The 230,686-nt window shown below is 60.9% G+C and carries 179 protein-coding genes, 11 tRNA genes, 3 rRNA genes and 5 pseudogenes (2 of these 198 cut by a window edge); 82 read left to right on the forward strand and 116 right to left on the reverse strand.

Annotated features, from left to right (window positions below; translation table 11 throughout):
• The 14 genes from HU749_RS19870 to HU749_RS19935 form a co-directional block, all read left to right on the forward strand.
• Positions 1-532 carry the 3' portion of a CpsD/CapB family tyrosine-protein kinase gene (locus tag HU749_RS19870; RefSeq protein ID WP_095963363.1) on the forward strand. It extends 113 nt beyond the left edge of the window, so only the last 532 of its 645 coding nucleotides appear in the window; its start codon lies beyond the left edge, outside the window; it ends in the stop codon at positions 530-532.
• Positions 533-552: 20 nt separating this feature from the next.
• Entirely contained in the window at positions 553-1,575 is a 1,023-nt protein-coding gene (locus HU749_RS19875; protein WP_046063509.1) for a polysaccharide biosynthesis/export family protein, read from the forward strand.
• A 17-nt stretch (positions 1,576-1,592) separates the two neighbouring features.
• Positions 1,593-3,185 (forward strand): GumC family protein, encoded by a 1,593-nt coding sequence (locus HU749_RS19880; protein WP_186651526.1) that lies wholly within the window; start codon positions 1,593-1,595, stop codon positions 3,183-3,185.
• Entirely contained in the window at positions 3,182-4,285 is a 1,104-nt protein-coding gene (locus HU749_RS19885; RefSeq protein ID WP_095963364.1) for a glycosyltransferase family 4 protein, read from the forward strand. Before HU749_RS19880 ends, HU749_RS19885 begins: the two co-directional genes overlap by 4 nt.
• Positions 4,282-5,652 (forward strand): O-antigen ligase family protein, encoded by a 1,371-nt coding sequence (locus HU749_RS19890; protein WP_095963365.1) that lies wholly within the window; start codon positions 4,282-4,284, stop codon positions 5,650-5,652. Before HU749_RS19885 ends, HU749_RS19890 begins: the two co-directional genes overlap by 4 nt.
• Complete coding sequence (locus HU749_RS19895; protein ID WP_095963366.1) at positions 5,649-6,608, forward strand: glycosyltransferase; 960 nt, start codon at positions 5,649-5,651, stop codon at positions 6,606-6,608. Before HU749_RS19890 ends, HU749_RS19895 begins: the two co-directional genes overlap by 4 nt.
• Complete coding sequence (locus tag HU749_RS19900) at positions 6,601-7,737, forward strand: glycosyltransferase family 2 protein (protein ID WP_095963367.1); 1,137 nt, start codon at positions 6,601-6,603, stop codon at positions 7,735-7,737. Before HU749_RS19895 ends, HU749_RS19900 begins: the two co-directional genes overlap by 8 nt.
• Before the next feature lie 12 nt (positions 7,738-7,749).
• Positions 7,750-8,754 carry a polysaccharide deacetylase family protein gene (locus HU749_RS19905; RefSeq protein ID WP_095963368.1) on the forward strand — a complete coding sequence of 335 codons (1,005 nt, stop codon included), beginning with the start codon at positions 7,750-7,752 and terminating at the stop codon, positions 8,752-8,754.
• Positions 8,751-10,055, forward strand: a complete 1,305-nt coding sequence (locus HU749_RS19910; protein WP_095963369.1) for a lipopolysaccharide biosynthesis protein — start codon at positions 8,751-8,753, stop codon at positions 10,053-10,055. Before HU749_RS19905 ends, HU749_RS19910 begins: the two co-directional genes overlap by 4 nt.
• Before the next feature lie 203 nt (positions 10,056-10,258).
• Positions 10,259-12,235 carry a hypothetical protein gene (locus HU749_RS19915; RefSeq protein ID WP_437127822.1) on the forward strand — a complete coding sequence of 659 codons (1,977 nt, stop codon included), beginning with the start codon at positions 10,259-10,261 and terminating at the stop codon, positions 12,233-12,235.
• Positions 12,232-12,921 (forward strand): GNAT family N-acetyltransferase, encoded by a 690-nt coding sequence (locus HU749_RS19920; RefSeq protein ID WP_057448840.1) that lies wholly within the window; start codon positions 12,232-12,234, stop codon positions 12,919-12,921. The genes HU749_RS19915 and HU749_RS19920 overlap by 4 nt, the downstream gene beginning before the upstream one ends.
• 5 nt (positions 12,922-12,926) lie before the next feature.
• Positions 12,927-14,102: a GNAT family N-acetyltransferase gene (locus HU749_RS19925; protein WP_186651528.1), complete on the forward strand. Its 1,176-nt coding sequence runs from the start codon at positions 12,927-12,929 to the stop codon at positions 14,100-14,102.
• Positions 14,074-14,868 (forward strand): ChbG/HpnK family deacetylase, encoded by a 795-nt coding sequence (locus tag HU749_RS19930; protein WP_186651530.1) that lies wholly within the window; start codon positions 14,074-14,076, stop codon positions 14,866-14,868. Before HU749_RS19925 ends, HU749_RS19930 begins: the two co-directional genes overlap by 29 nt.
• Positions 14,869-14,993: 125 nt before the next feature.
• Complete coding sequence (locus HU749_RS19935) at positions 14,994-15,932, forward strand: alpha/beta hydrolase (RefSeq protein WP_186651532.1); 939 nt, start codon at positions 14,994-14,996, stop codon at positions 15,930-15,932.
• 249 nt (positions 15,933-16,181) lie between these two features.
• Here the strand turns inward: HU749_RS19935 and HU749_RS19940 are convergent, their stop codons facing one another.
• The 6 genes from HU749_RS19940 to HU749_RS19965 are packed head-to-tail and all read right to left on the reverse strand — an operon-like array spanning position 16,182 to position 22,133.
• Positions 16,182-17,924 (reverse strand): ABC transporter substrate-binding protein, encoded by a 1,743-nt coding sequence (locus HU749_RS19940; RefSeq protein WP_018608208.1) that lies wholly within the window; start codon positions 17,922-17,924, stop codon positions 16,182-16,184.
• Between the two features lie 48 nt (positions 17,925-17,972).
• Entirely contained in the window at positions 17,973-18,245 is a 273-nt protein-coding gene (locus HU749_RS19945; protein ID WP_014337491.1) for a DUF2160 domain-containing protein, read from the reverse strand.
• A 10-nt stretch (positions 18,246-18,255) separates the two neighbouring features.
• The gene (locus tag HU749_RS19950; protein ID WP_014337490.1) at positions 18,256-19,056 is read right to left on the reverse strand and encodes a carbohydrate ABC transporter permease; all 801 of its coding nucleotides are present in this window, start codon (positions 19,054-19,056) and stop codon (positions 18,256-18,258) included.
• A 10-nt stretch (positions 19,057-19,066) separates the two neighbouring features.
• On the reverse strand, positions 19,067-19,933 hold the full coding sequence (locus HU749_RS19955; protein ID WP_014337489.1) for a carbohydrate ABC transporter permease: 867 nt from the start codon (positions 19,931-19,933) through the stop codon (positions 19,067-19,069).
• Positions 19,930-21,039 (reverse strand): ABC transporter ATP-binding protein, encoded by a 1,110-nt coding sequence (locus HU749_RS19960; protein WP_079304501.1) that lies wholly within the window; start codon positions 21,037-21,039, stop codon positions 19,930-19,932. Before HU749_RS19960 ends, HU749_RS19955 begins: the two co-directional genes overlap by 4 nt.
• A complete protein-coding gene (locus tag HU749_RS19965) occupies positions 21,039-22,133 on the reverse strand; it encodes an ABC transporter ATP-binding protein (protein ID WP_046063498.1) in 1,095 nt (364 codons plus the stop codon). The genes HU749_RS19960 and HU749_RS19965 overlap by 1 nt, the downstream gene beginning before the upstream one ends.
• Positions 22,134-22,525: 392 nt before the next feature.
• Between HU749_RS19965 and HU749_RS19970 the strand changes: the two genes are divergently transcribed.
• Positions 22,526-24,370 carry a sigma-54-dependent Fis family transcriptional regulator gene (locus tag HU749_RS19970; protein ID WP_186651534.1) on the forward strand — a complete coding sequence of 615 codons (1,845 nt, stop codon included), beginning with the start codon at positions 22,526-22,528 and terminating at the stop codon, positions 24,368-24,370.
• A gap of 523 nt (positions 24,371-24,893) precedes the next feature.
• Here the strand turns inward: HU749_RS19970 and HU749_RS19975 are convergent.
• Positions 24,894-25,406: an anti-virulence regulator CigR family protein gene (locus tag HU749_RS19975; protein WP_014337485.1), complete on the reverse strand. Its 513-nt coding sequence runs from the start codon at positions 25,404-25,406 to the stop codon at positions 24,894-24,896.
• A 128-nt stretch (positions 25,407-25,534) separates the two neighbouring features.
• Here HU749_RS19975 and HU749_RS19980 point away from each other — a divergent pair, with 128 nt between their 5' ends.
• Together HU749_RS19980 and HU749_RS19985 are read left to right on the forward strand one after the other, a co-directional pair.
• A complete protein-coding gene (locus tag HU749_RS19980) occupies positions 25,535-26,746 on the forward strand; it encodes an MFS transporter (protein ID WP_186651536.1) in 1,212 nt (403 codons plus the stop codon).
• A 232-nt stretch (positions 26,747-26,978) separates the two neighbouring features.
• Positions 26,979-27,185 (forward strand): hypothetical protein, encoded by a 207-nt coding sequence (locus HU749_RS19985; RefSeq protein ID WP_186651538.1) that lies wholly within the window; start codon positions 26,979-26,981, stop codon positions 27,183-27,185.
• Positions 27,186-27,238: 53 nt separating this feature from the next.
• Here the strand turns inward: HU749_RS19985 and HU749_RS19990 are convergent, their stop codons facing one another.
• From HU749_RS19990 to HU749_RS20000, 3 genes are all read right to left on the reverse strand, one after another.
• Positions 27,239-27,547 carry an AzlD family protein gene (locus HU749_RS19990; protein WP_046063494.1) on the reverse strand — a complete coding sequence of 103 codons (309 nt, stop codon included), beginning with the start codon at positions 27,545-27,547 and terminating at the stop codon, positions 27,239-27,241.
• Positions 27,544-28,254 (reverse strand): AzlC family ABC transporter permease, encoded by a 711-nt coding sequence (locus HU749_RS19995; protein ID WP_046063493.1) that lies wholly within the window; start codon positions 28,252-28,254, stop codon positions 27,544-27,546. The genes HU749_RS19990 and HU749_RS19995 overlap by 4 nt, the downstream gene beginning before the upstream one ends.
• Before the next feature lie 93 nt (positions 28,255-28,347).
• Positions 28,348-29,112: a sulfite exporter TauE/SafE family protein gene (locus tag HU749_RS20000; protein ID WP_046063492.1), complete on the reverse strand. Its 765-nt coding sequence runs from the start codon at positions 29,110-29,112 to the stop codon at positions 28,348-28,350.
• Between the two features lie 233 nt (positions 29,113-29,345).
• Here HU749_RS20000 and HU749_RS20005 point away from each other — a divergent pair, with 233 nt between their 5' ends.
• Positions 29,346-30,260 carry a LysR family transcriptional regulator gene (locus HU749_RS20005; protein ID WP_046063491.1) on the forward strand — a complete coding sequence of 305 codons (915 nt, stop codon included), beginning with the start codon at positions 29,346-29,348 and terminating at the stop codon, positions 30,258-30,260.
• 236 nt (positions 30,261-30,496) lie between these two features.
• A complete protein-coding gene (locus tag HU749_RS20010) occupies positions 30,497-30,925 on the forward strand; it encodes a DUF2628 domain-containing protein (RefSeq protein ID WP_046063490.1) in 429 nt (142 codons plus the stop codon).
• Between the two features lie 156 nt (positions 30,926-31,081).
• On the opposite strand, the gene HU749_RS20015 is transcribed toward HU749_RS20010, so the two are convergent.
• Positions 31,082-31,894 carry a PDZ domain-containing protein gene (locus HU749_RS20015; protein WP_225919105.1) on the reverse strand — a complete coding sequence of 271 codons (813 nt, stop codon included), beginning with the start codon at positions 31,892-31,894 and terminating at the stop codon, positions 31,082-31,084.
• Positions 31,895-32,058: 164 nt separating this feature from the next.
• On the opposite strand from HU749_RS20015, the gene HU749_RS20020 reads away from it, so the two are divergent.
• Entirely contained in the window at positions 32,059-33,042 is a 984-nt protein-coding gene (locus HU749_RS20020) for a hypothetical protein (protein ID WP_079304514.1), read from the forward strand.
• Positions 33,043-33,140: 98 nt separating this feature from the next.
• On the opposite strand, the gene HU749_RS20025 is transcribed toward HU749_RS20020, so the two are convergent.
• Together HU749_RS20025 and HU749_RS20030 are read right to left on the reverse strand one after the other, a co-directional pair.
• Positions 33,141-33,344, reverse strand: coding sequence for a hypothetical protein (locus HU749_RS20025; protein ID WP_027912990.1), 204 nt, complete (start codon positions 33,342-33,344; stop codon positions 33,141-33,143).
• 154 nt (positions 33,345-33,498) lie between these two features.
• On the reverse strand, positions 33,499-33,939 hold the full coding sequence (locus HU749_RS20030) for a PACE efflux transporter (RefSeq protein WP_027912989.1): 441 nt from the start codon (positions 33,937-33,939) through the stop codon (positions 33,499-33,501).
• A 106-nt stretch (positions 33,940-34,045) separates the two neighbouring features.
• Between HU749_RS20030 and HU749_RS20035 the strand changes: the two genes are divergently transcribed.
• Positions 34,046-34,930, forward strand: a complete 885-nt coding sequence (locus HU749_RS20035; protein WP_079304516.1) for a LysR substrate-binding domain-containing protein — start codon at positions 34,046-34,048, stop codon at positions 34,928-34,930.
• Between the two features lie 113 nt (positions 34,931-35,043).
• On the opposite strand, the gene HU749_RS20040 is transcribed toward HU749_RS20035, so the two are convergent.
• Positions 35,044-36,198, reverse strand: a complete 1,155-nt coding sequence (locus HU749_RS20040; protein WP_079304518.1) for an alpha/beta hydrolase — start codon at positions 36,196-36,198, stop codon at positions 35,044-35,046.
• A gap of 285 nt (positions 36,199-36,483) precedes the next feature.
• Here HU749_RS20040 and HU749_RS20045 point away from each other — a divergent pair, with 285 nt between their 5' ends.
• Both HU749_RS20045 and HU749_RS20050 read left to right on the forward strand, forming a co-directional pair.
• On the forward strand, positions 36,484-37,338 hold the full coding sequence (locus HU749_RS20045; RefSeq protein ID WP_079304520.1) for an AraC family transcriptional regulator: 855 nt from the start codon (positions 36,484-36,486) through the stop codon (positions 37,336-37,338).
• Positions 37,339-37,370: 32 nt separating this feature from the next.
• Positions 37,371-37,577, forward strand: a pseudogene (locus tag HU749_RS20050) (DUF6434 domain-containing protein); the annotation flags it as partial.
• Positions 37,578-37,703: 126 nt separating this feature from the next.
• Here HU749_RS20050 and HU749_RS20055 read toward each other — a convergent pair.
• The 8 genes from HU749_RS20055 to HU749_RS20090 all read right to left on the reverse strand — a co-directional run bounded on the left by HU749_RS20055 (position 37,704) and on the right by HU749_RS20090 (position 42,751).
• Positions 37,704-38,141: a GNAT family N-acetyltransferase gene (locus tag HU749_RS20055; protein WP_172436028.1), complete on the reverse strand. Its 438-nt coding sequence runs from the start codon at positions 38,139-38,141 to the stop codon at positions 37,704-37,706.
• A 176-nt stretch (positions 38,142-38,317) separates the two neighbouring features.
• Positions 38,318-38,824 carry a P-loop nucleotide/nucleoside kinase family protein gene (locus HU749_RS20060; protein ID WP_079304523.1) on the reverse strand — a complete coding sequence of 169 codons (507 nt, stop codon included), beginning with the start codon at positions 38,822-38,824 and terminating at the stop codon, positions 38,318-38,320.
• Positions 38,825-39,161: 337 nt separating this feature from the next.
• The gene (locus HU749_RS20065; RefSeq protein WP_063320330.1) at positions 39,162-39,599 is read right to left on the reverse strand and encodes a hypothetical protein; all 438 of its coding nucleotides are present in this window, start codon (positions 39,597-39,599) and stop codon (positions 39,162-39,164) included.
• A gap of 196 nt (positions 39,600-39,795) precedes the next feature.
• Complete coding sequence (locus HU749_RS20070; RefSeq protein WP_079302043.1) at positions 39,796-39,996, reverse strand: hypothetical protein; 201 nt, start codon at positions 39,994-39,996, stop codon at positions 39,796-39,798.
• A 172-nt stretch (positions 39,997-40,168) separates the two neighbouring features.
• Positions 40,169-40,522 (reverse strand): hypothetical protein, encoded by a 354-nt coding sequence (locus HU749_RS20075; protein ID WP_139381066.1) that lies wholly within the window; start codon positions 40,520-40,522, stop codon positions 40,169-40,171.
• A 259-nt stretch (positions 40,523-40,781) separates the two neighbouring features.
• Positions 40,782-41,000 (reverse strand): hypothetical protein, encoded by a 219-nt coding sequence (locus tag HU749_RS20080; RefSeq protein WP_079302042.1) that lies wholly within the window; start codon positions 40,998-41,000, stop codon positions 40,782-40,784.
• 144 nt (positions 41,001-41,144) lie between these two features.
• The gene (locus HU749_RS20085; protein WP_079302041.1) at positions 41,145-41,690 is read right to left on the reverse strand and encodes a DUF4410 domain-containing protein; all 546 of its coding nucleotides are present in this window, start codon (positions 41,688-41,690) and stop codon (positions 41,145-41,147) included.
• A 491-nt stretch (positions 41,691-42,181) separates the two neighbouring features.
• A complete protein-coding gene (locus tag HU749_RS20090) occupies positions 42,182-42,751 on the reverse strand; it encodes a TetR/AcrR family transcriptional regulator (RefSeq protein WP_079302038.1) in 570 nt (189 codons plus the stop codon).
• A 126-nt stretch (positions 42,752-42,877) separates the two neighbouring features.
• Between HU749_RS20090 and HU749_RS20095 the strand changes: the two genes are divergently transcribed.
• Together HU749_RS20095 and HU749_RS20100 are read left to right on the forward strand one after the other, a co-directional pair.
• On the forward strand, positions 42,878-43,522 hold the full coding sequence (locus tag HU749_RS20095; protein ID WP_046063518.1) for a DJ-1/PfpI family protein: 645 nt from the start codon (positions 42,878-42,880) through the stop codon (positions 43,520-43,522).
• A 24-nt stretch (positions 43,523-43,546) separates the two neighbouring features.
• The gene (locus HU749_RS20100; RefSeq protein WP_046063484.1) at positions 43,547-44,071 is read left to right on the forward strand and encodes a DUF2867 domain-containing protein; all 525 of its coding nucleotides are present in this window, start codon (positions 43,547-43,549) and stop codon (positions 44,069-44,071) included.
• Between the two features lie 266 nt (positions 44,072-44,337).
• Here HU749_RS20100 and HU749_RS20105 read toward each other — a convergent pair whose 3' ends face one another.
• From HU749_RS20105 to HU749_RS20135, 7 genes and pseudogenes are all read right to left on the reverse strand, one after another.
• Positions 44,338-44,610 carry a hypothetical protein gene (locus tag HU749_RS20105; protein ID WP_003203821.1) on the reverse strand — a complete coding sequence of 91 codons (273 nt, stop codon included), beginning with the start codon at positions 44,608-44,610 and terminating at the stop codon, positions 44,338-44,340.
• Positions 44,611-45,571: 961 nt separating this feature from the next.
• A pseudogene (locus HU749_RS29485) lies at positions 45,572-45,862 on the reverse strand (SMI1/KNR4 family protein); the annotation flags it as partial.
• A gap of 194 nt (positions 45,863-46,056) precedes the next feature.
• A complete protein-coding gene (locus tag HU749_RS20115; protein ID WP_079302036.1) occupies positions 46,057-46,422 on the reverse strand; it encodes an NIPSNAP family protein in 366 nt (121 codons plus the stop codon).
• 73 nt (positions 46,423-46,495) lie between these two features.
• Positions 46,496-46,705: pseudogene (locus HU749_RS20120) on the reverse strand (transposase domain-containing protein); the annotation flags it as partial.
• 159 nt (positions 46,706-46,864) lie between these two features.
• On the reverse strand, positions 46,865-47,470 hold the full coding sequence (locus tag HU749_RS20125) for a hypothetical protein (protein WP_141248753.1): 606 nt from the start codon (positions 47,468-47,470) through the stop codon (positions 46,865-46,867).
• Between the two features lie 669 nt (positions 47,471-48,139).
• Positions 48,140-49,153, reverse strand: a complete 1,014-nt coding sequence (locus HU749_RS20130; protein ID WP_079302035.1) for an IS110 family RNA-guided transposase — start codon at positions 49,151-49,153, stop codon at positions 48,140-48,142.
• 192 nt (positions 49,154-49,345) lie between these two features.
• Positions 49,346-49,858: a hypothetical protein gene (locus HU749_RS20135; RefSeq protein ID WP_079302034.1), complete on the reverse strand. Its 513-nt coding sequence runs from the start codon at positions 49,856-49,858 to the stop codon at positions 49,346-49,348.
• 408 nt (positions 49,859-50,266) lie between these two features.
• On the opposite strand from HU749_RS20135, the gene HU749_RS20140 reads away from it, so the two are divergent.
• Positions 50,267-51,136, forward strand: a complete 870-nt coding sequence (locus HU749_RS20140) for an AraC family transcriptional regulator (protein WP_186651540.1) — start codon at positions 50,267-50,269, stop codon at positions 51,134-51,136.
• Positions 51,137-51,417: 281 nt separating this feature from the next.
• A complete protein-coding gene (locus tag HU749_RS20145; protein WP_095962016.1) occupies positions 51,418-52,503 on the forward strand; it encodes a type I restriction endonuclease in 1,086 nt (361 codons plus the stop codon).
• A 202-nt stretch (positions 52,504-52,705) separates the two neighbouring features.
• Here the strand turns inward: HU749_RS20145 and HU749_RS20150 are convergent, their stop codons facing one another.
• Both HU749_RS20150 and HU749_RS20155 read right to left on the reverse strand, forming a co-directional pair.
• Positions 52,706-53,350 carry a hypothetical protein gene (locus HU749_RS20150; protein WP_186651542.1) on the reverse strand — a complete coding sequence of 215 codons (645 nt, stop codon included), beginning with the start codon at positions 53,348-53,350 and terminating at the stop codon, positions 52,706-52,708.
• Positions 53,351-53,435: 85 nt separating this feature from the next.
• Positions 53,436-53,512 (reverse strand) — tRNA-Val (locus HU749_RS20155).
• A gap of 183 nt (positions 53,513-53,695) precedes the next feature.
• On the opposite strand from HU749_RS20155, the gene HU749_RS20160 reads away from it, so the two are divergent.
• Positions 53,696-54,979, forward strand: a complete 1,284-nt coding sequence (locus HU749_RS20160; RefSeq protein ID WP_186651544.1) for an NAD(P)/FAD-dependent oxidoreductase — start codon at positions 53,696-53,698, stop codon at positions 54,977-54,979.
• 230 nt (positions 54,980-55,209) lie between these two features.
• Here the strand turns inward: HU749_RS20160 and HU749_RS20165 are convergent.
• The 19 genes from HU749_RS20165 to leuC all read right to left on the reverse strand — a co-directional run bounded on the left by HU749_RS20165 (position 55,210) and on the right by leuC (position 74,310).
• Positions 55,210-55,286, reverse strand: a tRNA-Asp gene (locus HU749_RS20165).
• An 89-nt stretch (positions 55,287-55,375) separates the two neighbouring features.
• Positions 55,376-55,452: transfer RNA gene (locus HU749_RS20170), tRNA-Asp, on the reverse strand.
• Positions 55,453-55,510: 58 nt separating this feature from the next.
• Positions 55,511-55,586: transfer RNA gene (locus tag HU749_RS20175), tRNA-Val, on the reverse strand.
• A 103-nt stretch (positions 55,587-55,689) separates the two neighbouring features.
• On the reverse strand, positions 55,690-56,463 hold the full coding sequence (locus HU749_RS20180) for an SDR family oxidoreductase (protein ID WP_003203835.1): 774 nt from the start codon (positions 56,461-56,463) through the stop codon (positions 55,690-55,692).
• Entirely contained in the window at positions 56,460-57,671 is a 1,212-nt protein-coding gene (locus HU749_RS20185; protein WP_186652498.1) for an O-succinylhomoserine sulfhydrylase, read from the reverse strand. The genes HU749_RS20180 and HU749_RS20185 overlap by 4 nt, the downstream gene beginning before the upstream one ends.
• A 58-nt stretch (positions 57,672-57,729) precedes the next feature.
• Entirely contained in the window at positions 57,730-59,235 is a 1,506-nt protein-coding gene (gene purF, locus HU749_RS20190; RefSeq protein ID WP_003203840.1) for an amidophosphoribosyltransferase, read from the reverse strand.
• Positions 59,236-59,276: 41 nt separating this feature from the next.
• A complete protein-coding gene (locus HU749_RS20195) occupies positions 59,277-59,837 on the reverse strand; it encodes a CvpA family protein (RefSeq protein ID WP_003179770.1) in 561 nt (186 codons plus the stop codon).
• Between the two features lie 89 nt (positions 59,838-59,926).
• A complete protein-coding gene (locus HU749_RS20200) occupies positions 59,927-60,598 on the reverse strand; it encodes an SPOR domain-containing protein (RefSeq protein ID WP_014337460.1) in 672 nt (223 codons plus the stop codon).
• Complete coding sequence (gene folC, locus HU749_RS20205) at positions 60,582-61,889, reverse strand: bifunctional tetrahydrofolate synthase/dihydrofolate synthase (protein WP_186652500.1); 1,308 nt, start codon at positions 61,887-61,889, stop codon at positions 60,582-60,584. The genes HU749_RS20200 and folC overlap by 17 nt, the downstream gene beginning before the upstream one ends.
• Positions 61,886-62,806, reverse strand: a complete 921-nt coding sequence (gene accD / locus HU749_RS20210; protein ID WP_003203847.1) for an acetyl-CoA carboxylase, carboxyltransferase subunit beta — start codon at positions 62,804-62,806, stop codon at positions 61,886-61,888. Before accD ends, folC begins: the two co-directional genes overlap by 4 nt.
• Before the next feature lie 265 nt (positions 62,807-63,071).
• Positions 63,072-63,695, reverse strand: a complete 624-nt coding sequence (locus HU749_RS20215) for a phosphoribosylanthranilate isomerase (RefSeq protein WP_186652502.1) — start codon at positions 63,693-63,695, stop codon at positions 63,072-63,074.
• Positions 63,696-63,758: 63 nt separating this feature from the next.
• Positions 63,759-64,583, reverse strand: a complete 825-nt coding sequence (gene truA / locus HU749_RS20220; protein WP_018610821.1) for a tRNA pseudouridine(38-40) synthase TruA — start codon at positions 64,581-64,583, stop codon at positions 63,759-63,761.
• A 366-nt stretch (positions 64,584-64,949) separates the two neighbouring features.
• Positions 64,950-67,544, reverse strand: a complete 2,595-nt coding sequence (locus HU749_RS20225; RefSeq protein ID WP_186652503.1) for a FimV/HubP family polar landmark protein — start codon at positions 67,542-67,544, stop codon at positions 64,950-64,952.
• A 209-nt stretch (positions 67,545-67,753) separates the two neighbouring features.
• Positions 67,754-68,764: an aspartate-semialdehyde dehydrogenase gene (locus tag HU749_RS20230; protein WP_186652505.1), complete on the reverse strand. Its 1,011-nt coding sequence runs from the start codon at positions 68,762-68,764 to the stop codon at positions 67,754-67,756.
• A 252-nt stretch (positions 68,765-69,016) separates the two neighbouring features.
• Entirely contained in the window at positions 69,017-70,129 is a 1,113-nt protein-coding gene (gene asd / locus HU749_RS20235; protein WP_003203857.1) for an aspartate-semialdehyde dehydrogenase, read from the reverse strand.
• Positions 70,130-70,183: 54 nt separating this feature from the next.
• Positions 70,184-71,266 carry a 3-isopropylmalate dehydrogenase gene (leuB, locus tag HU749_RS20240; RefSeq protein WP_095974437.1) on the reverse strand — a complete coding sequence of 361 codons (1,083 nt, stop codon included), beginning with the start codon at positions 71,264-71,266 and terminating at the stop codon, positions 70,184-70,186.
• 66 nt (positions 71,267-71,332) lie between these two features.
• A complete protein-coding gene (locus HU749_RS20245; RefSeq protein ID WP_046063471.1) occupies positions 71,333-72,097 on the reverse strand; it encodes a class I SAM-dependent methyltransferase in 765 nt (254 codons plus the stop codon).
• A 138-nt stretch (positions 72,098-72,235) separates the two neighbouring features.
• Positions 72,236-72,880 (reverse strand): 3-isopropylmalate dehydratase small subunit, encoded by a 645-nt coding sequence (leuD, locus tag HU749_RS20250; RefSeq protein ID WP_003203864.1) that lies wholly within the window; start codon positions 72,878-72,880, stop codon positions 72,236-72,238.
• Between the two features lie 11 nt (positions 72,881-72,891).
• Positions 72,892-74,310: a 3-isopropylmalate dehydratase large subunit gene (leuC, locus tag HU749_RS20255; protein WP_018612421.1), complete on the reverse strand. Its 1,419-nt coding sequence runs from the start codon at positions 74,308-74,310 to the stop codon at positions 72,892-72,894.
• A gap of 156 nt (positions 74,311-74,466) precedes the next feature.
• Between leuC and HU749_RS20260 the strand changes: the two genes are divergently transcribed.
• Together HU749_RS20260 and HU749_RS20265 are read left to right on the forward strand one after the other, a co-directional pair.
• Positions 74,467-75,357 carry a LysR family transcriptional regulator gene (locus HU749_RS20260; RefSeq protein ID WP_186652507.1) on the forward strand — a complete coding sequence of 297 codons (891 nt, stop codon included), beginning with the start codon at positions 74,467-74,469 and terminating at the stop codon, positions 75,355-75,357.
• Positions 75,358-75,425: 68 nt separating this feature from the next.
• Positions 75,426-78,704, forward strand: a complete 3,279-nt coding sequence (locus HU749_RS20265) for an EAL domain-containing protein (RefSeq protein ID WP_046063470.1) — start codon at positions 75,426-75,428, stop codon at positions 78,702-78,704.
• Between the two features lie 206 nt (positions 78,705-78,910).
• Here the strand turns inward: HU749_RS20265 and HU749_RS20270 are convergent, their stop codons facing one another.
• From HU749_RS20270 to uvrB, 11 genes are all read right to left on the reverse strand, one after another.
• Complete coding sequence (locus HU749_RS20270; protein ID WP_003203872.1) at positions 78,911-79,363, reverse strand: Hsp20 family protein; 453 nt, start codon at positions 79,361-79,363, stop codon at positions 78,911-78,913.
• Between the two features lie 119 nt (positions 79,364-79,482).
• Positions 79,483-80,442 (reverse strand): tRNA dihydrouridine synthase, encoded by a 960-nt coding sequence (locus tag HU749_RS20275; RefSeq protein WP_046063469.1) that lies wholly within the window; start codon positions 80,440-80,442, stop codon positions 79,483-79,485.
• A gap of 112 nt (positions 80,443-80,554) precedes the next feature.
• Entirely contained in the window at positions 80,555-81,004 is a 450-nt protein-coding gene (locus HU749_RS20280; RefSeq protein WP_079305073.1) for an acyl-CoA thioesterase, read from the reverse strand.
• 85 nt (positions 81,005-81,089) lie between these two features.
• Positions 81,090-81,923, reverse strand: coding sequence for an alpha/beta fold hydrolase (locus HU749_RS20285; protein WP_095962022.1), 834 nt, complete (start codon positions 81,921-81,923; stop codon positions 81,090-81,092).
• A gap of 28 nt (positions 81,924-81,951) precedes the next feature.
• Complete coding sequence (locus HU749_RS20290; protein WP_014337446.1) at positions 81,952-82,491, reverse strand: TetR/AcrR family transcriptional regulator; 540 nt, start codon at positions 82,489-82,491, stop codon at positions 81,952-81,954.
• A 180-nt stretch (positions 82,492-82,671) separates the two neighbouring features.
• A tRNA-Glu gene (locus HU749_RS20295) sits at positions 82,672-82,747 on the reverse strand.
• Between the two features lie 75 nt (positions 82,748-82,822).
• A tRNA-Ala gene (locus HU749_RS20300) sits at positions 82,823-82,898 on the reverse strand.
• 53 nt (positions 82,899-82,951) lie between these two features.
• Positions 82,952-83,027, reverse strand: a tRNA-Glu gene (locus HU749_RS20305).
• A 79-nt stretch (positions 83,028-83,106) separates the two neighbouring features.
• Positions 83,107-83,182, reverse strand: a tRNA-Ala gene (locus HU749_RS20310).
• A gap of 146 nt (positions 83,183-83,328) precedes the next feature.
• The gene (gene gltX / locus HU749_RS20315) at positions 83,329-84,810 is read right to left on the reverse strand and encodes a glutamate--tRNA ligase (RefSeq protein ID WP_014337445.1); all 1,482 of its coding nucleotides are present in this window, start codon (positions 84,808-84,810) and stop codon (positions 83,329-83,331) included.
• Positions 84,811-85,040: 230 nt separating this feature from the next.
• Positions 85,041-87,056, reverse strand: a complete 2,016-nt coding sequence (gene uvrB / locus HU749_RS20320; RefSeq protein ID WP_003203884.1) for an excinuclease ABC subunit UvrB — start codon at positions 87,054-87,056, stop codon at positions 85,041-85,043.
• A 331-nt stretch (positions 87,057-87,387) separates the two neighbouring features.
• Here uvrB and HU749_RS20325 point away from each other — a divergent pair, with 331 nt between their 5' ends.
• Entirely contained in the window at positions 87,388-88,584 is a 1,197-nt protein-coding gene (locus HU749_RS20325) for an amino acid aminotransferase (protein WP_014337444.1), read from the forward strand.
• Between the two features lie 249 nt (positions 88,585-88,833).
• Here the strand turns inward: HU749_RS20325 and HU749_RS20330 are convergent, their stop codons facing one another.
• Positions 88,834-89,061 (reverse strand): hypothetical protein, encoded by a 228-nt coding sequence (locus HU749_RS20330; RefSeq protein WP_014337443.1) that lies wholly within the window; start codon positions 89,059-89,061, stop codon positions 88,834-88,836.
• 235 nt (positions 89,062-89,296) lie between these two features.
• Between HU749_RS20330 and HU749_RS20335 the strand changes: the two genes are divergently transcribed.
• Positions 89,297-89,372, forward strand: a tRNA-Asn gene (locus HU749_RS20335).
• Between the two features lie 74 nt (positions 89,373-89,446).
• Here the strand turns inward: HU749_RS20335 and glyA are convergent.
• Positions 89,447-90,718, reverse strand: a complete 1,272-nt coding sequence (gene glyA / locus HU749_RS20340; protein WP_186652024.1) for a serine hydroxymethyltransferase — start codon at positions 90,716-90,718, stop codon at positions 89,447-89,449.
• A gap of 169 nt (positions 90,719-90,887) precedes the next feature.
• Between glyA and pdxR the strand changes: the two genes are divergently transcribed.
• From pdxR to HU749_RS20355, 3 genes are all read left to right on the forward strand, one after another.
• The gene (pdxR, locus tag HU749_RS20345) at positions 90,888-92,387 is read left to right on the forward strand and encodes a MocR-like pyridoxine biosynthesis transcription factor PdxR (protein WP_186652026.1); all 1,500 of its coding nucleotides are present in this window, start codon (positions 90,888-90,890) and stop codon (positions 92,385-92,387) included.
• 242 nt (positions 92,388-92,629) lie between these two features.
• A complete protein-coding gene (locus tag HU749_RS20350; RefSeq protein WP_014337442.1) occupies positions 92,630-92,824 on the forward strand; it encodes a hypothetical protein in 195 nt (64 codons plus the stop codon).
• 89 nt (positions 92,825-92,913) lie between these two features.
• Positions 92,914-93,096, forward strand: a complete 183-nt coding sequence (locus HU749_RS20355; protein WP_046063464.1) for a hypothetical protein — start codon at positions 92,914-92,916, stop codon at positions 93,094-93,096.
• Here the strand turns inward: HU749_RS20355 and HU749_RS20360 are convergent.
• Positions 93,093-94,154: an AI-2E family transporter gene (locus tag HU749_RS20360; RefSeq protein ID WP_046063463.1), complete on the reverse strand. Its 1,062-nt coding sequence runs from the start codon at positions 94,152-94,154 to the stop codon at positions 93,093-93,095. The two genes, HU749_RS20355 and HU749_RS20360, sit on opposite strands and share 4 nt — an antisense overlap.
• 147 nt (positions 94,155-94,301) lie before the next feature.
• On the opposite strand from HU749_RS20360, the gene trhP reads away from it, so the two are divergent.
• On the forward strand, positions 94,302-95,627 hold the full coding sequence (gene trhP, locus HU749_RS20365; protein WP_046063516.1) for a prephenate-dependent tRNA uridine(34) hydroxylase TrhP: 1,326 nt from the start codon (positions 94,302-94,304) through the stop codon (positions 95,625-95,627).
• 273 nt (positions 95,628-95,900) lie between these two features.
• Here trhP and ctpM read toward each other — a convergent pair whose 3' ends face one another.
• The 6 genes from ctpM to HU749_RS20395 all read right to left on the reverse strand — a co-directional run bounded on the left by ctpM (position 95,901) and on the right by HU749_RS20395 (position 102,020).
• The gene (gene ctpM / locus HU749_RS20370; RefSeq protein ID WP_046063462.1) at positions 95,901-97,580 is read right to left on the reverse strand and encodes a methyl-accepting chemotaxis protein CtpM; all 1,680 of its coding nucleotides are present in this window, start codon (positions 97,578-97,580) and stop codon (positions 95,901-95,903) included.
• 228 nt (positions 97,581-97,808) lie between these two features.
• A complete protein-coding gene (locus HU749_RS20375) occupies positions 97,809-99,125 on the reverse strand; it encodes a Na+/H+ antiporter family protein (RefSeq protein ID WP_172898860.1) in 1,317 nt (438 codons plus the stop codon).
• Positions 99,126-99,422: 297 nt separating this feature from the next.
• Positions 99,423-100,736: a sensor histidine kinase gene (locus tag HU749_RS20380; RefSeq protein WP_014337436.1), complete on the reverse strand. Its 1,314-nt coding sequence runs from the start codon at positions 100,734-100,736 to the stop codon at positions 99,423-99,425.
• Entirely contained in the window at positions 100,733-101,401 is a 669-nt protein-coding gene (locus HU749_RS20385) for a response regulator transcription factor (RefSeq protein WP_014337435.1), read from the reverse strand. The genes HU749_RS20380 and HU749_RS20385 overlap by 4 nt, the downstream gene beginning before the upstream one ends.
• Complete coding sequence (locus HU749_RS20390; RefSeq protein ID WP_079305059.1) at positions 101,401-101,712, reverse strand: PepSY domain-containing protein; 312 nt, start codon at positions 101,710-101,712, stop codon at positions 101,401-101,403. The genes HU749_RS20385 and HU749_RS20390 overlap by 1 nt, the downstream gene beginning before the upstream one ends.
• A complete protein-coding gene (locus HU749_RS20395) occupies positions 101,712-102,020 on the reverse strand; it encodes a PepSY domain-containing protein (protein ID WP_024619823.1) in 309 nt (102 codons plus the stop codon). Before HU749_RS20395 ends, HU749_RS20390 begins: the two co-directional genes overlap by 1 nt.
• Positions 102,021-102,186: 166 nt before the next feature.
• Between HU749_RS20395 and HU749_RS20400 the strand changes: the two genes are divergently transcribed.
• The 5 genes from HU749_RS20400 (at position 102,187) to codA (ending at position 107,547) form a co-directional block, all read left to right on the forward strand.
• On the forward strand, positions 102,187-103,266 hold the full coding sequence (locus HU749_RS20400) for a hypothetical protein (RefSeq protein ID WP_095962027.1): 1,080 nt from the start codon (positions 102,187-102,189) through the stop codon (positions 103,264-103,266).
• 82 nt (positions 103,267-103,348) lie between these two features.
• The gene (gene queD, locus HU749_RS20405) at positions 103,349-103,705 is read left to right on the forward strand and encodes a 6-carboxytetrahydropterin synthase QueD (protein WP_003203918.1); all 357 of its coding nucleotides are present in this window, start codon (positions 103,349-103,351) and stop codon (positions 103,703-103,705) included.
• Positions 103,706-103,909: 204 nt separating this feature from the next.
• Positions 103,910-104,740: an alpha/beta fold hydrolase gene (locus HU749_RS20410; protein WP_186652028.1), complete on the forward strand. Its 831-nt coding sequence runs from the start codon at positions 103,910-103,912 to the stop codon at positions 104,738-104,740.
• A 275-nt stretch (positions 104,741-105,015) separates the two neighbouring features.
• A complete protein-coding gene (gene codB, locus HU749_RS20415) occupies positions 105,016-106,287 on the forward strand; it encodes a cytosine permease (protein ID WP_046063457.1) in 1,272 nt (423 codons plus the stop codon).
• A gap of 12 nt (positions 106,288-106,299) precedes the next feature.
• The gene (gene codA, locus HU749_RS20420) at positions 106,300-107,547 is read left to right on the forward strand and encodes a cytosine deaminase (protein ID WP_186652030.1); all 1,248 of its coding nucleotides are present in this window, start codon (positions 106,300-106,302) and stop codon (positions 107,545-107,547) included.
• Between the two features lie 201 nt (positions 107,548-107,748).
• On the opposite strand, the gene HU749_RS20425 is transcribed toward codA, so the two are convergent.
• Complete coding sequence (locus tag HU749_RS20425) at positions 107,749-108,741, reverse strand: diaminopimelate epimerase (RefSeq protein WP_186652032.1); 993 nt, start codon at positions 108,739-108,741, stop codon at positions 107,749-107,751.
• A 169-nt stretch (positions 108,742-108,910) separates the two neighbouring features.
• Here HU749_RS20425 and HU749_RS20430 point away from each other — a divergent pair, with 169 nt between their 5' ends.
• A complete protein-coding gene (locus tag HU749_RS20430) occupies positions 108,911-110,062 on the forward strand; it encodes an MFS transporter (protein ID WP_186652034.1) in 1,152 nt (383 codons plus the stop codon).
• A gap of 134 nt (positions 110,063-110,196) precedes the next feature.
• Here the strand turns inward: HU749_RS20430 and HU749_RS20435 are convergent, their stop codons facing one another.
• The 11 genes from HU749_RS20435 to HU749_RS20485 all read right to left on the reverse strand — a co-directional run bounded on the left by HU749_RS20435 (position 110,197) and on the right by HU749_RS20485 (position 124,663).
• Positions 110,197-112,635 carry a TonB-dependent siderophore receptor gene (locus HU749_RS20435; RefSeq protein ID WP_186652036.1) on the reverse strand — a complete coding sequence of 813 codons (2,439 nt, stop codon included), beginning with the start codon at positions 112,633-112,635 and terminating at the stop codon, positions 110,197-110,199.
• A 97-nt stretch (positions 112,636-112,732) separates the two neighbouring features.
• Positions 112,733-113,716: a FecR family protein gene (locus HU749_RS20440; protein ID WP_095962030.1), complete on the reverse strand. Its 984-nt coding sequence runs from the start codon at positions 113,714-113,716 to the stop codon at positions 112,733-112,735.
• Positions 113,717-113,753: 37 nt separating this feature from the next.
• Positions 113,754-114,254 (reverse strand): sigma-70 family RNA polymerase sigma factor, encoded by a 501-nt coding sequence (locus HU749_RS20445; RefSeq protein ID WP_186652038.1) that lies wholly within the window; start codon positions 114,252-114,254, stop codon positions 113,754-113,756.
• A 128-nt stretch (positions 114,255-114,382) separates the two neighbouring features.
• Positions 114,383-114,823 (reverse strand): carboxymuconolactone decarboxylase family protein, encoded by a 441-nt coding sequence (locus HU749_RS20450; protein WP_003203930.1) that lies wholly within the window; start codon positions 114,821-114,823, stop codon positions 114,383-114,385.
• 295 nt (positions 114,824-115,118) lie between these two features.
• A complete protein-coding gene (locus HU749_RS20455; protein ID WP_186652040.1) occupies positions 115,119-116,561 on the reverse strand; it encodes a mechanosensitive ion channel family protein in 1,443 nt (480 codons plus the stop codon).
• 207 nt (positions 116,562-116,768) lie between these two features.
• The gene (locus tag HU749_RS20460; RefSeq protein WP_186652042.1) at positions 116,769-117,635 is read right to left on the reverse strand and encodes a pirin family protein; all 867 of its coding nucleotides are present in this window, start codon (positions 117,633-117,635) and stop codon (positions 116,769-116,771) included.
• 229 nt (positions 117,636-117,864) lie between these two features.
• Positions 117,865-118,479 carry a response regulator gene (locus HU749_RS20465; RefSeq protein ID WP_095962047.1) on the reverse strand — a complete coding sequence of 205 codons (615 nt, stop codon included), beginning with the start codon at positions 118,477-118,479 and terminating at the stop codon, positions 117,865-117,867.
• Between the two features lie 114 nt (positions 118,480-118,593).
• A complete protein-coding gene (locus tag HU749_RS20470; protein WP_186652044.1) occupies positions 118,594-119,028 on the reverse strand; it encodes a response regulator in 435 nt (144 codons plus the stop codon).
• 128 nt (positions 119,029-119,156) lie between these two features.
• Positions 119,157-122,357 (reverse strand): transporter substrate-binding domain-containing protein, encoded by a 3,201-nt coding sequence (locus HU749_RS20475; protein ID WP_186652046.1) that lies wholly within the window; start codon positions 122,355-122,357, stop codon positions 119,157-119,159.
• 342 nt (positions 122,358-122,699) lie between these two features.
• Entirely contained in the window at positions 122,700-124,034 is a 1,335-nt protein-coding gene (locus HU749_RS20480; protein ID WP_186652048.1) for a lysine N(6)-hydroxylase/L-ornithine N(5)-oxygenase family protein, read from the reverse strand.
• 146 nt (positions 124,035-124,180) lie between these two features.
• Positions 124,181-124,663, reverse strand: coding sequence for a sigma-70 family RNA polymerase sigma factor (locus tag HU749_RS20485; RefSeq protein ID WP_024619938.1), 483 nt, complete (start codon positions 124,661-124,663; stop codon positions 124,181-124,183).
• Positions 124,664-125,126: 463 nt separating this feature from the next.
• On the opposite strand from HU749_RS20485, the gene HU749_RS20490 reads away from it, so the two are divergent.
• Genes HU749_RS20490 through HU749_RS20500 form a run of 3 tightly spaced genes read left to right on the forward strand, consistent with a single transcriptional unit; the run spans position 125,127 to position 129,651 of the window.
• Positions 125,127-126,275, forward strand: coding sequence for an efflux RND transporter periplasmic adaptor subunit (locus HU749_RS20490; protein ID WP_079305031.1), 1,149 nt, complete (start codon positions 125,127-125,129; stop codon positions 126,273-126,275).
• Positions 126,276-128,246: a MacB family efflux pump subunit gene (locus tag HU749_RS20495; protein ID WP_186652050.1), complete on the forward strand. Its 1,971-nt coding sequence runs from the start codon at positions 126,276-126,278 to the stop codon at positions 128,244-128,246.
• 10 nt (positions 128,247-128,256) lie between these two features.
• Entirely contained in the window at positions 128,257-129,651 is a 1,395-nt protein-coding gene (locus HU749_RS20500; protein ID WP_079305027.1) for an efflux transporter outer membrane subunit, read from the forward strand.
• A gap of 159 nt (positions 129,652-129,810) precedes the next feature.
• Here the strand turns inward: HU749_RS20500 and HU749_RS20505 are convergent, their stop codons facing one another.
• Entirely contained in the window at positions 129,811-130,116 is a 306-nt protein-coding gene (locus tag HU749_RS20505) for a hypothetical protein (RefSeq protein ID WP_079305025.1), read from the reverse strand.
• A 509-nt stretch (positions 130,117-130,625) separates the two neighbouring features.
• On the opposite strand from HU749_RS20505, the gene HU749_RS20510 reads away from it, so the two are divergent.
• Entirely contained in the window at positions 130,626-130,952 is a 327-nt protein-coding gene (locus tag HU749_RS20510) for a DUF6124 family protein (RefSeq protein WP_079305023.1), read from the forward strand.
• Positions 130,953-131,135: 183 nt separating this feature from the next.
• On the opposite strand, the gene HU749_RS20515 is transcribed toward HU749_RS20510, so the two are convergent.
• From HU749_RS20515 to HU749_RS20540, 6 genes and pseudogenes are all read right to left on the reverse strand, one after another.
• Positions 131,136-131,762, reverse strand: coding sequence for an immunity protein Imm33 domain-containing protein (locus tag HU749_RS20515; protein WP_079305021.1), 627 nt, complete (start codon positions 131,760-131,762; stop codon positions 131,136-131,138).
• A 254-nt stretch (positions 131,763-132,016) separates the two neighbouring features.
• A complete protein-coding gene (locus HU749_RS20520) occupies positions 132,017-132,229 on the reverse strand; it encodes a DUF8139 family protein (RefSeq protein WP_079305017.1) in 213 nt (70 codons plus the stop codon).
• 522 nt (positions 132,230-132,751) lie between these two features.
• Positions 132,752-133,012, reverse strand: a complete 261-nt coding sequence (locus HU749_RS20525; protein WP_079305015.1) for a hypothetical protein — start codon at positions 133,010-133,012, stop codon at positions 132,752-132,754.
• Positions 133,013-133,457: 445 nt separating this feature from the next.
• Positions 133,458-133,814: a colicin immunity protein gene (locus HU749_RS20530; RefSeq protein ID WP_079305013.1), complete on the reverse strand. Its 357-nt coding sequence runs from the start codon at positions 133,812-133,814 to the stop codon at positions 133,458-133,460.
• 3 nt (positions 133,815-133,817) lie between these two features.
• Positions 133,818-133,931 (reverse strand): annotated as a pseudogene (locus HU749_RS29490) (colicin E5-related ribonuclease); the annotation flags it as partial.
• 12 nt (positions 133,932-133,943) lie between these two features.
• Positions 133,944-134,114, reverse strand: a complete 171-nt coding sequence (locus HU749_RS20540; protein ID WP_172898932.1) for a hypothetical protein — start codon at positions 134,112-134,114, stop codon at positions 133,944-133,946.
• A 981-nt stretch (positions 134,115-135,095) separates the two neighbouring features.
• Between HU749_RS20540 and HU749_RS20545 the strand changes: the two genes are divergently transcribed.
• Positions 135,096-135,422 (forward strand): DUF6124 family protein, encoded by a 327-nt coding sequence (locus HU749_RS20545; protein WP_186652052.1) that lies wholly within the window; start codon positions 135,096-135,098, stop codon positions 135,420-135,422.
• A 205-nt stretch (positions 135,423-135,627) separates the two neighbouring features.
• Here the strand turns inward: HU749_RS20545 and pvdP are convergent, their stop codons facing one another.
• Positions 135,628-137,244, reverse strand: coding sequence for a pyoverdine maturation tyrosinase PvdP (gene pvdP / locus HU749_RS20550; protein WP_186652054.1), 1,617 nt, complete (start codon positions 137,242-137,244; stop codon positions 135,628-135,630).
• Positions 137,245-137,580: 336 nt separating this feature from the next.
• On the opposite strand from pvdP, the gene pvdM reads away from it, so the two are divergent.
• The 5 genes from pvdM (at position 137,581) to HU749_RS20575 (ending at position 147,167) form a co-directional block, all read left to right on the forward strand.
• Complete coding sequence (pvdM, locus tag HU749_RS20555; RefSeq protein ID WP_186652056.1) at positions 137,581-138,954, forward strand: pyoverdine-tailoring dipeptidase-like protein PvdM; 1,374 nt, start codon at positions 137,581-137,583, stop codon at positions 138,952-138,954.
• Positions 138,947-140,227, forward strand: coding sequence for a pyoverdine-tailoring periplasmic protein PvdN (gene pvdN, locus HU749_RS20560; protein WP_186652058.1), 1,281 nt, complete (start codon positions 138,947-138,949; stop codon positions 140,225-140,227). The genes pvdM and pvdN overlap by 8 nt, the downstream gene beginning before the upstream one ends.
• Before the next feature lie 24 nt (positions 140,228-140,251).
• Positions 140,252-141,127, forward strand: coding sequence for a dihydropyoverdine dehydrogenase (gene pvdO / locus HU749_RS20565; RefSeq protein ID WP_186652060.1), 876 nt, complete (start codon positions 140,252-140,254; stop codon positions 141,125-141,127).
• A gap of 212 nt (positions 141,128-141,339) precedes the next feature.
• A complete protein-coding gene (locus tag HU749_RS20570; protein WP_095974956.1) occupies positions 141,340-142,998 on the forward strand; it encodes a cyclic peptide export ABC transporter in 1,659 nt (552 codons plus the stop codon).
• 35 nt (positions 142,999-143,033) lie between these two features.
• Positions 143,034-147,167 (forward strand): non-ribosomal peptide synthetase, encoded by a 4,134-nt coding sequence (locus HU749_RS20575; protein ID WP_186652062.1) that lies wholly within the window; start codon positions 143,034-143,036, stop codon positions 147,165-147,167.
• 285 nt (positions 147,168-147,452) lie between these two features.
• Here the strand turns inward: HU749_RS20575 and HU749_RS20580 are convergent, their stop codons facing one another.
• The 5 genes from HU749_RS20580 to HU749_RS20600 all read right to left on the reverse strand — a co-directional run bounded on the left by HU749_RS20580 (position 147,453) and on the right by HU749_RS20600 (position 180,810).
• Complete coding sequence (locus HU749_RS20580; RefSeq protein WP_046063437.1) at positions 147,453-149,930, reverse strand: TonB-dependent siderophore receptor; 2,478 nt, start codon at positions 149,928-149,930, stop codon at positions 147,453-147,455.
• A gap of 332 nt (positions 149,931-150,262) precedes the next feature.
• Complete coding sequence (locus tag HU749_RS20585) at positions 150,263-153,493, reverse strand: non-ribosomal peptide synthetase (RefSeq protein ID WP_186652064.1); 3,231 nt, start codon at positions 153,491-153,493, stop codon at positions 150,263-150,265.
• Positions 153,490-167,172, reverse strand: coding sequence for a non-ribosomal peptide synthase/polyketide synthase (locus tag HU749_RS20590; protein WP_217870550.1), 13,683 nt, complete (start codon positions 167,170-167,172; stop codon positions 153,490-153,492). Before HU749_RS20590 ends, HU749_RS20585 begins: the two co-directional genes overlap by 4 nt.
• On the reverse strand, positions 167,172-179,789 hold the full coding sequence (locus tag HU749_RS20595) for a non-ribosomal peptide synthetase (protein WP_217870552.1): 12,618 nt from the start codon (positions 179,787-179,789) through the stop codon (positions 167,172-167,174). Before HU749_RS20595 ends, HU749_RS20590 begins: the two co-directional genes overlap by 1 nt.
• 286 nt (positions 179,790-180,075) lie before the next feature.
• Positions 180,076-180,810, reverse strand: a complete 735-nt coding sequence (locus HU749_RS20600) for a thioesterase II family protein (protein WP_014337394.1) — start codon at positions 180,808-180,810, stop codon at positions 180,076-180,078.
• A 187-nt stretch (positions 180,811-180,997) separates the two neighbouring features.
• On the opposite strand from HU749_RS20600, the gene tam reads away from it, so the two are divergent.
• The 4 genes from tam to HU749_RS20620 all read left to right on the forward strand — a co-directional run bounded on the left by tam (position 180,998) and on the right by HU749_RS20620 (position 185,852).
• Complete coding sequence (gene tam, locus HU749_RS20605) at positions 180,998-181,768, forward strand: trans-aconitate 2-methyltransferase (protein ID WP_079304993.1); 771 nt, start codon at positions 180,998-181,000, stop codon at positions 181,766-181,768.
• A 91-nt stretch (positions 181,769-181,859) separates the two neighbouring features.
• On the forward strand, positions 181,860-182,993 hold the full coding sequence (locus HU749_RS20610; RefSeq protein WP_186652523.1) for a cupin-like domain-containing protein: 1,134 nt from the start codon (positions 181,860-181,862) through the stop codon (positions 182,991-182,993).
• A gap of 242 nt (positions 182,994-183,235) precedes the next feature.
• The gene (locus HU749_RS20615) at positions 183,236-184,036 is read left to right on the forward strand and encodes an SDR family oxidoreductase (protein WP_046063429.1); all 801 of its coding nucleotides are present in this window, start codon (positions 183,236-183,238) and stop codon (positions 184,034-184,036) included.
• A complete protein-coding gene (locus HU749_RS20620; RefSeq protein ID WP_095962043.1) occupies positions 184,029-185,852 on the forward strand; it encodes a glycoside hydrolase family 15 protein in 1,824 nt (607 codons plus the stop codon). Before HU749_RS20615 ends, HU749_RS20620 begins: the two co-directional genes overlap by 8 nt.
• 145 nt (positions 185,853-185,997) lie before the next feature.
• Here the strand turns inward: HU749_RS20620 and HU749_RS20625 are convergent, their stop codons facing one another.
• The gene (locus HU749_RS20625; protein ID WP_046065896.1) at positions 185,998-186,363 is read right to left on the reverse strand and encodes a DUF6124 family protein; all 366 of its coding nucleotides are present in this window, start codon (positions 186,361-186,363) and stop codon (positions 185,998-186,000) included.
• A 550-nt stretch (positions 186,364-186,913) separates the two neighbouring features.
• Here HU749_RS20625 and HU749_RS20630 point away from each other — a divergent pair.
• Positions 186,914-187,291, forward strand: a complete 378-nt coding sequence (locus HU749_RS20630) for a hypothetical protein (protein WP_057450182.1) — start codon at positions 186,914-186,916, stop codon at positions 187,289-187,291.
• Between the two features lie 28 nt (positions 187,292-187,319).
• Complete coding sequence (locus HU749_RS20635) at positions 187,320-188,222, forward strand: alpha/beta fold hydrolase (protein ID WP_186652522.1); 903 nt, start codon at positions 187,320-187,322, stop codon at positions 188,220-188,222.
• Here HU749_RS20635 and HU749_RS20640 read toward each other — a convergent pair.
• Positions 188,191-189,183, reverse strand: a complete 993-nt coding sequence (locus HU749_RS20640) for a GlxA family transcriptional regulator (protein WP_186652521.1) — start codon at positions 189,181-189,183, stop codon at positions 188,191-188,193. The genes HU749_RS20635 and HU749_RS20640 overlap by 32 nt on opposite strands.
• A 99-nt stretch (positions 189,184-189,282) precedes the next feature.
• On the opposite strand from HU749_RS20640, the gene inhA reads away from it, so the two are divergent.
• The gene (gene inhA, locus HU749_RS20645) at positions 189,283-189,969 is read left to right on the forward strand and encodes an isonitrile hydratase (RefSeq protein WP_186652520.1); all 687 of its coding nucleotides are present in this window, start codon (positions 189,283-189,285) and stop codon (positions 189,967-189,969) included.
• A gap of 225 nt (positions 189,970-190,194) precedes the next feature.
• Here inhA and HU749_RS20650 read toward each other — a convergent pair whose 3' ends face one another.
• Positions 190,195-190,932: an SDR family oxidoreductase gene (locus HU749_RS20650; RefSeq protein ID WP_186652519.1), complete on the reverse strand. Its 738-nt coding sequence runs from the start codon at positions 190,930-190,932 to the stop codon at positions 190,195-190,197.
• Between the two features lie 201 nt (positions 190,933-191,133).
• Between HU749_RS20650 and HU749_RS20655 the strand changes: the two genes are divergently transcribed.
• Positions 191,134-192,081, forward strand: a complete 948-nt coding sequence (locus tag HU749_RS20655) for an AraC family transcriptional regulator (protein ID WP_079304431.1) — start codon at positions 191,134-191,136, stop codon at positions 192,079-192,081.
• A gap of 292 nt (positions 192,082-192,373) precedes the next feature.
• Positions 192,374-192,553: pseudogene (locus HU749_RS29695) on the forward strand (hypothetical protein); the annotation flags it as partial.
• Between the two features lie 465 nt (positions 192,554-193,018).
• Here the strand turns inward: HU749_RS29695 and HU749_RS20665 are convergent.
• A complete protein-coding gene (locus tag HU749_RS20665) occupies positions 193,019-193,477 on the reverse strand; it encodes an SRPBCC family protein (RefSeq protein ID WP_079304435.1) in 459 nt (152 codons plus the stop codon).
• A gap of 142 nt (positions 193,478-193,619) precedes the next feature.
• On the opposite strand from HU749_RS20665, the gene HU749_RS20670 reads away from it, so the two are divergent.
• Positions 193,620-194,021 carry a lysozyme inhibitor LprI family protein gene (locus HU749_RS20670; RefSeq protein WP_079304437.1) on the forward strand — a complete coding sequence of 134 codons (402 nt, stop codon included), beginning with the start codon at positions 193,620-193,622 and terminating at the stop codon, positions 194,019-194,021.
• A 119-nt stretch (positions 194,022-194,140) separates the two neighbouring features.
• Here HU749_RS20670 and rrf read toward each other — a convergent pair.
• The 5 genes from rrf to HU749_RS20695 form a co-directional block, all read right to left on the reverse strand.
• Positions 194,141-194,256, reverse strand: a 5S ribosomal RNA gene (rrf, locus tag HU749_RS20675).
• A gap of 155 nt (positions 194,257-194,411) precedes the next feature.
• Positions 194,412-197,303: ribosomal RNA gene (locus HU749_RS20680) — 23S ribosomal RNA — on the reverse strand.
• Positions 197,304-197,545: 242 nt separating this feature from the next.
• Positions 197,546-197,621, reverse strand: a tRNA-Ala gene (locus HU749_RS20685).
• 10 nt (positions 197,622-197,631) lie between these two features.
• Positions 197,632-197,708, reverse strand: a tRNA-Ile gene (locus HU749_RS20690).
• 123 nt (positions 197,709-197,831) lie between these two features.
• Positions 197,832-199,368 (reverse strand): 16S ribosomal RNA (locus HU749_RS20695).
• Together the 16S, 23S and 5S rRNA genes with 2 tRNA genes alongside form the textbook arrangement of a ribosomal RNA operon.
• 681 nt (positions 199,369-200,049) lie before the next feature.
• Between HU749_RS20695 and rhtA the strand changes: the two genes are divergently transcribed.
• Positions 200,050-200,940, forward strand: coding sequence for a threonine/homoserine exporter RhtA (gene rhtA, locus HU749_RS20700; protein WP_079301987.1), 891 nt, complete (start codon positions 200,050-200,052; stop codon positions 200,938-200,940).
• A 168-nt stretch (positions 200,941-201,108) separates the two neighbouring features.
• Complete coding sequence (locus HU749_RS20705) at positions 201,109-201,390, forward strand: hypothetical protein (protein ID WP_014337379.1); 282 nt, start codon at positions 201,109-201,111, stop codon at positions 201,388-201,390.
• 6 nt (positions 201,391-201,396) lie between these two features.
• Here the strand turns inward: HU749_RS20705 and HU749_RS20710 are convergent, their stop codons facing one another.
• Complete coding sequence (locus HU749_RS20710) at positions 201,397-201,966, reverse strand: TetR/AcrR family transcriptional regulator (RefSeq protein WP_079301986.1); 570 nt, start codon at positions 201,964-201,966, stop codon at positions 201,397-201,399.
• 89 nt (positions 201,967-202,055) lie between these two features.
• On the opposite strand from HU749_RS20710, the gene HU749_RS20715 reads away from it, so the two are divergent.
• Together HU749_RS20715 and HU749_RS20720 are read left to right on the forward strand one after the other, a co-directional pair.
• The gene (locus tag HU749_RS20715) at positions 202,056-202,784 is read left to right on the forward strand and encodes an SDR family oxidoreductase (RefSeq protein ID WP_186651376.1); all 729 of its coding nucleotides are present in this window, start codon (positions 202,056-202,058) and stop codon (positions 202,782-202,784) included.
• 34 nt (positions 202,785-202,818) lie between these two features.
• A complete protein-coding gene (locus HU749_RS20720; RefSeq protein WP_079301984.1) occupies positions 202,819-203,409 on the forward strand; it encodes a 2-hydroxychromene-2-carboxylate isomerase in 591 nt (196 codons plus the stop codon).
• A gap of 9 nt (positions 203,410-203,418) precedes the next feature.
• Here HU749_RS20720 and HU749_RS20725 read toward each other — a convergent pair whose 3' ends face one another.
• The 5 genes from HU749_RS20725 to HU749_RS20745 form a co-directional block, all read right to left on the reverse strand.
• Positions 203,419-205,227 carry an aminopeptidase P family protein gene (locus tag HU749_RS20725; protein ID WP_186651374.1) on the reverse strand — a complete coding sequence of 603 codons (1,809 nt, stop codon included), beginning with the start codon at positions 205,225-205,227 and terminating at the stop codon, positions 203,419-203,421.
• 45 nt (positions 205,228-205,272) lie between these two features.
• Entirely contained in the window at positions 205,273-206,439 is a 1,167-nt protein-coding gene (locus HU749_RS20730; RefSeq protein WP_186651372.1) for a cysteine desulfurase family protein, read from the reverse strand.
• A gap of 158 nt (positions 206,440-206,597) precedes the next feature.
• Positions 206,598-207,212 (reverse strand): LysE family translocator, encoded by a 615-nt coding sequence (locus tag HU749_RS20735; protein WP_014337373.1) that lies wholly within the window; start codon positions 207,210-207,212, stop codon positions 206,598-206,600.
• 103 nt (positions 207,213-207,315) lie between these two features.
• On the reverse strand, positions 207,316-207,582 hold the full coding sequence (locus HU749_RS20740) for a hypothetical protein (protein WP_186651370.1): 267 nt from the start codon (positions 207,580-207,582) through the stop codon (positions 207,316-207,318).
• 116 nt (positions 207,583-207,698) lie between these two features.
• Entirely contained in the window at positions 207,699-208,064 is a 366-nt protein-coding gene (locus HU749_RS20745) for an antibiotic biosynthesis monooxygenase (protein ID WP_186651368.1), read from the reverse strand.
• Between the two features lie 96 nt (positions 208,065-208,160).
• Between HU749_RS20745 and soxR the strand changes: the two genes are divergently transcribed.
• From soxR to HU749_RS20795, 10 genes are all read left to right on the forward strand, one after another.
• Positions 208,161-208,613, forward strand: a complete 453-nt coding sequence (gene soxR / locus HU749_RS20750; RefSeq protein WP_186651366.1) for a redox-sensitive transcriptional activator SoxR — start codon at positions 208,161-208,163, stop codon at positions 208,611-208,613.
• A 106-nt stretch (positions 208,614-208,719) separates the two neighbouring features.
• Positions 208,720-209,181 (forward strand): VOC family protein, encoded by a 462-nt coding sequence (locus tag HU749_RS20755; RefSeq protein ID WP_186651364.1) that lies wholly within the window; start codon positions 208,720-208,722, stop codon positions 209,179-209,181.
• Between the two features lie 236 nt (positions 209,182-209,417).
• Positions 209,418-210,632 (forward strand): PepSY-associated TM helix domain-containing protein, encoded by a 1,215-nt coding sequence (locus HU749_RS20760; RefSeq protein ID WP_046065809.1) that lies wholly within the window; start codon positions 209,418-209,420, stop codon positions 210,630-210,632.
• Entirely contained in the window at positions 210,629-211,171 is a 543-nt protein-coding gene (locus HU749_RS20765) for a PA2404 family protein (RefSeq protein ID WP_046065808.1), read from the forward strand. The genes HU749_RS20760 and HU749_RS20765 overlap by 4 nt, the downstream gene beginning before the upstream one ends.
• On the forward strand, positions 211,168-211,494 hold the full coding sequence (locus HU749_RS20770) for a hypothetical protein (RefSeq protein ID WP_003204043.1): 327 nt from the start codon (positions 211,168-211,170) through the stop codon (positions 211,492-211,494). The genes HU749_RS20765 and HU749_RS20770 overlap by 4 nt, the downstream gene beginning before the upstream one ends.
• Positions 211,491-212,066, forward strand: a complete 576-nt coding sequence (locus HU749_RS20775; protein ID WP_186651362.1) for a DUF6162 family protein — start codon at positions 211,491-211,493, stop codon at positions 212,064-212,066. The genes HU749_RS20770 and HU749_RS20775 overlap by 4 nt, the downstream gene beginning before the upstream one ends.
• A 35-nt stretch (positions 212,067-212,101) precedes the next feature.
• Complete coding sequence (locus HU749_RS20780) at positions 212,102-213,031, forward strand: metal ABC transporter substrate-binding protein (RefSeq protein ID WP_014339412.1); 930 nt, start codon at positions 212,102-212,104, stop codon at positions 213,029-213,031.
• Entirely contained in the window at positions 213,028-213,780 is a 753-nt protein-coding gene (locus tag HU749_RS20785; RefSeq protein WP_079301977.1) for a metal ABC transporter ATP-binding protein, read from the forward strand. Before HU749_RS20780 ends, HU749_RS20785 begins: the two co-directional genes overlap by 4 nt.
• Positions 213,780-214,679, forward strand: coding sequence for a metal ABC transporter permease (locus HU749_RS20790; RefSeq protein ID WP_014339414.1), 900 nt, complete (start codon positions 213,780-213,782; stop codon positions 214,677-214,679). The genes HU749_RS20785 and HU749_RS20790 overlap by 1 nt, the downstream gene beginning before the upstream one ends.
• The gene (locus tag HU749_RS20795; RefSeq protein WP_186651360.1) at positions 214,680-215,573 is read left to right on the forward strand and encodes a metal ABC transporter substrate-binding protein; all 894 of its coding nucleotides are present in this window, start codon (positions 214,680-214,682) and stop codon (positions 215,571-215,573) included.
• A gap of 110 nt (positions 215,574-215,683) precedes the next feature.
• Here HU749_RS20795 and prpF read toward each other — a convergent pair whose 3' ends face one another.
• The 5 genes from prpF to HU749_RS20820 form a co-directional block, all read right to left on the reverse strand.
• A complete protein-coding gene (gene prpF / locus HU749_RS20800) occupies positions 215,684-216,877 on the reverse strand; it encodes a 2-methylaconitate cis-trans isomerase PrpF (RefSeq protein ID WP_186651358.1) in 1,194 nt (397 codons plus the stop codon).
• A gap of 42 nt (positions 216,878-216,919) precedes the next feature.
• Positions 216,920-219,511: a Fe/S-dependent 2-methylisocitrate dehydratase AcnD gene (gene acnD / locus HU749_RS20805; RefSeq protein WP_046065802.1), complete on the reverse strand. Its 2,592-nt coding sequence runs from the start codon at positions 219,509-219,511 to the stop codon at positions 216,920-216,922.
• Positions 219,512-219,711: 200 nt separating this feature from the next.
• Positions 219,712-220,839, reverse strand: coding sequence for a bifunctional 2-methylcitrate synthase/citrate synthase (prpC, locus tag HU749_RS20810; protein WP_014339418.1), 1,128 nt, complete (start codon positions 220,837-220,839; stop codon positions 219,712-219,714).
• 41 nt (positions 220,840-220,880) lie between these two features.
• Positions 220,881-221,771: a methylisocitrate lyase gene (gene prpB / locus HU749_RS20815; RefSeq protein ID WP_046065801.1), complete on the reverse strand. Its 891-nt coding sequence runs from the start codon at positions 221,769-221,771 to the stop codon at positions 220,881-220,883.
• Positions 221,768-222,481, reverse strand: coding sequence for a GntR family transcriptional regulator (locus HU749_RS20820; protein WP_186651356.1), 714 nt, complete (start codon positions 222,479-222,481; stop codon positions 221,768-221,770). The genes prpB and HU749_RS20820 overlap by 4 nt, the downstream gene beginning before the upstream one ends.
• Positions 222,482-222,763: 282 nt before the next feature.
• On the opposite strand from HU749_RS20820, the gene rloA reads away from it, so the two are divergent.
• The 4 genes from rloA (at position 222,764) to pabB (ending at position 227,461) form a co-directional block, all read left to right on the forward strand.
• On the forward strand, positions 222,764-223,300 hold the full coding sequence (gene rloA, locus HU749_RS20825) for a retropepsin-like aspartic peptidase RloA (protein ID WP_046065800.1): 537 nt from the start codon (positions 222,764-222,766) through the stop codon (positions 223,298-223,300).
• A 5-nt stretch (positions 223,301-223,305) separates the two neighbouring features.
• Positions 223,306-224,838 carry an osmotic stress tolerance membrane protein RloB gene (gene rloB, locus HU749_RS20830; RefSeq protein ID WP_041476054.1) on the forward strand — a complete coding sequence of 511 codons (1,533 nt, stop codon included), beginning with the start codon at positions 223,306-223,308 and terminating at the stop codon, positions 224,836-224,838.
• Positions 224,838-225,824: an alpha-L-glutamate ligase-like protein gene (locus tag HU749_RS20835; RefSeq protein WP_186651354.1), complete on the forward strand. Its 987-nt coding sequence runs from the start codon at positions 224,838-224,840 to the stop codon at positions 225,822-225,824. The genes rloB and HU749_RS20835 overlap by 1 nt, the downstream gene beginning before the upstream one ends.
• A gap of 293 nt (positions 225,825-226,117) precedes the next feature.
• Entirely contained in the window at positions 226,118-227,461 is a 1,344-nt protein-coding gene (pabB, locus tag HU749_RS20840) for an aminodeoxychorismate synthase component I (protein WP_186651352.1), read from the forward strand.
• Positions 227,462-227,595: 134 nt separating this feature from the next.
• Here pabB and thrH read toward each other — a convergent pair whose 3' ends face one another.
• Positions 227,596-228,213 (reverse strand): bifunctional phosphoserine phosphatase/homoserine phosphotransferase ThrH, encoded by a 618-nt coding sequence (thrH, locus tag HU749_RS20845; protein ID WP_186651350.1) that lies wholly within the window; start codon positions 228,211-228,213, stop codon positions 227,596-227,598.
• Between the two features lie 174 nt (positions 228,214-228,387).
• Between thrH and HU749_RS20850 the strand changes: the two genes are divergently transcribed.
• Positions 228,388-229,131, forward strand: coding sequence for a phosphoadenylyl-sulfate reductase (locus HU749_RS20850; protein ID WP_186651348.1), 744 nt, complete (start codon positions 228,388-228,390; stop codon positions 229,129-229,131).
• Between the two features lie 452 nt (positions 229,132-229,583).
• Positions 229,584-230,686, forward strand: partial view of an NCS1 family nucleobase:cation symporter-1 gene (locus tag HU749_RS20855; protein WP_186651346.1) — the 5' portion only. The gene runs 427 nt beyond the window's last position; 1,103 of the gene's 1,530 nt are visible here — the first part of the coding sequence; the start codon lies at positions 229,584-229,586; its stop codon lies beyond the right edge, outside the window.

Below are 230,686 nucleotides of genomic sequence, written 5' to 3' on the forward strand. Positions count from 1 at the left end.
TACCGGCACCAGCACCAGCGCGATGGCGCTGGCCGCTCAACTGGCGCAGATGAGCAACGGTCGCGTGCTGCTGGTGGATGCCAGCCAGTCACCGCGCAACCTCAGCCAGCAACTGTCGTTGCACAAGGAGCGCGGTTTCACCGACCTGTTGTTCAACAGCCTCGCCCCGCCCTTGTTGCAGGACTGCGTGGTGCAGGCGTCCAGCCTGCCCTTCGACGTGCTGCCCCACGGGCGCCTGGGCCGCAATACCGAGCACCTGAGCCCCGAGCGACTGCGCCCGCTGTTCAGGCAACTGGCGGCGCAGTACCGCTTTGTGGTGATCGACGCCGACGCAGTGTATTCGGCCAGCGACACGCTGGTGCTCAGCACCCAGGTAGACGGCGTGGTGCTGGTGGTGCGCGGTGAAGACACCCGCTGGGAAGTGGCCCAGGCCGCTCGCCAACGCCTGTCCCAGGCCGGCGCGAAGGTGGTGGGCAGCGTGTTCAACCGCCGCAAGTACTACATGCCCAAGTGGCTCTACAACAACCTGTAAGCCTGCAAAAGGATGACGAGATGAACGCCAGAATGCTTGTCCTGCTGTTGCTGCCGCTTGCCGGTTGCTCCAGTACCAGTGATACCCGCTCGATGCCGGTGCAGATCCTCACGGCTGCGCCGGCCAATGCCCAGGCCACCGACATGCCGAAGGTCGAACAGACCTTGCGGCCCCAGGATGTGCTGGATGTGATCTTCCACATCGGCACGACCTCCTCCCAGGCATATCGAGTGCAACCGGGCGACCAGGTTGCCCTGAACTTCACCGCCGCCAGCCAGCTCAATGGCACGCAACAAGTGATGCCCGACGGCACCATCGAACTGCCGGGCGCCAACACTTCGGTGAAAGTCGCCGGGTTGACCACCGACGAGGCGCGCCTGGCGGTGCAGCGTGCCTATGACCAGAAGATGCTGTTCCAACCCAATCGCAACCAATTGACCGTCCTGGTGACCAGCCCGCTCTCCGGCGAGGCGAACCTGCGCAACACCCTGACCCACCCGGCCACGGGCATGAGTCGGGAAATCATCGTGGGCCGGGATGGCTACGCCAGCTTCCCGGAAATTGGCTCGGTGCCGTTGCAAGGCATGACCGTCACCCAGCTGGAGACCTTCCTCAACGAGCGCTACGCCCAACTGCCCGGCCACATGACCGTGGATGTGCTGCTCAAGTCCACCGCCGGCAACGAGATCTATGTACTCGGTGAAGTGGCCCAACCCGGCGCCTATGCGATCCGCCGGCCGATCTCGGTTCTCGAAGCCCTGACCCTGGCCCGTGGCACGAACGTCAAGGCCCGGCTCGACTCGGTGATGATCATGCGCCGCAACGGCAACCAGGTCGAAGCCCGTCACTACGACGTGGAAAAGGCCTTGAGCGGCGACGCCTCGCAGATCGCCTACCTGCAGCCGGAGGACATGTTGTACGTGCCCAAGACCGGACTGGCCAAAGCCGGCGAAACGGCCAGGCAACTGGCCGACGTAGTGCTGTTCCAGGGCGTCGGGTTCGGCTTCGGCTACCGCGTCGACAACAAAGGCAGCGACAACTGAAACTCAGGTGACCGATCATGAACCCCAAGGAAAATTATCTGCACGAGTTTTTCAGGATCTTCTTCGCCAACAAGCAGTGGGTGAAGCGCGTTTTCCTGATCTTCGCCGTGATCGCCCTGGTGCTGCCGTTGATGCTCAAGCAGAGCTTCGATATCACCGCCCAGGTGATTGTCCAGTCGAAAAAACTCTCCCAGGGCGACGCCACCACGTCGCTGAACCAAGAGAACGCCACCTTCATCCCGCCATCCCTGGCGGACATGGAAACCGAGAGCAATATCCTGCGCTCGCCGGCGTTGATCCGACAGACCATCAGCACCCTGCGCGACCAGGGCGAATACACCCCAAGCCCCGGCATTTTTAACAAATGGGTGAGCGAACCGCTCAAGCGCTACATCACCCAACCACTGCGCGAGTACGTCATCAACCCGCTGCGCGACGGCCTGGGGCTAGAGGTCGATCCGGTGCGCGACACGATGCTCGACACACTGACAGACAAGGCCATCGAAAACCTGAAAATCGAGACCCTGCCCGGCTCCAACGTCATCTCCATCGTCTACAGTTTCGGCGACCCGGCCCAAGGCACCCGGTTCGTGGCGCAACTGCTGCAGAACTACCTCAGCAGCCGCCAGGACCTGCAATCGATCGAAATGCCGCAGACGTTCTATGAGCAGAAGAAAGCCCAATACCAGACCCGTCTCGACGGCCTGGAAGGCACCCGCCTGGGGCTGCTGGAAAACATCGGTTCGTCCGACCCCAAGGAAGAAATCACCTTCCGCCTGAACGCCATCAACACCGAAGAACAGGCCCTGAACCTGTACCAGGATCGCCTGCTGCAAAGCCAACGCTGGCTCGATTACCTCAAGACCAGTCTCGCCGCAGCGAACAGCTCGCGGTTCAACGACTACACCTTCCCGTTCACCTTCACCACCACCGTGGACAACATTGCCTTCGAAGACCGGGAAATCAGGCAACTGGGCGAGCAACTGACCAGCCAGGTCAGCCGCTACATGAATGACCTGGCGATCTTCCAGCCCGGCAGCGAACCGATGCTGCTGGCCCGGGAGCAGATCATCCGCACACGCCAGCAGTTCCTGAAAGTGGTGAACAACCGCATCCAGGAGCGCACCACCGACCTGGCGGTGGTCAGTTCGGTGATCAATCAGAAGATCGAGCGTATCGCCACCTTCAAGGAGCGCATCCACCAGTTGCAGGAAACCCAAAGCAAGCTGCGGCAGATGGACACCGAGATCAACGCTCTGCATGCGGCGTTCTCCACCTATGCCCAGCGTTTCGCCGAAGCCAGCACTGCGCGCTCGCTGGACACAGACCTGTCCAACGCGCGGGTCCTGAGCCCGCCGTTCGAACCGACCGCCCCGGCCTTTCCCAAGCCGATGTTGATCATTGTCTTCGGCATGTTCAGCGGCCTGCTGCTGGCGATCGCCCTGGTCTATGTGCGTGAGTTCTTCGACCATCGCTTCAAGCACCCAGCGCAAATCACCCAGCAATTGGATGTGCCGGTACTGTTGGTGATCAACGAACAGTCCCCCGACCAGGTCAACCCGCACCGCAACTGGAGCCTGCCCAGCCTTGTCCATTGGGTGCGAAATTGAACGCGCCGTTCGGCCCGACCCGCCACAGCAGCCCCCTGTCGATCATTCATCTGCTCGACAGCGGCGGCTTCTACGGGGCCGAGCGGATGCTGCTCGATCATTGCCTGGCGACGCCCGGGCAGCACCAGGTGCTGTTCCTGGCGGCGCCACCGACCTTGATCACGCGTTTTCGCCAGGCCGGGGTCGATTGCCGTCATTGCGCCAGTTGGGCCGAGCTGTTGCAGCACCTGCTCCAGCGCCGGGACGAACGACCGCTGATCAACACCCACAACTTCAAGGGGCTGCTGTTCGGCTGGTCCGCCGCCACGCTGCTGCGCCTGCCGCTGGTGATCACCCAGCATGGCTTCACGCCGCGCAGCCCCAAGCAGCGTTTCTATACCTGGCTGAGCCTGCAACTGTGCCGCACCGCCTCGGTCAAGCGGGTCGTCTGCGTGGCCGAGAGCATCGCCACCCTGCATCGCCGGGCCAGCGTGCGGGCGGAAAAACTCGACGTCATCCCCAATGGCCTGCCAGCGGCCAGTACGCCGTTGGCCCATCGCGCCGACAAGCAACGCTGGCGGGTCGGCTACGTCGGCCGCTTGAGCAGCGAGAAAGGTCCAGACCTGTTTCTCGACGCCATGATCCCACTGTGCCAGAAGCATGCATCGCTGCATGCGGTGATGCTCGGCGACGGCCCGGAACGCCAGGCGCTGCTCAAGCGCATCACCGATGCCGGACTGCCCACGCGCATCGAATTGCCCGGCTACCAGACCGACATGAACGCCTGGTGGAGTCGCCTCGACGCCCTGGTGATCAGCTCACGCACCGAAGGCACGCCGATGATTCTGCTCGAAGCCATGCAGGCCGGCGTGCCGGTGGTGGCGTTCGGCGTCGGCGGCATTCCCGACGTGTTGCAGGACCGCCATAACGGCCTGCTCGCGGCACCGGCCGACAGCGCGGAACTGGCGGCGCAGATCGAAACGCTGTTCAGCGAACCGCCCCTGGCGCGGATCCTGGCCGACAACGCGCGCCGCACCCAACGGGACCGCTACGACCTGCGCACGCTGGCCGAACGCTGGTCGCAGCTTTACATCCGCACGGCACGGGAGGCTCGCTCATGATTGTCCCGCTCTCGATCATCAGTCTGCTGGGCCTGGTGTGCCTGGCTTTACTCGCCAGCCCGTATCCGTTCCTGGCGCCGGGCGCGGTGTTCGGCCTGGTCGGCGTTGCCGTGCTGTACCGCAAGCCCATGTGGGGCCTGCTGGGCATTGCCGCCCTGGTGCCGTTCGAAGGCCTGTTCAAGGACAGCGCCTTTTCCGGCAGCAAATTCTTTGGCCTGGCGCTGATCATGATCCTGCTGTTGCAGTTGGCCCTGCACCAGATTCCCGGGACGCGCCTGCGCAGCAATATCTGGCGACCGCTGATCGGCTTCATGCTGCTGTACGGCCTGAGCCTGTTGCTGTCGGAGAACATGGGCCTGTCCACGACCCATTTTCGCGAGCTGACGGTGGGGTTGATCCTGTTCGTGATCACCTTGCTGATCGGTCGTGAATTGAACCTGGACCTGTTCTGCCGACTGATGACCTTGAGCGTCACCACCACCTGCGTGCTGGCGATGTTTTCGGCCAAGTACCAGGACCAGGGGCGTGCGTCCGGCCTGCTGGAGGACCCGAACACCTTCGCCCTGCTGATCGCCTTTACCGTGCCGCTGGCGTTGCTGCTGGTGGTGCGCGGCCCCAGCTTGCTGCACCGGTTGTTCTGGGGAGGTTGTTTCATCCTGCTGCTGGGCGGCATGACCAAGACCGAATCGCGCTCGGGGCTGGTGGTGTTGATGCTAAGCCTGATGATCGGCCTGTATCACTACCGCGCACAGTTGCCACGTATCCGCCCCCGGCACCTGGGCTTCGCCATGCTTGGGCTGGCATTGCTGATTCCCTTGGCAATCGCCGTGATGCCGGCCGGCTATGTCGCGCGCATCCAGTCATTGAGCATCCTCAGTGCCGGCGCCAGCGCCCACCAGGACGAATCCCTGGGCCGCCGTGCTTCGTACATCCTGGTCGGCAGCCAGATGATCCGAGAGAACCCGATACTCGGCTCCGGCCCCGGGACCTTTCCCCTGCACTACGCGCCCACCGGCTATGCCAAGGCGTTCTCAGCCAACCGCAAACTGAGTGACCTGTATCGCCGGGCCCATAACACCTACCTGGAAATCTTCAGCGAAATAGGCATCCCGGCCGGGCTGATGTTCGTCGCCATGATCGGCCTTGGCCTGTACAACCTGCTACACGCCCGTCGGCTCTGGCTGCAGCGGCGGGACTGGGCGCAGGCGGACCTGCTGACGCACCTGGGCATGAGTTTCCTCTCGCTGGCGTTGTTCCTGATGTTCCTCAGTGCGCCTAACCACAAGTTGCTGTGGATCATGCTCGCCCTCACCAGTGTGTTGCGCTACGACGCCGAGCAGGCCGCGCCCCAGGAGGCTCGTCCATGAGCTGCGTCAGCATTGTCATCCCGATGTACAACGAGGCCCGGCACATCGGCCGTACGCTGCAAGCGGCGCAGGAAGCCGCCCGCCAGGCAGGCCTGGCATGTGAATTGATCGTGGTGGACAACGGCTCCGACGACCACGGCCCGCGCATCGCCAACGAGTTGGGGGCACGGGTGTTGATCGTGCCAGGCGTGCACATCGGCGCCCTGCGCAACCGCGGTGCCGCCGCCGCCCAGGGTGACTGGCTGGCGTTCATCGATGCCGACATCGAAATGCCGGCCGACTGGCTCACGCTGCTGCTGGAGCTCGAAGGTCACCAGGGCGACGTACTCGGCCTGGACCTCGACACGCCCCGGCAGGCGCCGTGGTTCGCCGAAGCCTGGCAGCGCCGCAGCCAACGCCCGGGGTCACGCCTCCTGCATCGGGTGCAGTGGCTGCCCAGTGCCAACCTGTTGATGCGTCGCAGCTGGTTCGAACGGGTCGGTGGCTTCGACGAAACCCTGCGCACTGGCGAAGACAAGGACTTCTCCTGGCGCCTGCGCCAGGCCGACGCGCAATTGCTGCTGGTCAACGAAAGCGTGGCCCTGCACTGGGGCTACGAAGGCAGTTGGCGCGAGTGGATGAGCAAGGAACTGTGGCGCCAGGGCAGCCATCTGCAACTGCTCCGCAGCCATGGCCCGAGCCTGCGCCTGCTGCGCTTCCCGGCGCTGTCCGTAGGCGCCTGGGGCTTGGACCTGCTGGCCCTGCTCGCGTTGCTCCAGGGGCAGTTGCACCTGGCACTGACGCTGTTGCTGGTCACCGCCCTGCCTCCCTTGTTCCTGAGCCTGCGCCAGAGCCGGCGCGAGCCGCGCCTGACCTTGCAATTGTGGGCCTTGCATGGGGTGCGCCTGCACCTGACCGGCGCCGCACTGCTGCTCAATCTGTGTCATTGGAATGCCAGGAGACCTGCCCGTGGCTGAATTCATTTATTGGTCGTGCCTGTTGCTGCCGGTGTACGCCTACCTCGGTTACCCCTTGATGTTGAGCCTGCTGGTGCCGCTGTTTCCGCTGCGGCGCTACGGCAAGGCGTTGCCGATGGACGTGAGCATCGTCATTGCCGCCCACAACGAGGCGCGGCACATCGAAGAGAAGTTGCGCACCTTGCTGGCCCAGGACTATCGGGCCCATTCGCTGCAAATCATCCTCGCCAGCGACGGCTCCACCGACGACACGGTGGCCTGCGCACGCAAGGTGATCGACCCGCGCATCAGCGTGCTCGACCTGCCGCGCCAGGGCAAGGCCGCCGCCCTCAATACCGGTGTCGCCCACAGCAGCGGCGAGATCCTGGTGTTCACCGACGCCGATAACCAATGGGCTGGCGATACCCTCGGCCATCTGCTGGCGCCCTTGGGCGATCCGGAAGTCGGCGCCTGTGCCGGGCACATGGAAATCCCGGTGCCGGGCAAGGGCCTGAGCCTGGGCGACAGCCTGTATCGTCATTACGAAGGCTGGTTGCGTCGAGTGGAGAGCCGCACCGGTTGCATGGTCTCGGCCGACGGCGCGCTGTTGGCCCTGCGCCGGGGGCTGTTCCAACCGATACCGGCCCAGGTCAACGATGACTTTTTCCTCAGCACCTGCGCGCCGGCCGCCGGCAAGTCCATCGTCTATGCCCCCCTGGCCCGGGTGACCGACCAGGGCGTGGACGAAGCCGACAAGCAGTTTCGCCGTCGCCAGCGGGTCACCGTCGGCGGGTTGCAGAGCCTGGCCCAGCGCCGGGCGTTGCTCAACCCGCTGCGTCATGGGCTCTACGCCATCGGGCTGATCAGCCACAAGTTGATCCGCCGCCTGGCGCCGGTGTTGCTGCTGCCACTGTTGCTGAGCAACGTCTGGCTGTGGAACGACCATCCGTTCTATCGCCTGAGCCTGGTGGCGCAATTGCTCGGTTACGCCATGGCGCTGATCGGTTTGATGGACGTGCGCCACCGCTTGCCCCGGCCCTTTCGCCTGGCCGCATTCGTGCTGGTGACGCTGGCGGGCATGAGCATCGGGCTCTGGCAGTTCCTGCGGGGCCAGCGCTACAGCCAATGGAACCCCGAGCAGAACCGCTGAGGAGAAGGGCCGATGTCGATCAAACAAGTCTTCAAGCGCACCGGCGGCTGGCTCTACCTGAACACGTCCCTGGGTCGCCATCCCCTGCGTGGCGCCGGCGTGATCCTGATGCTTCATCGCGTGTTGAATAACGACCGTGCCGCCGAACTGCCCCATCGCAACGAGTTGTGCGTGGGGCCCGAAGCGTTTGAACATTTGCTGATCTGGCTGCAACGGCATTTCGAGTGCGTGCCGCTGATGAGCTTGTTGCTGGCCGACCCTGAAAGCGTTCCGAACCGCCCGCGGGTGGCCCTGACTTTCGACGACGGTTGGCGCGACAACGCCATGAATGCCTTTCCGTTGCTGCGCCAGTACCAGGTGCCGGCGAGTATTTTCCTCTCCACCGATTTCATCGGCAGCCGCCAGCACTTCTGGTGGGAAAGCATCGGCGAAACCCTCTGGGGCAGCCATGGCCAGGTGGCGCGGCGCACATTGATCGAGCACTTGCAGCTCGTCGGTCGACCGTTGCCGGTGCTGCTCGATGACATCGACGACGAGCGCCGCAGCCTGGCGCTGCTGCATTACCTGCAAAGCCTCAAGAGCCTCGATGCACACACGTTGAGCGACCTCACCGACGCCTGCCCACAGGGTTCCCAGCCCCAGGCCCTGGACTGGACCCAGGTGCGCATGCTCGAAGACTCCGGCCTGATCCGCTTTGGCCCCCATGGCGCCAGCCACGCGATCCTGACCGGGCTGGACGACCAGCGCCTGCACGAAGAACTGACGCGCAGTTGGATCGCCCTGGAAAACGGCTGCGCCCACCCCTTGCCGGTGTATTGCTACCCCAACGGCGATAACGATGAGCGCGTGCGCCAACAGGTGGCGGCCCACGGTTTTGCCTTCGCCCTCGGTACCGAGGCGGGGCTGTATCGCAACGACGGCGACCCCTTGAACGTGCCACGTTTCGGCGTCAGCCAACACAATGCCCATCACCCTGAATTACTGGCCTGGCGCATTCGCCGAGGGGCACGCCCATGAGCCGCGCTCATTACCTCAAGCATCTGGCGCTGAGCATGGGCACGCGCCTGGCGATGATCAGCCTGCGCCTGCTGCGCAATGTGCTGCTGGCGCGAATTCTCGGGCCCAGCGAACGTGGGCTGTTTGCCTTGCTCAGCACCCTGCCGGACCTGATCAGCGCCTTCACCAGCGGTGGCCTGAATTCCGCCGTGGGTTATCAGGCGGCGCAGCAGCGCTCGATGGGTCTGTTGCTCAGCCAGGTGCTGGTCTTCGGCTGCCTGCTAGCCGGGCTGCTGACCTTGGTGGTGGTGGCGCTGGTGCGCGAGTTCGGCGGCGAACTGGACATCGCCATGCAATTGGGATTGCTCGCCTGGCTGTTGTTGCTGGCCGTGCCGTTGACCGTGCTCAAGAGCGGCCTGCTGACACTGCACAACGCCTCCGGTGGCGTGGGTGCCTTCAATGCCTTGCGCCTGATGGAATCCCTGGCGCCGCTGCTGCTGTTCCTGGTGTTGTTCTGGATGTGGAAAGATGCCGCCCTGGAAGCGGCGCTGATCAGTTGGCTGGCGGGCCTGAGCCTGGTGGTGCTGGCCGGTTGGATGTGGTTGCGCCGCGATCATGTGGTCACTCTGCGCTGGGATCGCACCCATCAGAACGAACTGCTGCGCTACGGCGCCCGCAGCCATCCGGACTTGTTGTTCCAGCAAATGCTGCTGCGCTCGGACTTCCTGTTCATCGGTGCCCTGCTGGGCAGCACGGCCCTGGGTCACTACGCCATGGCCAGCGCCGCCGCCGAACTGCTGCTGATCGTGCCGGAGGCCGTCACCACGCCGCTGATGAAACGCCTGTTGCAGCAGGACCGCGACATGCAGCGCCTGACGCCATTGGCCTTGCGCCTGACCGCCACGGTGATGCTCGGCGCCTGCCTGAGCATGGCGCTGATCGGCCAATGGCTGATCGTCACCTTGTTTGGCGCCGCCTACCAGCCGGCGTATCCCGCCTTGCTGGCGCTGCTGCCGGGGCTGTTCGGGCTGTGCTACGCGAGCATCCTGCGCCTGGACCTGCTGGGCAAGGACCGACCCGGCACGGTTTCGCTGCTGATGGGCGGGGGGGCGCTGCTGAACCTGGCGCTGAACCTGATCCTGATTCCCCGCTACGGCATCGTCGGGGCCGCCGCTGCGTCGTCAATCGCCTACCTGGGCGTGACCCTGGCGCTGCTGGCCATGTACTGCCGCCTCAGCGGCGTAGCGCTGTGGCAGACACTGATCATCCTGCCCAGTGACTTGCTGCCGATGCGCAAAATGCTGCTTGGAAAATCGGCATGAGTGCAGTTGCCAGCCAAACCGCCATCGCGAGCAAGCTCGCTCCCACAGGGGGTGGTGGCGACCTTGTGAGAGCGCCGAATCAGCTTGCAGTGAAGGTGGATGTGCCGCCGTCTTCGCGAGCAGGCTCGCTCCCACAAAAGTCTTGTGCCGCGCACAATTTTCATGACCACCACAAATCCCCTGTGGGAGCGAGCCTGCTCGCGATGGGGCCTGTGCGGCGCTGGTGGAAAGTGGCTGCCGGCCTGTGCCTTTGGAGCCTGGCCTTTTTTGCCCAGGGCGCGGCGATGCAATGGACCGGCATCCGCGACGGCAGCCTGTACCTGCAGACCGACCGCCCGGATTATGTGACCGTGCACTGGGTACCAGCCTGGCAGGCCGACGCCAATGTCGAGCACCTGTACCTGCTCAACGGCCAGGGGCAACTGGTAGGTGAGCGCTTGATCAAGGCCGCCCAGGAACGTGGCGAGCAGCAGTGGCCTTTGCTGCCAGGGGCCACCAGCTATCGACTGGAAATTCCCGGCTACAGCTTCCGCCGCTACAACATCGAACACGATGCCCGGACCCGGGCGATGTTTGCCCCGGCCAAGGTGCATTTCAGCGCCGAAACCCACGACGGCGATGAGCTGTATTTCAAGGTCGCACCCGGTGAGCAGGCCGTGCTGGCGGGCAAGTTCCACGGCGGCGTGCGCAGTCTGCAAGCCCGGCGTGTTGCCGATGGCAACCAGGTGCAGTTGAACCTCAAGCCATACCCGGCCTATTGGCAGTTCGATCAAGTCGCCCTTCCCGTTGCCAACGTCGAGCAAACCTGGCGCTTGCAGTTGCAGGGCAACGGCAAGGCGGCGTTCTGGCTGGACGGCACGGCGAACCTGTTCGCCCAGACCGCTGAGCACCTGCAGCCGCTGCGCCAGGACCCGGGGCAGGCGCACCTGAAACTCTATGGCGATGTCCTGGGAACCACCCCAAAACTGGGCATCTCCCTGCCCTACGTCATGCCCCCGCCCTCGGCCTACCCGGTCATTGATGCCCTCAAGCCCCAGGCCGCCACTTATTACAGTTTTGTCGACGTCACCGCGGCCAAGCCGGACCACGAAGATGCGTTCCGGCGCCTGTACCAGGACCGCTTCGGCATCACCCGGGACATCACCCTGTTGGCCGGTAGCGCACGCAAAGCCGACCTGCGAGCCGACCGCATCAGCAACAGCGGCTTGCAGGCCTGGCTCAAGTCGACCCGCGCCTTGGGTGGCAAAGGCATCCATTACCTCAGTTTCGCCGATGAGCCAAACCTCAACTACCCGGATTTTGCCAGTTTCCAGCAGGTGTTCGAGAGCATGGCCAGCCAGGTTCGCGCCCTCCCCGCCAACGCCCGCGCCGGGGTGCGCATTGCCATACCGGCCAGCTCCCGGTTCACCAACGGTCCCCTGGCGGAAAACGCCGCCGACCGGCGCGGGATCGACTGGGCGCGGCGTTTGCTGGCCGAATCCGGTGACCAGATCGACGCCCTGGCCTGGCATGAATGGATGATCCGCGACCTGCTGGCGACCCGGGTCTATCGCAACAGCGTGCGTCAGGCCGCCGAGCTGGTGGGCCTGGACAGCAACGGCCGGCCGCGCAAAGCCTTGCTGCTGGACCAGACCAACATGTCCAGCGGCTCGAGCCTGAGCCCCTACGACCAGGAAACCCACTACGCCGCCCTGTGGTGGACGTCCGTGGCGATCAACGCCTCGGCGGACGGTTGGCTGGACATGCTCAACTGGTTCCAGTCCGCCGACGAACCGGAGTACCCAAAAGGCATGGTTCGAGTGCTGGACAGCCAGCGCTTCGAACTCAAGCCGGTGGGCCTGGCCCAACAGTTCATCCACCAGCATTGGCTGGACCAAGTGCTGCGCCTGGATAACGACGCCTTTGAAGTCGACGTGCTGGCCATGGCCACCGACGCAAGGCGCAGCCTGCTGGGCGTGAACAAAAGCACGCGCCCGCAACAGGTCAACCTGGACGGTGTGCCCTGCCCCCAGCCGCAAGCCGAGCTGGTGTACTTCGGCCCCGACAACCATAGCCGCAGCGCCCCATTCAACTGCGAGGCCGGGCAGATCCGCTTTCTCCTGCCAGGAGAAACCCTGTTTGCCCTGAGCTGGACCGCTCCCGTTTCCCCCCAACCCGCCACCCGTCAGGAGGCACCATGAACGTTCTGCAGAAATTGCGTGATCGCATTCAGAAAAAAGGCCTGCGCGCCATCCTCAAACAGCTGTTCAGACGCTACGTGTTTCTCCACTCGCAACTGGTGTGGCTGGAGCACGATGTGCGAACCCCACTGCCGCCGCATAACCTCAAGCCCTACCCACCGGTGCGCCTGGAGTTCATCACGGTCAGCAATGCCGACGCCTTTGCCCGGTATTTCGGCGACCGCGTCGAAACCATGCGCGAGCTGGCAGCCGAAGGCTTTACAGGCTTGATGTACCTGGATGATCAAGGCGACACCGTGGGGTTCGCCTGGGGCAGCACCCAAGACTATTTCGACCGCCATTTCTATCGCTGCAACTTCCCGATCAACCCCGGTGAATACTTTCAGTTCGGTGGCGAGATGACCCGTGCTTACTGGGGTTCCAGGATGTCGGCGGACATGCAACTGGATGTGTGGAAAGTCATGGCGGACAAAGGATGCGACACCATGGTCGATGTCTGCGACATAGAGAACATCCCAGCGATAAAGATGCATATACGCATGGGCTTCCAGGAACGCGGCAAGATCACCCATATGTATCGCCTGTTCGGCCGCTGGAGGTTCTTCCGCGACACGTTTTACAACGGCTCGGCACTGGACGCCTTCCGTAAACCGGCCCAGCCGGTTGCATCGACTGCAGCGGCCTGACGCCCATGGCGATCCGGTTCCAATGGTGTCGCTCCCTGGGCGCCGAGGACTTTCCCGTAACGGCCTATGACCAGCTGCGAACCCAGGTGCCCGACGCTACGCCCTTCAACACCCTGGCCTGGTTGCAAGCGGCGGAGTTCGCCCTGCTGCCGGACCAGCAGTTACAGGTGTTGCTGGGCTGGGAGGACCAGGCGCTGTGCCTGTGCCTGCCCCTGGTATCGGGGCGTGAGCGTATCGGCGGGCTGCGGTTCCGGGTGTTGCGCCACTTGGGTTATCCATTGGCCGACCGCATCGCCTTGATGGTGCGCCTGGACGCCGAAGGCATGGGACAGGCGCTGATGCAGATCCGTCAGCACTTGCCCCACGCGCTGCTGCAATTGAATGAGGTGGTCGAGCCGGTCGGTGAGCAAAGCGTCCTCAGTGCCTGGATGGCACTGAGTTCCACCGGAGAACGACGCCTGAGTTGCCGGGTGCCGGTGCATTTGATCAGCGACAGCGACCATCAGGAAATCTCTGGCGACCCACGCTACAAATTGCGCCGCGCACGCAAGCGAATCGCCGCCTGTGGCGCCGAGATCCGCCGGGTGAAACCGGACGCCATCAGCATGGGGCAGTTGTTGCGCAACCTAGCCGAGGTCGAGGCGGCCAGTTGGAAAGGCGAGGAAGGCGTCGGCATCTTCGCCGACCCCAGGCGCCGGCAATGGATGAACCACGCCTTCACCGCCCTCGCCGCCCAAGGCCTGGTGCGGGTGGTGATGCTGGAGCTGAACGGCGAATGCATCAGCTATCGCCTCGGTTTGCTGGATCAGGGACGGCTGTATGACTACAACCTGGCGTTCCTGCCGCAGCATGCCGACCTGGGCAGCGGCCGGGTATTGCTCGAAGAGTGGATTCGCTGGGGGCTGGACGAGAACTGGCACTGGATCGATGCCTCGCGCGTCAGCCTGGAGAACTCCAGCCATCAGCTACACGAACGCATGACTGGCCAACTGGAACACTGGCGCTGGAGTTTTTACTCCTGGCAGCCCGGTGGCTTGCTCCTGGGGTTTGCCTTGCGGCTATGGAAAAGCTTGAAGCCATGGTTCGGCAAACGCCGGAGCAAACCGACCGCGACGACGGCATCGTCCCCCCCAAAGAACCAGGAGAAGACGGATGCCGCGCCAAGTGATCGTCAACGCTGACGACTTCGGCCTCAGCCTCAGCGAAAACGCGCTGATCCTGCGGGCCTTCGAGACCGGCGTGATCAGTTCTGCCACAGCCATGGCCAACATGCCGGGTTTCGATCAGGCGTGTGAAATGGCCCGGCAACCGCTGCTCAACGGCCACGTTGGCCTGCATTTCAACCTCAGCTACGGCCCGCCGCTGGGCCAGGCGATCACCTCGCGACCGGTTTTTTGCGACGCCAATGGCCAGTTCGACCTGAACCTGTCGCGTTATTGCCTGCGCCTGGGTTCAAAGGATCTGGCGGCGGTGGAAGATGAACTGCAGGCGCAATGGCAACACTGCCTGGACCACGGCCTGCGACCCAGCCATCTCGATTCCCATCAACATGTGCACAACATCTGGCCCATCGGCGAACTGGTTGCCCGCTTCGCCGCCAGGCAAGGCGTGCCCATGCGCCTGGCGCGCAACCTGGGGGCGAACTTGAACCCGCCCAAGCGCCTATTCAAAACCCTGTTCAACCGGCGCATTCGCAGCCTGTGCGGTGCGACAGCGGACTACGTCTGCACCCCAGCCGACCTGGACTACGCCGCGCCACCAGCCTATGGCTCGCTTGAGGTCATCGTGCATCCGATGCAACTGGACGGGGATTTTGGCGATGCCAGCCTGGGGCCAGGCGAGTCGTTGACCCACGTACTGCACAAGCGCCTGGCGGGCGTGCCCAAGGTCGCGTACGGCCGGACCGCGCAGGTATTGACGCTGGTTGAGTACGGGGATGTGCACTGACAGACGCGCGGTGCATACCTGTGGCGGGGGCGCTTGCTCCCTCGCCACGGCCGTCCGAAATCCCTGCGCCGCTTTCGGAGAATCTGCTACAAGGCATCTTCAGTTTCGAGTAGCGAATTACGTCGATGCCTTTACCTTTATTCTCTCGCCTTCGGCGGCGCTGGCTGGCCTTCCTTGTCATGAGCGCATTGGTGGTCGGCCTGCCGGTGGGCTGTGGGGTATTGCAGCACAAGGAACGCGAGCTGGTCTTTCGCATCGAGCCGGGGACAGCGAGCTGGTTCAGCGGGCTTCCCAGCGGTGTGCAGGAGTTCGATCTCAAGCCCAAGAGCTTCAAGGCCGGGGAAAATATCCACGCCTGGTGGTGGCCGGCCGAACGCAAGAATGCACCGGCGATCCTGTACTTGCACGGTGTGCGTTGGAATTTGACCGGCCAGTTGTTTCGTATCCAGCAACTGAGGGCGCTGGGCTATTCGGTGTTGGCGATCGATTACCGTGGTTTTGGCAAAAGCCATGGGGATCTGCCGTCGGAAGCCAGCGTCTATGAAGATGCACGCATCGCTTGGGAACGCCTCAAGGTCCTGCAACCGGACCCGGCCCTGCGGCTGATCTACGGTCATTCACTGGGCGGTGCCGTCGCAGTGGACCTTGCTGCGCAGTTGGGTCAGGAGGCCGCCAGCAATGGCGATGCCCAGGTCCGAGGCTTGGTCATCGAATCCACCTTCACCTCCCTGGGCGATGTCGCCACCGCGATGGCGAATACCTCCCTGCCGGTGCGCTGGTTGCTGTCACAGAAATTCGACTCCATCGACAAAATCGGCGAGATCAACATGCCGCTGCTGGTGGTCCATGGCGCTGCCGATCGTTACGTCCCGCCCCGGTTCAGCGAGCAACTGTTCAACGCTGCCCGGGAGCCCAAGCGCCTGCTGCTGGTGCCGGGGGCAACGCACAACAACAGCATGAGCCTGGCGGGCAAAAACTACCGGCAGGCATTGGATGCCCTGATGAAAAGCCCACCATCGCCCGTGGCCGGAAACTCCCTGCCCAGCCCGGCCAAAGCGGGCTGATCACTCTCCCTTCAGATCACCCCCCCTGTGGGAGCGGGCTTGCCCGCGAAAGCGTCAGCCCAGTCAACATCGCTGCAACTGACCCACCGCTATCGCGAGCAAGCTCGCTCCCGCAGGGGATTTGTGGCGTATGCGAGGTCTGTGAACGACCCAGAAAAACTGTGGGAGCGAGCTTGCTCGCGATAGCGGTGCAAGCGCACGAAAAAAAAACGGCACCTTTCGGTGCCGTTCGTTTTCACGCTTGGGGCTTTACTTGCGTGCCGCTTCCCATGATTTCAACAGCTCGGTGTAGCTCACGGTTTCGCCTTTAGGCTTCTCGTTCGCCAGTTTCGGCTTCGGTGCGCCCGGTTGGTCGAACCAGTATTGCGCATCGCGCTCAGGGTTCATCTTAGGTGCGCAGGTGGCTTGGGCCTTGGAGCGTTCCAGACGCGTCATGATCGCGTCCTGGTCCTTGGCCAAGCCATCGAGGGCCTGCTGCGGGGTCTTCTCGCCACTGGCGGCTTCGGCGATGTGGCTCCACCACAGCTGGGCCAGGCGCGGGTAGTCCGGCACGTTGGTCCCGGTCGGGGTCCATTGCACGCGGGCCGGGCTGCGGTAGAACTCCACCAGGCCACCGAGTTTCGGCGCCAGGTCGGTCAGGGCCTGGGAGTTGATGTCCGACTCACGAATTGGCGTCAGGCCAACGATGGTCTTCTTCAGCGACACAGTCTTGGACGTCACGAACTGCGCGTAGAGCCAGGCGGCGAGTTTCTGTTTCTCCGGCGTGGACTTCATGAATGTCCAGGAACCCACGTCCTGATACCCCAGCTTCATGCCCTCTTCCCAGTACGGACCACGCGGCGACGGCGCCATGCGCCATTTCGGCGTGCCATCGGCGTTCATCACCGGCAGGCCTGGCTTGGTCATGTCGGCGGTGAAAGCGGTGTACCAGAAGATCTGCTGGGCGATGGCGCCCTGGGACGGTACCGGGCCGGATTCGGAGAAGGTCATGCCCGCCGCTTCCGGTGGCGCGTACTTCTTCATCCAGTCCACGTATTTGGTGGTGGCGAACACCGCCGCCGGCCCGTTGGTATCGCCGCCGCGGGTCACGCTGGAGCCGACCGGATGGCAGTCTTCGACGCGAATGCCCCACTCGTCCACCGGCAAACCGTTGGGCAGGCCCTTGTCGCCGCCACCAGCCATGGAGAACCAGGCATCGGTGAAACGCCAACCCAGGGAGGGGTCTTTCTTGCCGTAGTCCATGTGGCCGTAGACGCGCTTGCCGTCGATCTCCTTGACGTCTTCGGAGAAGAACTTGGCGATGTCTTCATAGGCCGACCAGTTCACCGGTACGCCCAGCTCGTAGCCGTATTTCTCCTTGAACTTGGCCTTCAGGTCCGCACGCTCGAACCAGTCGGCGCGGAACCAGTACAAGTTGGCGAATTGCTGGTCGGGCAGTTGATAGATCTTGCCGTCCGGCGCGGTGGTGAAGGAGATGCCGATGAAGTCCTTGATGTCCAGGGTCGGCGAGGTGAAATCCTTGCCTTCGTTGGCCATCAGGTCAGTGATCGATTCAGTCTTGCCGTAGCGAAAGTGCGTTCCGATCAGGTCCGAGTCGTTGACCCAGCCGTCATAGATGTTCTTGTCCGACTGCATCTGGGTCTGCAGTTTCTCCACCACGTCGCCTTCCTGGAGCAGGTCGTGGGTTAGCTGAATCCCGGTGATTTCGGTAAAGGCCTTGGCCAGCACCTTGGACTCGTATTCGTGGGTGGCGATGGTTTCCGACACCACGTTGATTTTCATCCCGCGAAACGGCTGGGCGGCCTTGATGAACCACTTGAGTTCTTCGAGCTGCTGCTCGGCTGTCAGGGTCGACGGCTTGAATTCACTGCCGATCCATTTTTTCGCGGCGTCTTCATAGGCGTCGGCCCAGGCCGCAGCACTCAGCCCGCTGAGTGCCAGCATGGCTGCCAATGAAACGCTATGTCGCAGCTTATTGTTTTTATTGAACATAGAGACCTCCTGTTTGGGTTTAAGAGCCTGATCGGCGAACCTTCGCGACTAGCCCCACCGCATCACTGCCAACAGCCACACCAAAGACAACGCGAACGCTATCCAGATGCTCCAGTCGGTAACGCCGATCACCAGCATGTGCAGGTAGGCGCTACCGAGAAGACCGATAAACAACCGATCGCCACGGGTGGTGGCAATCGGCAGGAAACCCCGCCGAGGGATGCTCGGCGAACGCAGTTCCCACGTGGTCATGCCTGCCAGCAGCAAGGCGATGACCCCAAAGAATGCCGCCGTGGGGGCGGTCCAGTTCATCCATTCCATCATCGACTCCTCAGACCCGGCCCAGGGCAAAGCCCTTGGCCACGTGGTTGCGAACGAACCAGATCACCAGCATGCCCGGCAGGATGGTCAACACCCCCGCCGCCGCCAGCACGCCCCAGTCAATACCGGACGCCGACACGGTACGGGTCATGACCGCCGCGATCGGCTTGGCATTCACCGAAGTGAGCGTGCGTGCCAGCAGCAGTTCGACCCAGGAAAACATGAAGCAGAAAAATGCCGTGACACCGATGCCCGAACCGATCAACGGGATGAAGATCTTGGCGAAGAACTTGGGGAAACTGTAGCCGTCAATGTAGGCAGTCTCGTCAATTTCTTTCGGCACCCCGGACATGAACCCTTCGAGGATCCACACCGCCAGCGGCACGTTGAACAGGCAGTGGGCCAAGGCCACGGCGATGTGGGTGTCGAACAGGCCGATGGACGAATACAGCTGGAAGAACGGCAACAGGAACACCGCCGGTGGGGCCATGCGGTTGGTCAGCAGCCAGAAGAACAGGTGCTTGTCCCCCAGGAACCGATAGCGGGAAAACGCATAGGCCGCCGGCAACGCGACCCCCAGGGAAATCACCGTGTTCAGGCTCACGTAGTACAGCGAGTTGAGGTAACCGGTGTACCAGCTCGGGTCGGTGAAGATCACCTTGTAGTTGTGGAAGGTGAAATCGTGCGGCCACAGGGTCAAGCCACCAAGGATCTCGGTGTTGCTCTTGAACGACATGTTCAGCAGCCAGTAGATGGGCACCAGCAGGAACAGGATGTAGATCAGCAGCGGAATCAGCTTTCTCTTGCTCATGGTGCGGGCCTCAACGGTTGGCGTCGGAGTGCGTCATGGCGGTATAGAACAGCCACGACACCAACAGAATGATCAGGAAGTACACCAGGGAAAACGCCGCCGCCGGACCCAGGTCGAATTGGCCGATGGCCATCTGCGTCAGGGTCTGGCTGAGGAACGTGGTGGCGTTGCCCGGCCCGCCGCCGGTGAGTACGAACGGCTCGGTATAGATCATGAAGCTGTCCATGAAGCGCAGCATCACGGCGATCAGCAGCACGCTTTTCATCTTCGGCAACTGGATGTGCCGGAACACTGCCCAGTTCGACGCCCGGTCGATCCGCGCGGCCTGGTAGTACACATCGGGAATCGCCCGCAGCCCCGAATAGCACAACAGCGCCACCAACGAAGTCCAGTGCCAGACATCCATCACCAGCACGGTGACCCAGGCGTCCATGGTGTTGGCCGCATAGTTGTAGTTGATGCCCAGGCCGTTGAGTGTGGAGCCCAGCAAGCCGATGTCGGCGCGGCCGAAAATCTGCCAGATGGTGCCCACCACGTTCCAGGGAATCAGCAGCGGGATCGCGAGGATGATCAACACCAGGGACGACCATTTGCCCTTGGTCGGCATGGTCAGGGCGATGGCGATGCCCAGGGGAATTTCAATCAGCAACACGCACGCCGAGTAGATGAACTGGCGCAGCAGCGAGTCGTGCAGCCGTGGATCGAGCAGCACCTGCCTGTACCAGTCGGCGCCGACGAAGTAGCGGCTGGACTGGTCGAAGATGTCCTGCACCGAATAGTTGACCACGGTCATCATCGGGATCACGGCGCTGAAAGCCACCAGCAGGAACACCGGCAACACCAGCCACCAGGCTTTGTTGTTCTGCACCTTGTTCATGGCTGCACCTCACTCAACGGTTCCAGCAGGTATTCATCGGCATAGACCATCAGCCATTGGCCCGGAAAACTGATGTACGCGGTGCCTTCGGGCACGGGCTTGTCTTCGGCCAGGCGGACCTTCAGCGGTGCGCCATCGAGGTTGAGGGTCAGGATCTTGTAGGTGCCCAGGTCTTCGACGTGGACCACGTCAGCGCGCATCGCGTCGTCGTAAGGGCCATCCCAGACATGCACAAACTCGGGACGGATACCGACCTTCAGGCTTTTGCCTTCGGCTTCGGCGACCCGACGTTGCAAGGTTTCCGACAGCGGCAAGTGGGTCGAGCCGAAACCGACGCCACCGGGCTGCGCCGTGACCTCGATCAGGTTCATCCCCGGGCTGCCGATGAAATAGCCGACAAAGGTGTGGCTCGGGCGCTCGAACAAGTCCCGGGGCGTGCCGAACTGCACGATCTGGCCGCCGTACATCACGGCGATCTTGTCGGCGAAAGTCGAGGCTTCCAACTGGTCGTGGGTGACGTAGACCATGGTGATGTTGAACTGCTCGTGGATCTGCTTGAGCTTGCGCCGCAGTTTCCATTTCAGGTGCGGGTCGATCACCGTCAGCGGCTCGTCGAACAGGATCGCCGACACATCGTCGCGCACCAGCCCGCGGCCCATGGAGACTTTCTGTTTTTCGTCGGCGGTGAGGTTGCGGGCCTTTTTATCCAGCAGGTTCTGCAGGTCCAGGACCTCGGCGATTTCCTGCACCTTGGTGTGGATCCTCGCCTCGGCCATGCCCTGGTTGCGCAGCGGGAACGCCAGGTTGTCGAACACCGTCATGGTGTCGTACACCACCGGGAACTGGAACACCTGGGCGATGTTGCGGCGCTCCGGGGTCAGGTCATTGACGACTTTGCTGTCGAACATCACCTGTCCTTCGGAGGGGCTGAGCAAGCCGGAGATGATGTTGAGCAATGTGGACTTGCCACAACCTGACGGCCCGAGCAGCGCATAGGCGCCACCCTGCTCCCAGATGTGGTTCATCTCGCGAATCGCGTAGTCCTCGGGGCCCGCCGGGGTGCTGGTGTAGCTGTGGGCGAGGTTCTGCAAACGAATTTCGGCCATCAGGCAACCCTCGCGATACGCTGCCCTGGGGCTTGGACCAGCTTGCCCTGGGCATCGAAGACAAACAGTTTATGGGTCGGAATGTAGATGCGGATCGGCGCGTCCACGTCGTACTCATGCACCCCTGGCAAGTGCAGCACCAGCAGGAAATGTTCGTTGCGCACATGCAGGAACGTCTCCGAGCCGCTGATCTCGGCCACCTCGACAGTCACCGCCAGTTCGAGGTCGTCGTCGTTGCTCGGCACCAGGGAAATATGGCTGGGACGCACGCCGAAACGGAACTCACCCTCGCCCACCGGGCGCAGATCGACGTTCAGCGGGAAGTGCACGAAATTGGCGAAGCTCACCTCGTTACCGACGATGCGCCCTGGCATGAGGTTGATCGGAGGTTCGGAGAACAATTCGGCGGCCAGGACGGTTTGCGGCTGGTGATACACCGAGGACGATTTGCCGCTCTGGATCACCCGGCCTTCATGCAGGATCGTGGTGGTGCCACCCAGGGCCAACGCCTCGTTGGGCTCGGTGGTGGCGTAGACGGCGATGGTGTGGCGGGCCTGGAACAATTCGCGCATTTCCTGGCGAAGCTCTTCACGCAGCTTGTAGTCCAGGTTCACCAGCGGCTCGTCGAACAGAATCAGCTCCGCGTCCTTGACCAAGGCCCGGGCCATGGCGGTGCGCTGCTGCTGACCGCCGGACAATTCCAGTGGATGGCGCTTGAGAAACTTCTCGATCCGCAACATTTTTGCGGTTTCCAGGACTTTGCCCTGGATGACTTCCTCGGACACACCGGCCTGGCGCAACGGCGAGGCGATGTTTTCGAAAACGGTCATGGTCGGGTAGTTGATGAACTGCTGGTAAACCATCGACACGTTGCGCAGTCGCACCGGGCGATTGGTGACGTCGACGCCGTTCATCAGGATGCGGCCGCTGTCGGGCTTGTCCAGACCGGCCATCAGGCGCATGAGGCTGGTCTTGCCGGACAGCGTGCGGCCCAACAGGACGTTGAAGGATCCGGGTTCGAAACTCAGATTGGCATCGTCGATCCAGGTCTGGCCTTCGACGGTGCGACAGATGTGCTCAAGCTTTAATGACATGGCTCGGCCTTTTTATTATTGGAGTCAAGCGACCCGAGCTAGAAAGCGAAAGCCGTGCCAGAAATCACAAGCCTTTGATCAGATTGATATTTCCATTGATCCGCTGAAAAAATACGTTCGTTGATGAACACAAGTGAACAGCCGCGAATGAACAATTGAACAACAAGCGGGTTGACAATGAACAATTTTGAACAACACTGAACCAGTGGGAGCGAGCCTGCTCGCGAAAGCGGTGTGTCAGTTAAATCCATGTGACTGATCTACCGCTTTCGCGAGCAGGCTCGCTCCCACAAGGGCCGAGCCAATTTAAGTAGTGTTTGGATCTGCCCCAGCACAAGGAGTCTGTGCGAGACTTGCCACAACAATAAAAACAGCTCCTGCGAGAGTGCCCCATGGCCGCACCTGCCCCAGCCTTGTCCCACGAGGCCATCATCCAGGCCTCCTGGTCCCGTTGCCGCGCCTTCGGCCTGAACCATCAAAGCGTGCCGGCCTTCGACCAGTTGCCCGCCCAAGGCATCGCCCAGTTGCTGGAGAGCCAGCATTCGTTGGTGCAGACCACCCACCAGGAAGTCCTGCCGTATTACGAGAACATCCTGAGCAACTCCAACTGCCTGATCATGCTGGCCGACAACCAGGGCCAAGTGCTGACGTCCTGGGGCACCCAGCGTTTCATCGAGCCGAAACTGGCCCATGGCTTCAGCGCCGGGGCGAGCTGGATGGAGCGCTGCACCGGCACCAACGCCATCGGTACCGCGCTGGCCTGCGAACAGGCGGTGCACATTGAGCACGATGAACATTTCCTCAAGGCCAATCGCTTCATGACCGGCTCCGCCGCGCCGATCTTCGATGCCGAGCGCAAGGTCATCGCCGTGCTGGACGTCTCCAGCGACAGTTACCTGCCGCCGTCCCACACCCTGGGCATGGTCAAGATGATGAGCCAGACCGTGGAGAACCGGCTGATCCTCAACCTGTTTCGCGGTGAACACTTCCAGCTGACCTTCAACACCGGCCTGAACAACCTCGACAGCCAATGGGCCGGGCTGCTGATTTTCGATGAGAGCGGCCAGGTCCTGTCCGCCAACCGCCGGGCCGACAACTTGCTGGGCCTGAGCCTGTCGCGCGTCAGCATCGAAAGCCTGTTCAAGGTCTCGCTGCTGGAACTGCTGAACCAGCCCGACGGCCTGCCGTTCGCCCTGCAAGCGTCCGGCAGCAATCGTTTCCAGTGCTTGCTCAGGCGCCCGAGCCAGGTGTCGATCAAGGCTCGCGTATTCACCGAAACAGCACCTGCGCCAGCCTCCGCCAGCAACGCTATCAGCCTCAACACCCTGCACTTCGGTGACAGCCGCGTGGAGAAAGCCGTGCGCCAGGCCGAGCGCTTGCTGGAGAAGGACATTCCGCTGCTGATCCATGGCGAGACCGGCGTCGGCAAGGAAGTCTTCGTCAAAGTCCTGCACCAGGCCAGTTCGCGCTGCAAGCAGCCGTTCATTGCCGTCAACTGCGCAGCGATCCCCGCCGAGTTGGTGGAATCGGAATTGTTCGGTTATGAAAAAGGCGCCTTCACCGGTGCCAACCAGAAAGGCAGCATCGGCCTGATCCGCAAGGCCGACCGCGGCACGCTGTTTCTCGACGAGATCGGCGACATGCCCCTGCCGACCCAGGCCCGGCTGCTGCGGGTCTTGCAGGAACGTTGCGTGCAGCCGGTGGGCAGCGCCGAGCTGTTCCCGGTGGACATCCGCATCATCTCCGCCACCAACCGCTCGCTGCGTGAACAGGTGCAACTGGGGCGGTTTCGCGAAGACTTGTACTACCGCATCGGCGGCCTGACCCTGGAACTGCCGCCCCTGCGCGAGCGCAGCGACAAGCAGGCCCTGTTCAAACGCCTCTGGGAACACCACCGCGAACCAACCCAATGGGCCGGCCTGAGCCGCGAGGTGTTGGATCTGTTCGATCGCCACCCCTGGCCGGGCAACCTGCGGCAGGTCAGCAGCGTGCTGCAAGTGGCCCTGGCGATGGCAGAGGAACAGCCGATCCGCCCGGAACACCTGCCCGACGATTTCTTTGTCGACCTTGAAATGGAACCGGTGGAAACGCCTGAGCCGCTGACGGTGGACCTCAACGATGCCGAGGACCTGAACCGTCAGTTGCAGGCCGTGGGCGGGAATATTTCACACCTGGCGCGACGGTTGGGGGTCAGCCGCAATACCTTGTACAAACGCTTGCGACAACTGGAGAGCTGATACGAAACCTGTGGGAGTGGGCTGGCTCTTGTTGATTGAGTACATAGCCGTTGCTGCGGTACCGGCTGCTTAGGGTTCCGCTTTTACAGCGGCTCACTTTTGAAAAGCCCGGGAGCCGGCCCAGTCAAAAGTAAGCAAAACGCTTTTGCCCCACCACTTGGTGCCTCGCCTAGGCTCGGCATGCCCTCACTCCGGCATTGCTCCGTGGGCCCGCCGCGAAGGGCCATCCATGGCCCAGCGCGGCTATCCCGGCATCCATGCCGGGATGCCCACTGCGCAATGCCTGCGTTCGGCCAGCGTGGTTAACGGGGCGCCGAGATCAACGTCCACCGCGAGGCGGCCTAACAGCCGACCTGGCTCTCCCGGTCATACACCCCTCAGATCTGTTTGAGCAGGACCTGTGGGAGCAAAGCTTGCTCGCGAAGGCGGCGGCACAGCCAACATTATCGCAAGCTGACCCACCGCTTTCGCGAGCAAGCCCGCTCCCACAGGGGGATGCTGAATTGATTGGCATTACTCCGACTTAGTCGAACGCGCCATTGAGCACTTCATAGATGATGCCAGTGGCGATCGCCACCAGGATCAGGTCCGTGCCGACCTGCTGCCACTCATAACCGTCATAGTGCGGCAACCGCCCCAACAGCCGACCGTCGAGTTTTTTGGCGATGCCCGGCGGCAACGGCTTGCCCCGTGCAAGATTTTTCTGGATGCCCGGTGGCAACGCCGGGCCGGGGCTCCAGTAATCGCGATAACCACCAATCACACCCAGGATGCCGCCGCGGTCGAGGCTCGGGCCGTTATGCCAATCGCCACCGCCACCGCCTTGGTTTCCCTTGCCACCCTGGTTGCCCTTGTTACCGGGATTTCCTTGACCACCCTTGTTGCCCTGCCCGCCTTTGCCTCCCTGCCCTTGACCGGGACCTTGATCGAATTGAGCGTTACCCTTGCCGTTGCCCGGGTCCGCGACAACAATGCCAGGGCCAGCCGCCAGGGCGAAACAGGTCACTGCAGCAATCAACGAGCGCGATTTGAACATGGCAGTTCTCTCAAAAAAGGGATGACCCCTGTAAAGATATAGAGACTAACGGTGATATTAGTTCCATATCACGCTGCGCGTCGTTGCCAGGACCGGATAACACCTGAACACAGCAATCAAGGAGTTTCATGGGCAAGGATTACCTGGCTTTTTTCGTCTCGATGTTCCTTTCCCGGTTGGCCGACCAGATTTTGCTGTTCATCGTCCCGCTGATTGTTTTCCAGACCACCAACAGCGTCTCCTGGGCAGGCCTGGCCTTCTTCGTCGAATCCTTGCCACGCTATCTGGCGTTCCCCATCTGTGGCGCGCTGTGCGACAAGTTCTCGCCGATTCGCATCCTGCACATCAGCCAGGTCTATCGCGCCGTGGCCTGCGGGGTGGCGGTCGTACTTTATGGCGTCCTCGGCGGGATCTATTGGATCGTCGCGCTCTCGGCCCTGTGCGGCGTGCTGACCACCCAGGGCATCATGGCCCGCGAAGTGGTGATGCCGTACATCTTCAAGCACTACACCTACACCAAGACCTTGTCCTACTCGCAAATCGCCGACCAGACCGGCTTGGTGCTGGGCCCGCTGATCGCCGCGCTGCTGCTTGAGGTGTGGGCGTGGCACTGGGTGGTGCTGGCGATTGCCGGGCTGTTCCTGCTCGCGGACCTGGCGATGCTGTATTGGCAGCGCATCAGTTCGGTCACCCTGGAAACCTTCGAGCAACATCACGACCTCTGGCTGAACCCGCTGCGCATTGCCTTCAGCCACATTCGCAACCTGGCGGAACTGAAAAAGATCATCAGCCTGGCGGTGGGCGTCAACCTGATCATCGGCGTCACCCTCGCCACCTCAGCGGCCATGGTCATCGGCCATTACGGCGCAGGCAAGGATGACTACGCAGGCTTGCAGGCCGCCGGTGCCGTGACCACCATCCTCATCCTGTTTCTCCTGGCCCGGGTAACCTTGCCCTTGAAACTACTGGGCGCCCTCTCCTACACGCTGATTGCCGTCGGCGCCTTCATCACCGCGCTCAGCCCGAACACAGGGGGCTACGTCGTCGGTTTCTTGCTGATTGTCGGTTTCGACAAAATGTTCAACGTCTACTTCCGCACCCTCCGCCAGCAAGTCATTCCGCCTCAGGACTTCGGCAAGACCGTCGGCGTCATCACGCTGCTCAACAACCTGTCGCAACCGCTCGCGGGCTTGCTGGTCGCGGTACTGGCGGCGCCGGTTGGAACGCAGCAGGTGATTGTGCTGCTGGCGGTTGCCACCAGCCTGATCGGAGCCGGGGTGGTTGTGGTGCACAGGCATTCGACACACCGGTCAAGCGTCTACAGCGCCGAGACCGACTGACCCTGCCGGGGAGCGGTTTGTATTATCAGTGACTTATTGTTGAGGCATGGTTGCAACGTTGCCGGCGTCAATGCACGTCTGCCCCGCCATTCGTCACCTGTCGAGGGACGGGGCCAACAAGCGGCCCCGTCTGGCTCAGGGTTTGCACTGGCCTGTCTCAGCAGCCAAGAACGACGTAATTCTGACGCGGCGGCAAATTAATCAATGCTTGGTCAGCAAACGGAGATGTACCGTGTCAACTCTCAACGAAATCGCAGCGAATCACGCGAGAATGGCAAAGTTAAAGGAAGAAGAGTCGATGCGGCTGAGTGCGCTTCAGGGTCAGGTGGTGGGGAGTTTTGAAATTCCACCCATCGAGGCGCCACAGGAGATGTCGCTGCACTTTATGGCGGGGGGACAGGATCACTCGTTTGGGGAAGCGGCGGCGCTGAGTTTTTGACCTGGGTGTTGATGGGGTTTCGTCGCTCGCTTGTTCGCGGGCGACTCGACCTTTCAGAACTGCCTGGCTAAAGCCGCTGCAAGTATGCCGGCCGCAATTGCCGGCAACGGTTTTTTCAGTGTCAGCATGACGATTGCCGTGGTCAGCAAAGCCAGGCGTGCGCCGTTGTCACCTTTCACCGCCAACGGAGCCAGCACCGCCACCAGCACCGAGCCCGACATGGCCGTGATGAACTGCTGCACCCGATAGTTGATCGGCACGAACGACATCACGAAAACACCGCCCCAGCGAGTCGCCAGTGTCACGACGGCCATGATCAATATGACGATCAACGTGCCGTAACCCGCCGTTTCGATATTCATTGTTTTTTCTCCATCCACAGCGCGCCCAGGATGCCCCCCGCCAAAGCGCCGACCACGACATGACTGTTCGCCGGCAAGTACCAGTAGGCCAACAGCGATGAGCAGGCCGCCACGGTCCAGATGATGAACATGCGCAGGTTTTTCTTCCCGCCCACGACCATCGCCAACAAGAAACAGCCCATCACCATATCGAGCCCGAAACTGACCGGGTTCTTAATGGCGCTGCCAAAATGAAGCCCCAGCCAACTGCCCAGGATCCACGCGACCCAGAGCGCAATGCCGCCGCCGAATAAAAGCCCGAGCCCCGGCTTGCCCCGACTGAACGCCTGCATCGCCATGGCCCAGTTCGCGTCCGAAACAACCAGCATGACACCGTAGCGTTTGGCAACGGGTAGCTCCCGCAGCCACGGGTAAAGCGTCGCTCCCATCAACAAGTGCCGGGCGTTGATGGCGAAGACGGTGATCATCAGCGGAACGACCGGCACTTGCTGCCCCCACAGATCCAGTGCGGCAAATTGAGAAGCGCCGGCAAAAACCAGCGTGCTCATGAGCACGGCAGACGTATCACTCAAGCCCGTTTGCGCAGCCGCCAGGCCGAAAGCAACGCCGAACACAACGACGAAAAGAGAGATGGGGATCAGCTGTTTGAAACCGTCGTAGATGTGATTCAACGTCAGCGCGTGCAGGTGGGGTTCAACATTCGACAAAACTTGGCCTCTTCTGGGTATCTGCGGTGCAAAAACCGAGAGTATGGGGCGCAATCTCCGTGTAGAAAACTTTTTGCCGGGTCAAAGGGCAACTCAACCCGCCGAGATCAGGTCATAGGACAGCTTGCTGATGAGGATCACCAGCAGCACCAGGAACAGCCCGCGGACAAAGGGAACTCCCTTGCGCACCGCCAGCCAGGTGCCGGTCAGCGCGCCGAGGATATTGAACAGCGCCATCGGCAGCGCTACCAAGTAGAGCACGTTGCCGCTCGGGATAAAGAACAGCAGCGCCGCGACATTGGTGGCGATATTCACCAGCTTGGCCGACGCCGAGGCGTGCAGGAAGTCGAAGGCGAAGCAGCGAATGAACAGGAAGATCAGGAAGCTGCCGGTGCCCGGTCCGAACAAACCGTCGTAGAAACCGATGGCGCCACCGACCAGTACCGCCAGCAGCTTCTCCTTGGTGCCGATGCGCATGGGCTTGTGCAGGCTGCCGAAGTCCTTTTTCCAGAAGGTGTAGATCGCCATCAGCATGATTAGCACCAATACCGCCGGGCGCATCAGTGCCTGCGGCACGATCGATACCGTCGCCGCGCCAGCGAAGGCCATGACAAAGGCCGCGCCGGCGGCAGGAACCACCAGGCTCCAGTCGATCACCACCTTGCGCACGAACGAGCGCGCAGCAAAGGCCGTGCCGCAGGCCGCCGCGACCTTGTTGGTGCCGAGCAGTGCGGCGGGCTGGGCGCTGGGCAGCACATTGAACAGTGCCGGGATCTGAATCAGGCCGCCGCCGCCGACGGCCGCATCGATCAGGCCGGCGGCGAAGGCGAAGACACATAGCAGGATGATATCGAACATTGAATCAGGCTCTGGCGATAAAGGGGTGGGTGGTCGACAGGGGGACTTTTGGCACCAGCCATTCGTGGGTCGCTTCGCCCGCAAGGGCGGTTGCTTTTCTGAGCGTTTCATCCAGCGTCGACATATCCATCGCTCCTGTTTAGCTACGTCCTTGTGGTGAGAGCGGGAAGGCTAACGGAAGGGGCTTTTTTGTGTTGCAATGTCATATTGTGAAAAGTGCAATGAGGTGGCCGATGGCACTGGATATGTTGGCTGATCTTGAAGCCTTTTCGACGGTGGCCCGCAAGCGCAGCTTTGTCGTCGCAGCCCGGAGCCTGGGGCGCTCCCCCAGCTCGCTGACCCGCGCCATTCAAGGGCTGGAAGAACGCAGCGGGGTCAAGCTGTTCAATCGCTCGGCCAACGCCGTGACGCTGACCGAGGCTGGCGAGCGGCTACTGCCCCACGCCTACAGAATGCTAGATCTGCAACGTGAGGCGGACGAGGACCTGGCCGGGCTCAGCGGCCTGGCCACCGGCTGGATCCGCTTTTCCGCACCGCAATCCTTGGCCCACACGGTGGTCCCCGGGTTGATCGCCCAGTACAGCCAGCGTTATCCCGATGTCAGCGTGGATGTGATATTCACCGATGCGGCGGTCGATCCGGTCAAGGGCAAGCTGGACTTTTCGATTCGCGGCGCCTTTCCACAATCCAGCGACCTGATCGGCTACCCGCTGTGGAGCTATTCGCGCTACCTCTACGCCAGCCCTGGCTACCTGGAGCGATGCGGGCTGCCGGCGTCCATCGAGGCGCTGGAACAGCACGCATTGATCCTGCACACGGCGCCGCGGATTCTCAAGGAATGGAATTTTCGTGGGCCGGGCCAGGCCGGCAGCTTTCGCGTGCACCCCAAGTTTCGCTTCAGTTCCGGCGCGGCGGTGTTCCAGGCTGCGCTGGCCGGTGCCGGGATTGCCCGCCTGGCCGACTGGCTGGCCGAGCCGGAAGTGGCGGCAGGACGCCTGGCGCGAGTGTTCCCCGAGTACAAGCTGACCTCCAGCACGGGTGAAGACCCGCGCATGCATGCGGTCTATCCCGCCGGCAACCTGCCGTTGCGGGTCAAGAACCTGCTGGACATGATCCGTGTCTACGGTGACAGCGTCAGCCGCCCCTGAAGGTCGGCCGGCGCCCCCATTGAAAAAATAGAGTGAAGCGCGTCACAGACCAGGCGACCGCTCCAGCGGCCAGTGCGGAATGTTCCACACCAACGGCCATAAAGCGGCAAAATAGACACCTCAGGCGACTCATTCGAGCCCTTCGTCAAAGATCAAAGCAATCAATGCGCTAGAAACAGAGCACAGGATTTCTTGGAAGAAAGAAAAATTACTTATGGAAAGCAGGAGCGTTAAAAATGAGCACAACTGAACAAGTACAAAGTACGGGTAAATACAGCGCCAAGTGGCAGGAACGCTTTGATTTCTTTGAAACCTATGGCGCGCCAAACGACCCGCGCTACAAGGAAGCCGTCAAGACGCTGCCTGGCGCCAAGAAGAAAATCCTCATCAACGCCAACGTGATTGCGTTTTTCTTCGGCCCTATCTACCTGTTCGTCCTCGGCCTCTGGAAGAAGAACCTCGCCCTGCTGGGTATTTTCCTGGCGATCAATATCGCATTGAGCGTGATTTTCGCAATCATCGGCATGGAGTTTCCCCGGCCGTTGAGTACAGGCCTGAGCATCGCCCTGTCGATGATGTACGCACTCATGGCCAACTACGCCTACTACCTCAAGGAAGTGAAAGGCGAGCAAGGCTGGAACCCGTTCAAAGGCATGCGTCTCTGATTGCAGGCTTGGGTCATCAACAGCCCGCACCTCGTCATGAGTGTGCGGGTTTGTTGTTTCTGGGGCTGGAAAGAGCGTCAACCCTCCGATCATGCGGCTTTCATTCGCTTCAGGCAGCGTCACAACAGACGTTCAACCGCCCAGGGTTCACCAGGCTCACAAAGGTTGGGAAGCGGCACTACCATCGGCAACGACGACCTTGACGTCAGTCACAGCCCGATAGCGCCAGACCTTTATCAAGGCGCTGTCTCCAGGCGTCATGCGACCGATGATGGCCGTGACCTCGGAAGGACTGTTCACCGCCGCACCGGCGATCTCCAAAATGATATCCCCCGCCAAGAGCCCCATTTTTTCGGTATCGGTGCCTGGTTCCGGACCAAACACCAGCACCCCTTTCTCGGAAGGCAAACCGAAGCTTTTTACAACGGTAGGTGTGACCGAGCCCAGATGCGCCCCAAGATGTCCAGCCGCAACGGGTATGGGAGCGGCAATGCTTTTGGCAGGTATCGGGGCTGGCGCGACCGTCGCAGTAGGAACAGGATTGGCGGCGACGCTTGGCTGAGTTGCGCTGCTACGGGAGCAGTCTCGCTGAGCGACCACTTGATGAATCACTTGCCTGATTTTTTCCGTCCGCGGCGTCGGATACTGGTCATAGCTTTTTTGAGTAATCAATAACGTATCGCAATCCATGGCCTCGTAGGTTGCCGGAGACTCGGTAGTGCGATGATATTCCGCATACTTCGCCTTTTCTTCTTCCCCCATGGGAACAAAGATACAGCCCACAAGCAACGGGGATGCTGCCGCCATTAGCGAAACGAGTCTGAGTGACATAGCCATCCCTGATGTTGGAGTTTTTGAGTTGTGGGGGTGAACGCTACTGTTTTGCCATGCGTCTGTCCAATCCTTCATCGTGCTCTTGGGCAAGAGGATCAGACCACCGATAAATTCCGTGGCGACTTGCGCCGACACCTTCCCAAACCCAGCCAAGTGTTAAGTAGGCGGTACATATCTGTCAGCATTTTAAACACTCGCGCCAATAATTCCTTAACCCCCTTGAAAAGAATGGCAGCGTACAGAAGCCCGACTACTCTGAGCCTTAGCAACATCCAAAAAAACATGCAAGGGAGCAGCAGATGAAAACACTACCATTGATAATGGCTGCATTACTTTTAAGTGGCTGCAATGCAAACTGGAATAGCATCTATAGAACCCATGACTTCCAGCTTCCTCAAATAGCCAAAGAAAGGCAAAAGTCCGTATTTATAGATATTAACCAGAGAGCGATTATAAGCGGCAACGACACCATTTGTGCAGAACCGAGCCCTGATGCAATGCAAGCCTATGCAGCTCAACTCGCTGCCTCCGGCACTCTGAGCGATAGAGCCAAGGCAGAATTGGCAGCCGCGGTACAAACTTCGGCAGCCTACATTGGCGTCAGATCAAAGAACATTCAGCTCTTCAGAGATGAGTTTTATCGACTCTGCGAAGCTCGCATGAACGACACGCTTGATGATGCACAATATAATTTTTTCCTGGCAAGACTCCAGCGCTACTCGGTGGCATTAGCAGCCGTGGAAGAACTGAACCAGGGAGCAATTGCTCCGGCTGTGTATCTATCGTCCTCCGGCAACGCATCAGTCGCAGGGTTAGCAGTCCAGCGGCAAGAGTTGACCGCCGTTCAGAGTGAGCTGGCGGCTGCAAAAAAAGCGGCAACCGATACACCTTCTGACGCAGCCAAAGCGAAGGTAGCTGAATTAACCGGAAAAGAAGCAGAGCTCAAGAAGGCTATCGATGAGAACAGAAACAATTCAGTCAGTGGTAAAACGTCAGGGGAAATTGGAACACCAGTAAAGGGTACGTCCCAAATAACGGCAGACGCCACTCAAAAAATAATTACAGCCGTGCTGACTACCAATGATCTCCCCTACATGTGTCTGGAACGCTTGAATGAATATGCCAAACGAAACATGAACCTTGACGAAAGTGACTCATGGTCTCAACTTCCTGACGGACGTATCATTTCCAAAGGCGGACGTCCGCTGAATGAAGCCGACAGGGTCATCGTTTCATATTGCAAATCCATACTTCAAGCAGCTGGGTCTAATGCGCAATTCTGAATGCTTGAGAAAAAGGGATGGATTATGTAAGAACATCGGGGGCTCTGGTCCGCCCCCGCTGTTCCTTAGTTGCTTTTTGACTCACCTATAACGACAGATCAGTTCTGTCCAGTCATAGCCTTGGCCGCCTTCTCCAGATTAGCAGCCTGGCGCCCGACGTCTTCAAAGCACTTATCCTGCTCCGCCATCTGGAGTTTCAGGCAGCTGAATGCGTTTTGCTGCACCTGTTGGTTAGCGGAGTAGAATTTGTAGCAGAATCCTGCTACTGCGATTAAAACGATTACGTACAACAGCTTACCCATGACAGCTCCTTTTTTTGAGGGCATCAAAATACCCCATGCGCCGACCAAAATGAAGGCAAAAGAGTGGCCACCCTCAAAACGGGAAAAAGCGACAGCGAACAGTGCATCAAGATGCGCCCAAGCTTCTGAGCAACTGATTCAAGGTGTGTTGACGTTAGACACCGAGTGTCTGATCGGCCTGCGCCGAAAGCGGCACATCAAATACTCGATCAAACCCCCATTGAAAAACCAGCGCGTAAAAAAAGAAAAACACGAACAACCCCAGGTTGGTCACCAGCGCCAGCCACAGGCTGATGCCCAACCATGCGCCAATCACTGGAGTGAGGATCAACGTCAAGCCGCCTTCAAATCCCAGGGAGTGAAGCAGCCGTCGCTGCCAGTTGCGATGGCGGCTGCGCTGGCGACGTTCCCACCACTCGAACAGGCCATTGAAAAGCATGTTCCAAGCCAGCGCGACGGCAGAAATCACCAGCGAAAGCAGAGTTGAATAGCCCATCCCTTGTTCGTAGGTCAGCGCGAGCGCCGGAGCCACGAACAGCACGCCACCGGCTTCGTAAAGGATGGCCTGAAGGATTTTACGGGGCGTGCCTTGCATCGCTGGGCTCCTGGAGTGAGGTGGGAGACCACAGCCTGGCAAGTTGAGCACCCGCGCACAATTGAGCTAAATTGAGCCACGCTCAACCTGAGTAACCTACCCGCCCATGTTCGCCAAACTGCCCCTCACCGCCTTGCGCGGCTTCGAGTCCGCTGCACGGCTGGGCAGCTTCAAGGCAGCGGCCCAGGAACTGAATGTCAGCCCGGCGGCGATCTCCCATCAGGTCAAAAGCCTTGAAGCCTTCCTTGGCGTGCGCCTGTTCGAACGCTCCAGCCAAAGCGTACGCCTGAGCGCCGACGGCGAGCGCCTTCAACCTTTCATGCACCGTGCCCTGCTTGATATCCAACATGGCCTGCAGGTGCTGTCGCCGCCTTGTGCTGCCCAGTCCTTGGTGGTGAGTACGACGCCGGCATTCGCCAGCCTGTGGCTGATACCGCGGCTCGGGGATTTTCATCGGTTGTACCCGGAGATCGACGTCAGGCTGCATACCAGCAACGACGTGGTCGACCTGCAGCGTGACGCCAGCATCGACCTGGCGATACGCGCCCTGTTCAGGCCGGACCCACAGCTGTTCGAACAGCCCCTGTTGGATGAGCACTTTGGTGTTTATTGCCGCCCCGGCTGGCAACCGCCCGCAACGGGCTCGCCCGTCGAACTGATCGACGTGCCATGGCTGAGCAGCGCAAACGTTGCAGTCGACTGGCCTGTATGGTGCGCCAAGGCCGGCACCCTGGGCTGGCTGGAGAACGCGCGTTTTCGGCGTTATGACGAGGAACAACACGCCCTGCAGGCGGCGATCGCCGGGCACGGGCTGGTACTCGCCAGCAATGTGCTGGTTACTGAGGCTGTTGCGCGTGGGGAGCTGGTTGAATATCGCCCTGAAGTTCGCTTGGCGGGTGCGCGGTATACGCTGGTGTGCGTGCCGGGGCGGGAGCGGCAGGTGGCGGTGCGGGGGTTTAGTGAGTGGTTGTTGGGGCGGAGTATTGGTTGAATGAGTTCTGCCTACGTCCCGACGAATCGGGACGCTTGCAGCCTAGGGTACGTTGTTAGCTAGTGGTTTAGACTCTGCGAGTTTCTACCCACGCGTCCCAGCCCCCAAAACCCCTACGGCTGTAGAAAAAAATACTTGTAAGGTGGCACAACGATAAAACCTTTTCTTTTGCTAGCTCTCAAATTGCTCCCGATCATATCATGCATATCCACTAGCACACGCGCCGAACTACCATAGTTTGAATGCCCAAGAAGATCATCAACACCGCCCGCACGAGTTATATCAACAGAGTCAATTCCGGGAAAGAAAAATCCTTCAGAGCCACTAAAGCCAAGCATTCCTCGATCAGCAAGATAGGTGCTAGAGGAAACTTTGAGCGCCTTATCCTCCGACGACATATAGATTGTCGCGCGGCCAAACTTACTAAACGCGGTCTTATATTTTAGAATAAACGTCTCCCTGGGAAAGTCAGGTGCAGCCAGTATGATATTACCCAGTTTCTTATCAAATAGTTTTGGCTGAGTAGAATAGAGTCTAGCCAGTGCAGGAATGACTACTTTTGACCCCATGCTATGAGCCAGGACATGAACTCTCTTTCCCTGCGTAGAGGCCACCAGTTTTAACATGAATTTTTCGAAGTCATCAACGGAGTCCAACGCCCTACCAAAATCGCGATTGTACTTTAACGGATCCCCAATAGAAGGCCAACTGAACACCACCGGTTGCAAATCAGGATTAATATCATAAGACACTTGAGCTGCACGCTTCACAGCGTCTTCAAATTTCACATTAAAGCCATGTACGAAAAGCAATACATCACCGCTTTTAAAACCTTTCGCTGATTTGAACTGCTTAAAGAAGTCAGCCTCAGTCAACGTTAGCGAGCCGTCATTAAGCAAGGTGATAATTGGATCATCCTGCTCATCCACGAGCCCAAACTCCATTAACATCTTAAATGCAGGGCTATGTGAATCTTTAAAGCTTCCCACATCCCGTTTAAAAGGAATCAGAACGGTCTCCTGACCATAAGACAGGGGGTCACCGGACACATTCAACTCAGGTAACAGACTGCCATCCGGCGCTTTTCTTCTATTTGTTGCATAGCTGACCTTCACTGGCGCAAAAACTTCAGTCCTGTATTCCGGGGTGGGATAAGGTAACTGCTCAGGACTGGAAGTTGGAGCCGGATACGAAACTGAAGATGCACACCCGGCAAAAAATACGCTGAATGATAGAAGCCAGATACCACCCAACAAAGAAAACTTCATTATTTTTCCATCCTTTGATTTTATTTAACGCAAGCACCAAAACAGAAAGCAATCCACATTTTTTCTTGTAAAAAGACCGTCCACCTCAACCCTCATAAAAACAAATAGCATCAATTTGCCACTAGTCAAGGGGTTTGGCGACTAATATTTTCCAAGACTGGGGTCACGGTGCGGATGCGGTAATCGGCGGTTTCAAAAAGGAGTCTAAAGCAGAAACCGCAAGAACGATCAAATCCTGTCCCCATCCATTTGATAACGTTGCTTCAGCACTCATGGAGATTCGTCATGCTGAGTATCGAAAGGGCCCTGTGGTATATCGAGCTGGAGCTGGGATCCCAACTCGATCTGGGACGTGTCGCGCGCCATTGCAACATGTCTCCCTTTGCCTTGGCCCGCTTGTTTGCGCTGTCGACGGGCTGGTCGGTGATGCGTTACATCCGCGCACGGCGTTTGAGCCAAGCGGCATTGACCTTGCGTCGAGGTGCGCCGGATATCCTGCAAGTAGCGCTGGATGCAGGCTACGGCTCCCATGAAGCCTTTACGCGCGCCTTCTGCGATCTGTTTGGGTTCACGCCGAAGCAGGTGCGTGGGCACGAGGATGAACCTCTCTCGCTGGTGGAGCCTTTACGTATGAAAGAAAGGAAGCTCATAACACTCTCTGAACCTCGCTTTGAAACTAGGGCAGAGTTTTTCATCGCGGGCCTGGGGGATCGTTTTACCTTCGATAAGAACGAAGGCATCGTCGGCCTGTGGCAAGCGTTCTCCCCCTACCTGGGACAGGTACCCAATCAGGTCAACAACGGGAGCTATGGCCTGTGCTGTAATCCTGAACCGGATGGTAGTTTTGAGTACATTGCCGGCACCGAGGTGTCCAGCATCGACGGTCTTGCTCCGGCTTTTCGATATTTCAGGGTGCCGCAGCAAAACTATGCCGTGTTTCGACACCAAGGCCATATCTCGACGATCCATCAGACGTTCTTCACCATTTTCACTCACTGGTTGCCTGAATCCGAATACGAGCTTGCCGACGCGCCTGAGTTCGAAGAGTACAGTCCTGATTTCGAACCCTCCCGAGGGAAGGGTTACGTGGACGTGTGGATACCGCTTGCAAGACGCCAAGCCTCCCATGCCATGAATTGATAAATCAGACCACCCAGCATGGAGCCCGCCCCATGAGTTTTAATTGGCACAGTGATCCGCTCACAAGAGATACAACCGTTTGCAAGCATTACCGAAACACACAGAATGTCCGCAGATTCATGGTGGAGCACTGCGGCGCGAGCTTTAAATTTGATAGAGGCTTTATGGCCTGGATACGTAATGGTGTACCTAAAACGCTCGGAGAAGCCGTCGATGAGTGGCTGCAGCGCAATCGCGATACCCCACTGAACGCCCCACGGGCATCAGGCCCGACACTCTGGATGTTCAAATGGGCGCGCCCATGCAAGGTGACTTCGCAGGACGTTATTTTGATCAAGGTGACGAGCTCGCCGAATTTAAACCTACTATGCCCCTGAAGAATCATACCGTTTGACAAACCGGCGTTCGTCGACCACGTAACCCTGCTGCTGATAAAAAATGTGAGCCTGTATTCGATGATCACTGCTAGTCACCTCAGCTCGGACGCAAAGTTGCTCTGTAAAAAACGCGTCAGCAGCGAAAACAAGCATTGCCCCTACTCCTTGTCCTCGGAAGTTTTCATCAATGACAAGGGAGGTAATGCGTCCGAGCCGACCCGGCTGATGAAACAGTTCAAGTACGTGCAGGCTTATGACACCGATAATATTTTTACCGTCTTGTGCCAGCAGCACGGTATCGCGAGCGCTAAGCTCTAAAGCCTCAAGCTTATCTCGGATTAGCTTTGGCGAGGCTTGGTAGCCTAACTGGCTTAGGAGTTTGGACACCGATTCTGCATCGGTAAGTAAGGCTTTTCGAACGTTCATATTGTTCTCAACTGGGTATTGCATAGGCTCGCCCACCATTTGTATCCGAGCGGCGCAGGCATGGACGGGGTCTCTATCGTCGGTTTCGTTAGCCAAGCAGGCGCTTGAGTTGACCAGCCTGACAAAAGGTAACGAAGCGTTCGCGTCACACCTTGCTACCTTGGACTTAGCCGACGCTACTCACTGGGCAGAAATCGGTCGATGATCATCGAGACCGCTTGCACCGGAGAGGTCAAGGCTGTGTCTATGCAAAACGTAGTTTCATCCCACAGCTCATATTCGTGATCCAGTACCGACTGCCAGGTGGGCGGCGTCAGCTCGGGAATATCAACCCTCCTTGCTTCGACCCGGCGCCGATGCTCATCTTTATCGGAGCAAATCACTTGGATGTTTGCCAATCGGCTACTCGCCTGTGAGGCGATTTCGCTCCACGCGATTCGGCTTTCGAGGACGGGATTGACACAATCAACGATGACTGTGCGACCCAACCGAAGATTGCTCAGGGCAAGCTCATTAGCCACCATGTAACCACTGCGTCCCACATCTTGCGCAAGAGCGCCCGAGTTTCGAATCGCCTGCTCAATCGTATCGATCCGCAGGTACACGGCGCCTGTCGTAGCGGCGAGATCATTGGCGATAGTCGTTTTTCCGGTGCCGGGAAGGCCGCTGAAGACGATGAGCATTCCATGTCCTTCGATTAGAGAGCTAGCCCAGTGTAGGCCGCATGCGGTAGAGATTGCTCGATTTCAGAAACCAGAGAAACCAGGGGCAGACCACGATTTTAAAACTCGTACTGAACGCAATCTTTCACATTCCTTTCACAGCCGAGCGCCTATGGTTATCTTAGCTCCTAGTGAAACCCTTTTAGCCCGGCCTCCCCAGTCGGGCTTTTCTTTGCGCGCCAAAGGTACGCCGACGCCTAGAAATCGGCGACAATCCACAATGTTGAGTTTATCCGTAATCAGCCCGCCCCATAATCGTGGTTTGTCCCCGTTTCCCCCGTCCCGTTTCCCCCTGGGGCTAGAGCACTGCCACTTCCAGCTTTGGCCAGTTAAATTTGTAGTTGAGAGGAGGCAGCTCGAAATGCTGGGCCAAATAGAGGGCTAACATTTCACCTTCTTTTGCATAGGCGGCTGTCTTATCGAGAGTCGGACACCAGCTAACCCAAAGTGTGTCCAAAGGGAAAACGGTTTCGAAAGAGGCGTAATTAAACCGCCAGCCCGCCATATGCCCTGAGACTCCGGGATTCCTTGCGCAGCGCACAAACGCAGCAAGACGCCGCCGTAAATTGTCCGATTCGCCAATAGTCAAGATACCGTGCTCGTCGGAACCGACAGCTCGGCGAATCTCGTGGTCTGCACAGATTATGTAGGCGCCGGGTGCCGCCGGTGCATTAAGGAAATGCTCAGTCAGCCTAAGCCACTCGGGTTCCCAGCCTTGCCAATTATCGACTTTCATCGCCTGCCTCCATTGCTAAGTGGCAGAACGATATCACGACTTGCATGGGCTTGATGAAACGCCAACAGACTGGCCAGGCATCCACCAAGGACAAAAACCCAGTGGCTGGAGGGGATGGAACTGGGGACAGACTACGATTCTAGCCCCTTGCAATCGACCCGTTTCATATCGTGTCTGTCCCATTTTCCTTCGCACTTCAATGAAGAACCCTGCGGCTCTCCCCAATCCTGATCCTATCGAGCGCCCTGTTTAAAGCATCCAAGGCATCGAGCAAGGCTTTCGCCTCAGCCTCCCGACCATCGCCCCAGAGGCGTTCAGCCATCTTGTTCAGTGTCTGGATAGAGCGCTCAATGTCAGCAGCCGTCACTGCTTTGCTTTCCTGATGTTTCTTTGGCATTGATTCCCTCTTCTTCAGGGCGTGCTTCATCAGCTTCAGAGAAAACTGGGGAAAACTGAGTACAGACCACTGTGTGAGCTCAATTGTAATCGCTCCGTCTCATGATCGTAGTCTGTCCCCGTCTTTCCCCGTCTTACCTATAGAAATCATACGACAGAAGCATGAAAAGCCATCAAGCGGAGCCCATATACCTGATAAAGGTATCACCGTACCCCCAAACTAAAGCCCCCATTAATGCCACCACCATCGCAGAGGCACGCGCCTGATATATTTTTTTCAGATAAGCATCAACAGCTTCTTGTGTATGAGTACGAAAGTCTTCACTAGGCTTGGGTATCAAACGAACAGCAGTGTCGGCGAGCGCAATACAGACCAATGAAAACACAGTAGTTATGCAGCCTGTGCGTTGAAACCAGAAGACAGGGTTTTCAAAAGTAGGACGGATATCAAAAAAAGACATAAACGGAATAGATGTCGCAATGAACAGGAGGAGATAACACGTCCAAAGGCACATTCTAGCTTTCATCCAAGACGCTGGTCCCACATTAGATCGGAAACTCTTCGCAGCATTATCCATTACGTCCACTCACAAAAAGAAACCAACTACCCACAGGCAATTCATGCCCACACAAAATCTATAATCCAGGTCACGTCATATGCAGCCTTCTGGCGTGGATGGGAATTGGTGAAAACTGGGAACAGATCACAATTTTTGGTTAATTTTCAATCAGCCGTCTCATAATCGTGGCCTGTCCCGGTTGCCCCCAATTCTTTCTGCCCTCACCTCATCCGCTCACACCATAAAAGTGGTTCAGCGCCATCAGTTCAAACACCGCCACCAGCGCGCAGAACGCGATGAAACCGGGGCTGAAGACCCGCTTGCGTTTGGATGGGCCGTCGCCCAACCAGGGCGCGTCGGAGTAACAGGAAAACACTACGAGAAATACCAACACCACATAGGTCCACGCCTTACTCCAGAATCCCTGTGTTTTCCATTGAGTCATCCGCGCTCTTCCGCAACCCGCTTCATTCGTCCGTTCATGAGCTCATCCGCATAGCGACCAAACCGATCGTCGACTTCCTGAAGTTTCACACAGCGTGAATCAGATCGACGGCCCGGTCGCCGACGCTCATTAGCCAGAATCGCATTACTTGGCTTTTGCGCTCTTGATGTCACTTATGATTTTCTGAGAAATAGCCTGGACCTGCTCTTGAGTCATAGCCGACATGACACCTTCCCAGGCCGACGACGACGTGTCATAGGTGCGAGTTCCAATCAGACGACCTGATTTCAAGTCCGAGTAGTCTGCACTGGAATTGACCCACGCATTTCCCACCATGACCCCGGCTCCGTAGCGCGCGCCAGGGGTCAGGTAACGGAAATTGGTCACGTTGATCTTGATACCGACACCGTCCTTGCCCTCGAGGCTTGATGCCTGAGCCTCTGTAAGGCTGTAGCCGGCGCGAGTCGCTTCGACTTGCAGGGCGTCATTCCACTCTTGCTTCAAGCGAGGCCAGTCCTCGTTTTTTTGAACCTTGCTATTGCCTTGAAAGTTTACGATCAAGTTCTGCTTGGCTGACTCCTGAATGACGAGCGTTTCAGTCCCGCCGCTTTTCACAGAGGCAGCGCATCCGCTCAACATCAAAACAGCAACAGCGCAGGACAGCGCAATCGAAAGCTTGGGTGTGTTCATTGAATTTCCATATCCACAAAATCGGTTGAGAGAGGAGTTAAATATCCCGCCGAGCCAGATGGGCCCACATGCTGGACGCGCAGAATTTAGCACCATTACTTCGCTGCTACGAGCCAAGGACGGGCCAGCAAAGACTGGGACAGACCAGGTGCGTGCATTAATCTGGCGGCCTCAGAATCGTGGTTTGTCACTTCTTTCATTTTTGTATACCGCCCTGAAAAATAAAATCGACCGAACTGAACGCATGTTCGTCCATGTTTATGTAGTACAGCGGCTCACCCAGGAGGTTTCGAACTATTCCGTCCTGGTGAATCCGGCCCAAGGGTGCCCCATCGCTGCCCCGGCCTTTGAAGACCAAGTACCGACCGTTCGTGTAGTTGTACGGCATTAACGGTCCTCATCCCGAATAGACATCGGAACACATGGTTTGGCCATTCGCGGCCCCCACCCATGACCCGTCCACAACGCTATCAGGTCAGGACTCCCCATGCTCATTTCTTCTCATGCCTAAGCCGCCACGGTGGAAGAACCCCTTCGAAAAGTGAAAAGGCTCGATGCACGAAACGGTTGAAGCGAGCGGCATCACGCCGCAGCCCTGCCTGTTGACCCCCAATCAGGCACAGGTGGGCCACCTGCCCCATCACTTCTGCTTCGCCTGGCCTATGGGCCAAGCGACGACACGTCCGTACCGCGAAGTCCAACCGTCGTGTGTCAACACGCTGCTGAAACTCGCCTACCAACGGATCGTGCAGCGACCAGGCTCGGATGGAAACTTCCCGTCCGGGTTGTTTCTCAGCGGCAATACTCAAGTAGCGTTTCAAGATTTCGCCCGCGCTACGACCTTGCGCCGCAAAAGCGAGCATGCGCTCCGTGTAGTCTTCTTCCCAAGCGGCCAACAAGGTGCGGACAAAATCTTCGCGATTGCGGAAATGGTGATAGAACGATCCGCGGGTCACATTCAATCGGCGCGATAGACTCTCGGCTGACACGCCAATATGCCCTGTCTGGTCGAGGGCCTCAAAACCAGCCGCGATCCAATGGTGACGCGTTAGTTTTTCCATCCGTTATTTCGCTCCCTATTTGGCGCCATACAGACTGTGTATGGCGCGCAACCGATCGATATGCTGCGAACACCAGCAAAGATGGCCGTTGCGTTTTGCACCCCAGCACTTTTCATGGAGCTCGCCTTGAAGAAAATCGTTCTGGTTGCTTTCGACCAATTCACTGATATCGACCTATTCCTGATGTGGGACATCTTAGGCCGCAACACCGAGGACTGGCACGTCCGAATATTGGGTTCCAGCCCTATCGTACGATCGGCCCACGGCCTGCCTGTTTCGGTACACGGTCCGCTTTCCGAGGCCAATAGTGCCGACGCGGTATTGTTCGTCAGCGGCAAGGAAGGAGTACCCGCTGCACTGGCCGCCCCGGATTTCCTGCCGTCGTTTGAACTTGACCCCAGACGCCAGCGAATCGGCTCCCTATGCGCCGGCGCTTTCATCCTTCAACGGCTTGGGCTGCTCAGCGGCCGAGCAACGACACACCCCGATGCACGATCGGGCTTGCAAGCGCTGGGACTTGAGCCCGTGGACCAGCCTCTCGTATGCCAGGGCAACGTTGCAACTGCTGGCGGGTGCCTTTCGGCGCTCTATCTGGTGGGATGGTTGGTTGAATCCTGGTTCGATGCCGACAAGCGCCGTGCTACGTTGCTCCCTGTTCTGCCGGCTGGACAGCAAGCGCTGTATGATGTGCTGATCGGGCTCAGTATCCGACAAGGAGAAGTTGGCGCCGCCCAACAAGAAACGCGACATGGCATGTCATCTAATTGGTAGTTAGAACTCAGGAAGAGATCCCCGATGCCCCGAGAATTTGAGCTCATTAAGTCCGTGCCGGTCCCCTCGAGGTCCGGCATCACCCACCTCTACAAGTCGACGAACCTGGCGGACGCTTTTGCGATTCAGCTCCCTGCGGGCACATCCAGCGACCCAGACTTGCTTGCGCGATTCATCCTTTCCCACCAGCCATCCTGGATCGGATGGCTCATGAAAGTCCGAGACACTGTCGTTGCCTGTTTTGGTCTCAAGACAGCCAGACATCTGGCGACACTTGCTCATCGGATTCAAATCTTCAAGGTCTACAGCACGAACCAGACTGAAATCGTGTTGGGAGAGGACGACAAGCACCTCGACTTCCGGATATCGATCCTGTGTTCTGAAGAGGCTGAGCCAGAAGGCAGTCGCCAACTGGTTTTTTCAACCGTGGTCCAGTGCCACAACCGTCTGGGCCGGGCCTACATTTTCGTTATTGCCCCGTTTCACCGCTTGGTTGTTAAGGCGAGCCTGCGCCGTGCAGCGCGCATTGGTTGGCCTTTGGCTGCCTGAGCCGCGACGCCACAAACCCCGTGGCGAGGGAGCTTGCTCCCGCTGGGTGGCGAAGCCGCCCCAAAAAGGGATGGCGCCGTTTTACAGACAAACCGCATCAACCGGTTTACGACGGCTGCGCCGCCGAAAGGGAGCAAGCTCCCACTCGGCGATAAAGCCACCCTCGCTTGTTGAAGCACCGGGGACAAACCACGAACCGTCTCTTAATCGTAGTCTGTCCCCGCTCTCCTCTTATGAACGGGCGGCTTATAGGTCGCCCGTCTTCATTACTCCGCCGCCTGCGCCCGCAATCGTCTTCCAATCACATCCATGACATCACAGCCATCGCGTAACGATGTGGTCAGCAATTTACAAAAATCAGTGAGCACCACGGTGTCTGAGCTGATGTCCGAGCGAAACGCGATATTTTCCAAGACTTGGGTCACCGTGCGGATGCGGTAATCGGCGGTTTCGAACAGGACGTCTAGAGGGGCCTCAGTGTCGATGAGCAGGGTTGCGGGGATGCAGTCGATGCCGGTGATGGGCATGTATCGGGTCATGAGCAGTACCTTCATTCAATTGATTTAGGTGCAGGAGCTTCTGCGCTTCATTCAATCGAGTCGCCAAACCCGAATCGCCATCTGGACGACAGAGAGACAATAAGTTGCACATCCAGATGCGGCAATGCGCTGGTTTCCGAAGTTCGTGTAGGAATTTGCGTCAATGCCTCTCGCGGCGATCGTTTGAGCCCTCATATCAGCGCCGCGAGTTCTAAAGATAATTATCTTCTGGTGCGATGCTTCGTGTTTAGCACTTAAAAAGTACATTGCACCGGGTACACCACCCTTCAGCTGCGCTCCGGTTCATTGGAAAACGGAGGGGAGGATGACTTGTATCGGCAACCGTCAAAACCAGTGAGAATCCTATGAATCTACGCCGAATCTCGTCGGCTGGAACGCTCATGCCCGCCCCATCGACTATTTGAAGAACCCCGCCCGACACCCTGCTGTCAATCCGTTGCCACTCACACTGCCAGCCTGTTACCCACGTGAAGTCTCGAATTTGATAGTCGCCGATGGCGCTTTCGCATTGAGCGAGTTTCTTGTTGGAGAGGTCAAAGGCAAGAAACATGGGGCTTGGATAGCCGAGCAACTGAGTATCGTCAAGGCTCAGGCCTTCTTTTAGGTTGATGGATGCTACAAGTGCTTTTGCTCGTCTCTTGCGCCGTATCAAGTACCATGTGGCGAGGCAAAAAATAGAAACAGAAGCCAGGAAGAGCTGACGTCCTTCGACTGTAAGCTTACCGGACGAAAACTCTATCATGCCCCACAAGAATCCTATCGTCGCAAGCCCCGATACCCAAGCGGCGGGGATCATTACTCTGTTAGCGAGGCTAGCTCCGAGCGTCCTCAAACAGCCTGTCATAACTGTATCCAATATCATTTATAGAAGAGCTCGTAGGTTATCACTCACAGAGCGTTAACTTATAGGACTTGGCCCATAATGCGCGTGAGGGTTAACTTAGTCGACCCATTTCAGAAACTCAGTAAAGTTGCTTGCCACGATTTCTATGCTTCCATCTGGATCCACGCCATCAAACGTAACTATCGGCCAGGGCTCCGACCCACGCAGATCGAAAGCGAACAATTGTCCTCCGCCATCGCTTCCAAAAACAAATAGACTAGGCGCGACTCTATCAAGAATAGCTATCAGCTCAGCGTCCGAGGCAGTGTCCGCCGAATCAAGGCAGAAATTGAAGGGAGGGGCCGAACACGGGCACTCTCCTCCATCGCTGAACGCTAATAGCTGGTAATAATCGGCAGGCTAGTTTCGAGGTGCCGCCATACGAAGAGCTTCGAGCGCTTCCGCAGAGGCTCCCATGTTACCGACCCATTCCGAGAGAATTTTCATTAAAACGTCTCCTTGCTGCTGCCTGGACGTAACCGTCCGGCCAACACATTTTCCTGATCCCCGTAGGCTACGGGGTCTGCCTTTGTCGATGTCAGCTACGCGGATCGAGCTTCGACTCTAGATAGATCTACGGAAGCTCTGATGGCATCAATTGCATCTTGAGCGAGCGCCATAACTGTCGTTGTACTGATTTCAATCCGACTGATAATGTCTTCTCTCGGGCCTTGTTTCCAGGCAGTGCTTGCGTAAAAAGCATCTTGAGATACTTGGCGATGGCTCTCGCTTTCATAGGAACGAATCAGGTGATAGCTGTCACAATCATGTAATGAGTTGCCATAAGAAACGACATCTATGCCAGCTTCTAGGTGAAGCGGAACACTTACGGTCTGCATTATTTGATGAAAGCCCAATCCCGATCCTGGCTTTAAGGTGTACATCAAGATTTCAATAATTCGAGTCATTCCAAGTCTTCCATGTGGAGTTTCAACGTGAGTATCCGTACATCCCAGCTTACGTTATTAGGGGGGACTCCAGCTATGGCGGCGGTTGCGTAATCTCACTTGCTCGCTGCGTCGGCAGACGCGTAAGGACGTCATTCAAATAAGCAGACGGTTCATGCCCGTTGAGCCGCGCAGACTGGATTAAGTTCATGATCGCCGCGGCCCGTTGTCCGCTGCGTAGCGACCCAGCGAAGAGGCAGTTCTTGCGTTCAAGAGCCCACGGCCGGATCTGATTCTCTGCCCATTTATGGAAAAAAGGGGATTTATTTTCGAGCCGGCTGCCAGTTGATCCAAGCGAATCCATTCGATGGAAGTTCGCAGTACAGCGAAGCAAAAATAAATTTGCCCCTTTTTCCAGAAGATGCCTTCTAGTTAATACAGGTTTTTTCTGATCGCATCCTACTCACGAAACCGCAGGAACATTAAAGCCTCGCGTCAGCAATACAGTCCTCCATGTTTGAGATAAGCTATTTATTGTTTCAACTTTAACTTTATAGTAAGGATCGCCGACTCCGCCCGTCCGGGTCCACGCCACCACTCGCCGAACCCTGTTATCAATAATAATTATGCTAGCTGCACAGAATATATTTTTTATTGGAAATGTCCCCCCCGGCGTATCAGTTTTCGAGTCCCAGTATAAATTCTGAACGAAGCTGATGTCCGGCTGGTCCAAAATCACCTTATGTCCATCAACCACTTGAGATTCAGCGCTTTCATCGTAATAAGGATTAGGCTTATCTTCATCAAAAACATCGACATACCACTCTAAGGCATTCAAACCCTTTGAGAACTCTGGAATATCACTATCGAACCCCCCTTTTCCGGGACCATCAAGCCACTTTGCCAACTTTGACTTAAACTGAATCATATGTGAGTTAGCTGAAAATATAGTTATCTTAATCCCATCCGACAGATCCTCTTGACTATTTCCCTTTGCAGCACCGTTAATATCAACACCTGTTTCAACTTTAATTAGTTCGTCTTGATAGTTAAGACAATAAAATCCCATTTTCGTAACCTCCCTGTTCAACGTCGGCGTAGCTGGTTCGCCCCGCTCAGCTATCTTCAGGCACAACCCTCAGAGGGTAGCCTAACCATGGAGAAAATCCTCAGGAATCGAGGTTACGTCGCTCCGAGTTGCACCATAAATAGGGCTTAGCTCGGTCAGTAGATCAGCGGTTTTTAAATCCGCGCGTCGGGGGGCCGATTCCCTCAGTTCAGAGGCCCTGGTGAAATGCCAGGACTTCGCTTTTTTAGGACTGAAAAGGGGACGCCCATTAGCCGGTCTCAAGTCAAGGCTAAAAGCCAACTCGCCCTGCAGCTTTTAACTGTAGGGTTTCCCTTTGTCTCAACCTGCTCGGTTGAACCCGTCGTACCCGTTTTCTCATCAATGGCTACGACCGAGTCGTGCCTGACACCCATATGGATCAAGCGGTAGCAACACAACACGCACCGCCCTGGCAGTGAACTGCCCCAGAGAAACGTTGGTACCGCCAAGGTGTCCAAAACGTGCCACAGAACTGTGGCTCGTGCGCAAAGCGCACGTCCAGTCTCTACTGGCTCACTTAGCGGACGACCCGGTTACAACGCACTCAGGCGGTGATGATCGGACGCCACTCGGATTTTTGGCTCACGTCCAGTCCCCTTTCGGTTGCCCGATCATCACCTGACTCGCCCTTCAGGCGAAACAGCGTTTAGCGTCAAAAGGCTGCTTCTCCTTAAGGATGTGGTAGGTCGCTCGCGCTAGCTTGTGAGCCAGTGCTTTAGTCGCCACCACGCCATTGGTCTTGGCTTTCTTTTTCTCAAAAAATCGTTTGGCATCGTCACTGAATCGCCGCGCAGAATTGGCCGCTTCAATAAAGGCCCAGATCAGGTACGCGTTACCGTTTTTGGCGTTGCCTTCACCCTTCTTTTTGCCGTTGGAGTAGCGCGCACTTTTTACGCACCGAGCATAGGAGGCAAAGTGACCGACCTTTGCAAAACGTTCTATGTCACCGGTTTCCAACATGATGACTGTTGCCAGTACTTCACCGACGCCTGGCATCGTTTTTAGCAACAAATACTCAGGTCGTAATTTGGCCTGTTGAAGCAGTCGCGCTTCAAGCGCGGCGATCTGCGCTTCAAGCGCCCGGATGACCGCCACATTGGCATTCATTGCCAAAGCCACATCTGTTGGCAGGCCCAGCCTGTCAACGGATGCGGCAGAAAAGCCTTTGATTTCATTACAGCTAAAACCATGGCCGAACTGGCGCGCGGCAATGTTCTCGACAGCCAGGATATGCTGGGTTCTTGTGCGCACCAGTTGAATGCGTTTACGCGCCAAGTCTCTCAACGCACGCTCCTGAGGCGGATGAATATAGCCCGTCGGTAGAATCCCGAGTCGCAGCAAATGCGCGAGAAATACCGCATCATCCTTGTCGTCTGAATGCTTCAAACCGTCGTGGCGCTTCATCGCCACCGGGTTTGCCAGTTTGACGTCCATGCCCGCGGCCATAAGGCCATCGACCAGCCAATGCCAGTTGTACGTCGACTCGACCACCAGACCGACCAACTCGTCACGGTGTGGTTCGAGCAGTGAGAGGATCGGCGTGAGCTCATTGGGACAGCGTCGGCTCACCAAGACTCTGTCCGTTTCGTCGGTTACCACGACAACGCTGTTGTTCGAATGCAGGTCTATGCCACAGAATTTCATCACGGCCTCCTCAGCAAAAGTCTAAGTTCGCACCTTGAATTTTGCGCCACCTCCGTGAGGTGGGGAGGCCGGCCAGATGATTCTCAGATTTATTTTCTAGCCGCCTGCCAGTTGATCCAAACGAATCCATTCGATGAACTCAGCGCAGCGAAGCAAAAATAAATCTGCCCCCTTTTCTGCCTTTTCTGCGTGTTACGGTTTTCGCACCGCTTCAATGAGTGCAGAGATCGGATTGGGCTTGTCATTCATACGTGTATCGGAGCCTGCCTCAAATACGACCTCAGCACTTATGAGTAGCTGATCGTTGAGTGTGAGCTTGCAAAAAGTGACACGGGGCTTAGAGCTAGAGGTTTGATTTAGCGGGTCGCATTTGAGAAAGCCCACATGGCCCTTAAGAGGCACCTTCGTTCCCGCGATAGCGTCACTGAGCTGAAACTGGGGCGGCATCCGATTTCCTAGACCTGCCCATATTTGAGGTTGATCATCAAAGGAAAAGCCCGAATGGGATCTTCCGCACAGATTCACGCCGGTACGCTTACCGTCAATGATCTGCGCGTCCCAGTAGCAAACATACTGTCTGCTCACGACGACGATCTTTCCTGGGCCGTAATTGACCTTTGTCTCTTCTGGATAGCTGGCGCACCCACTCAGAGCTAATGCGGCAAAGACGGATACTGCTGTGAGACGGTTACGAACGAATTTCACTGGCCAGCTACCTTGCTATTAAATGGCGCCAGTAATACCGGCAAACCGCCACTATTTCAAGCTTGAGAAGGAAAAAGGAAAAAGGAAAAAGGTACAGATTTATTTTCTAGCCGGCTGCCATTTGATCCAAGCGAATCCATTCGATAAAAATTCTCAGCGCAGCGAAGCAAAAAAAACCCCTTTTTTCGTCCTTTTTCCCCTTCTCATTCGACTTAACCAGTACACGAGTAGTGAACACCAGCAGAGAACGGCCAGAAGTGGTCACCTGAAATGCCCCCGACCTTCATATCACCGTGGAAGAGATCGCATGTGCCAACCCAAAACGTGCTTTGAGCAAACGCGGCTAGGCGCGTTCATGTCGCTATAGTCGACTCTATTGCCGACCGTACTTCCAGGAGCCTTTTCCCAGTGTCTGACATGTCGACCAACTTCGCTTACACAAAACGCTTCAACGCCGTCCTCGCCTACATTAACGAGAATCTCGAAGGTGATCTGTCGGTGAATACGTTGAGCCATGTGGCGAACTTTTCGGCATTTCACTTCCATCGACAATTCACCGCGTTCGTAGGCGTGCCTGTTTCACGTTATGTGCAACTGATGCGATTACGACGCGCGGCGCATCGCCTTGCCGCCGTCGCTGATCACTCGGTACTGGAGGCCGCACTCGGTGCCGGCTTCGAAAGTCCGGAGGCATTTTGCAGGGCGTTCAGGCGAGCGTTCGGTATGACGCCGAGTGCGTTCAGGAAAGAACCGAATTGGCAGGTCTGGAATGCGGTGTTCGCAATCCCTCATTTTTCCAGGAAAATCATCATGCAAATACGAATCGTGCAATTCCCTGAAGTCAGGGTCGCTGCATTTGAACACTGCGGGCCCGCCGGGCTCGTCAATGAGAGCGTGCGCAAGTTCATCGAGTGGCGTAAGCAGAGCGGACAGTCGCCGGTGGCGTCGAGTCGCAGCTTTGGCATTCCCTATGGCAACCCCGATACGACACCTGCGCAAGCATTCCGCTTCGCAATCTGCGGCGAGATTCACGAAGCCGTGGCGCCGAATGAGTTCGGCGTGCGCGAAATCGTCATTCCCGGCGGTCGCTGCGTCGTGGTACGACATGTGGGGTCACCGGATCACATCGGCGAAACGATCTATCCGATTTACCGCGATTGGCTTCCTGCCAGTGGAGAGGAACTTCGTGACCAGCCGCTGTTCTTCCATTACCTGAGCATCTACCCCGAGACACCGCAGGATCGCTGGCAAACTGATGTGTACGTTCCGCTGCAATAGCGGGGCAAGCAGTTTTCGTTACTGAACTGACGTCGGATGAAAAATGGGAAAAGGGGACGCCCATTAGCCGAAGTCTCCTACGTGAGGACTGAATGGTCGGACAAAGCATGGCATCGGAGCGGTGAGCGTTGCTTTGGCTTTTATCCTTGCCTTAGCTGTCTTTATTACCTCAACTGCTTGAACATCCAGCATGGACAAAAGTCCAGTATCGAGTAAACCTAACAAGTAGTAGCGTTAAGCCTCTATTGACCCATTCGGGAAAATGGCTACGGAGCTAGGAAATGGAATTTATAGAACGCTTGAACGCAATGTCGGCGAAGGTGAATCAGTTAGCATCAACAATCCAAACTGAGGAAGCAACTAAGACCGCTTTTGTAATGCCATTCATTCACACAGTGCTTGGCTATGACGTTTTCGACCCATCCGAAGTCGTGCCCGAATATATATGTGACATTGGTACAAAAAAAGGCGAAAAAATTGATTACGCCATCCTAAAAAATGGCCAGATTCAGATTCTTATAGAGACTAAAAAAATTGGCGAGTCATTGAACATAAATCACGCGAGCCAGTTATTCAGATACTTCCATGTCACTACCGCCAGAATATCAATCTTAACTAACGGCAGATTCTACAGATTCTTCACCGATTTAGACGCCCCCAACAAAATGGATGAAAAACCATTTCTGGAGATAGACCTTTTAGATATCGACGAACACGTGATACCTGAACTGCAAAAGCTCACAAAATCAGCATTTGACGTTGAATCAATCATTAACGCAGCAGGTGAATTAAAGTACGTAGGACAGATAAAAAGGGAGATGGCCTCCCAGTTCACCCAGCCCGACGATGATTTTGTGCGCTTCTTTGCTTCTCGGATCTATGAAGGTGTGATCACTCAAAAAGTAAGAGAGCAGTTCGCTCTTCTTACCAAAAAAGCCGCATCTCAGTTCCTAAACGATCAAATTAATGATCGCTTGAAATCCGCGATCAGCGGCGTGCCGCTACCGACTCCAGCTGAACGGGTTATATCCGAGAGCCAGCCCGACACAAATGATACGCCAGAGGATAGAGTCCTTACTACGATGGAAGAATTAGAGGGCTTCCATATCATAAAGGCGATAGTGCGCACAGTAATCGACTCGAAACGAATCGCACACCGAGACACCCAGAGCTACTTTGGAATCTTATTGGACGATAACAATCGAAAGCCAATCGCAAGACTCCACTTCAATAGAACCCAAAAATATCTAGGCGTATTTGACAAAGACAAAAATGAAACTCGCCACCCTATAAACTCACTCGATGAAATCTATGAATTTTCGGACTCCTTAAAAGAGACCATCACCTTTTACCATGGGCAGGCTTGAAATACCGAATTCCAGTCCTTTGCCTAAAAACCCAAAGACTGGAATATGCGAGACTCACCGAAGATTTTTTTAGGACCAGAATAAAAAAACCGTGGTCTACCCCGCTCTCCCTTTATCCGCCGCAACGCAAAAGCCCCGATCCAAGTCGGGGCTTTCTCGTTTCCGCTAGACGCAAAACCCGCTCGACGGCGGGCTGTGCTTATCAGTTTTTGCAGACCACCTGCGGAGGCGCAGCATGCGTCAGCTTTTGGGGAATCACAATCGAAGTGCCAGGCAAAGTGGTAAGCTCGAGAACCGCCAACATGCAAATTAGCGCTGGCTCGCCATCTTTGCTTGGTCTGCCATCCACCCCTACCACCGCTTCGTAGTCTTTCCCTGGTTCCAGCTTGTAAACGAGCGCCTGGCCACCACAGGTCCGGTAAGAGCTGCCGTTGCCCGCAATGGTCGCGCCCCGGGTTGCAATTTGGAATGGCAGATCCGCCCTGACGCGATACTCGGTTACGACCTCTTTGTAAGCCCCTTCCCCCATCCGAATTGCAGGGATGTACTGGATAAGACTGGGCCAAACTCTTTTCGGTACGCCAACGCTCGCCGACTTCAGGGGGTACTGCGGATAGTTGATGCTCGCCGTCCCATCCTGCCCGAAACGTCCGGCTTCAGCCATTTTATGCCGGATAGCAGGAGCACAACTGCCGACGATGCTATCGCCATACACGTCAGCGTTCGTGATAACGCGAACACGCGCCACGCCCTCTGATTGAGCAGGCTCTTCGTATGGAACTGAAGGTATTCCAGAGCAACCAGCAAGTGCTAAAGCAAGAAAAGTTAGGGAAGTGACAACCCGCATGACCATGTCCTTATGTGTACGCCAACAAAAAAGGGCCCACCTTTCGGTGAGCCCTTCTAGACCGCCCAGCAGAGCGGATTTTGTTTGGTAGGCGCGATTGGACTCGAACCAACGACCCCCACCATGTCAAGGTGGTGCTCTAACCAACTGAGCTACGTGCCTGCTGTGAGGCGGCATTCTACGGAATTCCGGAGGGGTGTCAACACCTTTTTTTCACCTAACCCTATGAATATGCAAAATATTTAATTTCGCCAAGGCAACGAAGATTTTGCGGTGGCTGGCGGCCGATTTTTATCTCGGGTAGGATCGCTGCATTCGTAAAAAATATAAAACAGAGGTTGCAGAATGGCGAACACATCCTATCCAGCGTCCTATTACGCCGCGTCGGCCAACCCGGTTCCTCCGCGCCCCGCCCTGCAGGATGACGTCGAGACGGATGTTTGCGTGATCGGCGCTGGTTACACCGGCCTGTCCTCTGCGCTGTTTTTGCTGGAGAACGGTTTCAAGGTAACGGTGCTTGAGGCGGCGAAGGTCGGCTTTGGGGCTTCGGGTCGCAACGGCGGGCAGATCGTTAACAGTTATAGCCGCGATATTGATGTGATCGAACGCAGCGTCGGTCCTCAGCAGGCGCAATTGCTGGGCAACATGGCGTTCGAGGGCGGGCGGATCATTCGTGAGCGAGTGGCGAAGTATCAGATTCAGTGTGATTTGAAGGACGGTGGTGTATTCGCCGCCCTCACCGCTAAACAGATGGGCCACCTGGAGTCGCAGAAGCGCTTATGGGAGCGTTTCGGGCATACCCAGCTGGAGTTGCTGGATCAGCGGCGCATTCGCGAGGTGGTGGCTTGCGATGAGTATGTGGGCGGCATGCTCGATATGAGCGGCGGGCATATTCATCCGCTCAACCTGGCGCTGGGCGAAGCGGCGGCTGTGGAGTCGCTGGGCGGGGTGATTTATGAGCAATCGCCAGCGGTGCGCATCGAGCGTGGTGCCAGCCCGGTTGTGCATACGCCACAGGGCAAGGTCAGGGCCAAGTTCATTATCGTGGCGGGCAATGCTTACCTGGGCAATCTGGTGCCGGAGTTGGCGGCCAAGTCGATGCCTTGCGGTACTCAGGTAATCGCCACCGAGCCGCTGAGCGATGAACTGGCTCATAGCCTGCTGCCCCAGGATTATTGCGTCGAAGATTGCAACTACCTGCTCGATTACTACCGGCTGACGGGCGACAAGCGGCTGATCTTCGGCGGCGGCGTGGTGTATGGCGCGAGGGATCCGGCGAACATTGAGGCGATCATTCGTCCGAAGATGCTCAAAGCCTTCCCGCAGCTCAAGGATGTGAAGATCGATTACGCTTGGACCGGAAATTTCCTGCTGACGCTGTCGCGTCTTCCGCAGGTCGGGCGGCTGGGGGATAACATTTATTATTCCCAGGGCTGCAGCGGCCATGGCGTGACGTATACGCACCTGGCGGGCAAGGTCCTGGCTGAGGCGCTGCGGGGTCAGGCTGAGCGTTTTGACGCGTTTGCGGACCTGCCCCACTACCCTTTCCCTGGCGGTCAGTTGTTGCGTACGCCGTTTGCGGCGTTGGGGGCTTGGTATTACGGGTTGCGGGATAAATTGGGGTTCTGAGAACAACAACACATCACCAAAGGGCTGCTTCGCAGCCCAACGGGGCGGTGCGACGTTTCGCTAAATCCCCTCGCCACAAGCAAGCTCCCTCGCCACGGGCTTGTTCCAATCTTTCAAATCCCGAAAACAAAAAACCCCGGTCTTTCGACCAGGGTCTTTGCTATCGACTAGAAGTAGCTTTTCAGCTTGCTTCTTAGCTTCAAGGCGTTCAGTGGGCCTCGAAGCAGATATGGCGCAGCGGACGGGACTCGAACCCGCGACCCCCGGCGTGACAGGCCGGTATTCTAACCGACTGAACTACCGCTGCGTATCGCTATGGACTTGCGTCCAGTTAACTCGTCTGATCCAAACCCTTGGGCTTGAATCTCGAACCAGGCGAACCTGCTTCGGAAAATATGGCGCAGCGGACGGGACTCGAACCCGCGACCCCCGGCGTGACAGGCCGGTATTCTAACCGACTGAACTACCGCTGCGCGTCGGTGGAGGCTTTTGACAGCTTCCGTCTTGCTTTCGCAAAACTCTCGTAAAACATGGTGGGTGATGACGGGATCGAACCGCCGACATTCTGCTTGTAAGGCAGACGCTCTCCCAGCTGAGCTAATCACCCTTTGCTTCGTTGAGGCCGCGAAATTTACGCAGGTACCGAAGCTAAGTCAATAGCAGGGTTGAAGTTTTTTCAAAACAGTTTCAAACGGCACCCGCAATAGCACTTACGTATAAATCATTTTCTTGGTCATGCCGCCGTCCACCACGAACTCCTGCCCCGTGACAAAACCGGCATTGCGCGACAACAGCCACGCCACCATCGCCGCCACGTCCTCTACCGTGCCTACCCTGCCCGCTGGATGCTGGGCGTGATCGGCGTCGGTCAGAGGCTGGGCGCGACGCTGGGAGGGATCGCGCGCGTCGATCCAGCCAGGGCTGACGGCGTTGACGCGGATCTCCGGCCCAAGGCTGATGGCCAGGGCATGAGTCAGGGCCAGCAAGCCGCCCTTGCTCGCCGCATAGGCTTCGGTGTCGGGTTCCGATTGCGCGGCGCGGGTCGAGGCCAGGTTGACGATGGCGCCATTGTGGGCGCGCAGATACGGCGCGCAGTGCTTGGCCAGCAGCATCGGCCCCCCAAGGTTCACCGCCAGGACCCGATTCCAATAAGCCAGGTCCAGGCTTTCCAGGGTGATGTTGTGCGGGTCGGCGATGGCCGCGTTGCACACCAGGGCGTCGAGCCGCCCGAACTGCCCGAGCACCTCGGCGATACCGGTGGCGACCTGCGCCTCGTCCGCCACGTCCATGGCGATGAACCAGGCATTGTCGCCCAGGGTCTTCGCCACCTTGGAACCGCGCTCGCGATCCAGGTCGGTCAGCACCACCTGCCAGCCTTCACAGATCAACCAGGCAGCGATGCCCAGGCCGATGCCCCGTGCGGCGCCCGTAACCAGTGCAACCCGGCCATGAGTGCCGCTCGGCGGCGTAGCCAGCTCGATCACAAGGCCGCCAACCCGCGGGCCAGGTCGGCTTGCAGGTCGGCCACGTCTTCCAGGCCGACCGCAACGCGGATCAGGCTGTCACGAATACCCGCCGATTCACGTTCCTGGGGCGACAGGCGACCGTGGGACGTGGTGCTCGGGTGGGTGATGGTGGTCTTGCTGTCACCCAGGTTGGCAGTGATGGAAATCAACCGGGTCGCGTCGATGAAGCGCCAGGCACCCTCCTTGCCCCCCTTGACCTCAAAGCTCACCACCGCGCCGAAACCGCGTTGCTGACGCAAGGCCAGATCATGTTGTGGATGGCTCTTGAGGCCGGCGTAATGCACCTTCTCGATGCCGTCCTGCTGCTCCAGCCACTCGGCCAAGGCCTGGGCATTGGCGCAATGGGCCTTCATGCGCAGGCCGAGGGTTTCCAGGCCCTTGAGGAAGACCCAGGCGTTGAACGGGCTGAGGGTGGGGCCTGCGGTGCGCAAAAAGCCCACCACCTCCTTCATCTGCTCGCTACGACCGGCCACCACGCCCCCCATGCAACGGCCCTGGCCGTCGATGAACTTGGTCGCCGAATGCACCACCACGTCCGCACCCAGCTTCAGCGGTTGTTGCAGCGCCGGGGTACAGAAGCAGTTATCGACCACCAGCATGGCGCCCTTGGCGTGGGCGATTTCCGCCAGCGCGGCGATGTCCACCAGTTCGGCCAGGGGGTTGGAAGGCGATTCGACGAACAGCAGCTTGGTATTGGCCTTGATTGCCGTATCCCAAGCGGACAGGTCCGCCAGGGGTACGTAATCGACTTCCACGCCGAAACGCTTGAAGTACTTTTCGAACAGGCTGATGGTCGAGCCGAAGACGCTGCGCGACACCAGCACGTGGTCGCCAGCGCTGCACAGGCTCATCACCACGGCCATGATCGCGGCCATGCCGGTGGCAGTGGCCACGGCTTGCTCGGCGCCTTCCAGGGCGGCGATGCGCTCCTCGAAAGCCCGCACGGTCGGGTTGGTGTAGCGCGAGTAAACGTTGCCCGGCACCTCGCCGGCAAACCGTGCGGCTGCATCGGCAGCGGTGCGGAACACATAGCTGGAGGTGAAAAACATCGGCTCGCCATGTTCGGCTTCCGGTGTACGGTGCTGACCCGCGCGAACCGCCAGGGTATCGAACGCTACGCCTTCAAGGTCGCTGTCCAGCCGACCGGCATCCCAATCCTGACTCATGCTGTCACTCCTGAAATCGGTTAAAACGCAAACCGGCCCCTCAGGGCCGGTTGGTTAATCAATTGTTGTACAGATCGATGATCGCGCTGACCGCCTGAGTCTTGGCCTTGGACGCATCGTTACGTGCGTTCTCGATCTTGTTCAGGTAGGCCTCGTCGATGTCGCCGGTGACGTACTTGCCGTCGAATACCGCGCAATCGAAGTGCTCGATCTTGATCTTGCCGCCACCGACCGCTTCGATCAAGTCCGGCAGGTCCTGATAGATCAACCAGTCGGCGCCGATCAGGTCGGCCACATCCTGGGTGGTACGGTTATGAGCGATCAGCTCATGGGCACTCGGCATGTCGATGCCGTAGACGTTAGGGTAGCGCACGGCCGGGGCCGCAGAGCAGAAATACACGTTCTTGGCGCCGGCTTCACGGGCCATCTGGATGATCTGCTTGCACGTGGTGCCACGCACGATGGAGTCGTCCACCAGCATCACGTTCTTGCCGCGGAACTCCAGTTCGATGGCGTTGAGCTTCTGGCGTACGGATTTTTTCCGTGCAGCCTGGCCCGGCATGATGAAGGTCCGGCCAATGTAGCGGTTCTTCACGAAGCCTTCGCGGAACTTGACGCCCAGGTGGTTCGCCAGCTCCAGGGCCGCGGTGCGGCTGGTGTCCGGGATCGGGATGACCACGTCGATGTCATGGTCCGGACGCTCGCGCAGGATCTTGTCGGCCAGTTTTTCACCCATGCGCAGGCGGGCCTTGTAGACCGAGACGCCGTCGATGATCGAGTCCGGACGCGCCAGGTAGACGTGTTCGAAGATGCATGGGGTCAGGGACGGGTTGGTCGCGCACTGACGGGTGTGCAGCTTGCCGTCTTCAGTGATGTAGACCGCTTCGCCCGGGGCCAGGTCGCGAATCAGGGTGAAGCCCAGCACGTCCAGGGACACGCTTTCGGAGGCGATCATGTATTCGACGCCTTCATCAGTGTGGCGCTGGCCGAATACGATCGGGCGGATACCGTGGGGATCGCGGAAACCGACGATGCCGTAGCCGGTGATCATCGCCACCACCGCATAGCCGCCCACACAACGGTTGTGCACGTCGGTCACGGCGGCGAACACGTCTTCTTCGGTAGGCTGCAGCTTGCCGCGCTGGGCCAACTCATGGGCGAAGACGTTGAGCATCACTTCCGAGTCGGAATTGGTGTTGACGTGGCGCAAGTCAGATTCGTAGATCTCCTTGGCCAGTTGCTCGACGTTGGTCAGGTTGCCGTTGTGCGCCAAGGTGATGCCGTACGGCGAGTTGACGTAGAACGGCTGGGCTTCAGCCGACGTCGAGCTGCCCGCGGTCGGGTAGCGCACGTGGCCGATACCCATGTGACCGACCAGGCGCTGCATATGGCGCTGGTGGAACACATCACGCACCAGGCCGTTGTCCTTGCGCAGGAATAACCGGCCGTCATGGCTGGTCACGATACCGGCAGCGTCCTGGCCGCGGTGCTGGAGCACGGTTAGCGCGTCATACAGCGCCTGATTGACGTTCGACTTACCGACGATACCGACGATGCCACACATGCGACGCAACCCCTACTTAATGGATCTGAACTGAACAACACTTACTGCGGCGTTTTGGCCATCGGCAAGAGGTGTTCCTTGAACGGTATTTCAGCGGGTACGCTGATACCGCTGGCAAGCCACTGACTGCTCCAACCCAGGATCAGGTTTTTGGACCAGTCTGCGACCAATAGAAATTGTGGCACGAGCCGGGACTCCTGCCACCACGTATCCTGCTGTACCGGCCCCAGGCTCAAGAGCCCGACGGCCACGACCACCAGCAACGCGCCACGCGCCGCGCCAAAGGCCATGCCCAGGAACCGGTCCGTCCCGGAAAGCCCGGTGACGCGAATCAGTTCGCCGATCAGATAATTGATCATTGCGCCAACCAGCAAGGTGGCGATAAACAAGATGGCACAGCCCGCGATCACGCGAGCCGACGGAGTTTCGATGTATCCGGCGAGGTACTGGGACAGCGAACCACCAAACATCCAGGCTACGACTCCCGCGATGATCCAGGTCAGCAGCGAGAGGGCTTCCTTGACGAAGCCGCGGCTCAGACTGATCAATGCGGAGATGGCGACGATCGCAACGATCGCCCAGTCAACCCAGGTAAATGGCACGGTGCAGCCTACAGACGGATAAGGCGGCGCATTTTAGCAGAGCGCAGGGCTGTCGGTAAGCTGCGTGATTCAAATCAGCTAAATCGCTGTCAGCCGCGCTCTGGCTGGAAGCGCACCACGAAACCCTTGAGGTTCTGCTGGCGGCTGAGCAGGTCACGCAGGCGGTCGGCCTCGGCACGCTCGATCAGCGGACCGACAAACACTCGGTTCTTGCCATCGGCGGAACGAATGTAGGCGTTGTAGCCCTGGCTACGCAGGGTTTTCTGCAAGTTCTCGGCACTTTCGCGACTGGTCAGGCTGGCCAATTGCACCGACCAACTGACCGACAGGCCATTGGCATCCACACGACTCTGGGTCGTGTCCGGTTTGGTGGGCGCCGCAGTGATCGGCTGGCTCGGGGCCGGCTTGATAGCCGGTGTTGCTGGAACAGGCACCGGCGCGACAGTCGGTTTGCTTGGCGCGGCGGGGGCAGGCGTGGCAGGTGCAGGTGCAATCGGCGTAGAAGGCACCGCAGGCTGCTCAGCCAATTCCTCGTCGCTTGGCACAGGTTCCTGCGGCAACGCCTGGGGCTCGGGCACGACCACTGGCTCAACCTGCACAGGCGGCACCGAAGGCGCCTGGGGCGCGGCCGGCGCGTCGACCGTGACCTGACGCTGCTCGTCCTGACGGGAAAACAGCATCGGCAGGAAAATCACCGCCAGGGCCACCAACACCAGGGCCCCGACCATGCGCTGCTTGTACGCCTTATCCAGCAATGCCATCTGCAGCCTCCTCCGTGGAGCGCCGGGCCAACCATTGAAGGGCCTCGGCAACACAAAAAAATGATCCGAACAGCAGGATTTCATCATCAGCCGTTGCCAGGGCGCACTGCCCTTCCAGCGCGTCGGCCACGCTAGCGTAGGCTTGCACTGAAGCGCCGCGGCGCTGCAAGGCTTCCTGCAACTCAACCGCGGTACGCGAGCGCGGCGAGTCCAGTGGCGTCACCGCCCAATGCTGGACACTAGCACCCAACGCCTCGACAACGCCATCCAGATCCTTGTCGGACAGCAGCCCGAACACCGCCAGCCGCCGCCCTGCCACGGGCCGCCGCGCCAGGCGCTCGGCCAGGTACTGCGCCGCGTGGGGGTTATGGCCGACATCCAGCAACAGGTTCAGGCGCTTGCCTTGCCAATCGAACTGACGACGATCGAGGCGCCCGACCACACGGGTCGCCTGCAGCGCCTGGACGATTTGCCCGGCATCCCATGGCAAGCCCAGCAACAGGTAGGCCTGGAGCGCCAGGGCGGCGTTTTCCATCGGCAGGTCCAGCAAGGGCAGATCGTGCAACTCCACCGGATTGCTCTGCAGGTCGCTGCCGCGCCATTGCCAGTGCTGCTCGGTCATCGCCAGGTCGAAATCCCGCCCGCGCAGAAAGAACGGGCAGTTCAATTCGCGAACCTTGTCCAGCAACGGCTGGGGGGGATTGAGATCGCCGCAAAGCGCAGGCGTGCCCTGGCGAAAGATGCCAGCCTTCTCGAAGGCCACGGATTCGCGGGTATCGCCCAGGTAATCGGCATGGTCCACACCAATGCTGGTGACCAGTGCAATGTCCGCATCCACCAGGTTGACCGTATCCAGCCGCCCACCCAGGCCGACTTCCAGCACGACCGCATCGAGACCGGCACGGGCAAACAACCAGAACGCCGCCAGGGTGCCCATCTCGAAATAAGTGAGGGTTGTATCGCCTCGCCCGGCTTCCACCGCGGCAAAGGCTTCGCACAGCTGGGCGTCAGTGGCTTCGACGCCGTTCACTTGCACCCGCTCGTTGTAGCGCAGCAGGTGCGGCGAGCTGTAGACACCGACACTCAGCCCCTGGGCCCGCAGCAGCGAAGCCACGAAGGCACAGGTCGAACCCTTGCCGTTGGTGCCGGTGACGGTGATGACCCGGGGCGCCGGCTTGGCCAGTCCCATGCGGGACGCTACCGTTTGCGAGCGCTCCAACCCCATGTCGATGGCCGATGGATGCAACTGCTCGAGGTAGGCAAGCCAGTCGCCCAGGGTGCGTTGGGTCATAGCCCGGCAGGCACTGGCGGAACCACGATCGGCTCGATCGGTGCAGCGACGAATTTCGGCGTCGGCAGACCCATCAGTTGCGCCAGCAGGTTGCCCAGGCGCGGACGCAGCTCCTGACGATGGATGATCATGTCGATGGCGCCGTGCTCCAGCAGGAACTCACTGCGCTGGAAGCCTTCCGGCAGTTTTTCACGCACGGTCTGTTCAATTACACGCGGGCCGGCAAAGCCGATCAGGGCTTTTGGCTCGCCGACGATCACGTCGCCCAGCATCGCCAGACTGGCGGAAACACCGCCGTAGACCGGGTCGGTCAGCACCGAAATGAACGGAATGCCTTCTTCGCGCAGACGCGCCAGCACCGCGGAGGTCTTGGCCATTTGCATCAGGGAGATCAGCGCTTCCTGCATCCGCGCACCGCCGGAAGCGGCAAAGCAGATCATCGGGCAACGGTTTTCCAAAGCGTAGTTGGCGGCACGAACGAAGCGCTCACCGACGATGGCGCCCATGGAGCCACCCATGAAGGAGAATTCAAAGGCCGAGACCACCACCGGCATGCCCAGCAGGGTGCCACTCATGGAGATCAGGGCGTCTTTTTCGCCGGTCTGCTTCTGGGCAGCGGTGAGGCGATCCTTGTATTTCTTGCCGTCGCGGAATTTCAGGCGGTCCACTGGCTCCAGGTCGGCACCCAGCTCCACGCGACCTTCAGCGTCCAGGAAAATATCGATACGGGCACGCGCGCCGATGCGCATGTGGTGGTTGCACTTGGGGCAAACGTCCAGGGTCTTTTCCAGCTCGGGACGGTACAGCACCGCCTCGCAGGATGGACACTTGTGCCACAGACCTTCAGGCACCGAGCTTTTCTTCACCTCGGAACGCATGATCGAAGGGATCAGTTTGTCTACTAACCAGTTGCTCATGCTTTCTTTCTCCAGTACCGGCGGCCCGAACGCTCTGGTTCGCGGCCCCGCGTATGCCCTTGAGCTAAATTCATTGTGCGGCGAGGGTCGAAAGGCCACCACGGTCAGCGCGAAACATGACCTGCGTGCAGCCCAACCTCCTCAGCCATCCCGGCAACCGCTGCACTGCGGTTGCCCCTACGCTATCGGCCCACCCGAAGGCGATGCCTGCCTGCTTTGTACAGTGCAGGTATGGACGGCGGCAGTCTGCCAGCCGTCACATTGACTACTGGCTGTTGCGAACAGCAGCCATGAACGCACGAATCTTTGCCGGGTCCTTGATGCCCTTGCCCTGCTCCACCCCGCCGCTCACGTCCACCGCGTAAGGGCGAACCTGGCGAATGGCTGCGGCGACGTTTTCCGCCGTCAGGCCACCGGCCAGGATGATCGGCTTGCCCAGGCCTTGCGGCACCAGCGCCCAGTCGAATGCTTCGCCGGTACCGCCGGGAACCCCTTTCACATAGGTGTCCAGCAAAATGCCGCTGGCACTGGCGAAAGCTGCGCAACTGGCGGCGATATCATCCCCGGCCTTGACCCGCAACGCCTTGATGTACGGACGATGCCAGCCTTCGCAATCGACCGGGGTTTCGTCGCCATGGAACTGCAACAAGCCCAGCGGCACCGCATCGAGTATCTCGCCCAGCTCGCAACGACTGGCATTGACGAACAGGCCCACCGGAGTCACGAACGGCGGCAAAGCCTGGACGATCGCCCTCGCCTGCTGCACCGTCACCGCCCGCGGGCTCTTGGCGTAGAACACCAGCCCGATGGCATCGGCCCCGGCCTCGACCGCCGCCAACGCGTCCTCGACGCGGGTGATCCCGCAAATCTTGCTGCGAACGACCGGCATGGTGGGTAAAACCTCAGGCAAATCCGTGAAAGTCCCGGATGGTAGCAAATGCTGCGGAGGGCGTCAGCCGTCGAGTTCCGAGAAGCCCGTGAGGAAATGTGGCCCGATGTAACGCTCCGGCAGCTCGAACTCATCGCGATACTCGACCTGCACCAGGTACAAGCCGAACGGGTGCGCCGTGACGCCACCGGAGCGGCGGACACGACTGTCGAGCACTTCCTTGATCCATTCCACCGGCCGTTCGCCAGCACCAATGGTCATCAGCACGCCGGCAATGTTGCGCACCATGTGATGCAGGAACGCGCTGGCGCGGATGTCGAGCACGATCATCTTGCCGTGACGAGTCACGCGCAGGTGATGCAACTCCTTGATCGGCGACTTCGCCTGGCACTGGCCGGCACGAAAGGCGCTGAAATCATGGACGCCGACCAGGTATTGCGCGGCCTCGGCCATGCGCTCGACATCCAGTGGGCGGTGATTCCAGGTGATCTCTTCGTTCAGGTGCGCCGGACGGATCTGATCGTTGTAGATCACGTAGCGATACCGCCGGGCGATGGCCTTGAAGCGTGCATGGAAGTGCGCTGGCATCACCTTCGCCCAACTGACGCTGACGTCGTGGGGCAAGTTGATGTTGGCGCCCATCACCCAGGCCTTCATCGAACGCTCGACCTGGGTATCGAAATGCACCACCTGGCCGCAGGCATGCACGCCGGCATCGGTACGGCCGGCGCAATGCAGCGACACTGGTGAGTCGGCGACTTTGGACAGCGCGTTTTCAAGGGTTTCCTGCACCGTCAATACGCCGGACGCCTGGCGCTGCCAGCCACGGTAGCGCGAGCCTTTGTATTCAACGCCCAAGGCGATCCGGAAAAAGCCGTCGGCCGCCATTTCGGCGGCCGGGTTGTCTATGTTTGCCAAGGAATTACAGCCTGCTGAGGTACGCAAAGGCGGGCATTATAAGGCCGGCGGGGCGGGATGCCAGTGCAACCGGTGGTCCTGGGCTGGATCGAGTTGAGCTATCGCGAGCAAGCTCGCTCCCACAGGGGCTCAGGTGATTTTCAGACCAAGACAAGCCCTTGTGGCGAGGGAGCTTGCTCCCGCTCGAGTGCGCAGCGCTCGCAAAAGTAGCCGGAGCATCACAGGAAGGGCTGCTTCAGCCCAGCGGGAGCAAGCTCCCTCGCCACAAGAGCAGCGTGAATTACCTACAAAAAAAACGGCAGCCCCACCGGCTGCCGTTTTTGTTTAATCGCTGACTCACGCCAGACGCGACAACATTTCCTGCGCTTCGCTCTTCTGGGTGGCGTCGCCTTCGCTGAGGACTTCGCCGAGGATGTCGCGGGCACCGTCATTGTCGCCCATGTCGATGTAGGCCTGGGCCAGATCGAGCTTGGTCGCCACTTCGTCGGTACCGCTGAGGAAGTCGAAGTCCGGCTCGTCTTCAGCACCGACCAAGGCATCTTCGGCGGTAAACGTCGGCTGACCCAAAGTGTCGGACAGGCGATCCAGCTCGGCGTTTACATCGTCCAGCTCGGACTCGAAGGCATCCTTGGGCGCATCGTGCGCGTCCATTTCGTCAGACAGGGACAGATCGAAATCCGCCGGCAGCTCAAGATCGTCGGCCGGGGTGTCGGCCACGGCTGGCGCTTCAGTCGCAGGCAAGTCCAGGCCCTTGAGGTCGTCATCGAGGTCCAGCAGGAAGTCTTCATCGTCGAGCGCCGGGATCGGGGTCGGCGCATCGGCGCCCAGGTCCAGGTCGAATTCCGACAGGTCGTCCAGGCTTTCGTTGGCTTCAGTCTGCTGCTTGAGCACCGACTCGAAACTCAGGTCGTCGTCTTCCGGGAACGCATCCAACTCAGCGACAGGCTCTGGCGTCGGCGCGACCGGGGCCGCCTCCAGGTCATCCAGGCTCAAGTCAAAGGCGCTGTCCAGCTCCTCGTCGGTCGGCGACTTGTCTTCCAGCAGGTCCTTGACGTACTGCGCGTCCAGCTCTGCTGCCACTGTCGCGGCGGCCAAGCCTGCGGCGGTGGCGACCACCATGGCCGGGAAACGGCTTTTCAGCTGTTCGACCTGGGCGAAGTTTTCGCCATTGGCCACCAATTGGCGTTCCTGGGCGACAAAGGCGTCGCGGTCGCCCTGCTGACCGTAGACTTCCATCAGCTTCAAACGCAGGTCGCTGCGCTGGGGCTCGGCCTTGATGCCTTGCTCAAGCAGGTCGGCAGCCTGGTTCAAGCGGCCGCGGTCGATATGGGACTGGGCCTGGGGCAGCACGTCGTCGGAGCGCTCGGCGGCTGGGGCCACCAATGGCGCCGCGATAGGCGGTGTGACCACTACGGGCGCGACCACCGGAGCCGGCTTGGGTACTGGCGCAGGAGCTGGTGCAGGTTTTGGCTCGAGTTTTACACTAGGCGATGGAACATCAATGCCCTCGAAGCTGCTCGGGGGCAGATCGAGCTCCGGGGAGAAGTCAGCCTCCTCCTCGAGGGCCCGTGCCATGCGCAAGTGCTTTTCCGCTTCCTGTTGGGCCTTGCGACGACGGGCGAGCAACAACAGCAGCAACAGCAGGAGCAGCGCGCCGCCGCCAATCAATCCCAGCAGGATCGGATTGGTCAGCAGGTCGTTGTATTTTTGCGCGTTGGACGCGGCAGGCGTCGGCTCGACCGCAGTGGCAGGCGGCGTCGCCTCTGGGGTCGCTTCTGGCGCAGGTGCAGCCGTCGGGGCTTGTGCCGCTGGCGCGGGGGTCAGCTCGGCGGACATTGCAGGAGGCGCCTCGCCAGCAGGAGGAACGGCGACACCTTCAGCCTGCATCTTGGCCAGTTGATTGTTCTTCAGCTCGATCAGGCGCTGCAGTTTGTCCAGCTGGCTCTGCAGATCCGCCATGCGGCTTTTCAGTTCTTCGTTATCCCGGCGAGCCGAATCGAGGCTTTCCTGGGTGACCGCAAGCTTGTTGGAGAGCGCCTGGGCATCGCCGGCAGCCCCCTTGCCCTTGCCGCCTGCCTTCGCTGAGTCAGCCGACACCAGGCTCAAGTTATCGCGACCGGCAGCCTGTGCCGGCGCGCCTTCACCACGGCCACGCTTGGTGGCATCCAACTGCTGCTTGCCAGCACCCGCCACGCCACGACGACCCGAACGCCAGGCGGCGTTCTGGGCAGCCACTTCAGCGATGGCCTGGGGTTGTGGCAATGCAGTGCTTTGCACCGGGTCCGGCAGGCGCAACACCTGACCGGTCTTGAGCAGGTTGATGTTGCCGTTGATGAACGCGTTAGGGTTCAACGCCTGGATCGCCAGCATGGTTTGCTGGACCGACCCACCGTTGCGCGCCTTGGCGGCGATTTCCCACAGGGTATCGCGCGGCGTGGTGGTGTATTGCGAAGGCTTGGTGGCCCCGGTGACCGGCGTGGACACGACCTGAGGCGGTTTCGCCCCGGCGGCGTCGGCGGCCTGTGGCGAGAATTTGGAGGGATCGAGCAATACGCTGTAGTCGCGCAGCAGACGGCCGTTAGGCCACATCACCTGCACCAGGAACTTGACCATGGGTTCGGACAGCGGCCGGCTGGACGTTACCCGCAGGACGCTCTTGCCATTGGCGTTGATCACCGGGGTGAAGCTCAGGTCATTGAGAAAGGCCTGGCGGTCGACGCCGGCCTTGGCGAAGTCATCGGGCGAGGCCAGGCTCGGCACGACTTCGGCGGCGGTCAGTTGCTGGACGTCGAGCAACTCGATCTCGGCGACCAGAGGCTGGTTCGGCGTCGACTTCAGGGTCAATTCCCCGAGCCCGAGCGCTTGCGCCATACCGGAGGACAGCGCCGAGGCGGCCGCTATTGCTAACACCAGTTTGCGAACTTGAACCATAGCCTCTTCCTTTGTTTGAACATTCCTCGGCCAGCGAGAAGGTATTGATGCCGCTGCCGTAAGGCATTGCGCGCAGCCCCGATGCGACGGTGCGCGCGATCATTTCACTCATGCCCCGGGAAAGCCCCCAGAGGGATGTTCGCCTTCAGCACTCTGGCCAAGCATAGCGCCCAGCTAGAATCATTCGACAAATTGATGCCAAGTATCTTTTACAGCAAGTCTTTTATCAACAACTCAGCCACCTGCACGGCATTGAGGGCCGCGCCCTTGCGCACGTTATCTGACGTCAGCCACATATTTAGTTCCGCCGGATCGTCGATCCCACCGCGTACACGACCAACGTAGACCACATCCTGCCCCACCGCATCGCCCACCGCCGTCGGATAATCGCCCGCCTCCACCAGCTCGATACCGGGTGCCGCTTCCAACGCCGCGTTGACCTTGGCCAGGTCGATGGGACTCGCAGACTGCACAGTCACGCTAAAGCTATCGCCAAAAAACACCGGGGCTTGAATGCAAGTGACGGAAATCTTTAACAAAGGTTGATTCAGCACCTGGCGCAACTCGCGGACCAGGCGTTTTTCCAGCTGCGTATGGCCCTGCTCGTCCGGGGTGCCGACCTGGGCCAGCAGGTTGAACGCCATCTGCCGATCAAAGAATTTCGGTTCCAGTGGACGGGCGTTGAGCAGCTCGGCGGTCTGGCGCGCCAATTCGCTCACGGCCACGCGGCCCTGGGCCGACACCGCGAGGCTGGCGGTCAGACTGATGCGCTGCAAGTCCAGGCATTCGCGCAGCGGCGCCAGCACGACCGCCAAGGCCGTGGCCGACGCGCTGGGGCTGCTGACCTGCAACGGCTTGCTCAAACCGACGAGCACCTGGGCGTTGGCTTCCGGCACGATCTGCGGCGCCTGCTCGGGCGGCAAGGCGCCGGACAGGTCGATCAGTGCACAACCAGCCGCCGTGGCCCGTGGGGCGAAACTCAGGGTCACCGCTGGACCTGCGGCGAAGAACACCAGTTGGACTTTGCTGAAATCGAATTCGTCGACTTCGCGCACCCGCACGTTTTTGCCGCGGAACATCACCGAGCTGCCTGCCGATTCGCTGCTGGCCAACAGGTGCAGGTTACCGACCGGGAAGTCCCGCTCTTCGAGAATCTGGACGAGGGTTTCGCCGACAGTACCGGTGGCGCCGATCACGGCAATATCAAAGGACTGGCTCATGGGTCTACCTCAGGTAAAACGTGGGGAGCGGCACTTTACCGGGTGGTGGGTAAGCAGGCAATTGGCCGGAGGGTTTGCAGTGCCTGGGCTGGCCTCATCGCGAGCAGGCTCGCTCCCACATGGGATCTTCAGTGACCACAAAACCTGTGGGAGCGAGCTTGCTCGCGATGGGGCCAGCCCTGACACACAACGGCCCCCAATAAAAAACCCGCACCTCTCACAAGGCACGGGTTCTTTCACAGCAGCAATCGATCAACGCTCGAGCAGGATCCGCAGCATGCGACGCAGCGGTTCGGCCGCGCCCCACAGCAGTTGGTCGCCGACGGTGAAGGCACCGACGAATTGCGACCCCATGTTCAGTTTGCGCAAACGACCCACCGGTACGTTCAGGGTGCCGGTGACCTTGGTCGGGCTCAGCTCCTGCATGCTGATTTCGCGATTGTTCGGCACCAGCTTGACCCAAGGGTTGTGCTGGCTGATCAACCCTTCGATGTCGGCGATCGGCACGTCTTTGTTCAGCTTGATGGTCAGCGCCTGGCTGTGGCAGCGCATGGCGCCGATGCGCACGCAGATGCCGTCCACCGGAATCGGGCTCTTGAAGCGACCCAGGATCTTGTTGGTTTCGGCCTGGGCCTTCCACTCTTCGCGGCTCTGGCCGTTAGGCAGTTCCTTGTCGATCCAGGGGATCAGGCTGCCGGCCAGCGGGACGCCGAAGTTCTCGGTCGGGTAGGCATCGCTGCGCATCGCCTCGGCGACCTTGCGGTCGATGTCGAGGATGGCACTGGCCGGGTTGGCCAGGTCATCGGCGACAGCGGCGTGGGTGGCGCCCATCTGCTTGATCAGCTCACGCATGTTCTGCGCGCCGGCACCGGACGCCGCCTGGTAAGTCATGGCACTCATCCACTCCACCAGCCCGGCTTCGAACAGGCCGCCCAGGCCCATCAACATCAGGCTGACGGTGCAGTTGCCGCCGATGTAGTTCTTGGTGCCCGCGTCCAGCTGCTGGTCGATGACCTTGCGGTTCACCGGGTCGAGAACGATCACCGCGTCGTCCTGCATGCGCAGGCTGGAAGCGGCGTCGATCCAGTAACCCTGCCAGCCGGCTTCACGCAGCTTGGGGAAGACTTCGCTGGTGTAGTCGCCACCCTGGCAGGTCAGAATCACGTCGAGGGTCTTGAGCTCTTCGATGCTGTAGGCATCCTTGAGCGCACCGGTGTCCTTGCCGACGGACGGGCCCTGGCCACCGACATTGGAAGTGGTGAAAAACACCGGCTCAATGAGATCGAAATCCTGCTCTTCCAGCATTCGCTGCATGAGCACGGAACCGACCATGCCGCGCCAACCGATCAGACCTACACGTTTCATCGCAACTACACCTATACAAAAGTGGGCCACCGTCGGAGCGGTGGGCCCGAAAGATTACAGATTCCGCAGCGCGGCGACTACTGCATCGCCCATTTGCTGCGTACCGACTTTGGTACAACCTTGCGACCAGATATCACCGGTGCGCAAGCCTTGGTCCAAGACCACGCTGACGGCTTTTTCGATCGCGTCGGCGGCATCGTTCAAGTTGAAGCTGTAGCGCAGCATCATCGACACCGACAGGATGGTCGCCAACGGGTTGGCAATGCCCTGCCCGGCGATGTCCGGCGCCGAACCGTGGCACGGCTCGTACATGCCCTTGTTGTTGGCATCCAGGGAGGCCGACGGCAGCATGCCGATGGAGCCGGTGAGCATCGACGCTTCGTCGGACAGGATGTCGCCGAACATGTTGTCGGTGACGATCACGTCGAACTGCTTCGGCGCACGCACCAGTTGCATGGCGGCGTTGTCGACGTACATGTGGCTCAGCTCGATGTCCGGGTAATCCTTGGCCACCTGCTCGACCACTTCACGCCACAGTTGGCTGGAAGCCAGTACGTTGGCCTTGTCCACCGAGCACAGCTTCTTGCCACGCACGCGGGCCATGTCGAAGCCGACCCGGGCGATACGGCGGATTTCGCTTTCGCTGTACGGCAGGGTGTCGTAGGCCTGGCGTTCGCCATTATCCAGCTCACGGGTGCCACGCGGGGCGCCGAAGTAGATGCCGCCGGTCAGCTCGCGGACGATGAGGATGTCCAGGCCCGCGACGATTTCCGGCTTCAGGCTCGATGCATCGGCCAGTTGCGGGTAGAGAATCGCCGGACGCAGGTTGCCGAACAGGCCCAGTTGCGCGCGAATCTTCAGCAGGCCGCGCTCGGGGCGGATGTCGCGTTCGATCTTGTCCCATTTCGGGCCGCCCACGGCGCCCAGCAGCACGGCATCGGCTACACGGGCACGGTCCAGGGTTTCATCGGCCAGGGGCACGCCGTGCTTGTCGATGGCCGCGCCGCCGATCACGTCGTGGCTGAGTTCGAAGCCCAGGCCGTACTTGTCGTTCGCCAGCTCCAGGACCTTGACCGCTTCGGCCATGATTTCCGGGCCAATGCCATCACCTGGGAGAATCAGAATCTGCTTGCTCATGCTTTCCTCGTTTGTTCTGTCGGCACATGCCTGGGCTTCGTACCCAACGCCTGGCCGGGAAAAATGCTATCGCTCGGCCCACAGCACCAGTACATCTGTACTGAACGAACCATCGGCCTCAATCTCAAAATATTCACGCACTTCGTCACCCATCGCGCGCTGCAGCTGGAGAATCGCCGCCCGCATCACCTCGGGGGTGCGCATGCGCTCGACCCAGGAGCGGTATTCCAGGCGCAGGCGCTGGCGCGAGGTGCTGCGGGTGTGCAACCCCGCTTCGCTGACCTGGCGCAACCACTCGCCGGCAGAATAATCGCGCACGTGGCTGGTGTCGCGCAGCACTTCGATGCTTTGCAGGTAGGTGTCCAGCAACGGCGTGCCTGGCGACAGGATGTCGATGAACGCCATCACCCCGCCCGGTTTGAGCACCCGGCGCACTTCCCGCAACGCCAGGCCCAGATCACTCCAATGATGCGCCGAATAGCGGCTGAACACGAAGTCGAACTCAGCGTCGGCGAACGGCAGGTGCTCAGCGGCGCCGCATACCGTGCTGATATTGCCCAGGCCACGCTCGGCAGCCGCCGTGGCGACCACGTCGAGCATTTGCTGGGACAAATCATAAGCCACCACTTCACCGGCCAGCGGCGCCACGTGGAAACTCACATGGCCGGCGCCGCACCCCAGGTCCAGCACCCGGGCATCGCCACGGCCGGCCAATGCAGCTTGTAGCAGCGCGAATTCAGCGCCCTGGGCGTGCACGGCACTGCTCAGATAGGCCGAGGCCTGTTCACCGAATTGCTTTTGTACAACCTGACTGTGGGCGGTGCTGGTCATGGGATGTCCTTGTGGTTTTGTATTGCCTGGGCGGGCCCTATCGCGAGCAAGCTCGCTCCCACAGGGGCTTTGTGAACGCCGCAAATCCAATGTGGGAGCGAGCTTGCTCGCGATGGCGTCTTTACGCCTTACGCAAAATCAAGCATCGCGAAACAACCAAGGCTGGCTCGCCCGGTGCTTGGCCTCGAACGCGGCAATCGCCTCGCCGTCCTGCAAAGTCAGGCCGATATCGTCCAGGCCATTGAGCAGGCAATGCTTGCGGAACGCGTCGATCTCGAAACCCAGCACCTTGCCGTCAGGACGGGTCACGGTCTGGGCGGCCAGGTCGATCTGCAGTTGATAGCCTGGGTTGGCCTCGACCTGCTGGAACAGCTCATCGACGTCAGCATCGCTGAGGATGATCGGCAGCAAGCCGTTCTTGAAGCTGTTGTTGAAGAAGATGTCGGCATAGCTCGGCGCAATGATGCTGCGGAAACCGTACTCTTCCAGGGCCCATGGCGCGTGCTCGCGGCTCGAGCCGCAGCCGAAGTTCTCACGGGCCAGCAACACGCTGGCGCCTTGGTAACGCTCGGCGTTGAGCACGAAGTCCTTGTTCAACGGCCGCTTGGAGTTGTCCTGATACGGCTGGCCGACATCCAGGTAACGCCATTCGTCAAACAGGTTCGGGCCGAAACCGGTGCGCTTGATGGACTTCAAGAACTGCTTGGGAATGATCTGGTCGGTGTCGACGTTGGCACGATCCAAAGGCGCGACAAGACCGGTGTGCTGGGTAAAAGCTTTCATGCTGCGCTCCTTCAGATCAATTCGCGGACATCGACGAAACGGCCGTTGACAGCCGCCGCCGCGGCCATGGCCGGGCTCACCAGGTGCGTACGGCCACCGGCGCCCTGACGGCCTTCGAAGTTACGGTTGGAGGTGGAGGCGCAATGCTCGCCCGACTCCAAACGGTCCGGGTTCATCGCCAGGCACATCGAGCACCCCGGCTCACGCCATTCGAAACCGGCCTCGAGGAAAATCTTGTCCAGCCCTTCCGCTTCCGCCTGGGCCTTCACCAGGCCCGAGCCCGGCACCACGATGGCCTGCTTGATGGTCGAAGCAACCTTGCGACCCTTGGCGATCACTGCAGCGGCGCGCAGGTCTTCGATCCGCGAGTTGGTGCAAGAGCCGATGAACACGCGGTCGAGCTGAATGTCGGTGATCGCCTGGTTGGCGCTCAAGCCCATGTATTTCAAGGCGCGGACGATGGAGTCGCGCTTGACCAGGTCCATTTCCTTGGCCGGATCCGGTACGTTCTGGTCCACCGCCAACACCATCTCAGGCGAAGTGCCCCAGCTGACTTGCGGCTTGATCTGCGTTGCGTCGAGCTCGACCACGGTGTCGAACTTGGCATCGGCATCGGAGACCAGGTCTTTCCAGGCCTCGACCGCCATGTCCCATTCCACGCCTTTTGGCGAGAACGGACGGCCCTTGACGTATTCCACGGTTTTTTCATCGGCGGCCACCAGGCCAACGCGGGCACCGGCCTCGATGGACATGTTGCAGATGGTCATGCGGCCTTCGACGGACAAGTCGCGGATCGCGCTGCCGGCGAACTCGATGGCATGGCCGTTACCGCCGGCGGTGCCGATCTTGCCGATCACCGCCAGGACGATGTCCTTGGCGGTCACGCCGAACGGCAACTTGCCTTCGACGCGCACCAGCATGTTTTTCATTTTCTTGGCGACCAGGCACTGGGTGGCGAGCACATGCTCCACCTCGGAGGTGCCGATACCATGGGCCAGGGCCCCGAAAGCACCGTGGGTCGAAGTGTGCGAGTCGCCGCAGACCACGGTCATGCCCGGCAAGGTCGCGCCTTGCTCCGGGCCGATGACGTGGACAATGCCCTGGCGCACATCGTTCATCTTGAATTCGACGATGCCGTATTCGTCACAGTTATCGTCGAGGGTCTGGACTTGCAGGCGCGAGACCTGGTCGGCAATGGCTTCGATGCCGCCCTTGCGCTCCGGCGTGGTCGGTACGTTGTGGTCCGGGGTCGCGATGTTCGCATCGATGCGCCAAGGCTTGCGCCCGGCCAGGCGCAGGCCTTCGAAGGCTTGCGGCGAAGTCACTTCGTGGATGATGTGACGATCGATGTAGATCAGCGCCGAGCCATCGTCGCGCTGCTTGACCAAATGCGAATCCCAGAGCTTGTCGTAGAGCGTTTTGCCGGCCATCAGACGGTTCCTCATCAGCTTGTTTCTATGCCCCGGGCCTTGACCGAATCAATAACCCCTTGGCTTGTGAGGCTGATCCTATGGGGTTACATTAAATAACTCAAATTCATATTTTTCATACTTTGCATAACCAACTGGAATTCGACCGAAACCGCCATGGACCTCGCCAACCTCAATGCCTTTATAGCCATCGCCGAGACGGGCAGTTTCTCCGGCGCCGGCGAACGCCTGCACCTGACCCAGCCAGCCATCAGCAAGCGCATTGCCAGCCTCGAGCAACAGCTCAAGGTACGCCTGTTCGACCGCCTCGGCCGTGAAGTGGGCCTGACCGAGGCCGGCCGGGCCCTGTTGCCACGGGCCTATCAGATCCTCAACGTGCTGGACGACACCCGCCGCGCCCTGACCAACCTGAGCGGCGAAGTGACCGGGCGCCTGACGCTCGCCACCAGCCACCACATCGGCCTGCACCGCCTGCCACCGTTATTGCGGGAGTTCACCCGACGCTACCCCCAGGTGGCGCTGGATATCCAGTTCCTGGATTCGGAAGTGGCCTACGAAGAAATCCTCCATGGCCGGGCGGAACTGGCCGTCATCACCCTCGCCCCCGAACCCCACACGTTGGTACGGGCCACGCCGGTGTGGGACGACCCGCTGGATTTCGTGGTCGCCCCGGAGCATGCGCTGCTGGAAAACGGCGCGGTCAGTCTGGCGGACATTGCCTTGCATCCAGCGGTTTTCCCGGGGGGCAACACGTTTACCCATCACATCGTGCGACGGCTGTTCGAAGCCCAGGGCCTGACGCCGAACATCGCCATGAGCACGAATTACCTGGAAACCATAAAAATGATGGTCTCCATCGGCCTGGCCTGGAGCGTTTTGCCGCGCACCATGCTCGACGAACAGGTGGCGCGCATTCCTTTGCCGGGCATACAACTCAGTCGCCAGCTAGGCTATATCTTGCACACCGAACGGACGCTGTCGAACGCCGCACGGGCTTTCATGGCCTTACTGGACGCACAAATCGATTTGCCAGGGACAAGGGCATAGGTTGTGCCGCGCCTGTAGGGCCTGACGCCTGTGCTTTATGCCCTAACCCGCTCAAGGCTCGCTAGATAATGCCCAAACCCGCTGACCACCTCCCGCCCTTGCCACGCATCCAGGCGCTCGACCCGAAACGGTCCGAGCAGAGCTGGGACAGCGCGCCGCAGTTGCTGGCCGCCCTGAACGGTGCGCGGCTGGGGGCCTGGTCGTGGGACATCGACAGCGGGCAAATCAGTTGGTCCCGGGGCACCCAGGCGCTGTTCGGCTTCGATCCGCGCCAGCCATTGCCAGCGGATGTGGATTATCTGGACCTGTTGCTGCCCGAAGACCGGGCCAAGGCCCTGCGTGCCTTTCATGCGGCAGTGGCCGGGGCGCCACTGGAACAGGCGATGCACCACCGCATCGTCTGGCCCGATGGCAGCTTGCACTGGCTGGAGATCAGCGGCAGCGTGCTGCCCGACAAGCATGGTCGCCCGCGCATGATCGGGGTGATCCGCGAAATCACCCATCAGCGCGAGCGGGAACAGGCGCTGCGCAGCTCGGAAAAACGCTTCGCCACGCTCTTTCACCTGTGCCCGAACATGGTTTTGCTGACCCGCCAGGAGGACGGGCTGATCAGCGAGGCCAACCAGTATTTCGAAAGCCTGTTCGGCTGGCCGCTGCACGATGTGATTGGCCGCACCACCCTGGAACTGGGCTTGTGGGTTGACCCCGGGCAACGGGCAAAACTGCTGGAAGCCATCAAGGCCAAGGGCGAACTGGCGAGCATGGAGGTGGAACTGCGGGCGAGCAATGGCCAGATCCACACCGGCCTGCTCAGCGCGCAGAAAGTCGAGCTGGAGGGCCAACCCTACCTGTTGAGCGCCTTTCTCGACACCACCGAGCGCAAACTCGCCGAACAGGCCCTCAAGGACAGCCAGGAACGCCTGGACCTGGCCCTCGACTCGGCGCAACTGGGCACCTGGGACTGGCACATTCCCAGCGGCATGCTCTACGGCTCGGCCCGGGCCGCGCAGCTCCACGGCCTGGAGCCCAAGCCGTTCCACGAATCGTTCGATGCGTTTTTCGAAGGCGTCCCCACGGAAGAGCGCAACAACATGCGCAACGCCTATCGCAGCCTGCGCGAAGGCCCGGCGGGCAATTATCAGTTGACCTACCGCGTGCAACTGCCGGACGGCAGCTCGCGCTACCTGGAAAGCCGCGCCCGCCTCTACCGCAACGACGACGGCAGCCCCTTGCGCATGGCCGGCACCTTGCTGGACATCACCGACCAGGTGGAGCGCGAACAGAGCCTGGCCGCCTCGGAAGAAAAATTCGCCACGCTGTTCCAGGTAAGCCCCGACCCGATCTGCGTCACCCACCTGGACAGCGGCCGGTTCCTCGAGATCAACTCCAGTTTCACCCAGACCTTCGGCTGGACCGCCAGCGACGTGATCGGCCTCGATGCCGACGAAATCGGCCTCTGGGATGCCTCGGGCAGCAGCCTGCAACGCATCGAGCGGGTGATCCGCGAACAATCACTGAACAATGTCGCCATCGTCGTTCACCATAAGAACGGCCAGCCGCTAACCTGCGTGATTTCCAGCCGGCAAATCAACGTCGGCAACCAGCCCTGCATCGTCACCACCTTGCGGGACATCACCCAGCAACAACGCTCCGAAGCCGCCCTCAAGGCCAGCGAAGAGAAATTCGCCAAGGCGTTTCATTCCAGCCCCGACGCCATCACCATCACCGAGCTCGAAAGCGGTCGCTACCTTGAGGTCAACGACGGCTTCTGCCGGCTGACTGGCTACCGCGCCGACGAAGTGATCGGGCACACGGTCTACGAAGTGGGGATCTGGGCCGAAGAAAAACAACGCACTGCCCTGCTGGCCGAGCTGCAACTCAAGGGCCGCGTAGTCCACCAGGAGATGCTCGGGCGCAATAAACGGGGGGAAATCCTTACGGTCGAGGTGTCAGTTGAGCCCATCACCCTCAATGAAACCGCATGCCTGCTGCTGACCGCCCGGGACGTGAGCCTGCTGCGCAATGCCGAAGCCCAGATCCGTCACCTGGCCTACCACGACCCGCTGACCAACCTGCCCAACCGGGCCTTGCTGATGGACCGGCTGAGCCAGCAGATCGCCCTGCTCAAGCGCCACAACCTGCGCGGCGCCCTGCTGTTTCTCGATCTGGATCATTTCAAGCACATCAACGACTCCCTCGGCCACCCGGTGGGCGACACCGTGCTGAAGATCATCACCGCGCGCCTGGAAGCCAGCGTGCGCCTGGAAGACACCGTCGCACGACTGGGCGGCGATGAATTCGTGGTGCTGCTCAGCGGCCTGGAAGGTTCGCGCAACGAAGTCAGCAAGCAAGTGCAAACCCTGGCCGACACCCTGCGCGAACTGCTCTCGGAGCCGATGTTTCTCGATGGCCAGCGCCTGCAGGTCACGCCGAGCATCGGTATTGCGCTGATTCCCGACCACGGCTCCACACCCACCGATTTGCTCAAGCGCGCCGATATTGCGCTGTACCGCGCCAAGGACTCAGGGCGCAACACCTCGCAGATGTTTCACGCCACCATGCAAAAAGCCGCCAGCGAACGGCTGCGCATGGAGACCGACCTGCGCCTGGCCCTGGCCCGTGGTGAGTTCAGCGTGCATTTCCAGCCTCAGGTCGATGCCCGGGACAACCGCATCATCGGTGCCGAAGCCCTGGTGCGCTGGCATCACCCAGACCTGGGCGCCCAGTCGCCCAACGAATTCATCAAAGTGCTGGAGGACAGCGGCCTGATCCTCGAAGTCGGGACCTGGATCCTCGATGAAGCCTGCGACGGCTTCAAGCAACTGATCGCCAAGGGCAAGATCGACCCCCAGCAATTCAGCCTGTGCGTGAACATCAGCCCACGCCAATTCCGCCAGAGCGACTTCGTCGAACGTATCGAAAACAGCCTCATCGCTCACGACCTGCCCTTCTCCCTGCTGAAACTGGAGATCACCGAAGGCATCGTGATCCAGAACCTGGACGACACCATCGCCAAGATGCGCCGGCTCAAGAAACTGGGGGTGAGCTTTGCCATGGATGATTTCGGCACCGGTTACTCGTCGCTGACCTACCTCAAGCGCCTGCCAGTGGACACGTTGAAAATCGACCAGTCATTCGTGCGCGACGCCACCAGCGACCCCAACGACGCCGAAATCATCCGCGCCATCGTCGCCATGGCCCGCAGCCTCAACCTGATCATGATTGCCGAAGGCGTGGAGACCCTGGAGCAATTGCAATTCCTGCAAGGGCTTGGTTGTCATTTGTACCAGGGTTATTTGCATAGCCGACCGTTGCCGCTGGAGGCGTTTGAGCGGTTGTTGCCCTAATTTGGAACATGGGGCCTTTGTGGCGAGGGGGTTTTATGTGGGAGCAAAGCTTGCTCGCGACTGCAGGTGACTCGGTTTCTGAAGGACCGCATTGCTTTTATCGCGGGCAAGCCTTGCTCCCACAGCCCCCTAGCCACAATTAATCTTCCATCGATATCCAAAATGAAAAAGGGCGCCATTTGGCGCCCTTCTTCATTTGCCCTGCATCAGTTTTGCAGTGCGGGTTGCTGCTGCGCTCCGTTGATCGGGATGCGCTTGGCCTTGGCCTCTTCCGGGATCACCCGCAGCAGGTCGATACTCAACAGACCGTTGCTCAGGCCGGCGGACTTGATCTCGATATGATCGGCCAACCGGAAGGACAGCTTGAACGCACGCTGGGCGATGCCCTGGTGCAGGTAGGTGACGCTATCGTTACTGGCTTCACGTTTGCCGCCACTGATGGTCAGCACACCTTTTTCCACTTGCAGGTCCAGGTCTTCTTCCTGGAACCCGGCGGCGGCGACCACAATGCGGTACTCGTCATCACCATGTTTTTCCACGTTGTAGGGTGGATAGCTGCTGCCCGGCTCGTTGCGCAGGGCGGTTTCGAACAAGTCGTTGAAACGGTCGAAACCTACCGAGGAACGGAACAGCGGGGCCAGCGAAAATGCAGTACTCATGATTCAAATCTCCTGAAAAATTCAGCAAGTTTTTTTGTCTCCGCGACCCGAATTCGGCATCGCGTAACCCCTATCTAGGGTCCGCCAAAAACTTTTCAAGAGTTTTTTCTGAATTTTTTTCAGGCCGCTTCGCTGCGTTTCACACCCAGCAAATGCCCCACCGCGTCCAGCTCGGTTTCCCGGCGCAAAGCGGTAAACAGCGCCACCGCTTCGGGGTAATTGCGGGTCAGCATCGCCAGCCACTGCTTCAACCGGCCCGGGGCCTGGCGCGGTGTCAGTTGCTCGACCACCTGCACCCAGAAGTCGTGGAGCATCGGTTGCAGCTCGGCCCAGGACATCTCGACCACCTCCTCACCGGCCCGGGCGGCGGCGATCTGCCGGGCCAGGTCCGGGCGGGAAACGAGGCCGCGACCGAGCATGATGTCTTCGACACCGCTGATCTCGCGGCAACGACGCCAATCGTCCACGCTCCAGATATCGCCATTGGCGAACACCGGCACCTTGACCACTTCCTGTACCCGGGGGATCCACTCCCAGTGGGCCGGAGGCTTGTAGCCATCGACCTTGGTCCGCGCATGCACCACGATGTGCGCCGCGCCGCCTTCGGCCAGCGCCGTGGCACACACCAGCGCGCCATCCGGGCTATCGAAACCCAGACGCATCTTGGCCGTGACGGGGATGTGTTTCGGCACTGCGCGGCGCACGTGCTCGACGATTTCGTTGAGCAGTTCCGGCTCCTTGAGCAACACCGCCCCACCCCGGGATTTGTTCACGGTCTTGGCCGGGCAACCGAAGTTCAAGTCGATAACCTGCGAGCCCAACTCGCACGCCAACGCCGCGTTTTCCGCCAGGCACACAGGATCGGAACCGAGCAACTGCACCCGCAACGGCACACCGGCAGCCGTCTGGGCACCGGTCAGCAGCTCAGGGGCGAGCTTATGGAAATAGGCCGGCGTGAGCAGACGGTCGTTGACACGGATGAACTCGGTGACACACCAGTCGATCCCGCCAACACGGGTCAGGACATCCCGCAGGATGTTGTCGACCAACCCCTCCATGGGCGCCAGGGCAATTTGCATGAAAACACACACTCAAACGAAAAAACGTGCGGCAGTTTACCGGATTTTGCCCACGACATCGGAATTCACCACCAACCCCTGTGGGAGCGAGCTTGCTCGCGATGACGGTGGGTCAGTCGATGAGGATGCCGGATGGCTTCAGCGCGGGACCATAACCTTCGATGAATTCCGGCGGCATGCGCTTGGGCCTGCCGGTGGACAATTCGATGCAGACGAAGGTGGTCTGGGCCCGCAGCAGCGTGGTGTTGTCGCTGGGACGAATCAGCTGGAAATGCCGAGTCATCTTCAGGCGCTGGTCCCAGTCGACGATCCAGGTCGCCAATTGCAGCTCATCGCCTTCATAGGCGGCCGCCAGGTAATCGATTTCATGCCGTACCACTGCCATGGCCCGGTCGAGGCGCCGGTATTCCACCAGATCCAGGCCCAGGCGCTGGGAATGGCGCCAGGCGCAGCGCTCGAGCCAGGTAACGTACACCGCGTTGTTGGCGTGGCCCAGCCCGTCGATGTCTTCGGCATTGACCTGAAGATCAATAATGAACGGTGTTGCGCGATCCCAGCCCATGCCCCTCTCCTGGTCGAATTTGGATCGGGGCAGTGTAACGGATCCTAACTCGACCGCCATCGCGGGCAAGCCTTGCTCCCACAGATCAAGCCGATTGCCGCGCCTGCAGGCTGCGACCGGCCAGCAGTGATAACACCCCATCAATGACACGAGGATCGGCCAGCACCCGCTGGTGCCCGCCCTGTGGCAGTCGCAGCAAGCGACTGTCGAACCAGGCTTCATGGATCAACTGCGACTCCTTGACTGAAACCGACGTGTCGTCCTCGGCATGGACGATCAACCCCGGCACGTCCAGCTGGTAATGCGCTACATCCATCTTCGACGCGGGCATGCCCACATCGCTTTCCACCTGGCGAATGAACGCCGAACGCGCCTTGGGCGGCAGGCCCATCATCCGGGAGAAACCGCGCAGTACCCCCAGAATGCGAGCGGGTGCGGCGATGCTGACCAGCGTCTCGGTGCGCAAGCCCAACTGAACGGCCAACAGGGCGCTGGCACCGCCCATGGAATGCCCGATCACAGCCTGCAACGGCGGCAGTTCAGCAGCGGCTTCGAGCATGGCCCTGGCAAACAACAGGACATTCGCCTCGCGACCCGGTGAGCGACCATGGGCCGGACCGTCCAGCGCCACGACCGTGTAACCGGCGTCCACCAGGGCCATGATCAGCGCCGCAAACTGAGTCGGCCGCCCTTCCCAGCCATGCATCAGCAAGACTGCCGGGCCTTTACCCCAGCGCAAGGCCGAGAGACCGAAGCGCAAGGTGATGCGCTCGGACGAGGCCAGCAACGGCAGCTCCCAATCCCGCGGCGGCAAGCTTCGAGGGCGCATGAACAACGAACGCATCTGTTTGGCCACCAGGCGCGGAGCCACCCAACCCAACGTGCCATTGACGCTACGAATCCAGCTCAACCTGTTCATCGCTCATCTCCTGGGCTTGCGCCTCAGCTCATCGCACCGCCGACTTGGCGGCGCGCAGCAAACGATCCGATAACTCTCCAGGGCCCAGCGCCCGGGCCAGGGCCAGGCCGCCCACCATCAAGGCGATGTCGCCCAGAGCTTTGTCGGCGTCCTCCGGGCTGGCCGCCAATTGCGCGACCATCAACTCGATATGCTCATTGAGCACTTCACGAAACGCATCCGGCAGCCGGCCGAGCTCGCCGACCGACGCGGGGATCGGGCAGGCGTGTTCGGTGGAGTCACGGTGCTTGCGGGACAGATAGAACGCCGCCACCAGAGCGCGCCGCTCTTCGCCTGTCAGCTCGCCGTCCATATCGGCGATCAGGCCGCGGCGCCGATTGAGCAATTGCTTGAATGCCTCCAGCATCAAGGCATCCTTGCTTTCGAAATGGGCATAAAAACCGCCCACCGTCAGCCCGGCCGCGCCCATCACCTCGCCCACGCTCGGCTCTGCCGGCCCACGCTGGATCAGCGCATCGCTGGCGGCCTTGAGAATGCGTTCACGGGTTTGTGCCTTTTTATCGCTCATCGTCGCCTCCGAATATTACGATTGAAATATTATTCTCATAATAATTTTCTGCAAGCGGAAATTTTGACCGCTGGTCAGAAGTCTTTTTCAAGGATAAGGGAATTGGCCAAACGCCAGACAAACAAAAGGGCCATTCAAGAATTGAATGACCCTTATAAAATCCCGCAGAGCGGGTAATCGTGGCGTCCCCTAGGGGACTCGAACCCCTGTTACCGCCGTGAAAGGGCGGTGTCCTAGGCCACTAGACGAAGGGGACACAAACCTTCTAACTTGATCAGCGCTGAGAACTGATCGATTCAAAGCCGGTGTGGCCAGACCTTGAACCTGTAATTGGTGGAGCTAGACGGGATCGAACCGTCGACCTCTTGCATGCCATGCAAGCGCTCTCCCAGCTGAGCTATAGCCCCAGATTTTTCGCCTCGCGGCGGAGCGACATCTTGCAACATCGCTTCTGTAAAACTGGCGTCCCCTAGGGGACTCGAACCCCTGTTACCGCCGTGAAAGGGCGGTGTCCTAGGCCACTAGACGAAGGGGACGCAAACCCTTCTATACAACTGATCAACGCTGAGTGTTGATCGCTTCAAGGCCGGTGTGGCCAAGCCTTGAAGTGTAAATTGGTGGAGCTAGACGGGATCGAACCGTCGACCTCTTGCATGCCATGCAAGCGCTCTCCCAGCTGAGCTATAGCCCCTCATCGCTGAGGACGGGGCGAATCTTAAGGGCGTATCGGAGGGCTGTCAAATTTATTTTCAACAAATTTGAAAGTTTTTTGCCGGGATAACAATCACTTACCGACAAACCCCGGAAAACCGGGGTATGTCCTGCCTCATTGAACGCTTACGCGATCGCGCCCAGCAGTTTTTCCCACTCCTTGTTTTCCTTCTTCGACACACCACCGAGCAGATCGATGGCCTGGCGCAGGCGGAAACGGGTCAGGTCCGGCCCGAGGATTTCCATCGCATCGAGCACCGACACCGAGCTGGCCTGGCCGGTAATGGCAGCGAACATCAGCGGCATGGCATCGCGCAGTTTCAACTCCAGCGACTCGACCACGGCCTGGATGGTCGCGGTGATGCTGTCCTTCTCCCACTGACGCAGGCTTTCGAGCTTCCACAGGATCAGTTGCATCAACTGGCGCACCTGGTCGCCCGAAAGCTTCTTGGATTCGAACAACTTCGCATCCGGCGTCACGCCACCGGCGAAGAAGAAGCCGGCCAGCGGGGCGATCTGGCTGAAGGTCTCTACCCTACCCTGCACATGGGGAGCGATCTTCATCATGTACTCAGGGTTCAATGCCCACTTCTGCACACGTGCGGCGAACTCTTCCACCGGCAGGTCGCGCAGCCACTGGCCGTTGAGCCACGACAGCTTCTCGACGTCGAAGATCGGCCCACCCAGGGACACCCGCGACAGGTCGAAATGCTCGACCATTTCCTGCAGCGAGAACTTCTCGCGCTCGTCCGGCATGGACCAACCCATACGCCCCAGGTAGTTGAGCATTGCCTCTGGCATGAAGCCCATGCGCTCGTAGAAAGTCACCGAGGTCGGGTTCTTGCGCTTGGACAGCTTGCTCTTGTCCGGGTTACGCAGCAGCGGCATGTAGCACAACTGTGGTTGTTCCCAGCCGAAGTATTCGTAGAGCAGGATCAGTTTCGGCGCCGATGGCAGCCATTCTTCACCGCGCAGCACGTGAGTGATGCCCATCAGGTGATCGTCGACCACGTTCGCCAGGAAGTAGGTCGGCAGGCCGTCGGTCTTCATCAGCACTTGCATGTCCATGCGATCCCATGGGATCTCGACATCGCCACGCAGCATGTCCGGCACCACGCAGACGCCTTCGGTCGGCACCTTCATGCGGATCACATGGGGCTCGCCGGCCGCCAGGCGACGGGCGACTTCTTCCTTGGACAGCAGCAGCGCCCGGCCGTCGTAGCGCGGGGTTTCGCCGCGGGCCATTTGCTCGGCGCGCATCTGATCCAGCTCTTCGGCGGTGCAGAAACACGGGAACGCATGGCCCATGTCCACCAGTTGCTGGCAATACTGCTGGTAGATGTCACCACGCTCGCTCTGGCGGTACGGACCGTGCGGGCCGCCGACGTCCGGGCCTTCGCTCCAGTCGATCCCCAACCAGCGCAGGGCGTCGAAGATCTGCTGTTCGGACTCGCGGGTCGAACGCAACTGGTCGGTGTCCTCGATCCGCAGGATGAACTCGCCGCCATGCTGCTTGGCAAAGCAATAGTTGAACAAAGCGATGTAGGCGGTGCCGACATGGGGATCGCCAGTGGGCGAAGGCGCGATGCGGGTGCGGACGGTGGTCATGGCATGTCTCGGAAAGAATATAAAAGCGAAGATCGAACAGGGGGCGAATGGTAACAGGCGATGGCGGGCGGGCTCCAGTGAGAGGCTGATTTGAGTAGAGCCTGCCAGACCGAGTCGCGCCCATCGCGAGCAGGCTCGCTCCCACATTGGACCGCATCCAGTCCAGACGACTCGGTTTCCTGTGGGAGCGAGCTTGCTCGCGATGAGGCCCTCTACATCACCACAAAACCTCAGACAGTCAGCAACCGCTCACGCAACTTGCCAATCTCATCACGCAACTGCGCCGCTGCCTCGAATTCCAGGTCCCGGGCCAGTTGGTACATTTTCTCTTCCAACTGCCGGATGCGCTTGGTGATTTCGCTCGGCGAGCGCAGTTCGGCCTCGTAACGGGCGCTCTCTTCGGCCGCCTTGGCCATGCCCTTGCGCTTCTTGCTGCGCGAGCCGGGCACGGTGGCGCCTTCCATGATGTCGGCGACGTCCTTGAACACGCCCTTGGGGGTAATGCCGTTGGCCAGGTTGAAGGCAATCTGCTTGTCGCGACGGCGTTCGGTCTCGCCGATGGCCCGCTCCATGGAGCCGGTGATGCGGTCGGCATACAGAATCGCCCGGCCATTGAGGTTACGTGCCGCGCGGCCGATGGTCTGGATCAACGAACGCTCGGAACGCAGGAAACCTTCCTTGTCGGCGTCGAGAATCGCCACCAGCGACACTTCCGGCATGTCCAGGCCTTCGCGCAGCAGGTTGATGCCCACCAGCACGTCGAAGGTACCCAAGCGCAAGTCGCGGATGATCTCGACCCGCTCCACCGTGTCGATGTCCGAGTGCAGGTAACGCACCCGCACGCCATGGTCGGCCAGGTAGTCGGTGAGGTCTTCGGCCATGCGCTTGGTCAGCGTGGTGACCAGCACCCGCTCTTCCACCGCCACGCGCTTGGAGATTTCCGAGAGCAGGTCATCGACCTGGGTCAGCGCCGGGCGCACCTCGACTTGGGGGTCCACCAGCCCGGTGGGCCGCACCACTTGCTCGACCACCCGGCCGGCATGTTCGGCCTCGTAGTTGCCAGGCGTGGCCGAGACAAAAATCGTCTGTGGGCTCACGCTTTCCCATTCGTCGAAGCGCATCGGTCGGTTGTCCAGCGCCGAGGGCAGGCGGAAGCCGTACTCCACCAGGGTTTCCTTGCGCGAACGGTCGCCTTTGTACATGGCGCCGACCTGGGGCACGCTGACGTGGGATTCGTCGATGACCAGCAAGGCATCGGCCGGCAGGTAGTCATATAGCGTGGGCGGTGGCGCACCCGCCGGACGGCCCGACAGGTAGCGCGAGTAGTTTTCGATGCCGTTGCAGTAGCCCAGCTCCAGGATCATCTCCAGGTCGAACCGGGTCCGTTGCTCCAGACGCTGGGCTTCCACCAGTTTGTTGTTCGAACGCAGGTATTCCAGACGCTCCTGCAACTCGACCTTGATCCCTTCGATGGCGTCCAGCAGGGTTTCCCGGGGCGTCACGTAGTGGCTCTTGGGGTAGAAGGTGAAGCGTGGCAACTTGCGGATCACTTCACCGGTCAGCGGGTCGAACGCCGAGAGGCTCTCCACTTCATCGTCGAACAGCTCGATGCGGATCGCTTCCAGGTCCGATTCCGCCGGGTAGATGTCGATCACATCGCCACGCACCCGGAACGTCGCCCGGGCGAAATCCATGTCGTTGCGGGTGTACTGCAAGTCCGCCAGGCGCCGCAGCAAGGCGCGCTGGTCGAGTTTGTCGCCACGGTCCACGTGCAGCACCATCTTCAGGTAGGTTTCCGGACTGCCCAGACCGTAGATGCACGACACCGTGGTGACGATGATCGCGTCCTTGCGCTCGAGCAAGGCCTTGGTCGCCGACAGTCGCATCTGTTCGATGTGGTCGTTGATCGAGGCATCCTTCTCGATGAAGGTGTCCGACGATGGCACGTAGGCCTCGGGCTGGTAGTAGTCGTAGTAGGAAACGAAGTACTCCACGGCATTATTCGGGAAAAACGCCTTGAACTCACCGTACAGCTGCGCCGCCAGGGTCTTGTTCGGCGCCAGTACCAGGGTCGGGCGCTGAATCTGGGCAATCACGTTGGCAATGCTGAAGGTTTTGCCCGAGCCCGTCACACCGAGCAGCGTCTGGTGCGCCAGCCCGGCCTCGATGCCCTCGACCATCAGGCGGATGGCTTCCGGCTGATCGCCGGCGGGCTGGAAGCGGGTGACTAGCTGGAATTCAGACATGACATAACCTCTGGATTCACCCCTGTCGGCCAGCCGACAGGAACGAGAAAGACCGAAACGACTGATGTCGCCCGAGGAAAAAACTGGAATGCACACAATGTGGAGGTGAATGCCTTCGCTTTCAAGACGAACGTCCTACACCCCTTGAAGACTTTGACGCGGCGAGAGGACTAACGGTCGAAAAAAATCGTAAAAACTTAGCGTAAAAACCGAATCGCCTGTCGCCGTGCCCGGTGATGGCCTCTATACTAGCTCCCCGTTTGTGCACCGCTCTAGTGCATTCGGCTGGAGCGCCACACCTCCCCTCACTCTCCATTAGAGCCGCGCAATAATGAGCCTGTTTTCCGCTGTCGAATTGGCACCCCGCGACCCCATCCTGGGCCTCAACGAAGCTTTCAACGCCGACACCCGTACCAATAAGGTCAACCTGGGTGTAGGTGTTTATTGCAATGAAGAGGGGCGTATTCCACTCCTGCGCGCCGTTGTCGAGGCCGAGACGGCTCGCGTGGCTCAGCACGTTTCCCGTGGTTACCTGCCGATCGACGGCATTGCCGCCTACGACCAGGCCGTGCAGACCTTGCTGTTCGGCAAGGATTCGCCGCTGATCGCTTCCGGTCGCGTCATCACCACCCAGGCCGTGGGCGGCACCGGTGCACTGAAGATCGGTGCCGACTTCCTCAAGCAACTGCTGCCTGACGCCGTCGTCGCCATCAGCGACCCAAGCTGGGAAAACCACCGCGCCCTGTTCGAAACCGCCGGTTTCCCGGTGCAGAACTACCGCTACTACGACGCCGCCACCCACGACGTGAACCGCAGCGGCCTGCTGGAAGACCTCAACGCCCTGCCCGACCGCTCGATCGTTGTGCTGCACGCCTGCTGCCACAACCCGACCGGCGTGGACCTGAGCCCGGAAGACTGGAAAAACGTGCTGGCCGTGGTCAAGGCCAAGAACCACGTACCGTTCCTGGACATGGCCTACCAGGGCTTTGGCGCCGGTATCGACGAAGACGCGGCAGCCGTGCGCCTGTTCGCCGAGTCGGGCTTGACTTTCTTTGCCTCCAGCTCGTTCTCCAAGTCGTTCTCGCTGTACGGCGAGCGCGTCGGTGCCCTGTCGATCGTCAGCGAATCGAAAGAAGAAAGTGCCCGCGTGCTGTCCCAGGTCAAGCGCGTGATCCGCACCAACTACTCCAACCCGCCGACCCACGGCGCCAGCATCGTCGCCGCCGTACTCAACAGCCCGGAGCTGCGGGCCCAGTGGGAAGCCGAACTGGCCGAAATGCGCCTGCGCATTCGCGGCATGCGTATCCAGATGGTGGACATGCTGGCCAAGGCCGCACCGCACCACGACTTCAGCTTCGTCGCACGCCAGAGCGGGATGTTCTCCTACTCCGGCCTGACCGTTGAACAAGTGACGCGCCTGCGCAACGAGTTCGGCATCTATGCCCTGGACACCGGTCGCATCTGCGTGGCCGCGCTGAACCAGAACAATATCGATGCGGTGACCAAGGCCATCGTCCAGGTGATCTGACGCCCTCGGTGCTGGATGAAAAACGGGAAGCCATTGGGCTTCCCGTTTTTTTTGAGTATGCCTATCAGGATGGGTGAACCCACAACCTGTGGCGAGGGAGCTTGCTCCCGCTGGGGCGCGAAGCGGCCCTGAATCAGGCAACTCGGTGTGTCAGTCCGAATGGGTTGACTGTTTTGGGGCTGCTGCGCAGCCCAGCGGGAGCAAGCTCCCTCGCCACAGAAGCAGACCACAAAGACATTCTCGCTGAGGCTACAACTCCGTCGCCCGCTGGCTCGCCGCATCGTCATAAATGACATACAACGACTCGGCCACCTGGCTCTTGATCGCCTTGGTGCTTTCCAATCCCAGGACAAAACCCTCGGCCTTGCCGCCGGCACGGTTCAACGCTTCGGCGGTGCTGGCCTGGGTGATGGCGTCGTACAATTTCTCGGCATGAGGCCCCACGCCCTTGGGCAAGCTGATCTGGGCGGTGCTCACAGGGACACCTCGGCGCAACTGGCTGTGTGAAGGGGTAACAGGTGATTCATGGCGCGTACCTTAATGTCGGCGAATGGCCGGCAGCGCGTCCTGCCACTTCCGGGCGACCATGGTAGTCCTCTCCTGCCCTGGCGGTAACTGCCAATCGTTGATTGACTGTCAAAGGGCCCCAGGAATGCGCCGTCCGGCGATGGACGCTTGACTTCTCTTTTCCAATCAGTAACATACGCGCCATTCCGCGATAGCTCAGTTGGTAGAGCAAGTGACTGTTAATCACTGGGTCCCTGGTTCGAGTCCAGGTCGTGGAGCCAGACAAGGTTCCAGAGAAGGCTTTCAAAATCTCTGAAACCCCCGAAAAACCCGCCTTCTGGCGGGTTTTTTCGTTTTAGCGTTGCCGATATACAGGATGACGACGACACAGCGCCACTACCTGCTCGCGCACATGATGCGCAACCTGCTCGCTGCCGCCGGATTCCAACGCGTCCAGCACATCACACAGCCAACCTGCCAGTTGCTCGCACTCTGGCACTCCAAACCCGCGAGTGGTCACCGCCGGGGTGCCGATACGCAGCCCTGAGGTTACGAACGGCGAACGGGGATCGTTGGGCACCGAGTTTTTGTTGGCCGTGATGTAGGCATTACTCAGGGCGGCATCGGCGTCCTTGCCGGTGTAAGGCTTGTCGGACAGGTCGATCAACATCATGTGGTTATCGGTCCCCCCGGAGACAATCCTGTAACCACGCTGCTGCAGCACGGCAGCCATGGCCCGGGCATTGATGACGATCTGCTTCTGATAGGCCTTGAACCCGGGCGCCAGTGCTTCCTTGAAGGCAACGGCCTTGGCCGCGATCTGGTGCATCAAGGGACCGCCCTGGACACCAGGAAATACCGCCGAGTCGAGCTTCTTGTAAAACGTATCGTCCTGCCCCTTGGACAGAATCACCCCACCCCGTGGGCCACGCAGGGTCTTGTGGGTCGTACTGGTGACCACATGGGCGTGGGGCAACGGGTTCGGATACTCACCCGCTGCCACCAGACCGGCAACGTGGGCCATGTCGACCCAGAAAATCGCCCCGACCTTGTCGGCAATGGCCCGCATCCGTGCCCAGTCCTTGTAACGGGAGTAAGCGGAAAAACCACCGATCAGCATCTTCGGTCGGGTTTGAAGGGCGATACGCTCCATCTCGTCATAGTTGATCAATCCCGTCTGCGGGTCGAGGCCGTAGGGAACGATCTTGTAATGGCGGCCGGAGAAATTGGAGGGGTTGCCGTGGGTCAGGTGACCACCCTGGGCCAGGTTCATGCCCATCACGGTGTCGCCAGGATTGAGCAGTGCCAGGAACACGGCGGCGTTGGCCTGGGCCCCGGCATGAGGCTGGACGTTGGCGTAATCGCAATCGAACAGCGCCTTGACCCGCTCGATGGCCAGGCGCTCAGCCACGTCGACATACTCGCAACCACTGTAGTAGCGCTTGCCCGGGTAACCTTCGGCGTACTTGTTGGTGAATACCGAGTCCTGAATCGCCATCACTAATGGGCTGGCGTAGTTCTCGGAGGCGATCAGCTCGACGTGATCTTCCTGGCGGCATTCTTCGTTGTGAATCGCCTCACATAGCTCGGCGTCGAACGCTTCAAGGGTCAGGGATGAGTCGTACATGATGATAGGGTCCTGTGGATTGGGAAAATGAGACGGCCGCACTGCCTGACAATCAGCGACGGCAGCAGTCGGCCCCGAGCGGCTCCTTCGCGGGCAATAGCGACGGACAGAGTCTACGAATAAACTGGCCTGCCAAAGCAGGCCAATTTATTCATACAGAGCAGACCGCATGGCAAAAACCTTCGAGCTCGAAACGCTGAAGATGCGACTCAACGATGCCGAATTTCAGATGCTGGATCTGCATCAGCGGATTCAGCGCGCCCTGCGCGCACTGATCCTCGATGGCGCCCTTGACGCTGGCCTGAAGCTGCCGGCAACCAGGGTCCTGGCCAAGACGCTGGGCGTTGCCCGTGACACAGTGGAGAACGCCTATGTGCAATTGCACCGGGATGGCTACATCGTGCGGCGCGAGGGCTCGGGCAGCTACGTATCCGAGACGGTTGGCACCCAATTGCGCGGGGCTGCGCGCCGGCGCATGAAATCGCAAGACACCCAGCGCAGCGAGGCAACGCCAGGATCGGGCTTGAGCCAGCGCGGCCGGATGATTTTCGACAGTGGTGGCGTGACCGATCAACAGGTCATCAAGGCCTTCGCCACAGGGCTGCCGGAAACCCGTACCTTCCCCACCGATCTGTGGGAACGCCTGCAGCGCCAGGTCATGAAGGACTACCGGGGCAATATCCTGCTGCATGGCGACCCGCAAGGCGCCGAGCCTCTGCGCAAGGCGATCGCCACCTACTTGAACCTCGAACGCGGGGCCAAATGCTCCCCCGAGCAGATCCTGGTGTTGAGCAGCACTCGCCAATCCCTGTTTCTGTGTGCGCAGTTGCTCGTCGACGCCGGCAAACCGATCCTGCTGGAAAACCCGGGCTACTACGGTGCCAGGAAGGCCTTTGAAACAGCAGAGACCAAGGTCGTGCCCATTGACGTCGATGCACTGGGCATACGCACGGACCTGCTGTGGGCAGACCGCAGCGGCGCCCCTTGCGTCTATGTGACGCCTTCACATCAATACCCCACCGGGGCAACCTTACCGTTGGAACGCCGACTCGAACTGATCAACTGGGCGACCGAGCATGGCAAGTGGATCATCGAGGACGATTACGACAGCGAGTTCCACTACGACGGGCTGCCGACCGCATGCGTGCAGGGCCTGGACAAATACCAGCGCACGATTTATCTCGGCACCTTCAGCAAAACCCTCTATCCGGGGTTGCGGATGGGTTACATGGTGCTGCCTTTCGAACTGGTCAAAGCCTTCACCTACGCGCGCAGCATCATGGACGGCCACACACCACAGATCCTTCAGTTGACCCTGGCACGCTTCATGGAAGACGGTCACTACAACGCCCATGTCCGGGCCATGCGCAAACTCTACGCCGGACGCCGTACCACCCTGCTCGATGCCATTGGCAAGCACCTGGACGGAATCGTTACCGCCTTGCGTCCCCAAGGTGGGCTGCAGATTCCCTGCCTGTTGGCCGATGGTTGGTCGGAGGAAAAGACCCTCCGCCAAGCGGCCAGTGCGGGGGTGCAGCTGCCCGGCCTCAGCCGGCTGTACGCTGGCGAAGAAAAGAAACAAGGCTGGCTATTGGGGTACTCGTCCTTGACCGCTCATGAAATCGAAGCGGCCATGCGGCGGCTGACCAATGTGCTGAGCAAAAAATAGGGCAGCACCTGAAGCTCGACGCTCAAACGCATGCCTTTTTTTGTGGGCAACTAAACCGCTGGATGGCCGTATAAGCCTGCCCGAGGTCGCTGCCGGAACAATTTCCCGGCACAAAAAAGGCATTATGGTCCGGATCCTGCTTTCTTTTTTCCAACAACTCAAGCTGTCACGTGAGCGTCATGACAGGGCCGCAAACTGGCTCTGTCCGCCAACAACAGCTTCATAAAAACAAGGACGAAGGTATGCCCACGCAAAATCCCCATCGCATCGTCGGCCTGTGCACCTCCAGCAAGGTGTACAACGTGCTGACCGAACTCAAGCAACTGGAAGGCCACCGCAACGCCAAGTTCCTTTCCCTGCTGGCGGAAAACCTGGTGCGCAAGGGCCTGCTCAGTGAACAGGAAGTGGTGCACATGCTCGATCTGGTCGTCGATTGAGCGACATCGATTCCTACTATTGAGCCGGTTGATTTTTCGTTACCCCCACTGAGTCGTAAGGTAACCCCATCGATTGATGGAGGTTTCCCATGCCCAAGGTTCAAATCATGTCTGTCATTGGCAGCGCCGTCCCCGCCCCACTACGGGAGCTCGGGTTGCTGGCCTGCTGGTATCTGGTGCAAGACGGCGTGACCATCAGCGGCCCGCTGACTTCATTGCCCGCCGCCCAGGCTCTCTCGCAACGTATCGGGCCCTACCTGCTGAGAGCCTAAGGCAGTTGTACCCGCGGTGTGCTTTCGACAAACAAGGCCCAACATGACATGAACAGCGCGGCAATCAGCGGCCCGATCACGAAACCGTTCAGCCCGAACACCGCCAGCCCGCCCAGTGTCGAGACCAGCACCATGTAGTCGGGCATCTTGGTGTCCTTGCCCACCAGGATCGGCCGCAGGAAATTATCCACCAGGCCGATCACGAACACCCCGAACAGCGTCAGCACCACGCCTTGCCAGATCGCCCCCGAGAGCAGGAAATACACCGCCACCGGTGCCCAGACGAGGCCCGCCCCCACCGCCGGCAGCAACGACAGGAACGCCATCAGCACCGCCCAGGGCAACACCGTCGGAATCCCCAGGATCCAGAAGATCAGCCCACCCAGCGCCCCCTGGCTGATGGCGACCAGCAGGTTGCCTTTCACCGTGGCGCGCACCACCCGATTGAATTTCAACTGCAGGCGGCGTTTTTGATGTTCCGCCAAGGGAATGGCCGTGCGCACTTTGCGCACCAGTTCCGCACCGTCGCGCAGAAAGAAGAACAGCAGATAGATCATCACGAAGAAGCTGACCAGGAACTGGAAGGTGCCCTGGCCGAAACTGAAGGCCTGGGTGGCGAAAAACTCACTACCCTGCATCGCGCTCTTGACGATCGTGTCCCGCAATCCATTCAGGTTGCCCAGGCCAAAGCGGTCCAGCAGATTCTGGAAGTACAGTGGCAAGGCATCCTTGAAGCGGGCCAGGTAATCGGCAATGTCCAGTTCGCCGCTTTCCAGGCTCTTGTACAGCGCAGCACCTTCCTGGACCAGCAAGGTGCTGATGATGATCACCGGTAAAATCGCACTGACCACGCAGATGCTCAACGTGACCAGCGAGGTGACGTTGCGGTGCCAGCCAAACTTCAACTGCAGGCGGCGCTGCATCGGCGCAAAGACGATGCCCAGAATCACCGCCCAGAACACCGCGCCGTAGAACGGCAGCAGAATCCAGATGAAGGCGATGGTGACCAGGACCAGCAGCAACATCTGGGCTTTGTTTTGCAGCATCTTTCGATTCATCAGCTTTCCATGTCCAAAGGCGGGATAAACATTAGTCAGCCAGGACTCGCCGGAGTGCCTTCGCTTTTGCGCCGTGCATTGATTCAGATCAATGAGGCCTGTCCGACCATGGGCTACCCTCGCCGCCTTTTGCGATCCGACGCCATCATGACCCTCGCCGCCCCCGAACTGCTGGCGCCCGCCGGCACCCTGAAAAACATGCGTTATGCCTTCGCCTACGGTGCCGATGCGGTGTATGCCGGCCAGCCTCGCTACAGCCTGCGGGTGCGCAACAACGAATTCGACCACGCGAACCTGGCCTTGGGCATTGCCGAGGCCCAGGCCATGGGCAAGCGCTTCTACGTGGTGGTCAACATTGCCCCGCACAACGCCAAGCTGCGCACCTTCCTCAAAGACCTTGAACCGGTGATCGCCATGGCGCCGGACGCGCTGATCATGTCCGACCCGGGGCTGATCATGCTGGTGCGCCGGCATTTCCCCCAGATGCCGATTCACCTGTCGGTGCAGGCCAACACGGTGAACTGGGCGAGCGTCGAGTTCTGGCAGCAGCAGGGCTTGAGCCGGATCATCCTGTCCCGGGAACTGTCCCTGGAAGAAATCGCCGAAATCCGCGAGCAGGTGCCGGCCATGGAGCTGGAGGTGTTCGTCCACGGTGCGCTGTGCATGGCCTATTCCGGGCGCTGCCTGCTGTCCGGTTATTTGAACAAGCGCGACGCCAACCAGGGCAGTTGCACCAACGCCTGCCGCTGGAAATATTCGGCACAGCCAGCGGTGGAAAATGCCGTGGGCGACATTGTGCAGACCTATCAGCCCGAACCGACCCTGGGCCTCGGCGCGCCCACCGACCAGGTGTTTTTGCTCCAGGAAGCCAACCGCCCGGAAGAATCCATGCCGGCCTTCGAGGACGAGCACGGCACCTACATCATGAATGCCAAGGACCTGCGCGCCGTGCAGCACGTCGAGCGCCTGGCGCGCATGGGCGTGCACTCCTTGAAAATCGAAGGCCGGACCAAGTCGCACTTCTATTGCGCACGCACCACCCAGGTGTATCGCCAGGCCATCGATGACGCGGTGGCCGGCCGGGAATTTGATCGCAACCTCATGACCGACCTGGAATCCCTGGCCCAACGCGGCTACACCGAAGGTTTTCTAAGGCGCCACGTGCACGATGAGTATCAGAACTACCAGAACGGCAGCTCGGTATCGGAGCGCCAGCAGTTCGTCGGCGAACTGACCGGCGAACGGCGCGAACGCCTGGCCGAAGTGCGGGTGAAGAACCGCTTTGGCCTGGGGGACCATATGGAACTGATGACCCCAAAGGGCAACTTCCACTTCGACCTGCATCAGTTGCAGAACGTCAAAGGCCAGGGCATCGAGGTGGCACCGGGGGATGGACATGTGGTGTACGTGCCGATCCCGGATGCGGTGGATCTGCGGTTTGGGTTGTTGATGCGCGATGTGCGCGAGCCATAGTCGCCACCGAACAAATGTGGGAGCGGGCTTGCTCGCGAAGGCGGTGTGTCAGAAGTGAATATATTGGCTGACACGCTGCATTCGCGAGCAAGCCCGCTCCCACAGGGGACGTGTGGTGGACACAAGATACAGCATGCCAAAAATCTTTAGCTCCCGGCAGAAACTGCCGAAGGCTGCGATCCTTCTTTCTCGATAAGACCCGGTTGCCCAGGTGAAAACATCTGGATCGAGAGCGAAAGATCGCAGCCTTCGGCAGCTCCTGCCGCGACGGGATCAGATCCGGAACTGCCCCACCAGCTTGCCCAGGCGCTGGCCCAGGTCGGCCAGGCTGCGGGAGGTCTGGGCGCCGAGTTGGGTTTCGTCGGCGACGCTGTCCACGGCCACGGCGATCTGATGCACGCTGCGGTTGATTTCCTCGGCCACCGCGGTCTGTTCTTCGGCAGCGCTGGCGATCTGGGCGTTCATCGAGTTGATGGTGCCGATCAGTTGCGCCATGGTGTCCAGCGAGGCGCCCGCCTCGTTGGCCCGTTCCGAAGTACCTTCGCCGGCCTCACTGGAACGGCGCATCGCTTCCACTGCCGCGTGGGTGCCTGATTGCAGGCGGTCGATCATGCCCTGGATTTCCTGGGTGCTCTGCTGGGTCCGGCTGGCCAGGGCCCGCACTTCATCGGCCACCACCGCAAACCCACGCCCTGCCTCGCCAGCACGCGCAGCCTCGATGGCGGCGTTGAGGGCCAGCAGGTTGGTCTGCTCGGCAATCGAACGAATCACCCCGAGCACACTGACAATCGAAGCCACGTCCTGCTGCAGGCTGTCCAGGGACACGCCACTGCTGCGAATATCGTTCACCAACGCATGAATCTGCTGGATGCTGCCGGCCACCACGCGCTTGGCCGATTGGCCTTCCTCGTCGGTCTGCTGGGCTGCGACGGCGGCGCCCTGGGCGCTGCGGGCGACTTCCTGGGCCGCCGAGGACATCTCGTTGATCGCCGTGGCGACCTGATCGGTTTCGTGGCGCTGGCGTTCCATGGCCTGCTCGGAGCGCTGGGCCTGCTCGGAAACTTGCGTCACCAGGCCGGTCAGTTGCGAGGTCATGTCGGTGATCTGCCGCACCAGGCCGTGGATCTTGTCGACGAAGCGGTTGAACGAGCCGGCCAACTGGCCAAGCTCGTCCTGGCTGGTGATGGCCAGGCGACGGGTCAGGTCGCCCTCACCCGCAGCGATGTCATCCAGGTTGTCCTTCATCAGGTGCAGGGGACGCAGGATCGTGTTGGCGAGCACCAGGCCCACCACCGCAATCACCAGCAACACCACCGCGGCGATCCCGACGATGCTCAAGATCACACCTTGCAGACGTTCATGAACCTTGGCTTCCACCAGCGCCACCTGGGCTTCGATGCCGTCCAGGTTGACCGAGCTACCGACTGCCAGGTCCCACTTGGACAGGTATTCGGTGTAGCCCAGTTTGGGCACCAGGTCTTTGCTGCCGGGCAGCGGCGAGCTGTATTCGAGGTAGTGCGTCCCGTCCTTGGCGACTTTCACCAGGTCACGGTTGACATAGACCCCGTTGGGGTCGCGGTTGTCCTTGAAACTCTTGCCCACGCCATCAGGGCTGTTGGCCTTGAACAGACGAATGGTCTCGGAGTCGTAGCCGAAGAAATAGCCGTCCTTGCCGTAGCTGATATTCGACAACAGCTTGATCGCCTGGGCGCGCGCTTCGTTATCGCCAGGCGCGGCGGCATCGTAGAGCGGCTTGATGGCGGTCAGGCCCACCGCCACATAGTTCTGCAGCGTGGCCTTGGCCTCGCTGAGCAGGCGTTCGCGGGTCTGCTGGACCTCTTTACTCGCTTGCTCCTTCAAGATGAAAGCCGTGGTCAGGCTGATGATCACGGCGGACAGCAATACCGGCAGTATCGCAAGGGACAGGACTTTAGCCTTCAGGCTCAGGCGCATGCTGTTCACTCTTGTAGGTTTTATGGCGTGGTTAGCTGTATTAACGGCACCGCGCGGCAAAACTGTAGGACAAGGTGAACAGTCCGTCGGCAGGGTCGCTGGATTCAAGGGCCTCATCGCGAGCAAGCTCGCTCCCACAGGGGTTCGGTGGTGTCCACAACACTTGTGTCCACCCCAATCCACTGTGGGAGCGAGCCTGCTCGCGATTGAGGCAACTCGGTCTTGAGGCTACAACACCATCGCCGCCACCCAACCAAACGCCAGCAGCGGCAGGTTGTAGTGGATGAAGGTCGGGACCACGGTGTCCCAGATATGATGGTGCTGGCCGTCGATGTTCAGGCCGGAGGTCGGGCCCAGGGTCGAGTCCGAGGCAGGTGAACCGGCATCGCCCAAGGCGCCGGCGGTGCCGACAATGCAGACGATCGCCAGCGGGCTGAAGCCCAGTTGCAGGCACAGCGGCACGAAAATCGTCGCCAGGATCGGCACCGTGGAAAACGACGAGCCGATGCCCATGGTCACCAGCAGCCCCACCAGCAACATCATCAGCGCGCCAATGCCCTTGTTGTGGCCAATCCAGGCCGCCGAAGACTCCACCAGGCTCTGGACTTCACCGGTGGCCTTCATCACTTCGGCGAACCCTGAGGCAGCGATCATGATGAAGCCGATCATCGCCATCATCTTCATGCCTTCAGTGAACAGGTCGTCAGTCTCGCGCCAGCGCACCACCCCCGACAGCGAGAAAATCAGGAACCCGACCAGGGCGCCGATGATCATCGAGTCCACCAGCAGTTGCACCGCGAACGCCGCCGCCACCGCCAGCCCGGCCACCATCAGGCTCAGCGGGTTGTAGCGCACAGCCACTTGCTCGGCCTTGGCGATCTTCTTCAGGTCATAGACGCGCTTCTTGCGATACGTGAAAAACGACAACACCAGGCCAAACACCATGCCCAGCGCCGGGATGCCCATGGCGTGGGTGATGTTGATGCCGCTGACGTCCACACCGCTGCGAGCGACGTTGGCCAGGAGGATTTCGTTGAGGAAGATATTGCCGAAGCCCACCGGCAGGAACATATAGGGCGTGATTAGGCCGAAGGTCATGACGCAGGCGATCAACCGGCGATCCAACTGCAACTTGGTCAGCACATACAGAAGCGGTGGCACCAGCAACGGAATGAAGGCGATGTGGATCGGCAGAATGTTCTGGGAAGCGACCGCGACCGTCCCCAGCAAACCGATCAGCACCCATTTGACGCCCGAACCACCCGCGGCATCCTGGCGATCCACCAGGGCCAGGGCTTTATCCGCCAGCGCGTGGGCCATGCCAGACTTGGCAATCGCCACGGCAAAGGCACCGAGCAAGGCATAGGACAATGCCACCGTCGCACCGCCACCCAGGCCGGCATTGAACGCCTTGAGCGTCGCTTCGATCCCCAGGCCGCCCGTGAGGCCACCCACCAACGCACCGATAATCAGCGCGATCACCACATGCACGCGGGCCAGGCTGAGCACCAGCATGACGCCAACCGCGGCAACTACTGCATTTATCATCATTACCTCAAAGCACAGCGATGGAAAGCCACCGGACAAAAAGGTCGCGACTTTGCAGCAAGCGGCGGCAAGCTGCAAGGGCCGTGGGGCGGGTTTTCAAGTCTCGTAATATTTGCAGCCACCACTGCCCCCTGAGGGAGCGAGCCTGTGGGAGCAAAGCTTGCTCGCGATGACATCGTCACCTACAACATCTGTGCCGGGTTTAAAAATGCTATCGCGAGCAAGCTTTGCTCCCACAGGCCCGCCCCACCCACAGCGGCTCGCCCTACAGAGAGGGGTGCCATGAAACAGCTGTCAGCGCTTGGGCAACTCGATCACCACCTTCAACCCGCCCCACTCGCTGTCATCCAACGCCAGCAGGCCACCCCAGGTGTCGACGATGTCCCGCACGATGCCCAGGCCCAGGCCGTGTCCATCGGTCTGTTCATCCAATCGCGTGCCGCGGCTGAACACCTGGTCGCGGCGATCCTTCGGGATGCCCGGGCCGTCGTCCTCCACGGCCAGGCTGAACCCTTCGGCCGTCTCGGTCATGGTCAGGCGTACCTCGGCGTCGGCCCATTTGCAGGCGTTGTCCAGCAGGTTGCCCAACAGTTCCAGCAGGTCCTCACGGTCCCAGGGCAGGTGCAGGCCTGGCGGGGCGACGTAGCTCAGGTGCAGGTGTTCGCCATGGATCATGTTCAGCGTGGCCAGCAACCCCGGCAGCTCGGCGTCGCAGTCCAGGTGCGCGCCGGGCAAGGCATCGCCGGACAAGCGGGCGCGGTTGAGCTCGCGGTTCAGGCGCTGGCGGACCTGCTCCAGTTGATCGAGCAACAGTTTGCGCAGCTCGGGATACGGGTCGAGCTTCTCGTTCGACGCCAGGCTTTGCAGCACCGCCAGTGGGGTTTTCAAGGCATGGCCAAGGTTGCCCAGGGCGTTGCGTGAACGCTTGAGGCTGTCTTCGGTGTGGGCCAGCAGATGGTTGATTTGCGTCACCAGCGGTTCCAGCTCCCGTGGCACCTGTTCGTCGAGTTGCGAACGTTGCCCGCGCTGCAGTTGGGCAATCTGCTCCCGCGCCCGGTCCAGCGGACGCAAGGCACGGCGCACGGTGATGCGTTGCAGCAACAGAATCAGCAGCAGTCCCGCCAACCCCAGCCCGAGGCCGATCTGCTGCATCCGGCGAAAGCTGTCGCGCACCGGCGTGTAGTCCTGGGCCACGCTGATGGAAATCGCCTGGCCCAACCGCCGATAGTCGGTACGCAGCACCAGCAGCTTCTGGCCTTCCGGCCCCAGTTGCAGGTTGCTGTGCAGGCCCGGGTGGTCGAGCCGGGGCAACTCCTGGTCCCACAGGGAACGGGAGCGCCAGTGCACGTCGGCAAAATCGATGCGGAAATAATGCCCGGAAAACGGTCGCTGATAGGCCGGCGACAGGCGTCGTTCATCCAGTTGCAAGCCCTGTGGACCGCGCACCAGAGCCACCAGCAGGTTCTCGCTGTCGTTACGCAGCCCGGCTTCCAGGTAACGCTGCAAGCCCAGCTCGAACAGCCACAGACTGGTTTGCGCCAGGACCAGGCCGACCACCACCATCACACCGATCAGGCCCAGGCTCAGGCGCCGCTGGATGGATCTCACTGCGCCTGCCCGCCGAACAGGTAACCCTGGCCGCGACGGGTTTCGATCACGCTGCGTCCCAGTTTGCGCCGCAGGTGATTGACGTGGACTTCCAGCACGTTGGAATCGCGCTCGGTTTCACCGTCGTACAGGTGTTCGGCGAGATGACTTTTGGAGAGGATCTGCTCGGGATGCAGCATGAAATAGCGCAACAGGCGAAATTCAGCCGCCGTGAGCTGGATGTCAGTGCCGTCGCGAACCACGCATTGCCGCCCTTCATCCAGGTGCAACCCGGCCGATTTCAGCGTCGGCTGGTTGACCTGGCCGTGGGAGCGGCGCAGCAACGCCTGGATCCGCAACTGCAGCTCTTCAGGATGAAAAGGCTTGGTCAGGTAATCGTCGGCGCCGGCCTTGAGGCCTTCGATGCGCTCGGCCCAAGACCCGCGGGCGGTGAGGATCAGCACCGGCGTGCTCAGACCACCGGCACGCCATTGGGCCAGCACCTCGAGCCCCGGCACACCCGGCAGGCCGAGATCGAGGATGATCAGGTCGTAGGGCTCGCTGCTGCCCTGGTACACCGCATCGCGGCCATCGGCGAGCCAATCGACAGCGTAGCCCTGGCGTGCAAGCCCGGCCATCAGTTCGTCGGCCAGGGGCACGTGATCTTCCACCAGAAGCAGGCGCATCAGTCTTCCTCATCTTTGAGCAGGCGGCCGGTCGCGGCCTCCAGGTCCAATTCGCGCACGACGCCGTCGGTGTCCAGCAGCTCGACCTCATAAATATAGACGCCGTGTTTCTCCTCCAGCTCGGCCTCCAGCAGCTTGGCGCCGGGGTGCCGGTCCAGCGCCTGTTGCAGCAGTTGTTCCAGCGGCAGGATCACACCCTGCTGGCGCAGTTGCAGGGCCTCGTCCTGATCCAGGTCCCGGGCCACGGCCAGCGAACAAAACGCCAGCAGCGCCAGCGTCCATCGACTATGGGCGCGTAGATTAAGCTTCATTACGTATCCTGATGATTCTTGAGCACCTTGCCGTTGGTGGCGTCCAATTCCAGATCCCACTCAATGCCCTTCGTATCGCGCAGATCCACCTGGTAAATGTACTTGCCGTACTCTTCGTCCAGCTCGGTATCGGTCAAGGTGGCACCAGGGTGCTCGGCCAGGGCGGCGGCGTTGAGTTTTTCGAAGGACAGGATGGTACCAGCGTCTTGCAGTTTGCGGGCTTCGTCCGCGTTCAGGTCTCGTGCATGAGCCAGGCTCGTACCGAGTGCCATGAGGGTCGCGATGATAAAGGCAGTCAGGCGGTTCATGGGTTATCTCCTTTTTATAATCTTCATCGGGGGGACTGTATCGGGATGAACTTAACTGAAACTGAATGGCCATCATGGAACCCACATCAATGTGGGAGCGAGCTTGCTCGCTCCCACAGGGTTTTGTGTCGCTATAATCAGCCGCTTAGCCGTATTCGAGACCGGTATGACCGCCATCCACATCAAGTTTCCCGCCCTCACCCTCAAGGCAGGCCCGCGTGCATTCGGGCGGATTCGCCAAGCCGGCTTGAACGCCGCCGACGTCGGCATCCTGCCGGGCGCCGCCGGTGGCCCCAAGGCCTTGGGCATCCAGGGGCTGGACCTGGCGCTGTTCGGCGAGTGGCTGCCCGCCGCGCCCCGGGAACGCTCGCTGATCGGGGCCTCGGTGGGTGCCTGGCGCTTCGCCAGCGCCTGCCTGCCGGACGCCGCCGAGGGAATCCGGCGCCTGGGCAGTTTGTACAACGAACAAAGCTTCGCCAAAGGCGTGACCATGGCCGGGGTCAGCCAGAGCTCGCAACGCATGCTCGAAGACTTGCTCGACGGCCGCGACGCTTCGATCCTCGATAACCCGCGATACCGGCTCAACATCATGGTAGTCAAGAGCCACGGCCTGCTGGCCCAGGATCATCGCGGCCGGCTGGGGCTGGGGTTGTCGTCGGTGATCGCCGACAACCTGCGAGGTCGTGCGCGGCTGTCACGGCATTTCGAACGGTTGATCATCCATGACCCGCGCCTGGCCCCGCCGCTGCATCCGTTGAATGACTTTCCGTCACGCTTCGTTCCCTTGGCGGCCGGCAACCTGCGCCAGGCCCTGCTGGCCTCGGGCTCGATCCCGATGGTCATGGAAGGCGTGCGCGACCTGCCGGGCGCCGGGGCCGGCACCTACCGCGACGGCGGCTTGCTGGACTACCACCTCGACCTGCCCTACAGCGGCGAGGACATCGTGCTGTACCCGCACTTCACCGACCGGGTCATTCCCGGCTGGTTCGACAAGGGCCTGCCGTGGCGCCGGGGCAACGTCGACCGCCTGCAAGACGTGCTGCTGCTGGCGCCGTCCCGTGAATACCTCGCGCGCCTGCCCTACGGCAAACTGCCGGACCGCAACGACTTCAAGCGTTTCATGGGCGATGACCCGAGCCGCCGCCAGTATTGGCGCACGGCGATGGACGAGAGCCGCCGGCTCGGTGATGAGTTCCTGGAGTTGACGGTCAACGGCGGCTTGGGCGAGCGTTTGCTGACCCTTTAGTCAGCACGGTCGCGCAACGCCGTTATCAAACTGATAAACTGCGCCGCCTGCCTCGCGACCGATATCTAAAGAGCCCGAACCTGTGGAAATTTTCAAAGAGTTTACCTTCGAATCCGCCCACCGCCTGCCCCACGTGCCGGACGGCCACAAGTGCGGCCGTCTTCACGGTCACTCGTTCAAGGTGGCGATTCACCTGAGCGGCGATATCGATCCGCACACCGGCTGGATTCGCGACTTCTCGGAGATCAAGGCGATCTTCAAGCCGCTCTACGAGCGCCTGGACCACAACTACCTCAACGACATTCCTGGCCTGGAAAACCCCACCAGCGAAGTGTTGGCCAAATGGATCTGGAATGAATTGAAGCCGTTGCTGCCGGAACTCAGCGCCATCCGCATCCACGAGACCTGCACCAGCGGTTGCATCTACCACGGCGAATAAAACCTGTGGGATCCGCCTGTAGGGTCCCACCTGTGGGAGCAAAGCTTGCTCGCGATAAAGATTACACGGTCTCTTCGGAATCGAGGCGCCTGCATCGCGGGCAAGCCTTGCTCCCACAAAATCTAGCGCCACCATTGGGTTTCCCTACCCCGTCAGCATTGGCCTATGCTTGGTCCCCTGAGCCATTTTCAGGGAGTATCGAGCATGACCCACTGGCCGCTGGATCAAACATACGACTTCAACGGACACCCCATCCGCTACGCCGTCCACGGCGATGGCCCGCCGCTAGTGTTTGTCCACGGCACACCCTTCTCTTCCTACGTGTGGCACCGCATCGCCCCGCTGTTCTTCGCCACCCACACAGTGCATTACTTCGACCTGCTGGGGTATGGCCAGTCCGCGCAACCCGATGCCGATGTGTCCCTGGGCGTGCAAAACCAGCTACTCGCGCAACTGCTGAAGCATTGGCGCCTGGACTGCCCGGACGTGGTGGCCCATGACTTTGGCGGCGCCACGGCCCTGCGCACGCACCTGCTCAATGGCAAGGACTACCGCAGCCTGACCCTGATCGACCCCGTGGCGCTGTCGCCCTGGGGTTCACCCTTTGTGCAGCATGTACGCCAGCATGAAGCCGCCTTCAGCGGCCTGCCCGACTACATTCAGCGAGCCATCGTGCCGACCTATATCCGCGGCGCGATCAAACGGGACATCCCGGACGCCGAACTGGCGCCCTACGTGCAGCCGTGGCTTGGCGAACCGGGCCAGGCGGCGTTCTACCGGCAGATTGCGCAGATGGACGAGTGTTATACCCGCGAGGTCGAGGGCCTGTACCCGAGCGTGCGTTGCCCAACCCAGATTCTCTGGGGAGAGGATGACCAGTGGATCCCCATCGAGCGCGGGCGGGCCCTGCAACGGATGGTCCCGGGGGCGCAATTTCATCCAGTCCCGAACGCCGGGCACCTGGTCCAGGAAGATGCGCCGGAAGCCGTCGTCGCAGCGGTGTTGCGGTTCCTGGCGTTGCCCCCTTCCTCCTGAAGAAATCATATCCCCCTGTGGGAGCGGGCTTGCTCGCGAAGGCGGAGTGTCAGTTACGAATACGTCGGCTGACACACCGCCTTCGCGAGCAAGCCCGCTCCCACAAGGAAACCGCATCGGCAATGAGAGCTGTGTTCCAACTTGAATCACCGCCGCACCGCTTTCGATCCCTGCGCCCACCCAATCCCCAGGATTGTCTATAAATAACCTCGCGATCACTCGCTTGGCACGGCCGCTGCACGCTTGCGACATCCCTTATCCGCAAGGACCGCCACATGACTCAGAACGATCCGGGCAATGACTATCCCTTGAGCGAAGTCCCGATGCACGCTCGCAAAGGCCTGGCCTCCACGGCCATGGTGCTGCTGGGTTTTACCTTTTTCACCGCCACCATGTTTGCTGGCGGCAAGCTGGGGGTGGCGTTCGGTTTTGCCGAGATGCTCACGGTCATCATCATCGGTAATCTGCTGCTGGGCCTGTATGCCGCTGGCTTGGGCTACATCGCCTTCAAGAGCGGGCTCAATTCGGTGCTCATGGGCCGTTTCTGTTTCGGCGAGGTGGGCAGCAAGCTCAGTGACTTGATCCTCGGGTTCACCCAGATCGGCTGGTACGCCTGGGGCACGGCGACGGCCGCGGTGGTGCTGGGCAAGTATTTCGAATTGAGCGAAGGCACCGTGCTGGGGTTGATGGTGCTGTTCGGCCTGGGATTCTGCGCCACGGCCTACATCGGCTATCGCGGCTTGGAAATCCTCTCCTACATCGCCGTGCCGGCGATGATGTTGCTGCTGATGCTGTCGATGTGGGTCGCGACGGTGAAGGTCGGCGGTCTCGATGGCTTGCTGGCGATCGTGCCGACGGGCAGCCTCGACTGGTCCACCGCCATCACGTTGGTGTTCGGCACCTTCGTCAGCGGCGCGACCCAGGCGACCAACTGGACGCGGTTTTCCCGCTCGGCGAAGGTCGCGGTGCTGGCGAGCCTGATCGGCTTCTTCCTGGGCAACGGCCTGATGGTGCTGATCGGCGCCTACGGGGCCATCGTCTATCAACAGCCGGACGTGGTCGAAGTGCTGCTGTTGCAGGGCTTCGCCATGGCGGCGATGGCCATGTTGCTGCTCAACATCTGGAGCACCCAGGACAACACCATCTACAACTTCGCCGTGGCCGGTTGCAACCTGCTGCGCACCCGTCGGCGCAAAACCGTGACCCTGGGCGGCGCGGTGATCGGCACGCTGCTGGCGCTGCTGGGCATGTACGATCTGCTGGTGCCGTACCTGATCCTGCTGGGCACCGTGATCCCACCCATCGGCGGGGTGATCATGGCCGATTTCTTCTTCCGCTGGCGTGGTCGTTATCCGCGCCTGGCCGAAGCCCGGTTGCCGGCGTTCAACTGGCCTGGGCTGCTGGCCTATGGGGTTGGCACCGTCGCGGCGTTCAATTCGCCGTGGGTCGCGCCACTGGTAGGAATCGCTGCCGGCGCGCTAACGTATGTGCTATTGATCGGCGCAATGGGTACTCGCACCGCTGACGCGCCCCTACAAGACCTCTAAAGGATTCGCCTGATGCACATCATCAACGCCCGTCTGCGTAACCGTGAAGGCTTGCATGAACTGCACCTGGAAAACGGCCTGATCGCCAACATCGCCCGCCAGACCGAGGCACCCAGCCTGGGCCCGGAAGACCTCGATGCCGGCGGCAACCTGGTGGTCCCGCCCTTCGTCGAACCGCACATTCACCTGGACGCGACCCTCACTGCCGGCGAACCGCGCTGGAACATGAGCGGCACGCTGTTCGAAGGCATCGAGTGCTGGGGCGAACGCAAGGCCACCATCACCGAGGAAGACACCAAGACCCGCGCCAAGAAAACCATCCAGGCCCTCGCCGCCCATGGCATCCAGCATGTGCGTACCCACGTCGACGTGACCGACCCCGAGCTCACGGCGCTCAAGGCGCTACTGGAGGTACGCGAGGAAAGTCGCCACCTGATCGACATGCAAATCGTCGCGTTTCCCCAGGAAGGCATCGAGTCCTACCGCAACGGCCGCGAGCTGATGGAAGAAGCGATCCGCATGGGCGCCGATGTGGTGGGCGGCATTCCCCACTTCGAGTACACCCGCGACCAGGGCGTCAGCTCAGTGAAATTCCTCATGGACCTGGCCGAGCGCACCGGCTGCCTGGTAGATGTGCATTGCGACGAAACCGACGACCCGCACTCACGGTTCCTCGAAGTGCTCGCCGAAGAGGCCCGCAGCCGCGACATGGGCGCGCGCGTCACCGCCAGCCACACCACGGCCATGGGCTCCTACGACAACGCCTACTGCGCCAAGCTGTTCCGCCTGCTCGGGCACTCGGGCATCAGCTTCGTCTCTTGCCCGACCGAAAGCATTCACCTGCAAGGGCGCTTCGATAACTTCCCCAAACGCCGCGGTGTCACTCGGGTCAATGAACTGCTCGAGGCCGGGATGAACGTGTGCTTCGGCCAGGACTCCATCGTCGACCCGTGGTACCCGCTGGGCAACGGCAATATCCTGCGGGTCCTCGAAGCCGGGCTGCATATCTGCCACATGCTCGGCTACCGCAACCTGCAAAGCGCCCTGGACCTGGTCACCGACAACAGCGCCAAGGCCATGGCCCTGGGCGAGCGCTACGGGCTGGAACCCGGGCGCCCGGCGAACCTGCTGATCCTGTCGGCGGACAGTGACTACGAAGTGATCCGCAGCCAGGGCTTGCCGCTCTATTCGATTCGCCACGGTGAAGTGCTGATGAAGCGGCAGATGCCGGTGGTGGAGTTTGCGCAGCAGCCAGGCTGATTCCCCTGTGGGAGCGAGCTTGCTTGCGATGGCGGTCTACCCGTTGATATGGATGTGACTGACCCGTCGCTATCGCGAGCAAGCTCGCTCCCACAATGGATCTGTGTCGGATACAACATTTCTATCCACTGAAGATCCCCTGTGGGAGCGAGCTTGCTCGCGATAGCGGCATCGCCCACACCGCAAAACATCCAGAAAACGCTACGACACAAGCCGCGCAGTCCCAAACAACCTGACCCGCATCAGTTCACCCGCCTCCTCTTCCAGCAAAATCGGCGCAGTCCCCCCCGGCATCACCACACTCACCGCTCCCGCCTGCACCCAGCCCACCCGCCATGCCGCACTGGCCACGGCACTGGCGCTGGTGCCCGAGGAAGCCGTGGGCCCCTCGCCGCGCTCAAACACCCGGGCGGCGATTCGCCCTTCGGCTTCCAGGCTGGCCCATTGCAGATTCACCCCGCTAGGGCACGGCAGCCCGGCGCCACCTGGCGCAGCATAGGCGATGCGAACCAGGCTTTGCGCCAGCGCCGTAGCACGCATCTGCGAATTGCTCGGCAACCCTTCGGCACCGGCCACCAGCGTCACGCAATGAGGATTGCCGAGGCTCACGAACTGGCTGTGGCCCCACGCTGGGTTCAACCGGTAAAGCGCCGCCACACGGCTGACATCGCACTGGTTGAACAACACGCTCTCAACCTCCTGGGCGCCAACAGCCTGGGGCCCGAACAGCGGTTTGCCCAGGTCCAGCCAGAAGCCTTGAACACCGTCGAATTCAGCGGCGCGAACCGAGGTTTGCAGCGGGGAGATACCCTCAGGTTTGTCATGATGAACCTGCAGCACACACTCACCCGCCCCCGGCATCAAGCCTTGCTCTTGCAGCGCCTGGGAGAAAATCGTCAGGCCATTGCCGCTGCGTTCGGCCAGGGTGCCGTCGGTGTTGACGATCAACAGATCAAAAGGCGGTTCGCTCTGGAACGGACCGATCAACAGGCCGTCACTGCGATGGGCCTTGGCGTCCGGTGCTGCTTCGCCCGGCGCCCAACTGCAGAAAGCAAGCACGGCAGCCGAGGCCCAGGACTCGCGCCGCTGTGCAGCCAGGGCGGCTGACGGCGGCAAATCAATACCGTAGTCACGCACCTGTTGCGGCGAAACGACGCCATAAATATTTCCGCGTGCATCATAGAACTGCGTCATGGACCAGACCCGGAATCAGCCAGCTAGGGCCGGTACTTTATGCTGGCGAAGGCTGAGGGAGCAAAGCCCACGCTTTGGCCGACACCTTGGGGTCGCGGTGCGGTCAGTGGATATGCAAGCATAGGCCCCTGCCTGCATCACCGCACCGCACGAAAGCCAAGGACGTTTCATGACTGCCATTACGCCCCCGCCCACCTTTATCCCCGGACGCCTGGAACAGATGTCCACCCGCATCGCCTATCTCATCGCCGGCATCGGCATCGCCGCCTGGGCGCCGCTGGTGCCTTACGCCAAGGTGCGGGCGAACCTGGATGAAGGCACCCTCGGGTTACTGCTGTTGTGCCTGGGGGTCGGGTCGATCCTGGCGATGCCGATTTCCGGCGCGCTGGCGGCGCGGTTCGGCTGCCGTCGGGTGCTCAGCGGCGGCACGCTCCTGATTTGCCTGGCGTTGCCGTTGCTGGCAACGATGACTTCCCTGCCCTGGCTGGTGGCCGCCTTGTTCCTGTTTGGCGCCGGGCTCGGCACCGTGGACTCGACCGTGAACCTGCAAGCGGTGATCGTCGAACGGGCCAGTGGCAAGACCATGATGTCGGGTTTCCACGGCATGTTCAGTCTCGGCGGGATCATTGGCGCGGCGGGTGTGAGCGCCCTGCTTGGCCTGGGGCTTTCGCCACTGGGAGCGACGCTAGTGGTCAATGGGGTGCTGCTGGTGGCGTTGTTCAAGGCTGCGCCGCACCTGCTGCCCTACGGCAGTGAAAGCTCGGGACCGGCGTTCGCCATTCCTCACGGCGTGGTGCTGTTCATCGGCATCCTCTGCTTCATCGTGTTCCTGGCCGAAGGCGCGGTGCTGGACTGGAGCGCCGTGTTCCTGACCACCGAACGTGCGGTGGATACCGCCTATGCCGGGCTGGGTTATGCCGCCTTCGCGCTGACCATGACCGTCGGCCGACTGACCGGCGATTCAGTGGTGCATCGCTTGGGCGCCAAGCGCGTGATCATCTATGGCGGATCGATCGCGGCAGCCGGATTCCTGTTGGCGACCCTCGCACCGATGTGGCAAGCCGCGCTACTGGGCTATGCGTTGGTGGGCGCCGGGTGTTCGAACATCGTGCCGGTGCTGTACACCGCCGTCGGCAAACAGACCTTGATGCCAGAGGCCATCGCTGTTCCAGCCATCACCACCATCGGCTACGCCGGCATCCTCGCCGGCCCGGCGCTGATCGGCTTCGTCGCCCATGGCAGCAGCTTGAGCATTGCCTTTGGGTTGATTGCGATATCGCTGGTGGTGGTGGCGGCCAGTGGCAAAGTGTTGAAGGTCTGAGTTTTCTACAGACCTTGTGGGAGCAAGGCTTGCCCGCGATGAAGATGACGCGGTCCTTTTTTTGAGACCGAGGCGTCTGCATCGCGAGCAAGCTTCGCTCCCACAGCGTAAAGCTCACTCAACCCTTGACCCGATCAGAACCCCACACTCGCCTGCACAAAGAACGTGCGCGGTGCGCCGACATAAATGCCTGAGTTGTTGTCGCTGGAACGGGTGTAGTACTGGTGATCGAACAGGTTTTTCACCCCGGCACCGACTTTCAGGTTCGACAGCTGCGCGCCGAAATCGTAGCCGGCGCGTACGTTCCAGAGCACGTAGCCCGGCATGTCGCCGTACTGCCCATCGGCGGTGCCATCGGTGATGTAGTCGCCGCTGAAGCTGCCATCGGCGTTCACGCTGTTGCCCGGTGAGCGCTGCTTGGACTGGGCAAAGGCGTCGAGGTTGTAGGTCCAGCGGTTGACGTTGTAGCGCAGGCCCACGTTGGCCACCTGGCGGGAATAGAACGGCAGGTCACGGCCCTTGAAGCTCGGGATCTCGCCCTCGTAAGTCGCGCGGGTGTAGGTAAAACCGGCGTTGGCGGTGAGGCCTTCGAGGCGTGGGTCGAGGGCGGCCATGTCGTAATGCACCGAAGCCTCCAGGCCCTGGTGCTTGGTCGCGCCCATGTTGGTCCAGCCCACGTCATTGCTGATGTACTGCAACTCGTCGTCGAAGTCGATGTAGAACAGCGTCACTTCCCCGCCCCAGACGTCATCGTTGTAGCGCGTGCCGATCTCGTAGGTCTTGGCCTTTTCCGGGCTCAGGCCATTGGCGGTGTTGTTGCCGTCGCCGCCCTGGCCGAGCTGGAAATACTGCAGGCTGCCAAACGAGGTCTCGTAGTTGGCGAACAGCTTCCAGGCGTCGGACAGGTGATACATCACGCTCAGGGCCGGCAGCGGTTCGTTGCTGTCGATGCTGCGGCGTTTTTCCTGCACCGGGCGGCCGGCGGTGTCGAGCACCGGGCGGTCGTGCCATTCGGTGCTGATGCTTTCGAAGCGGATACCCGGGGTGATGGTCCACTTGCCGACATCGATCTTGTCATCGATATACACCGCGTGGGCTTCAGTGCCGCCGGTACGGTCCTGGTAGACGTGACCGTCGGCACCCGGACGCACACCCGGCTCGTTATTACGCAACGCCAGGCGGCTGGCCTCTTCGTGCATGCCTTCCTTGAGGTAGCGATAACCGACGCTGGCCTCCTGGGTGGTGGCGCCCAGGTCGAACACGTGAGACACCCGAGGCTCGATGCCAAAGGTGTAATAGGTGCGCGGGTAGGACACCAGGTTGCGCTGGTCCCGGGAAGCGATGGTGCTGCCCCGGTAACTGTCGGAGTAATAGGTCAGCACCTCGGCCTGGGTGCGCTCGTTGATCTCACGGATCCACTTGAACGACACGTCCTTGCGCCGGCCGCTGAAGTTGTCCCAGTCACGGTCGGACTGGTACGGGTCCGCATCGTATTGGGCTTGGGTCAGGCCGCCGGGCATGTCGGCCTTGGCGTCGTAGTAGTGGAAATTCAGCGAGAAGTCATCGACATCGGTCGGCGCCCAATGGGTCTTGAGAATCACGTCGTCGATGTCGTTGCCCTGGTTGCTCCGGCGATACCCGTTGCCGTTGACGCCCGAATACAGCAGCGCCACGCCCAGGCCGTTGTCGGCGGTGCCGCCAAGGAAAGCCGTGTCGATGTGCTTCCAACCGCCGCGCTGGGAGGTTTCCAGGGTAGTGCCGATCTCACCGGTGGCTTTTTCCGGGATCGCGCGGGTCACGAAGTTGATCACCCCGCCGACGTTCTGCGGCCCATAGCGTACGGACCCGGCACCGCGCACCACGTCGATGCTGTCCAGGTTGCCCGAGGAAATCGGTGCCATGGACAGTTGCGGCTGGCCGTAGGGCGCGAACGCTGCCGGCACGCCATCGATCAACACCGTTGAGCGTGGCGACAAGCGCGAGGTGAGGCCGCGCACGCCGACGTTCAGGGAAATGTCGCTGCCGCCGGTGCCGTTGGCCTCCTGCACTTGCACACCCGGCACGCGCCGCAGCACATCACCGACGTTCATCGCGCCTTGCTCCACCATGGCTTCGCGGCGGATCACCGTACGCGCACCGGGGTGGTTCTGCACCACCTCGGCGTTGGCGTCGCCGAGCCAGTCGCCAACCACCTGGATTTCAGTGGCGCCCAGCTCCAGCGGGCCGGCGTTGGAGGCCGATGGCGCCGGCAACACGGTCGCCGAACCGTCATCGATCTGGTATTGCAGGCCACTGCCCTGCAGCAGTTGGCGCAAGGCCGCTTCCGGGGACAGGTTGCCGTCCACCGCCGGCGCTTGCTTGCCCGCCACCAGCTCGGGGCTGAAGAACACCTGCAACGCGGTCTGCTGGCCGAGCTGGCTCAGGGCTTGGCCCAACGGCTGCGCCTGAATGTGAATGGCGGTGGCGGCCTGGTCGGCGAACGCCTGGGGCAGTGCGGCGCTGACAGCCAGGGTCAGGGCCAGTGGCAGCCAGCGTGCAGGGGTACGGTTGTTGTTTTTGGCGAGGGTTTTCACGTCGAACCTTGTCCTGTTGATCGCAAGAATACGCGTCTGTTAATGCAAACCAGTTGCAGTTGGACAAGAAGACGATGAACTCGGAAAAAACCTGAATTTATTTCGCAATTATTTCCTGGCTGCCGTCCTCCAGGTTGCGCACGGCCACCGGCAGGATGTTCGGCAGCGCCTTGAGCAGGGCCTCGGGATCGTCGGCGCGGAACACGCTGGTCAGGCGCAAGTTGCCCACCGCCGCGCTGCCGACCCGCAGAGGCTGGGCGCGATAACGGGAGACTTCTTCAGCCACCTCCTTGAGCGGCGCGTTGTCGAACACCAGCTTGCCGCTGCGCCAGGCGGTGAGCGCCTCGGTGTTGACCGCGTAAGGCGTGGCGACTTTGCCCTGGGCATCGATCTGGGTGCCGAGGCCGGCCGTCAGGCTGACGAACTGCGCCTGGGGCGCAGCGCGGCCCTGAACCTTGACGCTGCCCTGCGCCACCGCCACCCGGGTCTTGTCGGCATCGCGGCGCACGTCGAAGCGCGTCCCGGTCACCGTCACCTGGCCGTTACCCGCATCGACGGTGAACGGCCGGCCAGCATCATGCTCGACCGTGAACAAGGCCTCGCCTTCGGCCAGCTCCACCCGGCGTTGATGGTGTGCGAACTCAATACGCACGCGGCTGCGGCTGTTGAGGTCGATCACCGAGCCGTCCGGCAAGGCGATATGCCGACGCTCACCGAAGGCGGTGGCGTATTCGCCGCTGTAGTCAGTGGAAGAACTCAAGCCACTGAACAGCCCCAACCCCAGCGCCACCGCGAACAGCCCGGCGGCCACCGCGTAGCGCAACAGCGGTCGGTGCCTGGGACGTTCGGCAGGTGGTTCGCACAGGGCTTGCAGGCGTTCCTTGGGCAACAGGTCGGTGGCACTCCAGATACCCTGGAGCAATTGGATTTCGTCGCGGTGATTGGGATGTTCGTCCAGCCAGGCTTCGAAACCCTGGCGCTCCTCGATACTCATGGCGGGCGCTTGCAAGCGCACGAACCATTGCGCCGCCGCGTCGCGAACCTTGTCCTGCCCGCACGGGCATTCACGGCTATCCATCATGGAAGGTCCTGTGGCTCAGGTGGAAGATGGCGACGGATCATTGGCCAGGCCCGTCCAGACGATCGCGCAGATGCCGCAGGGTGCGGATCATATACTTTTCCACCATGTTTTTTGACAGGCCCAGGCGCTCGGCGATTTCCGCCTGGGTCAGGCCTTCGATCTTCTGCCAGACGAACACCGTGCGGCAGTTGGCCGGCAGCTCGGCAAGCGCTTGCTCGATGGCGTCCGCCAGTTGGATCGCGTGCATGAAGTGCTCCGGGTCGCCCGAAAACGACTGACCAGGGTCGATGACAGCCTCTTCCATGGCTCCCCGTCGATCTTCGCGCCGATAGCCATCCACTGCAATGTTGCGCGCCGTCTGATGCAGATAGGCCCGTGGCTGCTCGACCTCGCTCGAATCGGACTCAAGCACCCGCACGAAGGTGTCGTGGGCCAGGTCCTCGGCCTGCTGGCGATTGCGCAGGCGACGGGTCCAGGTGCCGATCAACTCTTCGTAATGCTCGAAAAAGCCGGGTCTGCGGGGCAGCTTGGGGGTCATCACGGCGCGCTGTGGGAACGGGGCGTGAATAGTAATTGTTATTATTAAGGCGAAGCAAACCGATTAAATCCGTGTGGCAGCAAAGCTTGCTCCCACAGGCTCACCCCACAGGTATTTTTTTCTGCTGATTACGCTTCAGGCATCTTGCGAAAGCCCACTGCCAAGCGGTTCCAGCCATTGATGGCGTTGATCGCCACGGTCAGGTCGACCATTTCCTTGGGGCTGAAATGCTCGCTCAGCAAGGCATAGTCAGCGTCTGGCGCGTGGGTGTCGCTCAGGCGGGTCAGGGCTTCGGTCCAGGCCAGTGCCGCGCGCTCACGGCCGGTGAAAAACGGTGCTTCGCGCCAAGCGGTCACGGCGTACAGCCGACGTTCGGTCTCGCCGTCCTTGCGGGCATCGGCGGTATGCATGTCGATGCAGAAAGCGCAGCCATTGATTTGCGAGGAGCGCAGCTTGACCAACTCCAGAAGGGACTTCTCCAGGCCCAGCTTCGAGACGGCGGTTTCCAGGGCCAGCATGGCTTTGAAAGCGTCAGGGGAAGCGGTGTAGAAATCGATACGCGGTTGCATGGTGAACTCCAGGACAATTGGGTGTAGCGCTACGGTAGCCGTGCAGTGGCGCGGTACAAATAGCCAATTGTTGGGAAGTTCGGGTGGCCAATGGGGTACGCGTCGGGGTTTACCTGTAAGGAGGCCTGGAGGCTCTTGTGGCGAGGGAGCTTGCTCCCGCTCGGCTGCGAAGCAGTCGTAACCCAGCCGACGCGGTCCGCCAGGGAAATGGTGTCAGGCCCATTTGGGGCGGCTGCGCCACCCAGCGGGAGCAAGCTCCCTCGCCACAGGGAGGCCTCGGGACTTCGAGAGTGCTTCAGGCCCGGCTGCGCAACCATTGCAGGAAGCGTTTCTTGGCGATGGGCTTGGGGGCTTCGCGGGTCAGGTTCTGGGCCAGGTGCATGCGTACGTCCAGCAGGTTTTTCATCGCGTCGTTGATGTCGCGACGGGCCTCGAGGCATGGCTTGAGGTAGCTGTTCTCGATGCGGTACAGGGTGCAGAAAGTCTTGGCGGTAAAATTCGCCAGCGCCGCTTGCTCGGCGACGATCCCGGCTTCGCCGATCACCTCCCCCGGCCCCATGCGCCCGCCCTCGAGTGGCTGGCCGTTGCGCATGAGGGTCACGCTGACCACCCCGGACTCGATGATGAACAGATGATCACTGACCTCCCCGGCCGCCAGGATCACATCACCCGCACGGAAGGTCTGCAGGGTCATGTTCTGGCTGAAGGTCTCTTTCTCGTCCTGGCGCAGGGTAGAGAAAATGTTCGAGCTTTCCAGCAAGGCCCGGGGCCGCGACAGCGCCTGGGGAGCCGCGCTTTCACTGGTGGACAACAGGCTCACGCCCGACGCCTGCAAATGCCGGAACGCCAGGTCGAACAGCTGGTTGCGCACAGTGCGTTTCTGCGCCATGGAGGCAACGAACCCGCTGATCTCGTACTCCGCGCCGCCACTGCCGCTGCTTTTGAGGGCGACGCTGGGTGTCGGGCTGGCGAGCAGGGAACGACAGCCAATCATCGCCCGCTCCAACGCGTCGATCACGGTTTGTGGCCGCGCGTGAGGGCTGACCTGGATGCTGATGGACAAGCCATGGACATCGCTGGGTCGACTGAAGTTGATGACCTTGGCCTTGGCCGCCAACGAGTTGGGAATCACCGCCATGCTGCCCTGAGCGGTCTGCAAGCGCGTGGCTCGCCAGTCGATGTCGGTGACCCGGCCTTCGGTGCCGTCGATGGAAATCCAGTCATCGAGCTGATAGGGCTTGGTGGTGTTGAGCACGATCCCGGAGAACACGTCGCTGAGGGTGCTCTGCAAGGCCAGGCCGACGATGATCGCCATGGCGCCGGACGTGGCCAGCACGCCCTTGACCGGCAGATCCAGCACATAGGCCAATGCCGCGATGACGGCGATCAGGAAAATCACCGCGCCGAGCAAATCCTGCAACAACCGCCCGGTGTGGCCGACGCGTTGCATCATCGCCGCCACGATCAGCACCGTCAGGGTTCGCGCGGCAAACAGCCACCAGGCGATCTGCAAACCGGTAGCCGCCAGGTGCCGCGGCACATCGTCAACCCACTGTGCCGGGACCATGGGGTTGAGGCCCTCGTTGAACAGCAGCACGCTGAACAACGAAAAAATCACCAGCCTTGCGCCGACTTTCCAATAGATCCGAGCCGAACTGACCAAATGCCACATCAACAGGTCGAGCACCAGCAGCGCCAGCGCACAGAGCAGCGGGTGCTCGGAGATCAGAGACAGCATCGGGACAGCTCCAGGAAGGCGATTGGCGAAGATTGGCACAGAATGAACGCGCTGTAGAGTTCCCCACAGTTCCCCATGCAGATCCCCATTTGTGGGAGCGAGCTTGCTCGCGATGGCGGTCTGACAGTCAACCCATCATTGAGTGTCCTACCGCTATCGCGAGCAAGCTCGCTCCCACAATGGGTTCAGAGTGGCTGCTGTTTCGCCTCAATCGTCCATCCGGCCAAAACGCCCCGAGTGGAAATCGTTGAAGGCCTGGTGGATTTCCTGCTCGCTGTTCATCACGAACGGACCATGACCGACGATGGGTTCGTCGATCGGCTCGCCACTGAGCAGCAGCACCACGGCATCGTTATTGGCTTGCAGGCTCAATTGGTCGCCAGCCCGGTCGAACAGGGCCATTTGCCCGGCCTCGACCCGTTCGCGGCCATTGGCCTGGACCGAGCCTCGCAAGACCACCAACGCGGTGTTGTGTCCTTCGTGCAGGTCAAGGATGAGGTTTTTCCCGGCATTCAAGCGAATGTCCCAGACGTCGATGGGCGTGAAGGTCCTGGCGGGGCCTTGCTGCCCTTCGAAGCGCCCGGCAATCAGGCGCAGGCTGCCGGCGTTGTCCTTCAGGGCGATGTTCGGAATGTCGCCCTTGAGGATCGTCTGGTAGCCGGCCGGGGCCATCTTGTCCTTGGCGGGCAGGTTGACCCACAACTGGACCATCTCCATGAACCCGCCCTGCCGGGCGAAGGCTTCGGAGTGGAACTCTTCGTGGATGATGCCGGAAGCGGCGGTCATCCATTGCACGTCGCCAGGGCCAATCTTGCCGCCGCTGCCGGTGGAGTCACGGTGCTCCAGTTCGCCCTGGTAGACGATGGTCACGGTTTCGAAACCGCGATGCGGGTGCTGGCCGACACCACGACGTTCGGTGGTGGGCGTGAATTCAGTCGGGGCGGCGTGGTCCAGCAGCAGGAACGGGCTGATGTGCTTGCCCAGGTTGTCATAGGAAAACAGCGTGCGAACCTGGAAGCCATCGCCGACCCAATGGGGCCGTGGACTGGTGTAGAGGCCGATGATGTTTTTCATGCTGCGTCTCCAGAAATCAGGTACTGCGATTTAATGGACACAGCTTAGAACCGACACCTTTGCAGCACTAGACTGCAAAAATCGGCTTTAGCGTTCTATCTGGAGAACAGCGATCAAAAAACTGTGGGAGCGAGCCTGCTCGCGATAGCGGTACATCTGCCGATGATGGATTGACTGCCAGGCCGCTATCGCGAGCAGGCTCGCTCCCACATTATTTGGTGTAACTCATTCAAATATGATTGCGCTTGGCAAATTCCGACAGCCCTACCAAGGATTGCAGGCCAAGTTTTTCCAACAGCCGAGTCTTGTAGGTGCTGACGGTTTTTGGGCTCAGGAACAGGCTTTCGGCAATGTCCTTGCCGCGCATGCCCATGGCCAGCATGCGCAGGATGGACAACTCACGGGTGGAGAGGCTTTCCAGCGCCTGTTGTTCGCTGCGCTGCTGAAAATCCAGCCTGACGGACATCTGCGGAAAATAGGCATAACCGGACTTCAAGGCCTGGATCGCCTTGGTCAGTTCCTTGAGGTCGCTTTTCTTGGTCACAAAGCCCCGGGCCCCGGCCGAGATGCAGCGGTTGCAGAAATGCTGCGCATCCTGGGCCGTGAACACCAGCACGCTGCACTCAGGGAACTGGGCCATGATCCAGACCAGCAGGTCCAGGCCATCGAAACCGTTCATCACCAGATCCAGGATCACCAGGTCTGGCGCACATTCCTTGATGAGGGCCCTGGCATCGGCCGCGCCGCTGGCGTCCCGGATATGGGTGAACGTCTCATTCTGGCAAATAAGCCGCAGCGCCCCCCGTATGACAGGGTGGTCATCCACGATCAACACGTCTTTCAAGGCAATTCCCCAGGTCATTACAAACGGCACCGGCGCCATGACTGCACCGGACTCTTGCACAAGTGCCAGGCCCTGCCACCTGTCAGATCCGACAGTGCAGACCAACGGTCTTTCTCAGCGTCCATGGCCCTGCCTGAGGGGGCGGGCCCACGGTTGCAGCGACTCATTGGCTTGAGGGTCGACCCGCTCCATCAGGCGCTGCAGGGAGGCAAGGTCAGGCAGTGGCGCCTGGCTCAGGTGCAGGCTCGATCGACGCGCGACGGGCACCGGCGGCCGACTGGCCGGTGACGCGTTGTAAATCATTCCGTGACGAACCTGTGGGTTATAGATAACAAAATCGTGCAAGTCCAACGCCCCGCTTGCCAGCCCGGCATTGACGAAAATCAGGTCGAACGGTTCGCTGCCGTACTCCACCAGCGTCAGCAACTCTTGCACATGGCTCACGGGGGCAATCCGGAAGTAACCCTGTTGATTGAACAGGCGCTCCAGCACGATTCGATGAGCGTGGTGTGGGTCGGCAATCAGGATACGGAGTGCTTTGTTCGGCATGGCAAGCTTTCCAATAGCAACGCGCCAGGTAGAAACCGGCTCAAGAACATTAAGGGCCGTCAGGCTAGAGGAAGCGTTTGAAAGACGATGTAGGACTATTCCTAAAATGAAGCCAGACGAAGCCCTTGTTAGGTCTTCAGTTGCTCCGCCAGGTGCTTAATGGCTTGGCGAATATCGTCCACGGCTTGGGCGAGCAGCATGGTGTCACCGCCCCGACAAGCGCTTTCCAGCGCCTCGCAGGCGGCGATCAGGCGTTGTGCCTGGATGATCCGTGCGCCACCCTTGATCCGGTGCGCCAGGTCCGCCATGCCCGGCAAGTCGTGTCGGCTGGACAGGTGCAACAGTTGCGCTAGATCGTCGGCATTGCTGCTGACCAGTTCCTCCAGCAGCGCCCTGATGGCGGTCGTGTCACCGCCGGTCAGTTGTTCCAGGCTGGTCAAATCAAAGCCATCGCTGGGCTGAGGCGCCAGCGCGTGCGGCGTGACCGAAGCCAGGCACGCATTGAGCTCCCGAAGGCCGATGGGCTTGAACAGGCAATCGTCCATCCCGGCCTCGGCGCAGCGGTCCTTTTCCTCGGGCTGGGCGTTGGCCGTGAACCCCAGGATCACGCCAGGCGACAGGTTTTGCGCACGCTCTTCGTCGCGAATGGCCCGCGTCAGTTCGTAGCCGCTCATCAAGGGCATGTTGCAGTCGGTGATGACCACATCGAAGTGTTCGCTGCGCCAGGCGTGCAGCCCCTCGACACCGTTCTGCGCCTCCCGGACCCGATGGCCCAGGTAGCCCAGTTGCTGGGACAGCAGCAAGCGGTTGGCCGGGTAGTCGTCGACCACCAGGATACTCAGCGCCCGGCCCGGCAGCAGCGCCTCGGCCTCGACAGGCGGCGCGGTCGGCAAAGCGTCGAGCACGGGCAGGTCCAGCAGGATCTCGACCTGCGTGCCCGCCCCCGCCACGCTGCGCAACGTCAGGGTGCCGCCCATCATTTCGCACAAGGTGCGGCTGATGACCAGCCCCAGCCCGGAACCGCTGCGGGCCGATTGGGTCGTGTGGTTGGCCTGGGTAAAGGGGCTGAACAGGCGGCGCTGGTCCTCAGGCGAAATACCGCTGCCGGTGTCCTCGACGCGCAGGCAAACGCCCAGGCGCCCGTGTTCAACGTCCAGTTCACCGCGCACACTCAGGCGCACCTCGCCCTGTTCGGTGAATTTGATGGCGTTGCTCAACAGGTTCGAGACGATCTGCTTGAAGCGCAACGGGTCGATCAACACGTCACGGTTGACCCCGACGTCCAGCCCCCACTGCAAGCGCAGGTGTTTCTGCCAGGCCAGCCCCTCGAAAATCCGCACCACCGACTCGGTCAACGCGTGCAGATTGGCCCGCTGCGGCGCCAGCGACAACTTGCCCGACTCGATGCGGGCGATGTCGAGGATGTCGCCGATCAAGTCCAGCATGCCATGGGCGGCCCCCGATGCGACCTCGATGGCGAAGCGGTCCACGACGCCCTCGTCAGCTTTTTTCAGGGCCAGTTCCAGCAGGCCGATCACCGCATTCATCGGCGTACGGATCTCATGGCTCATGGTCGCCACGAAGGTGGTCTTGGCCCGATTGGCGTCGTCGGCGCTTTTCTTGGCGACGCGCACTTGCTCCAGCAGGCGCCGCAGATAAATGACCCACCCCAAGGTCACCAGCAACAGCAGCGCCGCGACGGTGAACCCTTGCAAAATCATGGTGCGGTTGCGCAGCCAATAACTGTCGTCGATCACCACCTCACTGCGCCAGCGGTTGGTCAGCTCGTCCATCTCTTCGGGAGAAATGCTCAACAGCGCCTTGTCGAGAATCGAATAAAGCTCCAATGCGCCCCGGTTCGTCGCCAACGCAACGCGCGCGGGCAAGGTGCCGACGGTACTGGTGACCTGCAACGTGTCGCGGTACTGGCGGGAGATCATGTAGCGGGCGCTGATCAACGGATTGATCGCAGCGTCCGCCGTGCCGGCGGCGACCATGGCCATGGCGTCGGCGGTGTTGTGTGCCGTCACCAACTGCACGCGGGGGAACTGCTCCAGCAGGAACTCGCGCAACACGTTGCCACGCACCAGTGCCAGGCGTTTGCCGGCCATCTGGTCCAGGGTTAGCGGGCCCTTGGCTCGAGCGGGCACCACCAGCACGAACGGATTCGTCAGGTACGGTCGGGTAAAGCGCAACTCGTCTTCGAGTTCGGTGCTGGGTATGGCGGTCGCCAAGACATCGGCCTTGCCGCTCTTGATCTGCCCGATCAAATCATCAACCGAACCGCCACGCTGCACATCGAATTTCAAACCGGTGCGCAAGCCGATCCTCGCCAGCACATCGGCGCCGATGCCGCGCAACTGCCCTCGTTCATCAAAGAACGTCAGCGGCAGGAAGTTTTCGTTGACCGCTACCTTGATCCGCGGATGAGCATCCAGCCAGCGCTGCTCCTTGACGCTGAAATGCAGCGCCTGCTGACCCGGCATGCTCGCACCGCCGGCACTCCAGCGCCTCAGGATGCTCATGTGTTCGCTGGCGGGAATGGCTTGCAGCGCGGCATTGACGATGCGCAACAGGCGCGCGTTATCGCGGCTGACCGCAAAGGCGAACGGCTGCACTTCCATGCGCGAGAAATCGGCCAGTTGAATATTGTTCAGGTAATTCTTGCTGATCAGGTAGTTGGAACTGATCGAATCCCCCAGATAAACGTCGGCCTGACCAAACGCCACGGCGCCGATGGCGCTCAAGGTCGAGGGGAACAACTGCAAGGAAGCCTCGGGATAAAACGCCTCGACCGTTTCCGGTGGCAAGTAGTGATACAGCATTGCCACGCGCTTGCCCGCCAGGTCGGTGGGCAAATCCTGGCTGTCGTCGATGCGGGCCACGAGGGTGGGCAGGTCATCGGCATAGGCCTGGGACATCGCCAGATCCGGATCGGCGGCTTCGAAGCCGTTGGCGGTGCCGAGCATATCGATCTCGTCGCCGCGCAGGGCCTGGAGCGATTCGGCACGGGACGGATAGCGCTGGACCTGCACCCGGACGTGCAAGAGTTGCCCGAGCAATTGCGCGTAGTCGGCGGTCAGGCCTTCATAGTCGCGACCATTGCCGGTGATGCTGAACGGCGCATAGTCCGGCGCCGAGGCCCCCAGCAGCAACGTGCCCTTCTGGCGCAGCCAGGCCCAGTCGGCGGCGTCGAGGGACACCGAATAATCATCCACATTGGAGCGTCCGAGCACCTGCAACGTCTCAGGCGCCGCGCCCAGCGCTGGCGTCACACTCAATGAGCCCAGCAACAGCGCCACCAGGCCTGTGCGTAGAAGCAGCATCATCTGGTCAGGGTGTTTCGTTTGGCGTAGTCGGCCCGGCGCACCGTCGACTGCACGTTCAGTCAGGGTGGACCGGCTGAGGGGTTCAGACTGCCAATACGAGGGAACAGCGAACCAAGCCTTTCAAACAGCAGGAGGCTGTGAAGTGAGTGTAGGAAATTTCTGAAGAATTTCCTGCGAGTGACCAGAGACCGGCCCTATGACCTGTGGGAGCGAGCTTGCTCGCGAAGGCGTAGTGTCAGTCATTTCAATATTGGCTGAACTGACGCCATCGCGAGCAAGCTCGCTCCCACAGGGGTTGCGTTGGCTGATAGATTTCCTGCGAGTGACTCGCTCCCACAGGGCCTATACGGCGGCGAGCAACTGATCGCGCACCGGACGCGCCTGCCCGCGATGGTTCCCGTGTTCATACAGCGAGCCGGCGATTTCATCGGCACGCACCGGCAGGATCGACAGCAGGGTGTCGCTCAGGCCATGGCTGGCCTGGCAGAAGCCCTGCATGTAGATCGCCGCCTTGCAGCGCTCGTCGGTGATCAGCTTGTAGTTGCGATCCACCTCGAAATCCCCCAGGTATTGCGCCAGGGGTTCCAGCAAAGTGCGGTGCATCTGCCGCTCATAACCGGTGGCCAGCACCACGGCGTCATAACGGCGCACGGTCAGCTCTCCCGTGGCGTTGTTGCGCACTGCCAACTCCACGCCGGTGTCGCTGGCCGTGGCTTTCTCCACCGTCGTGAGGGTGCGGAACGCATGACGGGCGACGCCAGAGACTTTCTGGCGATAGAAAATCCCGTAGATGCGTTCGATCAGGTCGATGTCCACCACCGAATAGTTGGTGTTGTGGTATTCGTTGACCAGGCGCTCGCGCTCGCTGTGGGGTTGCTGGAACACCAGGTCGGTGAACTCCGGCGAGAACACTTCGTTGACGAACGGGCTGTCGTCCGCTGGCTTGAGGGCCGAGCCGCGCAGGATCATGTCGACCTGCACCGAAGGGAAGCTGTCATTGAGGTCGATGAAGGCCTCTGCCGCGCTCTGCCCGCCGCCGATGATCGCGATCTTCATCGGCTGGCCCTTCACACAGGGCTGGCCCGCCATGCGCTCCAGATACTGGGAATGGTGGAACACCCGCGCGTCATCCTTGAAGGCCATGAACGCCTCGGGGATGCGCGCCGTACCGCCGGCGCTGACCACCAGCGCACGGGTGGTGCGGACGAACTCTTCGCCCTGGGCACCGCGGGAAATCACCCGCAGCGCTTCGACCTGCTGGTTGTGCAACACCGGCTCGATGCGCAGCACTTCTTCACCGTAGCGACTCTGTTCGGCGAACTGTGCGGCCACCCAGCGCAGGTAGTCGTTGTACTCCATGCGGCACGGGTAGAAGGTGCCGAGGTTGATGAAATCCACCAGGCGGCCATGGTGCTTGAGGTAATTGACGAACGAATACGGGCTGGTGGGGTTGCGCAGGGTCACCAGGTCCTTGAGGAAGGAAATCTGCAACTCGCTCTGGGTCACCAGGGTGTTGCCGTGCCAGCGATAGTCGGCCTGCTTGTCGAGAAACAGCACATCCAGCTCGCCCTGGACCGGCCCGCGCTCCTGCAGCGCGATGGCCAGCGCCAGGTTCGAGGGGCCGAAGCCAATGCCGATCAAATCGTGAACGACGGGCGATGCAATTGCCTGAGTCATGTCCAGTGTCCTCTGGAGAAGCCCCTCAACAGGGCGCGAAAAGCCTGGGGAACCTGACCAGCGTTTGTGAGGCCGGCAAGTCGTCTGTTGAGATGAACGAGGACAATGAAAAAAAATTTACCACCGTGCGACCGGCGTCGAGCAGATCAGGGCGCGTCCCACTGTCGTACGCGAACGCGGCAGTGCTTCATGGCGTTGACGATGTGTTTTTCCACCAGTGCCCGGGAAATGCCCAGGCGCTCGGCGATTTGCGGATGGGACAGGCCTTCGAGCTTGCGCAGCAGGAAACTCTCGCGGCACAGTGGCGGCAGCTCGGCCAGGGCGCGCTGGAGCATGTCCAGGCGCTGGCCATGGTCGAGGCTGGTGTGGGGCGACGGCGTAAAGAAGCGTTCTTCGCTGTCCAGCACCTCCAGGGATTCGACCTGGCGCAGGGTATTGCGCCGATGCCCGTCGATCACCAGGTTCAGCGCCGTGCGGTAGAGAAACGCCCGCGGTTGCTCGATGGGGACGTCGCTGGCACGCTCCAGCACCCGCACATAGGCGTCATGCACCACATCCTCGGCCGCCTGGCGGTTGCCTAGCCTGGCGTTCAGGAAACACACCAGCTCGCGATAGTAGTTTTCCAACATGACTCCCGTGCGCAATGACTGCGACCGCTATCCGTGTGCCCACTCGGCATGCCTGGGACAGGCAATGGCACGATAGTGGCAGATTCAATCGCGTAATTTATAGTAATTCTCATATAGATTTAAAGCTTTGGTTTGTATCAGGGCTGATTCGTTCAGATAAATGGGGTGCCCGGGCCGCTTTTGTGGCGAGGGAGCTTGCTCCCGCTGGACTGCGCAGCAGGCCCAAGGCAGGTAACACCATTGAATCTGACATAACCGGGATTCAGGTTTTAGGGCCGCTTCGCGCCCCAGCGGGAGCAAGCTCCCTCGCCACAGGGGGCTGTGGCGCTGCAATTGATTTTTTCCAACCTGCTACCAAGTGTTTCACACCAGTAAATTCCCGCCCCGAGCGCTCGTTTACCAGAACAGCCTCCCATCCCTGCCCTTCCTCGGACGGGCCCGATATCACCGGCCGGAACCCTGCATGAAACGTCCCCGCCCTACCCGACGCGCCTGGCTTCTCACCTTCGCCCTGCTTCCGGCCGTGGCCTTCGCCGCGTGGCAAGCGGTGGCGCCAAGTCGTGCGCCCCTGGTCACCGCGCCCGTCACCCGTGGCGATATCGAAAACAGCGTCACCGCCCTGGGCACCCTGCAACCGCGGCGTTATGTCGACGTCGGCGCCCAGGCGTCCGGGCAGATCCAGAAGATTCATGTGGAAGCCGGCGACGAGGTGCGCGAAGGTCAATTGCTGGTCGAAATCGACCCGTCCACACAAAAGGCCAGGTTGGACGCCGGGCGCTTCTCGATTGAAAACCTCAAGGCCCAGCTCCAGGAACAGCGCGCCCAGCACGACCTGGCGCAGCAGAAATCCAGCCGCCAGCAGCAACTCAAGGCCGGCGGTGCCACCCGCGAGGAAGACGTGCAGACTGCCCAGGCCGAAGTGCGGGCGACCCAGGCGCGTATCGACATGTTCCAGGCCCAGATCCGCCAGGCCCAGGCCAGCCTGCGCAGTGACGAGGCCGAGTTGGGCTACACGCGCATCTATGCGCCGATGAGCGGCACCGTGGTCGCCGTCGGCGCCCGGGAAGGCCAGACCCTCAACGCCCAGCAGCAAACCCCGTTGATCCTGCGCATCGCGCGCCTGTCGCCGATGACGGTCTGGGCCGAAGTCTCGGAAGCCGACATCGGCCACGTCAAGCCGGGCATGACCGCCTATTTCACCACCCTGGCAGGCGGGAGCCGGCGCTGGAGCAGCACCGTTCGCCAGATCCTCCCGGTGCCGCCACGTCCGCTGGAAGCCAGCCAGGGTGGCAGCCCCAGCGGTGGGCGCAGTGGCAGCGAACGGGTGGTGCTCTACACCGTGTTGCTCGACGTCGACAACGCCGACCGCGCGCTGATGACCGACATGACCGCCCAGGTGTTTTTCGTCGCCGCCCAGGCCAAGAACGTGTTGACCGTGCCCATCGCCGCCTTGCAGGACGCCGGCCAGGTGCGGGTGCTGGCCGACAATGGCGATGTCCAGCCGCGCAGCGTTCGCACTGGCGTCAGTGATCGGCTGCGCACCGAGATTGTCGACGGCCTGAGCGAAGGCGACCGGGTGCTGATCGGCCCGGCCAGCGGCAGCGGAGGCTGAATGAGCACGCCCCTGATCGAACTGCGGGACATTCGCAAGGCCTACGGCGGTGGCGACAGCCCTCGGGTGGAGGTGCTGCGTGGCATCGACTTGGCCATTCACGCCGGGGAATTCCTGGCGATTGTCGGCGCGTCCGGCTCCGGCAAATCCACTTTGATGAACATCCTCGGCTGCCTCGACCGCCCCACCAGCGGCGAGTACCGTTTTGCCGGCGAAGACGTCGCCAATCTGGGCAGCGATGAACTGGCCTGGTTGCGGCGCGAAGCGTTCGGTTTTGTGTTCCAGGGCTATCACCTGATTCCTTCCGGCACCGCCCAGGAAAACGTCGAGATGCCAGCCATCTACGCCGGCACCTCGGCCGCCGAGCGCCACGCGCGGGCCAGCGCCCTGCTCGAGCGCCTGGGCCTGGCCAGCCGCACCGGCAACCGTCCTCATCAACTCTCCGGCGGCCAGCAACAACGGGTGTCGATTGCCCGCGCCTTGATGAACGGCGGCCATATCATCCTCGCCGACGAACCCACCGGCGCCCTCGACAGCCAGAGCGGCATCGAGGTCATGGCCTTGCTCGACGAACTGGCGAGCCAAGGCCACGTGGTGATCCTGATCACCCACGACCGCGAAGTGGCGGCCCGGGCCAAGCGCATCATCGAGATCCGCGACGGGTTGATCATCAGCGACAGCGCCACTTCTTTGCCAACCGACGTGCAAGCCAATCCAAAGGCACTGCAAGCCGTGGACCTGCGCCAGCGCCTGAGCGCCGGCAGCGAACACAACGGCGCCTGGAAGGGAGAGCTGGTGGACGCGGTACAGGCGGCGTGGCGAGTGATGTGGATCAACCGTTTTCGCACCGCCCTGACCTTGCTCGGCATTGTCATCGGCGTGGCCTCGGTGGTGGTCATGCTGGCCGTGGGCGAAGGCAGCAAGCGCCAGGTCATGGCCCAGATGGGCGCCTTTGGCTCGAACATCATCTACCTCAACGGCATCGCGCCCACGCCGCGCGCTACCAAGGGCATTATCAGCGAATACGACCTGGCCGCCCTCGCCGCGTTGCCCGAGGTGCAACGGATCATGCCGGTCAACGGTGCCGAAGCCAGCGTGCGTTTCGGCAACCTCGACCACACCAGCTACGTCGGTGGCAACGACACCAATTTCCCGACCATCTTCAATTGGCCAGTGGCCCAGGGCAGCTACTTCAGCGAGGCCGACGAGCGCAGCGCGGCGGCGGTGGCGGTGATCGGCCACAGGGTCCGACAGAAACTGCTCAAGGATGTCGCCGACCCCATCGGTCGCTACATCCTGATCGAGAACGTGCCGTTCCAAGTGGTCGGCGTACTGGCCGAGAAAGGCGCCAGCTCCGGGGACTCGGACGCCGACAACCGTGTCGCGGTGCCCTACTCTGCCGCCAGCGTGCGGCTGTTCGGCACGCGTCATCCCGAGTACGTGGTGATCGCCGCCAAAGACGCAGGCAAGGTCAAGCAGGCCGAGCAAGCCGTCTCGCGGACGCTGTTGCGCCTGCACGACGGCAAGCAGGATTTCGAACTGACCAACAACGCCGCGATGATCCAGGCCGAGGCCCGCACCCAGGGCACGCTGTCACTGATGCTCGGCGCCATCGCGGCGATTTCACTGCTGGTGGGCGGCATCGGCGTGATGAACATCATGCTCATGACGGTGCGTGAACGGACCCACGAGATCGGCATCCGCATGGCCACCGGCGCCCGCCAGCGCGACATCCTGCGCCAATTCCTCACCGAAGCGGTGATGCTCTCGGTGGTCGGTGGGGTCACCGGCATCGGCCTGGCCCTGCTGGTGGGCGGCGCGTTGCTGCTGGGCAAGATCGCCGTGGCCTTCGAATGGTTGGCGGTGTTCGGCGCCTTCGGTTGCGCGCTGGTCACCGGCGTTGTCTTCGGTTTCATGCCGGCCCGCAAGGCCGCCCGCCTCGACCCGGTCGCGGCCCTTACCAGTGAATGAACCCCACGCTATGAAAGTCCACCTGACCCTCCTGGCCGCCAGTCTTTTACTGGTGGCCTGCGCCACCCCTTTGTCGGCACCGGACAGCGGCCTCCAACCGCCACCGGCCTGGCAGAACCTCGATACGCCCGACGCCCGAGCGGATAACCAGCAATGGTGGACGCACTTCGGCAGCCCGCAATTGAACCGTTTGATCGAACAGGCGCGCCTGGACAGCCACGACCTGGCCGCCGCCATGGCCCGGGTGCGCCAGGCCGAGGCCAGCGCGGTGATCGCCGGCGCGCCGTTGCTGCCAGCGGTCACAGCCGGGCTCAACGGCAATCGCCAGGAGTTGCTACGGGGCAAGGGCTACAGCCAGCTGGATGTGGATCGGAACAACCGCACCATCGATTACTACGACGCCAACCTCAGTGCCACTTATGAGCTGGATTTCTGGGGCGGCAAACGAGCGGCCCGGGACAGTGCGTTGAAGACGTTGGCGGCCAGCCAGTTCGACCGCGCGACGGTGGAGTTGACCCTGCTCAGCGGCGTCGCCAACAGCTACACCCAGGCCTTGTCCCTGCGCGAGCAACAGCGCATCGCTGAACAGAACCTGGGCAACGCCCAACGCGTGCTCGACCTGGTGCAGACCCGCTACGACGCCGGTAGCGCCACAGCCCTGGAACTGTCCCAGCAAAAAAGCCTGGTGGCAGCCCAGCAACGCCGGCTGCCCCAAGTGCAGCAACAGGCCCGCGAAGCCTTGATCACCCTGGCGACGCTGCTGGGGCAACCGGTGCAGTCGGTCAGGCTCGACGATGAAAGTTTCGACCGCCTGCACTGGCCGGCCATCGACGCTGGCGTGCCCAGCCAATTGCTGAGCCGCCGCCCGGACATCGCCGCCGCCGAAGCCCGCCTCGCCGCCGCCCAGGCCGACATCACCATCGCCCGCGCCGCCATGCTGCCCAGCGTGACCCTGGGCCTGAGCCTCGCCACCGGCGCCGACATCGCCGACCAGTTGCTGCGCAACAACGTCTACAACCTCAGCGCCGGCCTGGCCGCGCCGATCTTCAACAACGGCCGCCTGAGCGCCGAACGCGACCGAGCCACCGCGCGCCAGGAGGAACTACTCGAGCTGTACCGCGCCGCCATCATCAACGGCTTCGCCGACGTCGAAAAAGCCCTGAACGGCATCAACGGCCTGGACCGCCAACGGCAGTGGCAAAGCGAAGAACTGCACCAGGCCCAGACCGCCTTCGACATCGCCCAACGCCGCTACCAGGCCGGTGCCGAAGATTTGCTCACCGTGCTGGAAACCCAACGCACCCTGTACGCCGCCCAGGATATGAACGTGCAGCTGAGATTGGCGCGGGTGCAGGCGAGTGTGGCGCTATACAGGGCGTTGGGTGGGGGTTGGCGGGTGATGTAGGGCCTAGAACCCAACCTCAAGCCTAGTGACATCATGTGGCGAGGGGATTTATCCCCGCTGGGCTGCGAAGCGGCCCCAAAACCAGCGCACTCAAAACATCTGACAGTCCTCAGGCTTGTGCTTTATGAGCACAAGCCTGCCGCTAGCCAGCTCGCCAACCTAACTCCAAATCACTGTGGCTTCCCCGTTCCTTAATAATTGCATCGCCTCCGGCCCATTGAAGGCCTCCGGTTTCATATCAATGGTTAATGCAGCTAAATCATCAAATTTCAGCTCTATCACTTCTGAATCTTCCGTCACGCTCCGGAGCTTGTTCCCGACAAGAGAACCCAAACTAGCGCCCGCAAGAGAATAGGAGTTGTAAATATTTAAAATTTCGCCCTTCGAAAAATAAATTTGCAAATATTCACTATCGCAAACTGTGCGCAGCACGTCGCTTTCACAAAGGCATTCCAGAATACTCATACTAAAAATCCCACTATTTAATTTAAAAATGTCTTTTTCGATCGTTCCCACCCCGCGTGGGAATGCCTCTACTGACGCTCTGCGTTCGGCTCTTGGGGACGCGGAGCGTCCCTGGCTGCATTCCCACGCGAGCGTGGGAATGATCAGTAATGGTGCTCGGCTTTGGCTCTGTTTATCCGGCCATGTAGGACTCCCGAGCGAGGCTACGCTGCCTTGCGTCATTGCCTACAACTACGCCAGAATCCGCCGGCTTGTGCGCTTGGCACCCCATCGATAACTTGTTTCCCGTCACTGCCCATCAGTGATCGGGTCTGCAAGCCCGACGAAATACCAGGCGCATAGCCACAAGCCAATCGACACACCCGTGTCGCTCAATGGCAGCTGTGTGCGGGAGACCTTCGGGTCTGCCGGGTTCCTGGTTTCCCGGTCTTGCAGACCCGCGCATAGCTGCCACCCATCATCTGCAAGTGATGTCTGGCAACGCCTCGTAAATAGCCAGGAGTTGCACCATGTTCAAGATCACCCCCAATCCCCCCGAAGACGAATCCAAAAAACTCAACGAAGCCGCCGACCGCGCCCTCGCCTTTTACCTCGACCCCAAACCTGAAACACCCAATCCGCCACCGGGCCAGTTGTTCACCGTAGCGGGAGACGTGGACCTGGAATGCCTGCTAGCCAACCTCAGCGAAACCCTCGCCTCGGTCAATGCCATGGCCAACGAACTGGCCTTTGATTTGGAAGGCGCGCAACGGAGTTTTGCCCTGGGGATCCAGCAGATGGTCGAGTTGAGTGAGCTATTGGCGAACCGCGCCCTGGACATCGCTGCGCCGCGCTAGCGCTCCCCTTCCTTCAAGCCAAGTGACATTTGTGGCGAGGGGATTTATCCCCTCGCCGCAACGTCTTTGATCACCGGCCCTCACTCGCAATAGCGACATCGCTTGCAGTTTAACGTCGGCCATACCAATAGTACTGAAAGTCAGGAGCCCGCCCGGCTGGGCGGGCTCCTCATTTAGGCAGTATCAGTTGTTTATTTTTTCATCCAGCCAGACGTCATTCGTAGGACCGTGGAATCGGTAGCCGAACGGTAGCGCTAAAAACCTCACCAAGTCTGGTCGACTTACCGAGACATGCTGGGTATGAACCGTCTTCAGATTTTTTACATCCCCATCAAATCTGTCCGTGGTGAGCCACCAACCTGACATATGCTCGGGAGAGGGGTAGCGTACTCCTTCAGCAGGATCGCCTTCCAAGATGCCATCTGAGATCACAATCATCTGGTCGAAGGTCGGTGCGGCGTAGTCCGCGCCGGCCCTCTCACACACCGCATGCTGTTCGGCCCAAAGTCTCAGCGTGGTGCTGATGCCTGGTACATAAACTCCAGTCACCGGTGACTGCTCAAAAAACAACAACTCTCGTTTGTCGTTCAGATGCATCTTCGTGACCCAACATCCATATCCCAAAGTTTCGTCTGGAGCGACCCTATAGCCCGCTTCAACATAGCGAACGACGAGATCGATGAAGTCGATGGCACCTTCTTTCAGACCAGGGTCATCGACCATGACGCTGACCTCGTAGTCAAACCGCTCCGCAAGTCCCTCGGTTTTCAATGTCAGACCCGCGCCTGCTTCGATACTGCTGATTTTCATTGATTGCACTCATAGCACCATGCACTAGCCCCCTGGGCACAACTGCAGCCCAGACAGTGTGGGTAAAGTCGCTGCTCACCCCCTGTAGGGTTCCGTCCAAGTTACACCCGTGGCGGTTGCCGTCAACGACACGCTGTTGCCAGCCAGGCAACATAGCCGAGGAGCCCATTTCTTCAAGCGTCGGCGCCAGGCGCTGCGTGCTGCCAGTGACCAAGGCGCGCAGCAGCGCAGGTTTTCCCTCCTCTGCTTACCCTCTAACTGGCGGGCTCTAAGTCAGATTCATAAATCTCCAGTGAGGATCCATCTTCAAACTCAATCGAGTAGACGGTACCAGGTGGAAATTTGTCAAAGTAGCTGCCCGGCCGGTCATCAAAGACGCCGACGATCCATGCCCGCTTACCTGGCCTGAGTGCCTCCGGTGCCTGCACCACCACTTTTACAATGTCGTCGTAAGTGAACTTAGTCATATCAATGATAGATCGGTAGGTGAGGTTACCATCGGGCGTTGTAAGATCTGGCCGATGACCGTGTGGCTCCTGAGCACGAGCAGCATTTTGCTTCCCGTGTCCTCCTTTGTCCAAGCGATCACCGGTAGGCTTACCGCCCGGTCCGAGAAGGCTGCTTCGCAGCCCATCGGGGATAAATCCCCTCGCCACAACGCCTTTGATCGCTGACCCTCATCCGCAACAGCGACATCGCTTGCAGTTAAAGTCGGCCATACCAATCCTACTGATACGTCAGGAACTCGCCCGGCCGGGCGGGTTCCTTATTCAGGCAGTATCAGTTGTTTATTTTTTCATCCAACCAGACGTCGTTCGTGGTGAGCCACCAACCTGACATCTGTTCGAGAGAGGGGTAGCGTACTCCTTCAGCAGGATCGCGTTCTCGGATCCGGCTATTTCAGAGCATCCCTAAGCGCGCCACCCGCGTTGTAGTTCATGGGGTTTAGTGCGTCCCCCTATAAGGAGGAGGTGTGTTAATTGTTTTATTCAGTTCTCAAAGATTTTGTCATGTAGCTTTATCGCCTCTTCTAGAGAGGGCAGCCATTCGCAGCGAGATAAAGGACTCTCCTCTATAAAAAGCTCTATTGTGTTTTTCAGCGCATTTAACTGGTATTCCTGCGTTAAAGGCAGGCGGAAGAATTCAACATTTTGAACGCAATAATTACCACTATTTAAATCTTCAAAACAAAAATAAATGGCAAGAGTATGTGAATCTATGGCTTTCCATACCTCATGAGACTTTAACATTTTTACCTCCATTAATTTATTTGACCCCACTTACCTCTAGCAACCCGTCGATTAGTATTTTGCACGACTTTTTAGCTGCGATACAGTATTGCTTCTGCTGTCAGCAATTACCACTCTGACTTTTACTGTTCCCAGGTCGCTGATTTCAGCGATCGGGTTTGGTAGCCCGCGAGTTAGCTAGCAGCAAAGGGAGGCTACTTGGCGATCGACAACAACCCTGCCGAATAAGCCATCAGGTTCTTCGTTATCGGGTTCACAACGAATAGGATACAAATGTTGGAAAAGAGTATCCACCCATCGGATCCTCGGGATAAAAACTGGATGACCTGCATGAGTTCGGATCTCCTTTTTTGTAATACAGACCAAGTTATCGACTCATGCAGACATCTTCAATACTCTAACTTATTGATTCCCCTTACCCGTCAACCCCAATTACTCCACACCACTAAGCTTCTACTTTTTGCGTCTTATGCGGCCAACCCGTAATTGGTGGCGCTGTCAAAATGAACGCTGTGTGACAATCCATCTCTTCACGGATAAAGTCTCCCGCCACTAAGTTGTTCAGATGTGCATTGGATTCAGATATCGGCAGATCAGCACCGTCCCAGATGCAATCGAGGCGGGCTTCGAAACCTGGCGAGTGCCAAATCCCACCTTCTATGCGAGCCACAACTCGTCCGTGCGCTGCTGCTGTCATACAAACTTCAACCGCAACGGTTGGCGACAATCGCATCCAAACACTCCCTTCAAGCGAGAAGAAGTCAGTCGCACTTTCAAAAACCATATCCCTTGGAGAGTTCATCTCTTATTTCCACTTAATTCGACCATCGGTGATCCACTCTGGATTCGTGTCACTGACCTGGGTTACTTCCCCCGTAACCTCATTCACCACAATGTGACCTCCATTTGGTGAGCCAAATACAGATGCGGGTTAATATCCCCCATTGCCATCTGGTGTTTTGTTAGGCCGGAGATTATCAGTAGCTATACCGGTGGCCTGCCAATCACCACCTACTTCAGTGCGCTCAGCTTCCCACTCTGGTGGAAGATCGGCGATTTGATTCAGCGTCGGATCGACATCGAGCAAAACTCCGATGCTCACGTGGTATGGCTCTAGAGGATCATTGTGATCAACGCACCCACACAAAAATTGCCAGTCCCCTTCTTCCCTGACCACCAAAAGCGCTGAACGCTCGCGTCGGAACATGTGCCCACAGCAGTAGACGCCCAATCGTGGATCTTCAAACTTTGAACTTCCCACTCCTCATCTCCTTATCTGTAGCCAGACGGCAGCCATTGCGTACGAAGATCCTTAGAGCCCTTCGACGTATTGCATGTACGGCACGAATTTTCCGCATTCGAATCATTGGTCCTTCCCCCTTAGAGGGTGCGTCTATGTGGTCCGTTTGTGCAGAGTTCGATTGCCCAGGTTTATTGGTGGTCTTAAGCCCGCAATATTCGCACATTGGATCACCGTCTGCGCCCTTCGACCTATCTTGCGCACGGTCCCGTTCACCCGTGATGAAACAGCGTCGCGAACCTTTTTCAACGTCCTGTTTCTTTCCGTCGCTGCTCGTACTGCTGGCTTCCTCCCCACTGCTTGTCCCCCCCTGCTCGCGCCCTGGACATCGCCGCGCAGCGCTAACTCCTCTTCAAAGCCAAGCAACACCTGTGGCGAGGGAGCTTTCTCCCTCGCCACAGGTAAGTCCCACTCTTCATAAATAATGTTCGGCTTTGACGCTCTTTATCCGGCCGTGTAGGACTCCCGAGCAAGGCTACGCTGCCTTGCGTCATTGCCTACAACTACGCCAGAATCCGCCGGCTTGTGCGCTTGGCTCGTGGCTTTTACTGTTTCCGGGTCGCTGATTTCAGCGATCGGGTTTGGTAGCCCGCGAGTCAACTAGGCGCAAGCGCCACCTTCTACAGATGCTCTCTCGCGTCTGTGTCATGGTGGCCGTGCGCAGGGCGTCTTCGGGCGCGCCGGGTTCCTAGTGCTCCGGTCTACCAACCCGCGTACGGCCGCCACCCAATCGTTTGGTAGCGAGGGTGTCGGCTCCTGAAAATGAATACTAGGAGTTACGCCATGTTCAAGATCACCCCCAATCCCCCCGAAGACGATTCCAAGAAACTCGACGAAGCCGCCGACCGCGCCCTCGCCTTTTACCTCGATCCAAAACCTGAAAAACCCACTCCACCACCGGGCCAGTTGTTCACTGTCGCGCAAGACGCGGACTTGGAATGCCTGCTGGCTAACCTCAGCGAAACCCTCGCCTCGGTCAATGTCATGGCCAACGAACTGGCCTTTGATTTGGAGGGCGCGCGACGGAGTTTTGCCCTGGGGATCCAGCAGATGGTCGAGTTGAGTGAGCTGCTGGCGAACCGCGCCCTGGACATCGCTGCGCCGCGCTGACGCCCCTTCAGAGCCAAGCAACATCCGTGGCGAGGGAGCTTGCTCCCGCTGGGCTGCGCAGCAGCCCCAATGGCTAGCACCTCGGTGGGTCAGGTGTTTTTGAGGGGGCTGGTTTTGGGGCTGCTTCGCAGCCCAGCGGGAGCAAGCTCCCTCGCCACAAAAGCGATCATTCGCACAACCCAGGTTCGGTCAGTCCAAGTCGGGATTAAACCGGCTTGGATTTGAGATTACGCGCATACCACGGCCGTTGCGGCACGCGGCGGAACAGTTCGGAAAGCTTTTTGTCGTCGCTGCCGAAGGTGATGCGCAGCGCCAGTTTCATGGTTTCCGGGTCCATTTCCACCGAGCGCCCAACCTGCAGCCCCGGCGTGGTGCTGCAACCGTGGGTGTCCGGGCCCAGCCAGGGGTCGCCGATTTCGACCCAGCGGCCCGGGGCGTACCAGGGCACACCATTGACGTCGAGCCGGCTCACTTCGCCCGGGTGGAAGCGTTCGTGGGCGCGGAACCAGTCTTCGAGGCGGTCGTCGATCCAGCCGTGGAACGCCCAGAACACCGGGCTCACGTGGGAGGAAAACGGATCACCGAGGAAGTCGTTTTCCGGGGCGTACCAGCGCGCGGCGAAGTCGTCCGGGTCGCGGGCGAACGGCACCGGGTGGCCGTTGGACGGATCACGGGGCACCGAGGCCCAGCGCATGTGCAGCCAGTCGTGCAGGCCCAGTTCCACTTCCGAGCCAAACTGGCCCAAGGTCAGTTTCGACAGGTAGCGCGGGTCGCGGTAGCGCGATTCCCAGACCTGGAAATTGCTGTGGTAGGTCTCGGCGGTCTTGATGTCGCTGACCCACTGGGCGTACTGCGCGTCGCCATCGGCCAGCCAGGTCGGCGGCAAGGCCGTGCCATCGTGGTTATCGAGGTAGCGGGCGAACCCAAGGCGATCGCGTTCCAGCTCCGGTTGCGGCAAGGGAAAGCGCGGCCACGACGGCAGCGGCTGGAACGAACGGGCCGTGCCGAGCATGTGCCGGTGCATGAAAAAGAAGTCCACGCCCGAGCCATTGCGATCCTTGCGCGGCCCGCGAGCATCACGTTCCTGGTCCCGTGGGCCGGGCTGCCAGCCGATGCCGCGCAGGGCATTGCGTTTGTCCTCGTCCAGGGTGTGCCATTTGTCCCGCGTGGCATGCCAGAGCTGGTGGAACAGCCGATGCTCGGGCGACACCAGCCAGGCCAGCAGCGCCGGGCTCAGCGGCGTGCGCTCCCGGGCCTCGGGGAAACGTTGCTTGACGGCGATGAAATGGTTGTCCTGCTCAGGCAATGCCATGGGACGGTCCAGGCGCAACACGCGACCGCTGAGGGTGGCGCTGCCGGCATTGCCGAAACCAGCCCAGACTTCGTCCAGGGTCATGGTGCATTCATAGTCCGGCGCGTTGTGCTGAGCCCCTATCAGGCGCCAGCTCAGTTGCTTCGGGTCGGTGCCGGCCAGGTCGCCCAACACCCGGTAACGCGGTTCATCGGCGCCACGCAGGCGTTCGGCGATGTCGAGGTAGCCCACCAGGCCACGGCCCCTTTGGCCGATATCGAGGAAGACCTGCAGATCGTCCTGGGGCAAGCCTTCGAGACCGGCGTCGCGGCCGGTGAAACGGATCGTCCAGATGCCCCGCAACGTATCGGCCCGGCGCTGGCCCGCTGCGTCAGCCACGTCGAACGAGGCCTCGCCGGGGGTGATGCTCGGATCCGGTCGGGTCAGTTCGCGATGCCCGTAATACACCGCAGGCACGGCGGCACCGGTCAGCGCCAGGCCTGCCATGAACCATCGTCGAGAAATCGTCATTGCCTTACCTGTGTTCGGCCCTGGAGCGGGCTTTATCCAAGCTAGAACGATGGGGGGGCTGACAAATTTATAGGGGCTGTTACGGCCTCATCGCGAGCAGGCTCGCTCCCACAATGGATCTGAGTACATTCGCAAGAGATGGGTGGGTTTGAAGGCAGTCATCGCGAGCAAGCTTTGCTCCCGCAGGTGACCGCATTGCAATTCCACTGTGGGAGCAAAGCTTGCTCGCGATGACTGCCCTGAGGTGCCTAAATTTCCCCGCCGATCACTCGTTCTCCCCAGATAGCAAAGGCCCCCGCGCCTGTCCTTCCAAGGCGAACCTGACTGAGATCGGCAATGACAACACCTCGTTCGAAAAAAGCTCTTTTCATCGGCGTGCCCCTGGCACTGGCGCTGGCCGTGGGTGGCGGCCTGGCGGCCTGGGACCATTGGTGGCGGGATAACCCCGGCTACCCGGTCAAGGTGATGAAAGAAGCCAGGGAACTGCACGAACGCCTGCTGTCCTTCGACAGCCACATCACCGTGCCGCTGGATTTCGGCACCGCGGGCAATGAAGCGGACAAGGACGGCAGCGGCCAGTTCGACCTGGTGAAAGCCAACCGCGGGCAATTGTCCGGCGCGGCCCTGACGGTGTTCGGCTGGCCGGAGTTGTGGAACGGACCCAACGCCCCGCACAAGCCCACCGCCGGCTTCGTCGAGGAAGCGCGCAACCAGCAGGAGGTGCGCTACAAGATCATCACCGGCATGGTCCGGGACTTTCCCAACCAGGTCGCCATCGCCTACACCCCGGATGATTTCCGTCGCCTGCACGGCGAAGGCAAGTTCGCGATCTTCATCAGCATGCTCAACGCCTATCCCTTGGGCCACGACCTGAGCCTGCTGGACCTGTGGACCGCGCGCGGCATGCGCATGTTCGGCTTCAGCTACATCGGCAACAACGACTGGGCCGACTCCTCGCGCCCGCTGCCGTTCTTCAACGATTCGCCCGACGCCCTCGGCGGCCTGTCGGACATCGGCAAGCAAGCGGTGACGCGCCTGAACGACCTCGGCGTGATCATCGACGTGTCGCAGATGTCGACCCAAGCCCTGGAGCAAGTCGCGCAACTGAGCCGCACCCCACTGGTGGCGTCCCATTCGGCGCCACGGGCGATGGTGGACATTCCGCGTAACCTCAGCGACAAGGAAATGCAACTGATCAAGGCCAGCGGCGGCGTGGTGCAGATCGTCGGTTTCTCCCAATACCTGCGCCCACTGACGCAAAAGACCCAGGACAAACTCAACGCCTTGCGCGAGCGCTTCGACCTGCCGCCACTGCCCAACCTGGCAATGGCGCTGATGCCCGGCGACCCGATCATCGCCGCCTGGCCGGAACAGAAGTTCGGTGAATACGCCGGCCAGCTCTACGGCATCCTCGAAGAGGAACCCAAGGCCAGCCTCAAGGACCTGGGGGACGCCATCGACTATACCGTGCGCAAGATTGGCATCGACCACGTCGGCATCAGTTCGGACTTCAACGAAGGCGGCGGTGTGAAAGGCTGGGAGAACGTCGGCGACATCCGCAACGTCACCGCCGAACTGCTGACCCGCGGCTACTCCGAAGCCGACATCGCCAAGCTGTGGGGCGGCAATTTCCTGCGGGTCTGGGACCAGGTCCAGAAAGCCGCCCGCCCGCCCTCGCCTCGACCCAGAAGACCGTCCAGCCATGAATGAACGTCGCACCTTCCTGAAGCAGGCCGGGATCCTCGCCGCCGGCCTGCCCCTCGCCGCCAGCCTGCCTGCCACGGCCAGCGCCGATCCTCTGCCGCCGCTGCCGAAAAATAAATGGGCACAACTGCGCTCGCTGTTCGACCAGGACCCGGACTACCTGCACTTCTCCAATTTCCTGGTCACCACTCACCCGCGCCCGGTGCGCGAGGCCATCGAAAAGCACCGCGCCGCCCTGGATAAAAACCCGGGGCTGTTGATGGACTGGGACCTGGGCGTCACCGAAGAACGCGAGGAAAACGTCCGCACCTGGGCCGGCCGCTACCTGCAAGCGAGCCCGAAGCAGATCGCCCTCACCGGCAGCACCACCGAAGGCCTGTCGATCATCTACGGCGGAGTCCATGTGGCGGCCGATCAGGAAATCCTCAGCACCGCCCACGAACACTACGCCACCCACACCATTCTTGAGCTGCGCAGCCAACGGACTGGCACACGGGTGCGCAAGATCAAGCTGTTCGACAACGCTCGCGATGCCAGCCATGAACAGATCCTCACGGCCATCGACCGCAACATCCGCCCCGAAACCCGGGTGCTGGGCATGACCTGGGTGCATTCAGGCAGTGGCGTGAAGCTGCCGATCGACAAGATCGGCGCCCTGGTGGACAAGCACAACCAGGGCCGCAGCGATGAACAGCGGATCATTTATGTGGTGGACGGCGTGCACGGTTTCGGCGTCGAAGACCTCAGTTTCCCCGCCATGAATTGCGATTTTTTCATCGCCGGCACCCACAAGTGGATGTTCGGCCCACGCGGCACCGGCCTGGTGTGCAGCCGCAGCGAAGAGCTCAAGTACGTCACGCCAATCATCCCGACCTTCTCCGAAGCCACGGCGTTTTCCACCACCATGACCCCAGGCGGTTATCACGCTTTCGAGCATCGCTGGGCGGCGGACGAAGCGTTCAAGTTGCACCTGCAACTGGGCAAGGCCGAAGTGCAGGCGCGCATCCATGCCCTCAACAGCTATCTGAAAAAACAGCTGGTGGCACAGCCGCAGATCGAACTGGTCACCCCGCTGAACCCAGACCTGTCCGCCGGTTTCACCTTCTTCCGGGTCAAGGGCCGCGACAGCGATGAGGTCGCCGCTTACCTGATGAAGAACCGCGTGATCGCCGACGCCGTGCATCGCGACGCCGGGCCGGTAATCCGCACCGCGCCGGGGTTGCTCAACACCGAAGCCGAGATCGATCGCTTCATGGGCTTGCTGGCCAAGACACTCTGAACCTGACTTTAACGAGAGAAATGGATGAACAGTTTTCCCTTGAAGCTACTCCCGGCACTGGCCCTCGCCGCCATGCTGCCCTCCGGCGCCCAGGCGTCTCAAGCGGGCCAGGTCTTTCGCGACTGCAAGGACTGCCCGGAAATGGTCGTGCTGCCCACCGGCACCTTCCAGATGGGCACCCCGGAAGACGAAGTGGGACGCGAGCCCGACGAAGGCCCGATGCACCCGGTGACGTTCGCCAAGCCGCTGGCAATCAGTCGCTTCCAGGTGCTCAAGGGCGAATGGTTCGCCTACCTGCGCGACACCGGTTACCAGATGCCCGATGGAGACAAGCGCCCCGGCCGCGCCTGTAAGGCCGGCATCCCCGACTATCAGGGCAGCGACCCGCGCAAGCAATACACCGACCGGCACCCGGCGGTGTGCATGGATTTCGCCGAGGCCAACGCTTACGTCGCGTGGTTGTCGAAAAAAACCGGCAAGCAATACCAACTGGTCAGCGAGTCCCTGCGCGAGTACGCGGCACGCGGCGGTAGCACCGGCCCGTTCCCTTTCCCGTTCGACGAGGGCAAGGAATACAGCATCGCCCAGCACGCCAACACCTACGGCGCGGCCGACGGCTACAACTTCACCGCCCCGGCCGGCAGCTTCGCGCCCAACGCCTTCGGCGTATACGACATGCACGGCAACATCTACGAATGGACCGCCGACTGCTACAACGAAAACTATGTGGGCGCCCCAAACGACGGTAGCGCCTGGCTGACCGGCAAGTGCGAATTCAAACGCATCCGTGGCAATGATTGGGGCGAGGCACCGGTGTTCTCCCGCTCCGGCAACCGCAACGCACTGGTGCCAAGTGACCGCGGCGACTGGATCGGCTTTCGGGTGGCGCGGGATATGTAAACCAACCTGCCGGACACAGACAAGCTTTTGTGGCGAGGGAGCTTGCTCCCTCGCCACAATAATGTGTGTCAGGCGGCTCCTCGCTAAATCCCCTTCCCCTCCAATCGTTCTACAGGTGGGCGCGTCCCAACCCGGCGTGCCTGCGTCCTCCAGCCCATGCGGTGAACGCCCGCGATGGCCTTCGCCCTTTTTCATCTAGCAGGGAAACCTCCATGAGCCAACCAAAACGCGGGGTGATCACTGAATTGTTCACCCTGCTCAAACCCTTCCGGCTGATTGTCGTGGGCTCGATCCTCTTGGGCATGTTGGGCGGCCTGAGCATCACTGCCCTGCTGGCAACCATCAACGACGCCCTGAACGCCGCCACAACGCCCACGTTCCAGATGCTGGCGACGTTCGCGGGGCTTTGCGCGGCAGCGCTGCTGACCTCGATTCTTTCAGACATCGGCACCAACCATGTTGGCCAGAACATCATCGCCGAGCTGCGTAAATCCCTGGGCAAGAAAGTCCTGCTGGCCCCCATCGAACAGATTGAACGCTACCGCAGCCATCGGCTCATTCCGGTATTGACCCACGACGTCAACACCGTCAGCGATTTCGCGTTTTCTTTCGCGCCACTGGCCATCGCCTTCACGGTAACCCTCGGCTGCCTGGGTTACCTGGCCTACCTGTCGGTGCCGATGTTTTTGCTGCTGCTGGTGGCTCTAGTGATCGGCACGGTCGTGCAATACCTGGCTCGCGCCCGCGGCATCAGGGGGTTCGAAGACGCCCGGGAGGCCGAAGACGCGCTGCAGAAACACTACGGCGCTATCGCCGCCGGGGCCAAGGAACTGCGCATTCATCGCCCACGCCGCCAGCGCATGTTCAACCAGCGAATCGAAGCGACCGCCGACTACATCTGCGACACCAATATCCGCTCGGTCAACACGTTCGTGGTGGCCAAGACTTTCGGCTCGATGCTGTTTTTTGTGGTCATTGGCCTGGTCCTGGCCCTGCAATCACTGTGGCTGGGCACGGACAGGGTGGTGCTCAGCGGTTTCGTGCTGGTGCTGTTGTACATGAAGGGCCCGCTGGAATACCTGGTGATGACGTTGCCGGTGATCAGCCGGGCGAACGTTGCGTTCAAGCGCATCGCCGAACTGGCCGAGCAGTTTTCCTCACCGGAGCCGCATCTGCTGCTCAACGACAAGAAACGCCACAAACCCACGATCCAGCACCTTGAGTTGCGCGATGTGCACTACGCCTTCCCGGTGGTCGAAGGCAGCCAACCCTTCGCCCTGGGACCGGTCAACCTGTCCATCGCCCAGGGTGACATCGTGTTCATCGTCGGTGAAAACGGAGGCGGCAAGACCACGCTGATCAAACTCCTGCTGGGTCTCTACTTCCCCCAGGGCGGTGAAATCCTCCTCGATGGTGCGCCGGTAGGGGCCGCTCAACGGGACGATTATCGCCAGTTGTTCACCACGATTTTTGCCGACTACTACCTGTTCGATGAGCTGGTCCAGGGCGATCAACAGGTGCCCAAAGACGCCAATCGCTACCTGGAGCGCCTGGAAATCGCTCATAAGGTCAGCATTCAGGACGGCGCCTTCAGCACCACCGACCTGTCCACCGGCCAACGCAAACGCCTGGCCTTGCTCAACGCCTGGCTTGAGGAGCGTCCAGTGCTGGTGTTCGACGAATGGGCCGCCGACCAGGATCCGGTGTTCCGGCGCGTGTTCTATACCGAACTGCTGCCGGAACTGAAAGCACTGGGCAAAACCATCATCGTCATCTCCCACGACGACCGCTATTTCGACATCGCCGATCAACTGGTCCGCATGCAGGCCGGTCAAGTGGTCAGTGAAAAATCTGCGGCGGCCTTTGCCTGACCCCGTCCGACGCAATGCTGTTTATCGAGAACACCATGAACGAACTGCTAGATGATGATCTGCTGATGCTGCTGCTCGAGGATGTCGCTGGCGACATGCACGCCAGCGACAGCCGCCGACTGGACCGCGCGCCGTTGTCTTTCGCCCAGCAACGCTTGTGGCTGGAGCACCAGCGAGACCCGGCCCGTTCGGCCTACAACCTGCCACGGGCCCTGCGCCTGACCGGTGAACTCGATGCCGATGCCCTGGAACAGGCGCTGAATCGGGTCATCGACCGACACGACATCCTGCGCACCGCGTTCAATGACCTCGACGGTGCGGCGGTCCAGGTAGTCGAGCGCAACGCCCGTCTCACCCTGCACCGGGAGGACCTCGGCGCACTCGCCCCCCAGGCGCGTGCCATCGCACTCTCACAGCGCATCGAGCTGCACGCCCGGCAACCGTTCGATCTCAGCCACGCGCCGCTGATGCGGGCAACGCTGCTCAGGCTGGACAGTGACGAACATGTGCTGCTGCTCAACATGCATCACATCGTCTCCGATGCCTGGTCCAACACGATCCTCATGCAGGACATGACCCAGGCCTACGCTCAGGCCTTGCTCGGTGATCCGTCACCGCTGCCGCCGCTGTCCCTGCAATACGCCGACTACGCCACCCACCAGCGAGGCGAGTATTTGCAGGGCATAGCCTGCCAGCGCAGCGGTGAATACTGGAGCCACTACCTGGGCCGCGACCTGCCCACGCTGGAACTGCCCGTGGATTTCCCCCGCACCGTCGACCAGCAGCATAGGGCCGGACGTGTGCACGTAACACTTGCCCCCGCAGTGACCCGGGCCCTGGACGCGTTCTGCCAACACCAGGGCCTTTCGCCTTTCGTGGTGGCACTGGCTGCCTGGCAGCTGTTGCTGGGCCGCTACAGCAACCAGGACGACTTCACCGTCGGCGTGCCCAACGCCAACCGCAACAGCCATGAAAGCCAGGACCTGGTGGGGTTCTTTGTCAGCAGCCAGGTGTATCGGGCGCGGATCGACTCGAGCCTCGGAGCGTTGGATTTCCTGCGCAGCTTGCGCGCCCAGTCCCTCGCCGCGCTGGAACATGCCGACTACCCACTGGAGCTGATCCTCGATCAACTGCAACCCGGCGCACAGGGCTTGTTCCAGGTCTTGTTCAACTGGCGCACCGGCTCACCGCCCCTGACGATCTCGCCCAAAGGCGAACTGGCCCTGGAGTTTCTTGACACAGGCGACAGCCAGGCCAAGTTCGACTTGTCGCTGGATGTCGATTATTCACAGCAGCAGATTCTGGCGACGTTCGAATACAGCCGTGATCTCTACCGCACTGAAACCATCGAGCGCATGGCCGGCCACTGGCAGAACCTGTTGCAGGACCTGATCGAAACACCTGAACGCGCCCTCGGCGAATTGCAATTGCTGAGCGCTGAGGAAGGGCAGCACACCCTGCACGACTGGAACCGCCAGCCAACCCGGCTGCCCCGCGAACACTGCCTGCACTCGTTGATCGAAGCCCATGCCGCCGCCACGGGTGACGCCACGGCACTGACCTTTGAAGGGCAGCACATGAGCTATGCCGAGCTCAATCGACAGGCCAATCAACTGGCCCATCGGCTGATCGAGCAAGGCGTCGGGCCCGACGTGCTGGTCGGCATCGCCGCCGAGCGTACGCCGCAAATGATCATTGGCCTGCTGGCGATTCTCAAGGCCGGTGGCGCCTACGTGCCGCTGGACCCGGCCTACCCGGCCGATCGCCTGGCCTACATGATCCAGGACAGTGGCGTGACGCAGATCCTGACCCAGGCTCATCTGCGTGAATCGTTGGCGTTGCCAGCCGACATGAACTGTTTGTCGCTCGACCCCGTCGAGATCGAGGGCGACTATCCCGAGCACAATCCGGAGGTGCCGATGCACCCGGATAACCTGGCGTATGTGATTTACACCTCAGGCTCGACCGGCCAGCCCAAAGGCGCATTGCTGACGCACCACAACGTCAGCCGATTGTTCCAGGCCACGGACCACTGGTTCAGCTTCGATCAGCAGGACGTCTGGTGCCTGTTTCATTCCTATGCCTTCGACTTTTCCGTGTGGGAGATTTTCGGCGCGCTGCTGCACGGCGGCCGGCTAGTCATCGTGCCCCACGCGGTGAGTCGTTCGCCGCAAGAGTTCTACGCCCTGGTTTGCCAGGAACACATCACCGTGCTCAACCAGACGCCCTCAGCGTTCAGGTCGTTGCTGCAAGTCGCCTGCGAGCCTCATCAGCCGCTTGGCCACCGGCTGCGCCAGGTCATTTTTGGCGGCGAAGCCATTGATGTGCAGAGCTTGCGCCCCTGGTTCGAACGTTTCGGCGACCAGTCGCCGCAATTGATCAACATGTATGGCATCACGGAAACGACCGTCCATGTCACCTGGCGACCGCTGTCGATCGACGACTTGAACAGCGAGACCGCGAGCCCAATCGGCCAGCCCATCGTCGACCTGTCCTGGTATGTGCTCGACGCGCATCTGAACCCGGTCCCCAAGGGTTGCGTCGGTGAGCTGCATGTCGGTCGGGCCGGCCTGGCCCGTGGTTATCACCAGCGCGCCGACCTGACCGCCAGCCGCTTTATCCCCGACCCGTTCGATCCGCTGCCGGGTGGCCGCCTGTATCGCACCGGCGACCTGGCACGTTATGGCAGCGACGGCAGCATCGAATACATCGGGCGCCTGGATCACCAGGTCAAGATCCGCGGATTCCGCATTGAATTGGGCGAAATCCAGGCACGTTTGCAAGCGCTGCCGGCGATCCGCGATTGTGTCGTGTTGACCCATGAAGGCCCGGCCGGCCTGCAACTGGTCGCTTATGTGATTGCCACGCAAGCGTCCATGACCGGGTTACGCGAAAGTCTGTTGGCCGCCCTCAAAGCGCAGTTGCCAGACTACATGGTGCCCAGTCACCTGGTGTTCATCGATCACTTGCCGCTCAATGCCAATGGCAAGCTCGACCGCAAGGCCTTGCCGGAACCGGACGCGCGTCTTCGGCAGACCGATTACGTGGCGCCGCGTACTCAATTGGAACAGGCGCTGGCGCAGCTCTGGCAAGAATCCCTCAGGGTTGAGCGCGTGGGAATCAACGACAGTTTCTTTGAGTTGGGCGGGCATTCGATCCTGGCGATTGAGCTGATCGCCAACCTCAAGGCACGCCTGAACATCACCGTGCGCCTGCAGGCGTTGCTGGCCAACCCGAGCATCGCGGAGCTGGCGCTGTTCATTTCGCAGGAGCATCGGCAGCAGACTCAGTGCCTTGTTCCCTTGAACACCGCTCCCACCAATGCGCCGCAGTTGTTTTGCCTGCATCCCAGCGGTGGCATCGTGTTCTGTTACCAGCCACTGGCGCGCAAACTCCAACATCGGGCGCGCACTTTTGGCGTCATGCACCGCGGCTTCAGCGAACCCCACGCAGGGCCTGAAGCCTGGCACGAGATGATTGCCGATTACAGCCGGGAAATCGTCGCCGCCCAGCCCCAAGGCCCGTATTACCTGATGGGCTGGTCGTTGGGCGGGACCATTGCGCTGGACATCGCGGCGACGCTGGAAAGCCAGGGCCACACCGTCAGCTTCCTAGGCCTGGTGGACACCACGATTCCTGAACATTTGTACCCGGCAACATTGTCGCGTCATCGACATTTGCCAGGCGCTGAGCAAGCCGACCCGGCCTCCCAGGATCTGCTCGAGGCCATCGAATACTTCGATCTGCTGTTTCCAACCCTCACCGAACGCACGGCGGCTTACCGGCAAGCGCACCCCGACAGTACGGTCCAGGCATTCCATGAATGGGCCACCCGCCAGATCGAACCGGGGCGAGGCGACTTGCTGTCAATCGTGCAGAGCGTCAAGGATGAAGTCATGAACGCCCAGGCGTTCTCGGTGCATGACCGGTTGCTCGAAGCCTTTGACGGATTCACCTTCAAACCGGTACGGGTACGTCCCAGTTGCTGGTGGACCCAGGCGGAAAAAACGCCGGACGAATTGGCGTTCTGCGAGGGCTTGATCAAGGGGTACAGCCTGACCGGGGAGCTGCGATGCTCGGTGCGCTCGCCGTTGCGTCACCGCGGTATGATCTTTGATGATGGGTTGCTTGATTCGCTGGTTGAGGCTTTTCTGGGCAGCACGGCATAGGAGCAATAGCACCGACAGCCGGTTTTGTGTTCCCCGAACGTTGGTGTGTATATCCGTTTCTTCGGTAACGGCCACTGGCGGTTCCGCTCTTACAGCGGGTCACTTTTGGAAGAGCGCGAAAGTGAGCCGCCGTAAGGGCGGAACCATAAGCAGCCGTTACCGCAGCAACGGATATGCACCCAATCCAACCCAAAAGAAAACGGCGCTTTCCCATCCGGAAAAAGCGCCGTCTCCTTAAGCAAACAACCTCACGCACAAGGCGGGTCTATCTCACTCCCCCAAGAATCAGAACTCCGGAGTGTACTTCACGCTGAACATCAGGTTACGCGGATCCCCGAAGTTGTTGTTGCCATCAAGCTGGTTGTAAGCGGGGGTTATGTACGTCTTGTCGAACAGGTTGTTGGCGTTGACCGCCAAAGCGATTTCCGGCGTCAGCTGGTAACCGATACGGGCATTCCACACGGTATAACCCGGGACGTCCATCTTCTGTTCATAAACCAGTGTGTGACTTTGGGTGGTAAAGCCCAGACCGGTGCTGACACGGCTCCAATCACCGGTCAGTTGATAATTGCCCCACACCCGTAGCATGTGTTTCGGCGTCCAGCTACTGAAGACAACACCGTCTTTCCCCGGCTCCTCCAGGTACTTGGTGGTGTTGTAGGTGTAGCCCGCGAACAGCTGCAGGTTGTCCATAACTTCACCACTGATTTCGGCATCGATACCCTGGCTGCGCACTTTCCCCGAGGCTGCCGAGCAGTACCCGCCCTGACATACCATCCCTCCAGCGGTGTCTTCGATGGCACGGTTCTCGTGATCGTAACGGAAGACAGCCAGGGAGGTATTGACCCGACCGTCCATCAGCTCACCCTTGAGACCGACTTCGTAGTTGGTGCCGACGATGGGCTTGAGCACCGAACCGCTGGTATCGACCTCGGTCTGGGGCTGGAACACATCGGTGTAGCTGGCGTATACCGCCCATTCGCGGCTCAGGTCATAGATGATACCGCCGTAGGGCGTGACCACTCCGGTTTCAGTTCCGGTGCTTGCCGTGTATGGGGTAATACCGGCGGAGTCTTCGGTTCTCGACTTGTAGCTGAAGTCATACCAACTGACCCGGGAACCCAGCACCAGCGTCAGATCATCGACAGGCTTCACGCGCCAGGTGCCATACACACCCTTCTGGCGAATATCGTACTTACTGAGGACGCCCCGTCCGCCCGGGCTGTTGATCAGACTCTCATAGCTGATGTCCGGCCGGTCATTGTTCAAGTCAAAGATGCTATCGCTGGTATTGTTGAATGTACGGGCGTATTTATCATCCGTCTCCAACTGCGAGAAGTTGCCGCCGAGCATGACTTCCTGCTCCATCGACAAGGCTTCGAACTTGCCGGTCAGGTTCATGTCCAGACCAGACTTCGTGGACTGGAAATCAGTCACGAAGTCGGCATATTGCACGCCACTGCCATCAGGGTTTAGACCGCCAAGCCTTTGCACTCGCTGGTTTTTCGCCTGGTTGTCTTCGGTCATGTACACGGCACCCACCTTGAACGCCCAGTCCTCGTTGAAGCGATGCTCCAGGTCGGTGTAGTAGGTGGTGACATCGATTTCAGAACGGTTCCAACGCGCCCCCGTGTAGGTCGAACGCGACACGTCCGGCATCGAACCGTTGGCGTAGCGTGGCAGGCCACGGATGTTGCCGCGCGATTCGCCATTGGATTGGCTGACCGCGAAACCCAGGGTGGTGTCTTCGCTCAGGTCGACGTCCAACGCACCGTACAACGAGTGGGTCTTGCTCCACGCATAGTCGACGAACGAGTTGCTCTGGTCTTCATCGATGACGACGCGGCCGCGGATGTTGCCGGCCTGGTTCAGCGGGCCGCCAGCGTCCAATTGCAGACCGTAGTGATCCCAGGACCCGGCCTTGCCGGTCAAGGTCACGGTCGGTGCACTCTGGCCACGCTTGCGCACCAGGTTGACGGCACCACCGGGGCTGCCAGTGCCTTGCAGCAGGCCGGCCGCGCCGCGCATGATTTCCAGGCGGTCGAAGAAGATCAGGTCCTGGGTCGCCCAGTTGCCCAGCGAATAGTTGTTACGCAGGATCGGCACACCATCGTATTGCCAATCGTCGATCTGGAAACCGCGTGACGACAGGATCATGCCTTGGCCAACGCCCTGCAGGCCGACGATGCCGGTGGTCTGGTTGACGGCGTCCTTGAGGCTGACCAGGTTCTGGTCATCCATCTGCTTGCGCGTCATCACGGTGATCGACTGGGGAATTTCCTTGAGGGTGTGGGTGCCCTTGCCAAGGGTCACGGCCTTGCTGGTGTAGGAATTACTGCCTTCGGTTGTCGCGTCCAACGCTTGTGCACTGATGGTGGTCGCACCCAGCTCAAGGCCTCCCGTGGCAGGGCTGCGCATCAGCATCAGGGTATTGCCCTCGAGGCTGTAGCGCACGCCAGTGCCCTTGAGCAATTCGGCGATGGCCGCCTGCGGGCTCATTGTGCCGCTGACGCGGGTGCTTTTCAGCCCGGCCATGTCGCCAGCGTTGTAGATCACTTGCTGGTTGGTCTGCTGACCGAACGCTTGCAGTGCCTGCGGCAGCGGTTGCGCAGGGATGTCGATGCTGACGTCTTGCGCCATCACCTGAGCACTGAGCGGCAGTACGCAGACCAACCCCAGACCGGCCAACACCCGCCGCGAACGCAGGCCGCGGGACATGACGAGTGCCTTGAACAGAGGTTTCAACTCATGAATGGATGACATCGTGCTCTCTATTATTGGTAGAAGTAAAAGTCCATGGGGCCGAAGGGCCCGCCGCTCGCCAGCACCTGTGAACCCGCACGATCGATTGCCTCAGGGCAATGCCTCAGTGCGTGGCCGACCGGCCCCTCCCCGGGCGCGGTCATCAGGCTGGACGACGGCGAAATCTTTGCTGAACAAACCCGGTGCCTGGACGTCCTGCCCGACCCGATTTGCCCACATACCTAAGTAAGACGCAGCACCTGCCAAAAACCGGAATGAGTTTATTTATCATTCGCGAAAAAGATAAAAAAAAGGCCGTCGCTGTCGGGCGACGGCCTTTCGTTCATGCCCTGTCAGCTGCCTTGCGCAGCCCTGGCGGCTTGCAGCTGCCGCGCCTGTTCGGTCAGGAGGGCCTTTTCCTCGGGGCTCATTGCCTCCATGCGCAGGCGTACCTGGGCCATTTTCTCCAGTTGCCCCGGGCTGCTCTCCAGTGCCCGCAAGGCCACTGCCAACGACGCCACGGTGGGATGATCGAAGACCAGCCCCGGATGAATTTCGCACTGCAACAACTTGCGAATACCGGCCACCAACTTGATCACCAGCAGCGAATGACCTCCGGCGGCGAAGAAGTCGCGGTCGATGCCCAATCGCTCCAGCCCAAGCAATTGCGCCATGCGCGCGGCGAGCAATTGCTCCAGCGCGTCACGTGGTGCAGCGTCTTCGTCATCCACCGCCCTACCCGCCAACTGCTGCAGCGCCTTGCGATCGATCTTGCCGTTGGCTAGTCGCGGGAACTGTTCGATCAGGTGCAGGCGCTGTGGAACCATCACGCTGGGTAGGCGGTCACTGAGCTCAGCGCGCGCGGTGTCGAGCAAGCCCGTCGACCTTCCCTGCTGCGCCACGACAAAGGCCAACAGCCCCTGCTCGGCCGATGCCGCCGGCAGCACCAGGGCTTCGGCCACCTGCGGCATGCGCAGAAGCTCGGCCTCGATCTCCGCCAGTTCAATACGGAATCCGCGCACCTTGACCTGCTGATCGCGCCGACCATGCAACTGGATCGCCCCGTCCGGGCGATAACGCGCCAGGTCGCCGGTGCGATATAAACGCTGCGCCGGATCAAACGGACTCTGGATGAACGTCTGCTCATCGGCCTCGGCATTCAGGTAACCCCGGCACAACTGCGCACCGCCCAGGTACACCTCGCCCAGCACGCCCACCGGCGCCAACTGCAGATCGGCATCCAGCACGTAGACCTGGTTGTTGCCCAGCACCTGGGTCAGCGCCGAACAATCGTCGGCAGCGCCGTCCAGCGACACCGTATGAATCATCACTCCGACCGTGGCTTCGGTCGGCCCGTAGTGGTTGAACACCCGGCAATCGCTGCGCAACCGCGAGATGCGCTCGACCAACGTCGTCGCAATCGGCTCGCCACCCAGAATCAGCGTATGCGGCAGGGTCGCCTGCTCACTGTCGAGCAGCGCCGCAAGGTGCGACGGCACGATTTTCAGGCAGTCGATCCGTTGCTGTTGCAGGTACTGGGCAAACAACGCGCCGTCCTGCATTTGCTCGTCGCTGGCCACATGCAGGGTGGCGCCATTGAACAACGCGCCAAACAACGCCGTGTTGCCCAGGTCCGCCGCCACGGTGGAACTGAACCCGACGTTTTTGCACTGCGCCAGCCCCAGGGCCTGACTGGCCTGGGCGGTGTAGTTGAGCAATTGCCGATGCTCGATCACCACACCTTTTGGCACCCCGGTGGAACCGGACGTAAACAATACATAGGCGATGTCATTGCCTTGGGTGGCGAGCGTCGGCAATGGCGCTGCCGACTGACTGAGTTCAACCAATATCAGCGCCTTGTACGGCTGTCCCTGCCAGGCTGGCAGATGCGCCGCATCGGTCAGCAACAGTGCCGCGCCGGCCTGTTCCAGCATCAACGCCTGGCGCGCCTGGGGCCACTGCACGTCAAGTGGCAGATACGCCGCCCCGATGCGCCAGCTCGCCAGCATTGCAATCACCAGATCCGCCGAGCGCGGCAACGCCAGCGCGACAATCGAACCGCGGCCCACGCCTTGCTGCTTGAGCCCCAGCGCCACGCTGTCGACCTGGGCTTGCAACTGGCCATAGCTCAGTTGCGAAAGGGCGTCGGTCAGGGCGATGGCGTCCGGTGTAAGAATCGCCAGGTCGGCGATGCGCTGCGGCAGATAACGATTATCCGCCAAGGCCTGCATCGGCGGGTTGATCGCCAGCAAGCGCTGCGCTTGGGCGTGACCGAGCAGGCCAAGCTGCGCCAGCGCAGCGTGGGGAGCGGCAAGGATCGAGTCCAACAGCACGCCGTACTGTTCCAGCACGGCGTTGGCCGAGGCCGCTGAATAACGCGAGCAGGCGTAATACAGATCGACGGCGGCAAGCCGCTGGGCACCGTTCAATTGAACCTGCAACAGCAACTCGAACGGTTCTGCCGGCACACGCGCGGGCGCTGAGGCAACCCAGTTCAGACCGCCACTGTTCCCGGCAGGGCTCGCCTGCCCTACCGTGAAGCCGTAGGCCGGGTACGCCGCATCCGGTGACAGTTCCGGCGCCCAGTACTCCTGCCAGGTGCGATGCGCTTCGAGACGCGCCGCCAGCTCGCCCAACCACTCGCTGAACGACACGGTGGCAGGCAACGAAACGCAAAGCGGCAGGGTTTTCTCGAACACGCCCACGGCATTGGCGAAGTATTCATAGTCGTCGCGGCTGTCATGGCGCACGCCGACCAAGGCCTGTTCAAGCCCGCTCAAACGTCCCAGCAACGCCCACCACGCGCCTTGCAGCAGCGTGGCGAGCGGCTGGCCAAGCTGCTCGGCGAGGCTTTGCAAAGCCTCACTTTGCGCCGGCGCCAGGGGCAGCGAGACGCGGGTGTCGGCGGCACCGGCCTCACCGCTGGCACTGCGCGCCGCCAACCATGGCGTGGCGATATCCACCTGCGCGCCTTGCAGGTGTTGCTGCCAGTAGGTTCGTGCGCTGGCGGCGTCTTCATCCAGCACCACTTCGCTGCGCCATTCCAGGTACTGGGCAAACTCGCCCGGCGCCTCGTCTTGCGCCACCTGGCCCCCGGCGTACGCTTGCTGTACGTGTTCAAGCAGCAGATTCAGGGACTGCGCATCGGCACTGGAACGGACGATGCCCAGCACCAGTCGCCATTGCCGTGGCGCCAAGCGATAAAGCACGGCCTGGACGCTTTCGGATTCGCCGATCACAAAAGCACGGCTCATCGATTCGCTGATCTGCGCCTGGACTTCCTCGGCCTGTTGCTCCCCCGCCCGTATCGTCAGCGGGAAACGCCCGGCACTGGCGGCGGCCTGACGCAAACCGTGGAAACCGGCGACCTTGGCCAACTGCGTCAGCAGCATCGGCTGCTGCGCCAGTAGCGTATCGAAGGCGGCCTGCAATCGTTGCGGATCGAGATCGCCGTCAATGATCACGTCCAGCCAGCGCAATGCCTGGCCACCGGTCGCCGTGCTGGACAGTTGCTCAAGTGCCCGTTGTTGCTCGGGCGTCAGGGCGAAACCCGGGTTGTACGCATCCATCGTGATCTCGTTCATGCTCCAGCTTCCTCGATATTGAGTGCGTCCTGGGCGGTTTGCCCGGCGGCCGACGAACGCTCAAGGCTGCTGCGCTCGTACATGTCGCCCATGGCGACCACGATCTTGCGTGGGCCCTCGAATGGATCGCGGGCGTGGGCCACCAGCATGTTGTCCAGCAGGATCACATCGCCTTTTTGCCAGTCGAAACGCACCGCACAGGCTTCGTACAACTCACCGATACGCGCCATCACCTCATCTTCAATCGGTGTGCCGTCGCCGTAATACACGTGCCGAGGCATGCGCTCCAGGCCGAACATCGACAACAAATCCTGCCGTACGTCCGGGTCCAGCCAATAGATGTGATGCAATTGCACCTGATTGAAGAACGACTTCTCCCCGGTGATCGGGTGGGTGATGATCGCGGGCCCCGGTGTGCGGGTCTGCAATTCGTCGTTATCGAGCCAGCGCCATTGGATGCCACCCGCCCGACAACGGGCTTCCACTTCAAGGCGGTCTTCGGTCTTGAAGAAGTGCTGCCACGACACGTCGAGTTTGTCGGTGAAGGTGCGTACGTAGAGCAGGCCTTTGTCTTCGAACTTCTCGCGAAGATCCGCCGGCAACTTTTCAAACATCAAGCGGCAATCCACCACTGGGGTTGCCCCTCCCACGGGCGCAGCCTGCTCGCAATAGAACATCTGCTTGCGCGGCCAGCGGTCCTGGTGGGAGCTTTCGTTGTGGAACAGGATCATCTTGCGTTCGGGGTACGGCGTGGAACGGTAGGTGTTCTTGCCCCCTTCCTTCTTCGGCAGATCGCCGTACTGACCATAGAGGCCTGGCTGTATCGCTTCGGCGAACGCTTCAAAACCCTGGATACCGTCCAGCTCGAAACCACGGAACAGAATGCCCGCATGCTCGGCCAGCTTTTGCTCGATCAACGGCCGGTTCTGGTGGATCCACTCAATGACGTCCAGATGGGGCTCACCCGGCTCCAGCATCAAGGGGAATCGCTGGGGCGCTGCCACCAGTGATTCACGCACCCGAGCCGCACGAGGCGTGGCAAGCGGTGTCACGGAGCGCTTGAGAAACTTGCCCAGTTTGTCGGCCTTGGGCCCTGGGACGGTGGCAGGCGTGACGGCTGCCGCCACGTTGTCGACTGGCATGCTGATAGCTCCCAATTGAATGTCCTGATCAGCGACGATCTGTTCCAACAGGGCTGTCCAGGCCTGAATCAGGTGCTGAATGCGCTCATGTCCGAACAAGGTTGTGGCGAATTGCCAATTACCGCGCAATTGCCCTTCTTCTTCGTCAACGAACAACGCCATGTCGAATTTAGAATGGGTCTCGAGCGCTGGCAGGAACTCCAAGCTCAATCCCGCCATGGAGCGGGTGCGCACCGGCACGTTGTTCATCACGAACAACACCTGGAGCAACGGGTTCATGGCCTTGTGGCGCGGTACGCCCGAGGCTTCGACGATCTGGTCGAACGGCAAGTCCTGATGCTCCAACGCGCCAAGCAGGTTGTCCTGGGTTTGCGCCAGGAAGCTGGCGAACGTGGCATCGGCGTCCAAGCGCGAACGCAGCGGCAGCACGTTGACGAAGAAACCGATCAGCCGCTCAAGCTCCGGCTGTTCACGACCCGCCACGTCGGCGCCGACCACCAGGTCTTGCGCCCCGCTAATCCGATGCAATAGCACCTGGAAGGACGCCAGCAGCGTGCTGTACAGCGTAACCCCGACTTCGCTGGACAACCGGCGCAATGCCCCGCTCAGCCCGCTGGAAAGCTGGAACTGCAGCGCATCGCCGTCATAGGACGCTGTCTGGCCCCGAGGGCTGTCCAGCGGCAGGTCCAGGCGTCCCTCGTAGCCGCTGAGGCGGTGTTTCCAGTACTCGGCCTGACGCGCCAGGACGCCCTGCTCTTCCAGCGCCTGCTGCCACAGCGCAAAGTCTTGGTACTGAACCTCCAGGGGTGCCAGCGGCATCGGTTTACCGGTGAGGGACGCTTCATAGACCTGCACCAGTTCGTCGATCAACAGCCCCATCGACCAGCCATCGAAGATGATGTGATGCATGGCGTACAACAACACATGTTCGGTCGGCCCCAAGCGCAGGATCCGACCGCGCAACAGCGGTGCCTGCTCCAGGTCGATGGGGGTGCGTGCATTCTCCAGCGTCGCCTGAACCACCTGTTCCTGCTGGGCAGCGGGCGAGAGCTCGGACAAATCGATCACCGGGAAGTGCAGCTGCACCTCGTCGGCAATCAACGCCAGCGGATCGCCCTCTTCGTCCTGGACATACGCGGTGCGCAACACGTCATGACGGCGGACCACTTCGGCAAAGCTGCTCATCAGGTGCGGTACCGACAATCCACCGCACAGGCGCAGCGCCATGGGCATGCCATAAGCCGACGTGCCGCCGGACAATTGTTCGGCGATCCACAAACGCCGCTGTACCAGCGACAGCGGTGCCGAACGCAGCGGCCCATGGGCCTTGAGCCGAACCTCACGGGAATCACCGGCCCGGACCTGCCCAGCCACGTCCCCGGCAATCAGGGCCGCCAGCGCCTTGAGCTGCGGATAATTGAACAGATCACGCAGGCTCAGGGGATAGTCCGTCAGCTTGCGCAAGCGTGAGACAGCCTGGGTCGCCAGCAGCGAGTGACCGCCGCGTTCGAAGAAATGGTCGTTGCGACCGACCTGTTCCACTTCCAGCACCTCTTGCCAGATGCAGGCAATCTGTTGCTCCAGTTCGCTGACGGGAGCTTCGTAACCGCTGTGCGACAACCCGGTCTCCACGGCTGGCAGAGCCTTGCGGTCGAGCTTGCCGTTGGGCGTCAGCGGCAGTTGATCGAGGAACAACAGGTGCGCCGGGATCATGTAGTCCGGCAGATGTTCCTTGAGGCCTGCCTTGAGCTGAGCGCGCAAGTTGCTTTCGTCCAGTTGCAACGCCGCAGCCACCACGTAAGCCACCAGTTGCTGGCCACCCGGGGCGTCCTGGGCCAGGACCGCCACGTCACGCACCTGGGGTTGTTGCAGCAGCCGCGCTTCGATTTCCCCCAGTTCGATACGGAAGCCACGGATCTTCACTTGATGGTCGATGCGCCCCTGATATTCGAGCACGCCATCGACGCGGTAACGGCTCAGGTCGCCCGTGCGGTACAGGCGTTCGCCGGTGGTGGAAAACGGGTTGGGCACGTACTTCTCGGCGGTCATCGCGGCGCGGCCGAGGTAGCCACGGGTGATGCCCGCGCCGCTCAGGTACAGCTCTGCCGAAACGCCTTGGGGCACCGGCTGCAGGTCGGCATCGAGCAGGTAGCTGGCGGTGTGCTTGAGGGGCCGGCCGATGTTCGCCGTGCCGCCGGGGGTGCGGCGGGTCCAGGTGGAATAGGTGGTGTCTTCGGATGGGCCGTATAGATCGTAGACATGCTCGACGCCACCGCCCACCTGTGGGAGCGAGCCTGTGGGAGCAAAGCTTGCTCGCGATGGCGGTGGGTCAGTCTCACATGGGCCAGCCGATAGGACGCTATCGCGAGCAAGCTTTGCTCCCACAGGCACTGACTCCACAGGCTCTGCTGCCACAGCCTCTGCTGCCACAAGCTCAATCACACAGGGGGCATTCTGATAGAGCGCATCCACCAGGCTTTGCTTCAGCGGCTCACCAGCCAGGTTGATGATGCGCACACTGGCCGGGATCTCATCGCTGCGCTGCAACGCGGCGATGGCCGAGGGCACGGTGTTGATCAGGCGTACCTGATCGCGGGCCGGCAGTTGCGGCAATTCCAGGGCGTTGCGGGCAATGATCAGCGAGCCGCCGTTGGCCAAGGTCACGAACAGCTCCCACACCGACAGATCGAAGCACACCGAAGTTGAAGCGAGCACACCCTGAATGTCGTCGCGGCTGTAGACCGACTTGGACCAGTCGATCAGCGCCAGCACGTTGCGATGGGCAATCGCCACGCCCTTGGGCTTGCCGGTGGAGCCGGAGGTGTAGATGACGTAGGCGAGGTTGTCCGGCGTGACTTGGGTCTGCGGTGCGCTCAGTGGGTATTGCGTCAAATCGAGCTGATCGAGCTTCAACACAGCGGTCTCGACCGAAACGCTCAGCGTCGCCGCCACCGCGTCCTCAGTCAGCAACACCCGCGCACGGCTGTCGTCGAGCATGTAGGCCACGCGCTCGGCCGGGTAATCCGGGTCCAGCGGCACGTAGGCGCCACCGGTCTTGAGCACCGCCAGCAAGGCGATCAGCAGGTGCTCGGAACGCGGCATTGCCACGCCCACTCGCACTTCCGGGCCCACACCCAGTTCGATGAGTTTATGGGCCAGGCGATTGGCGCGGCCGTCCAGTTCGCTGTAGCTCAGTTGGGTGTTGGCAAAGGTCACCGCCAGGGCATCTGGCGTGGCCTCAACCTGACGGGCGATCATCTGGTGAATGCACAGCGCTTGCTCGAACGGTGCGTCCACCGGGTTCCAATCATGGGTCAGGCGCTGATGCTCATCGAACGCCAGCATCGACAGTTCACCCAGGCAGCGCTCGCCATGGGCGGTCATCTGGCCCAGCAACTGAGCCAGATGGGCAGCCAGCCGTCGCACCGTGTCCGTCGAGAAACTCGCCCGCTCGTAGTTCATGTGCACCGACAGTTGCCGGTCCAATCCCACCAACAGCGTCAACGGGTAGCTGGTCTGTTCCTGGGTAAGCGGCGGACCAAAGCGCAGGCCGTCCGGCGCGCCCTGTTCCAAAGCTTGGGCAATCGGATAGTTTTCGAACACCAACAGGCTGTCGAGCAACGCGTCCCCGCCCTGCCCGGCCCAGCGCTGGATGTCCAGCAACGCGGTGTGCTCGAACTCGCGCAGCGCCAGGTTTTGCGTCTGCACCGCTTGCAACCAACTGTCCAGGGATTGCTCGGCCCGTGGGCTGGCGATCACCGGCAAGGTGTTGATGAACAGGCCGATCTGCTGCTCGATACCCGGCAGATCCGCCGGGCGACCGGCCACCGTCGCGCCGAAGGCCACGGTGTCTTTGCCGGTGTAACGCTGCAACAGCAGCAGCCACGCGGCCTGCACCAGCGTGTTGACGGTAACTTTCGAGGTGCGGGCGAAGGCTTCCAGGCGTCGGGTCAGCGCCTCATCCAGGACCTGCACATGGTCGCCATGACCATCGCCGGCCTGGGCCGGTGATGCAACGGCATCGGCCAGCCGTGTCGGCGCCTCCAGGCTTTGCAGCACAGGCGTCCAGAACGCTTCGCTGGCCGCCGCATCCTGGCGTTGCAGCCAGTCGATGTAGTCGCGGTAGCGCCCGGATGTCCGGGCCGGTGCCTGGCCGCTGTAGCGTTGCAATACCTCACCAAGCAACTGCGAGTTGCTCCAACCGTCCATCAGGATGTGATGGCTGGTGTAGATCAAGTGATAGCGATCCTCTGCCACCCGCACCACCACCAAGCGCAGCAACGGCGCCGCCTCCAGCTCGAAACCCTGCTGGCGCTGCGTCAACGCCAGGGCGTCCAGGTCCTGAGGGGGATTCGCTCTGGCGTCCCAGTCATGGAACAGGAACGCAACTTCCAGATGTTTGTGTACGACCTGCAGCGCCCGCTTGAAATCACCCTCCCAGACGAAACTGCTGCGCAGCACTTCATGGGCGTCCATGGCCGCCTGCCAGGCCTGGCGGAAGCGCTCGACGTCCAGCCCTTGGACGTCAACCCGCAGTTGGTTGATGTAGTGACCGGCCTGTTGCTCATACAGCGAATGGAACAGCATGCCCTGCTGCATCGGCGATAACGGATAGATATCTTCGATTTGCCGCGGCGCCAGTGGCAATGCATCCAGCTGGGTCTGGTTCAAGCCGGCCAGCGGGAAGTCCGACGGTGTGAAACCCTGATGCTGCGCCTGGCAACAATGGTCAATCAACGCCTGCAACTCCCGACCATAATCCAAGGCCAGCGCCTGGATTGTCGACTCATCGAACATCTGCGTGCTGAATGTCCAGTCAATGCTCAACTCGCCCGCGTAGACGCTGCCGTTGAGCGTCAGCCAATTGTCCAGCGGCGCCAAAGGGCTCTGTGGCGTGCCCGCCGGTTCGCTGGCCGGAATGAACAGCCCGTCGGCGTCATCGGTAAATCCGCTGTCGAACTGTCCCAGGTAATTGAAGGTGATCTGCGGCATGGGCAGCGCCGCCAGGGTGCGACGTGTCACCTCATCCCCCAGGTAACGCAGCACACCGAAGCCGAGCCCTTTATCGGGTATCGCGCGTAATTGCTCCTTGATCGCCTTGATCGAATCCTCAAGGGTCGCCGCCGGTGTCAGCCGCACCGGGAACAGGCTGGTGAACCAGCCAACGCTGCGGCTCAGGTCCAGATCCGGTTCCAGGCCATCGAACAGCGTCTCACGGCCATGACCCTCCAGCTGAATCAAGGTCGAGGCATCGGCGGTCCAACGACCGATCACCCGGGCCAGTGCCGTCAACAGCAAATCGTTGACCTGGGTGCGGTAGGCCGTTGGCGCTTGCTGCAAGAGTCGTCGGGTCTGCTCCTTGTCCAGGCGCGTCTGCACCTGCGCCTCGTGACACCTGCGCAATTCGCCCTGAGGCCGGTCACAGGGCAGATCGTTGCGAGCGCCCTCAAGCTGCCCTTGCCAATAAGCCATCTGGGCCTGGAACGCCGCACTGCCGGCATGGGTTTTCAATCGTTGCGCCCAGGCCTGGGTGGCACTGGTCTTGGCGGGCAGTTTCGGCGCCTGGCCGGCTTGCAGTTGTTCGTAAGCCTGTTGCAGGTCTTCCAGCAGAATGCGCCAGGACACGCCGTCCACCACCAGGTGATGAATCACCAGCAACAGCCGTTGGCTGCCATCGGCGAGGCTTGCCAGTACCCCCCGCAGCAATGCGCCGCTTTCCAGTTCCAGGCTGCGCTGGGCTTGTTCGGCCAAGCGCTCGAGCGCAGGGGCATCTGCCACCTCGGCGGTCCACAACAGCGGTGAGCGACGCCAGACCGACTCTTGCTCGGCGAGGGTTTGATGGCGGGCCGTCCAGGCGTCGTTCTCGTGCGCGAAGGCCAGGCGCAAGGCATCGTGGTGGATAACCAGCGCCTGCAACGCCTGCTCCAGATGCCCGGCGTGGACAGGCCGCAACCCCTTGAGCAGCACCGACTGGTTCCAGTGATGAGGCTCGGCCATGTCCTGCTCGAAGAACAATTGCTGGAACGGCAGCAACACTGCGCTCCCCGTCACCGGGCCCTGGTCAATGCCCGGTCCGCTGTCACCCAGGGTTGCCACGCTGGCGAGCCCCTGGATGGTCTGGTGGACGAACAGGTCCTTGGGGCTGAAATGGATCCCGGCCTGGCGGGCCCGGCTGACCACCTGGATGGAAATGATCGAATCGCCCCCCAGCTCGAAGAAGTTGTCACTGACACCCACTTGCTCGCGGCCGAGCACGCTTTGCCAGATACCGGCCAGCGTCTGTTCGATGGCTGTATTCGGCGCGATGTAAGCCTTGGGGCTGGCGCCGATATCCGCTTTGGGCAGCGCCTTGCGCTCCAGTTTGCCGTTGGGACTGACGGGCATTTTTTCCAGCCACACCCACTGCTGCGGCACCATGTAGTCGGGCAACGACTGGCTCAGATGCGCCTTGAGGCGGCCTTGCAGCGCCTGGCGAACAGCGTCTTCGGCGCTCAGCAGTTCAGCGCCGGTAGGCACCAGGTAGGCCACCAGTAAAGTACCGTCCTGAGCGATGACGACGGTTTCGCGCACCTCGTCGTGCTCGGCCAGGCGCGCTTCGATTTCCCCCAGCTCAATGCGCAAGCCACGGATTTTCACCTGATGGTCCATGCGCCCGGCGTATTCGATCACGCCATCGGTGCGGTAACGCGCCAGGTCGCCGGTTCGGTACAGCCGCTGACCGTGACCGAAGGGGCCGGTCACGAACCGCTCGGCCGTCAGCGCTGCACGCCGATGGTAACCACGGGCCAAGCCCTCGCCCGCAAGGTACAACTCGCCAATCACCCCCACCGGCACCGGCGTTAATTCATCATCCAGAATGTAGGTGCCCAGGTTGGCAATCGGCTGGCCAATCGGCACGCTGTCGCGTCCCTCCTCGACACAGGTCCAGTGGGTGACGTCGATGGCGGCCTCGGTCGGGCCGTAGAGGTTGTACAGGCCGGCGTTCGGCAGTTTGGCGAACACCTGCTGCTGCGCATCCACCGGCAGGGCTTCGCCGCTGCACACGATCCGCTTCAGGCTGGTGCATTCGGCCACGTGTGGGTCTTGCACAAACACCTGCAACATCGACGGCACGAAGTGCAGCGTGGTGATGCGGTGTGCGGTGACCAGTTCGATCAGTTGCATCGGGTCGCGATGAGCGCCCGGCGCGGCCACCACCAGCGTCGCGCCGGTCAGCAGCGGCCAGAAGAACTCCCACACCGACACGTCGAAACTGAACGGGGTTTTTTGCAGCACGCTGTCCGTGGCATCGAGCTCATAGGCCTGCTGCATCCAGCACAGCCGGTTGACCAGGGCCGAGTGCCGATTGCCCGCGCCCTTGGGCTTGCCGGTGGAGCCGGAGGTGTAGATCACATATGCCAGGTTTTCACCGTCGACCTCGACGTCCGGATTCGTGTCGCGACCGGCGTACATCCCGTCGCCAGGCAGGTCCAGCACCAGGCTGCGCAGCCCGTCCGGGATCGGCAACTGCTCCAACAGATGCTGCTGGGTCAGCAGCAAACCGATGCCGCTGTCTTCGAACATATAGGCCAGGCGATCCCGTGGATATTCAGGGTCCAGCGGCACATAGGCACCGCCGGCCTTGAGAATCGCCAACAACCCCAGGACCATTTCCACAGAACGTTCCACGGCGATGCCCACCAGCACATCCGGGCCCACACCATGCTCGATCAGTGTGTGCGCCAAGCGATTGGCCCGGGCGTTGAGCTCGCCGTAGCTCAGGCGTTGCTCGCCGAACACCAGGGCCGGAGCATCCGGGGTCCTGCGCACCTGCTCTTCGATCAGCCCCTGGACACTGCGCTCGAGCGGGTATGAAACCGCCGTCGCATTCCAGTCGACGAGCATCTGCCGACGTTCGTCATCGTCCAGTAACGTCCACTGCGCAACGGGCTGTTGCAGGTCCTGCACCATGCCTTGCAACAGGTTGAGCCAATGCTGGCCCATGCGCTCGAGGGTGGCCGGCTCGAACAGGTCGGTCGCGTAGATCAGCGCGGCGTGCAGGCCTTGCGGGCTATCGGTGGTCTCCAGGCTCAGGTCGAACTGCGCGGTGCGCTGCTCCCAGCCAAGGGGGTCGACCGCCAGGCCCGGCAATGCGTCTTCGAGGGCCGAGGCAGTTTCGTTGCGATGGTTGAACATGGCCTGGAACAGCGGGCTGTGGCTCAGGTTACGCTGCGGCTGCAAGGCATCGACCAATTGCTCGAATGGCAGGTCCTGATGCATCTGCGCAGCCATAGCCGTCTGTTTGAGCTGTTGCAGCAAACCGGCGCCGGTCAGATCGCCGTGAAACTGCGCCCGCAGCACCTGGGTATTGACGAAGAACCCGATCAACCGCTCGGTTTCCAGGCGCTGGCGGTTGGCAATCGGCACCCCGACCCGGATGTCGGCCTGACCACTGTAGCGGTGCAACAACGCTTGGAAAGATCCGAGCAGCAGCACAAACAGCGTGACGTTTTCCCGTCGAGCCAACGCTTTGAGGGCATCGCTCAGCGAGCGATCCAGCACAATCGGCAAACGCGCGCCGCGCATGCTCTGCTGCGCCGGACGCGGATGGTCGGTGGGCAGCTCCAGCAGCGGCTGCTCACCCCCCAATTGCTCGGTCCAGTAGCCCAGTTGGCGATCCCGTTCACCGGCAGCCATCCATTGGCGCTGCCAGACGGCATAGTCGGCGTATTGCACCGCCAACGCTGGCAACTGCGCGGGCTGCCCCTGGGTGAAGGCCGAATACAGGCTCATCAGGTCGTCGACCATCACCTGCAACGACCAGCCGTCAGACACGATGTGATGCAGAGTCAGCACCAAAATGTGCTCCTGCTCACCCAACGCCAGCAATGCCATACGCAATAGTGCATCGTTCAAGAGATCGAACGGGGCTTGCGTCTGCTGCTCGATGAAGGCCTGGATACTGGCCTCATCATTGCCGGCCAGACGCTGCTCGACGAAATCGACCTGCCCTTGCGCACGGATCACCTGGCAGGTCACCCCATCGTCTTCCACGAACAGGGTGCGCAGGCTTTCGTGACGCGTCACCAGTGCTTCAAAACTGCGGCGCAGGGCTATTTTGTCCAACACCCCGCGCAGCCGCAGCGCTGTGGGAATGTTGTAGGCAGCGCTGTCGGGGTCCATTTTCCACAGGAACCACTGGCGTTCCTGGGCAAACGACAGCGGCAGCGGTTTGTCACGGGGCACCGGCACCATCGCCAACGGTTGTTCACCCTGGCCCAGCTCGAAGGCACTGACAAAATCGCGCAACGTGCTGTGCTCGAACAAGCTGCGCAGCGGCACCTCGATACCCAGCGTGCGCCGGACCCGCGAGACCACCTGGGTGACCAACAGCGAATGCCCGCCCAATTCGAAGAAGTTGTCCTCCAGCCCTACCCGCTCGAGCTTGAGCACCTCCTGCCAGATCGCCGCCACCTGCTGTTCACGCTGACTGCGGGGCGCCACGTAAGCCTGTTGCAAGTCACCGGCATCCGGGGCAGGCAACGCCTTGCGATCGACCTTGCCGTTGGGCGTCAACGGCAGTTGTGCCAGGAACACCAGGTGCGCCGGGACCATGTACTCGGGCAATTGCGCCTTGAGCGCGGTCTTGAGTGCGGTGCGTGCCGCAGCCTCGTTTTCCGGGATGGTCCCTTCGTTGCCGGTGAGCACCACGTAACCCACCAGTTGCGCACCGGTCGGGCCTTCATGGGCCACCACCACGGTTTCACGCACGTTCTCCTGGGCCAACAGTGCGGCTTCGATTTCACCCAGCTCGATGCGCAAGCCGCGGATTTTGACTTGATGGTCGATGCGGCCGATGTACTCGACCACGCCTTCGGCCCGATAGCGGGTCAGATCACCGGTGCGGTACAACCGTTCGCCGGTGGTGGAGAACGGGTCCGGCACAAAACGTTCGGCGGTCAGGGCCGGGCGCTGGAAGTAGCCGCGAGCCAGGCCGTCGCCACCGATCAGCAGTTCCCCCGGCGCGCCGGGCGGGTTGAGTGTCAGGTCGCTGCCGACCACGTACAGCGCGGTGTTGTCCAGAGGCTTGCCCAAATAGGGACGGTCACTTTCGAGGCTCAACGGATGCAGCGCCGACCAGATCGTGGTTTCGGTCGGGCCGTAAAGGTTCCAGACCTTCGGCGAAAGTGCCAGCAGCCGTTGCGCCAACTCCAGGGGCAACGCCTCGCCACCACACAGGAATGTGCGGCCCGCCAGCACCGAAGCCTGCTCATGATCGAGCAGCATGCGCCAGCTCGACGGCGTGGCTTGCAGCACGCTGACGTCATGTTGTTCGATCAGCGCCAGCACCGCTTGCGGGTCCTGATGCACGTTCTGGCCGGTCAGCACGATGCTGGCTCCAGCCGACAACGGCCCGTAGATCTCCAGGCCAAAAATGTCGAAGGAAAAGGTTGTCAGCGACAGCATGCGATCGCTGGCCGTAAGGCCCGGTTGGGCGATCATGCTGGTGACGAAATTGCTCAGCGCGCCATGGCGCACCATCACACCTTTGGGTCTGCCGGTGGAACCGGATGTGTAGATCACGTAGGCCAGGTGCTCGGCGGTCAACGGTACCGCCGGGCAGGTGCGCGGGGCGTCCTGCAACGCGGCGTCCGGCTGGTCGAGCACCAGGGTCCGCAGGGTCGCCGGGATCGGCAAGCGCGCCTGCAAACGGGCCTGGGTCAGCAGCAACTCAATGCCGCTGTCCTGGATCATGTAGGCCAGGCGATCCTCGGGGTACGCCGGGTCCAGCGGCACGTAGGCGCCGCCGGACTTGAGGATCGCCAGCAGGCCGACAATCATCTCGACGCTGCGCTCCACGGCGATGCCCACGCGCTGGTCCGGCGTCACGCCCAAGGCCAGCAAACGGTGGGCGAGCTGGTTGGCGCGCGCGTCCAGTTGCCCGTAGGTCAGGGTCTGTCCATCGATGGTCAGCGCCAGTGCGTCCGGGGTCAGCCGGGCCTGCTCGGCGATGCGCTGGTGCACACACGCCGCGGGGTCATGCTCAACCACGCGGCGCCAGTCTTGCTGTGTCAGACGCTGCTGGTCGGTGTCGAGCAACGGCAACTCGCCGATGCGTTGCTGCGGTGCATCGACGATGCCTTGCAGCAGGTTCTGCCAGTGATGGGCCAGACGTTCGATGGTCTGCGCCTCGAACAGGTCGGTGGCGTAGGTCAGTTCCGCGGCGACGCCCTGCTCGGTTTCATAAGTGCCCAGGGTCAAATCGAACTGGGCCGTGCGCCCTTCCCACACCAGGTCCTCGATGCCCATCTGCGGCAAGTGCATCTGCCGGGCCTGGGCATCACCCGAGGTCTGATGGTTGAACATGACCTGGAAGATCGGGCTGTGGCTCAGGCTGCGCTCCGGTTGCAGGGCTTGGATCAACTGCTCGAACGGCAAGTCCTGATGCGCCTGGGCCGCCATCGCCGATTGCTTGACCTGATCGAGCAAATGCGCGAACGGCAACTGTCCATCGACATGGGCATTGAGCACCTGGGTGTTGACGAAAAAGCCGATCAGGCCCTCGGTCTCGACCCGATTGCGGTTGGCCACCGGCACCCCGACGCGGATCTGCGGCTGGCCGCTGTAGCGGTGCAACAAGGCTTGGAACGAGGCCAGCAACACCATGAACAGGCTGGCCCCTTGACGCTGGGCCAGCTGCTTGAGCGCTGCCCCCAGTTGCGGCGGCAGGTTCAGGTCCAACCGCGCACCGCGAAAGCTTTGCACGGGCGGGCGCGGATGGTCGAACGGCAACTCCAGCACCGGCTGTTCGCCGCCCAGGGTCTGGACCCAATAGGCCAACTGGCGCTCGCGCTCACCGGCCTCGAGCCAGTGACGCTGCCAGATCGCGTAGTCGGCGTATTGCACGGTCAATTCCGGCAACACCAGCGACTCGTCGGCCGTATCGGCGGCATAGTGGCGGACCAGCTCATCCACCAGCACCTGCATCGACCAGCCATCGGCAATGATGTGGTGCTGGATCAGCACCAGCACATGATCGTCCTCGGCGATTTTCAACAGCGAAACCCGCAACAACGGCCCTTGACGCAAATCGAACGGCTGGGCGATTTCGCGCTCGACGAAAGCCTTGATGCTGTCGTCCTGGCTGGCCGGTGAACCGGCGGGCAGCGTCTGGACCGCGATACACAAGGGCATCTGCGGGTGGATGACCTGCACAGCTTGCTCACCGCGCTCGATGAAGGTGGTGCGCAAGCTTTCGTGGCGCTCGACCAGTGCGTTGAAGCTGCGCTCCAGGGCCGGCACGTCCAGTGGTCCTTTGAGGCGCAGGGCATTGGGAATGTGATAAGCCGAGCTGTGAGGGTCCATCTGCCACAGGAACCACTGACGTTCCTGGGCGTAGGACAGCGCAATGTTTTCGAACCCGGAACGGACCTCGGGAATCGGCAGGTTAGCCGGCGAGACGCCCTCTTCGAGCATCTTCTCCAGGTACAGCTTACGTTTGTCCAGCGGCAGAGTGATAAAGCGCTTGGCGATCCTCAAAGCAACACTCTTGTCCATCAGACTTCCTCCATTTCATCAAGCAGGGCTTCCAGCTTGTTCAGTTTCTGTTCATTGATTGGCCCGTCCCCAGTGTCGAGTTGCGCGACAAAATCCCCCAGGACGGGGTGCTGGAAAATCAGTTGCGGGGTCAGCGTCAGCCCCAGTTCGAGTGCTATGCGCGAGACGGCATTGACCGCCAGCAGCGAATGGCCGCCCAGCTCGAAGAAGTGATCGTTCAAGCCCACGCGATTCAACGTGAGCACTTCGGCCCAGATCGCCGCGACCTGCTGTTCCAGGTCACTGACCGGCGCGACATAACCAACTTGCAAAAGGCCGGTGTCCACGTCCGGCAGGGCCTTGCGGTCGAGCTTGCCGTTGGGGGTCAGGGGCAGTTGATCAAGGAACAACAGGTGCGCCGGGATCATGTAGTCGGGCAAATGGTCCCTGAGCCCGGCCTTGAGTTGCTCGCGCAGTGCACGTTGGGCTTCGCTGGCATCCAGGTTCAGCGCCGTGACGACCACGTAGGCCACCAGTTGCTGGCCGCCCGGGGCGTCCTGGGCCAGGACCGCCACGTCACGCACCTGGGGTTGTTGCAGCAGCCGCGCTTCGATTTCCCCCAGTTCGATACGGAAGCCGCGGATCTTCACCTGATGGTCGATGCGGCCCTGGTATTCGAGCACGCCATCGACGCGGTAACGGCTCAGGTCGCCCGTGCGGTACAGGCGTTCGCCGGTGGTGGAAAACGGGTTGGGCACGTACTTCTCGGCGGTCATCGCGGCGCGGCCGAGGTAGCCACGGGTGATGCCCGCGCCGCTCAGGTACAGCTCTGCCGAAACGCCTTGGGGCACCGGCTGCAGGTCGGCGTCGAGCAGGTAGCTGGCGGTGTGCTTGAGTGGGCGGCCGATGTTCGCCGTGCCGCCGGGGGTGCGGCGGGTCCAGGTGGAATAGGTGGTGTCCTCGGATGGGCCGTAAAGATCGTAGACATGCTCGACGCCACCGCCCACCTGTGGGAGCGAGCCTGTGGGAGCAAAGCTTGCTCGCGATGGCGGTGGGTCAGTCTCACATGGGCCAGCCGATAGGACGCTATCGCGAGCAAGCTTTGCTCCCACAGGCACTGACTCCACAGGCTCTGCTGCCACAGCCTCTGCTGCCACAAGCTCAATCACACAGGGGGCATTCTGATAGAGCGCATCGACCAGGCTTTGCTTCAGCGGCTCACCGGCCAGGTTGATGATGCGCACACTGGCCGGGATCTCACCGCTGCGCTGCAACGCGGCGATGGCCGAGGGCACGGTGTTGATCAGGCGTACCTGATCGCGGGCCGGCAGTTGCGGCAATTCCAGGGCGTTGCGGGCGATGATCAGCGAGCCGCCGTTGGCCAGGGTCACGAACAGCTCCCACACTGACAGATCGAAACACACCGACGTCGAGGCCAATACCCCCTGGATGTCGTCGCGGCTGTAGACCGACTTGGACCAGTCGATCAGCGCCAGCACGTTGCGATGGGCAATCGCCACGCCCTTGGGCTTGCCGGTGGAACCGGAGGTGTAGATGACGTAGGCGAGGTTGTCCGGCGTGACTTGGGTCTGCGGCGCGCTCAATGGGTACTGCCCCAGTTCGATACGATCCAGCATCAGCACGACGGTTTCAGCCGGCACGCTCAGCGTCGCCGCCACAGCCTCTTCGGTCAGCAACACCCGCGCACGGCTGTCGTCGAGCATGTAGGCCACGCGTTCGGCCGGGTAATCCGGGTCCAGCGGCACGTAGGCGCCACCGGCCTTGAGCACCGCCAGCAAGGCGATCAGCAGGTGCTCGGAACGTGGCATTGCCACACCCACTCGCACTTCCGGACCCACCCCCAACTCGATGAGTTTATGGGCCAGGCGATTGGCGCGGCCGTCCAGTTCGCTGTAGCTCAGTTGGGTGTTGGCAAAGGTCACCGCCAGAGCATCCGGCGAGGCTTGGGCCTGACGGGCAATCATCTGGTGAATGCACAGCGCTTGCTCGAACGGTGCGTCCACCGGGTTCCAATCATGGGTCAGGCGCTGATGCTCATCGAACGCCAGCATCGACAGTTCACCCAGGCAGCGCTCGCCATGGGCGGTCATCTGGCCCAGCAGTTGCGTCAGATGCGCCGCCAGTCGCGCCACGGTGGCGGGCGCAAAACTGGCCCGTTGGTAGCTCATGTGCACCGACAGCTGCCGATCAAGGCCCACCAACAGCGTCAATGGGTAGTTGGTCTGCTCCTGAGTGGCCACCGCGCCGAAGCGCAGACCATCCGGGGCGCCCTGCTCCAGGGCCTGGGCAATCGGGTAGTTCTCGAACACCAACAGGCTGTCGAACAGTGTTTCACCGCCCTGCCCGGCCCAGCGCTGGATGTCCAGCAACGCGGTGTGCTCGAACTCGCGCAGCGCCAGGTTTTGCGTCTGCACCGCTTGCAACCAGCTGTCCAGGGACTGCTCGGCCCGTGGGCTGGCGATCACCGGCAAGGTGTTGATGAACAGGCCGATCTGCTGCTCGATACCCGGCAGATCCGCCGGGCGACCGGCCACCGTCGCGCCGAAGGCCACGGTGTCTTTACCGGTGTAACGCTGCAACAGCAGCAGCCACGCAGCCTGCACCAGCGTGTTGACGGTGACTTTCGAGGTGCGGGCGAAGGCTTCCAGGCGTCGGGTCAGCGCTTCGTCCACCACCTGTACATGATCGCCATAACCGGACTGGGCCTGCGCTGGCTTGGCCATGACGTCGGCCAGGCGCGTCGGAGTCCCCAGGCGTTGCAGCGCAGGGGTCCAGAACGCTTCGCTGATGGCCGCGTCCTGGCGTTGCAGCCAGGCGATGTAATCGCGATAACGACCCGCCGGACGGGCCACGCTGTCGCCGCGGTAATGCTGCAACACTTCGCCGAGCAACTGCGCGCTGCTCCAGCCGTCCATCAGGATGTGATGGTTGGTGTAGATCAGGTGATGCCGATCCGTGCCGGTGCGCACCAGCACCAGGCGCATTAGCGGCGCCTGGGTCAGGTCCACGCCTTGGGCCCGTTCTTCATCGGCGAGGGTTTGCAAGGCGTCCTCAATATCAGTCCGCCCGTTCCAGTCCAGCACGCGGAACGGCACCTCGACCTGACGCTGGACGATCTGCACCGGCTGCTCCAGGTCGCCCTGCCAGAAGAAGCCGCTGCGCAGGATGTCATGGGCATCGACCACCGCTTGCCAGGCCGCGCGGAAACGCTGCGGATCGACGCCTTCGACGTCGAGGCGCATCTGGTTGATGTAGTCGCCGCTGCCCTGCCCGAGCAAGGTATGAAACAGCATGCCCTGCTGCATCGGCGACAACGGGTAGATGTCGTCGATGGCCAGAGGTGCCTGGACCAGGGTGTCCAGTTGCGCCTGGGTCAGCCGCGCCAGGGGGAAATCCGACGGCGTCACGCCACCGCTGTGACTGTCGCAGCAATGGCCGATCAGCGCAGTGAGCTCTTGCACGTAGTCATCGGCCAGGCGCTGGATGGTCGCGGTATTGAACAGGTCACCGCTGAAGGTCCAGCTCAGGTCCAGTTCGCCGCCGAACACTTGGCCGTCAAGGGCCAGCGGGCTGCCCAGCGGACCTTGCAGGTTCACTTCCTCGCCACCGCGCTCTGTGGTCGGCACGAACAAGGCATCGGCGGCCGCATCGAAACTGCCGTCGAACTGACCAAGGTAATTGAAGGTCAGTTGCGGTTTCGCCAAGGCCTGCAGGGTTTCACGCGCATGCTCATCGCCCAGGTGCGCCAAGGCCCCGAAGCCAATGCCCTTGTTGGGGATGGCGCGCAGTTGTTCCTTGATCTGCTTCAGCGAAGCACCGAGGTCGGCAGCGGGCGTCAATCGGGCCGGGAACAGGCTGGTGAACCAGCCGACGGTACGGCTCAGGTCGACATGGGCGAACAGATCCTCACGACCGTGGCCTTCGAGTTGCACCCACACACTGTCGGTGCCGGTCCAGCGCACCATCACCCGCGCCAGCGCCGTCAGCAGCAGGTCGTTGACCTGGGTGCGATAGGCCGCCGGGGCTTGCTGCAGCAATTGCCGGGTGAGGTTTTTGTCCAGTGCCGTGCGAATCGTCACGGCTTGGCCCTGTTGCTGCCCGCCCTGGGGGTTGTCCCACGGCAAGCCCGCCGGGGCGCCGTGCAACTGCTGCTGCCAAAAGCCCAGTTCGGCCTGCAAGGGTGCGCTGGCAGCATAGTCCTGCAACGCGTCGGTCCAGGCGTTGACCGCGCTGGTCTTGGCCGGCAGTTGCAGCGCCGCGCCGGCGAGGGCCTGGCGATAAGCGCTTTGCAGGTCTTCGAACAGAATCCGCCAGGACACACCGTCCACCACCAGGTGGTGGACGATCAGCAGCAGCCGCTGCGTGCCATCGGCGAGGTTCGCCAGCAGCGCGCGGATCAGCGGCCCGCCCTCCAGTTGCAGACTGCGCTGGGCCTGGTTGCCCAGCACTTGCAGTGCGGCGAGATCGGCGACGTCGGCTTGCCAGAGCAGCGTGTCGGCGGCCTGCGCGTCGACGTCACGGTAACGCGCGGTCCAGCGTTCGCCCTGCTCGATGAAGTCCAGGCGCAAGCTGTCGTGGTGCACGACCAGTGCGTCCAAGGCCTGTTCCAGCGCCTGCGCATCCAGCGCCTGGGTCGGCTTGAGCATCACTGACTGGTTCCAGTGATGGCGGTCGGGGATCGGCTGGGTGAAGAACCACTGATGAATCGGCAGCAGTGCGGTTTCGCCGGTCGCGGGTTGCTGGTCGATCATTTGCAGTGGCGCGCCCGTCTGTACCACGGCGGCCAGGGCCTCGATGGTCTGGTGTTGGAACAGGTCCTTCGGCGTGAAGTGCATACCGACCAACCGAGCACGACTGACCACCTGGATCGAGACGATGGAGTCGCCGCCCAGTTCGAAGAAGTTGTCCCGCAGGCCCACTTGCTCGAGCTTGAGCACGTCCTGCCAGATCGACACCAGTTGCTGTTCCAGCGCACTGCGTGGTGCCACGTAGGTCTGCTGCAATTGACTGACGTCGGGCTTGGGCAGGTTCTTGCGGTCGAGCTTGCCGTTGGGGGTCAACGGCAGGCGATCGAGCAGCAGCAGATAAGCCGGGACCATGTGTGCCGGCAGGGTCGCCTTGAGCTGGTCACGCAAGTGCTCGGCGAAATCCTTTTGCACGGCTTCATTGGCCACCACGTAGGCCACCAGGCGCTTGCCGCTGCCAGCAGCACCTTCCTGGGCTACGACAACTGCTTCGCGCACGCCTTCAAGGGCTTGCAGGCTGGCTTCGACTTCGCCCAGTTCGATGCGGAAGCCACGGATCTTCACTTGATTGTCGATGCGGTCCAGGTAATCGAAAGTGCCATCGGCGCGTTGGCGCACCAGGTCGCCGGAGCGGTAGAGCAAGCCGCCGCTGCTGAACGGGTCGGCAACAAACCGCTCGGCCGTCAGGCCTGGACGGTTCAGGTACCCCCGCGCCAGGCCGCTGCCGCCCAGGTACAGTTCACCGGCCATGCCTTGGGGCAGCAGGTTCAAGTCGGCGTCGAGCACGTAGGCACTGCGGTCGCCGATGCGGCTGCCGATGGGCGCATAGGCGGCGCCGCACGCCACGTCGCGGCCAGCCTTCCAGATCAACGGGGTGACCACGGTTTCGGTCGGGCCGTAGCCGTTGATGATGTAGTCCGGGTCGAGGGCACGCTTGACCCGTTCGAAGCTGGCATTGGGCACCGCATCGCCGCCGAAGCAGTAGATGCGTACCTTCGGCGGGTTGCCCTCGCGCTCGGCGTGTTCGGCCAGTTGTTGCAGGTACACCGGCGGGAACGCCACCACTGTCACGCCGTGTTCGCGCATCGCGTTGTAGGTCTGTTCCGGGGTCCACAGGCTGTCATCGCGAATCAGCAGCGAGGCGCCGTGGGTCAGGCTGGTGAGCCAGCGTTCATGGGCACCGTCGAAGGCGAACGACATGAAATGGAATTCGCAGTCGCTGTCGCGCATTTCATAGCGCTCACCGATGGCCTGGCAGTGCATCGCCAGCGGACCGTGGGCCACGCTCACGCCTTTCGGGTTACCAGTGGAACCGGAGGTGTAGATCACGTAGGCCAGGTTCTGCGGATCGATACGCACGGCTGGGGCGTTGCTCGGTTGCGAGCTCAGGTCCAGGCGATCGAGTTCCAGCACCTGGTCGACACCCTCCAGCGGCAGCTGCGCCGACACCCGGGAGTCGGTGAGCAACAGCGCCAGCCCGGAATCCTCGATCAGGTACGCCAGGCGCTCCCGTGGGTAACTGGTGTCCAGCGGCACATAGGCGGCGCCGGCCTTGAGCACCGCCAGCAGTGCGACGATCACCCCTTCGCTGCGCGGCAGGGCTACGCCAATGCGGGTTTCCGGGCCCACGCCACGGGCAATCAGGGCGTGCGCCAACTGGTTGGCCCGCCGGTCGATCTCGCCATAGCTGAAGCGCTGGCCGTCGAAGATCACCGCCGTGCTCTGCGGTTTCAGCGCCGCCAGATGGGCGATGCGCTGATGCACGGCAATGTCGGTCGGGTATGGCTGCGGGTGGTTGGCAGCCTGTTGCGCCCTGTGCTCCTCTTCACTGGCCAGGGCGATCTCGCCGAGGCGACGCTCGGCGGATTCGGCAAACCGCTCCAGCAGGAGCAGCAGTTGCCCACTCAAGCGCTCAATGGTTGCAGTGCTGAAATGCGCCTGGTCGAAACTCATGTGCAACGCCAGCGTCTCGCCCAAGGTCACGCCCAGGGTCAGCGGGTAGTGGGTCTGATCCTGGTTGGCGACTTCGCCGAACACCACGCCTTGGGCGGTGCCGTGTTGCAACGCTGCGGAAATCGGGAAGTTCTCGAACACCAGCAGGCTGTCGAACAGCGCTCCCCCGCCCTGCCCGGCCCAGCGCTGGATGCTCGCCAGCGGCGTGTGCTCGAACTCGCGCAGGCTCAGGTTCTGCGCCTGTACGGCGGCCAGCCAGGCAGCGACGGTCTGGTCCGGACGCGAGCCGGCGATCACCGGCAAGGTGTTGATGAACAGGCCGACCTGTTGTTCGATGCCAACCAGCTCTGCCGGCCGCCCGGCCACGGTGGTGCCAAATGCCACGCAGTCGCTACCGGTGTAGCGCTGCAACAGCAGCAGCCACGCCGCTTGCACCAGGGTATTGACGGTGACTTTCTGCTGGCGGGCGAACGCGTTGAGACGATCAGTGCCCGACGCATCCAGACGGAAATGCCTGAGCGCATGACCGCTTTCGCTGCGCATCTCGCCACTCGCCGCAGCGGCGTTCGCCAGTACAGTCGGCTCCTGGAGATCGGCCAGTTGCCCCCGCCAGAACGCTTCGCTGAGCGCGGCGTCCTGGCGCTGCAACCACTGGATGTAATCGGCATAGCGGCTGACCGGGCGCGGCGGCTGTTGACCGGCATAGCGTTGCAGGACTTCGCCGAGCATCTGCGCGCTGCTCCAGCCATCCATCAGGATATGGTGGTTGGTGAAGATCAGGTGATGACGCTCATCGCTCAGTTGAATCAGCGTGACCCGCAGCAGCCCGGCCTGGGTCAGGTCGAAACCCGTGGCCAGGTCAGCGGCAATGAAATCCTTGAGGGCCAGGGCGACGTCATGGCGCTCGCGCCAATCGAGCACGGTGTAGGGCAGCGTCAGACGACGGTGGATGACCTGCAACTGTTGCTGCAACTCGCCCTGCCAGATGAAGCCGCTGCGCAGGATCTCATGGGCGTCCAGGGTCGCCTGCCACGCCGCGCGGAAACGCTCGGGGTCCAGGTCATCGACATCCACGCACAATTGGTTGATGTAGGCACCGGTGCCCTGCTCGTACAGGGTATGAAACAGCATGCCTTGTTGCATCGGCGACAGTGGATAAATGTCTTCGATGGCGGCAGCGGGCACTGGGATCGCGTCCAACTGCGCCTGGGTGATGCGCGCCAGCGGGAAGTCCGACGGCGTGGTGCCCATGGAGGCGGCCGAGCAGCAATGGCCGATCAGTGCTTCCAGTTCGCGGGCATAGTCATCGGCCAGACGGGCGATGGTCGCCTCGTTGAATTGCTCAAGGCTGAACGTCCAACGCAAGTCGAGCTCGCCGTCGTAGACCTGGCCTTCGACACTGAGCCAGTTATCCAATGGCGCATCAAGGCTCTGCTCGGAGCCGGCACTTTCCCCCGCCGGGCTGAACAGCGCCCCCTCCCGGGCATCGAAACTGCCGTCGAACTGGCCGAGGTAATTGAAGGTGATGCACGGCAATGGCAAGGCCTTGAGACAGGCTTGCGCCGCATCGTCGCCGAGGTAGCGCAGCACACCGAAACCGATGCCCTTGTTCGGGATCGCCCGCAGTTGCTCCTTGATCTGCTTGATCGCGGCGCCCACGCCATCGGCCGGGGTCAGCCGCACGGGGAACAGGCTGGTGAACCAGCCGACCGTACGGGTCAGGTCGACGCCTTTGAACAACTCTTCGCGGCCATGGCCTTCGAGCTGGATCAAGGTGTCGGCATGCCCGGTCCAGCGACAGATCACCCGCGCCAGGGCGGTCAGCAGCAGGTCGTTGACCTGGGTGCGATACGCCGCGGGAGCCTGTTGCAGCAGCTGTTGAGTGAGGATTTTGTCGAGACGGCTGTGCAGCACTTTGGCGTAACGGCTTTGCCGGCTGCCTTGGGGGTTATCCCACGGCAGATCCACTCCCGCGCCTTGCAGTTGTTGCTGCCAGAACGTCAGTTCGGCCTGAACGTTTTCAGTGCTGGCATAGGCCTGCAGATGTTCGCCCCAGGCCTTGTAGGCGCTGGTCTTGGCCGGCAGCTTGATGGCGGCGCCGACGCTGGCCTGTTGATAAGCCCGTTGCAGATCTTCCAGCAGGATGCGCCACGACACACCGTCCACGGCCAGGTGGTGCACGGCCAATAACAGGCGCTGGCTGCCATCGGCCACGCTCGCCAGCACCGCACGCAGCAGCGGGCCATTGTGCAGGTCGAGGCTGCACTGGGCCTTGGCGCACAAGTCTTGCAGCTCAGCGGCGCTCAGGTTGTCCGCTGTCCACAACAACTCAGGGTCGACCGCGATCGGCGCCACCTCGGCCCGCCAGCCCGCCGGAGTTTCGACGAAGCGCGAACGCAAGGCATCGTGATGCGCCAACACTGCGTTGAGGGCCTGCAGCAGCGCCGGGGCCTGCAACGGTAGATGGCTGCGCAACAAGACGGCCTGGTTCCAGTGGTGACGCTGGGCAATGGCGTCCTCGAAAAACACCTGCTGGATGGGCAGCAACGGCTGTTCGCCGCTGACCGGCCCCTGATCGATCTGCAGCCCGCTGCCGCCCTGTTGCGCGACGCTCGCCAGGCCTTGCACGGTTTGATGCTGGAACAGGTCACGGGGGGTGAAATGGATCCCGGCCTGCCGCGAGCGGCTGACCACCTGGATCGAGATGATCGAGTCGCCACCCAGCTCGAAAAAGTTGTCGGTCAAGCCGACCTGTTCAAGCTTGAGCACGTCCCGCCAGATGGCCGCGATACCTCGCTCCAGTTCGCTGCGGGGGGCGATATAGGCCTGCTGCAACTGGCTGGCATCCGCTGACGGCAAGGCCTTGCGGTCGAGCTTACCGTTGGGGCTCAACGGCAATTGCGCAAGGAACACCAGTTGGGTCGGCACCATGTAATCCGGCAGAAGCTCCTTGAGTTGCGCCTTGAGGGTTTCCCGCGCAGCGCCCTGCTCATCAGCCGAGGCTGACACCAGCGAAGTGTCGTTGGGCACCACATAACCCACCAGTTGCAAGCTGCTGCCACCCTGCACCGCCAGTACGACGGCTTCACTGACCGCCGCAAGTTCCAACAGGCGTGCTTCGACCTCGCCCAGCTCGATGCGCAAGCCGCGGATCTTCACTTGATGGTCAACGCGGCCCACGTATTCGATTTCGCCCAAGGCATTGAAGCGCGCCAAGTCGCCGGTGCGATACAGGCGCGCACCGCTGGTGGAAAACGGATCGGGGATGAAACGTTCGGCGGTCAAGGCCGGGCGCTGAAAGTAACCACGCGCCAGCAGCTCGCCGCCAATCAGCAGCTCGCCGGTCACTCCCACCGGCGTGGGCGCCAGGTGTGCATCGAGCAGATAGGTATGCCGGCCTGGAAGCGGTTGACCAATGGGCAAGGTCAGCGGCAGCGGCCGGCGATTGAAGACGTAATCGCTGCAATCAAGGGTGGTGGCCGTGACCGTGGCTTCGGTCGGGCCGTAGGTGTTGAGCAGCTTGACCTGCTCCAGCCCGGCCCGGCGCCAGGCCTGCACGCCTTCGGGCGGCATGGCTTCACCGCCGCTGTGCACCTGGCGCAGCGCCGCATAGTCACGCGGCCCGACAGCGGCGAACTCCTTGGCAATCATGTTCCAGTAGGCAGTGGTCAAGTCCATGACCGTGATGCCCTGCTCGACGATCTGGCGGTACAGGGTTTCGCTGTCCCATACCTCGTTGCCGCGCAGCACCACCGAGGCGCCGCAGGTCAACGGGCCGAACAACTGCTCGCCAAAGGCATCGAAGTTGAACGTCGCGAATTGCAGCACGCAGTCGGCGCTGTTCAAGCCGTAATAGTGCTGCGAGGCAAACGCATGCTTGCTCAGCGCGCCGTGGCTGATACCGACGCCTTTCGGGCGCCCGGTCGAGCCGGAGGTGAACATGACGTAGGCCAGGCTGTCGGCCCACACCTTGCGTTGCAGGTTGCCTGGCTCGGCGCTTTCCCAGGACTCGGCCTGATCCAGGCACAGGCAACGCACGCCGTCAGGCACAGGCAGTCGTTCAAGCAAATGGCTTTGGCTCAGGAGCAAACGGCTGGCGCTGTCTTCGATCATGAATCGAAGGCGATCCACCGGGTACTGGGGGTCCAGCGGCACGTAGGCACCGCTGGCCTTGAGCACGGCAAGAATGGCCACCACCAGGTCCACGCTCCGGTCGACAGCGATGCCCACCAGCACGTCAGGACCGACCCCCGCCGCCACCAATGTGCGCGCCAGGCGGTTGGATCGGGCATTGAGCTGGCCATAGCTCAATCGTTGTCCATCGCAGATCAAGGCGATGGCATCCGGGCTACGTTCAGCTTGGGCCTCGAACAGTTCATGCACCGGGCGCTCACTCGGCCAGCTCGTGTCGTGGCGCGCCCACTCTGTCACCACCTGCCGATAGTCGGCCGGCGCCAACAACGCCAGCTCGCCGACGCGCTGCTGCGGGTCGTTGACGATGTTGCGCAATAGCAGCGTCCAGTGCCGAGCCATGCGCTCGATGGTGTCGGGGTTGAACAAGTCACTGGCGTAGGTGAACGCCGCATGCAAGTGCCCGCCCTTTTCGTAGGTATCCAGGCTCAAGTCGAACTGGGTGCTGCGGGTTTCCCACTCGATGACGCCCAGCTCCAGACCGCTGCCGACTTTCAGCGTGGTGACGTCGGCCACTTCCGGCTGGTGGTTGTACATCACCTGGAACAATGGGTTGTAGCTCAGGCTGCGCTCAAGCTTCAGCGCCTCGACCAACCGTTCGAAGGGCAGATCCTGGTGGGCCTGGGCGCCGAGGGCGGTTTCCTTGATGTCACGCAACAGGTCGCCGAGGCGAGTCTGGCCGTCCAGTTGCACCCGCAATACCTGGGTGTTGACGAAGAAACCGATCAGCCCTTCGATTTCCCGGCGGTTGCGGTTGGCGATCGGGACGCCGACCCGCAAGTCGTCTTGCCCGGTATAGCGGTGCAGCAGGATATTGAAAGTCCCCAGCAGCAGCATGAACAACGTGACCCCATGCTGGCGGGCAACGCCGCGCAGTTGCTCGACCAGCGCGGCGTCCACCACGTGTTCCAGGCGACGACCGCGATAGCTCGGCAACACCGGGCGCGGATAGTCGATGGGCAGCTCCAGCACCGGATGCTCATCGCCCAGCTGCGCTTGCCAGTAATCGAGTTGACGCTGCAGCTCCCCCGCTTCCAGCCAGCGCCGCTGCCACAGGGCGTAGTCGCTGTACTGGATCGGCAAGTCGGCCAACTGAGGTTCCACGCCCGCTTCATGGGCGTCATAGCAGCGGATGAATTCATCGATCAGCACGTTCATCGACCAACCGTCGGAGACGATGTGGTGCAAGGTCAGCAGCAGCACGTGCTCCTGATCATCGAGCTTGAGCAGTTCGACCCGCAGCAAGGGGCCGCTGGACAGGTCGAAGGGCCGCAGTGATTGTTCCTCGGCGGCCCGACGCACTGCCTGCTCGCGCTCGGCTGCCGGCATGGCGCTGAAATCCATGTGCTCGATCACCAGCGGCGCGTCGGTCGGCACTTGCAGGAGGCTGTCGTCGGCCTGGCACTGGAATACCGTGCGCAGGGTTTCGTGACGGGCCACCAGGCTGGCGAAGGCTTGCTCCAGCGCCGGCAGGCTCAACGTGCCCTTGAGCCGCACCGCTCCCGGCAGGTTGTAGGCGCCGCTGTCGGGCTCCAATTGCCAGAGAAACCACATGCGCTGCTGGGCATAGGACAACGCCTGGCGATCCTCGGCCTCGACGCCCCGGGGGATGGGAAAACCGCTGAACTCCACGCCCTCCTTGTCCAACGCGGCCAGGAACATCCGGCGCTTGTCCAGGGGCAACCCGATAAACCGGCGAGCAAGTTTCAAGGCGTCTTCAGCATTCATTTCTGGGGTATCCGGAATCAGTGGGCACAAGGCACAAAGGCAAGTCGTCCCTATGAAACGAATGCAAACCGGAAAAATTAGCGTTTGAGAACAAGTGTCAGAAAGGAAGAAACCCGTGGCGAGGGAGCTTGCTCCCGCTCGGCTGCGCAGCAGTCGTAAACCGGCTGATGCGGTTTACCTGGACTACTGGGCCATTTCTTTTGAGGTGTCTATGCCGTCTCTTTGGGGCGGCTTCGCCGCCCAGCGGGAGCAAGCTCCCTCGCCACAAAAACGGGTCTTGAGCAAATTATGCGCTGATGGCCAACCCATGCCGCCGATGATGCACGCTCAACTGATCCTTGATCAGCCGCAGCACCTTGGCTTCGTGCTCGTGAATGAAGAAGTGCCCGCCCGCCAGCATGTCCACCGAGAAGCTGCCCGTGGTTTCCTGGCGCCAGCCCATCAGTTGCTCCGTGGTGGCCTTGTCGGCCGTGCCGCCGAACACGTGCACCGGACAGTTGAGCAGCGGCCGCTGCCGCGGTTGGAAGCGTCCACACAGCAGAAAGTCTGCCCGCAGGACCGGCAAGGTCAAGGCCATCAGCTCTTCATTGGCCAGGATCTCCTCGCTCGTACCGTTGAGGGTGCGCAGTTGCTCGATCAGTTCAGCATCGGTTTTCGGCTCGGCGAAACCGCGATCATAGTCGGCGCGCATCGTCGGTGCCGCGGTGCCGGACGCAAACAGCGCCACCGGTTCCGGGCAGCCGAGCTCACGCAGGGCATGGCCGATCTCGCAGGCCAGCAGCGCGCCCAGGCTATGACCGAACAAGGCGTACGGGGCCTGGAGCGTCGCGGACAACTCCCGTGCCAACTGCATCGCCAATAGCCCCATGTCAGTGTGCAGCGGCTCGTCGAAGCGCGCTCCGCGTCCGGGCAGCTCCACCGGCTGCACGTGCAGCCACTGCGGCAACGTGCGCCGCCAGCGGCTGTACACCATCGCGCTGGCGCCGGAATAAGGCAGGCACAGCAGGGTCAGTTGGGTCACTGCGGTTTTCTCCGATCGGTCGTGTAGGGAAGATAACGAAATCGTAACCCATGGAATTAGTCAAAACCGTGACGTTCGCTACGTTGTGGGAGCAAGGCTTGCCCACGATGAACGATAACGCGGTTCATCTTCCCACCCGACCTTATACTGGCGATACCTCGATTACTGCACCACACAGGAGAACGCCATGGGCTGGTCCGCCAAGCAATACGTCACCTTCGAACAGGAACGCACCCGTCCGTCCCGGGACCTGCTCGCCGCCATCCCCCCCACACAGGCCCGCTCGGTGATCGACCTGGGGTGCGGCCCGGGCAATTCCACCGAGCTGTTGGTGGAACATTTCAGCGGTGCCACGGTGCGCGGCCTGGACAGCTCCAGCGACATGGTCGAGGCCGCACGCAAACGCTTGCCCGCCGTGCCGTTCGACACTGCCGACATCGGCCAATGGGATGAGCCCGGGCCGTTCGACGTGATTTTCGCCAACGCCGTGCTGCAATGGCTACCTGACCACGCCACCCTGCTGCCCTCGCTGGTGGACAAACTCGCTCCCGGTGGCAGCCTGGCAATCCAGATGCCCGACAACCTGCACCAGCCCTCCCACCGCTTGATGCGGGAAATCGCCGCCAACGGGCCTTGGGCCAGCCAACTGGCCGCGGCGGCTGATTCGCGTACCGAGATGGCGGATGCCAGCACCTATTACTCGATCCTCAAGCCACACTGCAGCCGCGTCGATGTGTGGCGCACCACTTACCATCACCCCTTGGCCGGCGGTGCCGCAGGCGTGGTGGAATGGTTCAAGGGCAGCGCCTTGCGGCCGTTTCTCGAGCCGCTGGACGAGGCGCAACGCGAACAGTACCTGGCTCGCTACCTCAAGGCGATCGAACAGGCTTATCCAGCCCAGGACGATGGGACGGTGCTGCTGCCGTTTCCCCGGGTATTCATGGTCGCGACGCGCTAGGGCGACGGTCGATGACGCAGCGATGGGGCCTAAATTTCTGATCCAGGCCCTCGTTACCTGCTAAGACCAAAAACCCGCAAGAGTGACCGCCGTGGACCTGCAAACCATCCTGGGCAAGCTGTTCGCCAATGCCGGCGCCGTTGGTATCGAAGGCGTCTTCCAATTCGTGTTCGGCCCGCACCAGGCGTACTGGTCCGAGGTCAAGGCCAGCAGCCGCACCGAGGCGGGCCGCCACACCAGCCCCGACGTCACCATCGAGGTGGCGGAGAAGGATTTCCTCGGGATCATGGCCGGCATGGCCAATGTCGAGGAACTGTTCGCCAGCGGGCGCCTGAAGATCGGCGGCAACATGGGCCTGGCGACGTTGCTGCCGCAGATCATCGACCATGCCCGGCATGGCGGTGGCGTGGTGGAAAAGGTCGACATGAACAAGCGCTACCCCACCCCATCGCGCTTCAGCGAAAAACTCACCGCCCGCCTGCCGACCCAACGCAGCGTCGAGCGTCGGCCTCGCAGCGAGCTGTCGGTGCAGGAGTTTCAAGCGCGCTATCTGCCCCACGGCATTCCGCTGGTCATCAGCGATGCCTTGCAGGACTGGCCGTTGTTCAAGCTCAGCCGCGAAGAATCCCTGGTGCATTTTGCCGAGCTGCAAGGCATCACCCGCCACGGCGACTACGTGAAGAAGACCTTCTCCACCGAGCGGGATTTCCGCTCCACGTCCATGGCCGACTTCATCGCCTCCCTCGACAGCCCGGCGACCAAGGGCGCCGACGGCGAACCACCGGCCTACATGGGCAACAACCTCCTGCCGGCCCAACTGATGGAGCAGATCAAGTACCCGCCCTACTTCGACCCCTCGCTGTTCATCCCGCCGCGCATCTGGATCGGCCCCAAGGGCACCCTGACGCCGCTGCACCGCGACGACACCGACAACCTGTTCGCCCAGGTCTGGGGCCAGAAAACCTTCACCCTCGCCGCGCCTCACCACCGCGAAGCCCTGGGCACCTGGTCCACCGCGCCCCAAGGCGGGCTGGACGGCTGTGATTTCAACCCGGACGCGCCGGACTACCAACGCTTCCCCCACGCCCGCGACGTGACCTTCATGCGCGTGACATTGGAGGCAGGGGATTTGCTGTTTTTGCCGGAAGGCTGGTTCCATCAGGTGGAGTCGGTGTCGACGTCGTTGTCGGTGAATTTCTGGGTGAATTCGGGGCGGGGTTGGTAACAACCGACCTGAAGCAACATTCTTTGTGGCTGGAGGATTGTGGGAGCAAGGCTTGCCCGCGATGAAGGCAATGCGGTCTTTCAGAAATCGAGTCGCCTGTTTCGCGAGCAAGCTATGCTCCCACAGTCCCCTTGCCACAGGTTTGTGTTTGGACCTGGAATATGAAGACCGCTTCACCCAAATGAACTCTGCACGCCTCACGCGAGTCAGCAGGTAAGGCCCTCCGTTCAAGGTGCTAGACCATGCAGATATCCCTCGCCCGACAGGTTGCCCTGGTCACCGGCGCCAGCTCCGGCATTGGCGCAGGCGCGGCCAGGGCGTTGGCAGACGCGGGTGCCGCGGTGGTACTCAACTACCACTCCAGCGCCGGCCCGGCCGAAGCGCTGGCCGGTGAAATCAACGCCACCGGCGGCCGCGCCATCGCTGTCGGGGCCGATGTGTCGAAGGAGCCGGACGTCGAGCGGCTGTTCGCCCAGACCCTCGAAGCGTTTGGCGCGCTGGACATCCTGGTCGCCAACTCCGGCCTGCAAAAAGACGCCGCCACCGTCGACATGCGCCTGGAAGACTGGAACACCGTGATCGGCACCAACCTCACCGGCCAGTTCCTCTGCGCTCGCGCCGCCCTGCGGATTTTCACCCGCCAGGGCATTCGCCACGGCGTGTCCCGGGCCGCGGGCAAGATCATCCACATGAGTTCGGTGCACCAGCGCATTCCCTGGGCGGGCCACGCCAATTACGCCGCATCCAAGGGCGGGGTCGACCTGCTGATGCAGAGCCTGGCCCAGGAAACCAGCCACCAACGCATCCGCATCAACAGCATCGCCCCCGGCGCCATCCGCACGGCCATCAACCAGGACGCCACCGAAGGCGAGCAAGAACAGAAACTGCTGGAGCTGATTCCTTACGGTCGCGTCGGCGCTGTGGAGGACGTCGCCAACGCGGTGGTCTGGCTGGCCTCGGACTTGTCCGATTATGTGGTGGGCACCACGCTGTTCATCGATGGCGGGATGAGCCTTTATCCGGGGTTTCGCGGCAATGGCTGATCATGACGAACCGCAAAGCCCCATCGAGAACCACGGCATCATCGGCGACATGCGCAGTGCCGCGCTGGTCAATGACCGAGGCAGTGTCGACTTTTTCTGCTGGCCGGAATTCGACAGCCCGTCGATCTTCTGTTCGCTGCTGGACACTCCGGAAGCGGGAATTTTCCAACTCGCACCAGACCTGCCGAACGCCCGCCGCCAACAAATCTACCTGCCCGACACCAACGTGCTGCAAACCCGCTGGCTGAGCGACGGCGCCGTGGTGGAAGTCACCGACCTGCTGCCCATCGGCGACAGCGAGGATGATTTACCGGTGCTGATGCGCAAAGTGCACATGACCGTCGGCAGCGCGACGTTTCGCATGCGCTGCGCGGTGCGGCATGACTACGCCCGGGCCGCCACCACTGCGCGCCAGGACGCTGCCCACATCTGTTTCGAGGCGCCGGGGCAACCGAGCCTGCGCTTATGCTCCGACCAGCCCATGACGCTGGACGGCAATGCGGCGATGGCCGAATTCACCCTGGCGCAGGGCCAGAGCGCCGAATTCCTGCTGGGTGGCATCGACGACCCGCGGCTACAGGACGATGTCAGCGCGATTTGCCTGGAACGCACCCTGGCGTTCTGGCGCGGCTGGATCGCCCAGTCCACCTACCGGGGACGCTGGCGGGAAACGGTCAACCGCTCGGCCCTGGCGCTGAAGCTGCTGACCTCGCGCAAACACGGCGCCATCCTCGCCGCCGCCACCTTCGGCCTGCCGGAAACCCGCGGCGGCGAGCGCAACTGGGATTACCGCTACACCTGGATCCGCGACGCCTCGTTCACCGTCTACGCGTTCATGCGCCTGGGCTTCGTCGAAGAAGCCAATGCCTACATGCGCTGGCTGCGCGGGCGGGTCAGCGACTGCTGCGATCAGCCGACCAAACTCAACATCCTCTACGGTCTGGACGGCAGGCTGGAACTGCCGGAAACCGAGCTGCCGCACCTGAGCGGCTTCGGCAATGCGCGACCGGTACGCATCGGCAACCTGGCCTACCAACAGGTGCAGTTGGACATTTTCGGCGAGCTGATGGACGCGGTTTACCTAGTCAACAAATACGGCGAAGCCATCTCCCATCAAGGCTGGAAACACACCGTCGATGTGGTCGACCAAGTGTGCAAGGTCTGGCAGGACAAGGATGTGGGTATCTGGGAAATGCGCGGCGACAAACAGCATTTTCTGCATTCGCGGCTGATGTGCTGGGTCGCCGTCGATCGTGCCATCCGCCTGGCCGAAAAGCGCTCCCTACCCGCCCCGTTCGCCCGCTGGGACGAGACGCGCCAGGCCATCTACCAGGACATCTGGACAAACTTCTGGAACGACGAACATCAGCACTTCATCCAGCGCCTGGGCAGCACCGCCCTGGACGGCTCGATGCTGTTGATGCCGCTGGTGCGCTTCGTCAGCGCCCGCGACCCGCGCTGGCTCTCGACACTCGATGCCATCGAAAAAAACCTGGTGCGCGACGGCATGGTCTATCGCTACCGCAACGACGACAGCCCCATCGACGGCCTCAGCGGCATCGAAGGCTCATTCGCGGCCTGCTCGTTCTGGTACGTCGAATGCCTGGCCCGCGCCGGCCGCGTGGAAAAAGCCCAGCTGGAGTTCGAACAACTGCTGCGCTACGCCAACCCGCTGGGGCTCTACGCCGAAGAATTCGACAGCCACGGCTACCACCTGGGCAACACTCCCCAAGCCCTGACCCACCTGGCGCTGATCAGCGCGGCGAGCTTCCTGGATCGCAAGTTGAGCGGGGAGAAAACTCATTGGCAGCCGTGAGCTGAGTTGCCCTTCAGACTGGGCACAGTCCCTGTGGCGAGGGAGCTTGCTCCCGCTCGACTGCGCAGCAGGCGCAAAAATCTTGGGGTCGCTTCGCAACCCAGCGGGAGCAAGCTCCCTCGCCACAGGGAAAGTGGTGTGCTGGCTATTGCGTTGAATCGGCCAATTCGAGGTCATCCAACGCACGGTTGGCCAACAATTTGGCCAGCTCGATCAACTGCTGAATCCCCAACGCAACATGCCGCCGGGAACCTTCCAGATCGAACGTCAGGTCACTGACCAGCGCATCAGCTGAGGCCAGGGTTTCGCTGAGAGTGGTCAGCACAGATTCGGTGTTGAGGCCGGGGACCACGGTGAAAACCTGGCCGTCCTGAGTGTCGGGTTTGGGTGGGGTGGGCGACAAATGGATATTCAACGCCCGATCGGCGGCTTCGCGGAGTTTTTTTGAATCGAGGGTGGTGTAGGCAGAGAGGTCTTCGGCGCGTGGAGGGTTGGGGGTGATCTTGACCATGATGTGAATCTCCATTCGAAAGTGGAGTTCGCCATTTCCGCGACCAAGCAGAGGGGTGGCGAACTGTACGCAGGTTGGTCGACCAGGGAATGGAAACCCGGCAGGGCCCGAAGCCCTCCCACGCACAGTCAGCCATAAAGCAGACAGCCGCTCGCGCGGCACCGTGCGCCATTCTAAACCCGGGCGACCAAACCCAGTCGCTGATTTTGCAGCGACGAGCAAAGCCTATCCCCGCTATTTCCTAACCGGCAACCGCCGCGACTCGTCAGAAAATTCCGGTTCGCCTATTTTTTTGTAGGAACACAACCCCGTGGCGAGGGAGCTTGCTCCCGCTCGACTGCGCAGCAGGCGCAAAATTTCCCTGACACAAGGGGGTCGCTTCGCAACCCAGCGGGAGCAAGCTCCCTCGCCACAAGAGCATTGCAGTACCCGCTTCCCATTTATCGTTACGTCCCGTTTCGAGTTGCCAGCCCCCCAAACCCCTCCTAAGATCGATGCTCTCACGGGTGCAGCGGAGCTGCCCGATAAAAACCCGACTCAAGGACCTGACATGACCCATATCAAACGCCCCATCACCACCCCACCCCGAACAGGCCTGACCCGCGAAGACCTCTGGGAGAGCCAGGACCGGGGCCTGATTAAATGCTGGGAAATCGGCCGCGACCGCGCGGTGAAGTTTCCCGAACTGGCGCAACGCTGCCTGGCCGGTGAATTGCCGGTACTGGGCTGGAAAGGTGGCGTCAGCCGCAGCCTGAAGAAAAACGAAAAATTCGGCTGTCTCAAGTATCTCGCCCAATGGCAGGGCCTGCGCGGTGAAGACCTGGACATCGACCTGACCCAGGAGCGCACCCTCACCTGTTCCAGCACGAACATGATCGTGACATTCACGCCGGATCGGGCCAAATACGTGAACCAGGAACCCGCCTGATCGCAATCGGGTAATGCCGGAGGCCAACATGAACCTCGATCCCAAGGTCAACTTCGCCGTGACGCCGCTGTTGCGCATCGCCTACGAAGAACACGGTCCCGCCAGCGGCGAACCCATCATCCTGCTGCACGGTTTTCCTTACGACCCCAGGGCTTTCGATGATGTTGCGCCCGCCTTGGCCGAGCGCGGCTACTGGGTCATCGTGCCCTACCTGCGCGGCTACGGCCCGACCCGGTTCAACAACCCGACCATCCTGCGCTCCGGCCAGCAAGCGGCGCTGGCCCAGGACCTGCTGGACCTGATGCACGCACTCTCCATCCCTCGGGCGGCGCTGTGCGGCTACGACTGGGGTGGTCGGGCGGCGTGTATCGTCGCAGCGCTGTGGCCCGAGCGCGTTCACTGCCTGGTGACCGGCGACGGCTACAACCTGCAGGATATTCCCCGCTCCACGCAGCCGCTGGACCCGGAAACCGAACATCGCCTGTGGTACCAGTACTATTTCCACACGGCGCGGGGCGTCGAGGGCTTGACCCAGAACCGACGTGAACTGTGTGAGTTGCTCTGGCGCCTGTGGTCACCGACCTGGAAACGTGGCGCCGAACTGTACCCTCTCAGCGCCGTGTCGTTCGACAACCCGGACTTCGTCGACGTGGTGATCCACTCCTACCGTCATCGCTTCATGTACGCACCGGGTGACCCGACGCTGGAGTGGATGGAGGAACGGCTGGTGGCACAACCGGCCATCAGCGTGCCGAGCATTTCCCTGTGCGGCGCCGACGACGGCGTGGGGCCCGCGCCGGAACACGACGAAGACGCCGAACATTTCACAGGTTTTTACGAGCGCCGCGTGCTGGCCGGTGTCGGCCACAACATCCCACAGGAAGCCCCCGAGGCGACGCTCAAGGCATTGCTGGATCTGCTTGAGGGCTGACGGCGAACCGCTCGCGATAGGCCTGTGGCGTCACCCCCATGGCCCGCAAAAAGCTGCGGCGCAGAGTTTCCTCACTGCCGAAGCCACATTGCACCGCCACCCGCTTGATCGACACAGCGGTGTCGGACAACAGGCGGCGAGCGGTTTCCACGCGAATCAACTCCACCGCCCGCGCCGGAGTCTGGCCGGTGTCGGCGCGGTAGTGCCGCACAAAGCTGCGTTCGCTCATGCCCATCTCGGCGGCCAGGCTCGACAGGCCCAGGTCACGGGTGAGATTTTCGGCGATCCAGGCATGCAGGTCATCAAACCGACTGCCCTGCTTTTGCAGCGACAACGTCACGCTGAACTGCGATTGCCCGCCGGGACGCTTGAGAAACACCACCAGGTGCCGGGCGACCTCCAGCGCCACCGCGCGGCCCAGGTCTTCCTCCACCAGCGCCAGGGCCAGGTCGATGCCGGCCGTGACCCCGGCCGAGGTCCAGACCGGACCGTCGTTGATGAAAATCGGGTTGGGTTCGACCCGCAACTGCGGATGCTGCTCGGCCAGTTGTTCGCAGCGGGTCCAGTGTGTCACCACGCGCCGCCCGTCCAGCCAACCGCTGGCGGCCAGCAGGAACGCCCCGGTGCACACCGACGCCACCCTTCGTGAACGCAGGCCGTGCTCCTTGACCCAGGCCACCAGCGCCGGATCCTTCGCCGCTTCGTACACGCCCCAGCCACCGGCGATCAACAGCGTGTCGCTGCCTTCGCTCGGCAGCGGCTCGGCTAACAGCGCCAACCCCGCTGAGGACATCACCGCCCCGCCACCCACAGCGATGACCTTGGGCGTGTAGGGCAACGGCAGGCCTTGCTGGCGGGCCAGGTCGTTGGCCGAGGCAAACACCTGCAAAGGCCCGGTGACATCCAGCACTTGCACGTTGGCGAAGGCCAGCACATGAACGGTTTTCGGTGGGTTGGGCATATTGGCGTGATTCGTGGGTTTATTGGCGTATACGCCAGAGCCTACGGATCTAAAGTAAAACCGTCCACCCCTCGGGCATCATCCAAAGGAGCACGCGACATGACGCTGCAGATCGGTTTGCTGTTATTCCCCCAAGTCCAGCAGTTGGACCTGACCGGCCCTTATGACGTACTGGCCTCGTTGCCAGACGTGAAGGTCCACCTGATCTGGAAGGACCTGGCGCCGGTCACTGCCAGCACCGGGCTGGTGTTGCTGCCCACCACCACGTTCGAGGACTGTCCGAAGCTCGACGTGATCTGCGTTCCCGGCGGGACCGGCGTCGGGCCCCTGATGGAAGACGAGCAGACGCTGACCTTCATCAAGCGGCAGGCCGCCGAGGCGAAATACATCACGTCCGTGTGCACCGGTTCGCTGGTGCTGGGTGCGGCGGGCCTGTTGCAAGGCAAGCGCGCCACCACCCATTGGGCCTATCACAGCCTGCTGCAAACCCTGGGCGCGACACCAGTCAAGGATCGCGTGGTCCGCGATGGCAACCTGCTCACCGGTGGCGGCATCACGGCCGGGATCGATTTTGCCTTGACCCTGGCGGCCGAACTGTTCGACCAGGACACCGCCGAACTGGTCCAACTGCAGCTCGAATACGCCCCTGCCCCGCCGTTCAACGCCGGCAGCCCGGACACCGCACCGACGCGCGTCCTGGAAGAAGCCCACCGGCGTACCGCAGAGTCGTTCCGGGTGCGCTCGCAGATCGTCCAACGTGCTGCGGCGCGGTTGGAACGGGCGTAGCGATAAGCCCCCAGCCAGGCATAGCTGGGCTGGGCTGTGGGAACTGAGCTCATCTGTGGGAGCAAAGCTTGCTCGCGAAACAGGCACCTCTATTTCTGGAAAGACCGCATCGCCTCTATCGCGGGCAAGCCTTGCTCCCACACAGCAGGGCCCGCCACAGAGCGCAGGTTTCCCTCATGGCGATACCACTCGCTCATGAGGGTTTTCCTGTCGGGTCAACTCGATTCAGAACGGGCTGGCGGTGGGGCGCACGATCAGTTCGCTGACGTCCACATCCGCCGGTTGTTCGATGGCGTAGGCGATCGCCCGGGCGATGGCTTCGGCGGGAATGGAGATCCTGCGGAACTCGCGCATTTCGGCACGGCCACCTTCATCGGAAATGCTCTCGGCCAGTTCCGATTCGGTCACGCCAGGGGAAATCACCGTCACACGCACATCTCCCCCGACTTCCTGGCGCAAGCCCTCGGAAATCGCCCGCACGGCAAACTTGGTGGCGCAATACACGGCGGCAGTCGGACTGACGGCGTAGGCACCGATGGACGCGATGTTGATGAACTGGCCGCTGCGCTGGCGCTGCATCAGCGGCAGGCCGGCGGAGATGCCGTGGAGCACGCCACGGATGTTGACGTCGATCATACGGTCCCACTCCTCGACTTTCAGCGCCTCGAGCTTGGAGAGCGGCATGACCCCGGCATTGTTGATGATCACGTCGACCCGACCGAATCGCTCGACAGCAAAGTCGATCAGTTGCTGGACATCCTCGCGGCGGGTCACGTCCACGGCTTTGCAGACCGCCTGCTGGCCGATGGTTTCGAGTTCTTGCACCAGTGTTTGCAAACGATCGATGCGCCGGGCGCCAAGCACGACACGAGCACCGCGAGCCGCGAGCAACCGCGCCGCGGCTTCACCAATCCCGCTGCTGGCGCCGGTGATGACCACTACTTTGTTTTGAATATCGGACATGATGGTTCCCTCGTCTGGATGTGTTGCCCCGGTGGGAGCGTTTTGACAGGTCCAGATTAGGGAACCGACCTTTGCCTGGGTTAGCCGGATCCTCCTGCGCACTTGCACGATCCTGTGGCGATAAAACCGACTCTGGCCGACAGCCGCGCAATCGGCTTTACTAGCGCGGTCCACTCAATTTGGCCTGGGAGATTGATCGGCATGTCGGTATCCACGTCCATCCACATTGCGCCAGACGAAGGCGTCAGCCAGCGCCGCGCCGAACTGGCGAGCCTGATGAAGCGCTTTGCGCCGGAATACGGCGTCCACCCTACGGCCATCGAGGCCTTGCACCTGATCCGTAGCGACCAGCCGACCGAAGCCCTGCACACCGTGCACAAGCCTGGTTTATGCGTGATTATCGAGGGACGCAAGGAAGTGCGCCTGGCGGACGAATGCTACGTGTATGACCCGCTCAATTACCTCGTCGTCTCAGTGACCCTGCCGCTGGCCGGACAGGTAATTGAAGCCAGCCCGGAGCGCCCCTACCTGTGCATCCGCCTCGACATCGACCCGGCACAGATCTGCCGCCTGATTGCCGACGCCAGCCCTATCGGCGTGCCGGCCGAAAGAACCGGACGCGGGTTGTTCCTGGACCGTATCGATGCGCCATTACTCGACGCGCTGTTGCGCTTGTTGCGGCTGTTGGACAGCCCGGACGATATCGCCACGCTCGCGCCGTTGGCCCAACAGGAGATTTTCTACCGGCTGCTGCGTGGCACCCAAGGCCAGCGCTTGCACGAAATCGCCATTCCCGACACCCAGACCCATCGCATCAGCCGCGCCATCGAGTGGCTCAATACCCATTACGCCGAACCGCTGAGCATCGACAGCCTGGCACAAATGATCAATCTCAGCCCTTCGGCGTTGCATCACCGCTTCAAAGCCGTGACCGCCATGAGCCCACTGCAATACCAGAAACAACTGCGCTTGCAGGAAGCCCGACGGTTGCTGTTGGCAGAGAACAGCGACGTTTCGTCAATCGGCTACAAGATGGGGTATGAAAGCCCTTCGCAGTTCAGCCGTGAATACAGCCGTCTATTTGGCGCCTCCCCGAGCAAGGACATCGCCCGTTTGCGTGCCCAGGCGCTGCAAACCAGTAGCGCCTGATCCTGCACACAAACAGGATCAGGCAAAACCAGAACAGTATCCGTCTAACGCCCGCCCCCGCCTCGCCCCTAATCTGAACCCATGCAGCAAGACAACCGTCGCCGCTGCAACGGGTTCAGCAGATCACGATATCTGAACGACCCGGCACTCAACCCTTGATATGACCGGAGTCTTTACCATGAAAACGTTCAACACCTTGATTGCCGTTACCACCTTCGCCCTGAGCGTCAGTGCGTTTGCCCTGCCGAGCCAGCAGCAAGACCGTTTCTTTACCCAGGCTGGCGATTACCAGCAGCCTGTGGCCGCTGATGGTGCGGATCGGACGCCTGGAGGGCAGACCCTGGCTGCCGATGGTGCGGACCGGACGCCTGGGGGTCAGACTCTCGCTGCCGATGGCGCGGACCGGACGCCGGGAGGCCAGACCTTGGCTGCCGATGGCTCCGACCGCACCATGACACGGCACTTGGCATGATCAGGTTACTTTTTCACAGACGAAAAAAAACCCGCCTAGGCGGGTTTTTTGAGGACCAATTTGACTCCCTGTCCGGCATTCCATGCCTGGTCCAATCATCCATGACCCCGAGCACTCCCTGTACCCAGTGGATGAACATAGATTAGGCCCAACGGTATCGTGGAAAAAGACGAGAAAGCAGCAACGATGTGTAAGCGTTTCGCTATAGGGCGCTTTTCTGACTTTTTAACGGGCGAAAAAAAACCCGCCGAAGCGGGTTTTTCCAAGACCATTACGACTCCCTGTCGATAGCCAATCCTTGCATGGTCGATCGTCCCTGATCCTGAGCACTTCCTGTGCTTCAGTGGATGAGTCCAGATTACGCCTCGGATCCAAAGTGAAATAGACGACATAGCTACCATTTCATGTAAGACATTCGCTATACCTACCCTTCCGAAAACCCTTAGCCCCATCCGCCGGCCAAGCTCAAGACTTGCTCAGGAACGCTTCAATGTTGGCCATCTGCTCGTCCCAGCCACGACTGTCCATGCGAAAAGCCTTGAGCCGGCGAGCTTCAGGAATTTTGTTGAAACCTGACTCCACGACTTTGAGTAAGGTGCCGCCGTCCATGTCTTCGAGTTCGAATTGCACCCGGGTTTCGGACTCTTGGGAATAATCCATTTGCGGCTCGACAGCGTACGGGTGCCAGCGAAACGAGAAGACCCGCTCGGGCTCAACCCGCTCCACCGCTACGTCCCAGATGAGGTGTTCGTAACCTGGGTAAGTGATTTGCCCTTGGGTACGCTCCCCTGCCACAAACCGTTTCCCCTCAAGGGCGACACCGAACCATTGGCCGAAAGCTTCGGCATTGGCCAGGGCTCGCCAGACATGAGAGCGCGGAGCCTTGAGCAGGATCTTTCTTTCAATGCGGTCGGATGAATGCATGGGTCACCTCCTGTGTTTCAACAGTAGGCTTGTAAGACCACAAGGCCAACCAGAAAGTTGTATCAGGATCGCCTTCTTTAAAACTGCATGGAGCGATGTAAACTCACCCGGCGTTTTCAACCCCCTCAAGGAGAGACCAAACATGTCCTCGCGCTTGCTTCTGGCCCTGATGCCGCTGCTTTTCGTCACTGTTGCCCAGGCCGACGACTGCGCCGACGCCACCACTCAAGGCGAAATGAACCAATGCGCAGCCAAAGAAAACAAGGCCGCCGACAACGAGCTGAACAGCTTGTACAAGCAGATCACCGCACGCCTGAAGGACAACCCGGAGGCCAAGCAGATGCTGGTCAAGGCGCAGCGTGCCTGGATAGGCTTCCGTGACGCCGAATGCAATTTCTCCGCCTCCGGGGTCGAGGGCGGTAGCGTCCACCCGCTGATCTACAGCAACTGCATCACCGCCCAGACTAAAGCCCGGGTCGAGGCATTCAAGACCTATCTCAAGTGCAAGGAAGGGGATCTGAGCTGCCCAGTACCCGAGGCTTAAGGGCCCGGATGCAAAAAAGGATGACCTCTACAGGTCATCCTTTTTTTGGCCAAAGCTTTTTATTGCAGGAAAAAACAAAACCCCTACCTGCATCAGCAGATAGGGGTTTCGGAATTTAATCTTGACGATGACCTACTCTCACATGGGGAAACCCCACACTACCATCGGCGATGCATCGTTTCACTGCTGAGTTCGGGATGGGATCAGGTGGTTCCAATGCTCTATGGTCGTCAAGAAATTCGGGTACTGAGTCGTGGCCAGTCGGCCTCGCTTCAGCAAATTGGGTATGTGATAGCTTCGGTGTTTTGTGAGATTCGAACTTTCGGTTCGTTTCGTCTTCACACACCGCAATCTGGTCTCTTTCGAGTTCACAAATTGCTTGGGTGTTATATGGTCAAGCCTCACGGGCAATTAGTACAGGTTAGCTCAACGCCTCACAGCGCTTACACACCCTGCCTATCAACGTCGTAGTCTTCGACGGCCCTTCAGGGGACTCAAGGTCCCAGTGAGATCTCATCTTGAGGCAAGTTTCCCGCTTAGATGCTTTCAGCGGTTATCTTTCCCGAACATAGCTACCCGGCAATGCCACTGGCGTGACAACCGGAACACCAGAGGTTCGTCCACTCCGGTCCTCTCGTACTAGGAGCAGCCCCTCTCAAATCTCAAACGTCCACGGCAGATAGGGACCGAACTGTCTCACGACGTTCTAAACCCAGCTCGCGTACCACTTTAAATGGCGAACAGCCATACCCTTGGGACCGGCTTCAGCCCCAGGATGTGATGAGCCGACATCGAGGTGCCAAACACCGCCGTCGATATGAACTCTTGGGCGGTATCAGCCTGTTATCCCCGGAGTACCTTTTATCCGTTGAGCGATGGCCCTTCCATACAGAACCACCGGATCACTAAGACCTACTTTCGTACCTGCTCGACGTGTCTGTCTCGCAGTCAAGCGCGCTTTTGCCTTTATACTCTACGACCGATTTCCGACCGGTCTGAGCGCACCTTCGTACTCCTCCGTTACTCTTTAGGAGGAGACCGCCCCAGTCAAACTACCCACCATACACTGTCCTCGATCCGGATAACGGACCTGAGTTAGAACCTCAAAGTTGCCAGGGTGGTATTTCAAGGATGGCTCCACGCGAACTGGCGTCCACGCTTCAAAGCCTCCCACCTATCCTACACAAGCAAATTCAAAGTCCAGTGCAAAGCTATAGTAAAGGTTCACGGGGTCTTTCCGTCTAGCCGCGGATACACTGCATCTTCACAGCGATTTCAATTTCACTGAGTCTCGGGTGGAGACAGCGCCGCCATCGTTACGCCATTCGTGCAGGTCGGAACTTACCCGACAAGGAATTTCGCTACCTTAGGACCGTTATAGTTACGGCCGCCGTTTACCGGGGCTTCGATCAAGAGCTTCGCGTTAGCTAACCCCATCAATTAACCTTCCGGCACCGGGCAGGCGTCACACCCTATACGTCCACTTTCGTGTTTGCAGAGTGCTGTGTTTTTAATAAACAGTCGCAGCGGCCTGGTATCTTCGACCGGCGTGGGCTTACGCAGCAAGTGCTTCACCCTCACCGGCGCACCTTCTCCCGAAGTTACGGTGCCATTTTGCCTAGTTCCTTCACCCGAGTTCTCTCAAGCGCCTTGGTATTCTCTACCCAACCACCTGTGTCGGTTTGGGGTACGGTTCCTGGTTACCTGAAGCTTAGAAGCTTTTCTTGGAAGCATGGCATCAACCACTTCGTCACCCAAAGGGTAACTCGTCATCAGCTCTCGGCCTTAGAATCCCGGATTTACCTAAGATTCCAGCCTACCACCTTAAACTTGGACAACCAACGCCAAGCTGGCCTAGCCTTCTCCGTCCCTCCATCGCAATAACCAGAAGTACAGGAATATTAACCTGTTTTCCATCGACTACGCTTTTCAGCCTCGCCTTAGGGACCGACTAACCCTGCGTCGATTAACGTTGCGCAGGAAACCTTGGTCTTTCGGCGTGGGTGTTTTTCACACCCATTGTCGTTACTCATGTCAGCATTCGCACTTCTGATACCTCCAGCAAGCTTCTCAACTCACCTTCACAGGCTTACAGAACGCTCCTCTACCGCATCACTTGCGTGATACCCGTAGCTTCGGTGTATGGTTTGAGCCCCGTTACATCTTCCGCGCAGGCCGACTCGACTAGTGAGCTATTACGCTTTCTTTAAAGGGTGGCTGCTTCTAAGCCAACCTCCTAGCTGTCTAAGCCTTCCCACATCGTTTCCCACTTAACCATAACTTTGGGACCTTAGCTGACGGTCTGGGTTGTTTCCCTTTTCACGACGGACGTTAGCACCCGCCGTGTGTCTCCCATGCTCGGCACTTGTAGGTATTCGGAGTTTGCATCGGTTTGGTAAGTCGGGATGACCCCCTAGCCGAAACAGTGCTCTACCCCCTACAGTGATACATGAGGCGCTACCTAAATAGCTTTCGAGGAGAACCAGCTATCTCCGAGCTTGATTAGCCTTTCACTCCGATCCACAGGTCATCCGCTAACTTTTCAACGGTAGTCGGTTCGGTCCTCCAGTTAGTGTTACCCAACCTTCAACCTGCCCATGGATAGATCGCCCGGTTTCGGGTCTATTCCCAGCGACTAGACGCCCTATTAAGACTCGCTTTCGCTACGCCTCCCCTATTCGGTTAAGCTCGCCACTGAAAATAAGTCGCTGACCCATTATACAAAAGGTACGCAGTCACCCAACAAAGTGGGCTCCCACTGCTTGTACGCATACGGTTTCAGGATCTATTTCACTCCCCTCTCCGGGGTTCTTTTCGCCTTTCCCTCACGGTACTAGTTCACTATCGGTCAGTCAGTAGTATTTAGCCTTGGAGGATGGTCCCCCCATATTCAGACAAAGTTTCTCGTGCTCCGTCCTACTCGATTTCACTTCTAAGATCCTTTCGCGTACAGGGCTATCACCCACTATGGCCGCACTTTCCAGAGCGTTCCGCTAAAATCAAAGAAGCTTAAGGGCTAGTCCCCGTTCGCTCGCCACTACTAAGGGAATCTCGGTTGATTTCTTTTCCTCAGGGTACTTAGATGTTTCAGTTCCCCTGGTTCGCCTCTTGCACCTATGTATTCAGTACAAGATAACCATCTTATGATGGCTGGGTTCCCCCATTCAGACATCTCCGGATCAAAGTCTGTTTGCCGACTCCCCGAAGCTTTTCGCAGGCTACCACGTCTTTCATCGCCTCTGACTGCCAAGGCATCCACCGTATGCGCTTCTTCACTTGACCATATAACCCCAAGCAATCTGGTTATACTGTGAAGACGACATTCGCCGAAAATTCGAATTTCTCAACTAAGAGAACTCACAAATTTTACCTTAGCCTGATCCGTTACCAGTGAAAGTAACGTCCAGTCTATCTTTCTATCACATACCCAAATTTTTAAAGAACGATCTAATCAAAAGACTAGAAATCAACATTCACCATCACCTTGATGGAATGCTCATTTCTAAGCTTTCAGAAGCAGTTTATGGTGGAGCCAAGCGGGATCGAACCGCTGACCTCCTGCGTGCAAGGCAGGCGCTCTCCCAGCTGAGCTATGGCCCCATTACAAAATTGGTGGGTCTGGGCAGATTCGAACTGCCGACCTCACCCTTATCAGGGGTGCGCTCTAACCAACTGAGCTACAGACCCAATTTCGAGCTTGTAACTGTTAGCCATGAGCTATCAGCTTGGAGCTTAAAGCTGCTTCTATCGTCTTCTTCAATGAATCAAGCAATTCGTGTGGGAGCTCATGGAGCAGCTGCGGTCGTCGATTAAGGAGGTGATCCAGCCGCAGGTTCCCCTACGGCTACCTTGTTACGACTTCACCCCAGTCATGAATCACACCGTGGTAACCGTCCCCCCGAAGGTTAGACTAGCTACTTCTGGTGCAACCCACTCCCATGGTGTGACGGGCGGTGTGTACAAGGCCCGGGAACGTATTCACCGCGACATTCTGATTCGCGATTACTAGCGATTCCGACTTCACGCAGTCGAGTTGCAGACTGCGATCCGGACTACGATCGGTTTTGTGGGATTAGCTCCACCTCGCGGCTTGGCAACCCTCTGTACCGACCATTGTAGCACGTGTGTAGCCCAGGCCGTAAGGGCCATGATGACTTGACGTCATCCCCACCTTCCTCCGGTTTGTCACCGGCAGTCTCCTTAGAGTGCCCACCATGACGTGCTGGTAACTAAGGACAAGGGTTGCGCTCGTTACGGGACTTAACCCAACATCTCACGACACGAGCTGACGACAGCCATGCAGCACCTGTCTCAATGTTCCCGAAGGCACCAATCCATCTCTGGAAAGTTCATTGGATGTCAAGGCCTGGTAAGGTTCTTCGCGTTGCTTCGAATTAAACCACATGCTCCACCGCTTGTGCGGGCCCCCGTCAATTCATTTGAGTTTTAACCTTGCGGCCGTACTCCCCAGGCGGTCAACTTAATGCGTTAGCTGCGCCACTAAGAGCTCAAGGCTCCCAACGGCTAGTTGACATCGTTTACGGCGTGGACTACCAGGGTATCTAATCCTGTTTGCTCCCCACGCTTTCGCACCTCAGTGTCAGTATCAGTCCAGGTGGTCGCCTTCGCCACTGGTGTTCCTTCCTATATCTACGCATTTCACCGCTACACAGGAAATTCCACCACCCTCTACCATACTCTAGCTTGTCAGTTTTGAATGCAGTTCCCAGGTTGAGCCCGGGGCTTTCACATCCAACTTAACAAACCACCTACGCGCGCTTTACGCCCAGTAATTCCGATTAACGCTTGCACCCTCTGTATTACCGCGGCTGCTGGCACAGAGTTAGCCGGTGCTTATTCTGTCGGTAACGTCAAAACACTAACGTATTAGGTTAATGCCCTTCCTCCCAACTTAAAGTGCTTTACAATCCGAAGACCTTCTTCACACACGCGGCATGGCTGGATCAGGCTTTCGCCCATTGTCCAATATTCCCCACTGCTGCCTCCCGTAGGAGTCTGGACCGTGTCTCAGTTCCAGTGTGACTGATCATCCTCTCAGACCAGTTACGGATCGTCGCCTTGGTGAGCCATTACCCCACCAACTAGCTAATCCGACCTAGGCTCATCTGATAGCGCAAGGCCCGAAGGTCCCCTGCTTTCTCCCGTAGGACGTATGCGGTATTAGCGTCCGTTTCCGAGCGTTATCCCCCACTACCAGGCAGATTCCTAGGCATTACTCACCCGTCCGCCGCTCTCAAGAGGTGCAAGCACCTCTCTACCGCTCGACTTGCATGTGTTAGGCCTGCCGCCAGCGTTCAATCTGAGCCATGATCAAACTCTTCAGTTCAAACATCTTTGGGTTTTGAGAAAACCCTAAACTTGGCTCAGCAATCGTTGGTTACATCTTTGATTTCTCGCGGAGTAACTTGTGATGCTGATAATCTGTTGACTAGCAGTCTGACTCCACAAGCACCCACACGAATTGCTTGATTCAGTTGTTAAAGAGCGGTTGGCTGAGTCTTTCGTCTCAACCGAGGCGCGCATTCTACAGCGCCCCGTGTATCTGTCAAGCGGTTATTTTCAGAAATTTTCAAAGTTTCGCTTCGGAAACATCAACAACTTCAACCACTTGCGCTTCCGATCTCTCGTTAGCGGGAGGCGAATTCTACAGCGTTACTCGCTGCTGTCAACACCTCTTTTTCACCGCTTTCGACCGAGAAGATCGAACCGCCGATAGAGCCAAACAACACCGCTCTACCTGCTCCTTTCGGGCTTCGATGACCTGAAGCCCAACACCTTCGAAACTTACTTAACTCATTGAATCTCAAGGAGTTTTCCGTTTCGACTGCGCCGGAAGTGGGGCGAATTATAGACTTCCAGAATCTGCCGTCAACCCTTAATTTGATTTTTCTATCTTGAGCCCGACACGACACTTAAATCTGCCCGGTATATAGACGGAATCGTCGCACATGCGCAATATACTGCTCAACGCAGCCTCCCCCGCCTTTATTCTGGACGACACTTCGTAATGACACCCCCTCCACATCGCAGCCTGGCCTCCACCTTGTACCCGGTTGCCCTGCTATTAATAGCCATGGCTTCCATTCAGGCGGGGGCCTCCCTCGCCAAAAGCATGTTCCCGGTAGTGGGCGCCCAAGGCACTACGACGCTGCGACTCATTTTTGCCAGCCTTATTATGCTGTTGATGCTACGCCCCTGGCGCGCCAAACTCACCGCCCAATCCCTGCGCACCGTGATCGTTTACGGGATGGCATTGGGCGGCATGAACTTTCTCTTCTATATGTCGGTTCGTACCGTTCCACTGGGTATTGCCGTGGCGCTGGAGTTTACCGGACCTCTGGCAGTCGCCATTTACGCCTCGCGCCGGGCAATCGACTTTCTCTGGATTGCCCTGGCAGTGGTTGGCCTGCTGCTGCTCATACCGACCGGCGCGACCAGTTCCGGTATCGATCTGGTTGGAGCCGGCTACGCACTGGGCGCAGGGGTTTGCTGGGCGTTGTATATCCTGTTTGGCCAGAAAGCCGGTGCAGACAATGGCGTACAAACCGCCGCATTAGGGGTAATGATCGCTGCCCTGTTCGTCGCACCGATTGGCATCGTCCACGCGGGCGCCGCACTGCTCACACCGAGCCTGATCCCAATCGCCATCGGCGTCGCTGTCCTGTCTACGGCCCTGCCCTACACCCTGGAAATGATCTCCCTGACACGAATGCCAGCCCGCACTTTCGGCACCCTGATGAGCATCGAACCGGCAGTCGCGGCCCTTTCGGGGCTTGTCTTTCTCCAGGAGTACCTGTCCCTGGCCCAGTGGTTAGCCATTACCTGCATCATCCTCGCGTCGGTCGGCGCAACGCTGACCATGGCCAACACCGCGCAGCCTGCCGTCGCGGCAGATTGAAGCAGGATTTAACGAAGGTCTGGTATTTGCCGCGCATTTAGGCCATGTTTAGGCCAGTAACCTAATGTCAGACATGGATTTTTTCATACAGGACGTCATGAACGCTTCACGCAAGAGCGAACACAATCGTACGTGGACACAAGATCCACGACGATCATAAGGACGGGAATGAAACGAATTTTGATACTGATCGCCGTACTTGCAGTAGCGGGCTGTGCGGCAACATCGAAAACTGAAGTCAAGCGCGGTAAAAAAGGCCTGCACATCAATTGCTCCGGCCTGTCCTCATCCTGGGACCAGTGCGCCGCCAGTGCCGCCAACTCATGCGCGCCCAAGGGTTACAAGGTCATTGCCAAGTCCGGCGACGCCGTCGAAGAACCCGGGGATTATCCCTTCGGGCTCAATCCCGCCGGCTATACCAGCCGCAGCATGATCGTCATCTGCAAATAGGCCACGTCACTCCAGCCCTTGCTCGGCCATTCGGCGCCTGATCTCCTCATGGCTGGACTTGAGGACGTCACGCTGGACCTGCGGCGTGACCAGCATCCGCGCAACGACCAATGCTCCCACACATTGAGACAGGATGGCCCAGGCCAGACTGTCGCTTCCCAATATCCGCGCCCAGCTTTCGTGCAAACGACAGATCCACGTTTGCGCCGCCTCCCTCACCTGGACATCCGATCGCGCGATCTCGGCACCCAGCACCGGCAACGCACACCCGGCTTCGGGCTGCTCAACGTGGTTCATGCTCAAGTACTGCTTGAGGCAGCGCTCCAGCTTCATTGAGTCCATGGCACCGTCGCCACTCAGACGATCCAGGCTTTGGGCCAATTCCCGCTCGACAATGGCCTTGAAAAGCTCATCCTTCGATGAGAAGTGGCTATAAAACGCACCGCCGCTCAACCCGATTGCTTTCATCAAGCCATCGACACCGACCGTGGAGAAACCCGACTTCTTGGCAGAAACGGCGCTGCTGGCGAGCAGTTTCTCGCGGGTTTCCATTTTGTGATTGGCTGAATATCGCATGGTCCTGCCCCTGATCGCTCACCTTGACGCTTGCAGGATCTTAGCATAACGTCCGTTTAGTTAACGATCGTTTACCAATGAGGCTGACCATGAATAACAAGAAGGTCGTACTGGTTGTTGGCGCGGGCGATGCCACCGGCGGAGCGATTGCCAAACGCTTTGCGCAGGAAGGTTTTGTTGCCTGTGTTACCCGCCGCAGCGCCGACAAACTCGAGCCTCTGGTGGCTGGAATCCGGGCCCAAGGCGGCGAAGCCCACGGGTTTGCCTGCGATGCACGCAAAGAAGACGACGTGATCGCACTCATCGAGCAAATCGAGAACCAGATCGGCCCAATCGAAGCCTTTGTGTTCAACATCGGCGCCAACGTCCCCTGCAGCATCCTCGAAGAAACCGCACGCAAGTATTTCAAGATCTGGGAAATGGCCTGCTTCTCAGGTTTTCTCAATGCGCGGGAAGTGGCCAAGCGCATGGTCAAGCGCCAGCGCGGGACGATCCTGTTTACCGGGGCAACGGCGGGATTGCGCGGTGCTTCGGGGTTCGCCGCATTCGCAGGCGCCAAACATGGCATCCGCGCACTGGCCCAGAGCATGGCCCGTGAGCTGGGGCCACTGAATATTCATGTGGCCCATGTGGTGGTGGACGGTGCCATCGACACCGACTTCATCCGCGATAATTTCCCAGAGAAATATGCCACCAAGGATCAGGACGGCATCCTGAACCCTGAACACATCGCCGACAGTTACTGGTACCTGCACAGCCAACCCCGCGACGCCTGGACCTTCGAGCTGGACCTGCGGCCCTGGAGCGAGCGCTGGTAAACCCTCCCCTCACAACAACAAGAGAGCAGATCCCATGAGCAAATCGGTGGAGTTTTACTTCGATTTCGGCAGCCCGACCACGTACCTGGCCTACACCCAGTTGCCGACGCTGTGCGCGCAGAGCAACAGCCAGTTGATCTATCGCCCGATGTTATTGGGCGGCGTCTTCAAGGCAACCGGCAATGCATCACCGGCGACAGTGCCGGCCAAGAACCCTTACCTGTTCAAGGATCTGAATCGCTTCGCCAAGCGCTACGGCGTTGCGTTCCAGTTCAATCGACACTTCCCCATCAACACACTGCAACTGATGCGCGCGGTGACTGGCATGCAGTTGCGCCAACCTGAACGCTTCGAGGCCTTCGTCGATTGCCTGTTCCGCGCCTTTTGGGTGGACGGCCGCAACCTCAATGACCCGACGACTGTCGCAGCGACCCTGAACGAAGGCGGTTTCGACGCCGACTACGTGCTGACCCTGACGAACGACGAGCAGGTCAAGCAAGCACTCAAGACCACCACTGAAGAAGCCATCGCACGGGGCGTGTTCGGCGCCCCGAGCATGTTTGTCGGCAACGAGTTGTTCTTCGGCCAGGATCGGTTGGACTTCGTCCGTGAAGCCCTCGCCTGATCCTCTACTTCAAATTGCCATCGTTCGCGTGTTGAGCCATTGCAATGCGTCACCATCCAACAACGGGCTCAAGCGACGCTGAACCTCGGCGTGGTAGGCGTTGAACCAATCTTTTTCGTCCTGGGTCAGCAGCGAAGGTTCCAGGCAGCGGGTGTCGATCGGGCACAGGGTCAGGGTTTCAAACTCAAGGAACTCGCCGAACTCGCTGCTTCCGGCTTCACGATTCAACACCAGGTTCTCGATGCGCACACCCCAGCGACCGGGACGATAAGTGCCCGGTTCGATGGAGGTGATCATGCCAGCCTGCATCGCCGTTTGCGGCGCGGCAGCAGCTTGATAGGCAATCACCTGCGGGCCTTCGTGGACATTGAGGAAATAGCCGACGCCATGGCCGGTGCCGTGGCCGTAATCCACCTGCTCCGCCCAGATCGGTGCACGAGCGATAGCATCCAGCAACGGCGAAAGAATGCCCCGCGGGAATTTGGCCCGGGACAGGGCAATCACGCCCTTGAGTACGCGCGTGCAATCACGTTTCTGCTCAGCGGCGGGTGTGCCGACCGGTACCATGCGAGTGATGTCGGTGGTGCCCCCCAAGTACTGGCCGCCGGAATCGATCAGCAACAGGCCATCACCTTCGATGACCGCATGGGCTTCTTCCGTGGCGTGGTAATGAGGCATCGCGCCGTTGGCGTTAAAGGCGGCGATGGTGTTGAAACTCAGGGAGACGAAGTCCGGCCGGCGCGTGCGGGCGGCGGTCAGGTGCTCGTCGATGGTCAACTCGGTGATGCGCTCGCGCCCCCAGGCCCCTTCCAGCCAGGCGAAGAACTCACAGAGCGCCGCGCCATCCTGCTCCATGGCCTGACGGATGTACTCGGCGTCGGCCAGGCTTTTGCGGGACTTGGCCAGCGTCGTTGGATTCAGACCTTCGACCAGCTTCACGCCGCTGCCCAGGTTATCCAGCAAGCCGACCGTCACCCGCGCCGGATCGATCTGCAAACTCGCGCCGTCCGGCACTTCACGCAACGCGGCGGCGGCTTCGCTGTAATCGCGCAGGGTCACGCCGTCCTGTTCAAGAACGGCACGCAGCGCTGCGTCAACCTTGTCCAGGGCCACGAACAGCGTTGCCTGTTGCTGGCTGATCAAGGCGAAGGAGACGAACACGGGGTTGAACGACACATCCGCGCCGCGCAGGTTGAACAACCAGGCGATGTCATCCAGCGTGGCGATGAAATGCCAGTCGGCACCACGCTCTTGGAGGGATTCGCGCAACTTGGCGAGTTTCTCGACCCGGCTGACGGTCGCCTGGGGAGGCAAATGGGCATAGACCGACTGATCCGGCAAGCTTGGGCGATCGCTCCAGACCTCCTTGAGCAGATCGATGTCGGTACGCAACCGCGCACCGCGCTCCGCAAGCTTGCCACCCAGGGTGCGAGCCGATGCCACGGCCATGACCGCACCGTCAACGGCGACCACCCCACCCTCAGGTGTTTGTTCGGCCAGCCAGTCCAAGGGGCCGGGCTGGCCAGGAATGAGCTTGACCAGCTCGATACCACTGCCCTCCAGCTCCTTGGTGGCCTGCTCCCAATAACGGCTATCGGCCCAGACACCAGCGAAACTGCCGGTCACGATCAAGGTACCCACCGAGCCATGAAACCCCGACAGCCATTGCCGCCCCTGCCAATAGCCCGGCAAATATTCGGACAGATGCGGGTCGGCCGATGGCACCAGCAGCGCATGAATGCCCTCTCGGCTCATCAGTTGGCGGATTTTGGCCAGGCGCTGGGGAACCAGTCCATGGGGCAAAGGCTCGGTGCTCATTGTTTCTCCTGCTCATTGATATTGTTGTTCGATGCCGAAGACGGCTTATGGGGTCGTGGCCCAGAACGCCGGCGCAGTCGCGCACGCCGCCTGGATCAACCGCACCGCCTCGTCGACATCCTGTTCAGTGGTAAAGCGGCCCAGGCTCAAGCGAATGGTCCGCCCCGCCGCACGCGCATCGTGCCCCAGGGCCAGCAGCACGTGGGACGGGGTGTTGTGCGCCGAATTGCAGGCCGAGGTCGCGGAAAATGCAATCGATGCGCCTAATGCTACCGGGTTGAACTCACCTTCGTTGAAGGTCAGGCTCAGCGTATGGGGAATCCGGCGGCTCGCACTGCCGTTTATACACACGCCGGGCAAGGCCAGCAGCGGCTCAAGCAAACGATTGCGCAACCGGGCGATTTTAGCGAGTTCTTCGTCGAATGCCTCGGCCGCGAGTTCGAATGCGGCGCCCATGGCTGCGATCTGGTGGGTCGCCAGGGTCCCGGAGCGCAAACCACCTTCATGCCCACCGCCGTGAATCTGCGCCGACAGCCGTGGCCGAGCACGGTCGCCGACGTAGAGCGCACCGATACCCTTGGGGCCGTAGATCTTATGCGCGGAAAAAGACATCAGGTCCACCGGCCAACGAGACAGGTCGATCTGCACCTTGCCGGCGCCCTGGGCTGCGTCCACATGAAACAGCGCATGATGCTCGCGAACGATCTCGCCGATGGCGATGACGTCGTTGACGGTGCCCAACTCATTATTCACCAGCATCAGCGACACCAGGAACGTGTCTTCACGCAACGCCTCGCGAACCGCTTGCGGACTGATCAGGCCCTCGGCGTCCGGCGCCAGCCAGGTCACCGCAACGCCGCTCTCTTCAAGCTGGCGCGCCGTATCGAGAATCGCCTTGTGTTCGATCAGACTGGTGATGACATGGCCGGCGGAACTACCGCGCGCCTGGGCCACCCCTTTGAGGGCCAGGTTATTGGATTCGGTGGCGCCGGACGTCCAGACGATCTGTTCGGGCTGAGCCCCGACCAATTGCGCCACCTGCTGGCGGGCGCGCTCCACCGAGCGCCGGGCCTCCTGGCCGAAGGCATGGGAACTGGAAGCCGGGTTGCCAAAGTTGCCGTCAAAGCCCAGACACTCGACCATGACCCGGATGACCCGCTCATCCACCGGGGTGGTGGCGGCGTAGTCGAAATACAAAGGACGTTTATTCATAGGAAACTCGCAGAGCCTGCTCCGGGATCAGGCGCCCTCGTTGGGTTCGAGACTAGCAATACCTGATCAAAGACCTTAAAGAAGTCGGACTTCGTTAAAAGTGCGTAGGAACGCTCCTGAACAGCGAGCTTAGCAGGCATCGCGTCGAAGCTCAGCCCTCAACTGATGCTTTCGAGCAACAACGGATACAGCGAAGCGACCAACAGCAGTGCCATACCCCAGTTGAACAGGCGCAACCAGCGACGATCACGCAACAGGTTGCGCAGCAGGCTGCCGCACACCACCCACAGGCTCACGCTTGGCAGGTTGATCAGGGCAAACACCGCCGCAATTACCAACACGTTGAAGAAATAACCCTGGAGTGGCGTGTACGTACTGATGGCACCGATGGCCATGATCCAGGCCTTGGGATTGACCCATTGGAACGCCGCGGCGCCCCAGTAGCTGATCGGCGTATTGTCCCCCGGCTGGCTTTCCGAAACCGGGCCGGAGTGGGCTATTTTCCACGCCAGATACAACAGGTACGCCGCGCCGATGTAGCGCAGTGCGGTATAGAGCAGTGGATAAGTCTGGAACACCGCGCCGAGGCCAAGGCCCACCGCCAGCACCAGGGAAAAGAAGCCGCAGGTAATACCCAGCATGTGAGGAATGGTGCGGTTGAAACCGAAGTTGACACCCGAGGCCAACAACATGGTGTTGTTAGGGCCAGGCGTGATCGAGGTCACCAGGGCAAACAGGGCGAAGCCCAGCAGCAGGTCAAGCGAAAGGGTCATGTCAGGTCAGTCCATCAGGGCAGGTCAATCAAGCCATGACCCTACCCCACGCCTTGGCGCAAACCCACGGACAGTTGGGCAAAACTTTAAGCGGTACAGTCCCTCAGCTTGACCGGCCTGGCTGTTGCACGACCCGTTCGGCACTCATTTGGCCCTGATCGTCGAAGCCCACGTTTTTCTGCGACGAACCGAGCAGCTCGGTTTTTTTCGCGTGGTACTCATCAAACGAAAGGCCACGGCGATTCAAGGCTTCAAGGGCCAGTTCACGGGTCTCGTCGGCGGTGTAGGGGCGCAGCTCCGGGGAAGAACTGGCGCAACCGCCCAGGAGGGTGGCGGTCAACAGCAGCAAAACAGCAAAGGTACGGTTCATGGCAAGTATCCGGTGTTCTGGAGTGGGGCGATGAACAAAGGCTACCCGCCAGCCCTGCGCGGCAGAAATCAACCCTCTCGATAGTGGCTATTGCCTTTGCGGATCAGCCGCTGCATTCAGCCGACCAACTGGCAATGCAGCGCGTTGTCCAGACTGCGCTCGATGTTGCGCAGCACTTGGAAGGAGCCGAACGTCACGGCTTTGGCTCGATGCGCCTGAATCAGCCGCCAGAAATCCTGCTCGCCACTTTCGAAGCTTTGAAGCGCCGCCTCGCCTGCCTCGCGGGTTTGCCACTGCAAATAGTTGAGCACCCGCCGACCATCCTCGCTGGCCTGGATACTGGCACTCAGGAACCCCTGGTGGTCCCGAGCCAAGCGCTCGGTCTGTTCCGACAAGGCGGTTACCAGCGCCAGCTGCCATTGCGGTTCGATATCGAATTCCATCAACTGGGTGAAACTGCGATTGTTCCTTGGTGATTGCATGAAAGCTCCCCTCTGCACGTAAGACGGATCTTGCGACCCGAACGCGTGCAGGGTAAAACCTCAAGTTAACTTTAGGTCAAGCAGTGAATTGAAGCGATGACACAGATCGATGTCCACAAGGAACTCACCGTCGGCCAAGTGGCCGCCCGCAGCGGCGTGGCGGTCACGGCCCTGCACTTCTATGAATCCAAGGGGCTGATCAAAAGCACGCGCAACCAGGGCAACCAACGTCGCTACTCACGGGCAGTATTGCGCCGCGTGGCGCTGATCAAGGTTGCCCAGCGCCTGGGCATTCCCTTGGCGGAAATCGGCGAGGCGTTGAAAACCCTGCCGGACAACCGTGCCCCAACGGCCGCCGACTGGCAGACCTTGTCGGCGCGGTGGAGCCGGGACCTGGACGAGCGCATCAACCAATTGGTGACGCTGCGCGATCGACTCAACGGCTGTATCGGCTGCGGATGCCTGTCGATGGAAGCTTGCCCGCTGCGTAATCAGAGCGATGTGCTGGGCAAACACGGGCCAGGGGCTCACCTGTTGGAGCAGCCGTGAAGCGTTCGTCGGGACATGAGCCCGCCCACGGCGGCTGACCTATAGTGGATGGGCGCAAAACCGACGAAGACTCTCTTCGCCTCCCGTAACAACAAGGAGAACCGTCATGGGCGTCAAAGCCATTCCCGAAGGTTTCCATAACATCACGCCCTACCTGGGCATTCAAAAAGCTGCCGAAGCCATCGACTTCTACAAAAAAGCCTTCAATGCCACCGAGGTCATGCGCCTGGCCATGCCCGACGGCGGCATCGGGCATGCCGAACTGCGGATCAACGGTTTTCCGATCATGCTCGGCACGCCTTGCGACCAAGGCCCACTGAGCAACCCGGACAAATCGCCTTCGGTCGGCCTGCATTTATATGTCGAGGACGTAGATAGCGCCTTTGCCCAGGCCATTGCTGCCGGTGGCACAGTGATTTCCGAGGTCAAGGACCAGTTTTACGGTGATCGTACCGGCACCTTGAAAGATCCCTATGGGCATCTGTGGTTCCTGGCGACGCACAAGGAAGATCTGAACCAGGAACAGATCGAGCAACGGGCCAGGGAGATGTTCCAACAGCAAGGCTGAATTGCCCAGAGGCTACCTGCCCTTGTGGCGAGGGAGCCTCGCTCCCTCGCCACAAAAGACACCGAAACTAAACGCGAAACATTTTCTTTCATCTTCCCCTTCAGGATTGCGATCGCTCGTTCGTCTTAATTAGATGCAGTAGACCGCGTCGGCAAAAGCCACGGTCTGCTTTTTGCGGTTCACGGTATTGCGAAGCCCGTAATACCGAACCTTTCATCGAATCAAGACGTTCAATCATGTCGAAGAAGTCCCGCTCCAAACTCTGGTTCCTGGTCCATAGCTGGCTGGCATTGCCCATCTGGTTTTTCGTGCTCATCGTTTGCGTCACTGGCACCCTCGCGGTGGTCAGCCAGGAGATTGTCTGGCTGGTCAACCCGGAAATGCGCGCAAGCAAGCCTTCGGACGATGCCCAACTGCTCAGCTATGACCAGGTGATCGCCACGATCAAGCAGGCCCAACCGCAAACCCAGGTGCAAAGCATTGTCCGCCCGGACGAGTCGCATTTTGCGCTGGAGGTCAACGTGACCTACCCCGACGGACGCCCCGACAAGGTCTACGTCAACCCCTACAGCGGCGTCATCCAAGGCTCGGCGCCGACGTTCAACTTCAGGGGGTTTACCCGTGCCCTGCATGGCTGGTGGCTGGTGCCGTTCACCAACGGCTACAGCTGGGGCTGGTACCTGGTGTCCTTGTTGGGGCTGCCGTTGCTGGCCTCGTTGGTGACCGGACTGGTGGTCTACAAGCGTTTCTGGAAAGGCTTTTTCCGCCCGACACTGCGGATCCGCCACGGCGCACGAATTTTCTGGGGGGATTTCCACCGACTCAGTGGTATCTGGTCGATCTGGTTCATCGCGGTGATTTCCGTTACCGGCCTCTGGTTCCTGATCGAAGCCCTGCTATCGGACAACCAGATATCCATTTCCAGCGAACCGGTCATCCCGGTGGTGGCCCGTGAAAACGTTCCGTTGTCAGTCGACGGCCTGGCACCGCCACAGTTGAACCTGGACCGGGCCATTGAAATCGCCCAGCAACGCATCCCGGGATTGGAAGCGAGCTTCATCAGCCTGCCCGGCAATGCCTACAGCCATCTGGAGGTCGGCGGCCGTGGTTGGTATCCGCTGATGTTCCAGACCGCCACCATCAATCCCTACAACGGTGACGTGGCCGCCTCGCGGCTGCTGTCCGACCGCACGACGCTGGAGTTCGTCACCGAATCCATGCGCCCCTTGCACACCGGCGACTTCGGCGGCCTCTGGATCAAGCTCATCTGGTTTTTCTTCGGTTTGGTCCTGAGCATGATGGTCCTCAGCGGGCTGTTGATCTGGACCAAACGCACGGCCCTGGCCACCGCCAATGCCTTCAAGCGTAGCCAGAAACCCAGCCGTGAAGCCCGAATCGCACCGACATTGCAGCCGTCCATTCACCGTGAATCGTCGGAGGGCAGCCTGTGAATCCGTCCAATACTGCCTCATCACCGTCACGCCTGGGCCTGTTCTGGCATAAATGGCGCTTCCACCTCAACGTGCTGTTGCTGCTGATTCCCCTGGGGTTCATGCCCAAATATTTCTCCGAAGCCGCACTGTTCCGCGGTGATGCCGGGCTTGGCGAGCGGGAAGTCGGCGAAGTCCAGGTCGGCCCCTGGAGCCTGCGCCTGGCGGAATTTCGCAACGAAGCCCCACGCGTCCAAGGGCCTGCCGGCCCCATGAAACATTTCAACGCGGCCCTGTGCGAACGCTGTATCGGCCAGGTCAAGGCTACCTACCTGCGCATCGGCAAACCCCGCAGCCTACGGGCCGCGGGGGTCATTTTCTTCGGCTCGCCCTATCGCATGGGCGCCTTGTTGCCGGTCCCGCCAAAGACCCAGCCCGATGCCGAACTGTGGATAACCCTCGAGGGTTGGGACGGTTCGATGCACCAGGCCTCCATTCCCCTGAGCCAGGCCTCCCCGGCCACCGTCGCCTGGCTGAAGAACCAAGGACCCAAACCATGACCCTCCGCGCCTTATCCAACGGCCTGGCGTTGCTGTTCTGCGCCGGTGCAAGCACCAGCGCCCTGGCTCACAACCCGATGTGCGAATGCAAGGCCATCGACGCCGAGCAGATCCAATGCACCGGCGGTTTTTCCGACGGCAGCGGCGCGCCCGGGGTGACCCTGGACGTAATCGGCTATGACGAGACCATCCTCGTCCCGGGCAAGCTCGGTGCCGACTCGAAGCTGACCTTCAAGAAGCCGGACGCTGAGTTCTACGTGCTCTTCGACGCCGGTCCCGGCCACGTGGTGGAAATCGACCAAGCCGACATCGAGGCCCCATGACCAACGCCACGACTCAAGTCATCCGCCCCGCTGGCGCGGGCCATGAAACCCTGTATGTGTTGCTGTTGTGCCTGGTCATCGTGCTGGTCGCCGGGTCTGTGGTGGCCTGGCATGGCAAAGCCGAAGACACCATGCACCTGGCCTCGAACCAACTCGACGCCCGCCGCGACCTCAGCGCCGCCGAGCAAGGCATCTACGCCGACCTGCGGGTGACCCTGGATGAAATCCGCTTGCTGCGCGAAGACCAACCCACCCTGCCCGGCCCGCAAACCCTGGCCGAAGAAGGCTTCGCGCCGTTCGCCCAGGACGCCAGCGCTGTCAGCCGGGGCGGCCACGCCTGGCAACAGCTGCAGGACCAGGCCTACTTCGGCGCCAGTGCCAATTCTTCCGTCGCAGGTTCGTTTCTGATGCGCATCGGCGAAGCGTCCGACGCCGCGCCGGACATCTGGCTCAACCGCAGCAATGGTCTCGCGACACCTACCGCGCTGGACGACGCCGCTTTGTCCGCCGCCGGCTGGCAACAGATCGTCGCGCAATTCGATGCCGGCGTAACCCGCCAGCACCGGCACTGACCCCACGCCTTCATTCGAGAGAAGACCGTTTTCCCATGCCTATTGCATCCCAACGCCGCCCCTTGCTGCGCCTGCTGCTGATCGGCCTGCTGGCCTGCCTGTTCACCTCGCAGGCGTACGCCGAAACAGCCAAGCGCCTGCGCATCGGCATCACCCTGCACCCTTATTACAGCTATGTGGCCAACATCGTCGGCGACAAAGCCGAGGTGGTGCCGCTGATCCCGGCCGGTTTCAACCCCCACGCCTATGAACCACGGGCCGAAGACATCAAGCGTATCGGCGGCCTCGACGTGATCGTGCTCAACGGCGTGGGCCACGACGACTTCGCCGACCGCATGATCGCCGCCAGCGAAACCCCGAACGTGAAGGTGATCGAGGCCAATGAAAACGTGCCCCTGCTGGCTGCCACCGGCACGGCGGCCCGTGGCGCAGGCAAGGTGGTGAACCCGCACACGTTCCTGTCCATCAGCGCCTCCATCGCCCAGGTCAATAACATCGCCCGGGAGTTGGGCAAGCTCGACCCGGACAATGCCAAGGCCTACACCCAGAACGCCCGTGCCTACGGCAAGCGCCTGCGGCAGATGCGCGCCGCCGCCCTGGCGAAGCTGACCCAGGCCCCCAATGCCGAGTTGCGGGTCGCCACGGTGCATGCCGCCTACGACTACCTGCTGCGCGAATTCGGCCTGGAAGTGACCGCCGTGGTCGAGCCGGCCCACGGCATCGAACCGAGCCCCAGCCAGTTGAAGAAAACCATCGACCAACTGCGCGAGCTGGACGTGAAGGTGATCTTCTCGGAGATGGATTTCCCGTCCACCTACGTCGACACCATCCAGCGTGAGTCAGGCGTGAAGCTGTACCCGCTCTCACACATTTCCTACGGCGACTACAGCCCCGAGAAGTACGAAAAGGAAATGGCCGGCAACCTCGACACCGTGGTCCGGGCCATCCAGGAGTCTGGCGCATGACCGTCCAGGAAACCCTTACCCTGCAGCACGTTGGCCCCTTGATTGAGTTCGCCGACGTCAGCCTGAACCTGGGCCGCACCACCATTCTCGACAGCGTGGCATTCCAGGTGGAGCCCGGCAGCATCCATGCCTTGGTGGGCCCCAATGGTGGCGGCAAGAGTTCGCTGATCAAGACGTTGCTCGGGCAGATGCCGCACCAGGGACGCTTGAGCCTGCGATGGCCAGGCGAGCCCGGTGTGATCGGCTACGTGCCCCAGGCGCTGGAGTTCGACCGGGGCCTGCCCATGACGGTGGACGATTTCATGGCGGCGATGTGTCAGCGGCGACCGGCCTTTCTCGGCTTGAGCAAGCACTACGCTGGCGCCATTGGCCAGGCCCTGGAGCGGGTCGGCATGCAGGACAAGCGCAAGCGGCGCATGGGCGCACTGTCCGGCGGCGAGCGTCAGCGGGTGTTGTTGGCCCAGGGGTTGATTCCCTCGCCGCAACTGCTGGTGCTGGATGAGCCGATGTCGGCCCTGGACGAGGCCGGTATCCAGGTGTTCGAGCAGTTGCTGCAGGACTGGCGCCAGGCCGGGATCACCGTGCTGTGGATCGAACATGACCTGGAAGCCGTCGGGCGCCTGGCCGACCGTGTCACCGGCCTGAACCGCCGGGTGCTGTTCGACGGCCCGCCTCGCCAAACCCTGACTCCAGAACGCCTGCTGACGCTGTTTTCCACCCATCCACGCACCAACGGGAGCGCTGCCTGATGAGTTACGAAGCCTTTCGTCTGATGGTCCAGGGCTGGGCTTCGGCCGGTTACCTGCCCGAAGCGCTGGCCTATGGGTTCGTGGTCAATGCGTTGCTGGCCGGGTTGTTGATCGGCCCGGTGCTGGGCGGTCTCGGCACGCTGGTGGTGGTCAAGCGTTTCGCGTTTTTCTCCGAGGCGGTGGGTCATGCGGCGCTGACCGGCGTGGCCATCGGCATCCTGCTCGGCGAACCCTACACCGGGCCATACGGCAGCCTGTTTGGCTACTGCCTGTTGTTCGGCATCCTGCTCAATTACCTGCGCAACCGCACCGGCCTGGCGCCCGACACGCTGATCGGCGTCTTCCTGTCGGTGTCCTTGGCCCTGGGCGCCAGCCTGCTGTTGATCCTGGCGGGCAAGATAAACGTGCACATCCTGGAGAACGTACTGTTTGGTTCGGTGCTGACGGTCAATGGCAATGACCTGCTGGTGCTGGCGGTGGTCGGCTCGCTGGTGATGGCCCTGGCCTTGCCGCTGTACAACCGCATCATGCTCGCCAGCTTCAACCCGCAACTGGCGGCGGTGCGCGGGGTGGCGGTCAAGACCCTGGACTACTTGTTCGTGGTGCTGGTGACGCTGATCACCGTGGCGGCGGTGAAAGTCATCGGCGCCATTCTGGTGGGTGCGCTGCTGGTAATCCCGGCTGCGGCGGCGCGCCTGCTCAGCCAATCATTGAAAGGCTTTTTCTGGTGTTCAGTGCTGATCGCCACCGTCAGCACCTTGTGCGGGATTCTCGCGCCCATTGTGTTCGACCTGCCGATCCCGTCCGGCGCTGCGATCATCCTGGTGGCGGGCATCGCCTTCGCCCTGAGCGCCATCGCCCGCGGTGTCGTCCCCAGCCTCAAAGGGAATCTTGGATAAATGGTTTTTTCATTGCGACAACTAACCCTGGCCATGGCGTTATGCGGCGTGGCCGTCACCTCATCATTTGCCAGCGAAAAGGTCCGTCTGCTGGCATCGCTGCCGGTCACCTACGGATTGGGCGAGGCCTTGCTCAAGGGCACCGACGTCAGCCTGGAGCGGGCTGCGCCCGCCAATCTGCCCGGCACCCGGCAGAGCGCCTACTTCACTGGCCGTGGCGCGCCGGCCTTGAGCAAACTGGCCAGCGATGCTGACGGAGTGATCGGGCTGCGCTCGCTATGGCCGGACGATCCGCTGTACCCCATGGCGCGACGCAGCAATATCCGCATCGTCGAAGTCGATGCCGCGCGCCCGGTGGACGGTGCCCTGCCCGGTATCGCCGTGCAGCCGGGCATGGCCGACGGCCTGGCGAGCCAGCCGTGGATGGCCAGCCATAACCTGGGACGCATGGCCGACGTGATCGCCGCCGACCTGGTGCGCCTGGCCCCGGCGGACAAACCGAAGATCGATGCCAACCTGGCGGCCCTCAAGCAGCGCCTGCTCAAACTCAGCGCCGACAGCGAAAAACGCCTCGCCAGCGCCGATAACCTGAGCGTGATCAGCCTGAGCGAGCATTTCGGCTACCTGATCAGCGGGCTCAACCTGGACGTAATCAGCACCGATACCCGGCCCGACGCAGAATGGACAGCCGAAACCCTCAAGCAGTTGAGCGCGACGTTGAAAGACAATGACGTGGCGCTGGTGCTGCATCATCGCCAGCCTTCGGATGCGCTGAAGGCAGCCATCACAGAGGGAGGTAGCCAATTGCTGGTGTTGAGCACCGATGGCGCCGATCCGGTGGCAGAGCTGGAAAGCAATGTGGGGCTGGTCGTCACAGCGCTGACAGGAGGCTGACGGCCATCCCTTGTGGGAGCGAGCTTGCTCGCGATGAGGCCGGCACATCCAACATTGATGTCGGCTGACACACCGCTTTCGCGAGCAAGCCCGCTCCCACAGGGTTCAACTCAGTTCAGGATATCCCCTGGCACCCGCACAACCCCTTCCATCAACACCCGCGCGCTACGGCTCATGATGGCTTTTTTCACGGTCCACTCGCCGTTGACCTGGCTGGCCTCGGCGCCGACGCGCAGGGTGCCGGAGGGGTGGCCGAAACGCACGGCGTTGCGCTCGATGCCGCCGGCCGCGAGATTGACCACGGTGCCGGAAATCGCCGCGGCGGTGCCGATGGCTACCGCTGCAGTGCCCATCATGGCGTGGTGCAGCTTGCCCATGGACAGCGCCCGCACCAACAGGTCAACGTCCCCGGCCGCCACGGCTTTTCCGCTGGATGAAACGTAGTCCGCCGGCGGCGCGACGAACGCCACTTTCGGGGTGTGCTGGCGCTGGGCGGCTTCGTCCAGGTGCTTGATCAAGCCCATGCGCAAGGCGCCGTGGGCGCGGATGGTTTCGAACATGGCCAACGCCTTGGGATCGCCGTTGATGGCGCCCTGCAGTTCGGTGCCGGTGTAACCGACGTCCCGGGCATTGATGAAAATCGTCGGGATCCCAGCGTTGATCAGCGTCGCTTTGAAGGTACCCACACCGGGCACTTCCAAGTCGTCCACCAGATTGCCGGTGGGAAACATCGAACCTCCACCGCCCTCTTCCTCGGCCGCCGGGTCCATGAATTCCAATTGCACTTCGGCCGCCGGAAAGGTTACGCCGTCGAGTTCGAAGTCCCCGGTTTCCTGCACCGCGCCGTCGGTGATCGGCACATGGGCGATGATGGTCTTGCCGATGTTGGCCTGCCAGATCCGCACCACGGCCACGCCGTTTTGCGGGATACGGCCAGGCACCACCAAGCCACTGCTGATAGCGAATGAACCGACCGCCGCCGACAGGTTGCCGCAGTTGCCACTCCAGTCCACGAACGGCTTGTCGATGGACACCTGGCCGAACAGGTAATCGACATCGTGATCGGCCCGGGTGCTCTTGGACAGGATCACTGTCTTGCTGGTGCTGGACGTCGCGCCGCCCATGCCGTCGATCTGCTTCTCGTATGGGTCGGGGCTGCCGATCACCCGCAGCAGCAAGGCATCCCGAGTCGGGCCAGGGACACGGGCCGCTTCGGGCAGGTCTTGCAGGCTGAAGAACACGCCTTTGCTGGTGCCGCCACGCATATAGGTAGCGGGAATTTTGATTTGCGGTGCGTGAGCCATGATGCTCCTCAAGCGGACACGCCGGGTGTCCGCAGCTGTGATTTAGACGGCAACCGCCGATTCAAGGAAGTCCTGGGCAAAGCGTTGCAGCACGCCCCCGGCTTCATAGATCGACACTTCTTCAGCGGTATCGAGGCGGCAGGTCACTGGCACTTCGACGCGCTCGCCGTTCTTGCGAGTGATGACCAGAATCAGCGTCGCCCGCGGGGTGCGCTCGCCGATCACGTCATAGATTTCGCTGCCGTCGATGCCCAGGGTCTTGCGATCGGTGCCGGGCTTGAACTCCAGCGGCAACACGCCCATGCCCACCAGGTTGGTGCGGTGGATACGCTCGAAACCCTCGGCGGCGATCGCCTCGACACCGGCCAGGCGCACGCCCTTGGCCGCCCAGTCCCGCGACGATCCCTGGCCGTAGTCGGCGCCGGCAATGATGATCAGCGGCTGCTTGCGCTCCATGTAGGTCTCGATGGCTTCCCACATGCGCATGACCTTGCCTTCCGGTTCGACCCGGGCCAGGGAGCCCTGCTTGACCTTGCCGTTTTCCTGGACCATTTCGTTGAACAGTTTCGGGTTGGCGAAGGTGGCGCGTTGCGCGGTCAGGTGGTCGCCGCGGTGGGTCGCGTAGGAGTTGAAGTCCTCTTCCGGCAGGCCCATTTTCGCCAGGTATTCGCCGGCGGCACTGTCCAGCATGATGGCGTTGGACGGCGACAGGTGATCGGTGGTGATGTTGTCCGGCAGCACCGCCAGCGGGCGCATGCCCTTGAGCGGCCGCGCACCGGCCAGCGCGCCTTCCCAATACGGCGGACGGCGGATGTAGGTGCTTTGTGGGCGCCAGTCGTACAGCGGCGTCACTTTCGGCCCGGTGTCTTCCTGGATGGCGAACATCGGGATGTACACCTGGCGGAACTGCTCCGGTTTCACCGAGGCCTTGACCACCGCGTCGATTTCTTCGTCGCTCGGCCAGATGTCCTTGAGACGGATTTCCCGACCGTCCACCATGCCCAGTACATCCTTCTCGATGTCGAAGCGGATGGTCCCGGCGATGGCATAAGCGACCACCAGCGGTGGCGAGGCGAGGAATGCCTGCTTGGCGTACGGGTGAATGCGCCCGTCGAAGTTGCGGTTGCCCGACAACACGGCGGTGGCGTACAGGTCGCGGTCGATGATTTCCTGTTGGATCACCGGGTCCAGCGCGCCGGACATGCCGTTGCAGGTGGTGCAGGCGAACGCCACCACGCCGAAGCCCAGTTGCTCCAGCTCTTTGGTCAGGCCCGCTTCATCCAGGTACAGCGCCACGGTTTTCGAACCCGGCGCCAGGGACGACTTGACCCACGGCTTGCGGACCAGGCCCAGGCGGTTGGCGTTGCGCGCCAGCAGGCCGGCGGCGATCACGTTGCGCGGGTTGCTGGTGTTGGTGCAACTGGTGATGGCGGCGATGATCACCGCACCGTCGGGCATTTGCCCCGGCACATCGTCCCACTGCCCGGAAATGCCTTTGGCAGCCAGATCCGACACCGCGACACGGGCGTGCGGGTTGCTCGGACCTGCCATGTTGCGCACCACCGACGACAGGTCGAAGGTCAGGCCCCGCTCGTATTGCGCGCCCTTGAGCTTGTCGGCCCACAGGCCGGCCTGCTTGGCGTAGGTCTCGACCAGTCGCACCTGGTCGTCTTCGCGCCCGGTGAGTTTCAGGTAATCGATGGTTTGCTGGTCGATGTAGAACATCGCTGCCGTGGCACCGTATTCCGGGGCCATGTTGGAAATGGTCGCGCGGTCGCCCAAGGTCAGGGCACTGGCGCCTTCGCCGAAAAACTCCAGCCACGCCCCCACGACTTTTTGCTTGCGCAGGAACTCGGTCAGCGCCAGCACCATGTCGGTGGCGGTGATGCCCGGTTGCAGCTTGCCAGTCAGCTCGACGCCGATGATTTCCGGCAGGCGCATCCACGAGGCGCGGCCGAGCATGACGCTTTCGGCTTCCAGGCCACCGACGCCGATGGCGATCACGCCCAGGGCATCGACGTGGGGCGTGTGGCTGTCGGTGCCGACGCAGGTGTCGGGGAACGCCACGCCGTCACGCTGCTGGATCACCGGGGACATTTTTTCCAGGTTGATCTGGTGCATGATCCCGTTGCCCGGCGGAATCACGTCGACATTCTTGAAGGCCTTCTTGGTCCAATTGATGAAGTGGAAGCGGTCTTCATTGCGCCGGTCTTCGATGGCGCGGTTCTTGGCGAAGGCCTGAGGATCGGAACCACCGCTTTCCACCGCCAGGGAATGGTCGACGATCAGTTGGGTCGGCACCACCGGGTTGACCTGCGCCGGGTCACCGCCCTGCAAGGCGATGGCGTCGCGCAGGCCGGCCAGGTCCACCAGCGCGGTCTGGCCGAGGATGTCATGGCACACCACGCGCGCCGGGAACCACGGGAAGTCCAGGTCGCGCTTGCGCTCGATCAGTTGCAGCAGCGACGCGCCCAGCGTGGCCGGGTCGCAGCGACGTACCAGGTTCTCCGCCAGCACGCGGGAGGTGTACGGCAGGCCGTCGTAGGCGCCGGGGCGAATGGCATCCACGGCCTCGCGAACGTCGAAATAATCCAGCGAAGTGCCGGGCAGCGGTTTGCGAAATTCTGTGTTCATCGTCAGGACTCGGGTCACGGTGGTTTCAGAAGGGTTGGCGCAACCATTGAAGTCAACACATTCCCCTGTGGGAGCGGGCTTGCTCGCGAATGCGGAGTGTCAGTCGACATCAATGGTGAATGTCAGTCCGTCTTCGCGAGCAAGCCCGCTCCCACAAGGGGTTCTCGGTTCCTTCAGTTGCAGCGCCAGTGCCCTCCAGCTCAGCGTTGTTCGATTGGCACGAACTTGCGCTGTTCGACGCCGGTGTATTCGGCGCTCGGTCGGATGATGCGGTTGTTGGCGCGTTGTTCGAACACGTGGGCGGCCCAGCCGGTCAGGCGCGAGCAAACGAAGATCGGCGTGAACAGCTTGGTCGGGATGCCCATGAAGTGGTAGGCCGAGGCATGGTAGAAATCGGCGTTGGGGAACAGTTTCTTCTGCTCCCACATGGTCTTGTCGATGGCTTCGGAAACCGGGAACAGCACCGTGTCGCCCACTTCATCGGCGAGTTTTTTCGACCAGCCCTTGATCACCTCGTTGCGCGGGTCGTTGTCCTTATAGATCGCGTGACCGAAGCCCATGATCTTGTCCTTGCGCGCCAGCATGCCGAGGGTGCCTTCGATGGCTTCCTGCGGTGAGCTGAAGCGCTCGATCATTTCCATCGCCGCTTCGTTGGCGCCGCCGTGCAGCGGGCCGCGCAATGAGCCGATGGCGGCGGTGATGCAAGAGAACAGGTCCGACAGCGTGGAGGCGCAGACCCGGGCTGTGAAGGTCGAGGCGTTGAATTCGTGCTCGGCGTAGAGGATCAGCGAAACATTCATCACCTTGACGTGCAGCTCGCTCGGCTTCTTGCCGTGCAGCAGGTGCAGGAAGTGGCCGCCGATGGAGACTTCGTCGGTCACGCACTCGATGCGCTGGCCTTGGTGGCTGAAGCGATACCAGTAGCACATGATGGCCGGGAACGCGGCCAGCAGGCGGTCGGTCTTGTCGTGCTGCTCGGAAAAGTCTTCCTCGGGTTCCAGGTTGCCCAGGAACGAGCAGCCGGTGCGCATCACATCCATCGGGTGGGCGTCGGCGGGAATGCGCTCCAGCACTTCTTTCAAAGCTTGGGGCAAGTCCCGCAACTGGCGCAGTTTACCGGTGTAGGCGTCCAGCTGTGCCTGGGTCGGCAGCTCGCCGTACAGCAGCAGGTAGGCCACTTCTTCAAATTGCGCATCTGCCGCCAGGTCGCGAACGTCGTAGCCGCGATAGGTCAGGCCGGCGCCCGACTGGCCTACGGTGGACAATGCGGTTTGCCCGGCCACCTGGCCGCGGAGCCCGGCGCCACTGAGTACTTTTGCTTCGGCCATTTGCTGTCTCCATTTTCTTGAATTTGTAGGGGAGTCGCGCCTTACTTCTTCGCCGCGAACAACGCATCGAGCTTCTGCTCGAAGGTGTGGTAGTCGATGCGATCGTAAAGCTCCATGCGGGTCTGCATGGTGTCGATGACATTCTGTTGTGTGCCGTCGCGACGGATCGCGGTGTAGACGTTCTCGGCCGCCTTGTTCATGGCCCGGAAGGCCGACAACGGGTACAGCACCAGGGACACGTCGGCACCGGCCAGCTGTTCGGTGGTGTACAGCGGGGTCGCGCCGAATTCGGTGATGTTGGCCAGGATCGGCGCTTTCACGCGGCTGGCGAACAACTTGTACATCTCAAGCTCGGTGATGGCCTCCGGGAAAATCATGTCGGCACCGGCCTCGATGCACGCAGCTGCGCGGTCCAGGGCTGACTCCAAGCCTTCCACCGCCAGGGCATCGGTACGGGCCATGATCACGAAACTGTCATCGGTGCGGGCATCGACGGCGGCCTTGATGCGGTCGACCATCTCTTGCTGCGAGACGATTTCCTTGTTCGGACGATGGCCGCAACGCTTGGCACCGACCTGGTCTTCGATATGAATGGCCGCCGCGCCGAACTTGATCATCGACTTGACCGTGCGCGCCACGTTGAACGCCGAGGAACCGAACCCGGTGTCCACGTCCACCAGCAACGGCAGGTCGCAGACGTCGGTGATACGGCGCACATCGGTCAGCACGTCATCCAGGCCGGTGATGCCCAGGTCTGGCACGCCGAGGGAGCCGGCCGCCACACCGCCGCCCGACAGGTAGATCGCCTTGAAACCGGCGCGTTTGGCCAGCAGCGCGTGGTTGGCGTTGATCGTGCCCACCACTTGCAGCGGATGCTCGTTGGCGACCGCATCGCGGAAACGCTGGCCTGGCGTGCTCTTGCTGGAACTCATGATTCACCTCGTTCAGTGGCGGCGCTGTCCTGGAAATGACGCGCAATGTTGCGTTTGGACGCACCGATATGCCGGCGCATCAATAATTCAGCCAGTTCGCCGTCACGGTCGGCGATGGCGTCTAGAATCCGGTGGTGCTCGGCAAAGGCCTGGCGCGGACGGTTGGGCGTGGTGGAAAACTGGATGCGGTACATGCGCACCAGTTGGTACAGCTCGCCGCAGAGCATCTGCGTCAGGGTGCGGTTGCCGCTGCCCTGGATGATCCGGTAATGAAAGTCGAAATCGCCTTCCTGCTGGTAATAACCGACACCGGCCTGGAACGCCGCATCGCGCTCGTGGGTTTCCAGCACCCGGCGCAGTTCGTCGATTTCTTCCTGGCTCATACGTTCGGCCGCCAGGCGGCAGGCCATGCCTTCGAGGGATTCACGGATTTCGTAGAGTTCCAGCAGCTCGGCATGGCTCAGCGACACCACCCGAGCACCGACGTGAGGCACCCGCACCAGCAGGCGCTGGCCTTCCAGGCGGTGAATCGCCTCGCGCAGCGGCCCGCGACTGATGCCATAGGTGCGCGCCAGCTCAGGCTCGGAGATCTTGCTGCCGGGGGCGATCTCGCCTTTGACGATGGCGGCCTGGATACGTCGGAAAACGTTCTCGGACAGGGTCTCCGAATCGTCCTGGGCCATCACCGGGGTTTCGAGCTGATCGAGCATATTGTCGACACCTTGCAAATCAATACGGCAAAAACTAACCAATAGCAGCGTAAAGGTCAAAGCAAAAATCAACATTGTCGACAATCGTCTAATAGCCCTACCCGACATAACCGCTCGTTTGAATGCGTCGTAGCCTCCGGCCAGCGGTGGCGTCAGAAAACCACCGTGCTAGAATGCCGCGCGATTTGCCGCTCTCCTTTTATATAGGGAAGGCTGCCCAGGGAGCTTGTGCAGTAATGCCAGGGCCTGAACCGATAAACGGAACGCTGCGCACCAGGATCTATGACACTCAAGCCCTTCACCGCTGTTCTTTATTTCATGTGCCTGCCGGGGCTTGCCATGGCGGGTGAAAAAACCGTGTACGGCCTCAACGAATACGCCGCCCTGCAGGGCATCGACCTGGAGGTCGCCGCCAAGCTCGACACCGGCGCCAAGACCGCGTCCCTCAGCGCCCGGGACATCAAGCGCTTCAAGCGCAATGGCGAGTCCTGGGTGCGCTTTTACCTGGCCATTGACGCGGCCCACTCGCACCCCATCGAACGTCCGCTGGCCCGGGTCAGCAAGATCAAGCGCCGCGCCGGTGACTACGACCCGGAAGAAGGCAAGAAATACACGGCCCGGCCAGTCATCGAACTGGACATCTGCATGGGCTCGGCCCTGCGCAGCATCGAAGTGAACCTGACCGACCGTAGCGCCTTCCAATACCCGTTGCTGATCGGTTCCGAGGCGCTCAAGCGCTTCGACGCGCTGGTCGACCCCAGTCTCAAATACGCTGCCGGCAAACCCGCCTGCGCCAATGCCGCTCAAACCGCAGAGTAATTCCAATGCGCTCCCTTACCCTCCATCTGAAAATGCTGATCGCCATCCTGGTGGTGCTGGGCCTGTCGGTGACGGCCTATCAGATTTTCGTGCTCGGCATCCCGGTCACCGAAGACGCCACCGACGACTTGTGGAACATCGACGCCAAGGTCGAGTTCGTGCCCAACGCCAAGGATCCGGTGAAGATCCAGATGTTCGTGCCGCCCCTGAGCCGCGACTATGTGAGCCTCAACGAGAGTTTCATTTCCAACAATTACGGCGTGGCGGTGAACCGGGTTGACGGCAACCGCAAGGTGACGTGGTCGGCCCGTCGCGCCAAGGGCAACCAGACCCTGTATTACCGCCTGGTGCTGACCAAGCGCTACAGCGCCGAGAAAACCAAGGTCAAAGGCCCGACCTTCCGCGACAGCATCGCCGTCGAAGGCCCGGAGAAACTGGCCGCCGAAGCCCTGCTCGCGCCGATCCGCCAGCATTCGGCCGACGTCGAGACATTCATCAGCGAAGCCATCAAGCGGGTCAACAACCCCAACGACGACAACGTCAAGCTGTTGCTGGCCGGCGACCCGTCCTCGGCCAACAAGGCGCGCATCGTCGAATTGGTGCTGTCCATCGCCCACGTGCCGGTGGAAAAGGTCCACACCATCCGCCTGGTGGCCGACCAACCGCAGGCCCCTGAACTGTGGCTGCGCAGTTTCAACGGCACCGACTGGCTGTATTTCAACCCGGACTCCGGCGAACAGGGCCTGCCCACCGACCGCCTGTTGTGGTGGACCGGCGATGAAAACCTGATCACCGTCGATGGCGGCAAGAAAGCCACCGTCACCTTCAGCATGAACAACAGCGAAATGAACGCCATTCGCCTGGCCAAGCTGACGGACGAGAACACCGACGCCAACTTCCTCGAATACTCACTCTACGGCCTGCCGCTGCAGACCCAGCAAACCTTCATGATCATGGTCATGATCCCGATCGGCGTGCTGGTCATCCTTATCCTGCGCAACCTGATTGGCCTGCAGACCCTGGGCACCTTTACCCCGGTGCTGATCGCCCTGGCCTTCCGCGAAACCCAACTGGGCTTCGGCATCATCCTGTTCACGGTGATCACCACGCTGGGCCTGTCGCTGCGTTCGTACCTGGAGCACCTCAAGCTGCAAATGCTGCCGAGGCTCTCGGTGGTGCTGACGTTCGTGGTGGTACTGATCGCTGCCATCAGCCTGTTCAGCCATAAGCTGGGCCTGGAACGCGGCCTGTCGGTGGCGCTGTTCCCGATGGTGATCCTGACCATGACCATCGAACGCCTGTCCATCACCTGGGAAGAACGCGGCGCCGGCCACGCGATGAAAGTCGCCATCGGCACCTTGTTCGCCGCGTCCCTGGCGCACCTGATCATGAGCGTGCCGGAACTGGTGTACTTCGTGTTCACTTTCCCGGCGATCCTGCTGATCCTGGTGGGCTTCATGCTGGCCATGGGTCGTTATCGCGGCTACCGCCTGACCGAGCTGGTACGGTTCAAGGCCTTCCTCAAGGCAGACTCCTGATGTTCAGCTTCTGGAAGACCTGGAAGGCCCTGGAAGCCCGGGGCATCATGGGCATCAACCGGCGTAATGCCGACTACGTGCTCAAGTACAACAAGCGCAGCCTGTACCCCATCGTCGATGACAAGATCATCACCAAGGAACGGGCCATCGCCGCCGGCATTCATGTGCCGGAGCTGTACGGGGTGATCTCCACCGAGAAGGAAATCGACAAGCTCGACGAGATCATCGGCGGGCGCACCGACTTCGTGATCAAGCCGGCCCAGGGCGCTGGCGGTGACGGCATCATCGTCATCGCTGATCGCTTCGAAGGCCGCTATCGCACGGTGTCCGGCAAGATCATCAGCCATGAGGAGATCGAGCACCATGTCTCCAGCATCCTCACCGGCCTGTACTCCTTGGGTGGACACCGTGACCGGGCACTGATCGAGTACCGCGTGACGCCGGACCAGATCTTCAAGAGCATCAGCTACGAAGGCGTTCCGGACATCCGCATCATCGTGCTGATGGGCTATCCGGTGATGGCCATGCTGCGCTTGCCAACCCGCCAGTCCGGCGGCAAGGCCAACCTGCACCAGGGCGCCATCGGCGTGGGCGTCGACCTCGCCACCGGCCTGACCCTGCGCGGCACCTGGCTGAACAACATCATCACCAAACACCCCGACACCACCAACGCGGTGGACGGCGTGCAACTGCCCTACTGGGACGGTTTCATGAAACTGGCCGCCGGTTGCTATGAACTGTGCGGGCTGGGCTACATCGGTGTCGACATGGTGCTGGACCAGGAAAAAGGCCCGTTGATCCTGGAACTGAACGCCCGGCCGGGGCTGAACATCCAGATCGCCAACGACTGCGGCCTGACCCTGCGCACCCACGCAGTGGAAGCCCGCTTGGAAGACCTCAAGGCCCGGGGCGTTATCGAAACCGTGGAAGAGCGCGTGGCATTTGCCCAGGCGTTGTTTGGGCATATTCCGCCGGTTGAAGGCTGATCTCGTTCCCTGTGACCTGGAACATAGCGGCCCTTGTGGCGAGGGGATTTATCCCCGCTGGGCTGCGGAGCAGCCCCAAAGCCTGACACCTCGGTGTATCAGAGAGATTGAATTCAATTGTCCAGGGGTTGCTTCGCAACCCAGCGGGGATAAATCCCCTCGCCACAATTAAAACTTCGCCAGAAATAGCTTCGGTAGCCACAGACGTGCCCATCTCCGACATCCCTCTAGGAGCAAATCCTACAGAGGGATTACAATCGCTCCCCCGCCTGAACGGCTGACCTGCCCCGCCCATGCCAACCTGCTCCGTACACCCGCTGCCCTACCGCGCCAACCCCGCCGAGTATTTCGCGGCGATCCGTCATGCCCCTGGCAGCGTGCTGCTCGACAGCGGCCGGCCGAGTGCCGAGCGCGGGCGTTACGACCTGCTCAGCGCCTGGCCGCTGGCGCAACTGGCGGTGTTGCCGGACGAGAGCGGCAGCGATTTCCTGCAACGCCTGCGCATTCAACTGACACAACTGGGCGACGCGGTACTGCCGGCCACGGTGCAATTGCCCTTTGCCGGAGGGCTGATCGGCTACTTGAGCTACGACTTCGGCCGACACCTCGAAACCCTGCCATCCCACGCCAAGGACGACCTGCAACTGCCCGACGCGCGTTTTGGTGTGTACGACTGGGCGCTGGTCAGCGATCACCAGGCCGGCACCAGCCAACTGGTGTTCCACCCCCATTGTGGCGAAGGCGAACGCCAGCGCCTGATCGCGCTGTTCAGCCAGCCAACCCCGGCTCCCGCTCCCCCGTTCAGCCTTAACGGACCGATGGCGCCAGACCTCAGCGCCGAAGCCTATCGACAGGCCTTTGAGCGTATCCAGGCGTATATCCAGGCGGGTGACTGCTACCAGGTCAATTTTGCCCAGCGCTTTCGCGCGCCCTGCCAGGGCGATGCCTGGGCCGCGTACCAGGCGCTGCGGGAGGCGTGCCCGACGCCGTTTTCCGGCTTCCAGAGCCTGCCCGATGGCGGCGCGGTGCTGAGCCTGTCCCCCGAGCGCTTCGTCAAGGTCAGCGAAGGCCAGGTGGAAACCCGGCCGATCAAGGGCACCCGGCCCCGCGGCACAACACCCAGCGAAGACGCGGCCCACGCCGCCGAGTTGCTGGCCAGCCCCAAGGACCGGGCGGAAAACCTGATGATTGTCGACCTGCTGCGCAACGACCTGGGTCGCACGTGCCGCATCGGCTCGGTGCGGGTGCCGGAGCTGTTCAGCCTCGAAAGTTACCCGAACGTGCATCACCTGGTCAGCAGCGTGACCGGCGAGTTGGCTGTGGATAAAGACGCCCTCGACCTGATCGCTGGTAGCTTTCCCGGCGGCTCGATCACCGGCGCGCCGAAAATCCGCGCCATGCAAATCATCGACGAACTCGAACCGACCCGACGCGGCCTGTATTGCGGCTCGTTGCTGTACCTGGACGTGCGCGGGGAAATGGACAGCTCCATCGCCATCCGCAGTTTGCTGGTCAAGGATGGGCAGGTGTGCTGCTGGGGCGGCGGCGGGATTGTCGCGGACTCGGACTGGGAGGCCGAGTATCAGGAGTCGATTACCAAGGTGAAGGTGCTGCTGGAAACCTTGCAGAATCTTTAAAGCATCGCGGGCAAGCCTTGCTCCCACACCAGCCTGTGGGAGCAAGGCTTGCCCGCGATGACAGTGTGTCAGTCGACACCAATGCCGGCTGAACCACCGCTATCGCGAGCAAGCTCGCTCCCACAGGGGTTGGGTTACAGGCTCAGGCTGCGGTTCGAAGCCTTGAGGAATTCCTGCTTCAACTCGGCAAAGCTGTGCACCGCCGGGAATTGCGGGAATTCACGAATCACGTTTTCAGGCGCATGGAACAGAATCCCTGCATCGGCTTCCCCCAGCATCGTGGTGTCGTTGTAGGAATCCCCCGCCGCAATCACCCGGTAGTACAGGCTCTTGAAAGCCAAAACCGACTGACGCTTGGGATCTTTCTGACGCAACTGGTAGCCGGTCACCCGCCCGCTGTCATCGGTAATCAAGCGATGGCAGAGCAACGTCGGGAAGCCCAACTGGCGCATCAACGGCTGGGAAAACTCGTAGAAGGTGTCGGAAAGAATCACCACCTGGAAGCGCTCGCGCAGCCAGTCGACGAACTCGATGGCGCCGTCCAGCGGCTTGAGGGTGGCGATGACTTCCTGGATGTCGGAAAGCTTGAGGCCGTGTTCATCGAGGATGCGCAACCGTTGCTTCATCAGCACGTCGTAGTCGGGAATGTCCCGAGTGGTTGCCCTGAGGGAGTCAATCCCGGTTTTTTCAGCGAAGGCGATCCAGATCTCCGGGACCAGTACACCTTCCAGGTCGAGACAGGCAATTTCCACAAGACACTCCCATTTTTTCTGATGTTTATCGGTTGAGCGAACAAAAGGCTTGCCGACTCTAGCCATTCGTCGAAGCCTGTGCAACGCACAGGAACGCGCCAGCCCCGACAGCTTTTGTTACCATCAGCCCTATATAGAGCGCCCAGCGCCACCGACCTGTAGGAAACCGCCCTGATGAGCCCATCGTATGACGTCGTGGAACTCGCCACGACCTATGCCAACAAGTCCCCGCAGGACATCCTCAAACTGGCCTTCGCCGAATTCGGCGACGAGCTGTGGATATCTTTCAGCGGCGCCGAAGACGTAGTGCTGGTGGACATGGCCTGGAAACTGAACAAGAACGTCAAGGTGTTCAGCCTCGACACCGGCCGCCTGCACCCGGAAACCTATCGCTTCATCGATCAGGTGCGCGAGCACTACAAGATCGACATCGAGCTGGTTTCGCCGGACTACACGAAACTTGAACCCTTCGTGAAGGAAAAAGGCCTGTTCAGCTTCTACAAGGACGGTCACGGCGAGTGCTGCGGCATCCGCAAGATCGAGCCCCTGCGACGCAAACTGACCGATGTCCGCGCCTGGGCCACCGGCCAGCGCCGCGACCAGAGCCCCGGCACCCGCAGCCAGGTGGCGGTGTTGGAAATCGACACGGCGTTTTCCACCCCGGAACGCACCCTGTACAAGTTCAACCCCCTGTCGCAGATGACCAGCGAAGAAGTCTGGGGTTACATCCGCATGCTGGAGCTGCCTTACAACAGCCTGCATGAACGCGGTTTCATCAGCATCGGCTGCGAGCCCTGCACCCGTCCGGTGCTGCCAAACCAGCACGAACGCGAAGGGCGTTGGTGGTGGGAAGAAGCCACGCAGAAAGAATGCGGGCTCCACGCCGGGAACATCATCGCCAAATCCAAGACCGTCTAAGCGTCCTCCGCACCCTGTACACAAAAATGTCACTACAAGTGGCATTTTTGTGTGCACTTATTACGTTACTGCCCCCAAAGGTTACACACACCTTCCCGCCTCGCCTGCACTTCCAAATCCACTGACGTTCGCCAAAAAATAAATACCTGTTTAAACGGTCAGTTTTAAATCACGGCATTTCAGTCAGTTATTCAAAGATCATAACGAAACGAAATTAGCGCTTCTTCGAATAGATCCGTAAGTGGCATAGATCTGGCTTGAGACGACACATGTTTTGTATACAACTTATATAAAACATACACACACTTTAGATCCGCAAGCCTGAAGCGCCCTATCCCGTACAGGCTGCAGATGCCCCGTAATCAATGATGCTCGCCCGCCGCGACGAAGATTTGTCGAGCCCCGCGCTCATGCACAGTCATCGCTGCGCCGAGAATCAGGAGCCTGCCGGAATGCGTACAAGTCTCTCCAATAACATCGCGCTGGATCTGCCCTCCACCACCACGGCCCTCGACGACAACACTGCCGCGTCCCTGGCCCTGAGCCCGAGGCTGCACAACAAGGACCTGGCGCCGACCAAGGCCGAAGGTCGACGCTGGGGTCGCTACAGCATCTTTGCCCTGTGGACCAACGACGTGCACAACATCGCCAACTATTCCTTCGCCATCGGCCTCTATGCCCTGGGCCTGGGTGGCTGGCAGATCTTGCTGTCCCTCGGGATAGGCGCGGCGCTGGTGTATGGCTTCATGAACCTGTCCGGCTACATGGGCCAGAAAACCGGGGTGCCGTTCCCGGTAATCAGCCGGATCAGCTTCGGGATCCATGGCGCGCAGATTCCGGCCTTGATCAGGGCAGTCATCGCCATTGCCTGGTTCGGTATCCAGACCTACCTGGCGTCGGTGGTGTTCCGGGTGTTGCTGGTGGCGATCCACCCGGGCTTCGCCAACTACGACCACGACTCGATCCTCGGCCTCTCGAGCCTGGGCTGGGTGTGTTTCGTGGCGATCTGGTTCGTGCAACTGGTGATCCTGGCTTACGGCATGGAGATGGTGCGCCGTTATGAAGGCTTTGCCGGGCCGGTGATCCTGGTGACGGTCGCGGCCCTGGCCGGTTGGATGTACACCCAGGCCGACGCCACCATTGCCTGGTCGATCCGCGAACCGCTGACCGGCGGCGAGATGTGGCGCAATATCTTTGCCGGTGGCGCGCTGTGGCTGTCGATCTACGGCACCTTGATTCTCAACTTCTGCGACTTCGCCCGCTCCTCGCCATGCCGCCGGACCATCGTCGTCGGCAATTTCTGGGGCCTGCCGGTGAACATCCTGGTGTTTGCCGCAATTACCATCCTGCTCTGCGGTGCGCAGTTCCAGATCAATGGGCAAATCATTGAAAGCCCGACCCAGGTGATTGCCTCGATCCCCAACACCTTCTTCCTCGTATTGGGCTGCCTGGCCTTCCTGATCGTCACCGTGGCGGTGAACATCATGGCCAACTTCGTCGCCCCGGCATTCGTGCTCAGCAACCTGGCGCCCAAGTACCTGACCTTCCGCCGCGC

This window comes from Pseudomonas ogarae (assembly GCF_014268695.2).
GTDB classification, from domain to species: domain Bacteria; phylum Pseudomonadota; class Gammaproteobacteria; order Pseudomonadales; family Pseudomonadaceae; genus Aquipseudomonas; species Aquipseudomonas kilonensis.

Coding starts and splice junctions, on each gene's coding strand:
- HU749_RS19875 (WP_046063509.1), top strand. CDS start 553: ATGAACGCCAGAATGCTTGTCCTGCTGTTGCTGCCGCTTGCCGGTTGC.
- HU749_RS19880 (WP_186651526.1), top strand. CDS start 1,593: ATGAACCCCAAGGAAAATTATCTGCACGAGTTTTTCAGGATCTTCTTC.
- HU749_RS19890 (WP_095963365.1), top strand. CDS start 4,282: ATGATTGTCCCGCTCTCGATCATCAGTCTGCTGGGCCTGGTGTGCCTG.
- HU749_RS19895 (WP_095963366.1), top strand. CDS start 5,649: ATGAGCTGCGTCAGCATTGTCATCCCGATGTACAACGAGGCCCGGCAC.
- HU749_RS19905 (WP_095963368.1), top strand. CDS start 7,750: ATGTCGATCAAACAAGTCTTCAAGCGCACCGGCGGCTGGCTCTACCTG.
- HU749_RS19910 (WP_095963369.1), top strand. CDS start 8,751: ATGAGCCGCGCTCATTACCTCAAGCATCTGGCGCTGAGCATGGGCACG.
- HU749_RS19915 (WP_437127822.1), top strand. CDS start 10,259: ATGGGGCCTGTGCGGCGCTGGTGGAAAGTGGCTGCCGGCCTGTGCCTT.
- HU749_RS19920 (WP_057448840.1), top strand. CDS start 12,232: ATGAACGTTCTGCAGAAATTGCGTGATCGCATTCAGAAAAAAGGCCTG.
- HU749_RS19925 (WP_186651528.1), top strand. CDS start 12,927: ATGGCGATCCGGTTCCAATGGTGTCGCTCCCTGGGCGCCGAGGACTTT.
- HU749_RS19930 (WP_186651530.1), top strand. CDS start 14,074: ATGCCGCGCCAAGTGATCGTCAACGCTGACGACTTCGGCCTCAGCCTC.
- HU749_RS19935 (WP_186651532.1), top strand. CDS start 14,994: ATGCCTTTACCTTTATTCTCTCGCCTTCGGCGGCGCTGGCTGGCCTTC.
- HU749_RS19940 (WP_018608208.1), bottom strand. CDS start 17,924: ATGTTCAATAAAAACAATAAGCTGCGACATAGCGTTTCATTGGCAGCC.
- HU749_RS19945 (WP_014337491.1), bottom strand. CDS start 18,245: ATGGAATGGATGAACTGGACCGCCCCCACGGCGGCATTCTTTGGGGTC.
- HU749_RS19950 (WP_014337490.1), bottom strand. CDS start 19,056: ATGAGCAAGAGAAAGCTGATTCCGCTGCTGATCTACATCCTGTTCCTG.
- HU749_RS19955 (WP_014337489.1), bottom strand. CDS start 19,933: ATGAACAAGGTGCAGAACAACAAAGCCTGGTGGCTGGTGTTGCCGGTG.
- HU749_RS19960 (WP_079304501.1), bottom strand. CDS start 21,039: ATGGCCGAAATTCGTTTGCAGAACCTCGCCCACAGCTACACCAGCACC.
- HU749_RS19965 (WP_046063498.1), bottom strand. CDS start 22,133: ATGTCATTAAAGCTTGAGCACATCTGTCGCACCGTCGAAGGCCAGACC.
- HU749_RS19970 (WP_186651534.1), top strand. CDS start 22,526: ATGGCCGCACCTGCCCCAGCCTTGTCCCACGAGGCCATCATCCAGGCC.
- HU749_RS19975 (WP_014337485.1), bottom strand. CDS start 25,406: ATGTTCAAATCGCGCTCGTTGATTGCTGCAGTGACCTGTTTCGCCCTG.
- HU749_RS19980 (WP_186651536.1), top strand. CDS start 25,535: ATGGGCAAGGATTACCTGGCTTTTTTCGTCTCGATGTTCCTTTCCCGG.
- HU749_RS19990 (WP_046063494.1), bottom strand. CDS start 27,547: ATGAATATCGAAACGGCGGGTTACGGCACGTTGATCGTCATATTGATC.
- HU749_RS20000 (WP_046063492.1), bottom strand. CDS start 29,112: ATGTTCGATATCATCCTGCTATGTGTCTTCGCCTTCGCCGCCGGCCTG.
- HU749_RS20005 (WP_046063491.1), top strand. CDS start 29,346: ATGGCACTGGATATGTTGGCTGATCTTGAAGCCTTTTCGACGGTGGCC.
- HU749_RS20010 (WP_046063490.1), top strand. CDS start 30,497: ATGAGCACAACTGAACAAGTACAAAGTACGGGTAAATACAGCGCCAAG.
- HU749_RS20020 (WP_079304514.1), top strand. CDS start 32,059: ATGAAAACACTACCATTGATAATGGCTGCATTACTTTTAAGTGGCTGC.
- HU749_RS20025 (WP_027912990.1), bottom strand. CDS start 33,344: ATGGGTAAGCTGTTGTACGTAATCGTTTTAATCGCAGTAGCAGGATTC.
- HU749_RS20030 (WP_027912989.1), bottom strand. CDS start 33,939: ATGCAAGGCACGCCCCGTAAAATCCTTCAGGCCATCCTTTACGAAGCC.
- HU749_RS20035 (WP_079304516.1), top strand. CDS start 34,046: ATGTTCGCCAAACTGCCCCTCACCGCCTTGCGCGGCTTCGAGTCCGCT.
- HU749_RS20040 (WP_079304518.1), bottom strand. CDS start 36,198: ATGAAGTTTTCTTTGTTGGGTGGTATCTGGCTTCTATCATTCAGCGTA.
- HU749_RS20045 (WP_079304520.1), top strand. CDS start 36,484: ATGCTGAGTATCGAAAGGGCCCTGTGGTATATCGAGCTGGAGCTGGGA.
- HU749_RS20055 (WP_172436028.1), bottom strand. CDS start 38,141: ATGAACGTTCGAAAAGCCTTACTTACCGATGCAGAATCGGTGTCCAAA.
- HU749_RS20060 (WP_079304523.1), bottom strand. CDS start 38,824: ATGCTCATCGTCTTCAGCGGCCTTCCCGGCACCGGAAAAACGACTATC.
- HU749_RS20065 (WP_063320330.1), bottom strand. CDS start 39,599: ATGAAAGTCGATAATTGGCAAGGCTGGGAACCCGAGTGGCTTAGGCTG.
- HU749_RS20070 (WP_079302043.1), bottom strand. CDS start 39,996: ATGCCAAAGAAACATCAGGAAAGCAAAGCAGTGACGGCTGCTGACATT.
- HU749_RS20075 (WP_139381066.1), bottom strand. CDS start 40,522: ATGAAAGCTAGAATGTGCCTTTGGACGTGTTATCTCCTCCTGTTCATT.
- HU749_RS20080 (WP_079302042.1), bottom strand. CDS start 41,000: ATGACTCAATGGAAAACACAGGGATTCTGGAGTAAGGCGTGGACCTAT.
- HU749_RS20085 (WP_079302041.1), bottom strand. CDS start 41,690: ATGAACACACCCAAGCTTTCGATTGCGCTGTCCTGCGCTGTTGCTGTT.
- HU749_RS20090 (WP_079302038.1), bottom strand. CDS start 42,751: ATGGAAAAACTAACGCGTCACCATTGGATCGCGGCTGGTTTTGAGGCC.
- HU749_RS20100 (WP_046063484.1), top strand. CDS start 43,547: ATGCCCCGAGAATTTGAGCTCATTAAGTCCGTGCCGGTCCCCTCGAGG.
- HU749_RS20105 (WP_003203821.1), bottom strand. CDS start 44,610: ATGACCCGATACATGCCCATCACCGGCATCGACTGCATCCCCGCAACC.
- HU749_RS20115 (WP_079302036.1), bottom strand. CDS start 46,422: ATGACTCGAATTATTGAAATCTTGATGTACACCTTAAAGCCAGGATCG.
- HU749_RS20125 (WP_141248753.1), bottom strand. CDS start 47,470: ATGGGATTTTATTGTCTTAACTATCAAGACGAACTAATTAAAGTTGAA.
- HU749_RS20130 (WP_079302035.1), bottom strand. CDS start 49,153: ATGAAATTCTGTGGCATAGACCTGCATTCGAACAACAGCGTTGTCGTG.
- HU749_RS20145 (WP_095962016.1), top strand. CDS start 51,418: ATGGAATTTATAGAACGCTTGAACGCAATGTCGGCGAAGGTGAATCAG.
- HU749_RS20150 (WP_186651542.1), bottom strand. CDS start 53,350: ATGCGGGTTGTCACTTCCCTAACTTTTCTTGCTTTAGCACTTGCTGGT.
- HU749_RS20160 (WP_186651544.1), top strand. CDS start 53,696: ATGGCGAACACATCCTATCCAGCGTCCTATTACGCCGCGTCGGCCAAC.
- HU749_RS20185 (WP_186652498.1), bottom strand. CDS start 57,671: ATGAGTCAGGATTGGGATGCCGGTCGGCTGGACAGCGACCTTGAAGGC.
- purF (WP_003203840.1), bottom strand. CDS start 59,235: ATGTGTGGCATCGTCGGTATCGTCGGTAAGTCGAACGTCAATCAGGCG.
- HU749_RS20200 (WP_014337460.1), bottom strand. CDS start 60,598: ATGGCATTGCTGGATAAGGCGTACAAGCAGCGCATGGTCGGGGCCCTG.
- folC (WP_186652500.1), bottom strand. CDS start 61,889: ATGACCCAACGCACCCTGGGCGACTGGCTTGCCTACCTCGAGCAGTTG.
- accD (WP_003203847.1), bottom strand. CDS start 62,806: ATGAGCAACTGGTTAGTAGACAAACTGATCCCTTCGATCATGCGTTCC.
- HU749_RS20215 (WP_186652502.1), bottom strand. CDS start 63,695: ATGCCGGTCGTTCGCAGCAAGATTTGCGGGATCACCCGCGTCGAGGAC.
- truA (WP_018610821.1), bottom strand. CDS start 64,583: ATGGCGGCCGACGGCTTTTTCCGGATCGCCTTGGGCGTTGAATACAAA.
- HU749_RS20225 (WP_186652503.1), bottom strand. CDS start 67,544: ATGGTTCAAGTTCGCAAACTGGTGTTAGCAATAGCGGCCGCCTCGGCG.
- HU749_RS20230 (WP_186652505.1), bottom strand. CDS start 68,764: ATGAGCCAGTCCTTTGATATTGCCGTGATCGGCGCCACCGGTACTGTC.
- asd (WP_003203857.1), bottom strand. CDS start 70,129: ATGAAACGTGTAGGTCTGATCGGTTGGCGCGGCATGGTCGGTTCCGTG.
- leuB (WP_095974437.1), bottom strand. CDS start 71,266: ATGAGCAAGCAGATTCTGATTCTCCCAGGTGATGGCATTGGCCCGGAA.
- HU749_RS20245 (WP_046063471.1), bottom strand. CDS start 72,097: ATGACCAGCACCGCCCACAGTCAGGTTGTACAAAAGCAATTCGGTGAA.
- leuD (WP_003203864.1), bottom strand. CDS start 72,880: ATGAAAGCTTTTACCCAGCACACCGGTCTTGTCGCGCCTTTGGATCGT.
- leuC (WP_018612421.1), bottom strand. CDS start 74,310: ATGGCCGGCAAAACGCTCTACGACAAGCTCTGGGATTCGCATTTGGTC.
- HU749_RS20260 (WP_186652507.1), top strand. CDS start 74,467: ATGGACCTCGCCAACCTCAATGCCTTTATAGCCATCGCCGAGACGGGC.
- HU749_RS20265 (WP_046063470.1), top strand. CDS start 75,426: ATGCCCAAACCCGCTGACCACCTCCCGCCCTTGCCACGCATCCAGGCG.
- HU749_RS20270 (WP_003203872.1), bottom strand. CDS start 79,363: ATGAGTACTGCATTTTCGCTGGCCCCGCTGTTCCGTTCCTCGGTAGGT.
- HU749_RS20275 (WP_046063469.1), bottom strand. CDS start 80,442: ATGCAAATTGCCCTGGCGCCCATGGAGGGGTTGGTCGACAACATCCTG.
- HU749_RS20280 (WP_079305073.1), bottom strand. CDS start 81,004: ATGGGCTGGGATCGCGCAACACCGTTCATTATTGATCTTCAGGTCAAT.
- HU749_RS20285 (WP_095962022.1), bottom strand. CDS start 81,923: ATGAACAGGTTGAGCTGGATTCGTAGCGTCAATGGCACGTTGGGTTGG.
- HU749_RS20290 (WP_014337446.1), bottom strand. CDS start 82,491: ATGAGCGATAAAAAGGCACAAACCCGTGAACGCATTCTCAAGGCCGCC.
- gltX (WP_014337445.1), bottom strand. CDS start 84,810: ATGACCACCGTCCGCACCCGCATCGCGCCTTCGCCCACTGGCGATCCC.
- uvrB (WP_003203884.1), bottom strand. CDS start 87,056: ATGTCTGAATTCCAGCTAGTCACCCGCTTCCAGCCCGCCGGCGATCAG.
- HU749_RS20325 (WP_014337444.1), top strand. CDS start 87,388: ATGAGCCTGTTTTCCGCTGTCGAATTGGCACCCCGCGACCCCATCCTG.
- glyA (WP_186652024.1), bottom strand. CDS start 90,718: ATGTACGACTCATCCCTGACCCTTGAAGCGTTCGACGCCGAGCTATGT.
- pdxR (WP_186652026.1), top strand. CDS start 90,888: ATGGCAAAAACCTTCGAGCTCGAAACGCTGAAGATGCGACTCAACGAT.
- HU749_RS20350 (WP_014337442.1), top strand. CDS start 92,630: ATGCCCACGCAAAATCCCCATCGCATCGTCGGCCTGTGCACCTCCAGC.
- HU749_RS20355 (WP_046063464.1), top strand. CDS start 92,914: ATGCCCAAGGTTCAAATCATGTCTGTCATTGGCAGCGCCGTCCCCGCC.
- HU749_RS20360 (WP_046063463.1), bottom strand. CDS start 94,154: ATGAATCGAAAGATGCTGCAAAACAAAGCCCAGATGTTGCTGCTGGTC.
- trhP (WP_046063516.1), top strand. CDS start 94,302: ATGACCCTCGCCGCCCCCGAACTGCTGGCGCCCGCCGGCACCCTGAAA.
- ctpM (WP_046063462.1), bottom strand. CDS start 97,580: ATGCGCCTGAGCCTGAAGGCTAAAGTCCTGTCCCTTGCGATACTGCCG.
- HU749_RS20385 (WP_014337435.1), bottom strand. CDS start 101,401: ATGCGCCTGCTTCTGGTGGAAGATCACGTGCCCCTGGCCGACGAACTG.
- HU749_RS20390 (WP_079305059.1), bottom strand. CDS start 101,712: ATGAAGCTTAATCTACGCGCCCATAGTCGATGGACGCTGGCGCTGCTG.
- HU749_RS20395 (WP_024619823.1), bottom strand. CDS start 102,020: ATGAACCGCCTGACTGCCTTTATCATCGCGACCCTCATGGCACTCGGT.
- HU749_RS20400 (WP_095962027.1), top strand. CDS start 102,187: ATGACCGCCATCCACATCAAGTTTCCCGCCCTCACCCTCAAGGCAGGC.
- HU749_RS20410 (WP_186652028.1), top strand. CDS start 103,910: ATGACCCACTGGCCGCTGGATCAAACATACGACTTCAACGGACACCCC.
- codB (WP_046063457.1), top strand. CDS start 105,016: ATGACTCAGAACGATCCGGGCAATGACTATCCCTTGAGCGAAGTCCCG.
- codA (WP_186652030.1), top strand. CDS start 106,300: ATGCACATCATCAACGCCCGTCTGCGTAACCGTGAAGGCTTGCATGAA.
- HU749_RS20425 (WP_186652032.1), bottom strand. CDS start 108,741: ATGACGCAGTTCTATGATGCACGCGGAAATATTTATGGCGTCGTTTCG.
- HU749_RS20430 (WP_186652034.1), top strand. CDS start 108,911: ATGACTGCCATTACGCCCCCGCCCACCTTTATCCCCGGACGCCTGGAA.
- HU749_RS20440 (WP_095962030.1), bottom strand. CDS start 113,716: ATGATGGATAGCCGTGAATGCCCGTGCGGGCAGGACAAGGTTCGCGAC.
- HU749_RS20445 (WP_186652038.1), bottom strand. CDS start 114,254: ATGACCCCCAAGCTGCCCCGCAGACCCGGCTTTTTCGAGCATTACGAA.
- HU749_RS20450 (WP_003203930.1), bottom strand. CDS start 114,823: ATGCAACCGCGTATCGATTTCTACACCGCTTCCCCTGACGCTTTCAAA.
- HU749_RS20455 (WP_186652040.1), bottom strand. CDS start 116,561: ATGCTGTCTCTGATCTCCGAGCACCCGCTGCTCTGTGCGCTGGCGCTG.
- HU749_RS20460 (WP_186652042.1), bottom strand. CDS start 117,635: ATGAAAAACATCATCGGCCTCTACACCAGTCCACGGCCCCATTGGGTC.
- HU749_RS20470 (WP_186652044.1), bottom strand. CDS start 119,028: ATGCCGAACAAAGCACTCCGTATCCTGATTGCCGACCCACACCACGCT.
- HU749_RS20475 (WP_186652046.1), bottom strand. CDS start 122,357: ATGATGCTGCTTCTACGCACAGGCCTGGTGGCGCTGTTGCTGGGCTCA.
- HU749_RS20480 (WP_186652048.1), bottom strand. CDS start 124,034: ATGACTCAGGCAATTGCATCGCCCGTCGTTCACGATTTGATCGGCATT.
- HU749_RS20485 (WP_024619938.1), bottom strand. CDS start 124,663: ATGTTGGAAAACTACTATCGCGAGCTGGTGTGTTTCCTGAACGCCAGG.
- HU749_RS20490 (WP_079305031.1), top strand. CDS start 125,127: ATGAAACGTCCCCGCCCTACCCGACGCGCCTGGCTTCTCACCTTCGCC.
- HU749_RS20495 (WP_186652050.1), top strand. CDS start 126,276: ATGAGCACGCCCCTGATCGAACTGCGGGACATTCGCAAGGCCTACGGC.
- HU749_RS20500 (WP_079305027.1), top strand. CDS start 128,257: ATGAAAGTCCACCTGACCCTCCTGGCCGCCAGTCTTTTACTGGTGGCC.
- HU749_RS20505 (WP_079305025.1), bottom strand. CDS start 130,116: ATGAGTATTCTGGAATGCCTTTGTGAAAGCGACGTGCTGCGCACAGTT.
- HU749_RS20510 (WP_079305023.1), top strand. CDS start 130,626: ATGTTCAAGATCACCCCCAATCCCCCCGAAGACGAATCCAAAAAACTC.
- HU749_RS20515 (WP_079305021.1), bottom strand. CDS start 131,762: ATGAAAATCAGCAGTATCGAAGCAGGCGCGGGTCTGACATTGAAAACC.
- HU749_RS20520 (WP_079305017.1), bottom strand. CDS start 132,229: ATGACTAAGTTCACTTACGACGACATTGTAAAAGTGGTGGTGCAGGCA.
- HU749_RS20525 (WP_079305015.1), bottom strand. CDS start 133,012: ATGTTAAAGTCTCATGAGGTATGGAAAGCCATAGATTCACATACTCTT.
- HU749_RS20530 (WP_079305013.1), bottom strand. CDS start 133,814: ATGAACTCTCCAAGGGATATGGTTTTTGAAAGTGCGACTGACTTCTTC.
- HU749_RS20545 (WP_186652052.1), top strand. CDS start 135,096: ATGTTCAAGATCACCCCCAATCCCCCCGAAGACGATTCCAAGAAACTC.
- pvdP (WP_186652054.1), bottom strand. CDS start 137,244: ATGACGATTTCTCGACGATGGTTCATGGCAGGCCTGGCGCTGACCGGT.
- pvdM (WP_186652056.1), top strand. CDS start 137,581: ATGACAACACCTCGTTCGAAAAAAGCTCTTTTCATCGGCGTGCCCCTG.
- pvdN (WP_186652058.1), top strand. CDS start 138,947: ATGAATGAACGTCGCACCTTCCTGAAGCAGGCCGGGATCCTCGCCGCC.
- pvdO (WP_186652060.1), top strand. CDS start 140,252: ATGAACAGTTTTCCCTTGAAGCTACTCCCGGCACTGGCCCTCGCCGCC.
- HU749_RS20570 (WP_095974956.1), top strand. CDS start 141,340: ATGAGCCAACCAAAACGCGGGGTGATCACTGAATTGTTCACCCTGCTC.
- HU749_RS20575 (WP_186652062.1), top strand. CDS start 143,034: ATGAACGAACTGCTAGATGATGATCTGCTGATGCTGCTGCTCGAGGAT.
- HU749_RS20580 (WP_046063437.1), bottom strand. CDS start 149,930: ATGTCATCCATTCATGAGTTGAAACCTCTGTTCAAGGCACTCGTCATG.
- HU749_RS20585 (WP_186652064.1), bottom strand. CDS start 153,493: ATGAACGAGATCACGATGGATGCGTACAACCCGGGTTTCGCCCTGACG.
- HU749_RS20590 (WP_217870550.1), bottom strand. CDS start 167,172: ATGGACAAGAGTGTTGCTTTGAGGATCGCCAAGCGCTTTATCACTCTG.
- HU749_RS20595 (WP_217870552.1), bottom strand. CDS start 179,789: ATGAATGCTGAAGACGCCTTGAAACTTGCTCGCCGGTTTATCGGGTTG.
- tam (WP_079304993.1), top strand. CDS start 180,998: ATGGGCTGGTCCGCCAAGCAATACGTCACCTTCGAACAGGAACGCACC.
- HU749_RS20615 (WP_046063429.1), top strand. CDS start 183,236: ATGCAGATATCCCTCGCCCGACAGGTTGCCCTGGTCACCGGCGCCAGC.
- HU749_RS20620 (WP_095962043.1), top strand. CDS start 184,029: ATGGCTGATCATGACGAACCGCAAAGCCCCATCGAGAACCACGGCATC.
- HU749_RS20625 (WP_046065896.1), bottom strand. CDS start 186,363: ATGGTCAAGATCACCCCCAACCCTCCACGCGCCGAAGACCTCTCTGCC.
- HU749_RS20630 (WP_057450182.1), top strand. CDS start 186,914: ATGACCCATATCAAACGCCCCATCACCACCCCACCCCGAACAGGCCTG.
- HU749_RS20635 (WP_186652522.1), top strand. CDS start 187,320: ATGAACCTCGATCCCAAGGTCAACTTCGCCGTGACGCCGCTGTTGCGC.
- HU749_RS20640 (WP_186652521.1), bottom strand. CDS start 189,183: ATGCCCAACCCACCGAAAACCGTTCATGTGCTGGCCTTCGCCAACGTG.
- inhA (WP_186652520.1), top strand. CDS start 189,283: ATGACGCTGCAGATCGGTTTGCTGTTATTCCCCCAAGTCCAGCAGTTG.
- HU749_RS20650 (WP_186652519.1), bottom strand. CDS start 190,932: ATGTCCGATATTCAAAACAAAGTAGTGGTCATCACCGGCGCCAGCAGC.
- HU749_RS20655 (WP_079304431.1), top strand. CDS start 191,134: ATGTCGGTATCCACGTCCATCCACATTGCGCCAGACGAAGGCGTCAGC.
- HU749_RS20665 (WP_079304435.1), bottom strand. CDS start 193,477: ATGCATTCATCCGACCGCATTGAAAGAAAGATCCTGCTCAAGGCTCCG.
- HU749_RS20670 (WP_079304437.1), top strand. CDS start 193,620: ATGTCCTCGCGCTTGCTTCTGGCCCTGATGCCGCTGCTTTTCGTCACT.
- rhtA (WP_079301987.1), top strand. CDS start 200,050: ATGACACCCCCTCCACATCGCAGCCTGGCCTCCACCTTGTACCCGGTT.
- HU749_RS20705 (WP_014337379.1), top strand. CDS start 201,109: ATGAAACGAATTTTGATACTGATCGCCGTACTTGCAGTAGCGGGCTGT.
- HU749_RS20710 (WP_079301986.1), bottom strand. CDS start 201,966: ATGCGATATTCAGCCAATCACAAAATGGAAACCCGCGAGAAACTGCTC.
- HU749_RS20715 (WP_186651376.1), top strand. CDS start 202,056: ATGAATAACAAGAAGGTCGTACTGGTTGTTGGCGCGGGCGATGCCACC.
- HU749_RS20720 (WP_079301984.1), top strand. CDS start 202,819: ATGAGCAAATCGGTGGAGTTTTACTTCGATTTCGGCAGCCCGACCACG.
- HU749_RS20725 (WP_186651374.1), bottom strand. CDS start 205,227: ATGAGCACCGAGCCTTTGCCCCATGGACTGGTTCCCCAGCGCCTGGCC.
- HU749_RS20730 (WP_186651372.1), bottom strand. CDS start 206,439: ATGAATAAACGTCCTTTGTATTTCGACTACGCCGCCACCACCCCGGTG.
- HU749_RS20735 (WP_014337373.1), bottom strand. CDS start 207,212: ATGACCCTTTCGCTTGACCTGCTGCTGGGCTTCGCCCTGTTTGCCCTG.
- HU749_RS20740 (WP_186651370.1), bottom strand. CDS start 207,582: ATGAACCGTACCTTTGCTGTTTTGCTGCTGTTGACCGCCACCCTCCTG.
- HU749_RS20745 (WP_186651368.1), bottom strand. CDS start 208,064: ATGCAATCACCAAGGAACAATCGCAGTTTCACCCAGTTGATGGAATTC.
- soxR (WP_186651366.1), top strand. CDS start 208,161: ATGACACAGATCGATGTCCACAAGGAACTCACCGTCGGCCAAGTGGCC.
- HU749_RS20755 (WP_186651364.1), top strand. CDS start 208,720: ATGGGCGTCAAAGCCATTCCCGAAGGTTTCCATAACATCACGCCCTAC.
- HU749_RS20760 (WP_046065809.1), top strand. CDS start 209,418: ATGTCGAAGAAGTCCCGCTCCAAACTCTGGTTCCTGGTCCATAGCTGG.
- HU749_RS20770 (WP_003204043.1), top strand. CDS start 211,168: ATGACCCTCCGCGCCTTATCCAACGGCCTGGCGTTGCTGTTCTGCGCC.
- HU749_RS20775 (WP_186651362.1), top strand. CDS start 211,491: ATGACCAACGCCACGACTCAAGTCATCCGCCCCGCTGGCGCGGGCCAT.
- HU749_RS20780 (WP_014339412.1), top strand. CDS start 212,102: ATGCCTATTGCATCCCAACGCCGCCCCTTGCTGCGCCTGCTGCTGATC.
- HU749_RS20785 (WP_079301977.1), top strand. CDS start 213,028: ATGACCGTCCAGGAAACCCTTACCCTGCAGCACGTTGGCCCCTTGATT.
- HU749_RS20790 (WP_014339414.1), top strand. CDS start 213,780: ATGAGTTACGAAGCCTTTCGTCTGATGGTCCAGGGCTGGGCTTCGGCC.
- HU749_RS20795 (WP_186651360.1), top strand. CDS start 214,680: ATGGTTTTTTCATTGCGACAACTAACCCTGGCCATGGCGTTATGCGGC.
- prpF (WP_186651358.1), bottom strand. CDS start 216,877: ATGGCTCACGCACCGCAAATCAAAATTCCCGCTACCTATATGCGTGGC.
- acnD (WP_046065802.1), bottom strand. CDS start 219,511: ATGAACACAGAATTTCGCAAACCGCTGCCCGGCACTTCGCTGGATTAT.
- prpC (WP_014339418.1), bottom strand. CDS start 220,839: ATGGCCGAAGCAAAAGTACTCAGTGGCGCCGGGCTCCGCGGCCAGGTG.
- prpB (WP_046065801.1), bottom strand. CDS start 221,771: ATGAGTTCCAGCAAGAGCACGCCAGGCCAGCGTTTCCGCGATGCGGTC.
- HU749_RS20820 (WP_186651356.1), bottom strand. CDS start 222,481: ATGCTCGATCAGCTCGAAACCCCGGTGATGGCCCAGGACGATTCGGAG.
- rloA (WP_046065800.1), top strand. CDS start 222,764: ATGACACTCAAGCCCTTCACCGCTGTTCTTTATTTCATGTGCCTGCCG.
- rloB (WP_041476054.1), top strand. CDS start 223,306: ATGCGCTCCCTTACCCTCCATCTGAAAATGCTGATCGCCATCCTGGTG.
- HU749_RS20835 (WP_186651354.1), top strand. CDS start 224,838: ATGTTCAGCTTCTGGAAGACCTGGAAGGCCCTGGAAGCCCGGGGCATC.
- pabB (WP_186651352.1), top strand. CDS start 226,118: ATGCCAACCTGCTCCGTACACCCGCTGCCCTACCGCGCCAACCCCGCC.
- HU749_RS20850 (WP_186651348.1), top strand. CDS start 228,388: ATGAGCCCATCGTATGACGTCGTGGAACTCGCCACGACCTATGCCAAC.